Origin of the sequence: Chitinophaga alhagiae (assembly GCF_003568665.1) — a bacterium.
Lineage (GTDB): Bacteria > Bacteroidota > Bacteroidia > Chitinophagales > Chitinophagaceae > Chitinophaga > Chitinophaga alhagiae.
This window is the reverse complement of record NZ_QXMH01000001.1, coordinates 2,245,504-2,476,189: the sequence shown is the minus strand read 5'-3', so window position 1 is coordinate 2,476,189 and position 230,686 is coordinate 2,245,504. Positions and strand designations below refer to the sequence as shown.

At 52.8% G+C, this 230,686-nt stretch carries 189 protein-coding genes and 3 tRNA genes (2 of these 192 running past the window's edge); 85 read left to right on the top strand and 107 right to left on the bottom strand.

Annotated features, from left to right (window positions below; translation table 11 throughout):
• From D3A97_RS10095 to D3A97_RS10085, 3 genes are all read left to right on the top strand, one after another.
• Positions 1–29, top strand: partial view of an LptF/LptG family permease gene (locus D3A97_RS10095; protein ID WP_119078223.1) — the 3' portion only. It extends 1,420 nt beyond the left edge of the window; only the last 29 of its 1,449 coding nucleotides appear in the window; its start codon lies beyond the left edge, outside the window; its stop codon occupies positions 27–29.
• Between the two features lie 42 nt (positions 30–71).
• Positions 72–749 carry a phosphatase PAP2 family protein gene (locus tag D3A97_RS10090; protein WP_119078222.1) on the top strand — a complete coding sequence of 226 codons (678 nt, stop codon included), beginning with the start codon at positions 72–74 and terminating at the stop codon, positions 747–749.
• 71 nt (positions 750–820) lie between these two features.
• Positions 821–2,449 carry an ArnT family glycosyltransferase gene (locus tag D3A97_RS10085; protein WP_119078221.1) on the top strand — a complete coding sequence of 543 codons (1,629 nt, stop codon included), beginning with the start codon at positions 821–823 and terminating at the stop codon, positions 2,447–2,449.
• Positions 2,450–2,539: 90 nt separating this feature from the next.
• Here D3A97_RS10085 and D3A97_RS10080 read toward each other — a convergent pair whose 3' ends face one another.
• Positions 2,540–3,262, bottom strand: coding sequence for a superoxide dismutase (locus D3A97_RS10080; RefSeq protein ID WP_119078220.1), 723 nt, complete (start codon positions 3,260–3,262; stop codon positions 2,540–2,542).
• A gap of 725 nt (positions 3,263–3,987) precedes the next feature.
• Here D3A97_RS10080 and D3A97_RS10075 point away from each other — a divergent pair.
• The 5 genes from D3A97_RS10075 to D3A97_RS10055 are packed head-to-tail and all read left to right on the top strand — an operon-like array spanning position 3,988 to position 9,532.
• Positions 3,988–5,040, top strand: coding sequence for a ThiF family adenylyltransferase (locus tag D3A97_RS10075; protein WP_232825912.1), 1,053 nt, complete (start codon positions 3,988–3,990; stop codon positions 5,038–5,040).
• Between the two features lie 27 nt (positions 5,041–5,067).
• Positions 5,068–5,784, top strand: coding sequence for a hypothetical protein (locus D3A97_RS10070; protein ID WP_119078218.1), 717 nt, complete (start codon positions 5,068–5,070; stop codon positions 5,782–5,784).
• A gap of 57 nt (positions 5,785–5,841) precedes the next feature.
• Positions 5,842–8,019, top strand: coding sequence for a sensor histidine kinase (locus tag D3A97_RS10065; protein ID WP_198673916.1), 2,178 nt, complete (start codon positions 5,842–5,844; stop codon positions 8,017–8,019).
• A 15-nt stretch (positions 8,020–8,034) separates the two neighbouring features.
• Complete coding sequence (locus D3A97_RS10060; RefSeq protein ID WP_119078216.1) at positions 8,035–9,132, top strand: ATP-binding response regulator; 1,098 nt, start codon at positions 8,035–8,037, stop codon at positions 9,130–9,132.
• Entirely contained in the window at positions 9,116–9,532 is a 417-nt protein-coding gene (locus tag D3A97_RS10055) for a response regulator (protein ID WP_119078215.1), read from the top strand. Before D3A97_RS10060 ends, D3A97_RS10055 begins: the two co-directional genes overlap by 17 nt.
• A 74-nt stretch (positions 9,533–9,606) precedes the next feature.
• Here D3A97_RS10055 and D3A97_RS10050 read toward each other — a convergent pair whose 3' ends face one another.
• The 3 genes from D3A97_RS10050 to D3A97_RS10040 all read right to left on the bottom strand — a co-directional run bounded on the left by D3A97_RS10050 (position 9,607) and on the right by D3A97_RS10040 (position 13,244).
• Complete coding sequence (locus D3A97_RS10050; RefSeq protein WP_119078214.1) at positions 9,607–11,091, bottom strand: trypsin-like peptidase domain-containing protein; 1,485 nt, start codon at positions 11,089–11,091, stop codon at positions 9,607–9,609.
• Positions 11,092–11,326: 235 nt separating this feature from the next.
• Entirely contained in the window at positions 11,327–12,556 is a 1,230-nt protein-coding gene (locus tag D3A97_RS10045; RefSeq protein ID WP_119078213.1) for a sensor histidine kinase, read from the bottom strand.
• A 10-nt stretch (positions 12,557–12,566) separates the two neighbouring features.
• Complete coding sequence (locus tag D3A97_RS10040) at positions 12,567–13,244, bottom strand: response regulator transcription factor (protein WP_119078212.1); 678 nt, start codon at positions 13,242–13,244, stop codon at positions 12,567–12,569.
• 160 nt (positions 13,245–13,404) lie between these two features.
• Here D3A97_RS10040 and D3A97_RS10035 point away from each other — a divergent pair.
• The 4 genes from D3A97_RS10035 (at position 13,405) to D3A97_RS10020 (ending at position 15,472) form a co-directional block, all read left to right on the top strand.
• A tRNA-Ala gene (locus D3A97_RS10035) sits at positions 13,405–13,478 on the top strand.
• Positions 13,479–13,822: 344 nt separating this feature from the next.
• The gene (locus tag D3A97_RS10030; RefSeq protein ID WP_119078211.1) at positions 13,823–14,455 is read left to right on the top strand and encodes an endonuclease III domain-containing protein; all 633 of its coding nucleotides are present in this window, start codon (positions 13,823–13,825) and stop codon (positions 14,453–14,455) included.
• Positions 14,456–14,516: 61 nt separating this feature from the next.
• On the top strand, positions 14,517–14,924 hold the full coding sequence (locus D3A97_RS10025) for a hypothetical protein (protein ID WP_157986461.1): 408 nt from the start codon (positions 14,517–14,519) through the stop codon (positions 14,922–14,924).
• Between the two features lie 161 nt (positions 14,925–15,085).
• Positions 15,086–15,472 carry a response regulator gene (locus D3A97_RS10020; RefSeq protein ID WP_119078518.1) on the top strand — a complete coding sequence of 129 codons (387 nt, stop codon included), beginning with the start codon at positions 15,086–15,088 and terminating at the stop codon, positions 15,470–15,472.
• Positions 15,473–15,548: 76 nt separating this feature from the next.
• On the opposite strand, the gene D3A97_RS10015 is transcribed toward D3A97_RS10020, so the two are convergent.
• Genes D3A97_RS10015 through D3A97_RS09995 form a run of 5 tightly spaced genes read right to left on the bottom strand, consistent with a single transcriptional unit; the run spans position 15,549 to position 23,390 of the window.
• Positions 15,549–16,658, bottom strand: coding sequence for an efflux RND transporter periplasmic adaptor subunit (locus D3A97_RS10015; protein WP_119078209.1), 1,110 nt, complete (start codon positions 16,656–16,658; stop codon positions 15,549–15,551).
• Positions 16,639–19,884 (bottom strand): efflux RND transporter permease subunit, encoded by a 3,246-nt coding sequence (locus D3A97_RS10010; RefSeq protein ID WP_119078208.1) that lies wholly within the window; start codon positions 19,882–19,884, stop codon positions 16,639–16,641. Before D3A97_RS10010 ends, D3A97_RS10015 begins: the two co-directional genes overlap by 20 nt.
• Before the next feature lie 12 nt (positions 19,885–19,896).
• Entirely contained in the window at positions 19,897–21,294 is a 1,398-nt protein-coding gene (locus D3A97_RS10005; protein ID WP_119078207.1) for a TolC family protein, read from the bottom strand.
• Positions 21,295–21,332: 38 nt separating this feature from the next.
• Positions 21,333–22,658 (bottom strand): sensor histidine kinase, encoded by a 1,326-nt coding sequence (porY, locus tag D3A97_RS10000; RefSeq protein ID WP_119078206.1) that lies wholly within the window; start codon positions 22,656–22,658, stop codon positions 21,333–21,335.
• Positions 22,659–22,706: 48 nt separating this feature from the next.
• Positions 22,707–23,390: a response regulator transcription factor gene (locus tag D3A97_RS09995; RefSeq protein WP_119078205.1), complete on the bottom strand. Its 684-nt coding sequence runs from the start codon at positions 23,388–23,390 to the stop codon at positions 22,707–22,709.
• 158 nt (positions 23,391–23,548) lie between these two features.
• Here D3A97_RS09995 and D3A97_RS09990 point away from each other — a divergent pair, with 158 nt between their 5' ends.
• Positions 23,549–24,463 (top strand): hypothetical protein, encoded by a 915-nt coding sequence (locus D3A97_RS09990; RefSeq protein ID WP_157986460.1) that lies wholly within the window; start codon positions 23,549–23,551, stop codon positions 24,461–24,463.
• Between the two features lie 60 nt (positions 24,464–24,523).
• Here D3A97_RS09990 and D3A97_RS09985 read toward each other — a convergent pair whose 3' ends face one another.
• The 5 genes from D3A97_RS09985 to D3A97_RS09965 all read right to left on the bottom strand — a co-directional run bounded on the left by D3A97_RS09985 (position 24,524) and on the right by D3A97_RS09965 (position 30,508).
• Positions 24,524–26,527 carry a protein-disulfide reductase DsbD family protein gene (locus D3A97_RS09985; protein WP_232825911.1) on the bottom strand — a complete coding sequence of 668 codons (2,004 nt, stop codon included), beginning with the start codon at positions 26,525–26,527 and terminating at the stop codon, positions 24,524–24,526.
• Positions 26,528–26,692: 165 nt separating this feature from the next.
• On the bottom strand, positions 26,693–27,148 hold the full coding sequence (locus D3A97_RS09980; protein ID WP_119078203.1) for a protein-disulfide reductase DsbD domain-containing protein: 456 nt from the start codon (positions 27,146–27,148) through the stop codon (positions 26,693–26,695).
• A 43-nt stretch (positions 27,149–27,191) separates the two neighbouring features.
• The gene (gene purQ / locus D3A97_RS09975) at positions 27,192–27,884 is read right to left on the bottom strand and encodes a phosphoribosylformylglycinamidine synthase subunit PurQ (RefSeq protein ID WP_119078202.1); all 693 of its coding nucleotides are present in this window, start codon (positions 27,882–27,884) and stop codon (positions 27,192–27,194) included.
• A gap of 113 nt (positions 27,885–27,997) precedes the next feature.
• On the bottom strand, positions 27,998–28,978 hold the full coding sequence (locus D3A97_RS09970) for a hypothetical protein (RefSeq protein WP_157986459.1): 981 nt from the start codon (positions 28,976–28,978) through the stop codon (positions 27,998–28,000).
• 15 nt (positions 28,979–28,993) lie between these two features.
• Positions 28,994–30,508, bottom strand: coding sequence for a hypothetical protein (locus D3A97_RS09965; protein ID WP_157986458.1), 1,515 nt, complete (start codon positions 30,506–30,508; stop codon positions 28,994–28,996).
• A gap of 213 nt (positions 30,509–30,721) precedes the next feature.
• On the opposite strand from D3A97_RS09965, the gene D3A97_RS09960 reads away from it, so the two are divergent.
• Entirely contained in the window at positions 30,722–31,645 is a 924-nt protein-coding gene (locus tag D3A97_RS09960; RefSeq protein ID WP_232825910.1) for a TIGR01777 family oxidoreductase, read from the top strand.
• Positions 31,646–31,742: 97 nt separating this feature from the next.
• On the opposite strand, the gene D3A97_RS25030 is transcribed toward D3A97_RS09960, so the two are convergent.
• From D3A97_RS25030 to D3A97_RS09940, 4 genes are all read right to left on the bottom strand, one after another.
• Positions 31,743–33,065 (bottom strand): anthranilate synthase component I family protein, encoded by a 1,323-nt coding sequence (locus D3A97_RS25030; RefSeq protein ID WP_232825909.1) that lies wholly within the window; start codon positions 33,063–33,065, stop codon positions 31,743–31,745.
• 99 nt (positions 33,066–33,164) lie between these two features.
• Positions 33,165–33,704 (bottom strand): hypothetical protein, encoded by a 540-nt coding sequence (locus tag D3A97_RS24820; protein WP_157986457.1) that lies wholly within the window; start codon positions 33,702–33,704, stop codon positions 33,165–33,167.
• A 96-nt stretch (positions 33,705–33,800) separates the two neighbouring features.
• On the bottom strand, positions 33,801–35,063 hold the full coding sequence (locus D3A97_RS09945) for an adenylosuccinate synthase (protein ID WP_119078199.1): 1,263 nt from the start codon (positions 35,061–35,063) through the stop codon (positions 33,801–33,803).
• 75 nt (positions 35,064–35,138) lie between these two features.
• Positions 35,139–37,370 (bottom strand): RelA/SpoT family protein, encoded by a 2,232-nt coding sequence (locus D3A97_RS09940; RefSeq protein WP_119078198.1) that lies wholly within the window; start codon positions 37,368–37,370, stop codon positions 35,139–35,141.
• A gap of 383 nt (positions 37,371–37,753) precedes the next feature.
• On the opposite strand from D3A97_RS09940, the gene D3A97_RS09930 reads away from it, so the two are divergent.
• Positions 37,754–38,023 carry a hypothetical protein gene (locus D3A97_RS09930; RefSeq protein ID WP_119078196.1) on the top strand — a complete coding sequence of 90 codons (270 nt, stop codon included), beginning with the start codon at positions 37,754–37,756 and terminating at the stop codon, positions 38,021–38,023.
• Positions 38,024–38,113: 90 nt separating this feature from the next.
• Positions 38,114–38,195, top strand: a tRNA-Leu gene (locus D3A97_RS09925).
• Between the two features lie 192 nt (positions 38,196–38,387).
• Here the strand turns inward: D3A97_RS09925 and D3A97_RS09920 are convergent.
• From D3A97_RS09920 to D3A97_RS09910, 3 genes are read right to left on the bottom strand one after another with little or no spacing between them, the layout of a single operon-like run.
• Entirely contained in the window at positions 38,388–39,089 is a 702-nt protein-coding gene (locus D3A97_RS09920) for a hypothetical protein (RefSeq protein WP_119078195.1), read from the bottom strand.
• A gap of 59 nt (positions 39,090–39,148) precedes the next feature.
• The gene (locus D3A97_RS09915; protein WP_119078194.1) at positions 39,149–39,772 is read right to left on the bottom strand and encodes a hypothetical protein; all 624 of its coding nucleotides are present in this window, start codon (positions 39,770–39,772) and stop codon (positions 39,149–39,151) included.
• Between the two features lie 34 nt (positions 39,773–39,806).
• The gene (locus D3A97_RS09910; RefSeq protein WP_119078193.1) at positions 39,807–40,946 is read right to left on the bottom strand and encodes a restriction endonuclease; all 1,140 of its coding nucleotides are present in this window, start codon (positions 40,944–40,946) and stop codon (positions 39,807–39,809) included.
• A gap of 731 nt (positions 40,947–41,677) precedes the next feature.
• On the opposite strand from D3A97_RS09910, the gene D3A97_RS09905 reads away from it, so the two are divergent.
• The 8 genes from D3A97_RS09905 to D3A97_RS09870 all read left to right on the top strand — a co-directional run bounded on the left by D3A97_RS09905 (position 41,678) and on the right by D3A97_RS09870 (position 56,971).
• Positions 41,678–42,451 carry a hypothetical protein gene (locus D3A97_RS09905; RefSeq protein WP_119078192.1) on the top strand — a complete coding sequence of 258 codons (774 nt, stop codon included), beginning with the start codon at positions 41,678–41,680 and terminating at the stop codon, positions 42,449–42,451.
• A gap of 136 nt (positions 42,452–42,587) precedes the next feature.
• The gene (locus tag D3A97_RS09900; protein WP_119078191.1) at positions 42,588–45,560 is read left to right on the top strand and encodes a glycosyl hydrolase; all 2,973 of its coding nucleotides are present in this window, start codon (positions 42,588–42,590) and stop codon (positions 45,558–45,560) included.
• A gap of 42 nt (positions 45,561–45,602) precedes the next feature.
• Positions 45,603–46,196: an RNA polymerase sigma-70 factor gene (locus D3A97_RS09895; RefSeq protein WP_119078190.1), complete on the top strand. Its 594-nt coding sequence runs from the start codon at positions 45,603–45,605 to the stop codon at positions 46,194–46,196.
• A 73-nt stretch (positions 46,197–46,269) separates the two neighbouring features.
• The gene (locus D3A97_RS09890; protein WP_119078189.1) at positions 46,270–47,424 is read left to right on the top strand and encodes a FecR family protein; all 1,155 of its coding nucleotides are present in this window, start codon (positions 46,270–46,272) and stop codon (positions 47,422–47,424) included.
• Between the two features lie 200 nt (positions 47,425–47,624).
• Complete coding sequence (locus D3A97_RS09885) at positions 47,625–50,954, top strand: TonB-dependent receptor (RefSeq protein WP_198673914.1); 3,330 nt, start codon at positions 47,625–47,627, stop codon at positions 50,952–50,954.
• Between the two features lie 46 nt (positions 50,955–51,000).
• Positions 51,001–52,584, top strand: a complete 1,584-nt coding sequence (locus D3A97_RS09880; RefSeq protein ID WP_119078514.1) for a RagB/SusD family nutrient uptake outer membrane protein — start codon at positions 51,001–51,003, stop codon at positions 52,582–52,584.
• A gap of 15 nt (positions 52,585–52,599) precedes the next feature.
• Positions 52,600–55,479, top strand: coding sequence for a glycosyl hydrolase (locus D3A97_RS09875; RefSeq protein WP_119078187.1), 2,880 nt, complete (start codon positions 52,600–52,602; stop codon positions 55,477–55,479).
• A 10-nt stretch (positions 55,480–55,489) separates the two neighbouring features.
• Positions 55,490–56,971, top strand: coding sequence for a glycoside hydrolase family 28 protein (locus tag D3A97_RS09870; protein WP_119078186.1), 1,482 nt, complete (start codon positions 55,490–55,492; stop codon positions 56,969–56,971).
• A 169-nt stretch (positions 56,972–57,140) separates the two neighbouring features.
• Here the strand turns inward: D3A97_RS09870 and D3A97_RS09865 are convergent, their stop codons facing one another.
• From D3A97_RS09865 to D3A97_RS09860, 3 genes are all read right to left on the bottom strand, one after another.
• Positions 57,141–60,155, bottom strand: coding sequence for a glycosyl hydrolase (locus D3A97_RS09865; protein WP_119078185.1), 3,015 nt, complete (start codon positions 60,153–60,155; stop codon positions 57,141–57,143).
• 23 nt (positions 60,156–60,178) lie between these two features.
• Positions 60,179–60,334, bottom strand: a complete 156-nt coding sequence (locus D3A97_RS24815; protein WP_157986456.1) for a hypothetical protein — start codon at positions 60,332–60,334, stop codon at positions 60,179–60,181.
• A 228-nt stretch (positions 60,335–60,562) separates the two neighbouring features.
• Entirely contained in the window at positions 60,563–62,299 is a 1,737-nt protein-coding gene (locus tag D3A97_RS09860) for a glycoside hydrolase family 9 protein (RefSeq protein WP_119078184.1), read from the bottom strand.
• A 145-nt stretch (positions 62,300–62,444) separates the two neighbouring features.
• Between D3A97_RS09860 and D3A97_RS09855 the strand changes: the two genes are divergently transcribed.
• Positions 62,445–63,857, top strand: coding sequence for an arabinose isomerase (locus D3A97_RS09855; protein ID WP_198673913.1), 1,413 nt, complete (start codon positions 62,445–62,447; stop codon positions 63,855–63,857).
• A 1-nt stretch (position 63,858) separates the two neighbouring features.
• On the opposite strand, the gene D3A97_RS09850 is transcribed toward D3A97_RS09855, so the two are convergent.
• Positions 63,859–64,767 carry a helix-turn-helix transcriptional regulator gene (locus D3A97_RS09850; protein WP_119078182.1) on the bottom strand — a complete coding sequence of 303 codons (909 nt, stop codon included), beginning with the start codon at positions 64,765–64,767 and terminating at the stop codon, positions 63,859–63,861.
• A gap of 119 nt (positions 64,768–64,886) precedes the next feature.
• On the opposite strand from D3A97_RS09850, the gene D3A97_RS09845 reads away from it, so the two are divergent.
• Entirely contained in the window at positions 64,887–67,988 is a 3,102-nt protein-coding gene (locus D3A97_RS09845; protein ID WP_119078181.1) for a glycosyl hydrolase, read from the top strand.
• A 5-nt stretch (positions 67,989–67,993) separates the two neighbouring features.
• Complete coding sequence (locus tag D3A97_RS09840) at positions 67,994–70,723, top strand: glycoside hydrolase family 78 protein (protein ID WP_119078180.1); 2,730 nt, start codon at positions 67,994–67,996, stop codon at positions 70,721–70,723.
• Here the strand turns inward: D3A97_RS09840 and D3A97_RS09835 are convergent.
• The 4 genes from D3A97_RS09835 to rhaT are packed head-to-tail and all read right to left on the bottom strand — an operon-like array spanning position 70,710 to position 76,486.
• Entirely contained in the window at positions 70,710–72,056 is a 1,347-nt protein-coding gene (locus tag D3A97_RS09835; protein ID WP_119078179.1) for an FGGY-family carbohydrate kinase, read from the bottom strand. The genes D3A97_RS09840 and D3A97_RS09835 overlap by 14 nt on opposite strands.
• A gap of 3 nt (positions 72,057–72,059) precedes the next feature.
• Positions 72,060–73,334, bottom strand: coding sequence for a sugar isomerase (locus tag D3A97_RS09830; protein WP_119078178.1), 1,275 nt, complete (start codon positions 73,332–73,334; stop codon positions 72,060–72,062).
• An 11-nt stretch (positions 73,335–73,345) separates the two neighbouring features.
• Entirely contained in the window at positions 73,346–75,421 is a 2,076-nt protein-coding gene (locus tag D3A97_RS09825) for a bifunctional aldolase/short-chain dehydrogenase (protein WP_119078177.1), read from the bottom strand.
• 9 nt (positions 75,422–75,430) lie between these two features.
• On the bottom strand, positions 75,431–76,486 hold the full coding sequence (gene rhaT / locus D3A97_RS09820; RefSeq protein WP_119078176.1) for an L-rhamnose/proton symporter RhaT: 1,056 nt from the start codon (positions 76,484–76,486) through the stop codon (positions 75,431–75,433).
• A 127-nt stretch (positions 76,487–76,613) separates the two neighbouring features.
• Between rhaT and D3A97_RS09815 the strand changes: the two genes are divergently transcribed.
• The 5 genes from D3A97_RS09815 to D3A97_RS09795 all read left to right on the top strand — a co-directional run bounded on the left by D3A97_RS09815 (position 76,614) and on the right by D3A97_RS09795 (position 81,869).
• Complete coding sequence (locus D3A97_RS09815; RefSeq protein ID WP_119078513.1) at positions 76,614–77,645, top strand: GntR family transcriptional regulator; 1,032 nt, start codon at positions 76,614–76,616, stop codon at positions 77,643–77,645.
• 309 nt (positions 77,646–77,954) lie between these two features.
• Complete coding sequence (tig, locus tag D3A97_RS09810) at positions 77,955–79,328, top strand: trigger factor (protein WP_119078175.1); 1,374 nt, start codon at positions 77,955–77,957, stop codon at positions 79,326–79,328.
• The gene (gene clpP, locus D3A97_RS09805) at positions 79,318–80,022 is read left to right on the top strand and encodes an ATP-dependent Clp endopeptidase proteolytic subunit ClpP (protein WP_119078174.1); all 705 of its coding nucleotides are present in this window, start codon (positions 79,318–79,320) and stop codon (positions 80,020–80,022) included. Before tig ends, clpP begins: the two co-directional genes overlap by 11 nt.
• A 393-nt stretch (positions 80,023–80,415) precedes the next feature.
• A complete protein-coding gene (clpX, locus tag D3A97_RS09800) occupies positions 80,416–81,660 on the top strand; it encodes an ATP-dependent Clp protease ATP-binding subunit ClpX (RefSeq protein WP_198673912.1) in 1,245 nt (414 codons plus the stop codon).
• Positions 81,661–81,671: 11 nt separating this feature from the next.
• Positions 81,672–81,869 carry a DUF2267 domain-containing protein gene (locus D3A97_RS09795; RefSeq protein ID WP_119078172.1) on the top strand — a complete coding sequence of 66 codons (198 nt, stop codon included), beginning with the start codon at positions 81,672–81,674 and terminating at the stop codon, positions 81,867–81,869.
• A 252-nt stretch (positions 81,870–82,121) separates the two neighbouring features.
• Here D3A97_RS09795 and D3A97_RS09790 read toward each other — a convergent pair whose 3' ends face one another.
• The gene (locus tag D3A97_RS09790; protein ID WP_157986455.1) at positions 82,122–82,997 is read right to left on the bottom strand and encodes a c-type cytochrome; all 876 of its coding nucleotides are present in this window, start codon (positions 82,995–82,997) and stop codon (positions 82,122–82,124) included.
• Between the two features lie 96 nt (positions 82,998–83,093).
• Between D3A97_RS09790 and D3A97_RS09785 the strand changes: the two genes are divergently transcribed.
• Positions 83,094–83,606: a helix-turn-helix transcriptional regulator gene (locus D3A97_RS09785; protein WP_157986454.1), complete on the top strand. Its 513-nt coding sequence runs from the start codon at positions 83,094–83,096 to the stop codon at positions 83,604–83,606.
• 217 nt (positions 83,607–83,823) lie between these two features.
• On the opposite strand, the gene D3A97_RS09780 is transcribed toward D3A97_RS09785, so the two are convergent.
• From D3A97_RS09780 to porX, 6 genes are all read right to left on the bottom strand, one after another.
• A complete protein-coding gene (locus D3A97_RS09780; RefSeq protein ID WP_119078170.1) occupies positions 83,824–85,452 on the bottom strand; it encodes an NADP-dependent glyceraldehyde-3-phosphate dehydrogenase in 1,629 nt (542 codons plus the stop codon).
• Between the two features lie 263 nt (positions 85,453–85,715).
• Entirely contained in the window at positions 85,716–86,858 is a 1,143-nt protein-coding gene (locus D3A97_RS09775) for an acyl-CoA dehydrogenase family protein (protein ID WP_119078169.1), read from the bottom strand.
• A gap of 16 nt (positions 86,859–86,874) precedes the next feature.
• Positions 86,875–87,771, bottom strand: coding sequence for a ComEA family DNA-binding protein (locus tag D3A97_RS09770; protein WP_157986453.1), 897 nt, complete (start codon positions 87,769–87,771; stop codon positions 86,875–86,877).
• A 191-nt stretch (positions 87,772–87,962) separates the two neighbouring features.
• Entirely contained in the window at positions 87,963–88,724 is a 762-nt protein-coding gene (locus D3A97_RS09765) for an MBL fold metallo-hydrolase (RefSeq protein ID WP_119078167.1), read from the bottom strand.
• A 9-nt stretch (positions 88,725–88,733) separates the two neighbouring features.
• Positions 88,734–89,060: a hypothetical protein gene (locus tag D3A97_RS09760; RefSeq protein WP_119078166.1), complete on the bottom strand. Its 327-nt coding sequence runs from the start codon at positions 89,058–89,060 to the stop codon at positions 88,734–88,736.
• A 21-nt stretch (positions 89,061–89,081) separates the two neighbouring features.
• Positions 89,082–90,635 (bottom strand): T9SS response regulator signal transducer PorX, encoded by a 1,554-nt coding sequence (gene porX / locus D3A97_RS09755; RefSeq protein ID WP_119078511.1) that lies wholly within the window; start codon positions 90,633–90,635, stop codon positions 89,082–89,084.
• A 188-nt stretch (positions 90,636–90,823) separates the two neighbouring features.
• Between porX and D3A97_RS09750 the strand changes: the two genes are divergently transcribed.
• The 10 genes from D3A97_RS09750 (at position 90,824) to D3A97_RS09705 (ending at position 101,488) form a co-directional block, all read left to right on the top strand.
• Complete coding sequence (locus D3A97_RS09750; protein WP_119078165.1) at positions 90,824–92,050, top strand: HD domain-containing protein; 1,227 nt, start codon at positions 90,824–90,826, stop codon at positions 92,048–92,050.
• A gap of 91 nt (positions 92,051–92,141) precedes the next feature.
• Entirely contained in the window at positions 92,142–93,200 is a 1,059-nt protein-coding gene (gene lpxD / locus D3A97_RS09745; RefSeq protein WP_119078164.1) for a UDP-3-O-(3-hydroxymyristoyl)glucosamine N-acyltransferase, read from the top strand.
• 56 nt (positions 93,201–93,256) lie between these two features.
• On the top strand, positions 93,257–94,672 hold the full coding sequence (locus D3A97_RS09740) for a bifunctional UDP-3-O-[3-hydroxymyristoyl] N-acetylglucosamine deacetylase/3-hydroxyacyl-ACP dehydratase (RefSeq protein ID WP_232825907.1): 1,416 nt from the start codon (positions 93,257–93,259) through the stop codon (positions 94,670–94,672).
• Between the two features lie 4 nt (positions 94,673–94,676).
• The gene (gene lpxA, locus D3A97_RS09735; RefSeq protein WP_119078163.1) at positions 94,677–95,477 is read left to right on the top strand and encodes an acyl-ACP--UDP-N-acetylglucosamine O-acyltransferase; all 801 of its coding nucleotides are present in this window, start codon (positions 94,677–94,679) and stop codon (positions 95,475–95,477) included.
• Positions 95,461–96,081: an ABC transporter ATP-binding protein gene (locus D3A97_RS09730; RefSeq protein WP_119078162.1), complete on the top strand. Its 621-nt coding sequence runs from the start codon at positions 95,461–95,463 to the stop codon at positions 96,079–96,081. The genes lpxA and D3A97_RS09730 overlap by 17 nt, the downstream gene beginning before the upstream one ends.
• A gap of 45 nt (positions 96,082–96,126) precedes the next feature.
• Complete coding sequence (locus tag D3A97_RS09725; RefSeq protein WP_119078161.1) at positions 96,127–97,455, top strand: MFS transporter; 1,329 nt, start codon at positions 96,127–96,129, stop codon at positions 97,453–97,455.
• A gap of 22 nt (positions 97,456–97,477) precedes the next feature.
• Positions 97,478–98,317, top strand: coding sequence for an MBL fold metallo-hydrolase (locus D3A97_RS09720; RefSeq protein WP_119078160.1), 840 nt, complete (start codon positions 97,478–97,480; stop codon positions 98,315–98,317).
• A 14-nt stretch (positions 98,318–98,331) separates the two neighbouring features.
• On the top strand, positions 98,332–98,778 hold the full coding sequence (locus D3A97_RS09715) for a hypothetical protein (RefSeq protein ID WP_119078159.1): 447 nt from the start codon (positions 98,332–98,334) through the stop codon (positions 98,776–98,778).
• A gap of 20 nt (positions 98,779–98,798) precedes the next feature.
• The gene (locus D3A97_RS09710) at positions 98,799–100,352 is read left to right on the top strand and encodes a helicase HerA-like domain-containing protein (protein WP_119078158.1); all 1,554 of its coding nucleotides are present in this window, start codon (positions 98,799–98,801) and stop codon (positions 100,350–100,352) included.
• An 89-nt stretch (positions 100,353–100,441) separates the two neighbouring features.
• Positions 100,442–101,488 carry a Gfo/Idh/MocA family oxidoreductase gene (locus tag D3A97_RS09705; RefSeq protein WP_119078157.1) on the top strand — a complete coding sequence of 349 codons (1,047 nt, stop codon included), beginning with the start codon at positions 100,442–100,444 and terminating at the stop codon, positions 101,486–101,488.
• 40 nt (positions 101,489–101,528) lie between these two features.
• On the opposite strand, the gene D3A97_RS09700 is transcribed toward D3A97_RS09705, so the two are convergent.
• Together D3A97_RS09700 and D3A97_RS09695 are read right to left on the bottom strand one after the other, a co-directional pair.
• Entirely contained in the window at positions 101,529–103,424 is a 1,896-nt protein-coding gene (locus D3A97_RS09700) for a RecQ family ATP-dependent DNA helicase (RefSeq protein ID WP_232825931.1), read from the bottom strand.
• 170 nt (positions 103,425–103,594) lie between these two features.
• Complete coding sequence (locus D3A97_RS09695; protein WP_119078155.1) at positions 103,595–105,685, bottom strand: heavy metal translocating P-type ATPase; 2,091 nt, start codon at positions 105,683–105,685, stop codon at positions 103,595–103,597.
• 243 nt (positions 105,686–105,928) lie between these two features.
• Here D3A97_RS09695 and tsaE point away from each other — a divergent pair, with 243 nt between their 5' ends.
• Together tsaE and D3A97_RS09685 are read left to right on the top strand one after the other, a co-directional pair.
• Positions 105,929–106,393, top strand: a complete 465-nt coding sequence (gene tsaE, locus D3A97_RS09690; RefSeq protein ID WP_119078154.1) for a tRNA (adenosine(37)-N6)-threonylcarbamoyltransferase complex ATPase subunit type 1 TsaE — start codon at positions 105,929–105,931, stop codon at positions 106,391–106,393.
• A gap of 46 nt (positions 106,394–106,439) precedes the next feature.
• Complete coding sequence (locus D3A97_RS09685) at positions 106,440–107,657, top strand: alanine dehydrogenase (RefSeq protein WP_119078153.1); 1,218 nt, start codon at positions 106,440–106,442, stop codon at positions 107,655–107,657.
• 6 nt (positions 107,658–107,663) lie between these two features.
• Here the strand turns inward: D3A97_RS09685 and D3A97_RS09680 are convergent, their stop codons facing one another.
• The 3 genes from D3A97_RS09680 to D3A97_RS09670 form a co-directional block, all read right to left on the bottom strand.
• Positions 107,664–108,890, bottom strand: a complete 1,227-nt coding sequence (locus D3A97_RS09680) for a PepSY-associated TM helix domain-containing protein (RefSeq protein ID WP_119078152.1) — start codon at positions 108,888–108,890, stop codon at positions 107,664–107,666.
• A gap of 81 nt (positions 108,891–108,971) precedes the next feature.
• Positions 108,972–110,486: a SusD/RagB family nutrient-binding outer membrane lipoprotein gene (locus D3A97_RS09675; protein ID WP_119078151.1), complete on the bottom strand. Its 1,515-nt coding sequence runs from the start codon at positions 110,484–110,486 to the stop codon at positions 108,972–108,974.
• A gap of 12 nt (positions 110,487–110,498) precedes the next feature.
• Positions 110,499–113,342 (bottom strand): SusC/RagA family TonB-linked outer membrane protein, encoded by a 2,844-nt coding sequence (locus D3A97_RS09670; RefSeq protein ID WP_119078150.1) that lies wholly within the window; start codon positions 113,340–113,342, stop codon positions 110,499–110,501.
• A gap of 155 nt (positions 113,343–113,497) precedes the next feature.
• Here D3A97_RS09670 and D3A97_RS09665 point away from each other — a divergent pair, with 155 nt between their 5' ends.
• Positions 113,498–114,544 (top strand): helix-turn-helix transcriptional regulator, encoded by a 1,047-nt coding sequence (locus D3A97_RS09665; RefSeq protein WP_119078149.1) that lies wholly within the window; start codon positions 113,498–113,500, stop codon positions 114,542–114,544.
• Between the two features lie 21 nt (positions 114,545–114,565).
• Here the strand turns inward: D3A97_RS09665 and D3A97_RS09660 are convergent, their stop codons facing one another.
• The 3 genes from D3A97_RS09660 to D3A97_RS09650 form a co-directional block, all read right to left on the bottom strand.
• Entirely contained in the window at positions 114,566–115,360 is a 795-nt protein-coding gene (locus tag D3A97_RS09660; protein WP_119078148.1) for an undecaprenyl-diphosphate phosphatase, read from the bottom strand.
• A 71-nt stretch (positions 115,361–115,431) separates the two neighbouring features.
• Complete coding sequence (locus tag D3A97_RS09655) at positions 115,432–115,680, bottom strand: DUF3098 domain-containing protein (protein WP_232825906.1); 249 nt, start codon at positions 115,678–115,680, stop codon at positions 115,432–115,434.
• Between the two features lie 19 nt (positions 115,681–115,699).
• Complete coding sequence (locus tag D3A97_RS09650; protein ID WP_157986452.1) at positions 115,700–116,572, bottom strand: cell division protein FtsX; 873 nt, start codon at positions 116,570–116,572, stop codon at positions 115,700–115,702.
• Positions 116,573–116,739: 167 nt separating this feature from the next.
• Between D3A97_RS09650 and leuS the strand changes: the two genes are divergently transcribed.
• The 3 genes from leuS to D3A97_RS09635 all read left to right on the top strand — a co-directional run bounded on the left by leuS (position 116,740) and on the right by D3A97_RS09635 (position 123,918).
• Positions 116,740–119,517, top strand: a complete 2,778-nt coding sequence (gene leuS, locus D3A97_RS09645; RefSeq protein WP_119078145.1) for a leucine--tRNA ligase — start codon at positions 116,740–116,742, stop codon at positions 119,515–119,517.
• 266 nt (positions 119,518–119,783) lie between these two features.
• Entirely contained in the window at positions 119,784–122,921 is a 3,138-nt protein-coding gene (locus D3A97_RS09640) for a S41 family peptidase (protein ID WP_119078144.1), read from the top strand.
• A gap of 139 nt (positions 122,922–123,060) precedes the next feature.
• Positions 123,061–123,918, top strand: a complete 858-nt coding sequence (locus tag D3A97_RS09635; protein ID WP_119078143.1) for an endonuclease/exonuclease/phosphatase family protein — start codon at positions 123,061–123,063, stop codon at positions 123,916–123,918.
• A 184-nt stretch (positions 123,919–124,102) separates the two neighbouring features.
• On the opposite strand, the gene D3A97_RS09630 is transcribed toward D3A97_RS09635, so the two are convergent.
• Positions 124,103–125,080 carry a M20/M25/M40 family metallo-hydrolase gene (locus D3A97_RS09630; RefSeq protein ID WP_119078509.1) on the bottom strand — a complete coding sequence of 326 codons (978 nt, stop codon included), beginning with the start codon at positions 125,078–125,080 and terminating at the stop codon, positions 124,103–124,105.
• A 31-nt stretch (positions 125,081–125,111) separates the two neighbouring features.
• Between D3A97_RS09630 and ruvB the strand changes: the two genes are divergently transcribed.
• Positions 125,112–126,158: a Holliday junction branch migration DNA helicase RuvB gene (ruvB, locus tag D3A97_RS09625; RefSeq protein ID WP_279627849.1), complete on the top strand. Its 1,047-nt coding sequence runs from the start codon at positions 125,112–125,114 to the stop codon at positions 126,156–126,158.
• A 168-nt stretch (positions 126,159–126,326) separates the two neighbouring features.
• Here ruvB and D3A97_RS09620 read toward each other — a convergent pair whose 3' ends face one another.
• Genes D3A97_RS09620 through D3A97_RS09610 form a run of 3 tightly spaced genes read right to left on the bottom strand, consistent with a single transcriptional unit; the run spans position 126,327 to position 128,871 of the window.
• Entirely contained in the window at positions 126,327–127,031 is a 705-nt protein-coding gene (locus D3A97_RS09620) for a response regulator transcription factor (protein ID WP_119078141.1), read from the bottom strand.
• Positions 127,032–127,063: 32 nt separating this feature from the next.
• On the bottom strand, positions 127,064–127,855 hold the full coding sequence (locus D3A97_RS09615) for a DUF3108 domain-containing protein (protein WP_119078140.1): 792 nt from the start codon (positions 127,853–127,855) through the stop codon (positions 127,064–127,066).
• Between the two features lie 11 nt (positions 127,856–127,866).
• Positions 127,867–128,871, bottom strand: coding sequence for a lysylphosphatidylglycerol synthase transmembrane domain-containing protein (locus D3A97_RS09610; protein WP_157986451.1), 1,005 nt, complete (start codon positions 128,869–128,871; stop codon positions 127,867–127,869).
• Positions 128,872–128,884: 13 nt separating this feature from the next.
• On the opposite strand from D3A97_RS09610, the gene ruvC reads away from it, so the two are divergent.
• A complete protein-coding gene (gene ruvC, locus D3A97_RS09605) occupies positions 128,885–129,448 on the top strand; it encodes a crossover junction endodeoxyribonuclease RuvC (RefSeq protein ID WP_119078138.1) in 564 nt (187 codons plus the stop codon).
• A gap of 165 nt (positions 129,449–129,613) precedes the next feature.
• The gene (locus D3A97_RS09600) at positions 129,614–130,315 is read left to right on the top strand and encodes a response regulator transcription factor (protein WP_119078137.1); all 702 of its coding nucleotides are present in this window, start codon (positions 129,614–129,616) and stop codon (positions 130,313–130,315) included.
• Here D3A97_RS09600 and D3A97_RS09595 read toward each other — a convergent pair.
• The 4 genes from D3A97_RS09595 to rsmA all read right to left on the bottom strand — a co-directional run bounded on the left by D3A97_RS09595 (position 130,310) and on the right by rsmA (position 133,114).
• On the bottom strand, positions 130,310–130,699 hold the full coding sequence (locus D3A97_RS09595; RefSeq protein WP_119078136.1) for an HIT family protein: 390 nt from the start codon (positions 130,697–130,699) through the stop codon (positions 130,310–130,312). The two genes, D3A97_RS09600 and D3A97_RS09595, sit on opposite strands and share 6 nt — an antisense overlap.
• Positions 130,700–130,809: 110 nt before the next feature.
• Positions 130,810–131,283 (bottom strand): transcription elongation factor GreA, encoded by a 474-nt coding sequence (gene greA, locus D3A97_RS09590; protein WP_119078135.1) that lies wholly within the window; start codon positions 131,281–131,283, stop codon positions 130,810–130,812.
• A 155-nt stretch (positions 131,284–131,438) separates the two neighbouring features.
• Positions 131,439–132,365 carry an NAD(P)-dependent oxidoreductase gene (locus tag D3A97_RS09585; protein WP_119078134.1) on the bottom strand — a complete coding sequence of 309 codons (927 nt, stop codon included), beginning with the start codon at positions 132,363–132,365 and terminating at the stop codon, positions 131,439–131,441.
• Positions 132,362–133,114: a 16S rRNA (adenine(1518)-N(6)/adenine(1519)-N(6))-dimethyltransferase RsmA gene (gene rsmA / locus D3A97_RS09580; protein ID WP_119078133.1), complete on the bottom strand. Its 753-nt coding sequence runs from the start codon at positions 133,112–133,114 to the stop codon at positions 132,362–132,364. The genes D3A97_RS09585 and rsmA overlap by 4 nt, the downstream gene beginning before the upstream one ends.
• Positions 133,115–133,227: 113 nt before the next feature.
• Between rsmA and pdxA the strand changes: the two genes are divergently transcribed.
• Positions 133,228–134,307, top strand: coding sequence for a 4-hydroxythreonine-4-phosphate dehydrogenase PdxA (gene pdxA, locus D3A97_RS09575; protein ID WP_119078132.1), 1,080 nt, complete (start codon positions 133,228–133,230; stop codon positions 134,305–134,307).
• 95 nt (positions 134,308–134,402) lie between these two features.
• Here pdxA and D3A97_RS09570 read toward each other — a convergent pair whose 3' ends face one another.
• The 11 genes from D3A97_RS09570 to D3A97_RS09515 all read right to left on the bottom strand — a co-directional run bounded on the left by D3A97_RS09570 (position 134,403) and on the right by D3A97_RS09515 (position 150,632).
• Entirely contained in the window at positions 134,403–134,702 is a 300-nt protein-coding gene (locus tag D3A97_RS09570; protein WP_119078131.1) for a winged helix-turn-helix domain-containing protein, read from the bottom strand.
• Positions 134,703–134,766: 64 nt separating this feature from the next.
• Complete coding sequence (locus D3A97_RS09565; protein ID WP_157986450.1) at positions 134,767–135,411, bottom strand: hypothetical protein; 645 nt, start codon at positions 135,409–135,411, stop codon at positions 134,767–134,769.
• Between the two features lie 19 nt (positions 135,412–135,430).
• Complete coding sequence (locus D3A97_RS09560) at positions 135,431–137,587, bottom strand: TonB-dependent receptor (RefSeq protein WP_232825903.1); 2,157 nt, start codon at positions 137,585–137,587, stop codon at positions 135,431–135,433.
• A gap of 697 nt (positions 137,588–138,284) precedes the next feature.
• Positions 138,285–139,862 (bottom strand): F0F1 ATP synthase subunit alpha, encoded by a 1,578-nt coding sequence (atpA, locus tag D3A97_RS09550; protein ID WP_119078128.1) that lies wholly within the window; start codon positions 139,860–139,862, stop codon positions 138,285–138,287.
• Positions 139,863–139,948: 86 nt separating this feature from the next.
• Complete coding sequence (atpH, locus tag D3A97_RS09545; protein WP_119078127.1) at positions 139,949–140,509, bottom strand: ATP synthase F1 subunit delta; 561 nt, start codon at positions 140,507–140,509, stop codon at positions 139,949–139,951.
• 22 nt (positions 140,510–140,531) lie between these two features.
• Positions 140,532–141,026 (bottom strand): F0F1 ATP synthase subunit B, encoded by a 495-nt coding sequence (atpF, locus tag D3A97_RS09540; RefSeq protein ID WP_119078126.1) that lies wholly within the window; start codon positions 141,024–141,026, stop codon positions 140,532–140,534.
• A gap of 90 nt (positions 141,027–141,116) precedes the next feature.
• Positions 141,117–141,380 (bottom strand): ATP synthase F0 subunit C, encoded by a 264-nt coding sequence (atpE, locus tag D3A97_RS09535; protein WP_119078125.1) that lies wholly within the window; start codon positions 141,378–141,380, stop codon positions 141,117–141,119.
• Between the two features lie 42 nt (positions 141,381–141,422).
• Complete coding sequence (gene atpB / locus D3A97_RS09530; protein ID WP_432206037.1) at positions 141,423–142,562, bottom strand: F0F1 ATP synthase subunit A; 1,140 nt, start codon at positions 142,560–142,562, stop codon at positions 141,423–141,425.
• A 179-nt stretch (positions 142,563–142,741) separates the two neighbouring features.
• Positions 142,742–146,515: a DUF3857 domain-containing protein gene (locus tag D3A97_RS09525; protein WP_157986449.1), complete on the bottom strand. Its 3,774-nt coding sequence runs from the start codon at positions 146,513–146,515 to the stop codon at positions 142,742–142,744.
• A gap of 72 nt (positions 146,516–146,587) precedes the next feature.
• Positions 146,588–148,354 carry an ABC transporter ATP-binding protein gene (locus D3A97_RS09520; RefSeq protein ID WP_119078123.1) on the bottom strand — a complete coding sequence of 589 codons (1,767 nt, stop codon included), beginning with the start codon at positions 148,352–148,354 and terminating at the stop codon, positions 146,588–146,590.
• A gap of 91 nt (positions 148,355–148,445) precedes the next feature.
• Positions 148,446–150,632, bottom strand: a complete 2,187-nt coding sequence (locus D3A97_RS09515) for a hypothetical protein (RefSeq protein ID WP_157986448.1) — start codon at positions 150,630–150,632, stop codon at positions 148,446–148,448.
• Between the two features lie 264 nt (positions 150,633–150,896).
• On the opposite strand from D3A97_RS09515, the gene D3A97_RS09510 reads away from it, so the two are divergent.
• Entirely contained in the window at positions 150,897–151,580 is a 684-nt protein-coding gene (locus D3A97_RS09510; protein ID WP_232825901.1) for a response regulator transcription factor, read from the top strand.
• 131 nt (positions 151,581–151,711) lie between these two features.
• A complete protein-coding gene (locus tag D3A97_RS09505; protein WP_198673910.1) occupies positions 151,712–152,764 on the top strand; it encodes a sensor histidine kinase in 1,053 nt (350 codons plus the stop codon).
• Here the strand turns inward: D3A97_RS09505 and D3A97_RS09500 are convergent, their stop codons facing one another.
• From D3A97_RS09500 to D3A97_RS09480, 5 genes are all read right to left on the bottom strand, one after another.
• Complete coding sequence (locus D3A97_RS09500) at positions 152,765–154,078, bottom strand: putative porin (RefSeq protein ID WP_232825900.1); 1,314 nt, start codon at positions 154,076–154,078, stop codon at positions 152,765–152,767. It abuts the gene before it with no gap.
• A gap of 131 nt (positions 154,079–154,209) precedes the next feature.
• Positions 154,210–155,613 (bottom strand): beta-helix domain-containing protein, encoded by a 1,404-nt coding sequence (locus tag D3A97_RS09495; protein WP_119078120.1) that lies wholly within the window; start codon positions 155,611–155,613, stop codon positions 154,210–154,212.
• Positions 155,614–155,718: 105 nt separating this feature from the next.
• The gene (locus D3A97_RS09490) at positions 155,719–158,511 is read right to left on the bottom strand and encodes a TonB-dependent receptor (RefSeq protein WP_157986447.1); all 2,793 of its coding nucleotides are present in this window, start codon (positions 158,509–158,511) and stop codon (positions 155,719–155,721) included.
• Between the two features lie 221 nt (positions 158,512–158,732).
• Positions 158,733–159,125 (bottom strand): hypothetical protein, encoded by a 393-nt coding sequence (locus tag D3A97_RS09485; protein WP_157986446.1) that lies wholly within the window; start codon positions 159,123–159,125, stop codon positions 158,733–158,735.
• A gap of 83 nt (positions 159,126–159,208) precedes the next feature.
• A complete protein-coding gene (locus tag D3A97_RS09480; RefSeq protein WP_119078117.1) occupies positions 159,209–160,033 on the bottom strand; it encodes a UDP-2,3-diacylglucosamine diphosphatase in 825 nt (274 codons plus the stop codon).
• Positions 160,034–160,266: 233 nt separating this feature from the next.
• Here D3A97_RS09480 and D3A97_RS09475 point away from each other — a divergent pair, with 233 nt between their 5' ends.
• From D3A97_RS09475 to D3A97_RS09440, 8 genes are all read left to right on the top strand, one after another.
• The gene (locus D3A97_RS09475; RefSeq protein WP_119078116.1) at positions 160,267–160,917 is read left to right on the top strand and encodes a DUF47 domain-containing protein; all 651 of its coding nucleotides are present in this window, start codon (positions 160,267–160,269) and stop codon (positions 160,915–160,917) included.
• A gap of 22 nt (positions 160,918–160,939) precedes the next feature.
• Positions 160,940–161,944, top strand: coding sequence for an inorganic phosphate transporter (locus D3A97_RS09470; RefSeq protein WP_119078115.1), 1,005 nt, complete (start codon positions 160,940–160,942; stop codon positions 161,942–161,944).
• Between the two features lie 316 nt (positions 161,945–162,260).
• The gene (gene rfbA, locus D3A97_RS09465; RefSeq protein WP_119078114.1) at positions 162,261–163,121 is read left to right on the top strand and encodes a glucose-1-phosphate thymidylyltransferase RfbA; all 861 of its coding nucleotides are present in this window, start codon (positions 162,261–162,263) and stop codon (positions 163,119–163,121) included.
• Between the two features lie 23 nt (positions 163,122–163,144).
• Complete coding sequence (gene galE / locus D3A97_RS09460) at positions 163,145–164,176, top strand: UDP-glucose 4-epimerase GalE (protein WP_119078113.1); 1,032 nt, start codon at positions 163,145–163,147, stop codon at positions 164,174–164,176.
• A 42-nt stretch (positions 164,177–164,218) separates the two neighbouring features.
• Positions 164,219–165,181, top strand: a complete 963-nt coding sequence (locus tag D3A97_RS09455) for a transketolase family protein (RefSeq protein WP_119078112.1) — start codon at positions 164,219–164,221, stop codon at positions 165,179–165,181.
• A gap of 170 nt (positions 165,182–165,351) precedes the next feature.
• Positions 165,352–165,909, top strand: coding sequence for an RNA polymerase sigma factor (locus tag D3A97_RS09450; protein WP_119078111.1), 558 nt, complete (start codon positions 165,352–165,354; stop codon positions 165,907–165,909).
• Between the two features lie 30 nt (positions 165,910–165,939).
• Entirely contained in the window at positions 165,940–166,560 is a 621-nt protein-coding gene (locus D3A97_RS09445; RefSeq protein ID WP_119078110.1) for a hypothetical protein, read from the top strand.
• A gap of 5 nt (positions 166,561–166,565) precedes the next feature.
• Entirely contained in the window at positions 166,566–167,072 is a 507-nt protein-coding gene (locus tag D3A97_RS09440) for a hypothetical protein (RefSeq protein ID WP_157986445.1), read from the top strand.
• Between the two features lie 83 nt (positions 167,073–167,155).
• Here the strand turns inward: D3A97_RS09440 and D3A97_RS09435 are convergent, their stop codons facing one another.
• From D3A97_RS09435 to purD, 7 genes are all read right to left on the bottom strand, one after another.
• Positions 167,156–167,905, bottom strand: a complete 750-nt coding sequence (locus D3A97_RS09435; protein WP_119078108.1) for an MBL fold metallo-hydrolase — start codon at positions 167,903–167,905, stop codon at positions 167,156–167,158.
• Positions 167,906–167,921: 16 nt separating this feature from the next.
• Positions 167,922–169,208 carry a rod shape-determining protein RodA gene (rodA, locus tag D3A97_RS09430; protein WP_119078107.1) on the bottom strand — a complete coding sequence of 429 codons (1,287 nt, stop codon included), beginning with the start codon at positions 169,206–169,208 and terminating at the stop codon, positions 167,922–167,924.
• Positions 169,209–169,216: 8 nt separating this feature from the next.
• Positions 169,217–171,181, bottom strand: a complete 1,965-nt coding sequence (gene mrdA / locus D3A97_RS09425; protein ID WP_119078106.1) for a penicillin-binding protein 2 — start codon at positions 171,179–171,181, stop codon at positions 169,217–169,219.
• Positions 171,182–171,210: 29 nt separating this feature from the next.
• Entirely contained in the window at positions 171,211–171,720 is a 510-nt protein-coding gene (locus tag D3A97_RS09420; protein ID WP_119078105.1) for a rod shape-determining protein MreD, read from the bottom strand.
• Complete coding sequence (gene mreC, locus D3A97_RS09415; protein ID WP_157986444.1) at positions 171,717–172,622, bottom strand: rod shape-determining protein MreC; 906 nt, start codon at positions 172,620–172,622, stop codon at positions 171,717–171,719. The genes D3A97_RS09420 and mreC overlap by 4 nt, the downstream gene beginning before the upstream one ends.
• A 67-nt stretch (positions 172,623–172,689) precedes the next feature.
• Positions 172,690–173,712, bottom strand: a complete 1,023-nt coding sequence (locus D3A97_RS09410; RefSeq protein WP_119078103.1) for a rod shape-determining protein — start codon at positions 173,710–173,712, stop codon at positions 172,690–172,692.
• A gap of 153 nt (positions 173,713–173,865) precedes the next feature.
• On the bottom strand, positions 173,866–175,146 hold the full coding sequence (gene purD / locus D3A97_RS09405) for a phosphoribosylamine--glycine ligase (protein ID WP_119078102.1): 1,281 nt from the start codon (positions 175,144–175,146) through the stop codon (positions 173,866–173,868).
• Positions 175,147–175,344: 198 nt separating this feature from the next.
• Between purD and D3A97_RS09400 the strand changes: the two genes are divergently transcribed.
• From D3A97_RS09400 to D3A97_RS09390, 3 genes are all read left to right on the top strand, one after another.
• The gene (locus D3A97_RS09400; protein WP_119078101.1) at positions 175,345–177,051 is read left to right on the top strand and encodes a peptide MFS transporter; all 1,707 of its coding nucleotides are present in this window, start codon (positions 175,345–175,347) and stop codon (positions 177,049–177,051) included.
• 146 nt (positions 177,052–177,197) lie between these two features.
• Complete coding sequence (locus D3A97_RS09395; RefSeq protein WP_119078100.1) at positions 177,198–179,255, top strand: OPT family oligopeptide transporter; 2,058 nt, start codon at positions 177,198–177,200, stop codon at positions 179,253–179,255.
• Between the two features lie 22 nt (positions 179,256–179,277).
• Positions 179,278–179,787: a hypothetical protein gene (locus D3A97_RS09390; RefSeq protein WP_157986443.1), complete on the top strand. Its 510-nt coding sequence runs from the start codon at positions 179,278–179,280 to the stop codon at positions 179,785–179,787.
• A 73-nt stretch (positions 179,788–179,860) separates the two neighbouring features.
• On the opposite strand, the gene D3A97_RS09385 is transcribed toward D3A97_RS09390, so the two are convergent.
• Positions 179,861–180,781 carry a S1C family serine protease gene (locus D3A97_RS09385; RefSeq protein WP_119078098.1) on the bottom strand — a complete coding sequence of 307 codons (921 nt, stop codon included), beginning with the start codon at positions 180,779–180,781 and terminating at the stop codon, positions 179,861–179,863.
• A 103-nt stretch (positions 180,782–180,884) separates the two neighbouring features.
• Here D3A97_RS09385 and bla point away from each other — a divergent pair, with 103 nt between their 5' ends.
• Positions 180,885–181,808 (top strand): class A beta-lactamase, subclass A2, encoded by a 924-nt coding sequence (bla, locus tag D3A97_RS09380; RefSeq protein WP_119078097.1) that lies wholly within the window; start codon positions 180,885–180,887, stop codon positions 181,806–181,808.
• A gap of 219 nt (positions 181,809–182,027) precedes the next feature.
• Here bla and D3A97_RS09375 read toward each other — a convergent pair whose 3' ends face one another.
• The 9 genes from D3A97_RS09375 to D3A97_RS09335 form a co-directional block, all read right to left on the bottom strand.
• On the bottom strand, positions 182,028–183,227 hold the full coding sequence (locus D3A97_RS09375; RefSeq protein WP_119078096.1) for a DUF1501 domain-containing protein: 1,200 nt from the start codon (positions 183,225–183,227) through the stop codon (positions 182,028–182,030).
• A gap of 19 nt (positions 183,228–183,246) precedes the next feature.
• Entirely contained in the window at positions 183,247–184,692 is a 1,446-nt protein-coding gene (locus D3A97_RS09370) for a DUF1800 domain-containing protein (protein WP_119078095.1), read from the bottom strand.
• Positions 184,693–184,904: 212 nt separating this feature from the next.
• Entirely contained in the window at positions 184,905–185,981 is a 1,077-nt protein-coding gene (locus tag D3A97_RS09365) for a HesA/MoeB/ThiF family protein (protein ID WP_119078094.1), read from the bottom strand.
• 10 nt (positions 185,982–185,991) lie between these two features.
• Positions 185,992–187,035, bottom strand: coding sequence for a M48 family metallopeptidase (locus D3A97_RS09360; protein ID WP_119078093.1), 1,044 nt, complete (start codon positions 187,033–187,035; stop codon positions 185,992–185,994).
• Entirely contained in the window at positions 187,035–187,583 is a 549-nt protein-coding gene (locus D3A97_RS09355) for a GNAT family N-acetyltransferase (RefSeq protein WP_119078092.1), read from the bottom strand. Before D3A97_RS09355 ends, D3A97_RS09360 begins: the two co-directional genes overlap by 1 nt.
• A 61-nt stretch (positions 187,584–187,644) precedes the next feature.
• Entirely contained in the window at positions 187,645–187,941 is a 297-nt protein-coding gene (locus tag D3A97_RS09350; protein WP_157986442.1) for a c-type cytochrome, read from the bottom strand.
• 100 nt (positions 187,942–188,041) lie between these two features.
• Positions 188,042–189,322 carry a serine--tRNA ligase gene (gene serS / locus D3A97_RS09345; RefSeq protein ID WP_119078090.1) on the bottom strand — a complete coding sequence of 427 codons (1,281 nt, stop codon included), beginning with the start codon at positions 189,320–189,322 and terminating at the stop codon, positions 188,042–188,044.
• A gap of 43 nt (positions 189,323–189,365) precedes the next feature.
• On the bottom strand, positions 189,366–191,036 hold the full coding sequence (locus D3A97_RS09340) for an NAD+ synthase (protein WP_119078089.1): 1,671 nt from the start codon (positions 191,034–191,036) through the stop codon (positions 189,366–189,368).
• Between the two features lie 189 nt (positions 191,037–191,225).
• Positions 191,226–191,951, bottom strand: a complete 726-nt coding sequence (locus D3A97_RS09335; protein WP_119078088.1) for a porin family protein — start codon at positions 191,949–191,951, stop codon at positions 191,226–191,228.
• Positions 191,952–191,971: 20 nt separating this feature from the next.
• On the opposite strand from D3A97_RS09335, the gene gldB reads away from it, so the two are divergent.
• Entirely contained in the window at positions 191,972–193,003 is a 1,032-nt protein-coding gene (gene gldB / locus D3A97_RS09330) for a gliding motility lipoprotein GldB (RefSeq protein WP_119078087.1), read from the top strand.
• A gap of 73 nt (positions 193,004–193,076) precedes the next feature.
• Here the strand turns inward: gldB and apaG are convergent, their stop codons facing one another.
• From apaG to D3A97_RS09305, 5 genes are all read right to left on the bottom strand, one after another.
• Complete coding sequence (gene apaG / locus D3A97_RS09325; protein ID WP_109699698.1) at positions 193,077–193,463, bottom strand: Co2+/Mg2+ efflux facilitator ApaG/CorD; 387 nt, start codon at positions 193,461–193,463, stop codon at positions 193,077–193,079.
• Between the two features lie 203 nt (positions 193,464–193,666).
• Positions 193,667–193,993, bottom strand: a complete 327-nt coding sequence (locus D3A97_RS09320) for a DUF4157 domain-containing protein (RefSeq protein WP_119078086.1) — start codon at positions 193,991–193,993, stop codon at positions 193,667–193,669.
• A gap of 12 nt (positions 193,994–194,005) precedes the next feature.
• On the bottom strand, positions 194,006–194,938 hold the full coding sequence (locus tag D3A97_RS09315) for a DUF5777 family beta-barrel protein (protein WP_119078504.1): 933 nt from the start codon (positions 194,936–194,938) through the stop codon (positions 194,006–194,008).
• 7 nt (positions 194,939–194,945) lie between these two features.
• Positions 194,946–195,491 carry a YceI family protein gene (locus tag D3A97_RS09310; protein ID WP_119078503.1) on the bottom strand — a complete coding sequence of 182 codons (546 nt, stop codon included), beginning with the start codon at positions 195,489–195,491 and terminating at the stop codon, positions 194,946–194,948.
• 72 nt (positions 195,492–195,563) lie between these two features.
• Positions 195,564–195,938, bottom strand: a complete 375-nt coding sequence (locus D3A97_RS09305) for a hypothetical protein (RefSeq protein ID WP_119078085.1) — start codon at positions 195,936–195,938, stop codon at positions 195,564–195,566.
• A gap of 118 nt (positions 195,939–196,056) precedes the next feature.
• Between D3A97_RS09305 and D3A97_RS09300 the strand changes: the two genes are divergently transcribed.
• The gene (locus tag D3A97_RS09300) at positions 196,057–197,328 is read left to right on the top strand and encodes a UDP-N-acetylmuramoyl-tripeptide--D-alanyl-D-alanine ligase (RefSeq protein ID WP_119078084.1); all 1,272 of its coding nucleotides are present in this window, start codon (positions 196,057–196,059) and stop codon (positions 197,326–197,328) included.
• A gap of 343 nt (positions 197,329–197,671) precedes the next feature.
• On the opposite strand, the gene mce is transcribed toward D3A97_RS09300, so the two are convergent.
• Entirely contained in the window at positions 197,672–198,079 is a 408-nt protein-coding gene (gene mce, locus D3A97_RS09295) for a methylmalonyl-CoA epimerase (protein ID WP_119078083.1), read from the bottom strand.
• Between the two features lie 98 nt (positions 198,080–198,177).
• On the opposite strand from mce, the gene D3A97_RS09290 reads away from it, so the two are divergent.
• The 8 genes from D3A97_RS09290 to D3A97_RS09255 all read left to right on the top strand — a co-directional run bounded on the left by D3A97_RS09290 (position 198,178) and on the right by D3A97_RS09255 (position 207,958).
• Entirely contained in the window at positions 198,178–199,347 is a 1,170-nt protein-coding gene (locus tag D3A97_RS09290; protein ID WP_198673909.1) for a cysteine desulfurase family protein, read from the top strand.
• 122 nt (positions 199,348–199,469) lie between these two features.
• Positions 199,470–199,796, top strand: a complete 327-nt coding sequence (locus D3A97_RS09285) for a HesB/IscA family protein (protein WP_119078082.1) — start codon at positions 199,470–199,472, stop codon at positions 199,794–199,796.
• A gap of 211 nt (positions 199,797–200,007) precedes the next feature.
• On the top strand, positions 200,008–200,745 hold the full coding sequence (gldF, locus tag D3A97_RS09280; RefSeq protein WP_119078081.1) for a gliding motility-associated ABC transporter permease subunit GldF: 738 nt from the start codon (positions 200,008–200,010) through the stop codon (positions 200,743–200,745).
• Between the two features lie 3 nt (positions 200,746–200,748).
• Positions 200,749–202,461: a gliding motility-associated ABC transporter substrate-binding protein GldG gene (gene gldG / locus D3A97_RS09275; protein ID WP_119078080.1), complete on the top strand. Its 1,713-nt coding sequence runs from the start codon at positions 200,749–200,751 to the stop codon at positions 202,459–202,461.
• Between the two features lie 51 nt (positions 202,462–202,512).
• A complete protein-coding gene (locus tag D3A97_RS09270) occupies positions 202,513–203,463 on the top strand; it encodes a TerC/Alx family metal homeostasis membrane protein (RefSeq protein WP_119078079.1) in 951 nt (316 codons plus the stop codon).
• A gap of 62 nt (positions 203,464–203,525) precedes the next feature.
• Positions 203,526–206,018 (top strand): bifunctional UDP-N-acetylmuramoyl-tripeptide:D-alanyl-D-alanine ligase/alanine racemase, encoded by a 2,493-nt coding sequence (locus D3A97_RS09265; RefSeq protein WP_119078078.1) that lies wholly within the window; start codon positions 203,526–203,528, stop codon positions 206,016–206,018.
• A gap of 62 nt (positions 206,019–206,080) precedes the next feature.
• The gene (locus D3A97_RS09260; RefSeq protein WP_198673908.1) at positions 206,081–206,749 is read left to right on the top strand and encodes a lipoprotein signal peptidase; all 669 of its coding nucleotides are present in this window, start codon (positions 206,081–206,083) and stop codon (positions 206,747–206,749) included.
• A gap of 237 nt (positions 206,750–206,986) precedes the next feature.
• A complete protein-coding gene (locus D3A97_RS09255; protein ID WP_119078076.1) occupies positions 206,987–207,958 on the top strand; it encodes a sulfite exporter TauE/SafE family protein in 972 nt (323 codons plus the stop codon).
• A gap of 340 nt (positions 207,959–208,298) precedes the next feature.
• Here D3A97_RS09255 and fumC read toward each other — a convergent pair whose 3' ends face one another.
• The 4 genes from fumC to D3A97_RS09235 form a co-directional block, all read right to left on the bottom strand.
• Positions 208,299–209,696, bottom strand: coding sequence for a class II fumarate hydratase (gene fumC, locus D3A97_RS09250; RefSeq protein ID WP_119078501.1), 1,398 nt, complete (start codon positions 209,694–209,696; stop codon positions 208,299–208,301).
• A 66-nt stretch (positions 209,697–209,762) separates the two neighbouring features.
• Positions 209,763–210,539 carry an enoyl-CoA hydratase/isomerase family protein gene (locus tag D3A97_RS09245; protein ID WP_119078075.1) on the bottom strand — a complete coding sequence of 259 codons (777 nt, stop codon included), beginning with the start codon at positions 210,537–210,539 and terminating at the stop codon, positions 209,763–209,765.
• Positions 210,540–210,633: 94 nt separating this feature from the next.
• Positions 210,634–211,431: an outer membrane beta-barrel protein gene (locus D3A97_RS09240; RefSeq protein WP_119078074.1), complete on the bottom strand. Its 798-nt coding sequence runs from the start codon at positions 211,429–211,431 to the stop codon at positions 210,634–210,636.
• A 106-nt stretch (positions 211,432–211,537) separates the two neighbouring features.
• The gene (locus tag D3A97_RS09235; protein WP_119078073.1) at positions 211,538–211,957 is read right to left on the bottom strand and encodes a cobalamin B12-binding domain-containing protein; all 420 of its coding nucleotides are present in this window, start codon (positions 211,955–211,957) and stop codon (positions 211,538–211,540) included.
• A gap of 184 nt (positions 211,958–212,141) precedes the next feature.
• On the opposite strand from D3A97_RS09235, the gene D3A97_RS09230 reads away from it, so the two are divergent.
• The gene (locus D3A97_RS09230; protein WP_119078072.1) at positions 212,142–213,809 is read left to right on the top strand and encodes a glutamine--tRNA ligase/YqeY domain fusion protein; all 1,668 of its coding nucleotides are present in this window, start codon (positions 212,142–212,144) and stop codon (positions 213,807–213,809) included.
• 164 nt (positions 213,810–213,973) lie between these two features.
• Here D3A97_RS09230 and gltX read toward each other — a convergent pair whose 3' ends face one another.
• Entirely contained in the window at positions 213,974–215,503 is a 1,530-nt protein-coding gene (gene gltX, locus D3A97_RS09225; RefSeq protein ID WP_119078071.1) for a glutamate--tRNA ligase, read from the bottom strand.
• A gap of 55 nt (positions 215,504–215,558) precedes the next feature.
• Between gltX and D3A97_RS09220 the strand changes: the two genes are divergently transcribed.
• A complete protein-coding gene (locus D3A97_RS09220) occupies positions 215,559–216,173 on the top strand; it encodes a polysaccharide deacetylase family protein (protein WP_119078070.1) in 615 nt (204 codons plus the stop codon).
• 57 nt (positions 216,174–216,230) lie between these two features.
• Here D3A97_RS09220 and D3A97_RS09215 read toward each other — a convergent pair whose 3' ends face one another.
• A complete protein-coding gene (locus D3A97_RS09215) occupies positions 216,231–217,109 on the bottom strand; it encodes a hypothetical protein (RefSeq protein WP_119078069.1) in 879 nt (292 codons plus the stop codon).
• A gap of 117 nt (positions 217,110–217,226) precedes the next feature.
• On the opposite strand from D3A97_RS09215, the gene D3A97_RS09210 reads away from it, so the two are divergent.
• A complete protein-coding gene (locus D3A97_RS09210) occupies positions 217,227–218,003 on the top strand; it encodes a TatD family hydrolase (protein WP_119078068.1) in 777 nt (258 codons plus the stop codon).
• A gap of 42 nt (positions 218,004–218,045) precedes the next feature.
• Positions 218,046–219,080 (top strand): asparaginase, encoded by a 1,035-nt coding sequence (locus D3A97_RS09205; RefSeq protein ID WP_119078067.1) that lies wholly within the window; start codon positions 218,046–218,048, stop codon positions 219,078–219,080.
• On the opposite strand, the gene D3A97_RS09200 is transcribed toward D3A97_RS09205, so the two are convergent.
• A complete protein-coding gene (locus D3A97_RS09200) occupies positions 219,075–219,974 on the bottom strand; it encodes a sugar phosphate isomerase/epimerase family protein (protein WP_119078066.1) in 900 nt (299 codons plus the stop codon). The two genes, D3A97_RS09205 and D3A97_RS09200, sit on opposite strands and share 6 nt — an antisense overlap.
• A 126-nt stretch (positions 219,975–220,100) precedes the next feature.
• Between D3A97_RS09200 and D3A97_RS09195 the strand changes: the two genes are divergently transcribed.
• Both D3A97_RS09195 and D3A97_RS09190 read left to right on the top strand, forming a co-directional pair.
• Positions 220,101–220,346 (top strand): YdeI/OmpD-associated family protein, encoded by a 246-nt coding sequence (locus D3A97_RS09195; protein ID WP_119078065.1) that lies wholly within the window; start codon positions 220,101–220,103, stop codon positions 220,344–220,346.
• Between the two features lie 66 nt (positions 220,347–220,412).
• Positions 220,413–220,499 (top strand) — tRNA-Ser (locus D3A97_RS09190).
• Between the two features lie 218 nt (positions 220,500–220,717).
• Here D3A97_RS09190 and D3A97_RS09185 read toward each other — a convergent pair.
• The 6 genes from D3A97_RS09185 to D3A97_RS09160 form a co-directional block, all read right to left on the bottom strand.
• Positions 220,718–221,305: a Swt1 family HEPN domain-containing protein gene (locus D3A97_RS09185; RefSeq protein ID WP_119078064.1), complete on the bottom strand. Its 588-nt coding sequence runs from the start codon at positions 221,303–221,305 to the stop codon at positions 220,718–220,720.
• The gene (locus D3A97_RS09180) at positions 221,298–221,939 is read right to left on the bottom strand and encodes a DUF5343 domain-containing protein (protein ID WP_119078063.1); all 642 of its coding nucleotides are present in this window, start codon (positions 221,937–221,939) and stop codon (positions 221,298–221,300) included. The genes D3A97_RS09185 and D3A97_RS09180 overlap by 8 nt, the downstream gene beginning before the upstream one ends.
• 105 nt (positions 221,940–222,044) lie before the next feature.
• Positions 222,045–223,142 (bottom strand): HigA family addiction module antitoxin, encoded by a 1,098-nt coding sequence (locus D3A97_RS09175; protein ID WP_119078062.1) that lies wholly within the window; start codon positions 223,140–223,142, stop codon positions 222,045–222,047.
• Positions 223,143–223,144: 2 nt separating this feature from the next.
• The gene (locus tag D3A97_RS09170) at positions 223,145–223,486 is read right to left on the bottom strand and encodes a type II toxin-antitoxin system RelE/ParE family toxin (protein WP_119078061.1); all 342 of its coding nucleotides are present in this window, start codon (positions 223,484–223,486) and stop codon (positions 223,145–223,147) included.
• Positions 223,487–224,296: 810 nt separating this feature from the next.
• Positions 224,297–224,878 carry a PIN domain-containing protein gene (locus D3A97_RS09165; protein ID WP_119078060.1) on the bottom strand — a complete coding sequence of 194 codons (582 nt, stop codon included), beginning with the start codon at positions 224,876–224,878 and terminating at the stop codon, positions 224,297–224,299.
• Positions 224,868–226,016, bottom strand: a complete 1,149-nt coding sequence (locus D3A97_RS09160) for an XRE family transcriptional regulator (protein ID WP_119078059.1) — start codon at positions 226,014–226,016, stop codon at positions 224,868–224,870. Before D3A97_RS09160 ends, D3A97_RS09165 begins: the two co-directional genes overlap by 11 nt.
• A 302-nt stretch (positions 226,017–226,318) precedes the next feature.
• Between D3A97_RS09160 and D3A97_RS09155 the strand changes: the two genes are divergently transcribed.
• On the top strand, positions 226,319–226,876 hold the full coding sequence (locus tag D3A97_RS09155; protein WP_119078058.1) for a hypothetical protein: 558 nt from the start codon (positions 226,319–226,321) through the stop codon (positions 226,874–226,876).
• Between the two features lie 258 nt (positions 226,877–227,134).
• On the opposite strand, the gene D3A97_RS09150 is transcribed toward D3A97_RS09155, so the two are convergent.
• Together D3A97_RS09150 and D3A97_RS09145 are read right to left on the bottom strand one after the other, a co-directional pair.
• Positions 227,135–228,103 carry an alpha/beta hydrolase gene (locus D3A97_RS09150; RefSeq protein ID WP_157986440.1) on the bottom strand — a complete coding sequence of 323 codons (969 nt, stop codon included), beginning with the start codon at positions 228,101–228,103 and terminating at the stop codon, positions 227,135–227,137.
• A gap of 187 nt (positions 228,104–228,290) precedes the next feature.
• Positions 228,291–229,235 (bottom strand): ClpXP adapter SpxH family protein, encoded by a 945-nt coding sequence (locus tag D3A97_RS09145; protein ID WP_198673907.1) that lies wholly within the window; start codon positions 229,233–229,235, stop codon positions 228,291–228,293.
• A gap of 220 nt (positions 229,236–229,455) precedes the next feature.
• Between D3A97_RS09145 and D3A97_RS09140 the strand changes: the two genes are divergently transcribed.
• Complete coding sequence (locus D3A97_RS09140; protein ID WP_232825899.1) at positions 229,456–229,755, top strand: winged helix-turn-helix transcriptional regulator; 300 nt, start codon at positions 229,456–229,458, stop codon at positions 229,753–229,755.
• Between the two features lie 98 nt (positions 229,756–229,853).
• On the opposite strand, the gene D3A97_RS09135 is transcribed toward D3A97_RS09140, so the two are convergent.
• On the bottom strand, positions 229,854–230,686 hold the 3' portion of the coding sequence (locus tag D3A97_RS09135) for an aldo/keto reductase (RefSeq protein ID WP_119078055.1). 208 nt of this gene lie beyond the right edge of the window; the window shows 833 of its 1,041 coding nt (coding positions 209–1,041); its start codon lies off the right edge, out of view; the stop codon is at positions 229,854–229,856.

Genomic DNA, 230,686 nt, shown 5'->3' with positions numbered 1-230,686 from the left:
GGCGTAACAAACACGAAGTAAGCATATAGCCCCTTCTGAGCAATATTTACGGACCTACAACTTTTACTTGCATGTTGAAAACACTGACGGCACTGGTGCAGTCTAACCGTTATTTTTACGTCCCGTTCCTCCTATGGGTTATTACCGGCGGCACCCTTTTATCCCTCTTCTCAAAAGATCAGTTGTTCCTTGGCGTGAATGGCGCCCACAGCACCCTGGCAGACTGGCTGGTAACCGCCAGCACCTACCTGGGAGATGGTATTGCCTTTGGCGTTATGCTGGCTGTTTTCCTCATCATGCGCCGCTGGCGGCTGTTCCTGATGGGCGCCGGTTCCCTGCTGTTCATTACCCTGGTGGTGCAGAGCATCAAGCATTATGTGAACGATCCCCGGCCCATAGCCTACTTTGCAGACCCGGAAATGCTCCACATTGTGCCCTGGATCAGCGTACACAGCGGGCTTAGCTTCCCTTCCGGCCATACTTCCACGGCCTTTGGCATGTTCTGCTTCCTGGCCCTTATCTGGAACAACAAAAAAATGGGGCTGCTCATGTTCCTGCTGGGGCTCTCCACCGCTCACAGCCGCCTGTACCTCAGCCAGCACTTTTTTGCGGACGTATACTTCGGCAGCATCATCGGAACGCTTTGCAGCACCATGATCTACTGGCTGTTTGAATACAAGCGCAGCCAAACGCCGGGCACCACCTGCCTGCACGGCACCGTTGCCGCCAATCCGGCCGGGATGGCATAATATTTAAATCCTTTAAATATTAAGGTTTCTTTGCGAACTTAGCGCTTCGCTTAAATAATATTTACATCCTGATGAAGTATCTGTTGATAGCTGTTGTAGCGGCCCTGTTGTTCATTCCTTTCCTGGGCGCGGTACATTTATTTGACTGGGACGAGATCAATTTTGCGGAAGCGGCCAGGGAAATGATCGTAACCGGCAATTACTCCCAGGTGCAGATAGACTTTGCGCCCTTCTGGGAAAAGCCGCCCCTGTTCATCTGGATGCAGGCCATCAGCATGCAGCTTTTCGGTATTAACGACTTTGCGGCCCGTTTTCCCAATGCCGTGATAGGCATCGTCACCCTGCTGACCTTTTACCACATCGGCAAAAAACAGGTAGACGAAAAGTTCGGCTTCTGGTGGGCGCTCGTATATGCGGGTTCGTGGCTGCCGCACTTCTATTTCAAATCAGGCATCATTGACCCCACTTTCAACTACTTTATTTTCCTGGCCATCTACTTCGCCTACAGGATAGGTTATGCGCCCAAGCCCGTTCGTATGGCCATTTTCAGCGGCATCAGCCTGGGGCTGGCCGTGCTCACAAAAGGGCCGGCCGCCATCCTGATAGCCGTGCTGGTGCTGCTGGTATACTGGATCTACAACAAATTCCGCATCCATATCCGCATTGCGCACCTGCTGTGGATCGTGCTGTTCGCCCTGCTTACCACCGCCCTCTGGTTCGGTTATGAGATCATCATGCACGGCTGGTGGTTCGTGAACGAGTTCCTCATCTACCAGTGGAGGCTGTTCAGTACGCCAGACGCGGGCCATGGCGGCCCCTTCTTCTACCACTGGATAGTGCTGCTGGTGGGCTGCTTCCCGGCCAGCATCTTTTTGCTCAGTTACCTGCAGACCAGCCGCGCCAAGTCCATTTACCTCAGCCAGCCGGCGGAGGCCAAAGACTTCAAGGTATGGATGTGGGTGCTCTTCTGGGTGGTACTGCTGCTGTTTTCCATTGTGAAAACGAAAATTGTACATTATTCCTCCCTCTGCTACTTTCCGCTCAGCTACCTGGCCGCCCTGCAGGTACACCGCCTGCTGGAGGGCCGTTTCACCCTGAAGGGCTGGAACATCAGCCTCATCCTTTTCATTGGCGTGGTGCTGGGCCTGGCCATCAGCCTGCTGCCGCTGGTAGGCATTTATAAAAACGATCTTATTCCCCACATCGGAGACAAGTTTGCGCAGGCCAACCTGCAGGCAGATGTGCCCTTCAGCTTCGGGGAAATGGCCTATGGCCTTATTTATATATTGCTGGTGGTGATCAGCTGCGTGATGCTGTTCTCCGGCAAGGTGCGGCGGGGAATGCTCTGCCTTTTTATCAGCACCATACTGATGATACAGGTAACAGTGCTGCACTTTGTGCCCAAGGTGGAGAAGTTCTCGCAGGCAGCGGCCATCGAGTTCTTTGAGCAGTTCCAGGGAAAAGACGTATACGTAAGGCCGCTGGCCTATTTCAGCTATGCGCACCTGTATTATACGCGCAAGCAGCCCTCCGCCAACCCTGAATATTATAAGAACAAGGAGCAATGGCTGCTGGAAGGCGCCATAGACAAACCGGCCTATTTCATTTGCCGCATTACGGACAGCGAGCCGTACCGCTCCCACCCCAACCTGGAGGTGATCGGGGAAAAGAACGGGTTCGTATTCTTCAAGCGGAAATAAACGGTGCGCCGTTTAAAAATATAAGGCGGGTGTATCAGATACACCCGCCTTGCTTTTATATGCGCCGCCCGCCGGGCGGCAACATCGTGTCTATTTCCTGGCCGCATTGAGGCGTTTCTCCACCTCGTCCCAATTCACCACGTTCCAGAACGCAGCAATATAATCAGGCCGCTTGTTCTGATGTTTCAGATAATAGGCATGCTCCCACACGTCCAGTCCCAACAGGGGCGTACCCGGCTCTTTTACCAGCTGCGTCATCAGGGGATTGTCCTGGTTGGGCGTGGAGGTAATGGCCAGCTTCCCGTCTTTCTTCACGATCAGCCAGGCCCAGCCGGAGCCGAACACTTTCTTGGCGGCATCCCCAAATTGTTCCTTGAATGCGTCTACCGAGCCGAACGCGCCATTGAGGGCGGTGGTGAGCTTGGCCGAGGGGCTGGTCTGTTTAGGACTGAGCAGCGTCCAGAACAGGCTGTGGTTGTAATGGCCGCCGCCGTTGTTGCGGATGGCCGCGTCTTTAGCGGTTACTTTGGCCAGTATGCCTTCCAGCGAAAGGCTGGCCAGTGCGGAGCTTTGCAGTGCGTCATTGAGGTTCTTTACGTAGGCGCCATGGTGCTTGTCATGATGGATCTCCATGGTCAGCTTGTCTATATTGGGCTCCAGCGCATCCGGAGCGTAAGGTAAAGGAGGCAGCGTGAACGGTGCTTTTTGCGTTAACAGGGTTTCGCGCCCCTCTGCGGCAAACAATCCTTTCGGATCGGCCATAGCAGCCAATCCGGCAAGACCGGCCACCTTGAGGAATTCTCTTTTATGCATGATGGGTATGATTAGTTCCTACAAATCTAAAAGATAGCGGCTAATTACTTGCAAATATTACACCAATCTCAATCCTGATATAATCGCTATTTTTGCAAAAACTGCAAAATAAAGCAGCTTGTTATAGTTTAATTTGAAATAAATTGCTATTTTACTTTTATATTCATGTGTTGTTGTCGTATATCTAATCATTCTCTAAAAAATGAAGCTATTTATCCCAGGCAAGAGGAATTGCCCAGCCCCGGCCCTGCAAAGGCCGGTGCAGCCCTATACTGTCTTCGCCGGTGATTGCCGGATATCGTCCATCCCCCACAATTGTTTAACAATAGCTGTTATGCGCGCTTTGCCAGAGAGGTGAAGTTTTGGTTTGATCTTAGCTCATTTACAATAAATGCCGTAGACACGGATGAACAGTTCGCCCCGGAGGTTGGTGAGGTTCAGATTTTTTCCGTTTATGCCCGGATACAGCCCATGAGAGAATTATTATAACACTTTTTATACTTATTAATGTATGATCTGGAGAAAGAAGGCGGGAAAAATCCCCCTTTCAGTGAACGTAGTTTTGGTGAGGCGCTTGTACTTTGGCCCTTTAAAATAACCTAACGATCAGTAACCGGGCATCATTAGAAAAAGGCAACATCCATTCACCCGTAAAAAACCAGTCTGGAAGCAGCATGATTATTCAGGAACGAGTACTGCAGACAAGGCATGAGCACCTGACCCATATGCCAGTGTTCTACCATCCGGGAGATGGAGACGAAAAGGCCGCCTTGCTGCAATTACTGCGGAACAATCCGCGGATCAGGGTTTATGACGAGCTGTACAGCCAGCTCAGAGAGCTGATAAAAAGCCTGAACCCCGCCCGCGCATTGACGCCGGAAGAACTGACGGTGGCCATTGAGCGCCACTTGAACGGCACCCCGCCAGAAGACTACGGGGTGTGGGTGTATTATCCCTGGGCGGAAAAACTGGTGCATTTACCAGGCCGCGAAGAGTTCATTGCCATACGTACCTCCCGCAACCTGCACAAGATCACCCGGGAAGAGCGTGACCTGCTGCAGCAAAAAAAAATAGGCATCATTGGCCTTTCCGTGGGGCAGAGCATAGCGCTCACGCTGGCCATGGAGCGCATTGGCGGAGAGCTGCGGCTGGCAGACTTTGACACGGTGGAACTGAGTAACATGAACCGGCTCCGGACAGGCGTTTTTAACCTGGGCATGCCCAAAGTGATCATTGCCGCGCGGGAAATTGCCGAGCTGGACCCCTTCCTCACCGTGAAATGTTTTACAGATGGCGCTACGGAAGGGAACCTGGACGAGTTTATGACCGGCGGCGGCAAGCTGGACGTGCTGGTGGAAGAGTGTGACGGCATTGACGTGAAAATACTGAGCCGCAAAAAAGCGAAAGCCATGCAGGTACCGGTGGTGATGGACACCAATGACAGGGGGATGCTGGACATTGAACGGTATGACCTGGACCCCTCCTACCCGCTGCTGCACGGCCTGATACCCGATATTGCAGACCTGAGATCGCTCAAACACCTTACCAATGAAGAAAAAATACCCATCCTGGGCCCCATGGCAGGTATGGCAAATATGAGCCCCCGCATGAAATATTCTTTGGGGGAGATCGGGAAAACGATCACTACCTGGCCCCAGCTGGCATCTTCCGTAATGCTGGGAGGCGCCATGGTGGCGGATACCTGCAGGCGTATACTGCTTGGCCAGCTACAGGCGTCAGGCAGGTATTATGTGGATTTTGATGAACTTATTCAATAATGCCCCTATAAACTAAAAGAGCAATCAATGAGCGCACCGATCAATGTAAGGGCTTTTTTTGCACCGGATGACCCGGAAGCATGCATGCGGTTTTATGAAGGCCACAGCAAGCTGCTGCAGATCTATTTCGGGATCAACAAGATCACGTCCGGGAACCAGGACTGGATATCTCATAAAAATACCGTAGTGGTCATTGTGGAAGACGATACGGGCACCAAAACCTATGGCGGCGCCCGCGTGCAGATAGCAGATGGCGTGCTGCCGCTGCCCATCGAGATGGCCATTGGCAAATACGATCCGAAAATTTATACAGATGTGGTGGCCCGCCAGGGAGACATGCCGGGCAGCGCCGAGATCTGCGGTTTGTGGAACTCCAAGGAAGTAGCCGGCATGGGCATTGGCAGTCTCATTCTGAGCCGCGTATGCGTGGCGCTGATGACGCAGCTCCCCGTTCAGAACGTACACGTACTTTGCGCGCCCATTACCACCCGCGGCGCCAAAAGAGTGGGCGCGGTCATAGACACCTCCCTGGGCAACGAAGGCGTTTTTTACTACCCGAAAGATGACCTGGTGGCTACGGCAATGATTATCAGGGATATACATGAAGTGTCCAGCGCAGAGCAGGTGGAGAAAGACCTGATCTTCAACCTCAGGGCCCAACCTAACCAGATACGCACGGAAACAGGCCCCAAAGGCAGCTTTGAAGTAAGCTACCAGTTGGGGCTGCCCCAAATGGTGCCATAAACTGTTATGTTTACTGCCATAACATCAGTAAATTGACATTGCAATTTTTTTATGCAGATGCTGATACGCTTTTTTGCCTTGATCATCCTCGCCCTGCACTGGCAAAGCGCCGCCTTTGCAGCAACGCCGCGTGTGATATTTAAAGACAGCACGCAGCTCATGCAGGTAGGCCGTTACCTGGAGCTGTACCGGGACAATACCAACCGGTTAACAATAGACGATGTGCGCAGGCAGGCCTTCACCTCTTCCAAAACAGACGTACCCAACCTCCAGATATCCCCTTTCAGCAACTGGGCCCGCTTTGCCATTACCAACGAGACCGGCCTGAACCGGCTGCTGCTGGAGGTGGAATACCCCACCATAGACGAGATCACCCTCTACGAGATACTGCCTTCCGGCGGGTACCGGGTGGTGGAGCTGGGGCAGCTCCAGCCTTACCGCTACCGCCCTTATGACCACCAGAACTATATTTTCCCGCTCACCCTGGCACGTGGCGAAACAAGGGAATTTTACCTCAAGGTAAAGGCCGGGGAACAGGCGCAGCTGCCCATGTACCTGGGCGGCGAAACGTCGCTCAACGTGAAAAACACCGAACGCAACTTCATTTTCGGCGTGTACATCGGCATTATTCTCGTAATGGCCCTGTACAACCTTTTCATTTATCTCAGCATCCGTGACAGGAGCTACCTCATTTACGTGAGCTACATCATCTGCGTGGGCCTCACCCAGGCCTCACAGCAGGGTTATACTTTCCGTTTCCTCTGGCCCAACAACATATGGCTGGCCACGCACGATACGCTCATTATCCCCATCCTCAACGGTATTACGGCCGCCCTGTTCATCCAGTCTTTCCTGCATACGCGGGAAAAGTACAGGACCGGCCATCATATCCTTACCGGCGTGGTGATAGCGTATTCCCTGGTGTTCATCCCCACTTTCCTGGACAAATACTTTGTGGCCAATATGATGGCGCAGATGACGGCCATGGCCGCCTCGTTGCTGGCCATTTTTGTGGGTTACAAGGTAGCGCGCCGCGGCTTCATACCGGCCCGGTACTTCCTGGTGGCCTGGGGTATCTTCCTTTCCAGCGTATGTGTTTTTGTATTGCGCAACTTCAACATACTGCCGTATAACGACTTTACCTATTACGCCCTGCAGATAGGCTCCGCGGCCGAAGTAACCCTGCTGTCTTTTGCCCTGGCCAACAAGATCAACATCTACCGGAAGGAAAAAGAAGAATCACAGGCCCTGGCCCTGCACATATCACAGGAAAACGAGCAACTGGTGCGCGAGCAGAACGTGATATTGGAAGCCAAGGTGGCGGAAAGAACGGAAGCCCTGCAAAACAGCAACGTAGAACTGAACAAGGCCCTCAACAACCTGAAAAATGCCCAAACGCAACTGGTGGAAGCGGAAAAAATGGCCTCCCTCGGCCAGCTTACGGCCGGTATTGCGCACGAGATCAATAATCCCATTAACTTTGTAACATCCAATATCAAACCGCTGAAACTGGATTTCGAAGACCTCAAAAGCCTGCTCCGGCAATATGAAGCCATCGGGCCGGCAGACAACATCCAGCAGAAACTGGCAGACATTGAGCAGTTCAAGCAGCAGATAGATATTGATTATGTGCATAGCGAAATAGAAACCCTTATCAAAGGCATAGAAGACGGCGCCAACCGGACCGCTGAAATTGTAAAGGGCCTGCGTACCTTCAGCCGGCTGGACGAGAGCGACCTCAAGTTCGTTGACATTCATGAAGGGCTGAACTCCACCATGGTGCTGCTCCGCAATAACATCCCCAAAAACGTGGAAGTAGTATATAACTACGGAGAACTGCCCAAAATAGAGTGTTTTGCCGGCAAGCTGAACCAGGTGTTCCTCAACATCATCAACAACGCCCTGAACGCCATCAAGATGAAACCGGAACAGGGGGACGAAAAGCTCACCATCACCACCCGTTACCATGAAGCGGAAAAACAGGTGAGCATCGGCATCAAAGACAGCGGAACGGGCATGACGGACAAGGTAAAAGAAAAGATATTTGAACCGTTTTTTACGACCAAAGACGTAGGTGAGGGCACCGGGCTGGGGCTTTCTATTGTTTTCAGCATTATTGAGAAACACCACGGCAGAATACTCGTTGAGTCGGAGCCGGGTAAAGGAGCGGAATTTATTATATATTTACCACTTCATGTGCCAATAGTGCCCAGTGTTCAGAGTCATATGTCCTAATTAACAAGACCCTTCATGAAAAATAACCGTATCAGAATTTTGTACATCGATGACGAAGTACATAACCTCAATGCGTTCCGCGCTAATTTCAGGCGGAGTTACGAGATCTATACCGCCAGTTCTGCCGCGGAAGGGATGCAGGTGCTTAAGGGGATTGAAGTGCATATCATTATTGCGGACCAGAAAATGCCTGCCACCACCGGCGTAGAGTTCTTCAACGAGATCAAGGACCTGTTACCTGACCCCATCCGCATTCTGCTGACCGGCTATACAGATGTGGAAGACATTATAGACGCCATCAACAAGGGACATATCTTTTCCTACATCAAAAAACCCTGGGACGAGCACGAGCTGTTCAAGACCATCAATAACGCCTACGAGATCTACTCCGCCCGCAAGCAGCTCAAGGAAAAAGTGCTGGAGCTGGAAAAAACGAACGATGAGCTGAACCGCTTCATCTACTCCACCTCTCACGACCTGCGCGCCCCGCTCATGAGCGTACAGGGCATCATCAACCTCAGCCGGCTGGACAACAGCATGACAGACCCGCAGGGGTACATGGGCATGATAGAGGTGTGCATTACCCGGCTGGACAGCTTCATCCAGAAGATCATTGAATATTACCGCAACTCGCGGCTGGAACTGGAATATGAAAAGATCGATTTTTCCGCGCTGATCAGTGATTGTATCGATACTTTCAAGCACCAGAACACCACCATTCATTTCAATACTAAAATTGACCAGCCCGTACCGTTCAAGGGCGACTTTTTCCGTATCAGCGTGATCCTGAACAATCTGATATCCAACGCCGTTAAATACCAGAAGCCGGATGAAACCAGTCCGCAGGTGAACCTGTCCGTAAAAGTGGAGCCGCACAAGGCTACCATCCGGATAGAAGACAACGGCATTGGCATACTGAGCGAGCACCTGAGCAACATTTTTAAAATGTTCTTCCGCTCCAAGAACAACAACAAGCCCGGCAGCGGCATCGGGTTGTATATTGTGAAAGAGGCCCTGAATAAAATTGGCGGTACCATTGGGGTGGACTCCCGCTACGGGGAAGGCACCCAATTTGAAATCTCTATTCCCAACAGAAATGAATTCGATACCTGATCTGCGCGTCATACTGATCGACGATAACGATATCGATCTGCTGCTGCATGAACGGTTGATTTCCATTCAGCAGATCAGCAGAACCATTTTGTCATTCAGCAATGCCAACAAAGCGCTCGAATTCCTGTCCAGCAACATCACCCTCCCCCATATTCCCCCTACGGTCATCTTGCTGGATATACAGATGCCTGAAATGGACGGCTTCGAGTTCCTGCGGTCTTTTGATTCTTACCCTAAAAAGATCAAGAACCAGTGCTACATTATTATGGTATCTTCTTCGCTCGACTTCGGGGATATTTCCCGCACCAACGCCAACCCGCTGGTAATCCGGCTGTTGAAAAAACCGTTGCAGCCCAAGGAGCTGAAGGAAGTGATCGAAGGTATTTTCAGGGAGCAATAAAAAAGGCTTCTTCATAAAAAATGAAGAAGCCTGTCCGCACTTAAAAATTAACCCCCTGGTTACTCAAATCTTTATTAATAGTCGTTAATACCGTAGTAATACACCTTGCTGCTGCCCGGGTAGAGGCCTTCTATCTGGAAGTTGCCCCTCAGGCGCTGCATGGCGGCCCGCAGCTCATCTACCGTGCGTACGGCCATGCCGCCCACGCGGGTGATCACAAATCCTTCTTTCATATTGGTCTGGTCTGCCAGCACACCCTCGTTAATGGCCGTTACCTGTACACCGCCGGCAATGCCCATTTTACGGGCGTCTGCTGCTGGAAGGGTGGCAAAGTCCGCCCCCAGTTGCTGTATGGTAGCCGCAGGGCCGCCGGCAATTTCACCCATTTTACCTTTCAGGGTTACATCCACATCTTGCTCGGCACCGTTTCTCAGGTAGGTGAGCTTCAGCTTGTCTCCCGGTTTCTGGCGGGCTATCTGCTCTGAAAGCTGCGCACCGGAATTGACGGTGGCGCCGTTTATTTTTGTGATCACGTCACCCTGGCGTATGCCCGCCGCGGAAGCCGCGCCGCTGGGATCTATACCGGCCACGTACACGCCGTTGCCGTCATACTTGATGCCCAGCTCTTTTTTCTGCGCCTCGTCCAGGTTCTCGGGCGGCATGCTGATGCCCAGGTAACCGCGCTGAACGCTGCCGAACTGTTTGATATCGTTCACCACCTTTTTCATCAGGTTAGACGGGATGGCATATGCATAGCCCGCGTAGGAACCCGTAGGAGAAGCAATGGCCGCGTTGATGCCTATCAGTTCCCCGTTGGTGGTAACCAGCGCGCCGCCGCTGCTGCCGGGGTTCACCGCGGCGTCCGTTTGCAGGAAAGATTCCACGGGAGCGGCGGCCTGGCGGTTAATGCCAATGTTGCGGGATTTGGCGCTGATGATGCCCTGCGTTACCGTTACATCCAGGTTCAGCGGGTAGCCTATGGCCAGTACCCACTGGCCCAGCTTCACATCGTCAGAATTGCCCACCGGCATCACGGGCAGGTTTTTACCGTCTACCTTGATCAGCGCCAGGTCCGTATTAGGGTCTGTACCAACAACCTCCGCTTTGTAGTTTTTACCGTTACTGAGCGTTACGTTTACTTCTGTAGCGCCGTTCACCACGTGGTTATTGGTCACAATGTAGCCATCCCCGCTGATGATAACCCCGGAGCCGGAAGCCCGTTGCTCAGGCGGCTGGCGGAACTGGCGCGCGCCGCCGTCTCCAAAGAAGCGGCGGAAAATATCATCGTCCATTCCCTCAAAGGGGTTTTGCTGGCGCGCCTGTTTGTACTTCACTACCGTACGGATATGTACAACGGAGGGCACGGCCGCGGAAGCCGCATCTTCAAAGCTCACCGGCTGGTTGTTTACCGGGCCGGTGTAAGCCGTGCGTACCAGCGGGGCGTTTTCCTCTCCTGTAATAGTATGATATAGGTTGCCGGATTTACCGCTCAGGGCGAAGCCGCCGGCAACAATTGCAGCTACAAGTGCAATAGCGGCAAAGCGTTTCTTTTTATTCATATCATCTGGTTTAAGATGCCATAAAATTGTACCGGCATTCTGAACAGATTCTGAATAAATGGGGTGGTATGGTTGTTTTTAACGTTTCATTAGGAGGGAAAGGCGATTGATGGAACGGGAACGCCCGCCTTCCGGGCGGCGCGGCGTGCTTTTAACATTTCATTAGATGGGAAGGGGCGGGGTGTGAGGACGGAATGCCGTGCCCAGAGGACTTGCAGGCTGCGGGGGACGTCTTTTAATGTTTCATTACGATTCTGAAGGTATGTAGTGGGGCTTCAAACCGATAGGTTACCTCAAAACCGTACAGGTCACAGATCTTCCGCACAATTTCCAGCCCCAGGCCCATACTGTCTGCATCGGTGCTCTGTTTGCTGAAGCGGTGAAATATCCGGTCTTGCCGCAGCGCTTCCGTCCGCCCGGTATTTTGCACGGTGAGCACGCCGGCGGCCAGCCGGATGATAATATTGCCGCGCTGCACGTTGTGGCGGATGGCGTTGGCCAGCAGGTTGCCCAGCAGCACCTCCATGAGCGTGGGGTTGGCGGTGACCGTTACTTCCTCCACCCAGTCTTGCTGCAGGGTAAGCTCCTTCAGTTGCAGCTGGGGCTGGTACTGTTCCAGCAGGTTGACGATGGTTGGGCGTATGGCTACCTGGCCGGTTTCAGGGAATTGCCCGTTCTGGATGCGGGTGAGGAGAATAAGGCCTTTGTTCAGCCGGGCCATGCGCTGACTGGCGGTAGCCAGGTCCGTGATGAGGCTGGCCTGCTCTTCGGAAAGCGGGTCGGTTTGCATCAGCAGGTCCAGCTTGCCCTGGAAAATGGCCAGCGGCGTGCGCATTTCATGAGAGGCATTTTCTGCAAATTCCTTTTGGGCTACATATGCCTGGCGGCTCCGCTCCGCCAGCTGCTCCACGGCTGTGTTGAGCGCTGAAAATTCATTGACGGAAGAGGGCGCCAGCTGCAGAGGGGCGGCGTCATCTACCTTGTAGGCGCGGAGCTTTTGCAGCGTTTTATAAAAAGGGTCCCACACCTTCCGGGAGAGGCTGCGGTTCACCAGCAGCAGGCCCGTCAGCAGGAAAGACAGCAACAGCACCTGCAGGATGATAATGCTGGTGATGAGCCTTTCATGGTTGGCAATGGAAGATTTGATCTGCAGGCGGTACGTTTCCCGGTTGATCACGAGATGAGAGGTGAGCAGGCGGTAAGTGTCTGCGGTGTACAGGGAATCCCGCGCGGCGTTGGGGCCTACTTTTTCCAGAGTGATATCATTTCCCAGCACCGGTTCCCCGTTCCTGAACTGCATTACCTGCAGGCGTGGCACCAATTGGGTTTTGGTGGCCACCAGCCGCGCGTCTACATTGGCGATCACTATTTTCTTCAACACCACGTAAAATACGGGAATAGCCACCAGCAACAGGATCACTGACAGCAGGAAATAATATTGCACCGTTTTGTTCAGCAGTTTCATCAGCCTGTTTTTATGGCACTTCCATTTTATAGCCCATACCGTAGATGGCCTTGACACGGTCTGTCCACCCCGCCTGCAGCAGTTTCTTCTTCAGGTTCTTCATATGGGCGTAAATAAAATCATAGTTATCGAACAGTCCCTCCCCGTCTCCCGACAAATGCTCTGCTATGGCCTGTTTAGACACTACGCGGTTGCGGTTGGTGAGCAGGTAGAGCAGCAGGTCGTATTCCTTTTTGGTGAGGTCTACCGGCGTTTGCCGCACTTTGACGGTGCGCGCCTGCGGGTCTAGCAGCAGCCCTTCCGCCTCCAGCACATTGTTGCCCGCAAAGCGCCTGCGGCGTATCACCGCGGCAATACGGGCGCTCAGTTCGGAAAGGTGGAACGGTTTGGTCAGGTAATCGTCTGCGCCCAGCTGCAGCCCCTGTATGCGGTCATCTATGGAATCCCGGGCGGATATGATAATGACGCCATCCGTTTTATGGTTGGCTTTCAGGGCTTCCAGCACTTGCAGCCCGTTCCCGTCCGGCAATGAAATATCCAGCAAGATGCAGTCGTAGTCGAATGTTTCTATTTTGTCAAGCGCTGTTTTTTTATCCGGCGCCAGCTCGCAGGTGTAGTTCTCCGCGGCCAGGTAGGCGGCAATGCTTTTACTGAGCGCTGATTCGTCTTCGATGATGAGGATTTTCATACCTGGGCCTTAAATTACGAAATTGCGGGCGAAAAGGCCGGCGGCGGCGCTGCAAATGCGGTGAAAACCAGGCGCATAGTGCGTGCAGACGGTTTCTGACGGCTGTAAAAAAATATTTTTTGTTTTGTCAAAAAAGCCGCTAAATTTGCACTCCATTCAAGGGGGATTAGCTCAGTTTGGTAGAGCGCTTGCATGGCATGCAAGAGGTCAGCGGTTCGAACCCGCTATCCTCCACAGAACAAAACCTTGCAGTATCATTGCAAGGTTTTTTTTGTTTTTATCCCCACCATCTCCATCTTTTCTTGGATCAAGTCAAATTTCTTTCCGCATACTTTTTAAAGGCGATAAACCGGGGGTTCCAAGCCGATAACAAGCCGATAAGAAGCCCATAAGCCCGGGGTGCCAAGCCGACAACAAGCCGATAAGAAGGCGGCCGCCCCTTTCTATGTCAAATTTAAGCCATCATTATAGTTATGATCCTCAATACTCTATAATACCGTCCTGCTCTTTTACGCCTTCCCCAATTTCTCAACCTGATCCGGATTTTTCTGTAGCTTTATTACCTAAACACGACCAACATGCCCACTGCTGTCAACTGGCCCGAGGCCATCAAACCCCTGCTTAAAAAATACAAAGGCACCAAACACCCGCTGGATTATGAGAACATCTACCAACTGGTGGTGGGGGTGGTACTGTCTGCGCAAGACTCGGACAGGAACATCAACAAACTGGGCCCTGAGCTGTTCCACGCTTTCCCGAACATGCAGGCGCTTGCCCGGGCCACGCCGGATGACCTGACTCCCTACATCAGCAAGGTGCGCAACTTTGGCAACAAGGCCAAATGGCTGACCGGCATAGCCCAGCAGGTAAAAAAAGACGCCAACATCCCCCTCACGCAGGAAACGCTGACGGCGCTGCCCGGCATTGGCAGAAAATCGGCCAATGTGATCATGCGGGAGGCGGGGGTCAAGCCGGAAGGCGTGATCGTTGACCTGCACGTTGTACGGGTGGCCCCGAGGCTGGGCATTGCCACGGGTACTGACGCCACCAAAATTGAGAAACAGCTGATGGCGGTGTTGCCGCAAGACGAGTGGGATGCCGGCATGGCCATGTCTTTCCTGGGCAGAGAGGTCTGCAGGCCCACCCCCAAATGCGGAGAATGCCTGATGAACCCGGTATGCGCCTATTACCAGGGCACAAAAACAAATTAGCCAGGGTTGTAACCTTTCGGCGGTGTGGCCCGTTTCACCTTCAACCAAAATCCCCATCCACATGTCACGCACTATATTCGTACTCCCTTTGCTGCTGCTTTGCCTGGCCTGTAAGAAGAACAGGAAAAACCAGGATGCCCCCGGCCCTTTTGCGGGCACCTATACCGGCGTTTATTACAAGGAAACAGATAATGGCGCCACGGCCAATACCCAGGTAAAGGTCACTTTCTCCGGCAACAAGTTCCAGGTAGATGCCAGCAACAACCCTCCTCAGCTGGCCATTACGTTTACACCCAGCCTGCCCGGCCAGTTCAGTACCCGTGGGGCAGACAGTATTTTCATGGAAGGTTTCAGCTCCGTTTCTTCCCTGTCCGTCCATAGTTTCAAATATGCACAACAGGGAGATTCCCTTATCCTGCAGGGATGGCGAGGTAATAACATATACGAATACCTCCGCCTGAAAAAATAGCTCCCGGGCTGCATATTGATTTGATTGCCAGCCAAAGATCATCACAGTTGGCGCAAAGTCAGGTTCACTAACTTGTTTGCGCCCTTTTTCGTTTGCCGTTCACAACCGTATGATCTTTTGATTAACTTTGGATGCAGTGTAAAATTTTTATGCACCACCTGATGAAAGCAAATCTCAAATGTTTGTTGATTGACGATGACAAAGATGACCAGGAGATATTCAGACTAGCGTTGCAGGATATAAACGAAAACATTGTATGCATTACCGCGGACAATGCCATGGAAGGGCTGCAGATGCTGCAGGCCGATGCAAACCTTATACCCGGCTACATTTTTCTTGACCTGAACATGCCCCGTATGAGCGGGAAAGACTGCCTGGCCGCCCTGCGCAGCATGCCTCACCTGGCAGATGTACCGGTGGTGGTCTATTCCACCTCTTCAGACCCGCGCGACATACGGGAAACCAAAGCGCTGGGGGCTACTGACTACGTGGTAAAACAGTACAGCATGGCCTCTCTCAAGGAAATCCTGCGTCGTTATTTCAGCTAGGGCATCCTGAAAAAATTAAGGGAACAACGCCTATCACCGCGTTGCTCCCTTTTCTTCTCCACACTATTGATCCGTCTTACTTGTTTACTGTAACTGCTGATCCGTTCCTTACCTCATCATTGGCCTTTTCCATAAGCATATCTCCCGTTGTTAAATTCCCGAATATTTCCACCTTTCCGTCTGCTTCCCTCCCTTTCCGCACGTCTACCCATTCCACTTTCTGGTGATTCACCCGTATCACAAATATCTTTTCAGTTGAGTTGACCACCGCGGTAACGGGCACTATAAACACACTGTCTGCGGTGTTCAGCGGAATATTCACTTCCGCCACCATGCCGGGCAGCAGCTTTTTGTCGTTATTGGCAACATCCATCTCCACCCGCTGGGAGCGCAGCCGGCTGTCCAGCGCACCGGCGAGGCGGTTAATGCTGGCTTTGAACGCCTGCCCTGCCAGCGATTTTACGGTAAAGCTCACCTCGCTTTTATTTTTCAGATAGCTGGTATAGGCTTCCGGTACAGCCAGCACCAGGCGCAGCTTCTTTTGTTCCTGCAGGGTAAAAAGCGGGTATTCAGACCCTCTGCCGGAGGGGCCAACATAGGCGCCGGCGCTCACGTTACGCGCACTGATCACACCACTGAAGGGAGCGCGTATCTGCAGGTAGTTGCGGGTGTCTGCCACTTCGCGGTAGGCGGCGCGGGCAGCTTCCTGCTGGGCGTAGTCTGATTTTTGTTTGGCCAGCGCCAGGTCAAGGTCGTTTTGAGACACGGTACCCGGTGTCTGGCTGGTTTTATATAAACGGTCGTAATTAGCCTTGCTGGCCAGGTATACCGCCTCCTGGCTATGCAGGCGTGATTCCGCGCCGGCCAGTTGGGCGTTCAGCTCCGGGGCCTCCAGCGTGGCCAGCACCTGGCCGGCAGTAACGGTGGAGCCTACGTCTACATACAATTTCTGCACAAAGCTGTTCACCTTGGCGTAAAGGTCTACCTGTTGAAAAGCAACCAGCTCGCCCGGCATTTTCAGCGAGGCGGAAAAAATATCTTTCTCCAGCGCAAAGGCCTTCACCCCGGCAGGGGCCGGCGCCGCCGTTTGGTTATTGTCCGGTTTGCTTTGCGAAACGCCGCAACCTGCCAGCACTACGGCAGCCATCAGTGCCTGGTAAAGCGTTCTATTGGTTATTCTGATCATACAACGAGGGTATATAGTGTTTACTTTCTTTGTTTTCAGGATTGAGGGATACGGAAACGATTGAAGCGTTTTTCTGCACCCAGGCAAATACCAGCGGCAATATTACCAGCGCGGCAAAAGTAGAGGCCACCAGGCCGCCAATTACGGCGCGGCCCAGGGGAGACACCTGGTCCCCGCCCTCTCCATGGCCGATGGCCATCGGCATCATGCCCGCCACCATGGCCAGGCTGGTCATCAGGATGGGCCGCAAACGCAAGGCCGCCGCTTCTTTGGCGGATGCCAGCGCATCCCCGTTGTGCCGCCGCAAATGTTCCGCGTTCGTGATCAGCAGCACCGCATTGGAGATAGACACGCCCACAGACATGATGATACCCATGTAAGACTGCAGGTTAAGGGTAGAGCCGGTGATGGTCAGCAGCAGCAGCGAGCCCAGTATTACCGCGGGCACGGTGGTGAGCACCACAAAAGACACGCGGAAACTCTGGAAGTTGGCCGCCAGCATGAGGAAGATCACCACAATGGCTACCAGCAGGCCAGCCTGCAAACTGTCCAGCGTTTCGTTGAGCGTAACAGACATGCCAATGGGCTCCATGGTGAGGCCGCGGGGCAGTTCGCCAAGGGAAGCAATGGCGGCCTGTACGTCTTTGCTGGCAGTGCCCAGGTCTTTATTGTTCACGTTAGCCGTTACGGAGATCATGGGCATGGCGCCCAGGTTGTCGTTCTCGCCGTAGGTGGTATCTGGCGTAATGGTAGCCACATCGCTGAGCAGGGGGCGGCCGGCGTTTTTCAGCAGCGGTATCTCCCCTATCTCATGCATGCTGTTCATCTTGTTTTCCGGTATCTGTACCTGCACGCTATAGCTCAGGCCGGCCTTTTCATCTACCCATACGTTCTTTTCCGTAAGGCGGGAAGAAGAAGTGGAGGCTATCAGCGAGCGGGTTACGTCTGTCATGTCCGCTCCCAGCTGGGCCAGGCGGGTACGGTCAATATCTATCTTGATGGCCGGGTATTTGGTAGACTGCATCAACTGTACATCGCGCAGGTAGGAAACGTCTTTCAGTTTCGCAATGATCTTGTTGGCGTATTCTTCGTTGAGCTTTTTATTACGCCCGCTGATACGCACTTCTACCGGTGTGGGCGAGCCCTGGCTGAGTATCTTGTCTGTCAGCTCAATAGGCTCGAAGGAGATCTGCACGTCTGGCGCAGTCTCTTTCAGCCGCCCGCGTATCTTCTCTTTCAGCTCGTCCAGGTCTGCATGATAGTTCCTGCTGAGGCTTACCTGCAGCACCGCCTCATGCGGGCCGGGCATGAACAGGTAAATAGGGCTCACGGAGAACAGCGCCGGGTGCTGGCCTACGTAGGCGGAAGAGATAGACACGTTTTCCTTGCCTACCACTTCTTCAATGGTACGCAACACCACCAGCGTTTTTTCTTCTGTACGCTCCATACGCGTGCCTTCCGGCGCCCGCAGCCGGAGCTGGAACTGGCCGCCGTTGGTTTTCGGCAATACATCGCGGCCAATATTGTTGAGCAGCAGCACCGCCAACCCGCTGATCACCACCAGGTAGGCAATTACCACAGGCGCCCGCAGCGGCATGAGCCGGTTGATGAAACGCATGAAACGCGCCCTGAATTTTTCGAAGCGGCTCACCTTGCCGTCCAGGTTACTGTCTGCCCGCTCTACCAGTTGTTTCTTCTGGTCCCAGGTATCATGCTCGTCCGCGGCATTGGGCAGCACATCTTTTTTGCGGTGGCTCTTCATCAGCCAGTTGGCCATTACGGGCACAAAGGTTTGTGAAAGGAAATAAGACGTGATCATGGAAAACCCGATGGCCAGCGCCAGCGGCAGAAAGAGCGAGCCGGGAATGCCCTTCATGGTGAAGGCCGGCGCAAACACTGCCAGTATACAGAAAAGAATAAGCAGCTTGGGGAAAGCGATCTCCTTACACGCGTCCCAGACCGCCAGGGCCTTGGGTTTGCCCATATCCAGGTGCTGGTGTATGTTCTCTATGGTCACCGTGCTTTCGTCTACCAATATGCCAATGGCCAGGGCAAGGCCGCTCAGCGTCATGATGTTGATGGTTTGGCCAAACAGGCTCAGGAACAGCACCCCGGAAATGATGGATACGGGAATGGTCATGATCACGATCAGCGCGCCGCGCAGGTCTCCCAGGAAGAGCACCACCATCAGGCCGGTCAGCACCGCGCCTATCACTCCTTCGCTGATGAGGCTTTTTACAGCGTTCATCACATAGGTGCTCTGGTCAAATTCATAGGAGAGCGTTACATCTTCCGGCAGCTGTGCCTGCAGGCGGGGAATGGCTTTTTTCAATGTTTGCACCACCTCCCAGGTAGAAGCATCTGCGGACTTGGCCACGTTGAGGTATACAGAACGTTTACCGTTCACCAGGGCATAACCGGCGGCGATGTCCGCTCCGTCCTCAACCGTGGCAACATCACGCAGGTAAAGGGTTTGCACCCCTCCTTTGAAAAGGGGTATGTTCTCAAAATCCTTAATGTTCTTGATAGTGGTGTTGGTAGGAGTAATATAGTTTTTGTCGCCAATGCGCACGTTGCCGGAAGGCGCCACCTGGTTGTTGAAGCGGATGGCCTCTACCAGCTGGTCTGGCGTAAGCTGGTGAGAGCGCAGGGCCACGGGGTCTGCCTTGATCACCACGGTGCGGATGTTGCCGCCAAAAGGCGGCGGGGCCACCAGGCCGGGAATGGAGGTGAAGGAAGACCGTACGTATACGTTGGCCATGTCCATCAGCTCGTTGTTGGTGCGCTTTTCGCTGCTCAGCACCAGCTCTCCCACGGGCAGGGTAGACGCGTCAAAACGGATAATGAAGGGCGGTTGCGAGCCCGGTGGAAAAATGGCCTGCGCCCTGTTGGAGAACGCGGATACTTCTGCCGCGGCCTGAGACATATTGGTGCCTTCATAGAAACTGAGCTTCATGAGGGTGAGGCCCTGAATATTCTTGGTTTCTATAGATTTTACGCCGTTCACAAACAGCAGGATGTTCACGTATTGTTTGGCGAAGAAAGCCTCCATCTGGTTTGGCGTGTACCCGCCAAAAGGGTGCGCAATGTAAAGCACCGGCATGTCCAGCTTCGGAAATATATCCACCTTTACGTCCCGTACGGCCTTGATGCCAAAGAAAAACAGGCCGGCCACCAGTACCAGTACCGTGATCGGTTTTTCCAGCGCGCTTCTGATAAGTCCCATTACGATGTATAATTAAAATTCGTTGATAAAAATCTCAAAGTTGCCGGCGGCAGCGGCTTTCAGCAGGAGGGCCTGCCATACGTTGCTGTAGGCCACGTCCCGGTCGGTTTCAGCACGGTTCAGAGAGTACAGGGCCTGCGTTACGTCTACCAGCGTGGCCAGGCCGTTCTGGTACATTACGGATTTCTGCAGGTAGGCCTCTGAAGCAGACCTGATCTGCACATCCGCTTCGCGGTAGTTATTCAGCGCGTTCTTCATTTTCACGTCTGCCAGTACCATCTGGGCTTTCAGCTGCTGGTCCGCCACTTCCATTTCATACTGCAGCGCCTTGGAAGCAAATGCCTGTGCGGCAGATTGCTGCTTTACCCGCAGGGGCGAGGTCAGGTTCCAGGTAACGCCAATGCCCAGCAGGTAATTGGTGCGGGAGGGCTTTATCCCGTCCCAATAATTATGGGTGAACGCCGTCTGGTCTGTAGCGTAGGAAGAGCTGAAGCCGGAGGCCCGGGTTTGCAACACGCTGAAAAATGAAAAGGCGGGGAAGTTGAGGGTCTTGATGTATTTCTCCTGCTCCCGGCTCAGGTTGATGCGGCTTTGATAGAACTGCAGCACCGGGTGGCGGGCGGTATTGAGCGTAACCGTGTCTGTTACCAGGGCGGGCAGGCGGGAGAGTATACCGCTGTCCAGCACAAAATGCCCGGGCGCCACGCCCATGAACTGGGCCAGTTGGTTGCCCTGTTCCTGTTCCACATCCAGCGAGCGGGTGAGGGCAATACGGGCGTTAGATACTTCCGCGCTGGCCAGGGAAGAGTCTACGCCGGCAATGAGACCGTTGGCGGCCCGCCGCTTCACTACGGCCCTGAAGGTATCGGCCCTTTCCAGGTTGCGCTCCCAGGAGCGGGTGAGGCGCTGCGCGGCCAGCAGGTTCAGGTAATTGGCCGCCACCCTTACTTCGTGCCGGAACTGCTCCTGCAGCCTGTCATGTTCGTCACGACTGGCCACTGACTCCGCTGCTTTTATCTTTTCCCTGGCCCGGCCAAAGGCAAAAAATTCCCAATTGATATTGGCCAGGTACAAGGCCCCAAAAGCCGCGTTCCAGTTCTGGTCTGGCAGCGGCAGGCCGGAGGAGGCTACGCCCAGGCCACCAAAGCCGTAAAGAGGGCCGTTCTGGCCGTTTACCGTGCCGTAATCTTGCTGGGCGGATACGCTCAGGTTAGGTAAATAATCTCTGCGGGCTTGCTCTGCCGTGGCTTTCGAAGCATTTGCGTAGTTGGCTTTGGCCTTGATCGTCCCATAATTGTTCAGCGCTGTTTGTACGGCATCTTTCATGGTCAGCACCTGCCCCCTTGCGGCGGCGGCGCTCAAAAAACACGTTACCAGTAGAAGCAGATGAACAGGATAGCGTCTTGTCATCTTCGATTAAAATGAGCGGTTATGATAGCATGGCAGCTCTAAAGCTGAATTTTCTCATGCAAATAGCGCTCATCATTTTGAAGTAATTTTGAAGAAGCGCCTGCCTGGGGGAAGGCCACCTCTACAATATGCCGCTCAGACGCGTAGTGGTAGCGGATCTGGAAAGAATTTATTTCGCAGATCTGTTTTACAATAGAAAGACCGATGCCAATGGAATTATTGCACTGGCTGCCCTTTTTGAAGCGCTGGAACATGTCTTCCGTAGGCCCTTCCGGCGGGCGGCCGGTGTTTTTGATCACCAGGCAGCGGCGGTTAAGGCTCACTTCTATGCAGCCCTGGGGTATGTTGTGGCGAATGGCGTTGCTGATAAGGTTGTTGAGCAGGATGTCTGCCAGCGAGGCATGCAATTTTACATCTACATCCGGATCTATACTGCATTCCAGCCGGAGAGACTTCAGGGCTATCAGGTCCCCGAAGGCGTTGACGGCCTCCTGGGCGTACCGGCTGAGGCTCACTTCCTGCTCGGTCTCATATTCGTTGTTTTCCAGCCGGGATAGCAGAATGAGCGAACGGTTGATACGGGTCAGCTTGTCTACTGCGTTCTGCATGTCTGTGATCAGCGCCGCCTGGCCACCCTGTATGTCTGACTCAGACAATAATTCCAGCTTGCTGCGGATAATGGCCAGGGGCGTTTGCAGCTCATGGGAGGCATTTTCGGAAAATTCTTTCAGGGAAAGATAGTCATCTACCGCCTTGTCTGTCATTTTCCCTACAAAACAGTTCAGTTCCTTAAACTCCTTGACACGCGTAGGCGGCAGCACCAGCTTTTTCTTTGATTTGAGGCTGAAGCGCTGCAGCTTTTTGAGCGTACTGTAAAACGGCGCCAATACAATGCGGGAAGCCAGCCGCGCCGTTAGTACCACCAGGCCTATAAGGATGATCAGTTTCCACATAATAGAGGTACGAAGGCCCGCCAGTATCTGTTCCGAGCGGGACACATAGTCTCCGGAGGTGATGCGGTAATGTTTGCCGTTGATGGTATGGTAAGAGGCTACGGTAATTTTACGGTCATTGTCACGCAGCTCCGGGTCATGGGTCACATCCCGCTCCGTGATCGCGTACTGGCCTTCCGGCGTGGGGCCGGACATGCTTTCCACCTTTATCCGGCAGCCCTGGGTATATTCGCCCGGCACCTCTCCTTTCTCCAGCTGGCCGGCCACCCGCACGTTCACATGCTTCAGCCGTTCAATGGCCGCCTTGTCTATTTCCCGCTTGATACTCTGATAGGTGATAACGCTGTTGATGGGAATAATGATCAGCGTAACGCCGAGGAACCAGAGCGTGAACTTGTCAACAAGTTTCATTTTGCAACTATTTTAGAGGCTGAAGGAACATTCCGGGGAATGTGTCATTCACTGTTTTGATGTATTGAATTTATATCCCAGGCCGTACACTGTGCTTATATAGTCCGTTCCTTTGGCTGCGCTGATCTTCTTGCGGATGTTTTTTACATGCTGGTATACGAAGTCGAAATTGGCGAGGTTGTCTGTATAGTCTCCCCAAAGGTGCGCCGCTATAGACTGGCGGGAAAGCACCCGGTTCTTGTTCACGATAAAATAGAGCAGCAGGTCAAATTCCTTGCGCGTCACATCCAGCAGGGTCTCGTTCACATGCGCTTCCAGGGTATCTATGTTAAGGCTGATCTCGTTAAAGGTGATCATGTTGCTGCCGTTCAGCTTCTTGCGGCGGTAAATGGCCCGCAAGCGGGCATGCAGCTCCGGCAGGTGAAAGGGTTTGGTCAGGTAATCATCCGCCCCTTCTTCCAGGCCGGCCACCTTATCGTCCAGCGAGTTTTTGGCGGAGAGGATGAGAATGCTGCTCTGGATACGCTCCTGCCGCATGAAAGACAATATCTGCAGGCCATTCCCGTCTGGCAACATAATGTCCAGCAACACACAGTCATACTGGAAAGAGATGAGTTTGTCCTGCGCATCGCGGATATTATAGCTCACTTCACAGATGTATCCCTCCCTGGCCAGAAATTCGGATATACTGCTGGCCAGTTCCAGATTGTCTTCTATCAGCAACACTTTCATAATTTCCGCAAATTACACACAAATTTGAAGCAAATTTGAAGGCAAACGGGACAGAATGTCGATAAAAAATCTTATCTTAATGTTTAATCTATTGAAAACCAAAGACCCATTAATCTAGCACAGGATTTGCAAGCATACAGCCCGTAAAACCTATAAATATGAAACCATATCCGGTACTATTGTTAGGGATGGCCCTGCTGGCAGCATGCGCAGGCCCTTCCTCAGAAAAGAAAGCAGCAGAAGAAGACAGCGCCTCCGCCGTTACTGAAATAGAGCACACTACAAACATCAGCGCCTACATTGAGGGCATAGACGATTATGCGGGCACGGGAGGGCGTATGCTCACCGCGCATGATTTTGCCGTGGCGGACAATTCGTCCGGCCTGGTAGCCATTTATTCGTCTACCGGCAAGCCGCTGCGCCTGTACCTCTACCCGGAAAGCCAGCAGTCAGGCAACGCTACGGAAAGCTGGATCTACCTGGATACGCTCAATGGCAAGCCCATTATGTTCCGCGAAGTGGTGAAAGAAGCAAACCAGGTGAGGGAAAACAGTTTTTACTACAAAGGCGATGCCCTGGCCCATTCCGAAAGCCGTGTGGCGGCAGACCTGGCAGCGCTGAACGATGCGGAGTTTGGCCCGTACAAATCTCCCTACCCGGAAAACGACTACCGCATGAAACCGGCGGAAGTGAACACCCTGGCCACACAAGTGATGGCAGCCGTGCGCTCCCAGCGAAAAGACCTGAGCAAGGTAGCCAACGAAATGCGCCTGCTGGGCGCCTCCCACTGGGCCACGGGTAACGAGCCGGGCTGGTCGCTGGCCATTATCCCGCACGAAAAGATCATTTTCACCGGCAACTACGGGGCGGACAAATTTGAGCTGCCTTACGCAGATGTGCAAAAAGGCAATAAAGATGCCGCGGAGTTCAGCACCAGCGGCAACGGGCATACCCTCTCCGCCCGCTTTGAACCCCAAAGATGTACGGATGATGCCGGTAAAAAGCATGAAATGACAGTAACGGTAACGGTAGACGGTAAAGTGCTGAAAGGCTGCGGGGATATGCTGTATTGACGTTTCCATACCGTATTCATAAAAAGCGAACGGGCCGCCTGTTAAGAGGCGGCCCGTTTTTTATTTCTTCAGCTTCGCAAACGCGTCCAGCCCGGATTTGAGCCAGTTGGCATAGGTAGGTATGTCTGGCGTATAAGCCACCGGGTAAGTGAGCAGCTGTTCGTCAGGACTGATCAGTACATACAGCGGCTGCGAGTTGTTGATAAAGTTAACCGTTTGCATGGTGGCAAATTTGTTCCCGATGGTAACGATCTCTTTCTTCTTGCCGTCTGGGAACTCATACAGGAAACGCTCTTCATCCGGGAGCTTGGCGCGGTCGTCCGTATAGAGCGATACCAGTATGTAATTGTCTTTGATCAGCGCATGCACCTCGGGGTCCGTCCACACGTTCTCTTCCATGTTGCGGCAGTTTACGCAGGCCCAACCGGTGAAGTCTATGAGAATGGGTTTGTTCTTCTCTTTAGCCAGCGCAAGGGCCTTTTCGTAATCATTGATCACGTCTGGCTCCACGGCGCCTTTTTCATGGGCATTGTTGCCGTACCAGCTGTAAGACATGGGGGGCGCAAAGCCGCTCATGAGCTTCAGACGGGCGTATTTGGTATTGGTAACACCGGGCAGCAGGTAAATGGTGAAAGCGCCGAAGAGGATGGCAAAGAACCATCTTACCTTGCTCATTTTTACGCCGGTACGCTGCAGCTTCCAGTTGAAGCCTAACAGGTACATGGTGAGGCAAATGCCGATAATGATCCAGATGAGGAAGAAGGTTTCCCGGTGCAGAATGCCCCAGTGTGTTACCAGGTCTGCGTTGGAAAGGAATTTTACGGCCAGTGCCAGCTCAATATACCCCAGCACCACTTTCACGGAACCAAGCCAGCCGCCTGACTTGGGCAGGGTGCTGAGCCAGTTGGGAAAGAGGGCGAAGAGGGCAAAGGGCAATGCCAGGGATACGCCGAAACCGGCCATACCGGCGGTGAGCAGCCAGGCGCCGCCGTCAGAGTTGAGGGAGCCTGCCAGCAGCGAGCCCAAAATAGGGCCGGTGCAGGAGAAAGATACCACCACCAGTGTGAGGGCCATAAAGAAAATACCTACCAGCGTGCCTTTGTTGGCTTTGGAATCTGCCTTGCTGGCCAACCCGCTGGGCAGGGTAATGTCAAACACCCCGAAGAAGGAGATAGCAAACACTACGAATACGGCAAAGAAGAACAGGTTCAGCCACACGTTGGTGGAGATGTTATTGAATATTTCCGGTTCAGCCGCGCCCGCAATATGGAAGGGCACACTGAACAGCACATAGATCAGGAAAATAAAAAAGCCGTACATGGTGGCATTAAAAATGCCTTTCTTTTTATCCTGCGCGCTCTTGGTGAAGAACGAAACAGTGAGCGGTATCATGGGGAACACGCAGGGCGTGATCAACGCTACAAGGCCGCCAAGGAAGCCCAGCAGGAAAATGAACCAGGGGTTGGTCTCCCCTTCGTTACCGATGCCGCCTACTTTGTTGACCGGGTTTTTCAGGTCTATGTTAGCGCGTTTCAGTTCGTTGGCCTTGTCTGCGGAGGCCTGCAGCCCGCCTTTGCCCACGGTGAGGTTGCCGGCCGCGTCCGCATTGAAACGGAAGGGTGTTTCTTCCGGGTTGATCTCATCCCCTTTGATCACCATGTAGGTAAGGATGCCTTTAATGTCTTTTGCCGGGCCGCTGTATTGTACGGTGGCCTGTATATCTACCCCGCCTTCAAAGTATTTGATCTCCATATTGTCCAGTACAGGCTCCGCGGCTTTTTTTAGCTCGCCGGCCTCTGTGATGCCGGTAATGGAAGCGCGGGTGGCGCTGAGGCTGTCCAGCACAATACGCGTGTTGGGATCATCGTCTCCCATGGTGGTGGAGAACAACCTCCAGCCTTCGCCCAGGGTGGCTTTGAAATGTAAGAGGTATACACCTTCGCTTTTCTTTTCCGCCGCAAAATCCCAGCTCACCAGCTTAGGTATGGAATCCGCTTCCTGCGCCTGCGCCGTGGGGCGGAACATGAGCAGGAAGCTGGTTATAAGGAGCAGTAATTGTTTCATAGTTTTTCTTCTTGTTTCCTTCATACACCCGCCAGGTAGCGGGAATATTTCATATGTACGATAGACTTAACAGGCTATGCTAAACGTACATGCAAAAACGAGTTCCTTGAAAAAGAACTCGTTCCTGTTATATCTGAAAGATATCCGTTGTGATATTGGTCACCTTTACTTTCCTCCCAGGTTAACGGTAAAGGGTATTTCGGTGGGCGGCAGGCACTGATGGTCGTCACACACCATAAACTCAACGCTGCCTTTCAGCTTGGTGGCAGCCTTGCCTTTCACGGTCACTTTTTGCACAAATGACACGGTATTTTCGTAATACTTCAGTTCTGAGTTGAAGTTCTTGTCAAATGCTTTATGGAGCTTGCCTTGTTCTTTAGGTTTACCGGCCACTGTTACCAGCGGGTTTTTGGTAAACTTGATAGAGGTAGGGATGGGCCCTTCTCCGGCTTCCTGCGCATACAGGTGCCAGCCTCTTTCGATAGTAGCTGTTGCAGTCACTTCATATACCTGCCCGCCTACGTTCTTGGCTGAAAAATCCCATTTCACAGGGTTTTCTTCCTGGGCTACCGCCAGTACGGGCAATGCGAACATGCACAGCGCAACGAGTAATTTCTTCATAGTCCTTTTTTTCTGGTTGGTGGTTGATCCGGTTTTTTAAACCTTAGTTGTTATTAATCAGGCTCTGGAAGATGAGCTGCCCGTCCCGGTTACCCAGCAGTTCGTTGCTGGCCCTTTCAGGGTGCGGCATCATTCCGAACACGTTTTTCTCTTTGTTGCTGATACCGGCAATGTTACGTACGGCACCATTCGGGTTAGCTTCTTCAATTATATTGCCAAATTCATCACAATACCTGAAAATCACCTGATTGTGCTTAAAAAGCCCGTCCAGCGTGGCCTCGTCAGCATAGTACCTGCCTTCGCCGTGAGCAATGGGTATCATCAGCGGGCGGCCGGCCACGTCTTTCGTGATAGACGTATGCAGGTTCTCACTTTTCATGAAGATATTCTTGCAGATGAACTGCTGGTTCTGGTTTTTCAGCAGCGCGCCAGGCAGCAGGCCGGCCTCGCACAGGATCTGGAAACCGTTGCACACACCTATTACGCGGCCGCCTTTGTTGGCAAATTCCACCACGCTCTGCATCATGGGGCTGAATTTGGCAATGGCCCCGCAGCGCAGGTAGTCGCCATAAGAAAAGCCGCCAGGCAGCAAAATGCAATCTTCCGTACTGAACATGCTCAGATCTTTGTCCTTATGCCAGAGGGAGATCACCTCCTGGTTCAGGTCGTACTGAAGGGCATCAAGCATGTCTTGATCGCAATTTGAACCGGGAAATGTAACTACTCCAAATTTCATCTCTTTATAATTGTTTGAATATCTGCTTTAATGGTTTGTCGGGAAACAGCAAAATTACTGACCATTACGCAATTTCCAATCACCGCTCATCAGATTTTATGATTCCCATAACATCAATGGGAAAAGTATTGCATAATAATTACATATGCCAGCACCAGGAAGTGCAGGGCATTGGCAAAGGTATTGTTGGTAATGGTCCAGAACACGTTGCCGGCAAAAAGGGACAGCGGCAATATGGCCAGTACCCAGTAGGCGGGGGTAAAGCTGGCGCTGAAAAACGGGATGAAAATAGCCACCACCACGTACACGGCCATGGCAGACCATATTTTGCGCCCCTGTATGAGCATTTTGTTGAATGTACGCTGCAGCATGACCCAGCCGGTCACAAAAAAGAGCAGGGATACCACAAAGGCGCCCCAAACCTTGTAATTGGTGATCATGGGCAGGTGGAAGCTGACGCGGGGCAGGGTTTCAATGGCGTCCCACCGGTTGGTGAGAAAGAGCCAGGTACCCAGCAGGTAAAAAGGGCAAAGCAGGCCCATCAAGCCAATGATCCACTCTGCCAGCCGGAAAGCGCGCATGATGAGCAAGCTGATAAAGAGCAGGGCCACAAACAGGATGGCCGGGAAGTAGAACAGCCCGCATATGCCCAGGGCAAACCCGATGTTGAAGGCCACATCCCGGGCGGACGTGCGCATGTACAGGTCTGTAATGCCTGAAAATATCCAGAGCATGATGGTATTGACCAGCACGGCCGGCGAAAATACGTTCCAGCTTTCCAGCAGGGAGGTGAATAGCAGGAAACACATGGCCGGCAGGTACGTATCCTTGGCAAAGAGGCGGTGGTTATTGATGATACGGGTGAGCAGCAGGGCCTGCAAAAACTGCAGCAGAATGGCCAGGGTGGTAAAAAAAATGGGGCTTTTGCCCACCAGGCTTTCCAGCCAGGCCGTTAACGCACTGTATACCAACCCTTCAGAGCCGTCTGCGAGGTAAACAGACGGGTTGAGAAGATAGTAGAATTTAACGAACAGGGTGTATATGAACAGCAGCAATACCGTTAGGGGATTGCCTGATCGGAAAAAACGTATCACGGTGCAAAGGTGTGATTAAAAGTCAATTTTAGCAAAGCAAATATAATTCCTGTAAATACAGGGTATCAACACACTTCGCCCGCTGATCTGCTTGCCGTAGCGGGGCATCCAGGTAAACCCTTTGTCCAGGTTGCGCAGGGTAGGCTTGCGGTTCACCTTCCCGTCCGGCCCAATGGTGTTCTCAGACAGTACGTACTGCCGGCGGTCCAGCTCGTTGAACAGGAAATGCAGCTCGCTGCCCACGTTCACCAGCATGTAGCTCAGGTACAGGTCTGCCCCGTCGTCAAACTGGCTTTTGTGTACAAAATTGCTGTATTGCAGCTCTCCCTGCTCGTCAAAGGCCAGGATGGCAATGTTGTCGTAGTGATAACGGGTGCCCTGCCCGTCGTTCCAGCCGTAAGGGTTGTAGTAATACGGGGAGTAGGGCGAATAGTAGTAAGGATTATACCCCCCGTAGCCGCCGTACATATAGTTCCAGCGGTTCCAGGGCTGGGTGCGGGAGGTGGTGTAATATGCTTCTGCCGTGAGCAGGAAGCCCCCGTTACGGGTATTGACTATTTTACGGATAAAATAATCGTTGAAGGCCGCGGCGGTGGAAGCGTCTCCCCGGGCGCTCTGCTTCAGCTGCGGGGTGAAGGCGGTAGCCCTTTCAAACAACCGGGAGCCGTTGGTACAATCCAGCCGCAGCATGTACATCCCTTCCACATTGCCCCGCTTCTGCTTGTAATAAAAAGACGTAATGAGCGCCTGTTTTTCCGGGTTGTTCAGTTTCAGCTTTACCTCGTCCAGCAGCAGGTTTTTGGTTTCAAAGGGGTATACTTCAAAGCTGTCTATCACCGCCCGTTTCATGACCACGTTGCCGTTAACGATATAGTCCCGGTTGCTGGTGCGCTCCAGCTTGGTAAAGATGAGATCTCCTTCGTTGTTCAGGTTAAAATTGCTGAGAAACTGGCGTTTAGCCTCCATGGGGAGAGACACGCGGCTGTTATTCACCAGGTTGAAGGAACTGTCATACAGGAAGGTGTAGAACACATGGTTGTCTTCCTTGTCCTGGTTGATCTTGTAGACCAGTATGCGGTTCTTGTCTTCCGATATTTCTACAGAATATATTTTGTTTTCCCGTGAAAAGTTGCCGATGCGGGTGGAATCTACCATGATGGGAGCGGTCAGGAACTGGCCATCTCCGTTTACGGTACCGCAGAAGCTGTACACGGCGTCTCTCCGCTGAAACTGGTAGATCATGAACGCCTTGTCCTGGTAATTCACAAAATCCACACTGATGAGTTTTTTCGGCAAAAAGTCCAGCTTCACACGATCTTTCAGTTGCATAGCGTTATCATATACGGAGATATGATATTCGCCCCGGTCGGCTTTATACACCAGAATGTTCCCGGAAACCCTGCCGATGATCTCAAATTCCGTGGTCTTATAATCGTCCCGCTCCGGCTCTGAATAAGTGATCTTTTGGGCAGTGGCCATCGTACTGCACAGCACGAACACACAAATTGGTACGATATGACGAATGCGCATGGATAATTATTTAAGATTTTGATATAGGATAAACGCTGTAATACCCGATTTTATGCAAGCTCTTGCTTCAAACCTACACGAAAATTATGTGATTGCAAAGCCTGACGGGTTGCACGGCATATATTTGGGCTGTACGGACATTGTTTTTAAAACAGGCGCAATTAATTCTGTAATTTTATTCCATCATTTTTTCCAAAAGCTGGCGTTAATTATATGATGGATACGGTATTGGTTACTGGCGGCACTGGCCTTGTAGGCAGGGCACTAACGGCCTTTCTTATTGAAAGGGGATTCAAGGTGATTGTACTCACCCGCCGGAAACTGGCCTCGGACCACCCCCAGTTGCAGTACGCCCGCTGGGACCTTGACCGCAAGGTACTGGATACCACCGCCTTACGGCAGGCAGACCATATTATTCACCTGGCCGGCGCCAATGTGGCCCAGGGGCGGTGGACGAGCGCCCGCAAGCAGGAGATCCTCAACAGCCGGGTGCAAAGCAGCCAGTTGCTGTACGATCACCTTCGCCTTCACCCCAACAAAGTACGGCAGGTGATCAGCGCTTCGGCCACCGGCTACTACGGCCCCTATACCGGCAGCATTTTTACAGAAAACGATCCTGCGGCAGACGATTTCCTGGGTACTACCTGCCAGGCCTGGGAAAATAGCGTGCGGCAGATGGAAGACCTCGGCAAAAAGGTGATCATACTACGCACGGGCCTGGTGATGAGCCTGAAAGGCGGCGCACTGAAGGAATTTTACAAACCCGTCAGACTGGGCTTTGCCACCGTAATGGGCAACGGGGAGCAGTGGGTAAGCTGGATACACCTGCAAGACCTGGTACGGTTATATTTCAATGCGGTGGTGAACGACGGGCTGAACGGCGTTTACAATGCCGTAGCGCCTCACCCCGCCACCAATCATGAGCTCATTACATCGCTGGCGCGGGCCGCCAAGGGCAATGGTTTTGTGACCATGCATGTACCGGCTTTTGCACTGAAGCTGGCTTTGGGGGAAATGAGCGTGGAGGTGCTGAAGAGCGTGAAAGCATCCGCGGGGAAGATCCTGCAAACAGGCTTCCAGTTCTCCTACCCTACGGTGGCGGAAGCAATGGAGCAGATCCTGCGGGAGAAACAATAGGCAGGAACAGCGGAACATATCTAACGAAAAAACAGTACGCTGCGGCCTTGCCGGCTGCCGGACAAACTTTACCGGGGCAAGGCGTCTTATTCCCGTCTTACAACCCTAACGCAGCTAAGAGGGCCTTTGCCTTCAAGCCGCATTCTTCGAACTCCTTTTCCGCATCGCTGTAGAACGTAATGGCAGAGCCGGTCTGGAAGGAAATATACTTTTGTTCCGCGTTATAAAGAATGCTCCTGATCACTACATTAAAATCAAAATCCCCTTCCGGCGTGATGTAGCCAACAGCGCCGGAAAACAACCCGCGCCGCGTTTTTTCATATTGTTCTATCAGTTCCATCACCCGTACTTTGGGCGCGCCCGTCATGGAGCCCATAGGGAAGGCGTGGCGGATGGCGTCTGTGAAATGGAAACGGTCATCCAGCGTGGCAGACACGGTAGAGATCATGTGATGCACTTGCGGGAAGGTATATATGCCGAACAGCTCTTCCACCCGCACGCTGCCCTGTACCGCGGTACGGGAAAGGTCGTTACGCACCAGGTCTACGATCATCACATTTTCAGCCTGCTCCTTGGCGCTGCTGCGCAGGGCCTGCTGCAAGGCCGCATCCTGCGCCGGGTCTGCAGCGCGTTTAGCCGTGCCCTTTATAGGCTGGGAAATAATGCGGCTGCCTTTTTTCTGCAAAAACCTTTCCGGGCTGGAGCATACAAGGTAGCGGTGATGCACTTTGTAGTAGGCGGCAAAGGGTGCGGGAGACAGTTGGTTGAGCCGGTGGAACAGGTGTTGCGGGGCATTGACGTCCGCTTCCAGGAATTGCTCCCGGCAGAAGTTCACTTCATAACAATCCCCCTTGCGGATATGCTCTTTCAGGGCGTTGACGGCGTTGAGATAATACGCCCGGTCCATCCGCGCCTGCAACGGGCCTGCATTGGCCAGTGCAACACGGCCGCCGCCGGGCTGCTCGCGCAGGCAGGCATTGAATATCTGCTGTGCTTCGGATGCGGTGAGGTGGTCTGCCTGTATAGTGAGTTGGCCGGTGTGGGAAGGGCCGTTACAGTTCCCGGCAACACCGGTTTTGTCCTGCAATGCATCTGCAGCAGATGCAGATACATTTTCCGGCGGCGTGCCCGATACAGTTACGGGCGGGGCCTCCGCTTCCCGCAACCGCAACAAATAACGCGGCCTGAAAAAAAAGAGGTCGGGAAAACCGATGCCGTCTACATGGGAAGAGGCCAGTTTCTCTGTTTCATTTTTCAGATCATACCCCAGGTGGCCAAAGAGCCAGCCGGGGCAGGCGGCATGCCATTCCCGGAGCTGGTGAAACGCGGTGCCAGCTGGGCACTGCAATATTTCTGCGGCGTCTGCGGCCAGCAGGGCTTCAGCGCTGCCGCCTGGAAGGCGGTATTCATTATTGTCCAAAAAACAACAAATGTTGAACCGGTTACCCCAGCTCAACATTTGTTCTTTGAATGCGCTTATATTATTTACAGGAAAACTGTATGATGGCACGTTTACAGATTAGAAATCATCATCATCGTCGTCAAAACGGTCATTAAACAAGCCCATGTCCTTGAACTCGTCATCTATGCCCAGGTCATCGTCGTCATCGGCAGACTTTTTACCGGGGCGGCCACGCTTGCTTTTGGGCTTGGGCATATCAAACTCCTCAAAATCAGGATCATAGTCCTCATCTTCACCTTTTTCCCAGGCATCATCGTCATCATCAAAGTCATCATCCTCCTCGTCATCATCATCGTCATCGTCCTTCTTTTTTCTGCCGCCGGCTTTGGCTGATTTCCTGGCGCCTTTTTTCGGCGCATCGTCATCATCCTCACCGTCGTCATCATCCTCCTCATCGTCTTCTTTTTTGGATTTTGCCGCAAGCTTATCTGATTTTTTTGAAGCAGCAGACTTCTGGGGAGCATCCTCCTCATCCTCCTCTTCATCCTCGTCTACTTCCTTTTTAGGCTTTGCACCAGCCTTCTTCTCAGAGGCTTTGTCAGTCTTTGGTGAAGTAGTTTTTTTAGTCTCTTTTTCTTTATCAGATTTTGATTTCATAATGGTACGTTACAATTAGATTCTAGGGTAAAGTTTTAACAGTTTTTTTGATTCGCCAAATTTTTTTTTGACTCTTTTTTTTGTATTTTTTTGACTTTACTTTTCGAGTATCTGGTCCCTGCCAGGGCCGTTTGACACGTATTGCACAGGTACCCCAAGGTAGCTCTCCACAAAAGATAGGAAATTTTTCATTTCACCGGGCAAAGCACTGTATTGGCGGCTTGCAGCAGTAGGGGCAGACCAGCCGGGGAAGCTCTCCAGCACGGGCTGGATGGTAAGGCCGTTTATCTGGAAGGGCATTTCTTTCGTTTGCTTACCGTTGATTTCATATGCCACGCAGGCACTGACGGTTTCGAAAGCATCCAGCACGTCGCTCTTGGTCATTACCAGCTGGGTAACGCCGCTGAGCATGCAGGTATAATCCAGCGCTACCAGGTCTATCCAGCCGCAACGGCGGGGCCGGCCGGTGGTGGCGCCAAATTCGTGGCCTGCCTGGCGCAGTGTTTCGCCGGTCTCGTCTTCCAGCTCGGTGGGGAAAGCGCCGCTGCCTACACGGGTGCAGTACGCTTTGGTGACCCCTATCACTTCGCGGATCCATTTGGGGGCAATACCCAGGCCGGTACAAACGCCGGCAGATATGGTATTGGAAGAGGTAACAAAAGGATAGGTACCGAAATCAACATCCAGCATGCTGCCCTGGGCGCCTTCCGCCAGCACTTTTTTGCCGGCCTTCAAATGGTTGTTGAGCCAGTATTCCCCGCTCACGATGTTCATTTCCCGGAGGAAGGCCACCGCTTCAAAAAAGTCTTTTTCCCATTCGGTGATATCTTCCGTAAAGTCGTAATTAGCCAGCAGTTGCAGGTGTTTGGCCTTGAGCTTGCCGTACAGCACCTCAAAATCAGGATGCAGCACATCCCCCACCCGCAGGCCGTTACGGCCGGTCTTGTCCATATAGGCGGGGCCTATGCCCTTGAGCGTGGAGCCGATCTTTTCATGGCCCTTGGCCAGCTCGGAAGCCTTGTCAAGCGCCCGGTGAGTAGGTACTATAATATGGGTCTTTTCCGCAATAAAAAGGTTCTTTTTCAGGTCAATGCCCAGTGCGGCCACCGTTTGGCATTCTTTCCGGAAAGTAACGGGGTCCAGCACCACACCGTTGCCAATGAGGTTGAGGGTATTGCCGTGGAACACACCGGAGGGGATGGTGTGCAGCACCACTTTCTGATTATTGACATACAGGGTATGCCCGGCGTTGGGGCCACCCTGGAAACGGGCTATAATGTCATATTTGCCCGCAAAATAGTCTACGATCTTGCCCTTGCCTTCATCGCCCCATTGCAGCCCCAGCAGTACATCTACCATTGTTTAAAAGTGATTTATGGTTTAAAAGAAGGAGCAAAAATAAGGCGATTGAACGACATGTGCCAGGAAATTAAATTAATCTTCCAGCCGGCTTACGCTCTGGATGCCTTCCAGGCCCTTAAGGCGCTCTACCAGCTCGTCCAGCTCGTCCTTGTCATGCACAAATACCTTGATCAGCCCTTCAAAGAGGCCTTCCCTTGACTCAATGGTGAGCCCGGCAATGTTGATCTTCAGCTCGCCGGAGATAATATTGGTGATCTTGTGAATGACCCCCACATCGTCCATACCGATGATGCGCAGGCCCGTCAGGAAGGAGATTTCCCGGTTTTTCACCCACTTGGTCTTTACCACCCGGTGCCCGTAGTGGGAAAGCAGCTGCGCGGCGTTGGGGCAGTTGGTGCGGTGGATCTTCAGGCCTTCGCTGGCGGTGATGAAGCCGAACACGTCGTCTCCCGGAATGGGGCGGCAGCAGTTGGCCAGCTTGTAGGCGATCTTGTCAGAGCTTTCCCCGAAAATGATCAGTTCCGCGTCCTTTTTGGAGGGTTGCTTGTGGTGCTCTTCCACCACCGGCTCCTGGGGTTTCACGGGCTTGGGCGGCTCCAGCTTGTCTCCCAGCACATGGAACTGCTTCAGCTCCTTGAGGTCTATGTTGCGAACGGCTATCTGGTAGTACAGGTCCAGCGGGGACGGCTGTTTGTAGAACTGTACCAGCTCGTTGATGTTATACTGGCTGGGGGAGGCCTTCATGTGATCCAGCTTGCGGTGCAACAGCTCCTTCCCGTCCATGGCCACTTTCCGCTTCTCTTCCTTGAGCGCGTCCTTGATCTTGCTTTTGGCCTTGGCAGTCAGTACAAAATTGAGCCAGTCTTCAGACGGCTTTTGTTTGTTGGAAGTGATGATCTCCACCTGGTCCCCGCTGCGCAGTTTATGGCTGAGGGGCACCAGCTTGTAGTTGACCTTGGCGCCGATACACTTGTTACCCACGGCGCTGTGGATGGAATAGGCAAAATCAAGGGCGGTAGAGCCTACCGGCAGTATTTTGAGGTCTCCCTTGGGGGTATATACATAGATTTCCTCAGTAAAAAGGTTGCTTTTGAAATCCGCCAGGAAGTCAAGCGTATTGGAATCAGGGCTGTTCAGGATCTCCCTGATCTGGCTGAACCACTGCTCAAACTTGGACTCCTGCACGCTCTGGTTGCCTTCTTTATAGCGCCAATGCGCGGCCACGCCTTTTTCCGCATAGTCGTTCATACGTTTGGAGCGGATCTGCACCTCCACCCATTTGCCGTTGGGGCCCATTACCGTTACGTGCAGGGCCTCATAGCCGTTGCTTTTAGGGTTGCTCAGCCAGTCTCGCGTGCGTTCGGGGCTGGGATGGTAAAAGTCCGTAATGATGGAATACACCTTCCAGCAGTCTGCCTTTTCCTTTTCCAGCGGCGTATCCAGGATGATGCGGATGGCAAAGAGGTCATACACCTCTTCAAACTGCACGCCCTTGGTCTTGATCTTGTTCCAGATGGAGTGGATGCTTTTGGGGCGGCCGTATATTTCGAATTGGAAGCCTTCTTCCTGCAGCACCTCCTTGATAGGCTTGATAAACTCGTTGATGTACCGGGTGCGCTCGCGTTTGGTTTCCTTGAGGCGGCGGGCAATTTCGCGGTATTGGTCCTGCTCGGTATACTTCATGGCCAGGTCTTCCATCTCGCTCTTGATGATGTAGAGGCCCAGCCGGTGCGCCAGGGGTGCATAAATAAACACCGTTTCAGAGGCTATTTTCAGTTGTTTTTCCCGGCTCATGCTGTCTAGCGTGCGCATATTATGCATACGGTCGGCCAGCTTGATGAGGATCACCCGGGGGTCGTCCGCCAGGGTGAGGAGTATTTTCTTGAAGTTTTCCGCCTGGGCGGTACTGGTATTGGAGTCTATAACAGTAGATATCTTGGTGAGGCCGTCTACAATATGGGCTATTTCAGAGCCGAACTCGCGTTCCACGTCTTCCAGCGTTACCTCGGTGTCTTCCACGGTATCGTGCAGCAGCGCGCAGATGGCGGAGCGCACCCCCAGGCCGATCTCTTCCACGGTGATCTGAGCTACGGCCAGCGGGTGGAGGATATAAGGCTCCCCGGATTTGCGGCGCATATCCTTGTGGGCATCGGCAGCCATTTCAAAGGCGGTACGAACCAGTTCCCTGTCCCCTTTTTTGAGGCGGGGCTTGAGGGCTCGTAAAAGGGCCCGGTAATGCCGGACTATCTCTTTCTTCTCCTGCTCTTCGTTGAGGTTATATTTTTGAACGGTCACAGTTTCCATGCTAACTCCAAAATTACGAAATAGCCGGCAGTATAAGAAGCGGCGGAAAGAGATTGAGACTCAGGGGGTTAGTTTCCTGTGGCGGTCCGTTCCAGGTGGCCCCGGTGGGGAAAATGCTGTTTTGAGCGAAGGAGTAAAGAAGCTGCAGCTGCATTCCTATGACATGCTGCGTATTGGCCAGCTGATGCTACAGAAAGGGAAATGGAAAACAAGCCTTCCGGCAACTGCAGGCTAACATCCGCCAGGCTGCAGATGCCCCTTCCGTTTCTCCGCCCGCCCATGCCACAGCCCTGCCTGTTTCCGGTAAAACATACAAGCTGCCTGCTAATTCCCTGGCCTGGGACAGCCTGCGCTTTACCTTCCAAAACCCGCATGAAGCCACCATGCAATGGGCTGGTAGAAAAATGACCTGCCCCGTTGGCCTGAACGGGGCAAATGCTTTTTCCGTCAACCCCATTACGCGGCTGCGGCAGGGATGCACCGCTGTGTGGACAACCCCGCAAACCCTTCACCTGCAATTGGACCTCATAGGCGCCATCAACCTGTATACACTCGATCTAACATTCTCCCGGGATGCGGCAACTGCCGAAATTACCCAGCATGAAGGCGCCGGGCTGAATAACGAAAAAATGACCGGTCGGGCCATACCGTGAAACGCCGCCGCCGGCTGCTTACGTTATGTTATAAATATTTTTAAAATTGGCAAAAAAAGATACCTTTGCAGACCTTTTTCAAAGGCTATTGCGGATGTGGTGAAATTGGTAGACACGCCAGACTTAGGATCTGGTGCCGCGAGGCATGGGGGTTCGAGTCCCTTCATCCGCACAGTATCAAAATGAAGGAGTTATTTCTTAGAGAAATAGCTCCTTTGTGTTTTTGACCTTTTTTAATTAATTGGAAATCAAGTTTGAAGGAGAGCTCGAATCCCATGAGGCTATGTTTGAACTACGGGTATATTTTGGTTAGTTTTCCCTACATTATGAAATCGATTATTATAGTTACCATTGCCAACTTATGTTAGGCGGAAGGACCTTTACGTAAAGGGTTCTTGCAGTATTCTTCAAAATCTTCGATTGTTACCTTGTCTGTTTTGTCTTTAAAGAATCTTACATAAGATTCGAGTTCATTCCAACCGTCAAAGCCATATCTCCTGGAACAGGTTTTTATTCTTGATGTTTCGTTCAAACATTCCCACGCAAAGTCGATCATTTCTTTACCATGAATATACTTGAATCCTTTTCCACTCCATTCTGGCAAAGAAGGACAGAAAAACGTAAACTTAAATTTGAATTTCCCAAGAGGTAAGTCCTCGTTGAATTCAGCAAAGCCATTTAATTCTTTGTTTTTATGCAAGTTCAAATTGCTTTCAAACTTATCAAGTTGTTCGTTGGTTATAGTTTCATAGATTCCAAGCCAATCTATAAGTTGTCTTATACTTTCCCTATCTCTTCTAAGCCCCTTGTTGAACTTTACATCGCCCAGCTTTGCATAATTCTTGACATCTCCTATAAGTACTTCAATTCTAGCTTCTGAACAGTCCAAATAATCAGGAACATTAACCTGTCGATATTCTTGTGAATGATGAGGCATTCGTATTGCAACTAGATCTAGCTCCGACCTTGAATTTCCCCACTGGTCTGAGTGAAAAATAAGATTTGAAGCAACGTAACCTTTTAGCCTCAAATAAAGTCTAGTCAATAATTCGTAATGTTGGTCCATAGTATTGTCAATATAATGTTAACCACAGTGCATTTTTATTTTGTATTTCTGTCCCTCTGTCATATATTGTCTATGTAACATTCAAAAAACGGTCTTTCTCGGTGAATTACTGCATCTTTATAATCGTCAGTATGATGTTCAAAAAATGGGACTTTATGATTTCTTAATTCGCCTGTTTTCAAAACGTAACTATGACTTATTATTTCTCCAATGTCATCAGCAGAACAACCATCCGGCATTTGAAAAAACTCCCAATGAAAAGTCGTCCCGAAACCAAAGTATTTTCCGTCTTTCATTTTTGTTGCAAATCCTGTCCAACCCATTGTTGTTTCACCACGAATTTGTTTTTGAATGTCTAAGGGAAGCGCAAATCTACTTTTCTCAACTCTATCAATGTCATAGTCATTAATGCAATTTCCGTGGGCTACAAAAGTCTTAACAATTTCATAGTATCCGAACCCTGAAGAACGACTAAAAATACCTTTCCCAGTTTGTTCTTCTTTAAATCGTCTAATAGCTAAATTCACAACAGGTTTTGTATTGCGAAAAATGACGCAAGGCAAAAATGTTCCGTCTGTCAGATACACCGATGCTCTATAGCTAAGTCCATGAGCATTGTCTTCCAAAGGTTGAATATTGTTCTTTAAAAACTTGATAATATCTTCTGTTTGTTGTCGTTTCATTGCATTGTGGCTGACGTTTTTTGACAATCCCTTGTTAGGCGAAGTTATTCTTCTTACTTCCAAATTTCATTATCCATTCTACAACGTCAGCATAATCCTTCAATGTTAATTGATATTGGTGTTTCTGCTGGAACGTTTTAGCATCCGCGGTAAATGATGAACTTGTAACTAACATAGCACTATTAGCTTGGGCGTCACAAAGTGTTCCATATAATGTTCTCACTAGCTCGACTCCGATTTTTCTGTCCTCACGATAATGCTTTGCTTCCACGAGGCACAACAATCTACCAACTTCTGTATTCAGATAAGCAAGAATATCAGAACCACCATCTTTTGTCTGTTTAGTTAATTCGACGTCCCATCCCATATCTCTTAATAAGTCAGCCAATAGCTCTTCAAATTCTCTTGGTGTTATATTTCGTAGATTAACAGGCTGCTTTTTCAGTAATTCAATCAACTTATGATTTGCACTGATTATGATTGGTTTTGTTGCGGTGATGATTTGCCTTTTGGGAAGAAGAATGTCATTTTGAATATCGTAGAGTGGTTCCTTTGTTGAAGAAAGTATTGAGTCGATATTGTTACCTTGGATTAGTTTACTTAAAATAGAAAGGGCGAGTGGAAATCCTTTCGATGTCTCAATAGCTTGTGAGATTTGTACATCAGTCAACTCGCTCGACAATAGTTTCCGCAATAAATCTCCTGTCGAGGAATTTGATAGAGGCCGAAGCGATAAATGTTGCCCTTTTGCAAATTTTAATTCCTTTTGTCTAATAAAGACAAGTGAAGAAACGATTTTATAGTTAAAAAATTTTCCGGCGACTTCTTCATGTTTTTTTTGAGGCCAAACATCAGTTCCATCAACGACGATGGTCAACCCTCTATCTCCCCTCTCATATCTGTCATCACTTATCCTTCGAATTTCAATAAGCAAATTATCAATGGCATTGTCGTCAATATTTGAAGAAAGGTCTAGCCATAATGGAGTGTATGAAATTCTCCTTGAAGAAAACCACTGTTTCACAAGAGCAGTTTTGCCAACTCCGATTGGACCTGAAACAATAATTGGGGAGAAAGAATAATCACGTCTATAAAGACGTTCATCAAGCCATTCTAACTCTTTTTCACGCCCAATAAAATTTCGATTATATTCTCTTTCAAAGTCAAAGGTCATGTTAATGTGGTGTCTAAATCAAGGTGCTTTACGAAATAAATATACAGAAAATAGTAAATAAGAAGAGAACGGTTCGTCAACCAGCCCTCTTTAAAGAATGTTGGAAAATCCGATGAGGTTGACCCCTTTGTGCTGATTTCAGAAGATCACTTTTGTCGTTGACTATCAGTATATCTCTGTCGAAAACTCAACCACCAAAAGTGGGTCAGTGCCTTTAAGATTTCCCAATAAGGTCCTGCCTACCTTTTGGCTCTTTCGCCAATTTCTGTGGCTTTCGATCTTGCAATTCACTGATTATCAATTTTCCAGACTCATTTGTAACTTTGTCAAGGGTGACAAGAATCTGCCAAAAAGTTCTAACCACCTCCCGTCTCCCGCACACAGGGGAAACTAAAAGATTTCCCCTTTTTTTATCTTAAGTCAACAAGCCCCGCTCCTCATGTACCTACACCTGGAGTTCCTGTTTTAGATATACGCATTTCAATTCTCTTACTGATTTTGTCAAACCTGCGGATAGCATTTTGGAAAAATGATATAGTGAAAAATAATACAACCACTCAAAAGAAGAAGTATTTTTAGTTCTCATAAAGGTCTATCTGCCTTCGTAATATTTTTTACTATATGACCCTGTACCCATCAACATTTACAAGAACTTCCTGATCAATATTTTGCCCTGATCAATAGCAGGTTGTGTCATTTTTTTGAAAAATTTATAAAAAATAGTCCCTGACATGAAAACTCGTATCATTTTGTGGCTGGCGTCATTACTGCCCCTGGCCACAATAGCGCAACAAAAGATAACCCCGGATACCGTAGGTATCGGCACTACTAATCCCATTGAGAAGCTGCATGTGCAAAATGGACGGATATACCTGGATGGTGGCGAAGTGAAGAACGGGCTTCTTCACAGTTATTTTCATTGGTCCGGGCACAATCTCATAATGGGCACCCGCCAGGGGGTTTACGCTCACAATATTTTGCATTTAATGCCCGGCGGCTCCAGCTCAGGTCTGTTGGTGTCTGGATTGCGGATGTATGATGCGCCCAAACAGGATTCCCAGGTGCTGAAAATACAGTTCCAGTCAAATGGTATCAGTTTCATTAATGGGGGCAATGTTGGCATCGGAACTGCAACCCCTGGCTCCAACAAACTGGCCGTAGAAGGTACTATTGGAGCGCGTAAGGTGAAAGTAACACAAAACACTTGGGCAGATTTTGTATTGAAGCCTGATTATCACCTGCCCTCCTTATGCGAGGTGGAGCAGTTTATCCGGCAACATCAGCATTTACCCAATATTCCCACCGAAGCGGAAGTAGAAAAAGACGGTTTGGATATAGGCGAGATGAACATGCGGCTATTGCAAAAGATAGAAGAATTGACGCTATATGTAATACAACAGGATAAAAAGCTAAGGGAATTGCGGGAAGTGTGTAAAGGACAAAATGAATCATTGATAAATTTTCAGCGGGAAATTGATGAGATCAGGAAACGATCCGACCGATAGCATAGTTGGTTGTCCAACTGCATAAGTAAGACCGTTCATTGGTCCCCGCTTTACCGGCATCCCCCATATAAAGCAGGAAACCACAGGATGCCCAATCCACCGCTAACGATTAACTTAGTTAGCGAATTGCCCCGTTATGATGAATTTCCTGCTTTTAATGCTGGCACTCGCCGGCAGCCCACAGTCAGATAGCTTGAAAACAGGCTTCCGCAATCCACCGCCCTCAGCCAGGCCGGGAGTTTACTGGTACTTCATGGATGGCAACCAGTCAAAAGCCTCCATGACGGCAGACCTGGAATCTATGCAGCGGGCGGGCATCGGCTATGTGGTATTCCTGGAGGTAAACGTAGGCATTCCGCGCGGGCCGGTTGATTTTTTAAGTGAGCAATGGCAGGAATTATTCACCCATGCCATGCGGGAATCTGAACGGCTGAACATTGCCGTCACCCTGGGCGTAGGTCCCGGCTGGAGCGGTAGTGGCGGGCCATGGGTACAGCCCGGCCAATCCATGCAGCATCTGGTGGCAAGCAGCATCAATGTATCAGGCGCTTACCAGCAGAAAATACAGCTCCCCGTACCGCCGCCCAGGAAACCCTTCTTTGGTGAAGGCGGGCTAACGCCTGCCATGAAAAAACAGTGGAATGATTTTTATGAAGATGTGGCAGTGCTGGCTTTCCCTGCGCCGGCAACGGCACAAAAAATAACAGGCGTTGACGAAAAAGCGCTCTACTACCGCGCACCCTACAGCTCCGCGCCAAACGTTAAACAGTACCTGCCTGCGCCTGACACCGCCAGGCAGCCAACTGGCATCCGGAAAAACCAGATCGTCAACCTTACCGGCAAACTGCGGCCAGACGGTACGCTCCATTGGAAAGTTCCACCGGGCAACTGGACCATCATGCGTTTTGGCGTCCGCAACAACGGCGCAGTAACGCGGCCGGCGCCATTCCCGGGGCTGGGGTTTGAAGCAGACAAACTGGATACTGTGGCCATGAATGCCCATCTTGACGCCTATGTGGGAAAGCTCTTGCGCCGCATAGGCCCCCCTGACCCGGCCAAACCCGGGGGATTAAAAACGCTGCACATGGACAGTTGGGAAATGGGCGCCCAGAACTGGACGCCCGGTTTCCGCAAGATTTTTGCGCAACGACGGGGCTATGACCCGTTGCCGTTTTTTCCCGTCTATGCAGGCCATATTGTGGAAAACCCGGCCATTAGCGAACGCTTCCTCTGGGACCTGCGCCTCACCCTGCAGGAACTAGTGATAGCCAACCACGCGCAGCACCTGAAAAAATACAGCCACCGCAACGGCCTGCAGCTTTCCATTGAACCATATGACATGAACCCCACGGCAGACCTGGAGCTGGGCGCCGTGGCAGATATACCCATGTGCGAATTTTGGAGCAAAGGCTTCGGCTTTAATACTTCGTTCAGTTGCATTGAAGCGGTTTCCATTGCGCATGTGAACGGCATTCCCCTTGTACCGGCAGAGGCTTTCACCGCGCAGAACAAGGAATCCTGGCAACAATACCCCGGCTCCATGAAGGAACAGGGAGATTGGGCTTTTGCAGCCGGCATCAACCGCCTGGTGTATCATACTTTCATCAACCAGGCGCTGAATGATTCCCTCCGTCCGGGCATGACCATGGGGCCCTATGGTGTGCATTGGGACCGTGGGCAAACATGGTGGCCTATGGCAGACGGCTATCACCGGTATATTTCCCGGTGCCAGTACATTTTACAACAGGGCCGCACGGTGGCTGACATTCTCTACCTCTCGCCGGAAGGCGCTCCGCATGTATTCCGCCCGCCTGCGTCCGCGCTTGAAGGTGACGCAGTGCTGCCTGACAGGAAAGGGTATAATTTTGACGGATGCGCGCCGGGGCAGTTATACGCGGCAAAGGTAGAACAGGGCAACATCGTATTCCCCGGCGGCGCCAGCTACCGCCTGCTGGTTTTGCCGGATGCGGGAGTGATGTCTGCCGCTTTGCTGGAAAAAATACGGGCGCTGATACACGATGGCGCTACTATAATAGGGCCGCCGCCAACACGGGCTCCAGGCCTTTCCGGCTACCCGGCTGTTGATGCAAAAGTTCGCTCCACCGCCAAAACCATCTGGGGCGGGTTGAACACGCCCATACGGCAAACCATACGCCCCTACGGAAAAGGGAAGATCATTTGGGGCGGCAACCTCTCTCCCGCGGAGAACCTGCTTTACCCTGACTACGCTGCTACTGCGGCAATACTGCAGGAAACAGGATTGATGGAAGATTTTACATCCGCAGGGCCGGTACGCTGTACCCACCGCACCATGCCCGGCAGGGATATTTATTTTGTGGCCAACCGCACAGACCAGCCGCTGCAAACCGACTGCATTTTCCGCACTACGCAGGGCGCGCCCTCGTTGTGGGACCCGTTGACCGGCGATATCCGGCCATTACCGGAGTTTAATACCGCCAACGGCCAAACAACTATTCCTATGAAATTTGCACCTTACCAGAGTTTCTTCGTTGTTTTCGAAAAAAGCCCCGCCCTGGCAAATGGCCCTTCTCTGAATTTCCCGGAAAGTGAAGTGGCCGCCACACTGGGAAGCCCGTGGGCAGTATCATTCAACCCCAGGTGGGGAGGGCCGGCCACGATAACTTTTGATCAGCTGGAAGACTGGACGCAACGCCGGGAAGCAGGCATCAAATATTATTCGGGCATAGCCGTGTACAAACAGCAATTCAATATGCCAGACATGACCGCGCCTCGTAAAGTTTATCTTGATCTGGGAGCAGTGAAGCATATGGCCCGTGTGCGGCTGAACGGTCAAGACCTCGGGGTGGTGTGGACAGCGCCCTGGAGCGTGGATATTACCGCCGCCCTCCGGCCAGGCAGCAACCAGGTGGAAATAGAAGTGGCCAACCTCTGGCCCAACAGGCTCATTGGAGATGCCTCCCTGCCAGACGATGGCGTAAAGAACGGGCAATGGCCGGCATGGCTGCTGGAAGGCAAGCCCCGCACCAGCGGGCGATACGCTTTTGCCACACGTAATCCCTATAAAAAAGATTCGCCCCTGCTGCCTTCAGGACTAATGGGGCCTGTTACCATTCAATATGAAAAGTGACTTTATTTTCTTTAAATTTAGTAACAAACCAATAGTAACCGTTTGGCCATAAAACCGGTACATAATGAGCCGCTACTACTGAAACAGGTTTCGCTCGGAGACCCGGAGGCCTTTGCACAACTGTTCAGGGCATACCATCAGCCACTGGCGGAGTACGTTCACCGGCTCACAGAATCGCAGGAGATGACGGAAGACATTGTACAGGATGTTTTCATCAAGCTCTGGATGAAACGGGAAACGCTGCCGGAGCTAAACAATTTTGTTCATTACCTCTTCATCCTCTCCCGGAACCGCACCTTTAACTGCCTTCGCGAAAAAGCCAACAAACAGGTAAGGCAAATGCGCTGGGCCAGCCAGTTTGAAAAAGTGACTACCCAGGATGCGCCACCGCCGGAAGAAGATTACCGGGCGTTGATAGACGTTGCGGTGGCCCAGCTACCGCCCCAGCAGCAGAAAGTGTATTTTCTGAGCCGGTACCAGCACCTGAAGCACAAGGAAATTGCCGCACAACTGGGCATTTCCATAGAAACCGCCAAAAAGCACATGAAACTGGCGCTGCGTTCCATCACGCAGTATGTACGGGCACACATCAACGCGCTGCTATTGCTATTGATATGGATACTGTTCCATCGCTAAAAAAACCTCCTCTCCCGTTACCCCTTTTTTACCCCGGCGTGTCTTTAGTGTATAGTATCCTTAAATTTTCCGCATGTCAAATGAGAGGCTGACTTATCTATTTTTCCGGTACTTCGGGAAAACCGCCAGCAGGGAAGAGCTGGATGAACTGGCGTTGCTGGCCAGCCGGCCGGAGAATGCAGAGGCGGTAAAACGCCTGATGGAAGAAGCCTACAACACCTTTGAGCCCGGGGAAAAGGTGTTCACGGATACCCAAAGCGAAACATTGTTATCAAACATACAATCCGCTGTTGCCCCCGCCAAGCGCCGCTCCCTCTGGCCGCGTATCGCAACAGCGGCCGCTGCGGCCATGCTCCTGCTGATAGCCGGATGGTGGGCCCTTAAAAAACCTCAACCGGCCATGACATCCGGCACGCAGCAAATGGAAAGCATACGGCCCGGCAGCAACAAAGCCACGCTGGTACTGGCAGACGGGTCTGTAGTAACGCTAGACAGCGCGGGCAACCAGGTGATCCGCCAGGGAAACACCGTTATCAACCAGCGCAACGGGCAGTTGCTTTACACGGCAGGCAACGGCAACGCAGCGGTTACATACAATACCCTCTCCACTCCCCGCGGCGGCCAGTTTGTAATAACGCTGCCAGACGGCAGCAAGGCCTGGCTCAATGCCGCCTCGTCTATCCGCTTCCCCACGGCATTTACCGGCGGGGAAAGAAAGGTGGAAATGACAGGAGAGGCGTATTTCGAAATTGCCAAAGATGCCCACAGGCCCTTCAGGGTAGCGGTGAACGATATGACCATAGAAGTACTGGGCACCCACTTCAACGTGAACGCCTATATGGATGAAAACATCCTTGCCGCCACGCTGCTGGAAGGGGCCGTCCGGCTCACCAAAGGCACGGAAAGCGTGTCTATCAGGCCGGGAGAACAGGCCCAATGGAAAACCGGTAGCAATGCCTTCTCTATAGCCCATCCGGAGCTTGACCGGGTAATGGCGTGGAAGAACGGGTACTTCCGCTTCAGCGCAGACAATATCACGGATATTATGAAGCAGCTGGCACGCTGGTACGATATAGAGCCGGTGTATGCAGGCAATATGACCATGAAAGATTATGACGGGTACATTTCCCGGGCGTCTGACATATCTGAAGTATTGAAAATGCTGGAGTTGACAGAAGAAGTGTCTTTCAAGATAGAAGGCCGGAAAGTGACCGTAACAGCGAAATGATAAACCGGTAAAACAACCAAAAGAGAAGCTGCAGAAAAGCAGGAGCGCGGCCACGCCCCTGCCGGAATTGGGCAGCATGTCAAAACTATCTGTTCACGATTTTTTTAACAACACCCAAACACCACAAAAGTATGGATTCCTGTACAAAATGTAAAGGAGGAATTGCTATTGCCGGAAGGTCAAGTAAAATATTCCTTGTCATGAAACTGCTTGTTGTATTGCTCACCGCAACCTGTATGCAGGTGAGCGCACATGTATCAGCACAGATCATCACGTTTTCGGGTAAAAATGTTTCCCTCGGAAGAGTATTTGAGGAGATCAGGAAGCAGGGCAATTACCAGTTCCTCTACAATACCCACCTGCTGAAACAGGCCAGGAAAGTAGACCTGGATGTAGAGAACATGCCGGTAACGCAAGTGCTGGACATCTGCATGAAAGACCAGCCGCTCACCTATGTTATTTCGGGCAACACCATCATTATCAAACAGCGCCCCCCTGCTGTTAAACCTCCTGCCCCGGTAATACAGGAAAAGAAGGTACAGGGCCAGGTAACCATTAAAGGTTCCGGTGAGGCACTGCCCGGCGTAACGGTGCAGGTAAAAGGCGTTCCCGGCCGTGGTACCACCACAGACGTCAGCGGGCGGTACACCATCAACGTACCTGACAACAACGCCGTACTGGTATTCAGTTTCCTGGGGTATGGCACAAAAGAAGAGCCGGTGAACGGGCGCACAGATATTCCCGTGGTACTGGAGGAAGTAGGCGCCAACCTGGAGCAGGTAGTAGTGGTGAGCTACGGCGCGCAAAGCCAGCGGAGCATTACCGGTTCGGTTACAAAGGTCAGCACAAAAGACGTGCAGGACATTCCCGCCGCGGAATTTGGCCAGAAACTGCAGGGCCGCGTGGCCGGCTTGCAGGTGAGCCAGGTATCAGGCCGTCCGGGCCAGGGCATGACCTTCCGGATCAGAGGCGCTTCTTCCCTCCGCTCCGGCAACCAGCCATTGATAGTGATAGACGGCCAACCTATAGCCGGAGATAACATCAACGTGATCAACCCGGATGAAATTGAAAGTTACAGCGTATTGAAAGACGCGTCTGCCACAGCACTGTATGGCTCCCGCGCCGCTAACGGCGTAGTGATCATTACCACTAAACAGGCCCGGGCCGGGCGCACTGCCATGTCTTTCAACACCTACTACGGCTGGCAAAGCGTTCCGCAAAGAGGCCGGCCAGACATGATGAACGCCCGGGAGTTTGCCGGATTCATGCGCGGTTTTTATGAAGACAAGATCAAATATGAAAACTGGAAAGACCCCTCCTCCGGTCTGGCGGAAATACCGGCAGACTACGCCAACCCGTTGCAGTACGGTGAAGGAACAGACTGGTACGATGCCTTGCTGAGAACGGCCCCCATTTCCAATTATTCCCTGAACATCTCTACCGGAACTGAAAAGGTACTGTCCAGCACCACGCTCACCTATTTCAACCAGCAGGGCGTGATGTACAATACCGGCATGCAGCGTTTCTCCCTGCGCAGCAACAACGAGTTCCGGCCCAATGATAAACTGAAGCTGGGCCTGAACCTGGCGCCCACTTACCAGCAAGATAATAATACACGGAGCACCACGCTTGATAACAACCGGCAGGCGGTTTCAGGGGCGCTCATCAGTTCGCCCCTGATCCCCGCGGTTAATTCTGACGGTACCTTGCCCACATCCGCCAGCTCCTATGGCATGTACAAGCTGCCCAACTTCTACCAGCAGCTGCTGATCATGAACCACAAGCAGAAAACGCTCCGCCTGCTGGCAAATATCTATGGTGAGCTGGAACTATTGCCCGGCCTCACTTTCAGGACCACCTTCAATACAGACCTGATAGACGCAGATCTCAACAGCTTCTCTCCTTCCACCACCGGGCGCTTTGGCGCCCCTCCGCCACAACCGGCCACGGCCAGCGCTATTTCCAGCAACGCTGTTTCCTGGTTGAGCGAAAACATGCTGATGTACAAGTTCAAGCTGGGCGGCAGTCACAACTTCGATCTGCTGGCGGGTTACAGCGCCCAGAAATATGAACAGAACAACCGGGTAGTGAACGGCGCCAACTTTCCGAATGACCGCATTCCCTGGATATCTGGCGCCGCCACCACTACCGGCAGCACCAACAACGACCAATGGTCGCTCCTCTCCTGGTACGGCAGGCTTAACTACGGCTTTGCCGATAAATACTACGTGACCGCCAACATCCGGCGGGATGGTTCTTCCCGCTTCGGCGGTAACCGGAAGTGGGGTTATTTCCCCTCCGCTTCCGCGGCCTGGATAGTGAGTGAGGAACCATTCTTCCCCAAATCCGGCACGCTCTCTCACCTGAAAATAAGGGGCAGTTACGGCCTTACCGGCAACAACAACATCGGCAACTATACACAGACCGCGCTGCTGAACGCTACCAACTACGTGTTTAACGGCTCCACGCTCGCGCCCGGCCAGTCGGTTATCCAGATGGCCAATAACGATCTCACCTGGGAAACCTCCAGGCAACTGGACCTCGGCCTGGAACTGAGCCTGCTGAAAGACAGGATCACCTTCAGCTACGACTACTACCGCAAAACAACGGAAGACCTGCTCTATCAGTGGAGCGTACCATGGGCCTCCGGTTTTGCAAACGTGGCTTACAACGTAGGCACCTTCCGCATGTGGGGCCACGAGCTGCAGATCAACTCCCGCAACCTCACGGGAGAACTGGAATGGAATACCTCTTTCAACGTTGCCTTCAACGATAACAAGGTAACGGAACTGCAAACGCCCGGCTTCATCGGCGGCACCGGCACCTACGGCGATTTTAACCGTACTGCGCAAGACAGGCGCATAGGCGAGCTGTGGGGATATGTATTTGACGGCATTTACATGACACAGGATGAATTTAACCGCCAGCCCAAACACGTTTCTTCCGCAGTGGGCTCTACCCGCATGAAAGACATAGACGGTAATGGCGTGATCAATGCGGATGACAGAACATACCTGGGCAATCCCAACCCCCGCGTCATTTTTGGCATGGCCAACGACCTGCGCTACAAGAATTTCGATTGCTCCATTGTTGTGGCCGGCCAGGCAGGTAACAAGATCATGAACACCAACATGCAGAACCTGGTGAACATAGACGGTATTTTCAACGTAACGAAAGACATGGCCAACCGCTGGCGGTCTCCAGAAGACCCGGGCAACGGCCTCGTGCCCCGAACGCTGGCCAACACCACGGAACTATACCGCCTGGGCAACAGCAACTGGGTGTTTGACGGAGATTACCTCACCATCAAAAACATTACCCTGGGCTATACTTTTGACCTGAAGCGGCTGAAGTACGTACAGTCCGCCCGGCTCTACACCAGCGTGCAGCAGGCCTTTGTATTCACCAAATACCCCGGCCAGAACCCGGAGGTGAATGATACTCGGGACCAGCAGATAACCGCAGGCCTGGACAACGGCTCCTTCCCGATACCCAGAACGTTCATGATAGGGGCCAATATCAATTTCTAAAAATGCATCTCCGATGTCTTCTGACCACAACATAAACAAGTTGCAAATGAAACAGAACAGATGGATGGCAATACTGCTGGCGGCTACACTGCTGGTAACTGCCTGTAAAAATAATTTCCTGAATGAATACCCGGAGGGACAGTTGAACGAAGGCAATTTCTTCATTTCAACAGACGATTTCAAGCAGGCGCTGACCGGTGCTTATGTTCCGTTGCGAGGCGCCATCAACCCCACCCGCGGCACCTACGAAGCCGGTTCAGGCATCAACAACATCGCCTTTTTTATGGACGAAATGCGTTCAGATAATACACATTATGATTATAACGCCAAAGACCGTGGCGGCGCCGGGTATGAGCAACTGGCGGATTTTATGGACGAAGCTACCAACGGCGTAGTGGCCAGCCGCTACCAGGCGGCCTATGTAGGTATTTCGCGCACCAATGTGATACTGGACAGGATAGCGGCCATCAGCTTCCAGATGGACGAAGCAGACCGGAAAATGATAACAGGCGAAGCAAAAGCGCTCCGCGCACATTATTATTTCGACCTGGTGCGCCACTATGGCGCTGTGCCGCTCCACCTGCATGAAGTAAAGGCCGTGTCAGACGCATTCCTCCCGCGTACGGGTGCAGACACCGTCTATGCACAGATCATCCAGGATTTTACAGATGCGCTGGCATTGCTGGGGCCGCCCGCCGGTTTCCCGCAATCCGGCCACGTCACCAAAGGCATGGCGGCCACAGAACTGGCCCTCGTATACATCACGCGTAAACGATTTGCAGATGCCGTGCCCCTGCTGCAAAGCGTTACGCAAATGGGTTATGACCTGCTGCCAGATTATGCCTCCATATTCACTCCCGCCAACGAGAACAGCCGGGAATCTATTTTCGAGATCCAGTACAAGGAAGGCACGGAAGGGCTGCAGGGCAACCTCATTTACCGTTTCATACCGGTAACGCCGGATACAAAGGCCATCCTGGACATTTCTTACAACAACAGCGATGGCGGCTGGAACGTGCCGTCTGACGATATGATGGCGGCCTATGAGCTGAACGACAAACGGATGGACGCCAGCGTGGCCATCGCCGAGGGCCGCCTGGATGCCAACGCGGACTTTGTTCCGGAAAAAATAGTGAGCGTGGTGAACTACCCTGGGCCGCCCGCGGGCAAGGTTGCCAAAAGGTTTATCAGGAAATACCTGCATCCGCCCTACACTACCGTGAACAACACCGGAGACAACTGGCCCGTGTTCAGGTATGCAGACGTGTTGCTGATGCTGGCAGAATGCCTCAATGAAGGCGGCGCCGCCGCGGAAGCACTGCCTCACCTGAACCGCGTAAGGGCCAGGGCCGGGCTGCCTGCCGTAACCACCACGGACCAGGCGCAGCTCAGGGCCATCATTGCGCACGAAAGGAGAATAGAGCTGGCTTTTGAGAACCACCGCTGGCTTGACCTTGTACGTACAGAGCAGGCCATACCCGTCATCACGGCCTACGGCGCCTACATGAAAGCACATTACGGCTACCTGCACCCGTCTTCTTATAATGTCAACAACAACCGGCTGGTATACGCCATCCCCTTCCGGGAAATGCAGTACAATAAACAACTGGTACAGAATAATGGTTATTAGGAATAACGTAATCAGATGAAAAGAAGAGATTTTCTGTTAAGGGGTACCCTTCTGACAACAGGCTATACCTTTTTACATACGCTGCCCGGCATAGCGCGCGGCGCAGTAAACCGCGCCGTTAACGCCGCCAAAGACCTGTACGGATTGTTCAAAGACCCGCTGCCGGTGTACCGCCCCTTTGTGCGCTGGTGGTGGAACGGCGATAAAATAGAAAAAGACGAGCTGATCAGGGAGCTGCGCGTATTGAAAGAGAACGGCATCGGCGGCGTGGAGATCAACCCGATAAAATTCCCCGCCAGAACAGATGATATGGGCAAAGCAGCTGTAATATGGCTCAGCGACCAGTGGAACGACCTGCTGCTGGCCGCCCTGAAAGAAGCGCGGTCTCTCGGCATGACGGCCGACCTGATAGTTGGCTCCGGCTGGCCCTTCGGCGCGGAATACCTGAAAGATGAAGAACGCTCGCAGGTAGTGGTAATAGCGGTTAAAAAGCTGGAGGGCCCGCTGGAATATGAAACCTCCATGTTCGACCTGTTCAGGGAAGCAGACCCGGCCATCACTTCGCCCTTTTCCGGCCGTACCATGGAAATGATAAAGGTAATGCTGGTGCCGGACCCGCTTGGTAACCTGGAAGATGTGCAGGACGTTACGGCACAGGTGCAGCACGATCATCTTTATATCCATATCCCGAAAGGTAAATATGCCCTGTACGGGCTGGTGAAGATACACGGCTTTATGGAAGTGATCAACGGAGCGCCCGGCGCAAACGGCCCGGTGCTCAATCACTATAACAAAGAGGCGGTAAACAAGTACCTCAACCACATGACAGACACCATCCAGCAACGGATAGGGCCGCTTTCCAGCTATGTGCGGGCGTTTTTTACAGACAGCATGGAGCTGGAAGGCGCCAACTGGTGCAGCGACATGATGGAAGAGTTCAAAAAAAGACGGGGGTACAACCTGTTTCCCTACCTGCCATTTGTGCTGCTGAAGATATCATCCATGGGTAACACCTACGACTATACGTACGGTGTTGCCCTTAACCCTGAACTAAAAGACATGGCCGAACGGATGCGGTATGATTTTGAACTGACCAAGGCCGAGCTGCTGGAAGAAAGGTTTATACAGCCCTTTGCGGACTGGTGCAGGAAAAACAATGTAAAATCCCGCGTGCAGGCTTATGGCCGCGGATATTTTTTACTGGAAGGCAGCTTTGCGTTTGACCTGCCGGAATGCGAAACATGGCTGAAATACGGCATCGGCACAAAAATGCCGGAAGATGACCCGCGCATGGGCAGGGCATATACCATGATCAACAAATATGTATCCTCCGCCGCCCACCTGAAAGGTAAAAAATACATCAGTGCCGAGGAGCTGACCAACACCGATATGGTCTTTAACGATTCTCTTGAAATATTGAAAATAGCCGGTGACCAGAGCACCATTTCCGGCGTTACGCACCCCATCTTCCACGGGTTCAACTACTCGCCGCCAGATGCGCCTTTTCCCGGCTGGATCAGGTATGGCGGGTTTTATAATGAAAGAAATCCCTGGTGGCCCTACTTCCGCCATTTTACAGACTACAAGGCGCGGCTGTCAGCCCTGCTGCAGCAGGGCGAGATGTTTGCGGATATTGCCGTATTACCGCCCACAGCGGATATGTGGAGCATTTACAGCGCACAGAACGAGCCGTTCCCCCACATCATCCACCCGCCCTACCAGACGCTGGTATGGGAAGCCATTCATAAAAACGGGAGCGGCTGTGACTATGTGTCTGAGCGGGTGATACAGGACGCCGTTATGAAAAATGGCCATATGCATTATGGCCCCCGGAAATATCACACTATATTTATGATCGAGGTGCGCAGCATGGCCCCCGCTACCCTGCAGAAACTGCATGATTTCATACAGGCCGGCGGCCGCGTGTTTTGCATAGAGGCCTGCCCTGAAAAAGCTACCGGCTGGCAAGATCACGCGCAGCGCGATGCACAGGTGCAGGCGCTGGTAGCCAAAATGAAAACGTATGCAGACCGCTTCATCCTGCTTAAAAAGCCGGAAAAGGATTTTATCAAGTGGTACAGGGATGTGCAGGAACAATATCACATCACGCCGTACGTGAATATCCAGGCCCCGCATCCTTTTATAACGCAGGTGCGTTACCAGGCAAATGATGCGGAAATATTATTTTTCACCAATTCTCATATGGACGAAGCCTATACCATAGACATCCACATCTCCGAAGCCATAAGCCGCAACAAGCAGGCCTGGCTATGGAACCCCGATAACGGGGAGAGGCATCACATTCCCTCTTACGCCGGTTTCATCCGGCTTGACCTGGGGCCGGCAGACTCCCGGTTGCTGGTATTTGACAAAACCAGGAAAGGCCCGGCGCTCAAACCGCTGCAACTGAACGGCGGCGGCGAACCACTGACGGGGCCATGGAAAGTGGAGTTCAGGCATCTCACCGGGGCCGTCAACGAAATAGAAATGGCAGCCCTGAAAGACCTGGCAGAAATGGAGCCCTTCCGGCATTTCACCGGCACCATCCTGTACCGCCACACCTTGCAGGTAACAGATAAGCAGGGAATGGCCTGGCTGGACCTGGGCAAGGCGCACGGCATTTCAGAAGTGTTCGTGAACGGCCAATCCTGCGGGGTGCAATGGTACGGCCGGCGCCTCTATTACGTGGGCGGACATCTGAAAACAGGCGCCAATGCCCTGGAGGTAAAGATCACCACCAACATGGGCAACTACATGAAAACACTCAAAGATAACCGCGTTGCCCAATACTGGACCAACGAGGCCCGGAAGAACCAGCCCATACAATCCATGGGCCTCATAGGGCCGGTAAAAGTAGCCCCGGAAGAGGGGAATACACCTTATGTAAGAATCTAAAAACAGCCGTATGCATATCAAGAGATTACTGATCGTATTAGCTTTTCTGTTACCTTTTTCAAAACTCCAGGCGAAAGATTATCCCGCTTCGCTGTTCGGTATTTTTTCAGATGGCGTTACCCTCAACACCCGCTCCATCCAGTACGCCATAGACTACATCCACAATAACGGCGGCGGCAGGCTGGTGTTTCATGTAGGCCGGTACCTCACCGGTTCTATTCATCTGAAGTCTAACGTAAGCATACAATTGCAGGAGGGCGCAGGCCTCATTGGCTCGCTGAACCCCTGGGACTATGACCGGAAAATATTCACCGCCCTCATTTTTGCATATGACCAGGAAAACATCGCCATTACCGGCCAGGGTTTCATTGACGGACGGGGGCGTTACATAGCGCGTAATATTGTAGACATGATCCATAAAGGGCTGATAAAAGACGGCTTCCGTTATGACAGGCCCGAGGCCGAAAGCAGGCCCATGCTCATCAACTTCCGCGGCTGCAGCAACGTGCTGGTACGCGGCGTAACCCTGAAAAACTCTTCCAGCTGGGTACAGACATATGACCAGTGCAAAACCGTGCACCTGGACAGTATTACGGTAGACAGCAAGGCCTACTGGAATAACGATGGAATTGATATTGTAGACTGCGAAGACGTAAAGATCACCAACTCTTACATAGATGCTGATGATGACGGCATCTGCCTCAAATCTCACGATGCGGCAAAGGCCTGCAAAAACGTGCTGATCGAGAATTGTACCGTACGCTCCAGCGCAAACGGCATCAAATTCGGCACCGCTTCTCTCGGTGGGTTCGGCAATATCAGGATACGGAACATCAGGGTGTTCGATACTTACCGCTCCGCCATTGCTTTGCTGGCGGTAGACGGCGGTTACCTGGAAGATATGGAGGTAGACGGCCTGCAGGCCTACAACACCGGCAACGCTATATTCCTCCGCATTGGTGAACGGGTGGCCGGTAAAAAAGCACGGCTGGAAAATATCCGCATCGCCAATCTTTATGCGGAAATACCGGCCACCAAGCCGGATGCGGGCTATGAATACGAAGGCCCCATAGAAGACATGCCCCGCAATATTTCACCGGCGGCCATAGTGGGCATGCCGGACGCTCTCATCTCCAACGTTACGCTCAAAAACATCACCATCAGCTACCCTGGCGGCGGCAACCCGCTGTTGGCCAAAGTAGCGCTTGACACCATTAGCCGGATACCTGACCGGGCCACCGCGTACCCCGAGTTTTCTATGTTCAGGGAATTGCCGGCCTGGGGCTTCTTTATCCGCCATGCAAAAAACATACAGGTAGACGGGCTTACGCTGACCTGCGCAAAAAAAGACTTCAGGCCCGCGCTGGTGATAGACAATGTACACACCAGTAAAATGACGGGTATTACGGTAAAAGAACCGGAGAAAAAAGATATCTACCATGCCAGCAGGTCAACCGGCGTCAACATCAACGGACAGCCGGTAAAGCCATAAAAATACCGGTATCACCGCAACCGTAGAGTCTCCCGGCGGCGGGCCAGGCCTGTTCAGTTCCGTTTCCATATCTGGCGGCGGCGTTACCGGGTTTGGCTGGCCGGAGGGCGGCGCTTGCAACCGGCGGAAGATATGCTCACAGCCAGCGCTCTTTTCAATATGGCAGGTCTCATTTCAAGCCCATGAAGGTAACGGGCCCGAGCAGGCCGGAAGGCAGCAGGGGCGCGTCACTTTTAAACGCAATGTTGGTGTTGGTGAGGCGCTGCTCCGGCGGCAGGCCGGCATCCCTGATGAGGCGGTTGGGCCAGAGGTTCACTACTGCTATTTCCAACAGGTTGTTGCCGGGCCGGAGGGCAGAAGTGATGTCTACCCGCCAGGGCGCCGTCCATACAATACCCAGCGGCTGGCCATTCAACCGTACTTCGGCAATGTTCTTCACCACGCCCAGGTCAAGGAACAGTTTTTTGCCGCGCTGCACGGTACCGCTGAACGTAAACTGTTTCACGTACGTAGCCGTACCGGAGTAATACCTGATGCCTTCTTCCGGCCGTTGCGTCCAATCTTGCAGCGTTGGGAAATCCGCTTCCGCAGGGCCTCCCCAGGCCGTATCGAACTTCACCTTCCAGCCGCCCTCTATATCCATCAGCCTGGTCAGCTCCGGGAAATTTACCGGCTGCGCAGGCTTCTGAGGCGCCTGTTGGGGGAAGATGACGAAGAACGATTGAAAGGGCGCAAATTCCATAGCCAGCGTTACCTGGTTACCCGAAGCGGAATACGCCGCGGGGTACATATTGCCAGATACAGGGTCCCATATTTCCGGCCGGCGGCCGGTGATCCTGAATTGGCAGTTTATTTTCTCCAACCGGTTATGGCGGTTGGCCACAAAATAAATTTCCGCCTCCGGGGTAGTGCGGTGAATAAAATCTATGTACGCATTGACGCCGCTGTGTTCAAAATCAGGCCCGGCGCCATCTTGTTGCAGGATGTCCCGTAGCGGCGTGTTCCAGTATATTCTTCCCTTGCCGAAAGTGTGTCGTTTAACCTGCACGCCATCACAATTACCCCATATTTCCGCTGCCAGTTTTTGCACATCAGCATCGCATGCAGGGTAATCTTTGAGACCGGGGTCTTGCTCCGGCCGTGGGCCCACCACGGTAGCGCCTTGCTGCACCAGCTTCCTGATCTTCCGCAGTACTTCCGCCGGCATGCGCGTGGTGTCTGGCAACACCAGCAGGCGGTAGCTCATGCCATCGGGCAATACCAGCCGCTTGTTTTTTACGTCCAGTCTTTGCAACAATACTTCCGCGTTGCATACATCGTAGTCATATCCTTTTCCCAGGGAGGGATCTGTATGTTTAGGCTCCACAATATTCGGCGCCCAATCCCCATTGTAATACAATATGTCCGCTACAAACTTCCCTTCCCGCAGCAGGTACTGGCACCGGGCAATGTAGGAAAGGAAAGCGCCTGACTGGTTCCACCAGGTCACATTCGGGTTAAAATGCGTACCGGCGCCATACTCATAACCAGGCTTGCCGTCTTGCGGGCGGGTGGCGGTAGAAGTATGGATCACAATGCGGTTGATGCCTTCGCAAAAGGCGCGGTCTGTGGCCTGCTTCAGGGAACCGGGATAGTCATTCCAGTGCCGGAAGGCGGTGAATGCCTCTGCTGAAGCGGTTTTTCGGCCGTAGATATGAGCGGCGGAGGCGGTCATTTTTGTTACTTTATTTTGGCCAAGCTCCAGGCGGGATACGCCGTAAGAGAGGTTATCGTCCAGGCCGCCTTCTTCATCGTGTTTCAGGCCCAGCCAAAATTCGCCCATGGGCCTGTCACTCCGGCCCAGGTTCTTCAGGCCGTCCATGCACATGGTACCCGAGCGGCTGGGGCCTGCGGCCTCATTTTGCACTTGCAGGCCATGCTTGTGGCAAAGCTCCGCAAAACGCCGGTAGTGGCTGTCTGCCATACAATCTGCCACTGTTTTGCGGTAGTCGTGCAGAAAGCGGTCAGATACTTCGGCGCTGGTAACGATGTAACCGGCCAATACAGGCAGGTATGGGGCCGCATCGTAACCGCGGTATTCGCGGAACTTCTCCAGAATCTTCTCCGTCCAGTTCGGGAAGCCGTCTTCAAAACTATCATCACAAAAATATTTGAGCGTATTGGCAGACAGCGGCCCTGCCTCTTCCAGCAATATTTTGCCCAGGTGTTTGAACTGCAGTTCCACCCCTTCGCTGCTGAGCCAGCCTACGGAAAGGCCGTTTGCTTCAGGCGGGGCTATCATCAGTTTGGAGCCCGTCATCCTGTGACCGGTGCGCACAATGATCCATTCCCCTTCGGGTACGTCCCAGTCAAGGTGGCCATCCGCGCTGAGTTGACCGGTCAGGTCAATTACCCGGGCGGCGGGAACGGGCCGGTCTTCCGGGGCGGACTGCCACGGCGCCAGCACCGGCTCCATCAGGTCTTTTGCTTTTATGAAATTGCTGGCATCTTTCCGGTTCGTTTTGGCAGGGATCAGTTTGGCCCTTTCGCCGGTCAGTTTTGAAGCCCCTTTCGGGAAGGCCACTACAGCCGTATCCCTGTAGTCAAGCTGCTCTAGCGGCAGGTCTATATAGTCTTTGAAGCCGGGCGGATTAAACACATGGTCGTAGCCAGCCCTGTTGCCCGGCAGCGGCAGTTTTCCTGTAAACTTCATGGGGCCTTTCACCGTTGTTTCAGATTGCAGCACCCACCGGCCCGCATGCTGCGGCGGTATCCAGGGGCCGCCCATGCACCAGCCGGCGCTGAAATTCACACCCACTTCAATGTTCAGCCGTTTGGCTTCCTGGATGGCGTGGCGGTACAGCGCCTTCCATTCGTCCCCGAACAACGGGGCGCCCTTGGGCATGCTGGCGCCGCCCAAACCGTCTGACGTATTGACCAGCAGTACGCCACCAATCCCCTTGTCCCGGAACTCTTCCAGGTCTCGCGTAATCCCTTCCTTATTGATCAGCCCGTTAAACCACCACCAGTAGCAGCACGCCTTTGCATCATCCGGCGGGTTGGTAAACCCGCGGCGCACGCCATCTCCCGCCGCGGCCGCAAACATGCTCCCGCTGCTCAGGAAGCCTGGGGTGGCCGCGTTGACCCCCAGGCTTAAAGTAGTTAGTGACCCTAGCTGTATAAATTTTCTTCTGTCAATATTCATGCATTCATTTTTTTGGTCGATCCTTAATTGCAGCCCGGGTGCTGCGTCAGGCTTGAATTAAGGCTGCATTCGCTAAACGGTGGAAACAGCAGCTTGTCATTATTGATCTGGTATGAATTGGAGGGCAGGCAGGCATGCGCTGTTTTGAGAGCGTTGCCGGTCATTACTGCTAGAGACATGATTTAAAATCTCTTACAACTCAGTCATCAAAAGAAGCATTTTTAAACAAAATAAAAGTTGACAAAAGAGCATTTTTAATGCATTTTTTGACATTTCTGCCTGCAATACGGCAATTGATTGTTCCCGGCCACAAAGGAAAAGGCCCGGTAGAAATTCCGGTAGTGTATGAGGTTAACAACATGCAACGTATACCAAAAATAAACGTGTTTTTAAAGTGTGAGGTCCAGCTATTTCCCGGCCGTATACCCAACTTTTTCTTTCAACGCCTCCAGTGCATGCGCCAGGTACACCAGCGGCGCATTCCAGTTAATGGCGATCTCGTTAGACGCGTAGGAACATTCAACATCCTCATAGGCCGTTTCCGTTTCGGTAAACGCATATACACATTTATCCTGCATGCCCTTGTTGGGGCCGCCGGCCAGCAAGCCGGGCACGGGCGCTGCAATACCATCTGCAATGGAGGGGCGGTGATGCGGGAACATGGGGGTTTTGCTGCCAACGCCTGTTACAAAAGAATACCCGGTGGCATTGCGGCCCAGCAGGTAGTCAAAATTGGTCAACGCATAATCAATATACTTTTTGTTACCGGTCAACAGGTAGGCCCGCACCAGCAAAATTCCCTGGTTGGCCGCATTGGCATTGCCGCCCCAGTTGAAATCGCGGGCAGACTGGCCCATAACCGTACCAAAAGCATTGTTCTGCGCTTTTTCAATGTACCTGTCTGCCATACTGATCACACGGCTTTTTAAAGGGGCCGCCAATCTGTTTCCCTGGCGCAGTAATGTATAATACGCCAGCATGCCTACGTTAGACCAGGTAGGCAGGCCCACGCTGTCATTCAAATGCCTTTCCACCACGGCGCGGTATTGTTCCTGCCGCGTGGTAACGTACAGCTCCGCCGCAGCCCACAGCCATTCATCGGCAAAGTGCCGGTCTCCATACGCCCCGGTTGAAATGGCGGGCTTGAACTGCTCATTGAGCCGGTCCTGCTCATATGTTACGGCCGGGTGCTGTACCGCCCACTCCCAGGCCTTTCCGGCGGCACGGCGGCAACTGTCTGCCAACCCCGGCAGCTCTTTTTCAAACGCGCGCAGCACGCGGGCGGCCTGCGCTGTTACAGCCGCAAAATCAAGTGCGGCAGCGGTGCTTTTCTGCACAACGTACCGCGGCGCCGTTGCCATGGCCGGCATGATCATTTTATCAAACGTGGCATTGGTACACTTGTGGTATACCCCGCCGTCGTCCGGGCTTTGCATGGTCAGCATCCAGCGGAGATTGTAGATCACCTCATCCAGCAGGTCCGGCACGGCGTTGCCGCTTTCCGGGATGTTGGTGCGTACATTTTTGAACCAGGCGGGAAAATCTTCATACGCGGCAAGCAGCGTACCCATGGTAATGCCAGAATTGACGATGTATTTATTATAGTCGCCCGCATCATACCAGCCGCCGGAAGCTGCTATAACCGCACCCTCCGGCCGGTGGCCGTCTGCTGCCGAAGCATGTATGAGCACGGCGGTGTCTGGATGGCCGGCGGGGCGGTGCCATGTGCCGGCGTACCGCTCTTCCAGCGGCATGGAAGCACGCTGGTAGTAGTACCCTTTCAGTGATGCAATAGCCGTTTGCGCAGCCGCGTTATCCCCTATCTCAAAAGTATAGGAGCGCCCCGCTCCGGGCACCGCCAACATAAAGCGGCCCTTCTTTTGCAAGGCGGAAAAATCTGCCGCCCTGGTAGTGGTAGAAGAATAGGCAGACTGTTTTTCTTCACCCAACTGCCCTGTAAACACGGTATCTTTCCCGTTTGCGGCCAGCACATAGAACGCGGTGGCGGCTACACGCCCGGTTACCAACGCTGTTTTGGGCGCGGAGGTGTAAAACCCGGCCTGGTTCAGCCGGACCTGCGCGCTTTGGGCAAACGCGGAAAAAGAAAGCAGTAATAGCATACTTGCAACAGACGTGCCTTTCATCGTAATTATTTGTTTGCCGCAGTCTGCCTGCGGCCGCTATGAAAGATACTGCTTTGCCCCGGCAATTCATATCAAAAAACACATGCATCCGGCCAAATAGGGCATGCCACGCATACCCGCCATTCCTAACTTTAGGATCAAAAACATGCAAATAGGATTGTTCAGCGTAGGACTGGAAGAATACTGGCATCAATTTGAAGGTTTACACAACCGGCTTCTCCAATATCATCAATACATCCGGCAAAGACTGGAAGAAATTCACGGCGGCGTACTGGACCTCGGCCTGGTAGATACGGCAGACAAAGCCTTCGAGGCCGGTAAAAAGCTGCGCACCGGCGATGCGGACATCATCTTCCTGTATGTACCTACCTATGCCCTTTCCTCTACTGTACTACCTGTGATCAGGCAGCACCGCGCCCCGGTGATCATTCTCAACCTCACACCCGGCGAAGCCATCGGCTACCAAAGTTTCAACCAGTTGGGAGACCGTGTGCAGATGACAGGAGAATGGCTGGCCCATTGCGGCGCCTGCCCGGTACCTGAAATAGCCAACGTGTTCAAACGTACCGGCGTGCGCTTTCACCAGGTAACCGGCATGCTGCAGGAAGAAAGCTGCTGGAACGAAATTGCAGCCTGGGTGGAAGCGGCCAGGGTAGCGCATACCATGAATAACAACCGCCTTGGCGCCATGGGCCACTATTACAGCGGCATGCTGGACATTTACAGCGATCTTACCCTGCAATACAAATACTTTGGCGGGCACATTGAATTGCTGGAAGTGGACGAGCTTTCCGCCCTCCGCCGGGAAGTAACCCCGCAGCAGGCAGACGAACGCATACAGGAATTTCAGGCCGCGTTCGACATGCAGCCGGATTGCGACCCCGCGGAAATACGGAAAGCGGCCGTTACCAGCGTGGCCCTTGACATGCTGACCGCCCAATACAAGCTCGGCTCGCTGGCCTATTATTACAAAGGCACCGGCATCCCGGAAAATAAAGACACCATCAGCTCCATTATTGTGGGCAATTCCCTGCTTACCGCCAGGGGCATTCCCGTGGCCGGAGAATACGAGATCAAGAATGCGCAGGCCATGAAGATCATGGACAGTTTTGGTTGCGGCGGTTCCTTTACGGAATATTATGCGGTAGACTATAAAGATGATGTAGTGTTGATGGGGCACGATGGCCCCGGCCATATCGGCATTGCGGAAGGGAAAATAAAAGTAAAGCCGCTACGCGTATACCACGGCAAAGTAGGCAAAGGTCTGTCTGTAGAGATGTCTGTCAAACACGGGCCGGTAACCCTGCTGTCTGTAGTGGAAAACGACCGTAACGAACTTTTCCTGCTGGTAGCGGAAGGAGAATCTGTGGCGGGCCCTATTCTTGAAATAGGCAATACCAACAGCCGGTACCGTTTTTCCTGCGGCGCAAAAGCTTTTATGGAACGGTGGAACAGCCACGGCCCGGCGCATCACTGCGCCGCCGGTACAGGGCATATTTATCACAAGCTGGAAAAGCTGGCCCACATCCTGCAAATGGAGATCATCAAAGTATGTTAGTTCAGCGCGCCTCTTTGGCGCCTTTACCCTTTTCCTGCTCCCGGTAGGCTTTGGGAGATATGGCGTGTTTTTTCTTGAACAACCTTGAAAAATAAAATACAGATTCAAAACCGGTCTGGTATGCCACCTCGTTTACCGGCAAATGCGTGGAATCAAGCAGGTGCCTGGCTTTTTTGAGGCGCAGGTTCAGGTAATACTGATTGGGAGATTCGCCGGTAACCTGCTTGAACATTTTCCGGAATTTGGAATAGCTGACGGGCAGCTCTTTCACAATGTCTTCAATATGGGTAGATTCTTCAATGGCCTCCCGCATCAGGAATTTTGCTTTCAGCACCAGGCTCTCTTCCTGATCGTTATGCTGCTGGCCGTAGTAAGAATGGCTATGTATGCGCGCCATAATTTCCAGCAGAATGGAAGACAGCACCTGCGGGTAACCTAACTGCCCTTCTTCCACCGTGTCAAACAGCTTGTGGAAGAGGATCAGTATTTCCTCATCCGCTCCCAGTTCTATTACCGGGCCGCTGTTCCTGAAAAAATCCTGCTTCATGAAGTTGTCCGGGTAATACCCTTTAAAGCCTATCCAGTACTCCGTCCATCCTGAATTTTCATGCGGCTTGTACCGGTGCCACATACCGGGGTACAATAAAAAACAGGTGCCGCCGTATACCGGTTGCGGCGGTCTGTTCGCGGACTCGAATACACCGGTACCGGAGGTAATGTACACCAGCTGGTACTCTTTGAGCGTGCGCCCCGTTTTCCAGGTAAAGGCGTGGCTGGAAGGGTGCTCCCGCGTGGCGGGATATGTTTTGGCATCTGCCGGTTCTATTCTGTTGCAACCGGTGGTAGTGAGGTAAAGCCCCCATTTTTCTTCCAGCGAAGTAACCGTGAAATACTTTCTGAAATTCTTCATACACGTGGCTATTAATGTCAAAAAGTACAAAAAATCCTGTAGTTTATATAGGCGTCATCCCGACCGCCTTGTTACTTTTAGCATGAGCAATTATGCACAGACGTTAACAGTATACCACGATGCGAACAAACAGGTTAAGGCTCCTCGCTGCCTGCGTGTTGCTGGCGCTGGCCGGCCATGCCCAGCAAACCGGCCACACCTTCCGGCAGCTGCAGCAGCAATTTGCCACGCCCGGCAAACAATACGGCAGCGCACCGCTATGGGTATGGAACACCCGGATCACGAAAGCGGAAATAGACGCCATGCTGGCCGACTTTAAAGACAAGGGGTTTGGCGGCGCCATCATCCACCCCCGCCCCGGCCTCATTACACCCTACCTTTCCACTGAGTGGACGGAACTGTACCGCTACTCCGTGGCCAAAGGGAAAGCCCTGGGCCTGCACATCTGGATATACGATGAAAACTCCTACCCCAGCGGCTTTGCCGGTGGTCACGTACCTGACCAGATGCCCGGGTCTTATAACCAGGGGCAGATGCTCCAGATCAGCAAGGTGGAACAACTGCCCGCAGATACCAAAGATGTGTTTATATGCCTGAAAGAAGAGAGCGGCCATTGTACGGATATTACGGCCACTATGCGGGCAGAGCAGGGAAAAAAAGGGAGCTACTACCTTTTCAAAAAAATATACTACGGCAAATCAGGCTGGTACGGCGGGTTTTCTTATGTAGACCTGATGGTGAAAGGCGTTACGGAAAAATTCCTGGAACTGACCATGAAAGGTTATGAACAAACCATCGGAAAAGAATTTGGCCATACGGTACAGGGAATTTTTTCGGATGAGCCCAGCATTCAAACGGAAGGCGCCCATACCATCCGCTGGACGCCAGACCTGTTCAGCACCTTCCGGCAAACCTGGGGATATGATCTGCAGCCGCACCTTCCCTCCCTGTTTGACGAAACAGGCAACTGGAAAGAAGTACGCCATAATTACCAGCAGGTATTACTGCAACTGTTCATAGACCGCTGGTTCAAACCCATGCACGCCTACACGGAAAAACACGGCCTCAAATGGACTGGCCACTATTGGGAGCACGCCTGGCCCAACCCCAACTTCGGGCCGGATAATATGGCCGGCTACGCCTGGCACCAGCAGCCAGGGATAGACATGCTCTTCAACCAGTTCAATGAAACAAGCCCGAACGCGCAGTTTGGCAACATCCGTTCGGTAAAGGAACTGAGCAGCGTGGCCAACCAGCTGAATAAAACAAGAACGCTCAGTGAAACTTACGGCGGCGGCGGTTGGGAACTGACCTTTAAAGACATGAAGCGGCTGGCGGACTGGGAGTTTGTGCTGGGTGTCAACTTCCTGAACCAGCATCTCTCCTGGATGACGCTGGCCGGCGCCCGCAAGGGAGACTATCCGCCTACGTTCTCTTACCAGAACGCCTGGTGGGAACACTACACGCCGTTAAACCGTTATTATGCACGGCTTTCCATGGCGCTAAGCCAGGGCAGCCAGCACAACGAAATACTGGTCATAGAGCCCACCACCTCCGCATGGATGTATTATGCCCGCAATAAACGCCACCAGCGGTTTGAGGAAATAGGGCAAAGTTTTCAAACATTTGTGACCCGCCTGGAGAAAGCCCAGGTAGAATACGACCTGGGCTCGGAAGACATCATCCGCCACCATGGCAAAGTGGACGGCGGGCGTTTTGTGGTGGGGCAAAGAGCCTATACCACCGTGGTGGTCCCGCCCGGCATGGAAAATATCAATGCCCCTACGTTAGCGTTATTGCAGGCTTACGTGGCGGCGGGCGGAAAGGTGCTGCTTTTTGAGAACCTGCAATTCACAGACGGCCGCCCGCTGCCATCGCAAACGTTGCAACTGCCGGTGCAGCCGGCGTTAACGGCCGGCGCCATACGGCAACATTTCCAGGCCGCAGATTTTGAGATCACCGCGCAGCAGGGAGACTCCATTGGCGGCAATCTTTTTCACCAGCGCAGAAGGCTGGATGACGGGCAGCTTGTTTTTCTCGTTAATTCCAGCATGGAACATGCTTCCACCGGGCGACTGAAAATAAAAGGCAAAGACGCCCTGCTGCTCAACCTTTTCTCCGGCAGCATCACCAACTACCCTGAACAGGAAGAGGGCGGCAGCATTACGGTGAACTTTTCCATACCGCCTGCGGGCAGCATGCTGCTGTTTGCAGCCGGCCACCGGCAAACCGGCTTTGCCCCGCATCCTTTGCCCGCAAAAGGGCATATTTTGCCCGCTCCTCCCAGCCAGGCGCTGCGGCCTGAAAACAATACGCTGATGATAGATTTCTGCGATGTAACTTTTGCGGACACGCTGATGAAAGACCAGCACGTGACCATGGCGGCAGATATTGTTTTCAAACACTACGGCTTCAGCAGCGGCAACCCATGGAACCACGAAGTGCAGTTCAAAGACCGCATCAACGAAAAAGATACTTTCTCCACAGGCACCGGTTTTACCGCTACCTACCGGTTTACCGTCAGCCAGGGCGTACCCCTGAACAACATCACCGCCGTAGTAGAACGGCCCGGCCTCTGGAGCAACGTACTGGTGAACGGCACTCCGGTGCAGCCGGTAAAAGGGCAATGGTGGCTGGACAGGGCTTTTGGCACGTTCTCCATTGGCCACCTGCTCAAACCCGGCGAAAATACCGTTACCCTTGCCATAGCCCCCATGAGCATACATGCGGAAATAGAACCTGTGTACATATTGGGAGATTTCAACCTGGCCGCTGCCGCCAAAGGCTGGCAGATAGTGCCGCCTGCCCCGCTGCAAACCGGCAGCTGGAAAGAACAGGGGCTGCCGTTGTACGGCCACAACATCACTTACCGTAAAACGGTAACGTTGAACACGCTGAACGGAACATACGCTGTACAGCTCGGCGCCTGGAAAGGCACGGTAGCCCATGTTACGGTGAACGGCAAAAAAGCGGGCATCATTTTTTCCGAACCGGACACGCTGGCCATTACGCCGCTGCTCCGCCAAGGCCGCAACGTGGTGGAAGTAACGGTAACCGGCAGCCTGAAAAACTTGCTGGGGCCGCATCACAACCAGCCTAAGCCCGGGCTTGTCAGTCCCTGGCACTGGCGTAACATCAAACATTACCCGCCCGGTAAAGACTATGACCTGTATGACTATGGGCTGATGGAAGATTTCAGCATTGTACAATATTCGAAATAGACCACATGCAAAAACTGATGATGCTGGCGCTGCTGTTGCTGGCCAACGGCAGATTACTGTCTCAGCCCGTGCAGCTCCGCTGCGAGTACCGCAAAGACCCTTTGGGTGTTACCGCGCTGCAACCGCGCCTTTCCTGGGAAATAACACCGGACCGGCGCAATACGGAACAAACGGCCTGGCAGGTAATGGTAGCTGAAGATTCCGCGGCCCTCACACACGGCGAGGCCGGCATGTGGAACTCCGGCAAGGTGCCTGGCGCGGCTTCCATACAAATACCTTACAACGGCCAAACGCTGCAGCCCGCCAAAAAGTATTACTGGAAAGTGCGTTACTGGAACGGCAAAGGCAAACGCTCCCGCTGGAGCGAAACGGCCTGCTGGCAAATGGGGCTGCCGGAACCGCAGCATTGGCAAGGCGCGCAATGGATAGCTTATGAAGACATCCCTGCCGCGGAAGTGCGGGTACCCGCCGTACACGGCGCCGGACAAGCGGCCTGGGGGCCGGGCAAAAATACATTGCCCCTCCTGCGCAAAACATTTACGGTTTCAAAACCGCTGAAACAGGCCACCATCTTTATTTCCGGGCTGGGCCATTTTGACCTGTTCCTCAACGGGGAAAAACAGGGAGATCACTTTCTGGACCCGGGCTGGGTGCAGTACCGGCAGCAGGCGCAATACCTCAGCTTTGACCTCACACGGGAGCTGCGGGGCGGAGAAAACACCCTGGGCGTAATGCTGGGCAACGGCTTTTATCACATACCGCGCGAGCGTTACCGCAAGCTGACCGGTTCTTTCGGTTACCCGAAAATGATCTGCCGGTTGTTGCTGGTCTATGAAGATGGAACGGAAGAAAATGTGATGAGCGGAACAGATTGGCAAACGGCCCCCGGCCCCATCACCTACTCCAGCATTTACGGCGGGGAAAGTTATGACGCCCGCCTGGAGCAACCCGGCTGGAGCACACCGGCCTTTGATGCCCGCGGCTGGAAAAATGCCATTGCCGTAAAAGGCCCGCCGGTACTCACCAGCCAGATGATGGAACCGCTCCGCATCATGGATACGCTCCGTACGCAAAACATCCGCCAGCCCAAGCCCGACGTGTGGGTATATGACCTGGGGCAAAATGCTTCGGGCATACCGCGCATCACCGTGCAGGGCGCCAGGGGCACAGTGATACGCATCACACCCGGCGAGCTGCTGGATGACAGCAACCGGGTAACCCAGCAAGCCTCCGGCGGACCGAGTTTTTACACATACACGCTGAAAGGCGGCGGCCCGGAAACATGGCAGCCGCAATTTACTTATTACGGCTTCCGCTACCTGCAGGTAGAAGGCGGCGCGCCGGGCAAGGAGCTTGTCAACATAGAAGGCCTGCACACGCGCCATGCCGCCCCCGTGGCCGGTTACTTCAACTGCTCGGATACCCTGTTCAACAAGATCTACCAGCTCATTCATTGGGCTATACAGAGCAACCTGGCCAGTGTGCTCACAGATTGCCCCCACCGCGAAAAACTGGGATGGCTGGAGGTGCTGCACCTCATGGGCAATTCCATGCGGTACAATTACGAACTGGCCCCCTTCTTCAAAAAAATACTGGCAGACATGCGCGGCGCACAGTTGCCCAATGGCCTGGTGCCGGACATTGCGCCGGAGTACACCATATTTCACGGCGGCTTCAGAGACTCGCCGGAATGGGGCAGCGCCGCCGTTATTGTGCCCTGGGACGTATACCGGTGGTATGGAGACACGGAGGTGCTGGAGGAGAACTATCACATGATGCAGCGGTATGTAGACTACCTGGGCCGAAAATCATTGACAGATACGTTGAAGCACGGCCTGGGAGACTGGTTTGACATTGGCCCGAAAGGCGTGGGCCCTTCCCAGCTAACGCCTATTGAACTGACCGCCTATGCCACCTATTATGCAGACCTGCAGATCATGGCCGCCACCGCCGCATTGCTGCAAAAGCCGCAAGACGAGCGGCTGTACACCCACCTTGCCGGAAAGGTGAAGCAGGATTTCAACAAGGCCTTTTTTCATGCAGACACCCAACAATACGCTACCGGCAGCCAGACCGCCAACGCCATGGCGCTGTACATGGGGCTGGTACCGGAGCAGCACCGGCCTGCCGTACTGCAGAACATCCTGGCAGACATTGCCAAGCGGAACAACAGTCTCAGCACCGGGGAGGTAGGCTTCAGCTACTTGCTGCGCGTATTGCAGGCGGCGGGCCAGTCTGAACTGATCTATAAAATGAACAACCGCTCAGATGTACCGGGTTATGGCTATCAGCTTGCGCACGGCGCCACGGCGCTAACAGAATCCTGGCAGGCGTACCGTTTTGTATCTAACAACCACATGATGCTGGGCCACCTGATGGAGTGGTTCTATGCGGGGCTGGCGGGCATCGGGCAGGCAGACAGCAGTGTTGCGTTCCGCCATATCACTATACGCCCGCAACCGGCCGGCAGCCTTACTTCCGTAAAAGCCGGTTATCATACGCTGTATGGCATGGTACGCAGTGAATGGAACAAAACAGGTAATACTTTTGAACTGCAGGTGGAAATACCGGCCAACACTACGGCTACCGTATACCTGCCGCTAACCGGCGCAGGCATTGTTACAGCAAACGGCCGGTCTGCGGAGCGGGTAAAAGGGCTGCGGCTGGCAGAGAAAGACGGCACAACGGCGGTGTACGAAGCCGCGCCGGGCCGGTACCGTTTCAGTATAAAGTGATCTGCTTGCCTGTCTGATAGCGCTTCAGCTCAATAATGCCTTCGGGCAAGGGCTGGCTGTTCCAGGCCGCATGCAGGGCCAGCGCCGCGCCCAGCGCGGTGGCTTGCGGTATGGTGGCGGCGTATACTTCCATGTCAGGGAACATGGAGGCCAGCAGGTGCATATAGATCTCGTTTTTGCCAAAGCCTCCGTCTACAAAGATCCGCTTCACCGGCCTGTCTTTCAGCACCAGCTGGGTAGAATGGTATTGTTGTACGGCAATGTCCAGCACCAGCTGGTGGTAGGCTTCCACATCGGAAGAAAAGGCATGGAGGTCCCGCCGCTCAAATACGCCCGGTTTCAGTGCAGCCATAATCCGCGCATCGTAGGGAATAGACCGGTAATGCAGGGTATGCTGGCTAAAATGCGCGGCAATGCGTTTCACCTGCTGCTCATGCTCGTTGCCGGCAAAGAGGCGCGAAGCCTTTACCGGCCGGCCTTCGTAAGAAAGATAGCAGAGGCAGTCCTGCGCCAGTTCTTCCTTGCTGAGCGGCACGTCGTTAAAAGGGTTGAGGCTGATGCACCAGGTGCCGGTAGAAATCAGCACGAACGGTTCGGGAAATTGCAGCAGGTACGGGATCAAGGCGGCGGATGAATCGTGCAGGCCGGTACCGGCCATGAACGTATGTTTACCGTAGCGCCCCGGCAGTTCTTTGTTGGAAGGCAGCATGGGCGCCAGTTTTCCCAGCAGCCCTTCCTCCTTCACCCATGCATGGTACGCCTGCTGGTCAAAGTCCCAAAGCGCGGTATGGCAGCCAATGCTGGTGATGTCAGAACATAGTTTGCCGGAAATGAGGGAGCTGATGTACTGCGGCAGGTGCAATGCATATTGCATGGCATTGAACACGGCGGGCTGCTCTGCTTTCAGCCGGTACAATTGCAGCCCCGAGTTGAGGCTGCCCAATGCCGGCGAAGCGGTTTGCCGGAGAAATTCATCTTGCCCGCCGTACTTGTTGTACAACCCCTGCTGCAGGGCGGCGGGGTATTGTTTCAAATAATTGTAAAGCGGTGCCAGGGGCTTCCCGTGCTCATCTACGTACACAAGGCTGGCCCCATATGCTGACACATTCACCGCTTTTATCCTGAAATCTTTTCTGTCAAATACTTCGTGCAGGGAGTCGTACACAGACTGCGTGAGACTTTCCAGGTTCTCACAGGCATCGCCGTCTTCATCCGTTATTTCCGTGAACCGGGCTGTTCTTTCCAATACGATCCTGTACTGCTCGTCAAACACGAACAGCTTTTTGTTGGTTTTGCCAACATCAAATACAACTATGACGGGTATTGCTTGCATGTGTTAAAGTCCTGTAGCAAAAGTTTTAGCTCCTCTTTCCCTGATCAGTTCCGCCCGTACGTTAGCAGCGCGGTAAACGCCCAGCGGGTTGAGCGCCCCACCGGCGCGCAGCCGCGCTTCAGCGGCCAGCGCCCTTACGTCCGTACGGAAGGCCTTTTGCAGTATTTCCTGCGCCGCGGCCACATCGTGCCCGGCCTGTGCGGCCGTCAGCGCCTTGCGGTCTACCAGCAGCGCCTGCGCGTAAGCCAGCATAATGGCCTCTACAGATTGCAGCAGGTCTTCCAGCGGGTCTTTCACGTTGTGGGAGGCATCTATCATCCAGCCAAGGCCGGTGGCGTGGTCAATGCCGCGCGCGTCCATGCCTTCCACCAGTTCACAAAAGATAAGGAAAAGCTGGTAGGGTTTGATGCTGCCCACGGTCAGGTCATCGTCCCCATACTTGGAATCGTTAAAATGAAAACCGCCCAGCTTGCCTTCCATCAGCAGCAGCGCCACTATCTGTTCTATGTTGGCATTGGGCAGGTGGTGGCCCAGGTCTACCAGCGTGTAGGCCTGCGGCCCCAGCTTGCTGGCGTAGAGGTAAGACTGGCCCCAATCTCCCACCGTGGTGGAATAAAAGTTGGGCTCAAAGGCCTTGTACTCTACAAACATTTTCCAGTGAGCCGGCAATGCGGCGTAAATTTCCTGCAAGCCTCTCAGGGTGTTCTCAAAGGCCTGGCGGAAGTTGAGCTGCCCGGGAAAGCAGGAGCCGTCTGACAGCCAAACGGTGAGTGATTCGGAGCCCAGCTCCACGCCGTGTCTGATCACTTCAAGGTTATGCTCCACCGCCTGCCGGCGGATGGCCTTGTCTGTGTTCTGCAGGGAACCAAACTTGTAGCTCAGCGCCTGCCCCGGCTGGTCCTGGAAGGTGTTGGAATTCATGGCGTCAAACCGCAGCTCCTGTTGTGCCGCCAGCGCCTTGATGTGCGCGGGGTTGGAGGGAATATCCCAGGGGATATGCAGCGAAATGGCGCCGCTGGAGCGGTTGAGGCGGTGCAGCAGCCCGATGTCTGCTATCTTTTCTTCAAGGTTGCGCGGCTCGCCGCCGCCGGGGAAGCGCCCAAAGCGCGTGCCGCCGGTGCCCAGCGCCCAGCTGGGAATGGCCACCTGGAAATCCGCGAGGCGGGCAACGATGCCTTCCGCATCCGGTATCTCTCCTGAAATGTAGGCAAAGGCGCGCTGATGCGCCGCCAGTGCCTGCTCGTTATGTGCCTGTATGTTGTGTTGTTCTAATTGCATTACCTCGTTTTTTACCGTACAAAAGCCATGGCCACGCCACCGTCTACATTCAATACATTGCCGGTAGACTTGTCCAGCAGGCCACCCACAAAGGCATAGCAGGCATTGGCAATATCTTCCGGCAGGATCACCTGGTTCAGCAGCGTTCTTTTGGCGTAATAGGCGGGCAGTTCTTCCACGGTGATGCCATAGGCTTTGGCGCGGCCTTCGGCCCATGCGCCAGACCAGATGTGGCTGTCAGAGATCACGGCATCGGGGTTCACCACGTTCACGCGGATGTGGTCTTTGCCCAGCTCCGCCGCGTTCAGGCGGCTGAGGTGCAGCTGCGCCGCCTTGGCGGAACCGTAACCGGCGTTGTTGGGACCGGAAACAAGGGCGTTTTTGCTGACAATGTTCAGCACATCGCCGCCCGTGCCTTGCTTGCGCATCACCTTCACGCCGGCCTGCGTAACCAGGAACTGGCCTTTCACCAGCACGTCGTACAACAGGTCCCAGTCTTTTTCGGTATGCTCTTCAATCGGTTTGGAAATAGAGAGGCCCGCGCAGTTCACCACAATATCCACCCCGCCGAACGTGAGCGCCGCCAGGTCAAAGGTGCGGGTAATTGTATCCGGATTGGTAACGTCCAGTACCTCGCCGGCAGACACGTCTCTCCCAAACTCTTTGGTGAAAGCGGTTTTGGCGGTCTCCAGCCGGCTTGCGTCATTATCGCTGATCACTACTACCGCGCCTTCCGCCGCAAACTTGCGGGCTATGGCCTTGCCAATGCCGCCGGCGCTGCCGGTAACCAGCGCCACGCGGCCGGTCAGCGCGCGGGGCTTGGGCATACGTTGCAGTTTGGCTTCTTCCAGCAGCCAGTATTCAATATTGAACGCTTCCTGCCGGGGCAGGGCGGTGTAAGACGAAACGGCTTCAGCGCCTTTCATCACGTTAATGGCATTGATGTAAAATTCAGCCGCCACCCGCGCCGTCTGTTTATCCTTGGCAAAGGTGAACATGCCCATGCCGGGGCAGAGTATTACCACCGGGTTAGCGTCTCGCATGGCCGGGCTGTTGGGATGTTTGCACTTGTTGTAATACTCCGTGTACATGGCTCTGTACGCTTCAAACTGCGGCACCAGGTCTTCTCCTTCCTTCAGCACCAGCGGGCTGATCTTGGTACGCAGAAAGTGGTCCGGGCAGCTGGTGCCCATCGGCGCCAGGCGGTCCAGGTCATTGGAGTTGATAAATTCCAGCACCCGGTCATCATCTGTAAAATGCCCGATCATTTTTGTATGGGACGAGCAGTGCCCGCGCAGCACCGGCGCCAGCGCCGCGGCTTTGGACAGGCGTTCTTCCTTCGGCAGGGAATCGATCTTTGCGCCGCCGAACACCGGGCGCTTTTTGCCCGTGTGTTGCTGCAGGTACTCTGCGCAGCGCTCTATCACTTCCAGCGTATTCATATAACTTTCATACGCCGTATCCCCCCAGGTGAACAACCCGTGAGAGCCCAGCATGATACCGCGGATGCCGGGGTTCTCATCCAGGCATTGTTTCATTTGCAGGCCCAGGTCAAAACCCGGCCGCTGCCATTCTACCCAGCCTATGGTACCGTTAAACAGCTCCTGCGTGATCTTTTTCCCGTCTTTGGCCGCCGCTATGGCAATGGCCGCATCGGGGTGCAGGTGATCTATATGTTTGAAAGGCAGGAAGCCGTGCAGGGGCGTGTCTATGGAAGGAGCTTTGGAATGCAGGTCGTAAATGCAATGGTTGAACAGTTCCACCATTTCATCTTCCATCTCAATGCCGCGGTAAATTTTCTGCAGGCTCCGCAGCCGGTCTACGTACAAAGCCGCCAGGCCGCTGCGTTTGAGCGTACCCAGGTCTCCGCCGGAACCTTTTACCCACATTACTTCCGTGGCTTCGCCGGTAAGCGGGTCCGGCGCCATGGCCTTACAGGAAGTGTTGCCGCCGCCATAGTTGGTTAACCGGAGGTCAGCGCCCAGGAGATTGGAACGGTAGATCAGCAAAGCTACTTCGTCGCCTGCCATGGCGGCGGCCTTTGCTTCATCCCACAAATAGCTTACATGTTTAAATTCTATAGTCATCGGATATATTTAATGGTTCAATGAACTGCCATAGCCTACCAGTACCACAGACAGGATGATCATGGCCAGCCCTGCCAGTATGGTGCGGTATGTTTTTTTGCTGACGCCCTTCCACTCCTTCAGCGTAAAGCCCCACATGCTGGAGATCAGTATGATGAAAGCCATATGGAGTATCCAGGAACTGGCGCCGTTGCCTAATTTGCTTTCGCCCATGCCGTAAAAGAAAAACTGGAGGAACCAGGTGGTGCCGGCTATTGCGGCAAAAAAATAGTTCTTCAGCAAGGGTGTTTGCGGGTTGGCGTAATCGCGGAAAGAGCGGTTGCGCACATTCAATACCATGCACCAGATAAAATTGGTGGTGAGCCCGCCTAACATGATCACTACAAAAATAACGTTGTTGCGGAACAAGGGGTTGGCATTGTTCTGCACGGCCGCCTCTCCCATAGATTCTCCCGCGGAAATGGCAAAGCTCATGCAGGCGCTCAGTATGCCGGACACAATGGCTACCACCAGCCCTTTTTTCAGGTCAAACTCCTGGATGCTGGCCTTTTGCGCTTCGGAAGACAATTCTTTTTCCTTGCGCATGCCCGCCTTGCCGCTGATGGCAATGCCCAGCAGGCATACCACCACGCCCAGCAATACGAACAGGCCGCCGGTGCTGTGCAGCATGGCCATAAAATTGTTGGGGCTGTCTGTAACCAGCCCGCGGTAAATAGGCGGTATCAGCGCCCCGAAGGCGGAGCAGAAACCCAGCGCAACGGCCATGCCGAGAGACATGCCCAGGTACCGCATAGACAGGCCGAAGGTTAAACCGCCAATGCCCCATAAAACACCCAGGAAATACGTCCAGAACAGGGTGCCGCCGCCGGTGGAGCGGATAATGCCCATAAAGTCCGGCACGGTGAGCCAGGCGGCCACAAAAGGAACGATCAGCCAGGAAAACATGCCGCCCACTATCCAGTAACTCTCCCAGTTCCAACCTTTCACTTTTTTGTAAGGGATGTAAAAACTGCCGGAGGCGAACCCGCCTATGAAATGAAAAAATATACCAAGGATAGCCAGCATAAAATTTAGTCGTGGATTTTATAAAGTTGGCTCAAATTAGTCAATGCTGTGTGGTAAACTGTCATGGGCTGTCCTGCCTCCGCTGCATGTAATTTCGGTTTTAATTATGTACATTGTTGGCCTTGTTATGAAGCAATCAAATATTTTCAGGTACCTGTTCATAGATGACTATTCGGCCACGCCGAAATACCAGCAGCTGGCCAACGCCATCATCAAGGCGGTGGGCGAAGGAAAGATACAGCGGGACGAGATATTGCCCTCCATCAACGAGCTGAGCTACGAGCTGGATATTTCGCGCGATACGGCGGAAAAGGCCTTCAAATACCTGAAAGGCCGCGGCGTGCTGGGCTCTGTGCCCGGCAAGGGGTATTATGTGATGAACACGCTGCCCGGCCAGCCCTACAAGATATTGCTGCTCTTCAACAAGCTCAGCGAGCATAAAAAGATCATTTACGATTCTTTTGCCGGCAAGCTGGGAGAACAGGCCAGTATTGATTTCTACATTTATAACAGCGACTTTGGGCTGTTCAAGAAACTGCTCTCCCGCAACCTGCAGGAATACACCCATGTGGTGGTGCTCCCCCACTTCCGCGAAAGGCAGCAGCACCTGGAAGAGCTGATCAACGCCATACCCCGTGAAAAGCTGATACTGCTAGACAAGAAGCTGAAAGGCCTCACGGGCGAGTACAGCGCGATATATGAAAACTTCAGGGGAGATATCTACCACGCGCTGGAGCAGGCGAGAGACCGGTTGCAGAAGTACCGTACGCTGCGCCTCCTGTTCCCGGAAAACACCTATTACCCGGAAGAGATCAGGGAAGGGTTCCTGCAGTTCTGCCAGGATTACGCTTTTCCCGGCACCGTGGTATCTGACATTGCCGCCGGGACCGTCAACACCGGCGATGTGTTCATCAACGTGCGGGAGCATGACCTGGTGGCCCTGATAGAAAAGGTCCGCTCGCTGGACCTGGCCATTGGCAGGGAGGTGGGCATCATTTCATACAACGAAACACCGCTGAAAAAATTCATCCTGAACGGCCTTACCACCATTTCCACAGATTTTGCCATGATGGGCGAGCTGGCCGCCGGCCTTATTATGGACAACACCATGGCCCAGATAGAGGTGCCCTTTAACGTAACCATGCGGGAATCCCTGTAGGACAGCGGATTATTTGCCTTTTCCCGGTGAAAAGGCCTTATATTTGCAGTCCCAAAGAAAGGGTATTTTTTGCCTAAAAAATTAACAATCAATTGGTTAGGTAGCAAGTGGATGGCCCGGCGCTTTTGGACGGCCCGGGGGCGTTTGACAGGAGGAAAGGCCCGTGTACACTGCCAACGCTGCATCCGGCCTGCTAAAAAGGCAGGCAAACCCTCTCCGCGGGGGGCATGGCACAATCTTCGTGTGCTAGTGCTTCACGGCCCGAACAAGCATGTATATTCTGTGTTTTAATATATTAACAAAAAACAAATGGCAACCGTAACCAGAGAGAACATTGGTTTATTAAATGATAAGATCACTGTGAAAGTGAGCCAGGAAGATTACCTTCCTAATTTCGAGAAAGCAGTGAAGCATTTTTCAAAGAACGCTAACATCCCGGGGTTCCGCAAAGGCCAGGTACCCGCCGGTATGATCAAAAAAATGAGCGGCCCCGCTATTTTCCAGGATGAAGTGCTGAAAACCGTAGAAAAAGAACTGATGGGTTACCTGCAGCAGGAAAAGCTGGAAATATTTGCCCAGCCCCTGTCTACAGACACGGAAGCCAGACAGCTGGACTATGCGCAGCCCGCAGTATACGATTTCAGTTTTGAAGTAGGGCTTAAACCCTCTTTTGACGTAACGCCGCTGAACGGCAAAACCTCCCTTACCCGTTACAACGTATCCGTAACTGACGATATGGTGAACCAGGAGCTGGAACGCCTGCAGCTGAAAGGCGGTAAAATGAGCGAGCCTGAAACCATTACATCTGAAGATAACGTACTGAACATCGAGTTCCAGGAAAGCGATGCCAAAGGCAACATAGCCGAAGGCGCTGAAAAGAAGGAGAACTCCCTGCTGCTGAAATACTTTGCGCCCGCCGTACAGGAAAAACTGCAGGGCAAAAAAGCAGGAGACACCCTGGTGATACAGCTCTCCAAAGCCTTTGACAAAGAACGCCAGGAGTTCATTGCCAAAGACCTGGGGCTGGATGCCAACGATAAAGACGCTGTGAAAAAATATTTCCAGCTGACCATTACCAAAGTGGGCCTGATAGAAAAAAGGGAACTGAACGAAGCGTTCTTCCAAGAGGTATACCCCGGTCAGGACATCACCACAGAAGAAGCATTCAGGGCCAAACTGAAGGAGGAGATCGGCAAATACTGGAAACAGGAAGCCACCAACCACCTCCATAACGACCTGTTTGAGACCCTGGTGCACGAAACACCCATCGAGCTTCCGAAAGAGTTCCTCAAACGCTGGCTGCAGAAAGGCGGCGAAAAGCCCAAAACAGCCGAGGAAGCCGAGCACGAGTACCCGAATTTCGACCATCAGCTGCGCTGGACGCTGATCAGCGATAAACTGATCCGCGACAATTCACTGGAAGTTTCCTTTGAGGAACTGAAAGAGAACGCCCGTACCAAGATCATGGGATATTACGGCCTGGGCGGCGAACAGGCAGAGTGGCTGGACAGCTACCTGGAGCGCCTGCTGCAGGATGAAAAATATGTAGACCAGACCTACCGCGAAATGATCACCCAGAAGCTGTTTGATTGGGCTGAAACCAAGGTGAACGTGAAAGAAGAGGAAATAACCGCAGAAGAATTTGTAAAATTACCTCATAAACACCACCATCATGAACATTAATAACGAATTTCGGAAATATGCCATACAGCACCGCGGTATCAGCAGCCTGGTAGTAGACAGTTATGCCCGTCACCAGATGAACTCCCTGACGCCCTACATCATTGAGGAACGTCAGCTGAACGTAACGCAGATGGACGTGTTCTCCCGCCTGATGGCAGACCGGATCATCTTCCTGGGAGACCCTATTAACGACTACGTGGCCAACGTGATCACCGCGCAACTGCTGTTCCTGGAATCTGCAGACCGCAACCGGGATATCCAGATGTACATCAACAGCCCCGGCGGCAGTGTGTACGCAGGCCTGGGCATCTATGATACCATGCAGATCATTTCCCCGGAAGTAGCCACCATCTGCACCGGCATGGCCGCCTCTTTCGGCGCCGTACTGCTGGTAGCCGGCACCAAAGGGAAACGCACCGCGCTGAAACACGCCCGTGTAATGATCCACCAGCCCCATGGCGGCGCTGAAGGCCAAACCTCAGACATCGAGATCACCGCCCGTGAGTTCGTAAAGCTGAAAAAAGAGCTGAACGAGATCATCGCTTCCCACAGCGGCCAGCCCGTGAAAAAAGTGGAAAAAGACGGTGACCGCGATTACTGGATGACCGCGGACGAAGCCAAGGAATACGGTATTATCGACGATGTGCTCGAAAAAAACCCGAAAAAGAAAGCAGCGGAAAATAATCCTCAATAATGCTGAAACGTCCCGCTCCGGCGGGACGTTTTTCATTTACCACACCAACATCCAAATGCTTGTTAAAACCTGCATTTTCCGGGTACTAACCGGTAAAAAAGTGTAATTTTACTGTTCCGGCGGCTACGCCGGCCATTGAAAAGAACATAATAGCTGATGAAACGCAAGTTCCGTCAGGCCATTGAAAAAGACATTTAATTACTGATGAAACGCAAGTTCCATCAGACCTTTGAAAAAGACATTTATTACTGATGAAACGCAAGTTCCATCAGACCTTTGAAAAAGACATTTATTACTGATGAAACGCAAGTTCCATCAGACCTTTGAAAAAGACATTTATTACTGATGAAACGCAAGTTCCATCAGACCATTGAAAAAGACATTTAATTACTGATGAAAGATTCCAAAATACGCTGTTCGTTCTGTAACAGGAACAAAGACGAAGTGAGGATACTGATAGCCGGAGCAGAGGGGCACATCTGTGAAAACTGTGTGGCCAATGCGCAGGAGATCATTGAGCAGGAACTGAACCCCGGCGCGGAATCCCGCAAACCGTCCGGCTCCTCCAACTTTGTGCCCAAAGTGGCCAAACCGGTAGAGATCAAACAATTTCTGGACGAGTACGTGATCGGGCAGGACGATGCCAAGAAAATACTGGCCGTAGCGGTATACAACCACTACAAACGCCTGAACCAGCAGGTAACGGACGATGATGTGGAGATCGAAAAAAGCAACCTCATCATGGTAGGCGAAACCGGTACCGGCAAAACCCTGCTGGCCAAATCCATTGCCAAACTACTGAACGTTCCCTTCACCATTGTAGACGCCACCGTGTTTACAGAGGCAGGGTATGTGGGAGAAGATGTGGAAAGCATTCTCACCCGCCTGCTGCAGGTATGCAATTATGACGTGGAAGCTGCCGAACGCGGCATTGTTTACATAGATGAAATAGACAAGATTGCCCGCAAGAGCGACAACCCCTCCATCACCCGCGATGTGAGCGGCGAAGGCGTGCAGCAGGGCCTGCTGAAACTGCTGGAAGGCACGGAAGTGCTGGTACCCCCGCAGGGCGGCCGCAAACACCCGGAGCAAAAACTCATCAAGGTAAATACCCAGAACATCCTGTTCATCTGCGGCGGCGCATTTGACGGCGTAGACCGTATTATCAGCCGCCGGATCCAGACGCACTCCATCGGCTTTACCGTAAATAAAGACAAGGAAGAAGACGCCCGCAAACATATTCTGCGCTATGTGAACTCGCAAGACCTGAAGCAGTTTGGCCTCATTCCCGAGCTGCTGGGCCGTTTGCCGGTGGTTACCTACCTCAACTCCCTGGATAAGGACGCCCTTACCGCCATACTCACCCAGCCGCGCAACGCCCTGGTAAAACAGTATAAAAAACTGTTCACGGTAGAAGGCATTGAACTGGAAGTGGCAGACGATGCCGTGGAGTACATTGTGGACAAGGCCCTGGAATACAAGCTGGGCGCCCGCGGCCTCCGCTCCATTTGCGAAGTGCTGCTGGCAGACGCCATGTTCCACATGCCTTCCGGTACAGAAAAATCTTTTGTGCTCACCCGCGCCTATGCAGAAGAGAAGCTGGAAAAAAGCACACTGGTTACTTTAAAAGTTGCTTAAACCCTTAATGCATGCAAGAGCTGATCCAACAATTAAAAGACAAGGCCGGTATTAATGACGAGCAGGCCGTAAAGGCCATAGAGGCGGTAAAAGACTTTGTAAAAAGCAAGCTGCCTCCCATGATAGCCGGTAATGTAGACGCCTGGTTTACCGGCATGGCCGGCGGGCAGGCGCAGCCTAAAAAGGCCGAAGACGATTTTCTTGACTAGGCGGCCGTACGGAACAGGCGCACCAGGTCATAAAACAGGCAGAATGCCATGTTGCCCATGTTCCTGAAAAAAGCGATCAATAACAATAACATCATTTCCAATTTAAGAAAGAGGCGCGCCTTATGGTAGCGCCTCTTCGGTTTTACAATATATCCGGCGGGGCTGTGCGGCCCTTGCGGCGCTTATATGACGGCGCCCGCCCGGTACCACCCCTACGCGGGAAAATTTCTTTTCCCGCAGCCTGCACCATGGTTATAAAGTTTTCAGGTAGAGATAAATGGCCTCCAGCTCACCATCTGTGTACTGGTTGGTCATTTTCCAGGGCATGTCTTCATTTTTCAGTTGCCGCCCGTCCGGCGTTTTGCCGGTGCGCAGCGCCGTTACAAATTCCGGCATGCTCCATTTGCCGATGTTGCCTGTGGTAGTGATGTCTCGCACCGGCGTACCGCCCGGGATGGGACTGTCTCCCCCTTTCAGGCTGGGGCTGTGGCAACCTGTGCAGGACATGGAGAGGTATTGCCCGTATTCCGCGGATACCGTTCTTTCCACTTTGGCCGGAGACCGGAAACCGTGGTCTATTTTATCTGCCGGTATCAGCGGAAGTTTATCCAGACCCGACAATACAGTGCCCAGCGGGCCAAGCGTGGCAGGCGGCACCTCATGGTCAACCGGAGGAAGCGATTCAAGGTAAGCCACCAGGCTTGAGATATCATGATCAGACATTTTATAGTATTCGTAAGAAGGCATCACGAGCAGCGGCTTATAGTCGCGCTTCAGCCCGTGGCGCAGCGCCAGCAGCCACTCCCTGGCGCCCTGGTCCGCGGGTCGCCCGCCCTTGCCGGCGGTAAGGTTGGTGCCGGAAATGGCGCCTATCATCTTGTCTTGCATAAAAAATTTACCCGCGCCGTTGTCTCCATGGCAGTCTCCGCAGCCCTTGGTGGCGTAGATATGCGCTCCCTCCGCTATGGTAGCTGAATCAGAAGGAATTTCGAGCATCCGTACTTCTACGTTGTAAGTTTTGGCCCTTTTGTTATTCACATAAATATGCATAACAAAATAAAATATAAGGAGGGCGCCGATGAAAGTGGCAATAATGCCGCCTGTCCATTTCAGTATTTTCCGCAACATATTTGTGGTTATTTTTATGACCGCAAAGTTATTTCGCGGCCTGGCCCCAACAGGTACGACAAACGGATAAACATATACGAAAAACGGATTTACGACATGACCCCAAAAACAACTACGCATGCGATGCACGTCATCGCCAACCACGCATTTTTTACAGACCATGCCGGTTTTTACCATGCTGTTTACCAGGAAGAAGAAGACGGCTGGGATCCCTTACAGGCGCTGATGCATTTCCAGGTAGATGCCATGCCGGCTTCATGCATCCCTGCCGCTGACCTGCAACGGCTGCAGCAGGTAAAAGATTATCTGCGGGAATCTTTCCTGTGCCCCCGGCTAAGCCTGCAGGGGCTTTGCAGGAAGTTCGGGCTGAACGAGTTCAAGCTGAAAAAAGGTTTCAAGCAACTGTTTGGCAACACGGTATTTGGTTATGTGCAGGAGATGAAGATGAAAACGGCCCGGCAGTTTTTAGCGGAAAGAAAGATGAACGTGAATGAAGTGGCGGATTACCTGGGCTACAGCACGCCCAATCATTTTTCTGCCGCCTTTAAAAAGATGTACGGACACAAGCCTTCTCAACTGATGGAGTTTGGGGGAGGTACCCAAAACTAAAACCGCCCCGAATGAGGCGGCTTTACTTTGGAGTAGAAATTTTCTCGATCTTTCTGTTTTGTGTTTAAGGTTGATAAATTGGTAAGGAAAGTAATTAACCCAAATTTAACTTTCTGTTTACAATTTTCCATCACACTTATGTGTATTTATAAAAAAAAATTGAGAAAATGAAACGCTGGCCTGCTAAGTTTTAGCAGGCCAGCGTATTTACAATTGGTTAAAAAATATACTTTGTTGAAAGAAAATTAGAACTCTGCTCACTCACGATCTGGTTAATGAGCGCTTTGTTCTCATCGGTCTGTTTGGTGGCCACCAGCGAGCGGATAGAAAAGGCCCGCAGCGCGTCAAACACGGAAAGGGTGGCCTCTGCAGAGTCTTTTCTGCCGGTGAAGGGGAAAATATCAGGGCCGCGCTGGCATTGGCAATTGATGTTGACCCGGCTTACCTGGTTGACCAGCGGATCTATGAGGGAAGCCAGCTCCGCCGCATCATTGGTAAAGAGGCTTACCTGCTGGCCATGGTCAGAGGCTATCAGGTAATCAATGGGCGTTTCCACGCTGTCATACGGCAACACGGGTATTACCGGCCCAAATTGTTCTTCCCGGTAGAGCTTCATCTTTTCATTGACCGGGTACACCAGCGCAGGATAAACAAAAGACGCATTTGCAGCCCCGCCATGGGTATTGATCACCTTTGCCCCATGCGCTACCGCATCTGCCACGCAGCTCTGCAAATAGCCCGGTTTCTGCGGCTCCGGCAGCGGGGTGAGGAACACGTCCTTTTCCCAGGGCATCCCGAATTTCAGACGGCCCACCGCCTCGGCAAACTTGTTCAGAAAGACATCCGCCACGCTGCGGTGTACATAAATGATCTTGATGGCGGTACACCGTTGCCCGTTGAAAGAAAGAGAGCCCAGCACGCATTCCTTTACCGCCAGGTCTATATCCGCCTTGTCCGTAATAATGGCCGCGTTCTTGGCGTCCAGCCCCAGTATGGCCCGGAGGCGGTTTACCTTGGGGTGCATTTTTTTCAGCTGGTTGGCCACTTTGCTGGAACCGATCAGCGTGAGCACATTGATCTTGCCGGATTCCATCAGCGGCCCAATGATCACGTTGCCGCGCCCGTAAATAGTATTCACCACACCCGGGGGGAAACACTCCCTGAATGCTTCCAGCAGCGGGTAATGCAATAATGTGCCGTGTTTGGGCGGTTTGAAAAGCAGGGTGTTGCCCATGATCAGCGCCGGAATAAGCGTGGTGAACGTTTCGTTGAGCGGGTAGTTGAAGGGGCCCATGCACAGCACCACGCCCAGCGGGGAACGGCGTATCTGGCCTATAATGCCCTGTTCAATGGCAAAACCGGAAGATTTACGGTCCAGGTCTTTCAGGGCGTCAATAGTGGCGTGAATATATTCTACCGTGCGGTCAAATTCCTTCACGGAGTCCGCCCAGGATTTGCCGATCTCCCACATGATCAGCTTCACTACCTCCTGCTTTTTTGCGATCATTTTGCCCGCAAATTTTTCTACGCAGGCAATGCGTTCGGCCACGGACATGGTGGGCCACTCCCCCCGCCCGTTGCGGTAAGCACGGATGGCGGCGTCCAGGGAGGCCATGGCCTCTTCTTCGCCGCACAGGGGATAGGAGCCTATTACCTTTCGCTCCAGGCCGTTCTCGGTTTTAATACAGATGGGAGACAGTACGGTATGCACATCGCCGCTCCAGTTCTTCATAACGCCATCAGAAAGGTATTCCCGCTGATGAAGCTCGGCCGGCAGGTTATATTCCGCGGGGATGGCGGAAGCTGCCGGGAAAAGATTACTAAGTTGTTCCTCGAAAGTGGTCATATGTAGTGGAAGTGTTAAGCATATAGATAATTAGCAATTGCAATCGTTTGCAAAAATACACAGGAATATTCAAGCGGCAGATACTATTTTAACATACCCCCCGGCCGTTTTTCCTTCGGTTCTCGTTCGCTTCTCCTTCGCTTCTCGTTCGCTTGAGGTTCGCTTAGGGGGTATATGTTAAAATAGTATCAGTTAAACGATAAGGGCCGGCATAAAAGTAAAGTCTACTTTTTAGCCGGCCCTGTTTTTTATTGACCACGGTTTTATTTCTTCAGCGCCTCACGCGCAATCACTATTTTTTGTATTTCGGAGGTGCCCTCGCCTATGGTGCAGAGTTTGGCGTCCCGGTAATACTTTTCCACGGGGAAGTCTTTTGTGTAGCCATACCCTCCAAAGATCTGCACGGCATCGTCTGCCGTTCTGACCGCCACTTCCGACGCGTAATATTTGGCCATGGCCGCCTGCTGCGTCATGGGCAGGTGTTTGTTTTTCATGTCCGCGGCCTGCATAGTGAGCAGTTCCGCCGCGGCGATGTTGGTATGCATGTCCGCCAGCTTGAAAGAAACCCCCTGGAAGCTGGCAATAGGCTGGTCAAACTGATGGCGCTCCTGCGCGTACTTCAGCGCCGCGTCGTACGCGCCTTTGGCAATGCCGAGAGAAAGGGCGGCAATGGAAATGCGCCCGCCGTCCAGCACTTTCATGGACTGGATGAAGCCCTCTCCTTCCTGGCCAAGGAGGTTTTCAGCCGGAATGCGGCAATTGTCGAAGATCATTTCCGCCGTTTCGGAGGCGCGCATGCCCAGCTTGTTCTCTTTTTTGCCGCCGCTGAAACCGGGCGTGCCCTTCTCTACAATGAACGCGCTCATGCCCCGGCTGTCCCGCAGCGCTCCCGTGCGGGCTATCACCACGGCTGCATCGCAGCTTTTGCCGTGCGTGATCCAGCATTTGGTGCCGTTGAGCACCCATTCATTGCCTTCCTGGCGGGCCGTGCATTTCATGTTCATGGCATCGGAACCGGTGTTGGGCTCTGTCAGCCCCCAGGCCCCTATCCACTCCGCGGTGGCCAGTTTGGGTAAATATTGCTGTTTTTGCGTTTCGCTGCCGAATTGGAGAATGTGCCCTGTGCAAAGAGAATTGTGTGCCGCCAGGCTCAGGCCGATGGCGCCGCAAAAGCGCGCCACTTCACTTACTACCGTTACATATTCCAGGTAGCCCAGGCCGGAGCCGCCGTAATTTTCCGGTACCAGTACGCCCATCAGCCCCAATTCTCCCATCTTTTTAAACAGTTCCACAGGAAAGGTCTGCGTTTCGTCCCACTCCAGCACATGCGGCTGGATGTGCGTTTTACCAAAATCCCTGATCACCTGTGTTATCTGCAATTGCATGTCCGTTGGCTGAAAGTTCATAACCGGAAGTTTTGTTTTAATTGGCCACTAAGTATTTTTCAAGTTTACGATAAATGGAGTCATTCACCAAAGCAATGCGCTGCAGCTCCGCAGGATGCCTGAAAGGCCCGTGGTTACTGCGGTACCGTACTATCAACCGGGCCAGTTTCGTGTTAATGTATGGATGTTCGGCCAAAGATTTTTCATCTGTCTGGTTCAGATCGGTCTTTCTTAGAGAAACCTCACGCATCACCAGCATCCCTTGAATTTTTTTAAATACGCTGTCTGCCAGCCCCCATGTTTCACCCACCTGGGCCATCTCGTAAAAACCGCCCAGGCGCTCCCTGAACCGCATAATGCGCCCCGCCAGCACCGGCCCTATGCCCGGCAGGCTCTCCCAGGCCGCGCTGTCTGCTTCGTTGATGTCAATCACACGGGCGGGCCTGTTGTATGTCCGGTAACCGCTGTCTCTCCGGAATGCGGATGCGCCGGAACTGTTCCCTTTCCGCCACTGGCCATGAAAGGCAAAGCCCCTCCCCGCGCTATCCCCTCCGTACGCTGATCTCCTCCCCCTGCCATCACTGCGCTCAAAACGGTACCGCCCGTCCCGCTCAAAACGCCGCCAGCCGCCACCAGTGACCGCATTTCCACTCCTCCCCCCATACGGGTACGCGGCCCGCTGCCCATCCTGTTCAAATGCCCGCCGCCGGCTATGCGCAACACGCGCCTGCGGGGCATTGCCTGCCAGCAACGCCTCTACCGCCAGCGCCGCCTCGTGGAAACCGGCCGTATCATTCGCCATCTTGTTTGTGTGAAAAAGGGCCCAGCCGGCGGGGAAACATTCCGCCGCTACTATCAGGGCTAACAGGAAGGCAATGCCCATGCGCTCCCTCCGGGAAAAATCAAAGTAATCCTTAACGATCTTGTTCGGCACAAACAATGGTGGTTGGTTGATGCCAAATTTCGGGAAAGTTCTGCTGTACCAATAAAAAAGAAGTGACTAAATAGAATACTGCGGGTGCCATTTTTTTTCAGGGCCCACACCGCATTTTCCTGCAACCTGCGTCGCGCCGCCTTTCTCTGCCAACCGGCCAATACACGTTACGCGCCTGCAAACAGCGGCGCCTACACGTCCACCACCAGCCCGTCATACGCCAGCGCCGTGCCCGTGGGCAAGCCCGGTTCCACCTCCGCATGCAAACCCAGCTGGTGGCTGATATGCGTAAAATACACCTGCGGCACTCCCAGCTCCCGGCCCAACTCCAGCGCCTCATCCAGCGTAAAGTGGGAAATATGCTTTTCCCGGCGCAGGGCGTTCAGCACCAGCACCTTTGAGCCCCTGATCTTTTCTTTCTCTTCCGGGGCAATGTAGTTTGCGTCCGTGATATAGGTGAAGTCGTTAAACCGGAAACCCAGCACGGGCATTTTATGGTGCAATACGTTAATGGGCGTAAACTTCAGGCCATTGATGAAGAACGGGTCGTTCAGGATGGTGCGCAGGTTCAGCTCCGGTATGCCGGGATACTTGAAATCCGCAAAGGCATAGGAAAACTCGCGCATGATCACGTTCTGGGAATAATCAGAGGCATAAATATCAATAGGTCGCTGCTGAAAATAATTGAACGCCCTGATATCGTCCATACCGGCAATATGGTCTTTGTGGGAATGGGTGATCACTACGGCCTCCAGCGTTTTTACGCCGGCCCGCAGCATCTGGTACCGGAAATCGGGCGTAGTGTCCACTACAATATTACCGGCGTCGGAATGAATGAGGATGCTGCTCCGCAGGCGCTTGTCACGCGGGTCTGCAGATGCGCATACCTTGCAGGGGCATGCTATGACGGGTACGCCCTGCGAAGTGCCTGTTCCGAGGAATGTTACTTTCAAAGCGTCTGGTTAAGCGGGTGTTTCAGTTGAAGGATTTTCCTCTTCGCCCCCGGCGGCCTTTTCGGCGGCATCACGACTATCTACCACCTGCCGGTACAGCTTCTGGGATTCCGGCGTCAGAAAGCCCTCTTCCAGGGTGATAGACGGCAGTATGTCCATCAGGGTATTGATCCGCCCTTCCACGTTCAGGAATTTGTTGATCACCACTACTTTCTTGTGCTCCAGCACGCAATAGCCGGAGTTAAAGGTGCCTTTTTCGTACCGCAGAATGTATTTCGCCTCTTCAAAGATCTTTTCCAGCTTCGCCAGGTTGGCGGGGGTACTTTTCAGGTTCATGACATCTTCTTTTAAAATCCGCTATTTGCTCACCATCCGGGCCACCGGAACAATCATTTCCTCCATGGAAATGCCGCCGTGCTGGAAGGTATTGCGGTAATAGTTCACGAAATAATTATAGTTGTTGGGGTAGCAAAGATACCCGTCTTCGCGGGCAAAGATATAAGAAGAATTGACATTCGGCTTGGGCAGCCCTGCCTCGCGGGGGTCCCGGAAGGCCAGCACCTCCTTGGGGTCATAGTTGAGGTTGCGCCCGTGTTTGTACCGCAGGTTGGTGGTGGTCTGCTTGTCCCCGATCACCTTTACCGGCGTTTTTACCCGCACGCTCCCGTGGTCCGTGGCCACTATCAGGTTGATCTTTTTGTCTGCCACCTTCCGCAGGGCCTGGTGCAGGTGCGAGTGCTCAAACCAGCTGGCGGTAATGGAACGGTAAGAAATTTCATCGCCCGCCAGCTCCTTCAGCACTTCCATTTCCGTACGGGCATGGCTGAGCATGTCCACAAAATTATATACGATCACGTTCAGCGGGTAATCCAGCATATTGTGCATGTTGTTCACCAGGTGCTGCCCGTCCGCATGGTTGATCACTTTCGTATAGGAGAAACGGTTATCCATTTTCAGCCGTTGCAGCTGGTCCGCAAAAAAATGCTCTTCATAGAGGTTTTTACCGCCCTGCTCATCGTCATTTTTCCACTCCTCCGGGAACCGGGCCTCTATCTCCGCCGGCAGCATGCCCGCAAAAATGGCGTTGCGGCTGTATTGGGTGGAGGTGGGCAGTATGCTGTAAAAGGTGTCTTCCTCCACTACCCGGAAAGATTCCCCGAATATGGGCTGTATGGTCTTCCACTGGTCATACCGGAGGTTATCTATCAGCACAAAAAAGTTCGGCAGGTCAGGGTCCATATAAGGCACCACCTTGTCACGGAAGAGGGTATGGCTCATCACGGGCGCTTCTTCGTTGCGCGGGTGCATCCAGCTCCCGTAATGGCGGCTGATGAACTTGGCAAACTCGGTATTGGCCTCCGCCTTCTGGGAATGCAGCACCTCCAGCATCTCGGGGCTGTCACTCTTGCTCATTTCCATTTCCCAGTATACCAGCTTTTTATAGATATCCGCCCATTCCGCATGGTTGGGGTTATCGTTCAGCGCCATGAACAGGGAGCGGAACTGCTGCTGGTAGGCCGTGGTGGTCTTTTCCGCCACCAGCCGCTTGTTATCTATGATCTTTTTGAGAGAAAGCAGTACCTGGTTGGGGTTGACCGGTTTGATCAGGTAGTCCGTGATCTGGGAGCCAATAGCATCGTCCATCACGTTTTCCGCCTCGTTTTTGGTGATCATCACCACGGGTACCTGCTGGTTGGTTTCCCGGATGCGGGCCAGCGTTTCCAGGCCGGTAATACCGGGCATGGACTCGTCCAGCAGCACCACGTCTACAATATTGTCTTTCAGAAATTCCAGCGCGTCGTAACCATTGGTGAGCGCTGATACGTTATAGCCTTTATTTTCGAGAAAAATGATCTGTGACTTAAGGGAATCGATCTCGTCATCTACCCAGAGTATGTTGATTTGCGTCATGAATTTTTTTTGGACTGCTTTAAAATTACCGAAATCCGGCAAAAATCGTTCCTCCAAAATATATGAAACTCTAATAATTCGTTAAATTATGGGGGTTTGCCGTTTCCGGCGCGTCATTCCTCCGGCGCCGGGCATAAAAGTTAGGGGCAAAGCTGTAGATTTGTAGGGACAGATATTAAAAAATCCGAATGACTGACCGCAAACGAAAGATTGTAAACGACCCCGTTCACGGGTTTATTACCATCGATCATCCATTGATTTTCAATCTCATATCACATCCGTACTACCAGCGGTTGCGCCGTATTCACCAGATGGCGCTGGCCAACATGGTGTACCCCGGGGCCATGCATACCCGGTTCCACCACAGCATGGGCGCCTACCACCTGATGAGCTGCGCCCTGCAGGAGCTGCGGGGCAAAGGGGTGGTGATCACGGAAGAGGAGGATGTGGCGGCAAAAATGGCCATATTATTGCATGACATAGGGCACGGGCCTTACTCCCACGCGCTGGAACACAGCCTGGTGGAAGGGGTTTCGCACGAAGAGATCTCGCAGCTGCTGATGCAGACCCTTAACCGGGAAATGAACGGCATGCTTGATCTCACGCTGGATATATTCAACGGCCGGTACCATAAGCAGTTCCTGCACCAGCTGGTGTCCAGCCAGCTGGACGTAGACCGGATGGACTACCTGAGCCGGGACAGCTTTTACACCGGGGTGTCTGAAGGAGTGATCAGCTATGACCGCATTATCAAAATGCTGACCGTACACAAAGGGGAGCTGATGGTGGAGGAAAAGGGGATCTATTCCATAGAGAAGTTCATTGTGGCCCGCCGGCTGATGTACTGGCAGGTATACCTGCATAAAACGGTGCTGGCCGCGGAAAACATGCTGGTAAAGGTGCTGCACAGGGCCAAACAGCTGGCCCTGGGGGGCGCGGAGCTGTTTGCGTCACCCGCCCTGCAGTATTTTTTATATAACCGTGTAGGAAGGGGGGAATTTGAGGAAGACGAAGAATGCCTTTTCCAATTTTGCCAACTGGACGATTATGACGTAATGGGGGCTATCAAGGTATGGACGCAGCACCCGGACAAGGTGCTGAGCCTGCTTTGCCAATGGCTCGTGAACCGCCAGCTTTTCAAGGTCACCCTCGGCAATGAGGCGTCTGACCCTGGGCTGGTGGCCAACCTGAAAGAAAAAGTGAAAAAAAGATGGGAACTGACAGACGGGGAAGCGGATTATTTCGTATTTACGGATACCGCCAGCCTCAGGGCATATGACGCCAGTGACGAAAAGATCAATATATTATTCAAGGATGGCACTGTGAGGGATATTTCTTCTATCGACAATGCCCTTGTATCGCATACTTTGGCAAGACCGATAAAAAAATTCTACATTTGTCATCCAAAAATCTAGGCTAACAACGTTTTATACGGGCGCAACATGTTAGAGAATACATTCATATTATCCGGAGTGGGCCTGGAGGGTAACATTTCAATTATTTACTATGCAATTTAGCGCATTACAGCTGGCTACCATATTGAACGGGAAGCTGGAGGGGGACCCGGAAGTGAAAGTGAACAATATCGCCAAGATCGAGGAAGCGGGAGACGGCATGTTGAGTTTCATCGCCAATCCCAAATACGAAGAGTTCCTGTATTCCACGCAGGCCTCCATCCTGATCGTGAATGATTCGCTGGTGATAGAGCGGCCCATCAAGCCTACCGTTATCCGTGTAAAAGACGCCTACAGCGCCTTTGCCCTTCTGCTGGAGCAATACCAGAAAATGGTGGGCGCAGGGGCCAAAACCGGCATACAGCAGCCCTCCCACGTGCCCGCTTCCGTTAAAATGGGGCCGGGCGCCTTTATTGGCGCATTTGCGTACCTCGGGGAAAACGTGGTGCTGGGAGAGAACGTAAAGATCTACCCCGGCGTGTACCTGGGAGATAATGTGAAAATAGGCGATAACACCGTGCTCTACCCCGGCGTAAAGCTGTATGACAACAGCGTGGTAGGCAAACGCGTCATACTCCATGCCGGCTGCGTTATTGGCGGGGACGGCTTTGGTTTTGCCCCCCTGGCAGACGGCACCTATAAAAAAGTACCCCAGGTGGGCAACGTAGTGATACATGACGATGTGGAGATTGGCGCCAATACCACCATAGACCGGGCTACCATGGGCTCTACCGTGATCCATGCCGGGGTGAAGCTGGATAACCTGATACAGATAGCCCACAATGTGGAAATAGGCAGCAGCACCGTAATTGCCGCACAGTCAGGCGTTTCGGGCAGCACCAAGATCGGCAGGAACTGTGTGATAGGCGGCCAGGTAGGCATTGTAGGGCACATCCAGATAGCTGACGGCACCAAGATCAACGCCCAGAGCGGTTTGTCTAAATCCATCACCACGCCCAATACCGCTTTGACCGGTTCTCCCGCCTACGATTATAAAAGTTCCTTAAAAAGTCAGGCAATTTTTAGAAATTTGCCGGACTTGGAAAAAAGGGTGAAAGAACTGGAAGAGATGGTGAAGCAACTGTTGGCCGAAAAAGCCCTTCTCCGCTAAGGTAACTGGAGGAAAGATCAAGAAGGATTTTAAACGCAATTGAATACGAAGCTATAATGATGGAAAATCAGCAGTCGAACCAGCAGACCTTACAGGGTCCCGTGACCATTTCAGGAGTTGGTTTACACACAGGAGCACAGGTGAATATGACCCTCAAGCCGGCCATGCCCGGCTTTGGTATTAAGTTCCAGCGCATAGACCTGCCGGACCAGCCTATTGTTAAAGCAGACGTGGATTATGTGGTAGATACCGCCCGCGGCACCACGCTGGAGCACAACGGCGCCCGCGTGAGCACCGTGGAGCACATCCTGGCCGCCCTGGTGGGCATGGGCGTAGACAATGTGCTGATTGAGCTGAACGGCCCGGAAATCCCCATTATGGACGGCAGCTCCATTCCTTTCATAGAAATTATTGAAGAAGCCGGCATACAGGTACAAGACGCCAAAAAGGTATATTATACCATCGATACCAATATTAATTATTACGATGAGGTGAAAAAGGTGGAAATGGTGGCACTGCCCGCCGTAGACTACCGCATTACCGCCCTCATCGACTTCAACTCCCAGGTACTCGGCACCCAGCATGCCAACCTGAAGAGCATGAGCGATTTCAAGAAAGAAATTGCCCCCTGCCGCACCTTCGTGTTCCTGCATGAGCTGGAATACCTCCTGGCCAACAACCTGATCAAAGGCGGAGACATCAACAACGCCATTGTGGTGGTAGACCGCCCCGTAACGGACGAGGAGCTGAGCCGCCTGGCCAAGGCCTTTGACCGCGAAGAAATGAGCGTGCAGCAGCGGGAAGGCATCCTCAACAATGCCCAGCTGCATTTCCCCAACGAGCCCGCCCGCCACAAGCTGCTGGACGTAGTGGGAGACCTGGCCCTCATTGGCGTGCCCATCAAGGCGCATATCATTGCCAACAGGCCCGGCCACGCCTCCAACGTGGAGTTTGCCCGCAAGATCAAACAGTACATCAAAAAGAACAAGCATAACCGGGATGTGCCCATTTACGATCCCACCCAGCCCCCGGTATACGATATCAACCATATTGTACGCACCATGCCGCACCGTTACCCGATGCTGCTGGTAGACAAGATCATTGAGCTGAGCGATACAAGGGTGGTAGGCATCAAGAACGTGACTTTCAACGAACAGATCTTCCAGGGCCACTTTCCCGGCAACCCGGTAATGCCCGGCGTGCTGATCTGCGAGTGCCTGGCCCAGGTAGGCGGTATCCTGGCGCTGAACCCTATGCCTGACCCTGAAAACTATGACACCTACTTCCTCAAGATCGATAACTGTAAATTCAAACAGAAAGTAATGCCCGGTGATACCATGATCTTGAAGATGGAGCTGCTCAGCCCTATCCGCAGAGGCCTGGTGGAAATGAGAGGTACGGCTTTCGTTGGCAACAAAGTATGTGCAGAGGCAGACATGGTTGCTCAAATTGTAAAACGCGAAGGAAAATAACAGCATGATTCATCCGCTCACATACATCCACCCGGACGCTAAAGTTGCGCCCAACGTAAAAATCGATCCGTTCACCGTTATCCATAAAAATGTTGAGATCGGGGAAGGCACCTGGATTGGTTCCAATGTAACCATCATGGAAGGCGCCCGCATCGGCAAAAACTGCCGCATCTTTCCCGGCGCCGTTATTTCCGCTATCCCGCAAGACCTCAAGTTTGAAGGGGAGGATACGATTGTGGAAATCGGCAACAACACCACCGTTCGGGAGTACGTGACCATCAACCGCGGCACCAAAGACCGGCTGAAGACCTCCATCGGCAACAACTGCCTGATCATGGCCTACAGCCATATTGCGCATGACTGTATTGTGGGCAACAACTGCGTTTTTTCCAATAACACTACCCTGGCCGGGCACATCACCGTGGGAGACCACGTAGTGCTGGCCGGCATGGTGGCCGTGCAGCAGTTCTGTAAAATAGGCAACCACGCCTTTGTAACCGGCGGCTCGCTGGTGCGGAAAGACGTGCCCCCCTATGTAAAAGCTGCGCGAGAGCCCCTCTCCTATGTGGGCGTAAACTCCGTGGGCCTCAAACGCCGGGGGTTCACCCTGGAAAAGATCAACCACATACTGGACATCTACCGCATCATTTTCGTTAAAGGCAACAATATTTCCAAAGCCATCCGTATCATAGAAGCCGAGTTCCCGGCCACGGACGAAAGAGACGAGATCCTCTCCTTCATCCGCGATTCCGGCCGCGGCATCATGAGAGGATACAGCACCCGGGCGAATGACGATCTCGCTTAACCACGTAGGCAAGCGGTTCAATTACGACTGGATATTCCGTCGTTTTTCCTATACGTTCAGCGGTACAGGCCATTACGCCATACTGGGGCCCAACGGCTCCGGCAAATCCACCCTGCTGCAGATCGTCAGCGGCCATCATCACCACAGCGAGGGCGATGTGCAGTACCTTTTCAACGAACAAACACTCCCGGCAGACCAGTTCTTCCAGCATTGCGCCATTGTAGCCCCCTACCTGGAGCTGGTGGAAGAGTTCAGCCTGCAGGAGTGTTTCGAATTTCACCTCCATTTCAAATCTTTCCTTCCCGGCTATCAGCCCCGGGAAATTGCCGCGCTGGTGGGCCTGGAAAAGGCCTGGAAAAAACAGGTGCGCAACTTCTCCTCCGGCATGAAGCAGCGGGCCAGGCTGGCACTGGCCATTTTCTCTGACGTGCCCGTGCTGCTGCTGGACGAGCCCTGCACCAACCTGGACGCGGCCGGCATTGCCCTCTACCAGCAGCTGGTAAAAGAGCACTGCGGCAACCGCATGGTGATTGTCAGCTCCAATGACGAGGCAGAATACGGCTTTTGCCGCGAGCATATCCGCATCAGTGATTATAAACAGTAATTATTATTACTTTTAGTGATTCATGTGATTATTCAATAATTCCCTATGAGCATACCAAACAGGAAAGTTGTAAATGGCTGGGCCATGTATGACTGGGCCAACTCCGTTTACAACCTTGTTATCACCACCACGTTTTTCCCCATCTACTACCTGGGCGTTACCAAAGCCCGCACCGGTACGGATGAGGTGACCTTTATGGGAAAAACGCTGCTCGCCTCCGTGCTGTATGACTATACGCTCTCCTTTGCATACCTGCTGATAGCCCTCAGCCTGCCTATTCTCTCTTCCATTGCGGACACCCGGGGCAATAAAAAGAACTTCCTGCGCTTTTTCTGTTACCTGGGCGCGCTGGCCTGTGCCTCCCTGTTCACCTTTACCAGTACCAGCAGCCTTGAACTGGGCATGCTGTCCGTGATGCTGGCCGCCATCGGCTTCTGGGGAGGGCTGGTGTTCTATAACTCCTACCTGCCTGAAATAGCGGCGCCGGAGTACCAGGACAGGGTGAGCGCCCGCGGCTTCTCCTTCGGCTACATTGGCAGCGTGCTGATGCAGCTGGTAGGTTTTGCCCTCGTTACCTTCACCCCCTTTGGCATTACAGACGCCATGGCCGTACGCATCACCTTTTTGCTGGTGGGCATATGGTGGTTCGGCTTCGCGCAGATCACCTTTAAACGCCTGCCTGCCTCCAAACCCGCCATCAGCAATGGTTCCGGCAGGGTGCTCAAAGATGGGTTCATTGAGCTGAAAAAAGTATATGCCCAGGTAAGGGTGATGCCCGTGCTGAAACGTTTCCTGCGCGCCTTCTTCTTCTACAGCATGGGCGTGCAAACGGTGATGATGGTGGCCGTTATTTTCGCTTCCAAGGAGCTGAAGCTGGAAGCCACCAAACTGATCATTTGCGTGGTGCTCATCCAGCTGGTAGCCATTCTCGGCGCCTGGGGCATGGCGCGGCTCTCCGGCCGCTTCGGCAACTTTAAAGTGCTCATAGCCACCGTGCTGCTGTGGATAGGGGTTTGCCTCGGCGCCTACTTCATTACCACGGAAATGCAGTTTTACCTGCTGGCGCTGGCCGTAGGCCTGGTAATGGGGGGCATACAGTCCCTCAGCCGCTCCACCTATGCCAAGCTCCTCCCCGAAACGCGGGATACGGCTTCCTTTTTCAGCTATTACGACGTAACCGAAAAGCTGGCCATTGCCATTGGCGTGTTCAGCTTCGGCTATATAGAACACATCACCAACAATATGCGCACCTCCGTACTGGTGCTCATGGGCTTTTTCTGCGTCGGGCTCATCTGGCTGTTTTCTGCCTTGCAGAAACAACGTAGCTTAGCAGGCAGGAAAACGCAGGCCGCCGTATACGAGACCGGCGCCTGAAGAACCGGACAAATATTTACGGATGAAGCTACATACGATCAATACAGGGCTTTTTAAACTGGACGGCGGCGCCATGTTCGGCGTAGTGCCCAAAACCATCTGGCAAAAACTGAACCCGCCAGACGCCAACAACATGTGTACCTGGGCCATGCGCTGCCTGCTGGTGGAAGAAGGCAACCGCCTCATCCTGATAGATAACGGCATCGGCAACAAGCAAGACGAAAAGTTCTTCAGCCATTATTACCTGCACGGAGATGATACGCTGGAGAAATCCCTGGCCGCCCTGGGTTACCATCGAGACGACATTACAGACGTATTTCTCACCCACCTCCATTTTGACCATTGCGGCGGCAGCATAGAGCGCCAGGGAGACAGGCTGGCGCCCGCCTTCCGGAATGCCACCTACTGGAGCAATGAGGCGCACTGGAAATGGGCCACCGAGCCTAATGACCGGGAAAAGGCCTCCTTTCTCAAAGAGAACATATTGCCCATTCAGCAAAGCGGGCAGCTGAAATTCATAGCGCAGCAAGACGGGGTGGCCTTCACCGACCACATCCGCGTACGGTTCGCCTTCGGGCATACAGACGCCATGATGCTGCCGGAGATCCGCTACAACGGGCATACCATTGTATACATGGCAGACCTGCTGCCCTCCGCGGGCCACATTCCCATTCCATACGTAATGGCATATGACATGTTCCCGCTCACCACGCTGGAAGAAAAGAAACGTTTCCTGGCGGAAGCCAACGAGCGGCAGTATGTGCTGTACTTTGAGCATGACCCTGCGATGGAATGCGGCATACTGCACAGCACGGAAAAAGGCATCCGTCTGAAAAACTCGTTCCCCCTGACCGATCTTTGATAAAAACAAAAGCTATGTATAAACACCTTATCCGCATGCTGCCCCTGGCAGCCGTATTAGCCCTGGCAGCCTGCCAGGGTGGCGCGCCCGCCGGCAACAGCGCGGCCGTGGCAGATTCCCTGCTGGTAGACTCGCTGGCCCAACAGGTGATGGACGTGCATGACGAAGGCATGGCCAAAATGATGGTCATCCGCCGGCTCAAAACACGCGTTACGGAAGTAACAGACAGTATTGGCGCCAGTAAAAAGGCCGCCGCGCCTTACATGCAGGCGGGCACTCTGCTGGACAGCGCCAACAATGCCATGAACACCTGGATGCATGCCTATGACATGAAGATGGAAGGCAAAACCACCGAAGAGAAAAAAGCATACCTGCAGAACGAAATGAAAAAGATCAGCGATGTAAAAGACCTGATGCTCAAAAGCATTGCAGACGCCAAACAACTGCTGAAAGAAGAATAACCCTTATCAAACCGCATACTATGGCTAATCAGGAAGCATTTCTCGAATATATCAGGAACGGCTATACGTTCAAAGGAGAACATTTCAAGCTGGGCTGCGCCATGCTGAACGGTGAGGTAGTGACCGGCGCGGACGTATTGCTGCCGCTCAAGACCCTCAACCGCCACGGCCTCATTGCCGGCGCTACCGGCACCGGTAAAACCAAAACCCTGCAGGTAATTGCCGAAGGCCTCAGCGACGCCAGCGTACCCGTACTGCTCATGGACATCAAGGGAGACCTCAGCGGCATTGCCGCCGCAGGCACCTCCAACGCCAAAATAGAAGAACGATATGCCAAAATAGGCGGCGCCTGGGCGCCGGCGGCCTACCCGTCAGAACTGCTCAGCCTCAGCCACGAAAAAGGCGCCCGCCTGCGCGCCACCGTCAGCGAGTTTGGCCCCGTGCTGCTGTCAAAAATACTGGAGCTGAACAATACCCAGGCCGGCCTGGTAGCCATGATCTTCAAGTATTGTGATGATCAGCAGCTGCCCCTGCTGGACCTGAAAGACTTCAAAAAAGTGCTCCAGTACGTCAGCGACGAAGGCAAAAAAGAACTGGAAAAAGATTACGGCAAGATCTCCACCACCAGCACCGGCACCATCCTGCGCAAGGTGATAGAGCTGGAACAACAGGGCGCCACCGTTTTCTTCGGCGAAAAATCCTTTGAAGTAGAAGACCTCATGCACATTGCGGATGACGGCAGGGGCAAAATTTCCATTGTGCGCGTGGCAGACATCCAGGACCGGCCCAAACTTTTTTCCACCTTCATGCTCAGCCTGCTGGCGGAACTGTATGCCACCCTGCCGGAAGAGGGAGACCTGGACAAACCCAAGCTGGTTATGTTCATAGACGAGGCGCACCTTATTTTCCAGGAAGCCAGCGATGCCCTGCTGCAGCAGATAGAGACCATCATCAAGCTCATCCGCTCCAAGGGCGTGGGCATTTTCTTCTGCACGCAAAACCCGATGGACGTGCCGCCCTCCGTACTGGGCCAGCTCGGCCTGAAGGTACAGCACGCCCTCCGCGCCTTTACCGCCAACGACCGCAAGGCCATCAAACAAACAGCGGAAAACTACCCGCTTTCCGATTTTTATAAAACAGACGAGCTGCTGACGCAGATAGGCATTGGCGAGGCGCTGGTGACCTGCCTCAGCGAGAAAGGCACCCCCACCCCGCTGGCAGCCACCATGCTGGTATCTCCCCACTCCCGCATGGACGTGCTCACAGACACGGAAATTGACCAGCTGGTAGCCGGCAGCAAACTCGTAAAAAAATACAACCAGGAAATAGACAGCGAAAGCGCCTACGAAATGCTGACCGCCAAGCTGGCGGAAGCTGCCGAGAAAAGCAAGGAAGAAGAGCCGGAGAAAAAAGGCCGGCAGAAAGAAGAAAAAGGCCTGCTGGAAAGCATTGTGACCAGCTCCGCCGCGCGCCAGGCGGGCAGAACGGCCGCCAGCATCATTACCCGCAGCTTGCTGGGGGCATTGGGGCTGGGCGGGCGCAGCAGCAAGAAGAAAGGCACCAGCTGGTTTTAATTAAAGAGCACGCGCTATGCATGTGGTAGCGCCGTAGTTGCAGCTTCGGTTTTACCGCTGTATCTTACAAAAAGAAATAGTTTTTGAATATGTCAACACCCATTAAAACAGGTCTTTGCTCCTACGGCCACAGCGGCTACGCTTTTCATGCGCCTTTTATTCACGTGCATCCGGGCTTTGAGCTGACGGCCGTGGTAGAGCGCAGCAAGCACCTTACGCAGCAGCGTTACCCGTACGTGAAGATCTACAACAGCATTGACGCCCTCATGGCCGATGCCTCGCTGGAGCTGATCGTGGTGAATACGCCCAACTATACCCACTACGAATACACAAAAGCCGCCCTCACCGCCGGCAAGCATGTGATCGTAGAGAAACCTTTTACCGTAACCGTAGCCCAGGGGGAAGAGCTGCTGCAGCTGGCCGCCGCCAAAAAATTGCTGCTCAGCGTGTACCAGAACCGCCGCTATGACAGCGATTACAAAATTGTGCGCAAGGTAGTGGAAGACGGCCTGCTGGGCGATGTGCTGGAAGTGGAATTTCACTATGACCGCTTCAAGGAAGAGCTGAGCTACAAAAAACATAAGGAAGTGGCAGAGCCGGGCACCGGCGTGGTGTACGACCTGGGCTCCCACCTCATAGACCAGGCGCTGACCATTTTTGGCATGCCCCAAAAGGTATGGGCAGACATCCGCATTCTCCGGAAAGATTCCGTGGTAGACGATTATTTTGAACTGCTGCTGTATTACGATCAGCTGCGCGTGCGCCTCAAATCCAGCTACCTGGTGCGCGAAGCGCTCCCGGCCTACATCCTGCACGGCAGAAAAGGTTCTTTCATCAAATCCAAATCAGACATACAGGAGGCCTTGCTGATGAAGGGCGTACTGCCTGATACGCCTGATTGGGGCGCGGAAGCGCCGCATGAATGGGGCCTGCTGCACACAGAAATAGACGGCAAAGTGGTAAAAGAATTTTTGCCCGGGGGCAATGGCAATTACCTGGACTACTACCAGGGCATTTACAGCGCCATCCGCGAAGGCAAACCCAACCCGGTAACCGCGGAAGAAGGGCTGGACGTGGTGAGGATTATTGAAGCGGCTTTCCAGAGCAGTAAGGAAGGCCGGCTGGTGAACGTGTAGCAGACGGAGACATGCAGCGGCAGAACCAGCTTCAGCCGCATTACGCTGTAGCAGACAGCATCCCGTCTTCATCCCGTAACACAAAACCTTCCGCCACCAGGAACTGCAGGGTTTCCAACACCCTGCTTTCCTCGGCATCTACTTTTTCCATCAGGGCCTGCAGGCTGATTTTGCCGTTCAGCGCCGCCATAATGGCGGTGGTGAGCCGGCCGAACTCTTTAGACTGCAGGCCCCCTTTTTCTTTCTTCACACATACATCGCACACGCCGCAGGGTTGTGCGTCCTTTTCCCCGAAATAGGCCACCAGTTGTTGGGTGCGGCATTGGTTGTTATTGCGGGCATAGGCCGTGATGGCCGCTATGCGTTCTTCCAAGGCCTTTTTGCGCTGCTCCAGCAATACCATGTTCACCCGCAGATGCTGCGCCGGCAGCCGTTCTTCCAGGAAACAGAGCTGCGGCTGGTCTTTTTTGGGATAGTACCTGATAATGGCCTGCTTGTGCAGCAGCTGAAGATCATGCGCCACATCTTCCTCACCTACCCGCATAATACGCGCGATCTGTTTCTCAAAAACAGGCACCGGGTTGTCAAATATGCCCTGGTAAGTGCGCAGCAAGGCCTGTATAAGCGGAGAAAGATCGGGCTGCCGGTCTTCATACTCGAACAGCACGTCCCTGCTGGTCGCAAACTCCACTTTAGAGGGTATGTACACGCTTTCGCTGAGTTGCCATACGCCTTCCTGCTCAAGAATGCGGAGCGTGCTGAAGGCCAGCGTAATGTTGACGCCAAAGCGTTTTACAAAATCGTTGATGTCAAAATCGTAGTACACCCCTTCCGCTCCCACCGGCACCTGCAGGTAGTTCACAACAGCCTGGTAGATGGCCCTTATTTCTTCCATGGCGGGGAATTGCAGGGGTATGCGGGCTTTCAGTTCTTCCAGGTTGCGGTGGTTGTACAGCATTACGGCGTAGGCCTTTTCCTCATCGCGGCCGGCGCGGCCGGCTTCCTGGTAGTAGGCCTCAAGGCTGTCAGGCACATCCGCGTGGATCACCATTCTCACATCCGGTTTGTCTATGCCCATGCCAAAGGCATTGGTGCATACCATCACCCGTGTTTCATTATTGATCCAGGCTTCCTGCCGGGCCGTGCGCTCCGCGGAGGTAAGGCCCGCGTGGTAGTAGCTGGCGGAGATGCCCTGCGCGCCGAGCAGGGCCGCAATTTCTTTTGTCTGCCGCCGGTTGCGGCAATAGATGACGGCGCTGCCGGGCACTTTGTCCAGTATCTGCTTCATGCGGGCAGGCTTGCCCTCTTCCTCCACCACACTGTAGGAAAGATTGGCGCGGGCAAAACTTTTTACGAACACGGCGGGGTTGCGCAATTGCAGCTGGCGGCAGATGTCTTCCCGTACTTTTGGGGTAGCCGTGGCCGTTAGCGCCAGAATGGGGGCGCTGGGAAAATGCTCCCGGATGGTGGCAATCTGCCGGTAAGCCGGCCTGAAATCATAGCCCCACTGGGATATGCAATGCGCCTCGTCTACCGCAATGAGGCGCACGGGCAGCACTTCGCAATACCACTGGAAGCGTTTGCTCTGCAGGCGTTCCGGAGATACGTACAGGAATTTGATATCACCTTCCCTGGCCAGCGCCAGCACCTTTTCCACATCGCGGGTCTGCATGCCCGCATAAATGGCAAAGGCCGGAATGCCGCGCTTGTTCAGGTTCTCCACCTGGTCTTTCATAAGGGCAATGAGCGGCGTCACCACCAGGCAAAGCCCCTCCTGCATCATGGCGGGCACCTGGAAGCAAACGGACTTGCCGCCGCCGGTTGGCAGCAGCGCCAGCGTGTCCCGCCCGGCCGCAATGGAAGCAATGATATCTTCCTGCAACGGCCTGAACTGCTGGTAGCCCCAGAATTTGTGCAATATGGAATGTGCGGTCACCAAAGCAGGCAAATTTAGCGCTAATCTTTATGCAAATATCCCGTACACAGGGATTTTATGGTATTCGCTGCAAACGTTCTTTGATGCGCCTCCAACGCCCGGTCAGGCTGCCGCGGCGAGGTTGTGGCTGTGTACCTAATGCCATATTTTAGCCGGGCTTCAGCGGGCCGTCATATCACTTTCTTGAACCGCAGCCGCACGGAGTTGATGGCCAGCACCACATCTGAAAGGCCCATCACCAGCGCCGCAATGATAGGGTTCAGGAAACCCAGCGCGGCAACGGGAATGGCTACAATGTTGTAGATAAACGCCCAGAAGAGATTCTGTTTGATAGTGAGGTAAGTATGCCTGCCCAGGCCCATGGCCAGCGGCAGGGCGCCCAGGTGGTTGTTGAGCAATATCACGTTGGCGCTTTGCATGGCCACCTGTGTGGCATCACTGAGAGAAATGCCTATGCTGGCCTTGGCCAAAGCTGGCGCATCGTTGATGCCGTCTCCCACCATGGCCGTGGGCGCGCTTTGCATCAGCGCATCTATTTTCTCCAGCTTCTTTGCCGGAGACTGTTCGGCAAACACTTCGTCTATACCCAGCTGTTGCGCCAGCTGGTCGCATTTGCGCTGCATGTCCCCGCTCAGCAGGATGGTACGGATGCCGCCTTGTTTGAGTACGGATATTACTTTGGCCGCTTCGGGGCGCAGCTCGTCTGTAAAGTCCATCCAGCCGGCTACCGCGCCGTTTTTAAGCAGGTAAATATTATGCGTATCGTCTTTGGTGGCATGGCGTGCCATCAGGTAAGAGCCCAGCTGCCATTCGTTACCGGCCTTGTCCCTGGCCTGCATGCCAACGCCTTTCTGCTCCCGTACCTGCTGCAGCGCTGTTTCCGGCACGCCCTTCCATTGGGCCGTAATAGAGCGGGCAATGGGGTGGGAGGAATATTTTTCGAGGCTGAACACGATGGACCGGAACATTTCCGGCTCCAGGGTGGTTTCCCACCGGCCTATCTGCAACCGCCCCGTAGTAAGGGTACCGGTTTTATCGAACACGATCTGCCGGATGTTGCGGAAGGCCTCCAGCGTATGGGCGCCTTTAATGAGAATACCGTTGCGCGCCGCGCGGCCCAGCCCTACCATTACCGCCGCCGGGGTAGCCAGGCCCATGGCGCAGGGGCAGGCAATTACCAGTACGGCCACACTCCGCATCATGGCTACCGCCAGTGTGGTCTGCCCTATGAAATACCAGCCCAGGAAGGTAACCAGCGCTATGCCCAGCACTACGGGCACAAATATGGCGCTGATCTTGTCCGCCAGCTTTTGCATGGGCGGCTTGTTGCTCTGGGCCTGCTTTACGAGGTTGATGATGTAAGACAGCACCGTGTCTTTGCCGGTGGCTGTAATGAACATTTTTATATTGCCTTCTTCCAGTATGGTGCCGCCTATCACCTTATCTTTTTCCTGCCGGCTTACGGGCTCGCTTTCCCCCGTGATCATGGACTCGTTCACATGCCCGCCGCCCCAGTAAATAGTGCCGTCCATCGGTATCTTGTCTCCCGCGTTCACCAGCACCCGGTCTCCCGTGCGCAGCTCGCTGTTGTCTATTTCTTCCACCTCGCCGGCCTCGTTCAGCCGTTTGGCATGCGTATGCTGCATGCGCGCCAGCTCTGCTATGGCGGTGGTAGTGGATTTAACAGATCTTTCTTCCAGCAGGTTGCCTAAAAATACCAGGGTGAGAATAGCGGCCGTGGTTTCGTAGAAAAGGTAGTCAGGCCCCAGTTGCAGCAGGGTGCCTGCCAGGCTGTACACAAAAGCCGCCGTGGCGCCCAGGGTAATGAGCACGTCCATATTGGCAATACCGTTGCGCAGGGAGCGGAAGGCGCTGCGGCCAAAGTGCATCATGCCCACCATGTATACCGGTATGGTGAGCGCCAGTTGCACCCAGGGGGTGTGCAGCCAGTGCCAGTTGACCCACATATGCAGCAGCAGGGGGGCCGTAAACACCATGCAAAACACAAATTTGAACGTAAGCGTATTGTAAAAGGCACTGCCTTTACCGCCCTGATTGGGCAGCACCACTTCATAGCCGAGGTTGTTGATGCCGTCTATCACTTCTTCCGCATCGGTACCCTCCGGCAGGTTAAAGCGCAGTTCTTCCGTGGCTACACTGATGGCCACGTCTTCCATTCCTTTTTTTTCGAGGTATTTAGAGATAGTCAGCGCGCAACTGGAGCAATTCATCCCTTTTACCTTGCAACTGATCGTTTCCATAGCTTGATCTCCTGTATGGTAAAATTACCACAAAGCCGTTTTCGGCGGGGGATTATTAATGCAACGGGGGTGCTATTTTCAATTGTCCGCCGGCCGTATTGCCAGCGGCTGGCAACATTGAAGACCAATGCAACCGGCGTACTTTTTTGCCTCTTTTTGCCGGCGCGGGCGGGCTATCCGGCGCCGTACCTCATTTAAATGCCCCGGAATTGCTAATTTTAAGCCTTGTTAAGGCTTAAACGTATGAGATTGACATTTGCACACGCAGACCTGCCCCGGGTGGCCCGCCAGCTTTGGGAAACCTACCCCCGGCAGCGGCTTTTTGCCCTGAGCGGAGAGATGGGGGCGGGAAAAACCACGCTGATCAAGGAACTGTGCGCGGCCAAGGGCGTGGAAGACGCCACGGCCAGCCCTACGTTTTCCATCATCAATGAATACCGGTATGCCAACGGGAACGGGGATGAAAATATCATCTACCACCTGGACCTTTACCGCCTCAAAAGCCTGGAAGAGGCGGTAGAAGCCGGGGTGGAAGACTGCCTCTACCACCCCAGCGCCATTTGTTTTGTAGAATGGCCGGAGCTGGTGGCCCCCCTGCTGCCCGAGGACACGCTACATATCTTCCTCAGCGTTACGCCTGACCACCAGCGGAAACTGCTGGCCGGGCATGTGGGCCCCGGGCATTTTAGGGCCCCTTCCCTGCAATAATAAGTGTATCTTTGAACAGAGACCTAACATACAATTGTCTACGATTATGGAGCAAAGGCAAAAACCTGTTGTGAGCGCCGGATTTACGTATTCTCCGCTGGAAGAAACGCTGGATATTCCACAAAAAAATTCTCGTTTATTCATAGGCATCCCCAAGGAAATTTCCTTCCAGGAAAGCCGTATAGCGCTTACCCCGGACGCTGTGAGCATTCTCACCAACAACGGCCACCATATTGTGGTGGAGCACAAGGCAGGAGACGGCTCGCATTTCTATGACACGGACTATTCCGAGGCCGGCGCAGAAATTGTCTATGACAAGAAGGAAGTGTTCAAGGCAGACATCATCGTAAAATCCGCCCCACTCAACGATGAGGAAATTGAATTGCTGCGCCCCCACCAGATCGTTATATCTCCCATTCACCTCTCCGTGCTCAAGGCAGAGCAGCTGCAGAAGATGATGGACAAACGCATTACCCTGCTTTCTTTCGAGAACCTGAAAGACGATGCGGGCACCTATCCCATTGTACGCGCCATGAGCGAGATAGCGGGCGGGGCCGTCATGCTCATTGCCGGGCAGTACCTGAGCAACAGCAACCGCGGCAAGGGCATTTTGCTGGGCGGCGTTACCGGCATCCCTCCCACCAAGGTGGTGATCATAGGCGCCGGCATTGTTGGGGAGTTTGCGGCCCGTACAGCGCTGGCCCTGGGCTCTTCGGTAAAGGTGTTCGATAACAATATTTACAAGCTGAAAAGGCTGCAAAACAATATAGGCGTACGTGTATTCACCTCCGTTATACAGCCCCGCGTGCTGGCGGAGCAGCTCCGCAATGCAGACGTGGCCGTGGGCGCCCTTTCTTCCCAGAGCGGCCGTACGCCCATAGTGGTTACCGAGTCTATGGTCAGCCACATGAAAGCCGGCTCTGTGATAGTAGACGTCAGCATTGACCGCGGCGGCTGCTTCGAAACCTCCGAGATCACCTCTCATGAAAACCCTGTGTTCAAAAAATATGACGTGATCCACTACTGCGTGCCCAACATCCCCTCCGGCTTTGCAGGCACCGCCTCACAAGCTATCAGCAACGTGCTGATGCCCCTGCTGCTGGAAGCGGCGGACGACGGCGGCTTTGAGAACCTGGTATGGATCAAGCGAGGCGTGCGCAATGGCATTTACCTCTATAAAGGCGCGCTCACCAACTATCACCTCAGCGAAAAGTTCAAGCTGAAATATACAGACCTGGAATTGCTGCTGGCCGTAAAAGGCTGACGCTGCCTATTGCGCCTCCGCCATTACCGCCGCCGGCTTCTTCTTCCCAGCCGGTTTTTTCCGCAGCTTGTTGATCCAGATCAGCGTACCTGTTACCGGCAGGCTGGTAGCAAAAAGGCAGGCAATAAAATAGAGTATCTTCGAAAAGGTGCCGTACACATTCCCCACATGCAGGGCCTTGAAAGAGGCCGCAATCCGTTCGTTCAGCGGCTTATCCCTGAAAATTTCCTTTTGCAGCACCGCCCCGCTGTACTGGTCAAGCTGCAGGCGGTCTCCGGCCGCCGGCGCAAAAAAGCCCGTTCTCGCTTTTGAAAGCTGCACGGTGGCGGTTGGTTTGCCCGGGAGCAAGATCCGGTACTCGCCCTTATAGGGCAGCTCACGGTCTGCCGTTGCCAGCAATTCTGCAATAGACAAAGGAGCCGCGGCACTGTCTGCCGGCGGGGCCGATTGCAGCGGCCGCTCTTTTGCCGCGCCTTCCGGCTTGTGTACGCCCAGCATTTTGTTCAGGCCGGTACGGTACCAGGAGAAAGACCAGGTAAGGCCTGTCAGCGCCATGATCAGCAGAAGAATGGATGAATAGAACCCGAGCGTATTATGCAGGTCGTGATTGATCCGTTTCCAGTTACCGCTGAAACGGATGCGCAGCCCCTGCTTCCAGGCTTTGAGATGCTGCGGGAACCAGATCACCAGGCCGGTCATTACCAGCAAGGCAAACACCACAGTGGCCCATCCTACAATGGGGCGGCCTATCTCCGTATCCAGCAGCAGCCAGCGGTGCAGCCTGAACATCACCATAAAAAAATCGGAACCGGCGCCTTTGGGCGTTCCCCTGATCTCGGCCGTATAAGGGTCTACCAGGTAAGTGGTACCACGGTCACCACGGCCGCCCTGGGGTGGCTGCCCCTCCGTTTTTTCCACCTTCTTCACATTCACCTGGTACACCCTGCCGGGCGCCGCAGGAATAGTGATGCTGTTCACGGTGACCTTACCAAGACTGTCCCGTACACGCGCCATCAATGTTTCCGCGCCAAGGCGCTCCGCGCCGGCCGGCGCCTGCACCTTGTATTTGGCAGGTTCCAGCATTTCCTGTATTTCCGTACTGAAAGTATAAATGGTGCCGCTGAGGCAAACCACAAACAAGATGAGCCCGCTGGCAATGCCCATCCAGAGATGGATGTCGTTGAATATCTTCCTTATTTTCCGCCATGCCGGATTTTTTTGTACTGATGCCATCCTTTACCAGATTGATATGAAACAAACGAAGGAAACAGGTTGCCCTGTTTCCCTATGCTTATGTTTTTTACGATGCAAATATTATTTGTCCCACCATACGGGCGCCGTTGTAATGTTATCGCTCCCCTGTTTGGCGGCTTCTTCGCCATTACTCTGCCTTTCCGTTTCAGGGTACATGAGCCGCAGCGGCCTTGCATCCGGCGTAGGCGCATCCAGCGAATTGGGGATGGCCGGTACGCCCAGGCGGCGGTACTCCGCCCATGCCTCTATACCGCTGATGCTGTTCAGCGCCAGCCACTTCTGCTCCGCAATGCGGGCTACCTTGTTGGCCGCCTGGGCAAAGTCTACCGCAGGCTGGCTGTTGTAGGCGGCAAAGAGAGCCGTATTCACGCCCATGTATGTGAAAGATTCACGTATAGCCTCTTCATACAGCAATTGCGCGCTGGCGCCCGGCAGCCATCCGCGCTGAGCGGCCTCCGCCTGCAGGAAAAGGCTTTCGAAGGCCCCCATCAGCATGGCTGCCTGCACCTGTGATTTGAATACGGCGGCCGGCTGGTTGCCGTTTTCCTGCGGGCCTTTGAACGCGGAGGTATTGGCCCGGTTGTACTGCTCTTCCGCATTGGGGTTGCCAAACAACACTCCTTTGTAGGAGCCGCCCACGGCCACGTACAACTGCGGCAGGCGCGGGTCGTTGCGGCTGATGTACTGGTCTACGGCATATTGCGTAGGCCGGAGGTCCAGCAGGTTGCCGGTAGCCGCGCCCTGCACGTTGCGGTAATACGTTTCCCAGAAGGGGTTCATTTTACCGGCAGACACCAGGTATCCGGGGTTTACGTCCGCATGCTCGCCGGCCGCCAGGAAACCGCTGCCTTCGGCCGTAATTTTGGCTATTTCGGCGGTAATGTACGCGGCATCTCCCGCCTCGCTCTGGCGCACCAGCGCCCGCAGCTTGACGGTGTTGCCAAACCTGGCCCAGCTGGTCCTGTTGCCGTTAAAAAGAATATCGTCCGCTTTTGCTTCCGTTCCCGGCAGCGCATTTTTGATGTCGTTGATACCGGCGGTGATCAGGTCTACAGACTTGGCATACACCGTTTTCCCGTCTTCATACCGGGGCCTGGGATGTACGGTACCCTGCAGGGCATCGTCAAAAGGCAGGTTATTGTATACATCTACCAGGCGCAGAAAATGCCAGCCCTGCATAATTTTGGCGGCCCCGGCATAGAACAGCGCATTTTCTTTCTCGGCCTGTTCCCTGATAAGCTGGTAGTACAGCAGGGTGGCGTAGGCGTTTTCCCAAACCGGGATGCCGTCCCGCTGGTGCCGTATGGCCGGGCCATCATAATTCTTTTCTTTGAAAAAGAGGTTCACCCCTTCGCTGGTAGTACCCCAGTAACCGGCCCAGAAAGCGCCCAGCTGGTTGAGCTGGCCCGCTTCCTGGTTCACGGAGCTTACCAGCGCCGCGGGCAGCTTTGCGCTCAGCGGCAGGTTCTCATTAACGGGCGCGTTCGGGTTCTTGTTCACATCCAGGAACTTGCTGCAGGATGACATGGCCACCACCGCAAAAAGCCCGGTAAATATTTTAAACACACTATTCATGACGTGATCTGTTTAGAAAGTTACGTTGATGTTAAAGCCGTATGTTCTGTACGGGGGCACCTGGCGGAAGCTCAGGTAGCCGTCTGTATTGTTGTACAGGTACTCCGGGTCTCCGTAAATATTGTCTTTGTGCCGGATAATAAAAAGATTGGTGCCTACCAGGCCAATGTTCACGTCTTTTACCAGCTGCTGCCGGCGGAGCAGGGAAGCGGGCAGGCTGTAATTGATGGCCAGCTCGCGCAGTTTGAAGAAGTCAGATTTTGCCGCGGTGTTGTATTGCACGCTGCCCTGCTGCTGCCAGAATGATTTGCCGCCGCTGGAGGTGAGCTTGCTGGTGTTGGGCTCGTATTTCCCTTCACTTACTTCTATTACGGAGTTGGGGAATACGAAGGGCTGGCGGTCATAATCATCCGTCCACGGGTGCGTGCCGGCGGTAAACATCCTCGGCGCTATTTCCGAGTACAGCCAGCCGCCCAGGCGGCTGTCGAACTGTGCGCGGAGGCTGATGCCTTTATAGCTGAACATGGTATGCAGGCCCATCTGGTAAGGCGGCACCATGGTACCCAGGTGGCTTTGCGCGGTGGCCTGAACAGGGTCTCCCGTGGTGGCGTTCACCACTACGCGGCCCTGCGGGTCACGTTTATAATCGCTCACCAGCAGCGCGGGGTAAGCGCTGCCTTTTACGGCATAAGACTGCCGGAATATGGGGAACTGCTCCAGGCCCTCATACAGCTCTTGCACGCGGTTGTTGATGTGCGTAAAGGCGCCGCCAATGTTCCAGCGTATATCCCGGCCGCGGTCCCTGATCACGTCTGCGCTGAGGCTCAGTTCTATCACGTTGTTGGTGAGGCGGCCGGCGTTTACCACAGCGGTGCTGTAACCAATGGCGCGGGATGTATTGGCCTTGAATATCTGGCCTTTGGAGTCAGAGTAAGCGTAGCTGCCCTCAAAATGCAGGCGGTTGTTCAGGAAGCTCAGCTGCAGGCCTGCTTCATAAGACGTTACAAATTCCGGCTGAATGTTGGGGTTGGGGTATTCAGCGCTGGGCGTAAACCCTACCATGTTCCCGAAGGGGAAGCCGTTTACCTGGCTGTAGGCGTTGTTGAGGTTATACGGGTCCAGCGTAACGTTGCCGGTTTTGTTCCATGAAGCAAATACCTTTCCGAAAGACAGTGCCCTGCTGTGTTTCAGCGCCGTGATCACGTCGTGGAACACAAAAGAGGCGCTTACACCGGGGTAAAAGTAGGAGCGGTTCTCCGGGCTGAGTACAGACACCACGTCGTTACGGCCTGTAAGCGTCAGGAAAAGGAAGTTGTTATACCCCGCCGTCAGTTCTCCGTAACCTGCTACGGAGCGGTATTCTGTAATACCGGCGCTGCCGTTCAGTTCGCCCACGCGGCTGCCGGGGTTAAAGAGGCCGGGCAGGGTCAGGTTGCCGGCCCCTACGGCGCTCACTTTCGTATAGTCCGCACGGAAGTTCTGCCCCAGCACCAGGCGGGTGCTGAACTTGCCAAAGTCTTTATTGAAGCTCAGTATCAGGTCTCCGTTCACCCGGCGGAAATTATTGCTGCCATCGCTCACTGTTCCTACTACATTCCTTCTGCCCGGCGCTTCAAACTTGCCTGCCGTGCTCCTGGTTTCTTCGGAAACGCTGTAGAGGCCCAGGCGGTAGATGGCCTTGAACCAGTCTGTTACCTGGTAGTCCAGCTCCACCTTGCCGTTCAGCGTTTGCTGCGCCAGGCGGTCACGGGTGTTGTCTATCTGGAAATAGGGGTTCTTCATCTGGTCTGTAAAGAAGTACAGCGGGTTGGCGGCCGAGTTGGGGTTTTCCCAGTCTTTCATGGCCGGATAGTCAAAGTTGGCGGGCAACTGGTAGGCCGTGATCCAGGGCCCGTCTGGTGTTGTGTTCCGGTTAAAATAGATGTAATTGATGTTGTAGGAAGTGTTGAGCTTGCCGAACCGGCGGGAGCCGTTGAAGCGGGCGCCTGTTCTGCGGCTGGCGTCTTCCGGTATGATGCCCTTGATAGCAGCATGCTGCAGGGAAAGGAAATAGGTGCTCTTGTTGTCCCCACCGGAAAAAGAAAGATCGTTCTGCTGGGTGATGCCCGTCTGGAACAGGTTGAGCCGGTTGTCTTTTGACGTTGCCGCATAGGTTTGGGTGGGTTGCGTACCATCGGGCAGTACGCCGCCCAGGTCCCGGGTGCTGCCATCAAACAGCGGGCCCCAGGACTCGTACATGGTGGGCGCGTACACTCCTTCCGTGCCCTGTCCGTAGCGGGTTTGCGCCGGCGGCAGCAGGTATACCTGCGAAAAGGTGGTAGTATTGCTGAACTTGACAACAGTACGGCCTTTCTGCCCGCTCCGCGTAGTGATCATGAGCGCGCCGTTCACCCCTTCGGAGCCGTACAATGCCGCGGCATTGGCGCCTTTAAGCACGGTGATGCTTTCAATATCATTGGGGTTCAGGCGGTTGATGTCCGGTACCGGCACGCCGTCTACCACGTAAATAGGCTCATTTTTGCCGCGGTTGAGCGAGCGGCTGCCCCGCATCACAATTTTTACCTGCGGGTCTACCTTGCTGTCATACATGTTGATACGAAGCCCCGCCACCTTGCTGGTAAGGCCGAAAATGGGGTTTACCACTTTTCCCTGGTTCAGCTCTTCATTGCCTACCAACTGCGCGGCGGCCCCTACCTCCCGGGCAGAGCGCTTGATGCCCAGCGCCCCTGTTACCACCACCTCGTTCAGGTTGCGTACGGCAGGCAGCGTGTCTGTATTAATTGAAGGGCCCTGTTGGGCCTGTGCCGTCTCTACCGTTAAAAGCAGCAGGCATATACCGTGTAGCTTTTTTATCATTCGAAATATTTTTTGCAAAGTTCCTTCAAAGCAGCAATGAATAAGGGAGAAACGGGAACGCGAAAAGGAAAAATAAACGCACTTTTTCCCGATTTGATAAACTTTTTTCCCGATCCGATGTCCGCTTTTACAGCTGATCTTTTATAATTGCCCGTATGAGCAACACCTTACCTGTTCCTATCCCTGACTATTTCTACTACTACCCCAAAAGCAACAACCTGAGCACCGTAGTGGAAAACAGTAGCAGTGCCATCCGTGAGGGCAAAAAAGAGGTAGTGCATGAAATGCATTCTTCAGACGGTATATCTATGTGGTACAGCCATATAAGCCTCCGGCAGGCCAAAAAGATGGTAGTGGAATACCCAGACCCTTTTGTGCATATCAGTTACGTACTGCAAGGCAGCAGCATTTACCGAAGCGGGGAAGAGAAAACGCCTTTCACCACCTTCCACGCCCTGCAATACAATGTACTGCTGCTGCCGGCCGGCAAGGTCAGCGTAGAGTGGATGCCGGGAAAAGAAGTGGAGAATTTTGAGATCAATGTGAACAGGGCGTTTTTTGAGAAACAGTTGCCGGCGGGCCACCCTTTCCTTGCACAATTGCAGCAAACAGGCACCCATGCGCTGGCCAGCGCCCTTCACCTGCCCATTACCCCGCAGATCCGCGCTATTATCTACGACATTGTGCATTGCAGCATGGACCCCGCTCACAAGAGAATATACCTGAAGGCCAAAACGCTGGAGCTGATGGCCCTGCAGATGCAGCAGCAAAAAAACCTGTTAACGGAAGGCCTCCCGTACCCCGGCGACATAAAGATGTCTGACACCCAGAAAATGCACGCCGCCAGGGAAATTATCCTGCAACGGCTGGATAACCCTTATACCATCCCGGTATTGGCGCACATGGTAGGCACCAACGAAAATTATCTCAAGAAAAATTTCAAGAAAGTGTTCGGCGCCACGGTGTTTGGCTTCATTCAGCAACTGCGCATGGAACGCGCCAGGGACATCCTGATCAATGAAAAAAAGAAAATAGGTGAAGTGGCGCGGCTGACGGGCTACAGCCATATCAGCCATTTCAGCAAGGCTTTCAAGAAGCAGTTCGGCTTCTCTCCCAAAAACATCAAGGTAGGCCTGTGCCTGTGGCTTACAGACCTGCAGGTTACGTTCTTTTCCGAACTGCCTATGCTGGCGGTGGCGTGAATGAACGGGCCGTGCGGAAGTTTATGCATCGAGCCTGTACCCCATGAAAAAGGCGGCAAGAATAACGATACCTACAATGATCCTGTAATAGCCCCACATTTTGAAGCCGTACTTCTGCAGCGCGCCAATAAAGAATTTGATGGCCAGCATGGCCACTATAAAGGCTACTACGTTGCCCACCAGCAGCAACTTGATGTTTTCCGCGGAGCTGGTCAGCAGCTCGTGGTGTTTCAGCAGCTTGTAGCCGGTAGCGGCCGCCATGGTAGGAACGGCCAGGAAAAAAGAGAACTCGGCCGCCGCGTGGCGCGTCAGTTTCTGCTGCATGCCGCCAATAATGGTGGCGGCGCTGCGGCTCACGCCCGGTATGAGCGCAAGGCACTGGAAAAAGCCGATGCGGATGGCCTTGAAGTAGTCCATTTGCTCGTCTGAATCAATAGTAGGGTTTTTGAACCATTTATCTACAAACAACAGCACAATACCGCCCAGCAACAGGGTAATGCCCACCACTTCCGGTTTTTCCAGCAGGGCGTCTATATAATCCCCAAAGAGGTAGCCCAGCGCCAGCGCTGGCAGCACGCCCAGCAGCAGCTTGAAGTAAAAGGCCGGTTTGCTGAAATTGAAGAACTTTTTCCAGTAAAGCACCACCACGGCCAATATGGCGCCCAATTGTATGCATACCTCAAAGAGTTTGGTAAATTCATCTTTGTTGATCCCCATCAGGCTGCTGGCAATGATCATGTGGCCGGTGGAGGACACGGGTATAAATTCGGTCAGGCCTTCTACAATGGCAATGATGATAGCTTCAATAATGCTCATGAGTCATTCAAATAAGAAAAGCGATGATGTTTGGTCATCGCCGTGGTCAATATCTTTTTTTCCTGTCTTTTTTATTGTTTGGGCTTGCGCATAATGGCATATGCTTCCACAGCCAGCCCTATCAGTATCACAATGGGGGCCAGGGTAATACGGCGGAAGCTGTACACCTCTTCAGGCGCAAAACGGGAGGCATCGTCCCCTCCGCCGCCCATCATGAGCAAAAAGCCGATCACGATCAGCACTACGCCCGCCAGCATCAGCTGGTAATTGCCTTTGCCGAAAAGGCTGCGGCCCTGGGTTTCTTTAATTTCTTTAGACATATTGTTCATGAACTTTTAATCAATACAGGTCATCCAGCTTCAGCTTCAGGTACTTCATCACGGAACGGTGGGTGCTCACCAGCGAAATGCCGATACCTATCACGATCAATCCGAGGAACAGCAGGCCGGTCATTACATAATCCCGCATGCTTTTTATTTCCGGCATGGCAGACTCCGCAAAGTAGATCAGCACAATGAGGCCGGCAATGGCCAGCAGGGCGCTGATGCCCCCGTTGATGATGCTGCGCACGTCAAACGGCTTGGCAATGAACCAGCGGGTGGCGCCTACCATCTGCATGGTTTTGATGAGGAAGCGGTTGCTGAACATGGCCAGGCGGATGGTATTGTCTATCAGGAACAGTACCACAATGGCCATGATCACGCTGATCACCAGTATCACCATGCCTATCTGCTTCGCTTTGTCCAGCACCTCGCTTACCAGCGTACGCTGGTAATACAGCTCCCTCACTGTGCTGCGGCCGGCAATGTTCTGCTCAATGGCCCTGAGGCTGTCCGAATGCACATACCGGGCGTAAAGACTGATATCTATGCTGGCGTACAGGGGGTTAAAACCCAGTACGGCAAAATTTTCCTCGGGGTTTTCCTTTTTGAACCTTTCCGCCGCCATATCTTTAGACACATACTGTATCTTGCGCACAAACGGCATAACAGCCAGTGAATCTTTCAGCAACAAAGCCTGCTGCTCTTTCACATTATCCCGCAGGATCACCTGCAATTCAATACTTTCCTTGTAATAATCACTCAGTTTTTTGGCATTGATCATGAAGAGGCCGAGCACGCCGAGCAAAAGGAGCACCAGGGTGATCCCTATGATCGAATAGATATAAGAAGGCTTTGATTTCTTTGCTGACGATTTCCCTGATAGAGCCATTCATCTATAGTTTAGAGGCGAAAATAATAAAAATTGGCAGTTATGTTTACTTTTGCCATCCCAAACGGTATTTTAACAATTTTTATTATATGCAACGGAAGCCGGTTGGAAATTGATGCATAAATAATTAATTTACTATAAACGCCTCTACAGGAGGCCATTCTGGTATGGAGTACAATTTCAGGCAAATTGAGCGAAAATGGCAGCAACACTGGGTTAACACCGGCGCCTACAAGATAAGCAACAACAGTACGAAGCCCAAATGCTACGTGCTGGACATGTTCCCCTATCCCTCCGGGGCGGGCCTGCATGTAGGCCACCCGCTGGGTTATATCGCATCAGACATCTACGCCCGTTTCAAGCGCCTGCAGGGCTTTAACGTGCTGCACCCCATGGGGTACGATGCTTTCGGGCTGCCGGCGGAACAATACGCGCTGGAAACAGGGCAACACCCCGCCGTTACCACAGAACAGAACATCAAGGCTTTCAGGAGCCAGCTGGACAATATCGGGTTTTCGTATGACTGGAGCCGGGAGATCCGCACCAGCGACCCTTCTTATTACAAATGGACGCAGCGCATCTTTCTGCAGCTTTTCGGCAGCTGGTACAACCGCCTGGCCGGCAAAGCGGAAAACATAGAAACGCTGGTACGCATTTTTGAGCAGGAAGGCAACCTGCACCACGAGTGCCCCGGCAACCGCGGCATCCGTTTCAGCGCAGACAGCTGGAACGATCATAATTACGAGCAGCAGCAGGAAATACTGATGGAATACCGCCTGGGCTACCTGGCCTATGCGGAAGTGAACTGGTGCCCCGCATTGGGCACGGTGCTGGCCAATGACGAGGTAGTGAACGGCGTCAGCGAACGCGGCGGCCACCCTGTGATCAAGAAAAAAATGCGCCAGTGGTTCCTTCGTATTACGGAATATGCGGACAGGCTGCTGGAAGGGCTGGAAAAAGTGCAGTTCAGCGAGGCCATGAAAGACATGCAGCGCAACTGGATCGGCAAAAGCCAGGGCGCGGAGATCAAGTTCAACATAGCCGGCAGCATGGAAAGCCTGGTGGTATACACCACCCGCCCCGATACGATCTTTGGGGTAGATTTTATGGTGGTGGCGCCCGAACATGAGCTGGTAGACGCCATTACCACAGACGCGCAAATGCAGGCCGTGAACGAGTATAAAGATTACGTGCAGAGCCGTTCCGAGCGCGAGCGCATGGCAGACGTGAAACTCATTACCGGCTGCTTCACCGGCGCCTACGCCATCAACCCTTTCGATGACCGCCAGATACCCATCTGGATCTCCGAATACGTACTGGCCGGCTACGGCACCGGCGCCATTATGGCCGTACCCTGCGGCGACCAGCGGGATTTCAACTTTGCCCAGCACTTCAACATTCCCATCACCAACATACTCGGAGACGCCTTTAACGGCCAGGAAGCCAATCCCACCAAAGAAGGCAAGCTCTTCAACAGCAACTTCATTACCGGTATGGACATGAAGCCCGCTATGGAAGCGGTGATCGAAAAAATAGAGACCCTCGGCATCGGCAAAAGGCAGATCAATTACAAGATGCGCGATGCCGGCTTCAGCCGCCAGCGGTACTGGGGAGAACCATTCCCCATTGTATACCGCAATGGCATACCCGAGGCTATGGACCCGGCAGACCTGCCGCTGGAGCTGCCTCACGTAGACCACTATACGCCGGGAGAAGACGGAGAAGGCCCGCTGGCCAACATGACCCAATGGGTCAACCTGCCCGCGGAACCAGGCACGGCCCTGCGCAGGGAAACCAGCACCATGCCCGGCTACGCCGGCAGCAGCTGGTACTTTCTCCGGTATATGGACCCGCATAACAATGCGGCCTTTTGCGACCGCAAGGTATCTGACTACTGGGGCCAGGTAGACCTCTACATTGGCGGTACCGAACATGCGGTGGGGCATTTGCTGTACTCCCGCCTGTGGACGAAGGTGCTCTTTGACCTGGGCCACATCGGCTTTGACGAGCCGTACAAAAAGCTGGTGAACCAGGGCATGATCACCGGCAGCTCCCGCCTCGTGTACCGCGTAAGGGGTACCAACGAGTTCGTGTCAGCCGGCCTGCGGGAGCAGTACGATACAGACGAGCTGCATGTAGATGTGAATATGGTAGACGGGCTGGAACTGGACGTGGATGCGTTCAGGAGCTGGCGCCCCGACTATGCCACAGCGCAGTTCATTCTGGAAGACGGCAAATACATCTGCGGCACTCTCTCCGAAAAAATGAGCAAGAGCAAGTTCAATACCGTGAACCCTGATCTGCTGGTAGAAAAATTCGGGGCAGACACCTTCCGCATGTACGAAATGTTCCTGGGCCCGGTAGAGCAAAGCAAACCCTGGGAAACCAAGGGCATAGAAGGCGTACACCGCTTCCTCAAAAAATTCTGGCGCCTGTACATGGACGAGCAGAAAGGCCTCATCGTAAAAGACGCCGCCCCCACAGCAGATGAACTGAAAACGCTCCATAAAGCCATCCGCAGAATTGAGGAAGACACGGAGCGCCTTTCTTTCAATACGGCCGTGAGCGGCTTTATGATGTGCGTAAACGACCTTACAGACCTGAAATGCCATAAAAAGGCCATCCTGGAGCCGCTGGTAATATTGCTCACGCCCTACGCCCCCCATGTCTGCGAAGAGCTGTGGGCCGCAATGGGCAACAGCGGTTCTGTGCTGGACGCTGCTTTCCCCATATTCAACGCGGAATACGTTACCGAAAGCACCAAGGAATACCCCGTGTCTGTTAACGGCAAGCTGCGCACCACCATCAACATTTCATTAGACGCTACAGAAGCGGAAGCCACTGCCATAGCGCTGGCCAATGATGTGATCCTGAAATGGACAGAAGGGAAAGATCCCCGGAAGGTGATATTCGTGAAAGGGAAGATGATCAACGTGGTGATCTGACGGTCACTTCAAAATAACACGAGGGGCTGACCAAAAAGTAATGGTCAGCCCTCATTGATTCGGGGGCCTGACGGAGACCTGTCATCGTTCAGGCAATCCTCCAACCCTTCATTTACTTTTTGGTCAGCCCCTTTTTACAGCATTTGCCTTGCACCGTCCCGCAGCCCGCCCCTTCCACCCCATTACCCGGCAAATTCATGACAAACGGTTTCCATATCCCCTATTTCCTTCTTAATTTCCGTCTGAAAACAAAATCATCCCCCTTTATGAGACCATTTATGCTGGGCCTGCTGTGCGCATCGCTCTCCCTGCCCGCCGCCGCCCAAACCACAGAAGCCTATTTCACCACTTACCCCACCCTCAGCCCGGACGGTAAAACCGTGGTTTTCAGCTTTGAGGGAGACCTCTGGAAAGCGGACGTGCAAAACCCGCATGCCGTGCGCCTCACCGCCATGCAGGGCAATGAAATACTGCCCAAAATATCGCCAGACGGGCAATGGCTGGCGTTTACCGCGTACCAGTACGGCAATGCGGATATTTTCCTGATGCCCCTGCAGGGCGGCGAAGTGAAACAGCTCACCATGCACGAGGCGGGAGACCAGCTTGACTCCTGGAGCTGGGACTCCAAAAGCATCTATTTCACCTCCTCCCGCGGCGGCAATGGCACCAGCTACAAGCTCAGCATTGAAGGCGGCACGCCGGTGAGAGTGTTCAATCATTATTTCAACCTCACCCACAACCTGGTAGAGCACCCCACCAGCGGAGAACTGTTTTTCAACGATACCTGGGAAAGCAGCTTCCAGGCCAACCGGAAAAGGTACAAGGGAGATTTTAACCCGGACATCCAGTCTTACATTCCCGCCACCAAAACCTATAAACGTTATACAGACTACCGCGGCAAAGACTTCTGGACTACCATAGACCGCAAAGGGAATATCTACTTTGCTTCAGACGAGGCCAACGGGGAGTACAACCTCTATACCTTCAGTAACGGTCAGAAGAAGGCGCTCACCAGCTTCCCTACCTCCATCAAGCGCCCGTTTGCCAATGCAGACGGCGGCAAGGTGGTATTTGAAAAAAACTACCAGGTATGGCTGTACGATGTGGCGGCCGGCAAACCCGAAAAGCTGGCCATTAAAATATTCCGCAATCCTGTATTGCCCAAAGAGCAAGGGTTTGATGTGAAAGACAAGATCTCCTCCTTTGACGTTTCTCCTGACGGTAAAAAACTGGCCTTCATATCCCGCGGGGAAATATTCGTGTCTGACATAACCGGCAAATTTGTACGCCAGATACCCCGCCCCGCGGAGCGGGCGCTGGAAGTACTGTGGATGCCGGACAACCGTACCCTGCTGTTTAACCAGACGCTGAACGGCTACCAGAACCTCTACACTGTGGCCGCAGACGGCAAGGGCGCTCCCCGCCAGCTCACCAAAGACAAACGGAGCAACCGGGACATCAGCTTCAACAGCAAACGCACCCAGGGCGTTTACCTCAGCGGCCGCGATGAAGTGCGCCTGATAGACCTCAAAACGCTGGAATCACGCACCATTGCCAAAGATGAGCTGTGGGCCTTCGGGAACGCCCAACCACGCTTTTCGCCTGACGGGGACTACGTGGTGTTTACCGCCATCCGCAACTTTGAGCAGGATATTATGGTACACAACCTGAAAAAGAACACCACCATCAACCTCACCAATACGGGCGTTACGGAAACCAATCCTTATTGGTCGCCAGACGGGAAGTACATCTACTTCAACTCTTCGCGCACCAAACCTTCTTACCCCACCGGCATGAGCAACGCCAAGCTGTACCGCGTAGCGCTCAGCAAATTTGACGACCCCTTCCGGGCAGATAAATTTGACGAGCTGTTCAAACAGGAGGAAAAGAAAGACGACAAGAAAAAGGACACCGGCAAAACAACGCCGCCGCCGGCTCCCATCAGCATCAACACCGCCGGCCTCATGAAAAGGATAGAGCAGGTAGGCCCGAACTTTGGCGCGCAATACGGCCCCGCCTACATTTCCCGGAAAGGTGAAAAGACCACGGTTTTCTACTACTCCAACCATGCAGACGGCAAAACGGCCGTATGGAAAACCGTTACAGAACCTTTCGAGGAAACCAAAACAGACAAGATAGCCGGCACGGAAAGAGGCGGCTCCGGCATTGTGGAAGCAGACGGCAAGTTTTATATCAACACCGGCGGCAACATCCAGAAGCTGAACCCTGACGCCAACAAGATAGAGGCCATCAACATCAGCCTGCCCTTCTACCGCAACCTGCGCCAGGAGTTTGAGCAGATATTTTACGAAACATGGGCCAACGTGGAAGAGAACTTCTACAACGCGGAGTTTCACGGCACCAACTGGAACAAGGTACGGGACGATTATGCCCGCTACCTCCCCTACATCAACAACCGCGGGGACCTGCGCATATTGCTGAACGATATGCTGGGCGAACTGAACTCTTCCCACCTCGGCTTCAACACTTTCGGGGACGATGAGAAGATCAGCCTCAGCTACAACACCATGGAAACGGGCATTCTCTTTGACCAGCAGCAACCCTACACCGTAGAACGCATTGTTACAGGCAGCAATGCAGACAAGCAGGATGTAGACGTTCGCCCCGGCGATGTGCTGACCAAGGTCAACGGCGTAGCGGTAGACCCATCCGCCTGCCGGGACCAGTACTTCACCCGCCCCAAGGCTGAAAAGGAGATCACCCTCACGTTCGAGCGCGGCGGCAAACCCTTTGACGTGCGCCTGCACCCGCAAAACGTGTACGAGCTGGGAGACCAGCTGTACAACGAATGGATCAGCCATAACGAACAGCAGGTAGACAAGCTGGGCAACAACCGCATTGCCTACACCTGCATGAAAAACATGGGCATGGGAGAGCTGGAAAAATTCCTGATAGACATGGCCGCCAAAATAGGTAGTAAAGACGCGCTGATACTTGACCTGCGTTACAATACCGGCGGTAATGTGCATGACGAAGTGCTGCGTTTCCTTTCCCAGCGCCCCTACCTGCAGTGGCAATACCGCGGCGGCAAACCCTCTCCCCAACCCAACTTTGCGCCCAGCGGCAAACCTATTGTGCTGCTCATCAACGAACAGTCTCTCAGCGATGCGGAAATGACCGCCGCCGGTTTCAAGGCCCTGAAGCTGGGCAAGGTGATAGGCACGGAAACCTACCGCTGGATCATCTTCACCTCCGGCAAGGGGCTGGTAGACGGCTCTTTTTACCGCCTGCCCTCCTGGGGCTGCTATACGCTGGATGGCAAGAACCTGGAAAAAGAAGGCGTGGCGCCGGACATCTACGTGAAAACCACCTTTACAGACCGGCTGGAAGGTAAAGACCCGCAGCTGGAAAGAGCGGTGCAGGAGATCATGAGATCGTTGTAACAAAAAGATAACATGAACGGGGCTGGCAACACGGTCCCGTTCATATCTCCAGCTGGCGGGGCCTCTTGCGCGTTGCCGCCCTGCAGATGGCTATCCACGCCGCTAGGAGCGAACACGAAAATATTATAACTTGCCTCACATGAAAAACATCACATTCGCACTACTGTTTTGCCTTCTTGGCTCCGTTGCCGCCCTTGCGCAGGACAACGGCCTGAAGGTGATGACCTTCAATATCCGTTACAACACCCCGCGAGACAGCGCCAATGCCTGGCCCAACCGGATAGAGAAAGTAGCTTCCCAGATACTGTTTTACCACCCGCAGGTAGTGGGTGTACAGGAAGCCCTTTCCGGCCAGATGGATGACCTGGCGCAGCGCCTGGCCGGGTATAAATTCATTGGCTCAGGCCGGGATGACGGCGCTAAAAAAGGGGAGTTTTCCGCCATTTTCTACGATGCCGAACGGCTTATATTACTTGACCAACGCACCTTCTGGCTGAGTGAAACGCCGGAAACAGTAGGCAGCAAAGGCTGGGACGCCAACCTGCCCCGCATTGTGACCTATGGCCGCTTCCGGGATAAAAAAACGAAGAAGGAATTTTATCACTTCAATACCCATTTTGACCACATCGGTAAAGTGGCCCGCCGCGAAAGCGCCCGCCTGCTGCTGAAAAAAGTGAACGAAATAGCCGGCAAAACGCCTGCGGTGATCACAGGAGATTTCAATGCCACACCCGGAGACGAGCCCATACAGGTGATCGTTAACCCGCAAGACCCGCAGCGCCTTACAGATGCCAAAGGCATCAGTAAAACGCCGCATTACGGGCCTACCGGTACCTTTAACGGCTTCCGGGCGCATGAAACAGGTACGGAGCCCATCGACTATATTTTCCTGAAAGGCAAATGGGGCGTGGCCAAACATGCCACTATTTCAGAAAGCTGGAAAGGGCTGTTTGCGTCAGACCACTTTGCGGTACTGGCGGAGCTGAGCTATCCATGAGTAAAGAGAAATTGTTATAACAAAACAGGGGTGCGCCGGTTAAAGCGCACCCCTGTTTTTGTGACGATGCTGCAGCTTGTTTGCTTTCTGTACCCTGGCTGCGCAGTGCGGTATTAGATAACCGGGCAGCATGGCTGCTCTTCGTGTTAACACATTTTTGCCGCACCCCTGCCGGCAGAGCCGGCTACTTCTCCTCCTTCGCAATGCGCGCGGGCGCGTCTTCCCCGCCTACAATGCTTCTGGCGCTCAGGGCAATGGCCTCAATAATGTCTGCAATGTTTTTCATGTCAAGGCTTTCCACCTCATCGTTCACGCTGTGGTAGAGCGTGTCTTTATCTATCTGCGTGGTGGAAATGGTATGGGCCGGTACGCCCAAACGGGCCAGGGTAGCATTATCTGACCGGTAAAACAGCCGCTGCTCCGGGTAAGGGTCAGGGTGGAAACGGAAGCTGCTGCTTTCCAGGTTCTTTTGGAGGATGGCGCCAAAATCAGACCGTTCGTAGCCGGTAATGAACGCACTGTTGCGGCCGAATTTCGATTCTTTGCCTATCATTTCTATGTTGAACATGGCAACGATCTTTTCCGGGGCCAGCTGCTGCGAAAAGTAGCGGGAGCCGAAGCCGCCAATTTCTTCTCCCGTAAAGGCGGCAAAAATGATGCTCCGGGCAGGAGGGTGCTGTTTAAAATAATTAGCCAGCAATATTACCGCGGTAATGCCGGAAGCATCATCGTCCGCGCCATTGGCAATGCTGTCTTCCGCCTCCGGTTGCTGAATACCGATGTGGTCGTAATGCCCTGAAAAGATCACGTACTCCTCCGGCCGGCTGCTGCCCGGTATCATACCCACCACATTGTGCAGGAACCTGGCCCCTTCTTCCTGCAAGGCCGAATCCAGCGGGCGTATGCGGCGGCCCACGGTGGCAAAGGCCTGCCGGTAATCTGCCAGGCCGGGCAGAGGCGCCAGGCCGGCTTTCTTAAACTCGTCTTCAATAAACAGCGATGCCTTTTCAATACCGGCCGAGTAAGTAGCACGGCCCTCCATGCTGTCTGCCGCCAGCACATGAATAATGCGGCTGACCTCCTCCTCGCTGATGGCCTGGGCCCTTACCGGTTGCCAGGCTGCCAGCAGCAGGCAGCACGCGCTCAATGCGTATAATTTCATATTCACAAAGATTTGGTTAAAAATAATACATTTGAAGTTGAAAGGAGCGCCCATGTCTAATTCACACATAAGACCAGATGAGCACCGGCTGAGTGCTGCGGAAAAGGAGTTTGAGAACAGCATCCGGCCAAAGGAGATCGTGGACTTCTCGGGCCAGGAGCAGATCATAGAGAACCTGAAGATCTTTATAAAGGCCGCCAAGCTGCGTGGTGAAGCGCTGGACCATATTCTTTTCCACGGCCCTCCCGGCCTTGGGAAGACCACGCTGTCCCGCATTGTGGCCAATGAGCTGGGGGTGAACATCCGTGAAACCTCCGGCCCGGTAATAGAAAAGCCCGGAGACCTGGCGGGCCTGCTCACCAACCTGGAAGAAAAGGACGTGCTGTTCGTAGATGAAATTCACCGGTTGAGCACGGTAGTGGAGGAATACCTGTATTCCGCCATGGAAGACTACCGGATAGACATTATGATAGACACCGGCCCCAGCGCGCGCTCCGTGCAGATCAACCTGCACCCTTTTACGCTGATAGGGGCCACCACCCGCTCCGGCCTGCTCACCGCCCCCCTGCTCAGCCGTTTCGGCATCAAGTCCCGGCTGGAATACTACACCGCTACCACCCTGCAGAAAATTCTCTGGCGGGCCGCGGGCCTGCTGGGCACCAAGATCACGTCAGACGCCGCCATGGAAATTGCCCGCCGCTCCCGCGGCACCCCGCGTATTGCCAACGGCCTGCTGCGGCGGGTGCGTGACTTTGCGCAGGTAATAGGCAACGGCGTGATAGACATGGGGATTGCGCAGCACAGCCTGCGCGCCCTGAGCGTAGACGAGTACGGCCTGGACGAAATGGATAACCGCATTCTCAACGTGATCATAGAAAACTTCAAAGGCGGCCCCGTAGGCATTACCACCATTGCCACCGCCGTGGGTGAAGAGCCGGGCACGCTGGAAGAAGTGTATGAGCCTTTCCTGATACAGGAAGGTTTCATCAAACGCACGCCCCGCGGGCGCGAGGTAACAGAGAAGGCCTACACCCACCTGGGTAAAACACCGAACAAGGGCGGGCAGCTGCTGTTCTGATGGCCATATTACAGTGAAATACAGCTACACATCAGTGGCCTCTGCAAATGGACATACCACCGCTTTGGACATATAAAAACGGGCGCGGCCCAAACTATTTAGCTCTGCAAAAAGCAAGCGGGCGCAACCCATGGTTGCGCCCGCTTTTTTATATGACAGCCTGTTTATCTACTCTTTCACCACCAGCCTGAACCCGTTGCCGTGAATGTTCACGATCTCAATGTTCGGGTCGTCTTTCAGGTACTTGCGCAGTTTGGCAATATACACGTCCATGCTGCGGCCGTTAAAATACGTATCGCTGCCCCAGATCTTTTTCAGCGCCACTTCCCTGGGCAGCAGGTCGTTTTTATGCTCGCAGAGCATATGCAGCAGCTCGTTCTCCTTGGGAGACAGTGTATGCGTGGCCTCGCCGCCCTTGGTGAGCGTACGCAGGCGGGAGTTGAAGGCGTATTGCCCTACCTGGAACTCGAACTGTTCTTCTTCCTTGCTGTTCAGCTCCTGGTTGCGTTTCAGGATGGCCTTTATTTTCAGGAGCAGCAGCTCGCTGTCAAAAGGTTTGGAAATATAATCGTCCGCCCCCAGTTTGTACCCCTGAATGATGTCTTCTTTCATGGTTTTGGCGGAGAGAAAGAACAGCGGGATGTCCGGGTCAACATCCCGGATCTCTTCTGCCAGCTTAAAACCGTCCATATTGGGCATCATGATGTCCAGCAGGCAAATGTCGAATTTGTCACGGCGAAAGGCGGCCAGCGCCAGAATGCCGTCCCGGCAAAGTTCTACGTCATAATCATTCAGCTCCAGGTAATTCTTCAGCACCATGCCGAGGTTGGTGTCATCTTCCGCCAGCAATATTTTAGGTTTGCGTTCTTCCATATCCAGTTAGTTTTAAGCTGTAACAAATATACTTATCTTTTTTTCACCAGCGAGGCGAGGGGGTGCCGGAGATTGGCATATTTGATCATATCCACCTTGATGCTGCCAACGGAAATGGGGCTGTCTATCCGCAGGGGTATCTTGTTCCCGTCATCGCTTACCCACACCGTCATCTGCTCCCCGCCCTGGAAAATGGTGCCCTTGATGAGCAGGGGCTTGAATTTGATGGCGCGGAACGTGCCGTAACGGGTATCCACGTTTTCCTTCCCTATGTAGCGGATGTAGATGTCATACACCTCATCGTCCAGGAACATGCTGAACGGGATCTTGTCTCCCGGCTTGTATTTGGAAAAATCTATGTTGCGTGCGTAATAAATGGAGCTGATCACGTCCTGTATGCAGCCGGGCACCTTGAACGTGCCGTTGGTGCTGGTGGCCTGGTCTGTTTCCCGGTTGAAGCCCACATTGTTGTAGATCTTGTACCCGCCCTCGTTCACATTGCGGATAAAGCGGATGGGGAGCATGGAGGCCGTGTCTATGTAGCTTTCATATCTGTCCCGCACTTTGAAGAACCAGTCGTACGTACGGTACGTACGCCCTTCCCCCACCACATGATAAGCATCTTTACCGCTGTATTTTTCCAGCTTGCAGTTAAAGGTGGCTTCCCCTGCGCCTACGTACATACTGCCAAGGTTATAGAACACTTTCAGGGTAAGGGACTCGCCGGCCCTGAAGCTGGTGTTGGAGATGCCGCAGAACTCATCCTGGGCAAAAGACCTACCGGCTATGGTTAACCCGCAAAGTAACAGTAAAAAATACTTCATCTGATCTGTCGCTATTTATCCTTGAATATTTTTACGCCCAGCAGCAGCAGCGCGCCCATAACGGCCGGCAACACGAGGTTGATCAGCCATATGGCCACTGTGGCCGCCAGAATACCTGCCGCGTTTGTACTCAACAGGCCCAGGAAATGCATGCTAACACTGCCGCGAAGCCCGATTTCCGCAATAGCGATGGTGGGCAGCACGGCCATTACGAGGTAGATCACGTTGATCATAAAAAACCCCTGCCACCACACAAAAGACACGCCCAACGCATATAATAAAATCAAATACTGTGCCGAGAACACCAGGTACCTGACAGCGCTGAGCAGCAGCAGCTTCTCCAGTTCGCGGGGAGAATAACGGGCAATGATCTGGATGAACACCTTCACTTTCCGCAACCAGGGTATCCGTTCAAACAGGTCTACAATGATCTTTAAACGAAAATAAAGTATGAAGCCCAGGGTACACACCACCAGCAGAAAAGCTAACAATAATTTCTCCCTGACGGCCGGCTCAAAATACCCGCCCCTGGTCATTTCGTACTGATTAATATAATAAATAAAGCCAATCAGACCAAAAACGACGGTAATAATGAGCTGGGAGAAGCTGCCTACAATAGTGGCGGCAATGGCTTTGAGCTTGTTTTTGTTGCGCAGGTACAGGATGCGGCCGCCATATTCGCCGATACGGTTGGGGGTATTGACGGAGAGGGACACGCCGCTGAGTATGGCCCCGAATGCGCGCCTGAAGGGCACTTCTTCCAGCGGCCGCACCAGCAGTTGCCATTTCCGCGCCTCCAGGCCCCAGTTAATGAACATCATGACCACTACCACCACCATCAGCAGCCACCCGCTTTCCATCACCGTTGTTCTCATGTGCTCCCAGGCGGCAGGCAGGTTTTGCTGGTGCTGTACCTGCCGGTAGATCATGAAGGTTAACCATACACTCAGGCCGCCGCCCAGCACATAATTGAGGATTATTTTGGTACTTTTGTTCAGTTGTTCAGATTTTGGCAAAAATAGTCTCCGCTTGGCAAACAATACAAAAATAATTCTTGGCATAGACCCGGGTACCATCATTATGGGTTACGGATTGATAGCAGTGAGCGGCCGGCAGGCTGCCATTATAGAAATGGACGTGCTCAAGATGAACCCTAAAAAAGACCATTACGAGCGGCTGCAGATGATCCACCACCGTATGAACGAGCTGATCCGTCAACACAAACCCGTTTGCTGCGCCATTGAGGCGCCTTTCTTCGGCAAAAACGTGCAGAGCATGCTGAAGCTGGGGCGGGCGCAGGGCGTGGCCATTGCCACCGCCATGCAGGCGGGGGTGAGCGTGGCGGAATATTCCCCCAAAAAAGTAAAACAGGCCATTACCGGCAACGGTAATGCCAATAAGGAGCAGGTTTGGCAAATGCTGCAGCGCATTCTCAGCTTTACGGAGCAACCCGAGTACCTGGACGCCACAGATGCCCTGGCCGTGGCCGTCTGCCATCACTTCCAGGAAAGCAATCCGCTTGCAATGGCCGGTAAGTCAAAAGGCTGGGAAAAATTTCTCCAGCAACACCCCGAGCGGGTTTGCAAGCCGTGATCTCATTTGAACAAATAGAACCTTGCGGCTGTTTGTTAATTGAGAAAATGTACTTATTTTGAACTAAAATATGGCTGGACCGCTTATTTGAACCGAAAAGCGCACAAATACAATTGTTACTTTAATGGATTTTTATACCTTTTATCACCCCTAATTTTTTCGTAGATGGATACGAAGGCTAGAATATTACTAGTGGAGGATGATTATAACCTGGGTGCTATAACCAAGAAGCGTTTGGAAGAATCTGGATACGAGGTGACGCATTGCTCCGATGGGGACATTGCCTGGAAAACATTTCAAAAAAGCCTGTACGATATTTGCCTGCTGGACGTGGTAATGCCAAAGAAGAACGGCTTTGAGCTGGCCAAACAGATCCGGCAGCGCAATGACCTGATCCCTATATTGTTCCTTACTTCCAAATCCCAGGACGAAGACAAGATCAGCGGGTTTAAACACGGCGCTGACGACTATGTGACCAAACCCTTCAGCATGCAGGAACTGCTGCTGCGCATAGAGGTCTTCCTGAAACGTACCCGCCCCCTGAACGCAGACAAGCGCACCACCTTTACCGTTGGGAAAACCACCTTTGACTACGGGGAACTGAAGTTGCTGGACAAGTCCGGCAAGGTGAAGGCCAGCCTCACGCAGAAAGAGGCGGACCTGCTGAAGTTCTTTTGTGAAAATGCCAACAAAACCCTGAAGCGGGAAGAGATCCTGTACCATGTATGGGGTAAGGACGATTACTTCCTGGGCCGCAGCATGGACGTTTTTATCACCAAAATACGCAAACACTTCCTGGACGATAAAGACGTGAAGCTGGAAACCCTCCACGGCATTGGCTTCAAATTTTATGTTCCAACCTTATAAACCGGCTGTGATCTTTTCCTGTACCGCTTTGAACTCTTCCGGAGACAGCTTGAGCTTCTGACGTGTAAAATTCAGGTCATCCGCAGAATTGATGGGAATGAGGTGCATATGCGCATGCGGCACTTCCAGCCCCACTACGCTCATGCCCACGCGGTTGCAGGGCACCGCCGCCTCTATGGCGCGGGCAATGGGCTTGGCAAACAGCAGCCACTCCGCCAGCAGCTCGTCATCCACATCAAAGAACTTGTCTGTTTCCACCTTGGGTATGATGAGCGTATGCCCCTTTACCAACGGAAAAATGTCAAGGAAAGCATAAAAATGCCCGTTCTCTGCAATTTTATAACTGGGGATCTCTCCTTTGATGATCTTTGAGAAAATGGTCATAACGCAAAATAATTAAGCCTTTGCTAAGCTACGGCAAAGGGATGGAAAGAAAAAGGTCTTGCCGGAGCAAAGACCTTTTGTGATCACTATTACAACTATTTACAGACCGCTTACACGGTAATGTGCTCGATCTTGAATTTCAGGCTGCCGTTAGGAGCGTTCACCAGCGCCTCCTCTCCTACTTTTTTGCCCAGCAGGCCTTTGCCAATGGGAGAAGTAACGGAAATTTTGCCCAGCTTCAGATCTGCCTCCTTTTCGGATACCAGCTGGTAGGTCATGGTTTTTTTATTGGCCAGGTTGGTGATGGTCACCTTGCACAGCACAGATACTTTGGACGTGTCTATGGAATCCGCTTCCACTACCCTTGCATTGGCAATAACGTTTTCCAGTGCGGCAATCTTGGCCTCATGCAGGCCTTGCGCTTCCTTGGCGGCATCGTACTCCGCGTTCTCCTTCAGATCTCCTTTCTCACGGGCCTCCGAAATGGCTCTCGCTATTTCGGCCCTGCCCTTTGTTTTGAGTTGCGTAAGTTCCTCCCTCATTTGATCAAGGGTTTCCTTGGTTACATAATTTACGCCAGACATAACCTTAATGATTTAGTATAAAGAAAAAAAATTAACGCCTCCGCTTGCGCAGAGACGTCATTAAGTGTGATGATTGCAAATATAACAAAAATAAAATGCGGAGGGTACACCTATTCACATATAAAAAACGCTAATATCGCAATATTTTCACCTGTTTAAATTCCCAGCTTTTTCAGTACTGCCTGGGGCATTTTGATGCTGGCCTCGTGGGAGTAGCCGGCAATATGCGGGGTCAGCACTACCCGCGGGTGCTGCAGCAAAAACTGCAATTGTTCTTTTTCCAGGGTGCTGAACGTGTCCAGCTTTTCATTCTCCAGCACGTCCAGGCAGGCGCCGGCAAGGATGCCGCCTTCCAGGGCGCTGATCACGTCTGCCGTGCTCACTATCTTTCCGCGGGAGGTATTGATGATAATAACGGGTTTGGAGAAACGGGCAAAGAACGCCGCGTTGCCCAGGTACCGGGTTTCTTCGGTAAGGGGCAGGTGCAGGCTCACTACGTCCGCCTCGCGGTAAATGGTATCCATGTCTGTTTCTTCCACGTATTCGTTGCCGTAGCCGCTCTTGTACTTGTCATACGCCAGTATGCGCACGTCAAAGCCCCGCAGCTTGCGGGCAAAGCTGCTGCCGGTGTGGCCGTAGCCTATAATGGCAACGGTTTTGCCGCCCAGCTCCCAGGCCCGGTTGCCGTCCCGCTCCCAGATGAACTGCCGCAGCTCCAGGTTGCTTTTCAGCAGGTTGTGCATCAGCATGAGGAGCATGCCGGTGGCCTGCTCCCCTACAGTATCCATATTCCCCTCGGGGCTGCTGGCGCATTGAATGCCCCGGCTTTGGGCATAGGCCACATCTATCAGCTCCATACCGGAGCCAAGGCGGCCTATCCATTCCAGCTGGGGGGCCGCGTCAATAATGCCTTTGTCTACTTTTATACGGGTGGTAACTATCAGGCCCTTGCAGTCTGGAATGGCCTGCAGCACGCCATTATAGGTAATGGAAGGTTCGTATTGTACCGCGTATCCTTTTGCTTCCAGCTGATTGATCAGGTATTCGTGTACTTTGGCGGTGATTAAAACTTTCTGGCTCATAACATATGTTCGGAAAGGGTTACAAAGTCTGCCACGGTAAGCTCCTCCGCCCTTTTGGTAAATATTGGTTCCTGTAAAAATGTTTTGTCAAAAAATGCTTTCAGCGGGTTGCGCAGCTGTTTCCTGCGCTGGCCAAAGGCCGTTTTCACCAGCAGGGTGAACTTTTTCTCGCTCTTTACGGCCAGCGGCGCCTCCAGCCGCGTAAGCCGGATCACCGCAGATTTCACTTTGGGCGGCGGGTTAAAGCATTGCTCACTCACTTCAAACAGGTACTCCACCTTGTAAAACCGCTGCAGCAGCACGCTCAGGATACCATAATCCTTGTTGCCATGCCCCGCGGCAATACGCTGCGCCACTTCTTTCTGGAACATGCCCACCACCGCAGGCACCTGCTCCCGCCAATCCAGCACGCGGAACATGATCTGCGTGGAAATGTTGTAAGGGAAGTTGCCGATAATGGAAAACTGGCCGCTGAAAGGCGGCTGCATGTCCAGGAAGCTCTCGTTGATGAGCTTTCCGCGAATGGCGGGGTAGGTTTGCTGCAGGTATCCCACCTTCTCCGCATCCAGCTCTACCGCCCTGAACGTAATACCGGGCAGCTCCAGCAGGTATTTGGTGATAGCGCCGCCACCCGGGCCTACTTCCAGCAGTTGCAAGCCCTCCTCCACAGGCATGGCCTCCACTATTTGCCGGCACATGTTCTCATCTTTCAGGAAATGCTGGCCGAGTGACTTTTTAAGCGTATACATGGAACAGTTTGAGGGGCAAAATTAAGGAATAGTCTCCAGTTTGCCCCGCGGGGCCCGCAATCTGTCAACAATTACACGTATATTTGTCAGGTCATTTTTTATCCACAAAGCGCATGAGTACAGCCACTGCACATACACACCGCCCCGTGATAGGGATTTCGGTGGGAGACCTCAACAGTATCGGAACGGAAGTTATTATCAAGACTTTTGCTGACAACCGCATGCTGGAACTCTGTACCCCGGTTATTTTCGCGTCTAACAAAACCGTTAACTTCTACCGGAAACTGCTCAGCGAAAACAACTTCAACTACCAGAGCATAAAAGATTTCAGCAGGCTCAACCCCAAGCAGGTGAGCGTTTTCAACTGCTGGGAAGAAGAAGTGCAGATCACCCCCGGCATCCTGAACGATACCGGCGGCAAATACGCCGCCCGTTCGCTGGCCGTGGCCATTGAATGCCTGAAAGACAAACAGGTGGAAGGCCTGGTGACCGCGCCCATCCATAAAAAGAACATACAAAGCCCGGATTTCAATTTTACCGGCCATACGCCCTACCTGCAAAATGCTTTCCAGAGCAAAGACGTGCTGATGTTCATGACGGCAGACAACATGCGGGTGGGCCTGCTTACAGAACATATACCGGTGGCGGAAGTGGCCAAATACGTAACAAAAGAGAACATCCTCAGCAAGCTGTTCCTGATGAGAGACAGCCTGGTGAAGGATTTTGGCATAGACAAGCCCCGCATTGCCGTGCTAGGCCTCAACCCCCATGCGGGAGACGAGGGGCTGATAGGCGATGAAGAGATCAAACATATTTCCCCGGCCATTAAAGAGGCCAAACACCGGAACATACTGGCCTTTGGCCCATACAGCGCAGACGCCTTCTTTGCCCGTGAAATGCACCTGAAGTTTGACGGCGTGCTGGCCATGTATCATGACCAGGGGCTGATCCCCTTCAAATCACTGGCACAGGGCGAAGGGGTGAACTTCACCGCCGGCCTGCCTATTGTACGCACTTCGCCAGACCATGGCACCGCCTTTGACATTGCCGGCAAAAACATCGCGGACGAATCGTCTTTCCGCCAGGCGGTATTTACCTGCATAGATATTATTGCCAAACGCAGAACATACGCTGAAAACACACAGAACCCGCTCAAGAAAACGGAGATCGCTTCCGAGAGAGGCGCTGTATAGCGCGTTAAAAAGAAATAGATGGCGGCCTGCGTACAAACAGGCTGCCATTTTTTATTACCCTGATGCGGAAGATGAAGTTAACCCAAAGCGCCGCGCTACTTTCTCCTGGCGGCCTGCAGGTAGGATTCTATAGACCTCACATAACTTTCGAACGCGCGCGTACCGGTGTCGGTAATTTTGCAGATGGTTTGCGGGTAGTTATCCTTGAATTGTTTGGTAACGTCTATGTAGGCGGCCTCTTTCAGCTTGTTGATCTGCACGCTGAGATTGCCCGCCGTGGCGTTGGTTCTTTCTTTCAGCAAGGTAAATTCAGCCTCCTGCTCGCTGATCAGCACAGACATGATAGCCAGTCTCAACTGCGAATGTAATACCGGGTCCAGCTCTTTAAAATCCATCTCATGTATTTAAACAGAAAAAATAGTTTACGGACAGCAACGCCGCCCGTAAACTAATCAATTTTTATTTTATCCCGGCCAGCAATTGCTTTACATAGGCTTCTCCCCAGTTAGGCGCAATGGCGCTTTCGGGTTTGAATGCTGCAAATTTCTGCAGCGCTACCTCAAATGTTTCCTTTGCTTTTGCTTTGCTGCCGCCAAAAGCCTCCGGCGTATACAGGAGAGATTGCCCCTGCAGCATGTACACGCGCGGGTTGCCGGGGTCCAGCTGTTTGGCCTCTTCCAGGAAAGCGCCTGATTCCGGCCCGTATTGCTGGCCGCGCGTCATAGGGTCTACGGCTATGCGGGCAGACGAGATCATGGACTGGATGCAGGAAATTTCGGCATCTTTCCCTCTCAGCGCCAGCGCTTTTTCTATGTTCAGCAGCGCCTTGTCTGCCAGCCCGTCTACCTTGCTTTTGTCTTTGGCCATGTACGCCTCGTTCACGCGGCAATACGCGGCGTAGTAGTAGGGCAGCCATTGTGTTTTTTCGGCTTCGGCAATGCGCTCAAACGTGTTGGCCAGTTGCTGCATGCCGGCGGCGCTATAGGTGCTGCTGCTGTCCAGCAGGCCCACCTGCTGCTTCATGGCATCCTGGTATTGTTCGCTTTGCGCATTGGCCGCTATGGTGATGCCGGTGAGCAAAAGAGAGAAAAGCGTTCTTTTCATATGATGTCTGTTTTAGGTTTTATTGTCTGTCTATTACTTCCTGCCGGCGGTCTATGCCAAAGCTCATGAACATGCCTACATAAAAGAAACGGGGGGCCATGGGGCCTACCATCCGCCTGCGCAGCTTGTCTGAAGAATACCGGAAACCGTACTCCTGGTCGTTGCCCAATACGTTAGACATGGTGAACACAAACACGGTAAACGCCTTGCCAACCGTAGTGAGGTAGTTCACGTTCAGGCTCAGGGTGTTCAGGTGGCGGGTGCGGTCTTTCATGAACTCGCTCTCCGGCCGGTTAGGATTGTAGTAAGGCCTGCCTGTGGCAAATGAATAGGTGGCGCCCACGTTCAACTGCACGGAAGGGATGTAATGCTTGTACACCAGGGTGGCGGTGTGCTGCGCCGCAAAATCAGGCTGCACTTCAAACGGGTAGTTGAGGTAATCCCGTTTGGTATCCAGGTAAGAATAAGATAACCAGTAGTCAACGTTCTTGACAGACTTGCGGTCCCGCCAGAACAGCTCCGCTCCTTTCGCATAGCCGGTACCGTTATTGTTCAGGCCGGGCACGGTCTTCAGCAGGTCGTGGTACTTCTTGTAAAACACTTCTCCCCGCAGCGTGTAGAACTCTGAAATGCGCTGGTAACTGGCAATGTAATGGGTGGCACGCATAAAATCCAGCTGGTGCTGCATGCGGAGGTACTGCGGTTCCGGCTTCTGGTAAAATTCCCCGTAGGCAAAGGCTACCTGGCTTTTATCGTCCAGCTTGTAGGCCAGTGAAGCGCGCGGCGCAATGCTGGAGGCCTTGAGCAATGACGTGTATTCATACCTTGCGCCCAGGCGGCCCACAAAACGGGGCGTAAAATAAACGTCTGCTTCCGCAAAGGTGGCCGAATAACTGTCTACATAGTCAACATCATACTGGTTAAAGCGGCTGCGCTCATCTGCGTACTGGTACTCGCTGCCAATGCGCAGCATGGAAAAGCGGCCCAGCATCCGCGTTACCATGAGGCGGAACTGGCTGAGGTCTTGCCGGGCGTTGATGCGGGTGGGCGCGGGAGATTTCCCTGCGGTGTCCATATAGATGCGGTCCTGGTTGGTACTGAAAGATGTGCCCAGGTTAAGTTTCCAGCCTTTGCCGAGGTTTTCCTTATAACTCACATTGGTGTAGAGGTATTTGTTCTCCAGCTCAAAATCTTCATTAAAACCGGGGTATTCCAGGCTTTCACCCTGGAAGCCGAAACGGTTCCAGGTGGCGTTCACAAATATTTTCAGCATGCCGGTTTTGGAGGTTTTGAGGCGGTAGTTGCCGGAGCCGTTAAAGCCCTGCGGGGCAATGGTGGGTTTTTGCTCCTGCTTTACCAGGGCAAAGTAGGGCGAAAGGTTGAAGTAGTCCATTTCAAAACCGTATGCCTGTTTTTTGTTTTTGGAGAGCATGTCTACCCCCACGCTAGGGCCTACCGAACCAATACCCAGCGTGTAGGAGGAACGCTCCGGCAGGTCTGTAGATTCCAGCACCAGCGCGGAAGACAGGCCCTGCCCGTATTGTGCGGAATAACCGCCGCTGCTAAAGGTGGTGCCTTTGAAAAGGAAAGGGGAAAACCGGCCGCGCGCCGCAAAATCAGGCATGCCGCTGGTGAAGGGGTTGCGCACCAGCATACCGTCTATGAACGTTTGTGTTTCATAGCCGGTGCCGCCCCTTACAAAGAGCCCTTCTTTCTCCCCCACCTGCTGCGCGCCCGGCAATGTTTTCAGGGCAGACACAATGTCTGCATTGGCGCCGGCGGTGGTCACAATATCCAGCGGTTTCAGCACGGTGTTCTTTTTTTCATCGCTGGCTTCAAAGCTGCCGGCGGAAATAGTCACCATTTTCAGCTCGTTCACGCTTTCTTTTAATACCAGGTGCAGTTGGGCGGCGGCCGCCAGGTCTGTTTTGATCTCCAGGGCCTGGTAACCCACAAGGGAGGCGGTGAGCACCCGTTCCCCTTTGGCGGTGGTGGTAAAGGAAAAACTGCCGTCTGCGGCGGTGGTAGCCCCGTCATACGTGCCTGCTATGGCAATGTTGACACCCGGTAACGGTTTCTTTTTGGCGGTGGTGACGCGGCCGCTCACTGTAGTTTGCGCCTGCATCAGCAGGGGTATGAAAGTAAGGAGGATCAGGGCGACAAATGGTTTAAGCATACAGTTAGGTTAGAAGGTTGAAACAAATTTAAACTGGTTTATGACATAAACCAAAATACAGCCCGGGGAGATCGGTGAAAACGGGGGTGGGGCCGGTAAAAACAGGGATTCAGGCGGCCAGATCACCGGGAGAACGAAGGGCGGTCAATTTATCATCCTAGGGTTATCTTAGGGTATTTTTAGGGTATTTGTTGGGTTTAAACCCTAAGATAACCTTAGGAATACCCTGGAATAACCCTAGAAAGCAGCATATGTGATCGGGTTAGGCATATTGTACAAGGGGGGATGCCTCAAAAGGATGGGGAACGTTGCTGCACGGAGGTTCAAAGGGCATTGCACAAGGGGTGATGCCTCAAAAGGATGGGGAACGCTGCTGCACGGAGGTTCAAAGGGCATTGCACAAGGGGGGATGCCTCAAAAAGATGGGGAACGTTGCTGCACGGAGGTTCAAAGGGCATTGCACAAGGGGGGATGCCTCAAAAAGATGGGGAACGTTGATGCACGGAGGCTCAAAGGGCATTGCACAAGGGGGGATGCCTCAAAAAGATGGGGAACGTTGATGCACGGAGGCTCAAAGGGCATTGCACAAGGGGTGATGCCTCAAAAGGGCAGTTGATGCACGGAAGTGGTCAATATCTCAAAAAAAAGAGCGTTTCCGGATGGAAACGCTCTCTGTAATCATTATCGTCAGAAAATACTATGCAAACCGGGGCTTCAGTTCTTCCGCCAGGGCTACCATTTTCTTGATACCATCTTCAGGCAGGTTGCCTTTTTTGAACTCACCGAGCACTTCAGGGAGCCTTACTTCCATTTCATGCAGGAAGGCGTCTTCGAAAGCCCTGATGTTTTTCACGGGCACTTCGCGCAGCAGGCCATTGGTACCGAGGTAGATAATGGCCACCTGTTTTTCTACGGAGAAGGGGCTGAATTGCGGTTGTTTCAGGATCTCCACGTTACGGGCGCCTTTGTCCAGTACGGATTTGGTAGCCGCATCCAGGTCGCCGCCAAATTTGGAGAAGGCTTCCATTTCGCGGTACATGGCCTGGTCAAGTTTCAGGGTACCGGATACTTTCTTCATGGATTTGATCTGCGCGTTACCGCCTACGCGGCTTACGGAGATACCCACGTTGATAGCGGGGCGGATACCGGCGTTGAACAGGTTGTTCTCCAGGAATATCTGGCCGTCTGTAATGGAGATCACGTTGGTGGGGATGTATGCGGATACGTCACCTGCCTGGGTTTCGATGATGGGCAATGCCGTGAGGGAGCCACCGCCTTTTACAAGGTGTTTGATGGAGTCAGGGCAGTCATTCATCTGCTGTGCAATTTCATCTTTGGAGATGATCTTGGCGGCACGTTCCAGCAGGCGGCTGTGCAGGTAGAACACGTCTCCCGGGTAAGCCTCACGGCCGGGGGGGCGGCGCAGCAGCAGGGACACCTCGCGGTAAGCTACGGCCTGTTTGGACAGGTCATCGTAGATGATCAGCGCGGGGCGGCCCGTGTCACGGAAGAACTCGCCAATGGCGGCGCCGGCAAAGGGCGCGTAGAACTGCAGCGGAGCGGGGTCAGAAGCAGAAGCGGCCACAATGGTGGTGTAAGCCAGGGCGCCGTTATCCGCCAGGGTTTTCATCACACCGGCAATGGTGGATGCTTTCTGGCCAATAGCCACGTATATGCAATATACCGGTTTGCCGGCATCATAAAATTCTTTCTGGTTAATGATGGTATCCACGCAGATGGCGGTTTTACCGGTCTGGCGGTCACCGATCACCAGCTCACGCTGGCCGCGGCCAATGGGGATCATGGCGTCAATAGCCTTGATACCGGTTTGCAGCGGTTCTTTTACCGGTTCGCGGTAGATCACGCCGGGGGCTTTACGCTCCAGGGGCATTTCGTACAGTTCGCCGGTGATGGGGCCTTTACCGTCAATAGGGTTGCCCAGGGTGTTCACCACGCGGCCTACCAGGCCTTCGCCCACTTTAATGGAAGCGATCTGGCCGGTGCGGCGTACGGTATCGCCCTCTTTAATTTCGGAATAATCACCCATCAATACCACACCCACGTTATCTTCTTCCAGGTTCAATACAATGGCCTTTACGCCGTTCTCAAATTCAACCAGCTCACCGGAGCGCACGTTGTTCAGGCCGTACACGCGGGCAATACCGTCACCTACGGACAGTACGGTGCCCACTTCTTCCAGCTCCGCGGAAGCATTGAAGTTGCTCAGTTGCTGGCGTAAGATCGCCGAAATTTCATCTGGTTTAATGTCAACCATGTTGTTATGCTTTTTTAAAGAGTCGTTAAAGTTAAAAATTATAACGACAACAGCTTTGCGGTTACGCAGCGGCTGCTGTTAAATACTTATCTGATCTCGGACACGTAAATGTTCTGGAGGAACTGTTTTTTGATGTCTTTCAGGTCCCGCAGTACGGAGGCGTCAAACAGCTCGTTGCCGGTTTCCAGCACAAAGCCGCCTATAAGCGCTTCGTTCACCGCGGTTTCCAGTTCTATTTTGCGGCCGGCGGAGGCTTCCACTTTTTCGCGGATGGTGTTGAGCAGGCCCGGCTCCAGGGGAGCGGCGGAGGTCAGCTTTACATGGGTAATGCCTTTGAGGACATTGTATTGCTGCTCAAACGCCGCGGTGATTTCCGTCAGCACGCCTTCGCGGCCTTTTACGGCCAGCAGGCGGATAAAGCCGGAAGTGATGGCGCTGATCTTGCCGTCCAGGATGGCGCCCAGTATCTTGATCTTCTTATCGGCTTTGATAACCGGGCTTTTCAGCAGCACGCCCACGTCAGGGTTGCTGCGCAGGATAGACTGCAGCAGCAGCATATCTCCATGCACGGCTTCCAGCTCGTTCTTTTCCACCGCCAGGTCTATCAGTGATTTAGCATATCTGCTTGCTAAACGGGGATTTTGCATAATCTTTAATTCAGCCGGTTAATTAGTTCATTTTGATTTCAGAAGCCAGCTGACGAATGTAAGCCTCCTGGTTCTGTTTGTCTGACAGTTCCTTGCGCAGCACTTTCTCCGCTACTTCAATCACCAGCGTGCCCACCTGGTTCTTCACATCGGTGAGGGCGGCCATTTTCTGGTTCTCGATGGCAATGGAAGCGTCGTGGATGATCTTTTTGGCTTCAGCCTGGGCCTGGGCCTTGGCTTCGCTGATGATCTGCTCCTTGGCGTCTTTTGCTTCTTTCAGAATTTTGCTGCGTTCCGCTTTTGCCTCGGCCAGTACGTGCTCATGCTCCGCCTTCATCTGGGCCATTTCCTCTTTTACCCTTTCAGCAGTGGCAATAGAATCGGAGATGGAATCTTCCCTTTCCTTCAAGGTGGCAAGAATGGGCTTCCAGGCAAATTTCTTCAGGATCAGGAATACGATCACGAAGATCAACAGTGAAATAACGAATAAGCCTAATGCAGGATTTAACAAATCCATATATCTGTATTTAAGTAGTTGTTATTCTTTTCGAAAGTTGAATTACTGCATCCATTGCCCTGTGCGCCGGATGCAGTAATAAGTTTGTTCTTACAGAACTACGGCCAGCAGACCGGCAATAACGCCGAACAGGGCAACGCCCTCTACCAGCGCCGCGGCCAGGATCATGTTCGCGCGGATGTCGTTAGCAGCTTCAGGCTGACGGGCGATGGATTCCAGCGCGCTTTTACCGATGTTACCTACACCGATACCAGCCGCGATAGCGGCAATACCAGCGCCGATAGCGCCACCGGCTTGAGCCAGACCAGATGAAGCAGCTTCAGTAGCCTGCATTAAAACAGTTAAAAGTGCCATGTTGAAATGTGTATTTGAAATTAAAGATTAAACGTTTGCCAATTAATGATGCGCATCATGGTGCCCTTCATGCTCCATGGCCTGCCCGATGAACACTGCCGTCAGGTTGGCGAAAATGAAGGCCTGGATAAAGGCTACCAGCAGCTCCAGCAGCATCATCACAATGTTGAAGACGATGGTAATGGGCAAAAAGCCATAACCCGCTACTTTGTGCAGGGAGCCGAAAATGAATACTAGTGAAATGATGCTCAGGATGATGATGTGGCCCGCCAGGATGTTGGCGAACAACCGTATCATCAGGGAAACGGGCTTGGTGAACACGCCGATCAGCTCCACGGGGGCCAGGATGAACTTCACGCCCAGGGGTACCGGGGGGTTGAAAATGTGGCCCCAGAAATGCCGGTTGGTAGCCGCCATCATCACTACAAAGCTGATCAGCGCCAGGGCAAAGGTAACGGCAATGTTGCCGGTTACGTTGGCCGAACCGGGCAGCAGGCCCAGCAGGTTGTTGATCAGGATAAAGAAGAAAATGGTGAGTATCAGCGGTACGTACTTATCTGCTTTTTTACCGGGGATGTTGGGTTTCACCACCTCGTCCCGCATAAAAATGATCACGGGCTCAATGAGGCTCTGCAGCCCTTTGGGCGCCTGGCGGTGCCCGCGGATGCGGTAGGCCTTGGCCACGTTCAGCATGATGATCACCAGCAGCACGGCCGCCAGTATCATGGAGGTAATATTTTTAGTGATGGACAGATCGTAGATCTTTTCGCCGGTAGGCTGGTCATTGGCGTCTACCCCAATGATGGAACCTTCCATATGTTCCTTGGCGCTCAGGTGGTGATGCTCCAGGTAATGCGCGTCTACCAGGCGGTAGCCGTCATGCGCATCGTGACCATGATGGAACTTGGAAGAAGAGAATACAGATAAACCGCGGTTGGGGTTGTAAATGATCACCGGCAGCGGCAGGGTAACATGCGTGTCTCCAATGCTGAACAAATGCCAGTCATGCGCGTCTTTTACGTGGCCAAGAATTACTTCTTTAGCATTAAAACCTTTCTTTTGACCTTCTGTTGCCGGGGCGTGAGGGCCTTCATTACCCAATGCAAATGCAGCGGAAACGGCCATGGAAAACACCGTTATCAGGGCTACCAGCTTGTATTTGAACCGATTCAAGGAAATCACAGTTTTCTGAAATTTTGTGCAAAGGTAGGCGATTTTATATTAAATAGTAGTAGCCCGCAAAAAAACTGACGAGGATCATGCGGCCTGCCACAGCGGTCAATAACCTGCTACAGATCAACCGGTTATAACGGCAAGGCCTCCCCTTGCGGAGCGGCCTTGCCGTGACAGCACATGTCATATTATTTAAAAGAAATATACTTCTGTTCGCTCTCGATTATCTTATTAAAAAATTCCTTCATGCCCGGGAAGGTCTCCGCGGGCACTTCCTTGTTGGTATCGGTGGTAAACCGCCGGGTGATCTTCAGCTTGCCGGCGGCCAGTTGCTCGTACGTGAGGGAATAGTTCATCTTGTCAAAACTGGTTGTCAGCCCGGAAGGCACCTGGTTGAAGGCCTTGCCCTCCGGCAGCTCTATCACTACCTCCGTAACGTACTTCTCCGCGTTCTCATAAGCCCAGTATTTGAAGGGGTATTTCCGCGCATCGGCCGTAAAGATGTTCTGCGTGGCTACCGGCTCATGGAAAGACGGGCGCAGCATGCTGAAATCCCCCACGTTCACCACCTCGTTCTTCACCGTATAGCTCACCTCCTGCCCTACTGAATCTGTTACCTCCCCCAGGGCGCTGAAGCTGTAAGGCCCCAGCTCCACATGGTTCTTGTAAAACGAGCCGATCTCCTCTTTCACGGCATCGGTACTTTCATCTTTGGTGGCGTTGCCGTACTTGTTGCGGATAATGGAGGTGAGCAGGCCGGTTACCACTACGTTGGTCTTCACTTCCACGTCAGCCTGGTTGACCCTGATGTTGACCCGCCGGGTAAGCGAGGCCCCGCCGTTGTTGGGCGGCGGCGCAACCTGCTGCAGCTGCTCCCCGCCGCCGGCGTACTGGTAGGGGATGTGCAGCATCTGGGCGTACTGCACGCTCTGCGGCAGCGCCCCAAAGGGCAGGTAACGGTCTGTCAGCTCCAGGTAGCGGCTTTTGCCGGCGGCCTTGAACTGTACAATGCAATGGTTGAACTCCATGGAGGGCAGGCGGATGCCTTTCACCCCGTTATCCCGCGTGCTGACCAGCACCAGGTTGGCCTCCAGCCCGGCCTTGTGGGCAAAGGCCAGGAAGAGGGCAGACATGTCTTTACAATCTCCCAACTTGGTGTTGAGCGTTTTGGCGGCCCTTTGCGGCACATAGGCCCCCTGCCGGAAAGACACGGAGCTGTAGCCGATGTTCTTTTCTATATACTGGTAAATGCGGCGGGCCTTTTCCATGTCTGACAGCCCGGCGGCCCCTTTCGGGAAAATTTCCGCATAGGCCATGTTCACGTCATAGTCCTCGCGGGACTGCATGCGGGTAATATCGCTGTACCACTCGCTGATCACGTTCCAGGATTTGACGGTGCTCAGGTGCAGCACGTCCCCGAAATCGTCCAGCGAAGGCATGTAAGGCTCGGGCTTGTACGCCGGCACGTCTTTCATTTCCCAGGTGTAGAGCTTGAAATTTTCCTGCCGGCTGATAACGGGTTTCAGGCTGCTGTTGCCGGCCACGGCATATTGCAGGGGAATATTTTCTCCCGCCAGTATGCTGTACCGCGCCTGAATGGTGGGCACGCGGGCGGAAAAATAGAATTTGTCCCAGAACTCCCTGCCAAGGCGGCCCAGGCCATAACCACTCATCTTGTAATGGTAAAAAATAGCGTCTCCGGGCTCCAGCCTGGTGAACACCACTTCGTTGTTATAGATCTCCCCGGGCACCTTGTTGCCATTGGCCTTGATCACTTCCGCCTTTATGATGTTCATGGACTCGTAGGTGCTGTTGTAAGGCAGGCTCAGTTCTTTCCAGCTTTCTATGCCGCTGTTGTTGCGCAGGTATACGGCCGTCATCACTTCCCGCTCATTGGCGCCGTCCGCATGCAGCACTACGTTCTTTTCGTCAAAAATGTAATAGAAGGCATGGGCCGTGTCATGCGGGGCCTTCAGCGCCGCGGTGATGCGGGCATAGTTGTCTGTGGCCGGGAAATAGCTGAAAATGTCTTTTTTCCCTTCCAGCATCCGTACCTGCTTGCGGTAGGCGCTCATGCCGGAATGCAGGGCCAGGCCCTTGCCGAAATACTCCAGCGCTTTGGCCTTGTTGTTTTGCTGCAGGTAGTTGTAGCCAATGTCTCCCAGGGCCTTGTGGTAATAGGGCGTAATGGCATGCAGCCTGCCGAGGTAGTGAATGGCGGAATCATACTGCTGCCGCCCGAAAAAGTAATTAGCCAGCTCTTCGTACGGGCTGGACTCGTAACCGAGGTATTCCAGTACCGTGTGGTACACCTGTTCTCCTTTCTGCTGCTGGCCCTGCTGCAGGTATTCTCCGGCCAGGCGCTTCAGCAGCTCAAAGTTCAGCTTGCCGCCGCAGAATTTCTCCAGCACGGCAATGCCTTTGGCGGGCGAGCGGTTGAGCGTGCTTTCCACGTAATGCATCATGCCTACGAAGGGGTCATTTTCCGGGAAGCGGGCGTAAGCGTCTTTCAGCAGTATCAGCATACTGTCCAGCTTCTCCAGCCGGCCCATGTTATTGATGCGCTGCAGCATGGTGGCCAGCGTGGGGCCGGCCTGGGTATCCATTTTATTCAGCACCTCCAGCGCTTCGCGGTATTTCTTTTCTTCTTCCAGCCGCGCTACTTCCAGGTTCAGCATCCAGTAGTTCTCCTTGTCCATGGCCTTGAGCGTTTCCAGGCGCTCGTTCATTTCGGTATGATGCAGGCGTGAAGAAAGCACGCGGTAGTATTGAGACAGCAGGAAGGCGTTTTGCGGGTACCGCTGTATAATGGGCGCCAGCAGCGTTCTGGCCTTGTCATTCTCCCGGTTGCGTACGTACACCTGGGCCAGCAGCAGGGCGTTGGCCAGGTCTTCCGGCTTTTTCTCCAGCTGCTTTTTGAAATATGCTTCGGCAAAGTGGGGAATAGCTACCGGCGCGGCGGCGGTAATGTCTGGCCGGTACGCCTGCACTTCACTGGTGGAAGTGATACCGGGCAGGTTGCGGTCCTGCTCGTCCGTTAACCTTACAATAAAGTTGGGCGAACCAATGTCTGTTGTATAGCCGATCTGCACCAGTATGCGGTTATAACCTTTGTTGAGGCGGCATTTTACGCTGTAGTAATCCAGCTCTGTTTCTTTTTCTTCCGGTTCGGAGATCAGTTCCTTGTCATTGACCCACACCTTGAAAGCGCCGGCCCCGCCCAGGCGGAGCACGGCCTCTTTTGCTTCCGCGCTTTGCACAAAGGTTTGCATGTACCCCACGGCCGTGGTAGCGGGGAACAGGGTACCTACAAACACCCAGGCCTGGCGGTTGGTGACCGGCGGGGTAAACCAGTCTATGGCGGTATTGTTGTAGGAAAGAAAGCCCTTGCCCTTGTTCACTTCCGTAACCGGGCCGTAAGCCTTGTTGAAGCCGCTGCCGTTAATATTGTCGAACGGGCCGGCAAACTGCCAGTTTTCCAGCGCGCCTATTTCGGGGTACAGCTGCATGGCCTTTTCCCGCTGCATGGACACGTAGTAGTGGTTGGACTTGAAATAGCTGGCGGCGGCCTTCATGGAGCCGTTGAAAGCGGCGCCGTTCATGATGTAGTCTATATTGGCCAGGTGGGTCTCGTTCTTTTTGCCATAGTCACCCAGCAGGGCGTCGTTAAACCAGAGGGCGTACCAGTAGGCATCCGGCTCGGTGAACTGGCGGGCGGGGTTGCCGTATTTTTTGATGATCTGCTCATGCTGGCCTTCGTTAGACTCGTAGAGGATGAGGGTGGCAATGGCGCTGTTGCGGTTGTTGTTGCCGCGGATGGCCTTTTGCAGCAGCTCCCGGGCCTTGGCCTTGTCGTTCCGGAGAATGGCCTCCCAGGCCTTTTCATAATCTCCGGCACGGGCCGCTTCAGGGCTACAAAAAACGAGTGCGCAAAGAACGCCCACTGTAATGATAGACTTCATGTTGGTATAGGTTACAGGTGTATGTATCACTCAAATATAACCAACCGGCCGTAAATATCAAATAACGCGGTGTTACACGCTGCTGCCCGTTTTCTGGAACTGCATGGTATACAGCTTGTGATAATATCCTTCCTGCCTCATCAGCTCTTCATGGTTGCCCATTTCGCGGATCTCCCCTTTGTCCAGCACAATGATCTGGTCCGCCTTGCTGATGGTGCTCAGGCGGTGGGCTATCACAATGGCCGTACGCCCGGCTATCAGCTTGTCTATAGCGTGCTGTATCAGCAGCTCAGACTCGGTATCCACAGAAGAGGTGGCCTCGTCCAGGATGAGAATGGCGGGGTTATAGAGCAGCGCGCGGATGAAGGAAATGAGCTGCCGCTGGCCCAGGGAAAGGGTGCTGCCCCGCTCCATCACGGAGTAATCATAACCGCCGGGCAATTGCAGGATAAAATCATGCATGCCAATGAGCCTGGCGGCGTGCTCTACCTGCTCACGACTGATATCTGGGTTGCGGAGGGTGATGTTTTCGTACACGGAGCCGGAAAAGAGGAACACGTCCTGCAGCACCACGCCTACGCGGCTGCGAAGCTCTTTGAGCTGATAGTCCTGCAGCGGCACCCCGTCTATGGTAATGCGGCCTTTCTGTATTTCGTACAGGCGGTTGAGAATGCTGATGATGGTGGTTTTGCCGGAGCCGGTATGCCCCACCAGCGCCACCGTTTGCCCCGGTTTGGCCTGGAAGCTGATGTCTTTCAGCACGTACCGTTCATCTTTATAGGCAAACCACACATGCTCAAAGCTGACCTCTCCGCGCATGGCGGCGGCGGCATGGGTGCCGTTATCTGCCATATAATCCTGGTTGTCCAGCACCTTGAACACGCGCTCGCTGGCCACCATGCCCATTTGCAGGGTATTGAACTTGTCTGCCAGGATGCGCAGCGGGCGGAACAGCATGTTGAGGTACATGATGAAAGCGATCATCACCCCCTGCGTTACTTCATAGTTGAGCACCTTGTTGGCGCCCCACCACACCATGAGCCCCAGCGAAATGGCCAGTATGATCTCCACCACGGGGAAAAATATGGAATATGCAAAAATGGCGTCTATATTGGCTTTGCGGTGATCTTTGTTGATGTTCCTGAATTTGCCGAACTCCCTGTTCTCCGCGGAAAAGGCCTGCACCACCAGCATGCCGGTAATATGCTCCTGCACAAAGGCATTGAGCGCGGCCACAGCATTGCGTACCCGGTGAAAAGACTTGTTCACGGTCTCTTTGAACCAGTAGGTAGCCAGTATCAGCACGGGGAAAGGAGAAAGGCTGATGAGCGTCAGCCGCCAGTCTTCAAAGAACATCACGCCCAGTATGGCCAGTATCATGAGCACGTCTGCCACAATGGAGATGATGCCTTCTGAAAAAATATCGTTGATAGCCTCAATATCGTTGATGGTGCGGGTGGTAAGGGTGCCTATGGGCGTTCTGTCAAAAAAGGCCAGGTTGAGGCCCACCACTTTTTTGTACACGGCCACGCGCAGGTCTTTGATCACAGACTGCCCCAGCCAGTTGGTGATGTAGGAAAAGAAAAAACGAACGGCGGTTTCCACTATCACCAGCCCCACCTGGATGATGGTAACGATCATGAGCATTTGCGCCCACTGGTTGGTGATGTATTTGTCTACAGACAGTTGTATGAGCCAGGGCCTCACCGGGGAAAGCAGCGCCAGCAGCACGGTGAGGAACATGGATAAATAAAAGTAGCGCCGGTACGGTGCCGCAAAGGAAAATACCCGTTTCAGCAAACTGACATCAAATAGCTTCTTCTTTTGAACCTGGTCCATTCCTGTAAATGTAAATGCTTAATCGGAAAACGCAAAAGGGAGAATGCCGGCCGGCTGTTTCTCCCTTTTGCTGGTATACGTTCGTGTACGGTCAGTTGGTCTCTTTCATCACCTGGCGGTAAGCCTTGATGAAGATGGCGCCCAGGTTTTTATGGGGCGGCACGTAGTCATCAAACAGCGTCTTGCTGCCGGCATCTCCCGCAAAACGTTTGGAGAGGCCTACCCACATCTGCACCCAGTCTACATCCTTGCCCGCGCGTATCACCTCTTCCAGGCTGCGGATGATAGGCTCGTTCACCCGGTAGGTACCTACCTGCTTGGAGGAAATGATGTGCGCATCGGGCGCTTTTTCCAGCACGGTGGCCAGGTTGTGGTAACCGCCGCAGGAGCCCAGTATCACAATGCGCGCGGTGCTCTGCAGGTTATCCAGCGTGGTGTTCACGTGGTAGCTGTGACCGCGGTGTATAAATACGGTGGGGTGAATATCTTTTTCGTCCAGGTATTCCGCCAGCTTTTCAATGGCCGTTTTATCTTCCGGCTCCGGCAGCGGGTTGTTGGCGAAAATAGTAGTGGGCTTGCCCTTGGTAGACGTGATGGTGGTCCAGTACGTATTTTTGGTAACGTGCCACTCGCTGCTGGGGAAGTTGCCCATAAAGCTGCGGTAGGAGATCAGGCCGTCCTCGTCCCCATAAAAGAACACCTGCTGGTAAATGCGGCCGCTGTCATTGGGCAGGGTATTGAACTCCACGAAGTTGATAGGCGGCAGCTGCAGTTTGGCCGCCATGTCTGACGCGCGCGAAGAGTCCGTACCGCCCGCCTGCTCGGAGAAAATGCTGTTGAGCAGGCCGTAGATGGTAGTGCCGCGTTTGTCTTTCTTGCCGGTTACGAACACCAGGTTTTTCCGCACCTCGTCCCGCAGAAAGTCCAGCAGCTTGGGATCGCGGATGCTGCCAAAGGAGTTGGCCACGTCTACGGCATCTTCCAGGTCTTCTGTTTTTTCCAGGCTGCGCACAAATTTCACCATCAGGTAGTTGGCGTTTTCCGGGTCCATGGATTTGAGGAAGTGGTCCAGCGTGTTGAAGCCGGCGGCCATGGCAATAAATTTCTTGAAGCGGTCAAAGCTCACCAGCATGAGCAGGCTGTCTCCGCGGGGCGGTTTCATGCGCAGCATCATCTGGTCATACAAACCGGCTTTGGCGGCGTTGGTATAGCTGGAGGTGTACAGCTCCTCCTGCCCGTTCACTATGAGGTAATACAGTTCTTCCGGCGTAAAGTCTTTCACAATGCGGAAACGCACGGCCGGCCCTTCCTCATGCAGGTCATTCACCTCGCGGATATACCGCAGTGACTTGGCATGCATGTTCTCCTGCATGGCTTTCAGGCCCAGGGGCTCCTGGCCGTTGGCTTTTCTTTTCTGCAGGGCAATGGCGGCCTGCACCATTTTACGGAAATAGTTATAGTCGTCCGCCACCGCACTTTCCAGCTCCGGGATGGTGGTAGTGCCGTCCAGCAGCTGGTCAATGAAAGGCATGAGCCGGGTGCTCTGGGAGGAGCGGCCAATTTGCACGATCTGCTGCACGAGGGGGTCCTGGTTGCGGCGGATGGCGCTGGCAGTGGGGGTATAAGAAGTGGCGTAGGTCAGCACCTGGTTGGGGTACTTGCGGGCCACGGCGGCTATTACGGAGTCTGTTACCGGGTAATCCAGGTAAGGGCCCAGCTTGGGCATAATATCTTCCAGGTTCCTGAAAGCGTATTTGGCAAACATTTCACCGCGGGCTTCCTTGAAGCCGGGGTTGTCCTTATACACTTCCACCAGGCGCTCCCCCGCTTCAAAGCTGAGGGTGCGGGCAATGGGGTAAATGCTTTTGCCCTGGATGTCTGCATGCATCATGTTGCGGTAGGCGTTCACAATGGCCGGGGCTTCATCCGGCTCAATGCGGCGGAAAGACCGTTTGGTGTTATAGTCTTTGAGCACCTGCTGCAGGCCGGTGAGGTATTTCACCTTCAGGCGCTGGTCCAGCGCCGTATCCCGCTCAATTTCCACCTGTATGGCATCTACCTGCTTCATCAGGGCGTTGGTTACCTGCAGGTTGATGGTCTCATCTTCCGTGGCTTTTACAAAATTGTCCGTTTTACCGTCAAACTTGTCAGCGGCTACCTGCTCCTTGTCAATATTGTCGTGAAATATCTGTCTGTGTATGGGCACCTTGATCTCCTGCGCGAAGGCCCCGCCGCTGTAAATCAAGCCTATGCATATAACTGGTAATATTTTCTTCATATAAATGAGTTACGCCTGTGCTACACTGCAAATTTACTACCAATTATTACGAATTAGCAATCCGCCCCATATTATTAGGCTTTCTTTTCATTCAAAAAATACATTATACCAATGCGCTGCGGGCGTTTTAGCGGCATCAGCGGTGAAAAACGTATCTTTGCGGCCGGGAGAGGGCCTGAATTAACAATTAGATAATGTTATCATTCCATTAAACGGCAAAGCGCTGTTTAATTTTGTGCCATCTTAAAACCCAAGTTTATGTTGATGGAACCAGCAGTTGCAGTAGGTAAAATTCTTGTAGTGGATGATGAGGCGGACATACTGGAGATAATCAGTTACAATCTCCGGAGCGCGGGTTATGAAACGGTAACGGCCAAAGACGGCAGCGAGGCCATCCAGAAAGCGAAAATATTCCGTCCGGACCTTATTATGCTGGACATTATGATGCCCAACAAGAACGGCATCGATACCTGCAAGGAGATCCGCAAGCTGCCGGAGTTCAAGGAAACCATGGTGCTTTTTCTCACGGCCCTCAACGATGAAAAGAGCGAGATAGAGGGGCTGAACATGGGCGCGGACGATTACATTGCCAAACCCATCAAGCCCAAACTGCTGGTGAGCCGCATCAACGCCCTTTTCCGCCGCCTCAACAAGGTGGAAGAGCAGCAATTGCACCTGGGAGACCTGGTGATAGACCGCGAAAAATTCACCGTTACCTACAAGGGAGCGGAGATCATACTGGCCAAAAAAGAATTTGAGCTGTTGCAGTTACTGGCCTCCAAACCGGGACGGGTGTTTCTCCGGAACGAGATCCTCAACCAGGTATGGGGCACCGAGGTGATAGTGGGAGACCGCACCATAGACGTACACATCCGCAAAATACGCCAGAAGCTGGGGGTAGACCTCATTACTACCGTTAAAGGCGTTGGCTACAAGTTCGAAATGTAATTCTCTCATCCTTCCCTGTATTTCAATATACTTCCCCTTTTCGGGTATTGGGGCCTTTGCGGCTATGTGGCATGGCAAGTAAAAAATTTGACTTAATTTCCCGGTATTACAATCATTACTCACTCTGGAGTATGTTCAAAGCAAAAAACCTTTCACCGCAAAAGCTGGCCGGTTTTACTGCGCTGGTACTGTCTGTTATTATGGGCCTGGGCTGCCTGTTGCTGGATGTTGGGCTGAAAGAGACCGGTATTGCCTTTGTGCTCACCTTTCTGGTAGCGTATTATTTGTACCTGTATACGCTGCAGAACTTCATTTACCGCAAAATAAAGCTCATCTACAAGTTCATTTACCAGACCAAGGCCTCCAAGCGGGAAGACTTCTTCAACAAGAACATCCTGCCCCTCAAAACTATAGATGAGGTGAGTGAAGACGTGGAGAAATGGGCCGCGCAGAAAAAAGAAGAGCTGGAGAACCTGCGCCGCAACGAGGCCTTCCGCAAGGAATTTCTGCTCAACCTGTCTCACGAGCTGAAAACCCCCATTTTTGCCGTGCAGGGCTACATCCACACCCTGCTGGACGGGGCCATAGATGACCCTTCGGTGAACAAGATGTTCCTGAAGAACGCCACCAAGAACATTGACCGCCTTTGCCGGCTGATAGATGACCTGGACGAGATCTCCAAGCTGGAAAGCGGGGAAATGACCATCAACAAGGAACAATTTGTGATACAGGACCTGGTGAAAGACGTGTTTGACACCCTTTCCCTGAAGGCCCGCCAGAAAGAGATCAGATTCAGCATCAAAAAAGGCTGTGAAGCGCCTATCAATGTGTATGCGGACAAGGAGAAGATACGGCAAGTGCTCATCAACCTCATAGAGAACTCCGTAAAGTACGGCAAGCAGGAAGGGCAGACCATTGCCAGCTTTTACAACATGGATGGCAAGCGGGTGCTGATAGAAATATCGGATACGGGCATCGGCATGGCCGAAGAACACCTGCCCCGGGTGTTTGAGCGTTTTTACCGTACAGACAGGGCGCGCAGCAGAGACATTGGCGGCACCGGCCTGGGGCTGGCCATTGTCAAACACATTGTGGAAGCGCATGAGCAGACCATCAACGTGCGCAGCAAGGCGGAAGTAGGCTCTACCTTCGGCTTTACGCTGGAGCTGGGGAGGGAGAACTGATCAGAACCGGTACTGCAGCCGGCAGGTGAATACATTATCGTCAACATCGTCCGTATACCCTTCCAGCGAAGTGGTTTCATTCCAGATCCTGTCAAACCACAGGGTGGCCTTCATGTGCTCATTGAAGTAATAGACATATCCCGCGCCGAAGGTATCAAACCTGATATCGGCCACGGTGAGGTTCAGGCCGTCTTTCCCGATCTGTTTCCCTTTCACCCGCGTATTGGGGTCGTACCAATCGTATTTCAGTACCAGCTGATGTTTTTCGCTGCCAAGGTGCTGCAGGAAATTAAGATATGCACCGTCAAAATTGCGGATGGCCAGCGGCGCAAAGGCTTCATCTATCATGGGTATCTCGCCCGGCGTTTCGGAGTGGTTCCTTGTGCCCGTCTGCGTTCCGCGGATGTATTCCGCACGGAACTGCGTAACGCCTTTGGCGTTAGGGATAACGAACTGCGCATCTCCGCCGTAATAGTGGCGCGGCGCTATCATGCCGATGTTTGCGGCCGAAGAGTCTTTATAGAACGCCCCTGTTTTCTGCATACGGTAAACAACAGGCGTGAACTGCTCCAGCCCTCCGTACAAGATGGAAGCGCCCACAGAAAGCAGCCATTTCTGCCGGTTGAGCGCCGTGGGTTTCATGGCCACTCTTGCAATAAGGTCTTTATGGCTGTCATAGTCTTCCGGCCCCGCCAGCCCCTGGCCATTGAAGAGCCCAACGTCTACTTTCAGGAAGGAAAGCGGATGGGATTTTCTCCTGGGCGCCCAGCTCACCATGGCCCCCAGGTCGCGCTCGGTTTTCATGAGTATCTGAGACATGCGGCCGCGCTCGGGGGCCTCGCGGTCACCGCTTGAATAATTGACCTCGAAACCGAAGGGCCGGGCAAACATCCCCATGGTCAGGGACATTACGTCCCACTTGCCATCGAAGATACGGCCCCAGAAGTCCCGGATATTCACGCCCCGCTCCGTTCCGTCAAACTGGAACACGAACTGCAGGGTGGGCAAGTTCTGCTTGTTGTAATGCTCATAATCGAAACGGATGCGGCCGCGGCGGAACATAAAACGGTTATCTGACTCTTTGGGAAAATCTCCCCCCTGGTAAAACCCCATACCCTTTCCTGTAGACCACTGGAATTGCGGCTGCATATATCCGCTGATGCGGAGGTGATCGTAGTTCTTGTAGATGGAGATCATTCCCTTGCCCAGGGAGGTACTGGTATCTATCATGTCCATCAGGAACTGGGCCCGTACCGTAGTAATTGTAAGCAATACACCAAGACCTGTCAGCAGAACTATGCGCGTGAGTATCATTATGAAGCCGGAAATTTTGCAGCAAAAATAAAGTTTCTCCCGATAGAAATGCCCGCAAAAAGGAAAAGCCGCCCCGGGAAATTCCGGAGCGGCTGTAATTTATAATATGTACGACAAACGTGCGGGTACTGTTAGTACGTTTCGTTTTGAGGGTCAAACGTGGTCCAGCCCTGCATCCAGTTGGTACCGGCGGCAAACGCGCCGCGGTAGGTAACGGCTTCCAGGCCCGGCAGGCTTGCAAAAGTGCCTTCCAGCGCTTTGGAACCGGTTTGGGGCAGGAAGTTGGGAGCAGTCAGGTTAAATGGCGCCGTAAGGCCAACCTCGTCCGCTGAAGCCAGGGTTACACAGCCGTTGGCTTCTGCTTTGGCTTTCAGCCATGCGCTGCCCTGGCTGATCAGGTCAGCTCTTTGCTCGGCCGTCAGCGGGTCTGCGGGGAAACCGGCCACTACTGCGCGGGAAGCCGCGGAATCCAGCAGGTAAGGCTTGGCCAGGGCGTGAACGATGTTATTTTTGAAAACAGACTTGTCGTCTTTCATATCCTGACCGGAGGCGTTAGACTCTATGGAGAAACCGCCTTTTTGCGCGCCCATGATGATAGAGTTTACCAGCACAAAGTTGGTAGCCCTTCTCCACCTGTTGCCGTAGTTGTGGCTGGCGTGGGTATTGGCAGCGTTGTTGGGGCCTATCAGGGTCAGGTTAGACAGCACCGGCCGGGTGCGGGGGTTAGCGGTGGTGCCGCTGCCGTCGTTATCGCACTCTATCAGGTTGCTGGCGTCTCCGGGGTCAGCTATCTGCGGGTAGCGCATGGCCACGGCATACTGGATGGTACCGGAAAAACCGTTGTCAAAGTCAAAATCATCATCCGCTGTGCCAATGGCCACCAGGTATTTGGCATTTACCGTGCCGCCGAAAAATTCAAAGGCATCGTCATTACCATACAGCACCTGTACGTGGTCTATCTGGGTCTTGTTGCCCACACCGCCCAGGGTAAGACCGTTGATCTCACTGTTGGGCTGTGCTGCCACACCGGCGTACTCAATGCGTACATAGCTGAAAACACCGGAGTTATCTTCGGGGTCTGTGCCGCCGTAAGGCCGGCCTACGCCGCCTTCAATATTCGGATTATCTGTACGGTTAATAGGCGCTTTGCCGAGAATGATCACGCCGCCCCAGTCACCGGGGGTACGCTGGCCTTTCTCTTTGCCGGAGGTGAAAACAATGGGGCTGGTAGAGGTACCGGCAGCAATGATCTTGGCGCCGCGCTCAACTATCAGCGCGCCTTTATTGATGTCAGCCACTTCGCTTTTGATAATGGTTCCGGCATCAATGGTGAGGGTAGCGCCCGCGGTCACATATACATACCCTTTCAGTATCCATACCTTGTCGTTGGTCAGTCTCTTGTCTTGCGATATGTTGCCGCTCAGCACTTCGGGCTGGTTATCCGGGTCTGTATCGTCATCATCATCATTTTTCCGGCAGGCAGAGAACAATACTGCTGCACCGAACAAAAAGGCCAGGAATTTGGTAAGTTTCATCAGATTCTTTTTTAAAGTTTTGATTGATTAAGCAACTGCTTTTTTCAAAAGTTCCACAAATGTGGCAGTTCTATGTTAACGCCGTTTTAAGCGTGTATTAAGGAATTATTTCTTTTTACCGGTATTGAACTGGTAAGAGAAAGTAAGCGATACGTTGGTGCCGAACTTCACGGAGTTGATCACCTGGTCTACCCCTTCGGTATAGCGCTTCCTGTCATCCCCGTTCTGGTAGAATATGGCGGCCTGGTTCAGCAGGTCGCTCACGTTGAGGCGCAGCTCCCCTTTGCTTTTGATCACTTTTTTGCTGATCTGGAAGTCCAGGATGTCCCTGCCGTTCTCATAGATGTCTGCATAACCCGGGAAGCCCAGCAGGGAAATGCGGTGCCCTACCCTGTTGTACAGTACGCTCAGGCCCCAGTCGCTGTCTGGCGTAAGCCATTGCAGCCCCGCGTTCACGAGGTAGGGAGACTGGCCCTGCAGCGCCCTGTTGGTAACGTCTGTTGTAACGCCGGTCAGGTTTACGGCAGACTGTATGAGGGAGAAGTTGGTAAAGAAGGTGGTGTTGCTGAAGATCGGGTCCTGGCTGATAAAATCCAGCTTTTTGCGCAGCTCTATTTCAAAGCCGTAAGACTCGGCGCTGGGCGCATTCTGGAAAGTGGTTTCCCGCCGGTTGGGCGTGGAGCCCGGGTCTACTTTCTGCTCAATCGGGTCTTTGAAGCGTTTGTAGAACAGGGAAGCGGTGATAGCTTCTCCCACGCCCGGGTAGATCTCGTACCGGAGGTCCAGGTTGGTGATCTTGGCGCGCTTCAGGTAAGGGTTGCCCAGCAGGGAGCTGTACGTCACAAAATCATAGAAAGCAAAGCCGGCCAGTTCCCGCAGTTCCGGACGGGATACCGTTTGCGAACCGGAGAGGCGCAGGTTGGATTTGGCGTTTAGCGAATAGGTGATGTTGGCGGACGGCAATATGTCAAACCAGGTAGTGGTTTGCCTGATGCGCTTGCCGGAAGGATCAGAGGTTTTGATGTACTGGTAGTAAGATTCCCCTCTTGCTCCCCACACTATCCTGAGCTTGTCCGCTATCTTGTTGTCAAACATGATGAAACCGGCCATCAGGTCAGACGTTGCGTCGTATTTATCGGTACTGTTGGTGATCTCGTCTACCATAAAACCGTTCTCCCGCATGTTCTCGGGGGCAAATATCCTGTCCGGCGGCAGGCTCAGCAACGATTCGTCCGTAGCGGAAAAGTTTTCCTTGATGTAACCCAGCGCACGGGCGCTGAACATCCTTGTTTTATACAGTTTCTGCCCGCCGAATTTCAGCAGCTGTTTATTGTTGGCAATGGTGAAAGGAATGCTGAACTGCGCGGAACCGCCAAAGCTGTTGTCTTGCAGCACGGAGTAAAAACGGAACACGTTCCTGTTGGCCGTACCTACGGGCACCTGCGCCTTGTAGGGAACGGAGGGATCGTCCACCTCAGACAGCGGTTTGCTGTACGTGAGCACCTTCAGGTCAGGCTGGTTGCGGTCACTGAGGGAATAGTTCAGGTTCCAGTCCAGTTTCCAGTCTTTTTTGTTCAGCTTGTGGGAGCCCTCCAGCTGGGAGTTGACGAGCGATTTTTCCGTAAGGTCTTGCCCATGGCCAATGATAGCCTGGTTGGCATCTACGTTGGTACCTTCGCGGTAGATGTATACGTTATCAAAAATGCGGTTCACGATATTCTTGAAGGATACCTTGTTGTTGCCTTTGATATAGGTAAAGTTGGCAATGGCGCCCAGGCTGGTATTGTACTTGTATATCTTGTCTGAAAAGTTATAGCTCCTTACCTTCTCGTTGTCAAAGTCTGTACGGGTAGAAGGGTTGATGTTTTCAGCATTGCGGTAGGTCAGTGAAATAATGCTGCCGAAAGACCCGCCGTTCTTCAGGCGGCTGCGGCTGCCCCAGGTCAGCTGGTAGTTCATGTTAGGCAGGGCGTTGCCGAAAGAAGATACGCCGTAGTTATTCTTGAAATCTTTGGAGATGGCTATTTTTTCCGCGTTGGGCCGGGCCACGTATTTACTGCGGGAAGAGGGGAAAGACGAAGGCATTTTACGGGTGCCGTCATCAAAGCCCAGCCAGTCCATACCGCCGCGCTTCATGCCCTGGATGTCTTTGAAGGTAGACTGGGAGTTATAGCCCAGGCCGGCGCTGAAAGACAGGAAACTTTCCGCGGGAATGTCTTTGGTCACCACCTGGATGAAACCGCCGGAGAAGTCTGCCGGCATGTCTGGAGAGGCGGTTTTATTGATGGTGATATTATCAATGAGGTTGGAAGGGATGATGTCGAAGGAGAAGGCCTTTCTGTCCGGCTCGGTGCTGGGCAGTACGGCGTTGTTGATGGTAGCGGTGTTGTAACGGTCATTCAGCCCGCGTACAATAATATATTTATTATCCTGGATGCTGGCGCCGCTCACGCGCTTGAGCACCTCGCCGGTACTGCGGTCCGGAGAGCGTTTGATGCTTTCCGCGGAAATACCGCTGGAAATGCTGGGGTTGTTCTTCTGGGCGGCATACAGCGCGTTGATGGATTCCTGTTTGTAAGAGCCCCTGATCACTACTTCCTGCAGTTCTTTTGACTTGGGCTCGTCCAGCGCAACGTCAAGGTTGGTGACCTGGCCGGGCTTTACCTGCACTTCCGAAATGGATTTGGTCTGGTAGCCCATGTATTTGAAATCGAGGGTATAGGTACCGGGGTCCAGTTGTAACAAGAAACGGCCTTCTACATCCGTTACAGCGCCTTTGGCGGTATTCTGCACCAGCACCGTAACGCCGATCAGCACTTCGCCCGTCTTCTTGTCTGTGAGTTTGCCGGTCACTTTGCCGGTATTGCCCTGTGCAAAGACGTTTGAAATACCTAACAACAAACATCCGATTAATTGTACAACGATAATACTGCGTTTCACTTTTTGTTTATTTATGCCGCAAAACTACCGTGGCCCTATTACCGCACTGTTAAGCCAATATTACCAGAATGTTAATTGTTAAGAAATCATTAAAGAATTATTAACGATGCCGGGGCCGGCCGGCGGGTACGTTGGTGCATGAAGCGCAGTACAACAGCATCCGTATTTGGCAGGGCCGCCTACACCGCCCGGTCTTGCCGGTTATTGCCGCCCTGCCTGGCCAGCAGCTCCAGGGAAATATCCAGCTGGCGGCCATCTTCCCCTTCGCTGCAGGGAGTGATCTGGAACAGGCGGATGCTTTTATTGGTGAAGGGTTTGGAATCTTTATTGCACAGCTCCAGCGAAAAGTTGAACTTTTCCTCCAGCTCTTCTTCAAACTCCCGCAGGCTGAGGGTTTCATCAATAGGGTGCTCTATCATGGCGCTCTCTTCCAGGCCGGCATCCCGCAGGGTATGAAAGGCGCCGGCAAGGGAATGGCGGATGTATACCGTGGCATTACAATGGAGCAAGCGCTGAATCTGCATCTGTAATAAGGAAATGGTCATCAAAGGGTGTAGCTTGAGCGTCTTCATCTAAATTCATGCTGGTTTAGCAAACTTACCAGTGGAGCGTTAATTAAATATTAATGGCAGATTATCTAATTATGAAGATATGATCAGAAGTTGATGACCCTGGCGGCAACGGCCCATTCCGCCACCACTACCATTTCTTCCTCCTCTTCGGTGGCCGTTTCTTTTTTGCCGGCGTGCTGGTACAACTGCCAGCAGCCCTGGCTGTACTCCAGCGCTGTGAGGCTCTCCACCCAGTCTCCCGAGTTGAGGTAGGTGACCGTTTTGCCGTTGTACTGCATGTTTTTGATCTCGGGCTGGTGGATGTGCCCGCAGCATACCACGTCAAAGTCTTTATCCACTGCTATTTCCACTACGGTCTGTTCAAAATCGGAAATGAACTTCACGGCCTGCTTCACGCTTTCCTTTACTTTTTTGGAGAAAGACATCTTTTCCCGGCCCATTTTTTCCAGCAGGTGGTTCACGAGGCGGTTGAGGATGATGAGGATATCGTACCCCTTACCGCCCAGTTTGGCCAGCCATTTGGAGTTTTTCATGGTCACGTCATATACATCGCCATGAAAGAACCAGTGGCGCTTGCCGTCTACTTCCAGGATGAGCTTGTTATCTATCACAAAATTGCTGAGGCCGAAACCGGCGTATTTGCGCAGGGCCTCATCGTGGTTGCCGGTGAGGTAATATACCTCGGTGCCCTTCCCGATCATTTTGAGGATGCGGCGTATCACTTTGGTATGGGATTTCGGGAAATACCGCTTGCTGAACTGCCAGATGTCTATAATGTCCCCGTTGAGGATCAGCACCCGGGGGTCTACCGAGTCCAGGTAATTGGCCAGTTCTTTTGCGTGGCAGCCATATATGCCGAGGTGTACATCGGAAATTACAAGTATGTCCAGTGGTCGTTTACCGCTCATTTTTATTGAATTAAGCCGATCTGCACCCTTTACAGAACTTTTTTAAATACAAATTGTTAATTATATGACATGCACTATTTTAAGGTACAGGAGACAACACAAAGGAAAAATTGCTATATTACTTTTATATTAATCCAGTGTTACCAAATTATTAATTCTTGCTTTTTATTGGCTCCTATACCATCTGGAAACTAATTTTGCGGCAAATTTTCAACTAACAACAATCTTATAAAATGGGAGGCTTTAATTCTATTGTAAAACTGTTCATGCCGAAAGACCGGGTGTTCTATTCACTGTTTGAGGATGTAGCGGCCAACCTGATGGAGATGGGCAAAGTACTCACCGAGCTGGTGGAGACAGCAGACCCGCAGACGCGTAAAGACAAGGTGCACCTGATAGAGCGGCTGGAGCACAAGAATGATGACTATACCCATCGCATTTTCGTAGAATTGGGGCAGAACTTCATCACTCCTTTTGACCGGGAGGACATTCACTACCTGGCCGCCACGCTGGATGACGTGGCAGACTACATCCACGGTTCCGCCAAAAGGATAGACCTTTACAAGGTAACGGTGATCACAGACAGCGTTCGGAAGCTGGCAGACCTCATTTACCAGGGCACCGTAGAGCTGGCCCGGGCCATTCCCGAGCTGCGCAATATGAACAATATGCGCGTGATCACAGACGCCTGTGTAAAGATCAACAGCCTTGAAAACCATGCTGACGATATCTATGACAGGGCCATTGCAGACCTGTTTGAGCTGGAGAGCAATGCAGTAGAGCTTATCAAAATGCGTGAAATCTACCAGGCGCTGGAAATTGCCACAGACAAATGTGAAGATTCCGCGAATGTGATAGAAACCATTATTATCAAATACGCATAGTTGAAGCGAAATACTACCTGTCATGGTCTTTCTTGTTATCATTATAATACTGGCATTCATTTTTGATTATATCAACGGTTTTCACGATGCGGCCAACTCCATTGCCACTATTGTGTCTACCAAGGTACTGACGCCTTTTCAGGCGGTGCTGTGGGCGGCGTTGTTCAATTTTGCCGCCTTTTTTGTGTCCAAGTACATTTACGGGGAGTTCAAGGTGGGTAATACCATTGCGAAATCCGTGTTTGAGCAGTTCATTACCCTGAAGGTGATCTTCTCCGGGCTGATTGCCGCCATTGCCTGGAACCTGCTGACCTGGTGGTACGGCATCCCTTCCAGCTCGTCCCATACGCTGATAGGCGGCTTTATTGGCGCCGCGGTGGCTAATGCTGGCGGGTCTTTTGACGTGATCAACTACGCCAAGGTATTGCCTACCGTATACTTCATTGTACTGGCCCCCTTCATAGGCATGGTGGTGGCTTTTATCATTACCGTGCTGATCGTGAACATCTGCAAAAGGGCCAATCCCTACCGGGCAGACAACTGGTTCAAGCGCCTGCAGCTGGTGTCTTCCGCGGCCTTCAGCCTTGGCCACGGCGGTAACGACGCCCAGAAGGTAATGGGTATCATTGCGGCGGCCATGGTGGCCCACGGCAGCATAGGAAACCTGAAGGACGTGCCGGACTGGGTGCCTTTTGCCTGTTTCACCGCCATAGGCCTGGGTACGCTCAGCGGCGGCTGGAAGATCGTCAAAACGATGGGCACCCGCATTACCAAGGTAACCCCGCTGGAAGGCGTGAGCGCGGAAACGGCCGGCGCCATTACCCTCTACCTCACGGAAAGCTTCGGCATACCGGTGAGCACCACGCACACCATTACCGGTTCCATCATCGGGGTGGGCGCTACCAAGAGGCTGTCTGCCGTTCGCTGGGGCGTTACCGTCAATCTCCTCTGGGCCTGGATACTCACCATTCCCATCAGCGCATTGCTGGCGGCGGGGGTGTTCTTCCTTGTAAACCTTTTTATCTAGGATTTTTTATACCAATATGCAAGGCGGCCCTTTCGGGGCCGCCTTTTTTATGCAGGAAAGCCCCTGATGGATCAATTCCACCATATAGCAAAACCGTTGCTGGTGGCCGGTTCAACCAATGCCTCCCCATACTTGCCCGTGACCTTCGCTATAGCAAGAGCATAGCTGGTCAATTATTCGGTTAGCAGAAGATCTGGCCAGGTTGGCGCCAGGGAAGCCGGTACAATAATGTGTATTTTTATATTTTTAGCAAATATCTAGGGCAAATAGGAAAGACCTCCTATTTTTGTGCCTCCAAACCTAATCTATAATATTCATGAAGGGAATAATCCTCGCAGGCGGGTCTGGTACCAGGCTGCACCCCATCACCTACGCCATCAGCAAACAGATCATGCCTGTTTATGACAAACCGATGATTTATTACCCGCTTTCCACGTTGATGCTGGCCGGCATCCGGGAGATCCTTATCATCAGCACCCCCCATGACCTGCCGGCTTTCCGGCGGCTGTTCGGAGACGGCAGCCAGTACGGCCTCAGCCTCTCCTATGCGGAGCAGGCGGTGCCCAACGGGCTGGCGCAGGCCTTTGTGATAGGCAAGGAATTTATAGGGAAAGACAATGTGGCCCTGGTGCTGGGAGACAACATATTTTACGGCGCCGGCCTGGGCACGCAGCTGGCCAACAACGTGAACCCGGATGGCGGCATTGTGTACGCCTACCAGGTATCCGACCCCGAGCGCTACGGCGTGGTGGAGTTCAACAACAGCATGCAGGCCATTTCCATTGAGGAAAAACCGCTGCAGCCCAAATCAAATTACGCGGTGCCCGGCCTGTACTTTTACGATAACGAGGTAGTGGCCATTGCGGAACACCTGCAGCCCAGCCCCCGCGGAGAATACGAGATCACGGACGTGAACAGGGAATACCTGAAAAGAGGCAAACTGAAAGTATCCATACTGCCCCGCGGCACCGCCTGGCTGGATACCGGCACGTTTGACTCCCTGATGCAGGCTTCCCAGTTTGTACAGGTAATTGAGCAGCGGCAGGGCATTAAAATAGCCTGCATAGAAGAAATTGCCTACCGGAAAGGGTTTATCAGCAGGGAGCAACTGGAAGAACTGGCCGCCCCGCTGGTAAAAAGCGGCTACGGCGCTTATCTCAAAAATCTGATTCAATAAACAAATTATATTAACTATTCAGTATGCAAAAAGTTCTTGTAACAGGCGGGTGCGGGTACATCGGTGCCCATACCATCGTAGACCTGATCAACAATGGTTTTGATGTAGTGAACGTGGACAACAACATACGCAGTACCACCAAGCTGCTGGACGGCGTGGAGCAGATCACCGGCAAAAAAGTGCGCAATTACAAGGTAGACCTTTGCAACCTGGAAGATACTCATGCCGTTTTTCATGAAAACCGGGATATTGTGGGCGTGATCCATTTTGCGGCGCTCAAGAGCGTGGGGGAGTCTGTACACGAGCCCCTGCTCTACTTCCAGAACAACCTCACCTCCCTGGTGAACGTACTGAAATGCGTAAAGGAATTTAACATCCCAAATTTTGTGTTCTCCTCCTCCTGCTCCGTGTACGGCAACACCACCGCCCTGCCCGTTGTGGAGGAAACCCCGCTGGGCGAGGCCCAGTCTCCCTACGCCCGTACCAAACAGATGGGCGAGCAGATCATAGAAGATTTCAGCCGGGTCAATACCACGCAGTCTATCCTGCTCCGGTACTTCAACCCGGTGGGCGCGCACCCCTCCGCCCTGATAGGAGAGCTGCCTCTCGGCAAACCGGACAACCTGGTGCCGGTTATCACCCAAACGGCCATTGGCAAACTGCCGAAGGTGACCGTGTTCGGTACCAACTTCAACACGCGGGACGGGTCCTGCATCCGTGACTATATTCATGTAACAGACATTGCCAATGCCCATACCAAAGCCCTGCAATACCTGCTGGACAAGCGCAACACGGCCAACCTGGAAGTGTTCAACCTGGGTACCGGCACCGGCGTTACCGTGCTGGAGGCCATCAAGGCATTTGAGAAGATATCCGGCATGAAGCTGAACTATGAGCTGGGAGAGCCCCGCCCCGGCGATGTAATTGCCATTTACGCCAACAACACCAAGGCCCGGGAAAAACTGGGCTGGGAGCCCAAATCAGGCATTGAAGACATGATGCGCACGGCCTGGCAGTGGGAGGTAGCGCTGCGGGACAGGGTTTTGAACAATTAAATTTTTTATTTTACTAGCTTTGCGGCACAAATATCAGGCACTATGGTAAAAGACATACAGATACTGAACGAAAAGGAGACCCGCGGCGGTTTTGGCGAAGGCATACTGGAAGCCGGCCGGAGAAACCCGAATGTGGTGGCCCTTACGGCTGACCTGCTCGGCTCCCTCAAATTGCAGGCTTTCATCAAGGAATTTCCTGACCGCTTTGTACAGTGCGGTATTGCCGAGGCCAACATGATAGGCGTGGCGGCAGGCATGACCATTGGCGGCAAGATCCCTTATACCACCACTTTTGCCAACTTCTCCACCGGCCGCGTGTATGACCAGATCCGCCAGTCTGTTGCCTACTCCGGCAAAAACGTGAAGATCTGCGCTTCCCATGCCGGCCTTACCCTGGGTGAAGACGGAGCTACCCACCAGATACTGGAAGACATCGGCATGATGAAGATGCTGCCCGGTATGACGGTGATCGTTCCGTGCGATTTCAACCAGACCAAAGCCGCTACCATAGCTATTGCCGATTACGAAGGCCCGGTTTACCTCCGCTTTGGCCGCCCCAAATGGCCCAACTTCACGCCTGAAAACCAGGAGTTCCAGATAGGCAAAGCCCAGGTGCTCAACGAGGGTACGGACATTACCCTGTTTGCCTGCGGCCACCTGGTATGGAAATGCGTGGAAGCCGGCCGCATACTGGAAGAAAAAGGCTACAGTGTTGAACTGATCAATATACATACCATCAAACCGCTGGATGAGGAAGCGGTGCTGAGGTCCATCACCAAAACCCGCTGCGCGGTTACCGCTGAAGAGCATAACGTGCTGGGCGGCCTGGGAGACAGCATTGCACAGGTTGCGGCCCGCCACCTGCCCATTCCCATAGAATACGTTGGAACCAAAGATACTTTTGGCGAAAGCGGCAAACCTACCGAACTGCTCACCAAGTACGGGCTGGATACGCCTGACATTGTGGCGGCGGCAGAAAAGGCCCTGGCCAGGAAAAAAGGTTAAAATTTACAGACGGATTAAACTTTCCGGCATAAAAACCATCCTAGTGATGGTTTTTATTGTTTTCGGGGGTGCTGATGGCAGGTAAGTGGGCCGGTTGCGCAATAATTCATATATTTATTCCATGCATCCGTCCATTACGGTCATTTCAATACATTACTGTTTAACCGCCTATGGCTGTAACGCAAGAAGATAAAGAACTACTGGCACTCTACGGGCATCCGGATACGAAAGAAAGGGGGTTTACGCTGATTGTACGGAAATACCAGGAAAGACTTTACTGGCACATCCGCCGGTTGGTGGTAGATCACGAGGACGCGAACGATGTGCTGCAGAATGTGTTCATAAAAATGTGGAAAGGCCTGGAGGGTTTCCGGGAAGATGCACGCCTGTATACCTGGTTATACAAAATCGCTACCAATGAAAGTCTCAGCTTCCTGGAGCAGCAAAAAAGAAAATCCGCCATTTCGCTGTCTGACGTAGAAACCGGCCTCAGCAATAAATTGCAGGCAGACAGTCATTATGACGCCAATAAAATAGAATGGAAATTACAGAAAGCCATCCTTGCCCTGCCTGAAAAACAGCGGGCGGTATTCAGCCTGCGGTACTATGAGGAAATGCCATATGACGAAATGAGCAAAGTGCTGGATACTTCAGAAGGCGCCCTGAAAGCATCTTACCACCACGCCGTGAAGAAGGTGGAGGAATTTTTGAAAAACAACGGACATTAAACCATCCCGGGCAATACGGGTCTTAATATCATGACGCACAAAGAGAATGACATAGCGAAAGAATTGCGGGAAATAGCCCCCGAGCTGGAGCATTTGCGCGTGCATCCGCACTTTGACGTGCCGGCAAAATATTTTGACGCCTTCCCCGCGCAGCTGCTGACCCACATTAAAGCAATGGAAAACAGCAGCGCGGTAACGGAAGAGCTGGAACACCTCTCCCCCCTGCTGGCCGGTGTTTCCCGGGAAACGCCTTTTTCCGTGCCGGAAGATTACTTTAAGGGGCTGACGGAGCTGGTGGTAAAAGAAAAGAACTTTGCCCAGGAAGGCCGCGTGGTGAAAATGGGCCGCCGCATCAGGCTTTTCAAACAATGCCTGGCGGCCGCCAGCATTGCGGGCCTCATAGCGGTGAGCGCCGTGCTCATCTCCCGCTCGCTGAGCGGTACTTCCATGGACCGCATGATGGCCCGTATCAGCGACCAGGAAATTGAAGAGTACCTGACCTATCATACCGATGCATTCGATAATGAAAATATCTTTACAAATGTATCCCTGGAAGGAGAAATGCCTTCGGTGCTGCCGGAGGACCTATCTACCAAAGAAATAGACAATTTGTTGGAAAACAATTTGTTACAAGACGACCTTGTTAATTGAAACTCATGATGAAGCGAAGTAGCAAGCTGATACGAACAGTGACCATTTTTTTATGCATGGCGGTATTTTCCACCGGCAGCCTGCTGGCGCAAGATGCGGACCAGAGCGATGCCGCCTCCAAACAGGACAAGATCAAGGCCCTGGAAATAGCCTACATCTCCAAAGAACTGGACCTCACCCCCGAAGAAGCGCAAAAATTCTGGCCCGTATATAACAAGTACACCCGGGAAGTGAACGCCCTCATTGTTGAACGCAAAAAGAAGAACCAGGAGCTGAAGGGCAAGCCCCGCACGGATGCGGTGGCCAACGCCTCGCTAGACAAGGAGCTGGACTATGAAAGGAAAATGCTGGAGATCAAGACCCGCTACCGCCAGGAGTTCAGCAAAGTGCTGCCCGCCCGGAAGGTAGGCAACCTTTACCGCGCAGAAAGGGAGTTCAGGGGCATGATGATCCGCCAGTTAAAAGAACGGAAAGATAACCGCATGATGCGCGGCCGTGGCCGCCAGCAATAGGCTTTCTGCAAAGGCCGGCATGCGCCACAACCAGGCCCGTTTTTAGCCCCGGCACATCGAAGCTCCCCGTTCTGTAACAGCCCCTACTCAAACTTCGCAGTGGGTAGCTTGGTATCGTGATAAAACAGGAATGTCCATCCTTCTGCTTTCCCCCTCTCCATATACTGTTGCCGCAATTCCATGGTACGTTTGCCGTCATAATCATACTTGGCCACAAAGCGGCTCTTCATCATAGACATCTGCGGCGCCTCATCTCCCCCGAAAAACACCTTGTCCTCCCCGTCGTCTATCAAAAATACCTGGTGGTACGGGCAATGCCCTCCGCTAAATTCATAGTGGATATACCCGTCTACAGTGCCGCTGCCTTCCAGGAACACCACGTTGTCCCGTTTAGCCAGCAGGTCTACCTCTTTGGCCAGGTATGACTTGCCGTCTTGCTCAAAAGCATAGTCAAGCTCCTTGCGGCTCACGTAATACGTAGCATGCGGAAAGGAAAGGCTGCGCTCCCCGGTTACCACGTCTTCCACACTCACGCCGCCGGCGTGGTCTTTATGCAGGTGGCTCATCAGCACTTTGGTCACTTCCATGGGGTTGATGCCCTGGTCTATCAGGTTCTGGTGCAGTTGCAGCACCCCGTCAGGGTTGCGGAAGCCCAGGCCCGTGTCAAGCAGCAATATATCTTTGTCGGTAATGACCAGGAAAGGTTGTATCTCCACCAGCAGGGAGCCGGCGGGCCTGTCTTTCAGCGCGTCTTTACGCTCGTCGAAAGGAACAAAACGTTTGGTACCGTCTACTGTGAAACTGCCTTCAGACAGTGGTATGATTCGTGCCATCCTGCAAAAGTAGGGCTTATCTCAATACCATTTGCCTGTCTGCGTCCAGCCGGAGCATAATGAAAATAAGCATGGTGAAGGTCATGAGAGACGAGCCGCCGTAGCTCACCAATGGCAGGGGAATGCCTATCACCGGCGCCAGCCCTATGGTCATGGCGATGTTGATGAAGAGGTGGAAGAAAATGATACTGGCCACCCCATAGGCGTATACGCGGCTGAAGGTAGACCGCTGCCGCTCCGCAATAAAAATGATCCGGAAGAGCAGGGCCACATAGAGGCCTATGAATACAATGCTGCCGGCAAAACCGAAGTCTTCCCCGATGGTGCAGAAAATGAAGTCCGTACTTTGCTCCGGCACAAAGTCAAAGCGGGTTTGCGTGCCCTTGAGGTACCCTTTTCCCCAGAAACCGCCCGAGCCAATGGCGATCATGCTCTGCCGGGTGTTGTAGGTGGCCTTGGGGTCGTTCTCCTTGCCCAGCATTACCTCAATGCGGCGCACCTGGTAGTCTTTCAGCACTTTGGTGAACACAAAGGGCACTATGAACATTACAAAAGCAGCGCAAAAGGCCCAGATAGACAATATCAGCACCAGCCGGGAGCGCTTGCGCCTGATCTCGCGCCGGCTGAAGTAGATCACCAGCGCCGCAATGCCCGTAAAGATGTAGAAGAGGATGTATTTATCTACCAGCAACGCGGACAGCACGAGTATGATACCGGAGAAGGCAATTACCAGTATAATGCCCGGCAGGCCTTCGCGGAACATCACGAGGAAAAACGCAAAGTATACCAGCGCCAGGCCTGTTTCATTCTGCAGGATAATGATGGCGCAGGGCGCCAGTACCATGGCAGACGCAATCAGGCGGGAGCGCATCTTGGTAAAGTCCGTTTCCATGGAAGACAGGTACTTGGCCAGCGCCAGGTTGGTGCATAGTTTGGTGAACTCGGCCGGCTGGAAACGGAAGCCGCCCAGCTCCAGCCAGGAGTGCGAGCCCTTTACACCGGTACCGATGGCCAGTACCATCAGCAGCAGCAATATGCCGAAGGCATAAAAAAGATTGGCCGTGGCGGTAAAGAACTTGCTGTCCGTTAACCAGATGCCTGTAGCCAGCACCATAGATACCCCCAGCCACAGCACCTGCCTTGCCCAGTTCTTGTTCTGGGACAGCAGGTTCTGCACAATATTATCCCCCTCCCGGTACTCTGCCGCAAAAATGGCCAGGAAGCCGATGAATACCAGCGCCAGGTACAGCCCGAAAACGGGCCAGTCAATGCCTGCTGTGAGTTTCGCTTGTGAGCGGTTCATTGTATGGTTTAGTTAGCTATTATTTTCCTTAAAAGATCATCTCCCTGCGCGGTGGAATAGTTCACCTTGTTCAACGAGTCCAGTTTTGATTTGGCGCGCATTTCCGGAGACATGGTCACCGTTTCCATCATTCTTTGCAGGATGGGCATGCGCTTGGCGGAGATAGTATCCGTGAGGTACTTTTCCATCAGGATGCTGGCTATGGGTACCGCGTAGGTGCTGCCAAAGCCCGCGTTCTCTACCACTACCGCTATGGCGATCTTGGGATCGTCTTTGGGCGCAAACCCTACAAACAGGGAGTGGTCTTTCAGCTGCACAATTTTCCCGTTGATCCTGGCCTTGTTTTCCGCCGTACCGGTTTTACCGCATACGGCAACACCTGCTATTTGCGCGCCACGGGCGGTGCCGTGTGTTACCACGTCTTCCATACCCAGCACCACGGAGTTGAACGCTTCGTCAGATATATGCGCTACGGAGTGTTTCTCCTTGTATTTCTTCAGGATGTCCGAGCGGTCCCCGTCTATGCTCTCCACAAAATGCGGCAGGTAATAGTGCCCCCTGTTGGCAAGAATGCACATGGCATTGGCCAGCTGCAGCGGTGTTACGCCCAGCAGGCCCTGGCCCATGCCCACATATACTTCGGAGCAGGAGTTCCACTGGCCGCGGTAGCGGTAGTTCATGCGGCCCGTATCCGGTACAATGCCTCTTGCTTCGCTGGGAATATCTACGCCCAGGCGCACCCCGAATCCCATGGTGTTCAGGTACTCCACCCATTTGGCCTGCCCTTTCAGCGTGCCGCCCCATTTGGCATTGTCTACAGACAGGCGGTACAGATGCATAAAATAAGCGTTGCAGGAGTTGGCCATAGCCGTTCGCATATTGGCGGCGTGGCCGGGATTGCTATGCGTACACCGGATGAAGCGGCCGCACTGTGCGTAACCGCCCCGGCACGGGTATCCGAAGGCGGGGGTGATCACGCCCTCGTCCAACGCAATGAGGCCGGTAATGGGCTTGAAAGTTGAGCCGGGCGGGTACATGGCCTGTATGGCCCGGTTGTAGAGCGGGCTGCTGGTGTCTTGATAGAGTTTGTTAAAGTTCTGCCCGCGGTACGAGCCGGAAAGGAGGTTCGGATCAAAAGTGGGGCCGCTCACCATGGTGAGGATGCCGCCTGTTTTCGGATCTATGGCCACAATGCTGCCTACCTTTCCCTGCATCATTCTTTCGCCAAGCACCTGCAGTTCTATATCCAGCGCCAGCCGCAAATTTTTGCCGGCCACGGCGGCGGTATCAAACTCCCCGTTCTCCAGCGAACCCTGCGGGCGGTTCAGGTTGTCTTTTACCAGGTACTGTATGCCGCGCTGGCCCATGAGAATGCTCTCGTAAGTATTTTCCAGGCCGGTACGGCCCAGGTAGTCTCCCTGCTGGTAAGCGCTCCACCGGCCCAGGCTGTCTGCCAGCAAAGACGGCGGAATTTCACTGATGTACCCCAGGAAGCTGGCCCCTACCCCGTAGGTGTAAGAGCGCACCGGCCGCAGCACCAGCTCAAAACCGGGCTGGAACATGTACATGCTTTCCTGCAGCTTGCCGTACATATCCTGCGGCAACAGGCTGGCAAATACCGAAGGGCGCACCCGGCCTTCCTTGTTGATGGCGCGGGTAATCCTTTTCCGGAACTCCTCCATGTCTATCTGCAGAATTTCGCAGAGGTAGGCCGTATCTATCTTTTTAACGTTGGCAGGCGTCACCATCAGGTCGTACAGCGCTTCATTGCGCAGCACGGCCCGCCCGTTGCGGTCATAAATAATGCCGCGGCTGGGATAGATCACTTTGCGCAGGTGCGCATTGGCATCTGCCAGTTTGGAATATTTGGTTTCCACCACCTGCAAAAAGAACAGCCTCATCACGATGAGAGACACCATGCCGAGGATGATCAGTTGGATAACTCTTTTTCTGGGCTGATTATAAACAGACATGCAGGTATCGAAATTAAATAATTATACGCTCATTTCCTGCTGAAGAACAGCAACTCGTAAATCAGTACCAGCACAAGGCTGGCGGCTGTAGACAGCAATATTTTCATCAACAGGTACAGGGGATCGGCAAAGCTGAAAACAGACAGGCAAAAATAGGCAATGTTGTGCAGCAGCACGAGCACTGATACATAAATGGCAAACTGAGACAGGCCCATGCTGGTAACGGAGGGCGTGCGCTGGGTCACCTCAAAGCCGCCCTGGGGCGAGAGGATGTTGAGCACAAAGGGGCGCAGGTACGCAATGAATACGCAGGCCGCGGCATGAATGCCCATGGTATCCGAAAACATATCCAGCGTAATGCCCAGTAAAAAACCCAGCAGCTGCAAGGCAGGGCGGGGCAGGTTAAAAGGCAGCAGCAGGATGAAGAGCATGTACAGGTAAGGGTTTACCAGCTGGTGTATGAGTATCTGGTCCAGCACTAACACCTGGAACAGTATCAGCAATACGAAACGGATGATATTTTTTAACAGTACGCTCATTTCAGCAGGTTGCGTGTAGAGTCTTCCAGCCTGGTCTGCTCGTCCCGCAGCAGGTTTTCGATCACATACACATATTGCAGGTTGTAAAAGTTAGTGGCAAATTTCACCCGGATGTCGTACGAAGTGCTGGACTTGTCTGACAGGTAAAAGGTATCGATGTACCCGATGGCCATGTTTTCCGGGAATACGGCGGAGAACCCGCTGGTGATCACGGTATCTCCCTTGTGCAGTTTGGCGCTCCGGGGAACGTCTCTCATCTGGCCGATGGCGGCATTGCGCCCGTTCCAGTACACGGTGCCTATTTCTCCGCTGCTTCTCAGCTTGGCGCTGAACCCGAAGTTGCTGCCGGTGGTGGCGCCGCTGGACTTGTACAGCATGGAAATGACCACGGCGTAGTTCTCGCTTACGCTGCGCACCACGCCTACCACGCCATTGGGGCCTATTACGCCCATGTTGGGGCGGATGCCGTCTTTACTGCCCCGGCGGATGGTGATGGTATTGATCTCCCGGTTCACGGAATTGTTGATCACTTTGGCCTCGCGGTAGAGGAACTTGCGTACCTCGGTGCTCAGCAGCTTGCGCATGGTATCGTTGCTGTATTTGCGAAGGGTATCCAGCTTGATGAAGGCGGTAGTGTCCCGCACGTCAAAGCTGGAGGCCAGCTCGCCGTGCAGGCGCAGGTTCTCTTTCACCAGGCTGTCATTTGTGGCTTTGAGGTGGAAATAGTACTGCACGTCGTTATACCGGGCGTATAACTTGCCGCTCATACCGTTGGAGGAATTGAGGTATACGGTGCGCTGGAAATTGTTGTTGCGGAACACGAATACAAAGCAAATCACTTCCAGCAGCAGAAACAGAAAGAAGTTGAAATACCGCCTTAAGAAAATGATCAGATTTCGCACTTGATTCGAGTCTTGGATTCCGGTTTCAGCCCTCTGCGGCCGGGGCTGCAGAGGGCTGTACTAAGTTTTATTGCATCAGGAAAGGATACTTGCCGATGTGTTTCAGGGCAATACCGGTGCCTCTTACCACGGCACGCAGCGGATCATCTGCCACGTGAACGGGGAGTTTGATCTTCTGGGACAGGCGTTTGTCAAGCCCGCGCAGCAGGGCGCCGCCACCGGTGAGGTAAAGGCCGCGGCGGTAAATATCGGATGCCAGCTCCGGCGGCGTTGTTTCCAGCGCTTTCAGGATGGCCTCTTCTATTTTGAAGATGGATTTGTCTAACGCTTCGGCAATTTCCTGGTAAGACACCATGATCTGTTTCGGGATACCGGTCACCAGGTCACGGCCGTTTACGGGAATATCGTCCGGCGGGTTGTCCAGCTCTTTCAGGGCGGACCCGATCTGGATCTTGATCTGCTCCGCCGTTCTTTCACCGATGAGCAGGCTGTGGTAGCGGCGCAGGGCCTCCATGATGTCTGCCGTGAACTCGTCACCGGCAATACGGATACTCTGGTCGCACACAATACCGGCCAGGGCTATCACGGAAATACCGGTGGTACCGCCGCCTATGTCAATGATCATGTTACCCACAGGCTCTTCCACATCTATGCCGATACCCAGGGCCGCGGCCATGGGCTCATGGATCAGGTATACTTCCTTGGCGCCCGCCTGCTCCGCGGAGTCACGCACGGCGCGTTTTTCCACTTCCGTAATGCTGGAAGGGATACAGATCACCATTTTCCAGCTGGGGGCAAATAACGGCTTCTTGGGGTACACCATCTTGATCAGCTCCCGGAGCATGCCCTCCGCGGCATTGAAGTCAGCTATCACGCCGTCTTTCAGGGGACGGATGGTACGCAGGTACTCATGCGTTTTCTCGTGCATCATCATCGCCTTTTTACCAACCGCCACTATCTTCCCGCTGGCCCTTTCTATGGCCACAATGGAAGGTTCGTCTACCACCACCTGGTCATTATGAATGATCAGCGTATTGGCTGTTCCAAGGTCTATTGCAATCTCCTGCGTTAAAAAGTTAAAGAAGCCCATTGTTTGATACGGTCAAAAATATTTGAATGCAAAAATGAATAATTCTAACGAATATACGATGCAATTATTGGATTATTCAAGCGGATTCCGGAATAAAGTGCAGACAGTTACATTTTGCATATTTTCTCTATCCGTGAACCCTGTACGAAGTTGTCAGCTAACAAATTCATATCCAATATCTCTACGGTAATACTTGCCCTCGAATTGTATCTGCTCCGCCGTTTGTTTGGAATGAGCGAGAGCCAGCTGCAAATCGCTTGCCAAAGATGTTACCGTCAGCACCCGGCCCCCGTTGGTCAGCACTTTGCCGCCCTCCGCTTTGGTACCCGCGTGAAACACCAGCTGGTCACGCGCGGGAGCGGGTATGGCCGTGATCTCCTTCCCTTTTTCATACGCCTCGGGGTAGCCCTGGCTCACCAGCATCACGGTGGCCGCGGCGCGGGGGTCTTCAAACACCGCTACCGTATTCAGCGCCTGCCTTTGCACCGCCTCAAACAGCTCCACCAGGTCGTTTTGCAGGCGGGGAACCACTACCTCCGTTTCGGGGTCTCCCATGCGGCAGTTGTACTCAATTACAAAAGGCTCCCCTTCCACCTTGATGAGGCCAAAGAAGATGAAGCCATGGTAGATGATCTGCTCTTTAGCCAAACCTTCTACCGTAGGGCGTATGATGCGGTCTTCCACCAGTTGCATGAAAGCGTCTGTAGCAAAAGGCACGGGAGAAATGGCGCCCATGCCGCCGGTATTCAGGCCGGTATCCCCTTCACCAATTCGTTTGTAATCTTTGGCGGTGGGCAGCACCTGGTAATGCTGGCCATCTGTCAGCACAAATACGGACAGCTCTATGCCGGTGAGGAACTGTTCTACCACTACCTTTTTGCTGGCGTCCCCGAACTTGGCGGCCTTGATCATTTCTTCAAACTCGGCCACCGCCTCCTCATGGGAGCTGGTGATCACCACGCCCTTGCCGGCGGCCAGCCCGTCTGCCTTGAGCACAATGGGCAGGCTGTGTTGCCGCAGGTAGGCTACGCCTTCTTCAAAATTCTCTTCGCTGAACTCCCGGTAAGCCGCCGTGGGAATGTTGTGCCGCTGCATGAACTGCTTGGCAAAGGCCTTGCTGCCTTCCAGCTGGGCGCCGGCCTGAGAGGGGCCCATTACCGGTATGTGGCGCAGGGCGGCGTCTGCCTTGAAAAAATCATACACACCCTTTACCAGCGGCTCTTCGGAACCCGGCACCAGCAGGTCTATCTTGTTCTCTATGCAGAAAGCCCTGATCTGTTCAAAATCACTCACACCGATGTTCACGTTGGCGCCGTGCGCCGCCGTACCGGCATTGCCGGGGGCAATGAATAATTTTGAACATGCCGCGCTCTGTGACAATTTCCACGCCAGGGCATGTTCCCGGCCGCCGCTACCTAAGAGTAAAATGTTCATAATGGATTGAGACGTAATATTATGAGGGGAATCCGGTACATACTACGGGTAAGTGGCACGCCCGGAAAATTTTTGCAAAGAAAGGCCAAAAAAGCCAGTTTTTTGATGCGGGATGCTGATTTTCTTTATCTTTCCGCCCTAATTTTTTGTTGAGCACTGCTTATTGTGAGAAAAACAGCTAATCTAAACTAACCATTTATGAATGCGAAGTCAGCCTCGCCAGGCCATCCTAAGGGCTTGTACGTGTTGTTTGCCACGGAAATGTGGGAACGCTTCAACTATTATGGCATGCGGGCCATATTGGTCTTATTCCTTACCAAGGCGCTGGCTTTCGACAAGGCCTTTGCATCCAGCCTGTACGGCAGCTATACCGGTCTTTCCTACCTCACGCCGCTGATCGGCGGTTTTGTGGCAGACCGTTTCTGGGGCAACCGCCGCTCCATCATCATCGGCGGCCTGCTGATGGCCATCGGGGAGTTCATCCTGTTCGGCTGCGCCTCGGTGTACAATACTTCGCAAGACCTTTCTACTTTCCTTTTCTTTTCCGGCCTGGGCTTTATGATTGCCGGCAACGGCTTCTTCAAGCCCAACATCTCTTCCATGGTAGGGCAGCTGTACCCGGAAGGAGACCGGCGGATAGATGCGGCCTACACCATTTTTTACATGGGCATTAACGTGGGCGGCGCCCTGGGGCCCGCTATCTGCGGCGCCGTAGGCGATACCGGCAACCCGGCAGATTTCAAATGGTCTTTCCTGGCCGCCGGCATAGCCATGACGCTGAGCGTGATCACCTTCCGCTGGCTGAAAGACCATTACATCCGCCGGCCAGACGGCAGCCCCCTGGGCATGCCGCCGGCAGAGGCCAAACAGGGCAAGGCGGTGCTGGTATATCTCGGCCTGTTCATCATGGCCTGCGCCATGATAGGCATGCTGTATATTGACGCCAAAGTAGTGCCTTTCCTGACCTGGCTGCTGCTGCTGGCGGTGGTGGCCATCGCCTTTATGATATTCTCGGATAAAAAGCTCACCACGGCGGAAAAGAAAAAAGTAGCGGTAGTGTTCATCGTATCTTTCTTCGTGATCTTTTTCTGGACGGCCTTTGAGCAGGCCGGCGCTTCCCTCACCTTTTTTGCGGACGAGCAAACCAACCGGGAACTGAACTGGAACATCCCCCTGTGGCTCATTTCGTTGTTGTCCGCAGGTCTTATCTACCTGATCTATAAAGCCTTCAGGCGCGCGCAGGCCAACCTGCAAACAGACCCTCCCGGCGTGCGGGTCATCATTTACACCTTGCTGGGAGCGGCAGCGGCCTACCTGCTCTATCTCAACATTTCCCTGTATGCGGGCGGAGAAAGCGGCATTCCGCTGAAAGAACTGCCGGCCAGCACCTTTCAGTCTCTCAACTCCATTTTTGTAGTCACCTTTGCGCCTTTCTTTGCCTGGCTGTGGTTGAAACTCGGCAAACGCGAGCCGGCCTCTCCCACCAAAATGGCCTGGGGGCTGCTGCTGCTAGCCATCGGCTACCTGGTGATCGCCTTCGGCGTGAAAGACGTACAGCCCGGTGTGAAGGTGACCATGATGTACTTGATAGGCATGTACGCCCTGCATACCTGGGGCGAGCTTTGCCTTTCTCCCATAGGCCTGGCGCTGGTCAACAAGCTGGCACCCGCCAAATTTGCCTCCCTGCTGATGGCCGTATGGTTCCTGGCCAACTCCATTGCCAACAAACTGGCCGGAGAGCTGAGCGCCCTCTACCCGGAACCGGGCAAAACCACCGTATTCCTCGGTTACCAAATGAGCAACCTCTTTGAGTTCTTCATGCTGTTTGTGGGCATGGCCGGCGTGGCCTCCCTCATCCTGTTCGGGATCACCAGGCAGTTGCAGAAAATGATGAACGCACAATAGTAAATAAAGATGCGGGGCGCCACAACCCCGCATCTTTATTTATTTACGCACCATTAAAAAACACTATATTTAGGTAGTGTACCAAGGGCCGGGCGCCCGCCGCACCTGTTATTCCAAAACAACAAATTGCTGACAACCTCCCTCTTATGGCAGAAACCAAATTCAAACCTTTTGTTGCGCCTGACATAAAAATGAAAGAGCTAACGCTGAAGTCCATCCTGCTGGGATGCATTGCCGGTGTGATCTTTGGCGCGGCCACCGTTTACCTGGCCCTGAAAGCGGGCCTCACCGTATCCGCCTCTATCCCCATTGCCGTTATTGCCATTACGCTGGGGCGCAAGTTCTTCAAAACCACCATTCTCGAGAACAATATCATCCAGACCACCGGCTCCGCCGGCGAGTCTATTGCTGCCGGGGTGGTGTTCACCCTGCCGGGCTTTCTCTTCCTGTCCGCAGACAGCGGGGGCGACAATTATTTTGACTACATCACCATATTGATACTGGCCATTTTCGGGGGTATACTGGGCACCCTCATGATGATACCGCTGCGGCGCTCCCTGATCGTAAAGGAGCATGATACGCTGCCCTACCCCGAAGGTACCGCCTGCGGCTCCGTGTTAAAAGCCGGGGAAAAAGGCGGGGAATTTGCCAAAACGGCCTTCCTGGGGCTGGGCTTTGCGCTGGCCTATGCCATGCTGCAGAAGGTGTTTCACGTGATTGCCGAAACACCCGCTTTTATGACCAAACAGGCCAACAAGATCTTCCCTTCCGCCAAAATAAGCGGCGAGATCACGCCGGAATATATGGGCGTTGGCTACATCATTGGCCCTAAGATAGCCGGGGTGCTGGTAGCCGGCGGGGTGCTGGCATGGCTGTGCCTGATCCCGCTGCTGGCATCGCTGATACCGGGAGAGGTCATAGCCGCGCAACTGGTGAAGCTGGGCCTGCTGGCCAACCTAGATACAGCAGGCGGCAGCGGCGCCTGGGACCCTGTAACGCGTACGTTCAGCGACTATTCAGCCGCCATTTACCAGGCCTATGTAAAACAGATAGGCGCGGGCGCGGTAGCGGCGGGCGGCTTCATCACCCTCATGAAAACCATTCCCACCATTATCTCTTCTTTCAAAGACAGCCTTGGCTCTCTCAAAGAGAAAGGCGGAGAAGGAGAAGTGCCCAGAACGGAAAAAGATATTTCATTCAAATTCGTGATCATTGGCAGCGTGGCGCTCATCCTGCTCATGGCCCTGCTGCCCCAGCTCCCCGGCGAGTCTATCTGGAACAAGCTGCTGATAGGTTTGCTGGTGGTGATCTTCGGGGCTTTCTTCGTTACCGTGAGCAGCCGTATTGTAGGCCTGATAGGCAGCAGCAACAACCCCATTTCCGGGATGACCATTGCCACCATTATGGGCACCTGCCTTATTTTTATTGCGGTAGGGTGGACGGGCAAAGTATTTGAGCCCATGGCCCTGGTGGTAGGCGGCATGATCTGTATTGCCGCCGCCAACGCGGGCGCCACGTCTCAAGACCTGAAATCAGGGTACATTGTAGGCGCCACGCCGCGCAACCAGCAGATAGCCCTGTTCATTGGCGCCATTGTATCCTCCCTCGTCATCGGGTGGACGGTACACATCCTTGACACCCCTACCGCGGAAATGACGGCCCAGGGGATCAAACACGCCATTGGCACTGAAAAGTACGCCGCCCCGCAGGCCACGCTGATGGCCACGCTCATTAAAGGCATCCTGTCTTTCAACCTGGACTGGCAGTTTGTGCTGGTAGGCGTGTTTATTGCCATTACCCTTGAACTCTGTGGCGTAAAATCACTATCTTTCGCCGTGGGCGCCTACCTGCCGCTGTCTACCACCCTGCCGATATTTATTGGAGGTTTGATACGCGGCATAGTGGAATGGAAGCAAAAACGCTCCGGCGTAAAGCTGACCGCTGAAGAGGAAGAGCTGGGCAAAGGCAACCTTTTTGCCACCGGCCTGGTAGCAGGCGGCGCTGTAGCGGGCGTAATTGTGGCCATTTTATCTGTCAATGAACGCGTTTCCGGCGGCCTTGCCAAAGTAAATGCAGAAGCGGGGCTGGCAGCCGCACTGGGCCACGGTGGCTACCAGGTGCTGGGCGTACTGTTCTTTGCGGCCATGGGGTATACGCTGTACCGCATTGGCAGGCAAAAACAAACATCCATAGACAAGTTGTAAACGGATATAAAACATATTTCCTATGCCAGGAAAATTCTCCCTGATGGGGGCTTTATGCGGCCTGATGCTGCTCACCGCCTGCTCTGACGATGCGGTGGAACCGAAACGGAAATTCATCTCTTTCAAGCTGGACAATGGCGTGCTGCTGTCAGAGCAGCGCAACAGCGCGTACTACATGCCCGGAGACCTTACAGACGCAGACCCGGCCAACGATTATTCTCAGTTGCTGGTGGCGGGTTACAGCTACGGGCAGGATGTGATCAACATCCGCGTGTTCAGCGAGCAGCCGCAGATCACACCGGGGGTATACTCCAACATGATGGGGGGTACGGCCATGTTCCTGGAAGAAAAAGCTACGGGAGACCGGCTGGTGGCGGATGATAATTACGGCAACATTACCGTGGTGATACACCAGGTGTATGATTCCCTGGCCATCGGCGAGTTTTCCGGCAACCTCGTCAATATGACGGATGGCTCCATCAAGGCCGTGAACGACGGGTATTTCAAGATGATCTACAAGAAGTTTCCGTAAAGGTTGCTATAAAAAACGGGAAAGGCGCCCCAAAAGGCGCCTTTCCCGTTTTAAGCTGCACGGTTTCCCAAGTTCAAGCCGCCTTCCGCGCCACCGGCGTAACCCTCAACTCCACCAGCCGGCTTTGCCTGATCACCCGGATGAACTGGAACTGGCCAATCTTTTCCCTGTCAAGCAGGCGGAACAACGCGTCCGAAGTCTCCACGGGTACGTCATTAAAAGACACCACAATATCTCCGTCCGCAATGCCGGCCTTGCTGGCCGGGCTGCCCGGCTCCACGCCGGTTACGAACAGGGCCGTTTTGTTTTTCAGCTCCAGGCCGCTGCGCAGCTTGGGCACCAGGTTCACCTGCTGCAACAGCAGGCCCAGGTGCGCGCGGGTTACCTTGCCGGTCTGCATCAGCTCCGCCGCAATCAGCCGGGCCGTATCAATGCTGATGGCAAAACACAGGCCTTGCGCCCCGCGGATCATGGCCGTATTTACACCCACCACTTCTCCCCTGAAGTTGATCAGCGGGCCGCCGGAGTTGCCGGGATTGAGGGCGGCGTCTGTCTGTATCAGCCCTTCCATGGTACGGCCGGTTTCGCTGCGCAGCGAGCGGCCAAGGGCGCTTACCACACCGGCGGTAACCGTATGCTGAAAACCCAGCGGGTTGCCGATGGCAATTACCAGCTGGCCTATCTGCAAGGCATCTGCATGCCCCAGCTGGGCTACCTGGAAGTCATACGCGGTGGATTTTAAAATGGCGATGTCCGTATCCGGGTCTTCGCCCGTGAGCGTGGCCGGGTACACGCTGCCGTCATGCAGCATTACGTTAAAAGCGCTGCCGTTGCGCACTACGTGCGAGTTGGTGAAAAGATAACCGTCTGAAGAGAAAAAGAATCCAGACCCGGTACCGGTTACCTTTCCCTGGACATCCAGCCGTTCTATTTTAACAACTGACCTGCCGGCGGCCTCTACCGCCTGATGGATGATGGTTGAATAAGCATCCATGTTACCTCCTTCTTTAGTAAGGTACCTGTTGCACAAAACAAGCCACTCCTGAAAATTGTCAATTTGACAGCGTTGTGTTGGCCGGCCTTCCGTAAATTGGGGCATGAAATATACATTGATATCTGCGGTGGTGGTATGCATGATGGCCACCACGGCCTGCCAGCAGGGCGCTACAGGCGGTGGTTATACGGAAGACTCCCTCTACCGGCAAATTGCCGGTATTGCCGAAGCGGCCGGCGGCGAGGTAGGCGTGGCGGCGCGCAACCTGGACGGCGGCCCCCTGCTCCAGTACCGGGACAGCGTTCGTTACCCCATGCACAGCGTGTTCAAGTTCCCCATTGCCATGGCCATCCTGCACCAGGTAGACGAAGGCAAGCTGCAATTGCACCAGCCCATTTACATTCACCAAAAATGGATGGTGCCAGATACCTGGAGCCCGCTGCGGGATTCATTCCCCAAAGGCAATATGGACAAGCCGCTGTCTGAACTGCTGGCCTTGATGGTATCCCAAAGCGATAATATTGCCTGTGACATCCTGATAGACCTGGCGGGCGGCGAAGCGGCCATTAATGACTATGTGCGCAGCCTGGGCATCACCGATATCAACATTGCCGCCAGCGAAGCCAAAATGGCCTCCGCGTGGGACGTACAGTTCTCCAACTGGGCGTACCCCTCGGCCATGGTGCAACTGCTGGACGTGCTCAACAAGGGCGCCGTACTCACCAAAACCAGTAATGATTTTCTCTGGAAGATCATGATCGAAACTTCTACCGGCCCCCGGCGCATCAAAGGCCTGCTGCCGCCAGACGTGGTAGTGGCGCATAAAACAGGTACCGGCGGCACGCGCGATGGCGTAACCAGCGCCACCAACGATGCGGGCATCATTTTTATGCCCGGCGGGCAAAAACTGGCTATTACGGTGTTTATAACAAATTCCCGGGCAGATGAGGCCACGAGGGAAGGGGTGATAGCAAAGATCACGAAGCTGATCTATGATTATGAGCTGCAGCGGCCCAAAGTGCAGTAGGAACTAAGTATACGAACCCCGCGCCTGCCATAGTTCAGCACAGGTGCATCGGCACGTAGCGTGCTTATGTTGCCGGCCGGGCCAGTAAACGGGTTGAACGAAAGAGGTTGTCTCAAAAGCAAAATAAACCCTCTGAGAATCTTCTGCACGAAAATCTTCTCCGTCAGGTACCCGGATAAAAAGAGGCTGTCTCGAACTTTTGAGACAGCCTCTTTCGATTTATATAAAATTCAGGTACTCGTACTGTTTCTTCAATATAGCCTGGTCATCTGCCCCCAGCCATTTCTTCAGCAGGGTAGCGTACACGTTCTTGAAGTCTACCTTATATTGCAGGTCTCCTTCCTTGAGGTCTTGCAGGTCTGGCCCTTCATTGAGCACGCCCTGCTGCTGCAGGCCGCCGCCTATCAGGAACATGTTGTTGGCCGTACCATGGTCTGTACCGCCGCTGGCATTCTGCCCCACGCGGCGCCCAAATTCGGAGAAGGTCATCACCAGCACGTCCTGGAAGCGGTGGTTCTTTTTCAGGTCCGCAGTGAAAGTCTGCAGTGCATCGCTCAGTTGCTCAAACAGGCGCTGCTGCTGGTTCTGTTGCCCTACGTGGGTATCAAAGCTGCCATGGGACACGTAATACACGGAAGTATTGATGTCTGTCATGATCAGCTCGGCAATGGTTTTCATGTTCTTGCCCAGCTCCGTTTGAGGATACCGCTCCTTGCTTTTGTAAGTCCTGAACTGCTGCTGGATGTAGGCCGCGGACGAAATGGTTTCCGCCATGGTTTTGTAGAGGTAGTCTACGTTCTGGTGCTCTTCATCGTGCTTTTTCTTTGCCAGCAGTTCTTTAAAATACCGGTCGTTGCTGGCGCCGAACAAACGCTGCGGGTCTGTAAGCGCAAGGCCTTTAACGGCGTCTCCTTTCAGGGCAAGACTTAATGTATCGTCTATTTCCAGCGCTTGTGTGGGTTTGTCGCAACCTTTACATTGTGCGTCCAGGTAGCGGCCCAGCCAGCCGGTGCTCCAATAGTCCTTGGATTCGCTGGCGCTTTGCCAGATGTCCATAGAGCGGAAGTGGGAACGGTCGGGGTTGGGGTATCCCACACTGTTGAGCACCCCCAGCGAACCATCGTCATACAGCGCTTTGAAGCTCTTCAGCGCAGGGTGGATGCCCAGCTCATCATTCAGCGAGAGCGCGGCCTCGCGCCTGATGCCCAGGGTGGGGCGCATTTTATAATAAATATCGTTCCGGTAAGGGATCACGGTATTCAAACCATCGTTACCGCCAGACAATTGCACTACCACCAGCACTTTGTTGCCGGGGGGCACCAATTCGCCCTTTTCCATGGCTTTCAGGAATTTCGGCAGCATCAGGCTGGCTGATGCGAGGGAGCCTACTTGTAAGAAACGGCGTCTGTGAATCAACATTGTAATAAGGTTTCGTTGTTTAACACAATTGGTATTCCGGCGTGCTCATTACGTCAATGGTCACGGTCTTAATATAGTTTTCGCGGCTGGAGCTGTCTGAATATTTTTCCAGCAGTTCCTTGCTGACCGATGTATTTTTCAGCAGCAATGACTGTACGATCTGGTCTGCCAGCTGCTCGCGCGGCACGTCCTTGAAAGCCGCCACATAAGGGTCCCAGTTGATGCTGGCATTTACCCTGCGGGCGTATTGCTTTTTCAGGAACTCGTTTACCTGCATGGTCATTTTATAGTTCTGCCCCTCTCCCATTTCCGGGGTGATCTCCTTGGGGCGAACGTTAAACTCCTGCGAGTATAAAATGATCTGCGGTACGCGCATGCGGAACATCAGGCTGGAGCTGTCTATCCAGGAGCGGCCACCGGCCCAGCCGGCTACGTTGGGCGGGTAAAACAGCACCTGCCCCATTACGCGCTGAAACACCAGCATAGCCTCTTCCTGCTCAAATTGCATGGGCACTGTTTTGCGCAGCCCCACCAGCAGCTCTACCGGTGATTTGATGCGGTTGCCGATATTGCGTTCTTCATAAAACCAGTCTGCCAGGAATATCTCCTGCATCAGCCCCCGCAGGTCGTAGCCGGAACCGTAGAACTTGTCTGCCAGCTTGCTGATAACAGCCTCGTCCGGCTCCTCGTTCACGAAGTACTTGTAGATCTTTGTAGTAATATATTTGGCGGTCTGTTTTTGTTCCAGCAATATTTTGATCACATCATCTCCCTGGAAATTACCTGTTTTGCCCAGGATGGTCTTGCTGCCTTCATCGTGCAGGTTCTTGCGGAACCTGAACTGGCCCATTTCATCGTACCCCCATCCTGTAAAGGCGCGCGCCGCCTCCTTGATGTCTTTTTCCGTATAGTTGCCGCGGCCCATGGTGAACAGCTCCATCACCTCGCGCGCAAAATTCTCGTTGGGCCGTTGTTTGCGGTTTTGCTGGTTGTTGAGGAAGGCCAGCATGGCGGGGCTTTTGGATACTTCCGTGAGCAGGGTGCCGAAGTTGCCCAGCCCGTGCTCTCGTACCACCTGCAGCAACTGCTGGTTGAACAGCACGTTTTGCGTGCGGCAGGCAAAGTGCCCGTGCCAGAACAGCGCCATTTTTTCCCGAAGCGGGTGCTGGCTGTTGATCATGGCATGAGACCACAGTACGTTCAGGTCCTTGATGCCATCGGTATTCATTCTTTGCACCATCCTGCGCTCTTCGGCGCCCATATTGCGGATGCGGCGGTAGTCAGGCAGGTCGGTCTCATCTACCACTTTCACAGGCTCGGGAACGGCTTGCGGCCCCATAATGATCTTACGCACTACCTCTTTGCGCCTTTTTTTTGACCAGGCCTGGATAACAAGGGGGTTTTCCCCGAAACCGGCTCTCCACCCCAGGTGTTGTAGTTGTTTATGCTCGGGAACAGCGGCCATAAAAGAAAAATTTAAGGTAAGACGGTGATATATAAGGAAAGTTTAAACAGCATGGTACCGTTTGCCACAAAAAGGTACAAAATTCATTCCAGAGCGGAAAGCGGGGTACAATGGGAACGGTTGTAATGCCGGTGGTGCGAGGTAGCTGAGGCCGTATTCGCAATTGTACGCCCCATAAAAAGGGGTACACAGGGGCAATCTTTTAAACCTTTTTAATACATCTCCATGGTGTCATCTATCTCCGCCGCCCAGGCATGTATGCCGCCGGTAATGTTGTATACATTGGTAAACCCGTTTTGCAACAGCAGTTCCGCTATAGTGCGGCTGCGCATTCCATGGTGGCAGATAATGGCGAGGGGTTTCTGGCGTGGCAGGCCAGACATGGCGGCTTCCACCCGGCGCATGGGAATGTGCAGGGCGCCTTCAATATGGCACACGTCCCATTCTTCTTTTTCCCGCACGTCCAGCAGCTGAAAATCCTGGCCCTCCTGCAGCCATTGCTGCAGTTCCTGCACGCTGAGCGCCGCTACCTGCCGGGCTGCACAGGCCGTTTCTTCGTAACTGTTTTGCAGCTGGCTGATACGGAAGTTTTCCGCTACCGGCTGAAAAGTGAATACCTGGTGCATATTGTCAAGAATGTTGATGGCCAGCAACTGGTTGGCCAGCGGCTCCCCTATGCCGCAGATCACCTTTACCACCTCGTTAGCCTGGTAGCAGCCTATAATACCCGGTAGTACGCCTAATACGCCTACGGTATTGCAATCAGGCGCAACGCCCGGCTCGGGGAAGAGGCAGCGGTAAGATGCGCTGCCTTTATAGTTGAATACGCTTACCTGGCCCTCAAAGCCGTAAATGGCGCCGTATACCAGGGGTTTGCCCAATATTACGCAGGCATCGCTCACCAGGTAGCGGGTGGCAAAGTTGTCTGAACAATCTGCCACCACATCATAACCGGCCATCATGTCTAGCGCATTGCCCGGCGTGATAAACGTGGGGTGCGGTATAAAGGTAACGTCCGGGTTCTGCAGGGCAAGCCGCTCTATGGCTACGTCCAGTTTGGGTTTGCCGGCGTCTTGCGTTTGATAGAGCACCTGGCGGTGAAGGTTGGTAACGGATATTTTGTCTGCCTCCGCAATGCCCAGTTTGCCCACGCCCATGGCCGCCAGGTATTGCAGCACGGGTACTCCCAGCCCGCCGGCGCCAATTACCAGTACGGCCGCGTTCTTCAGCAGCTCCTGCCTGGCAGGGCCAAAACCATCAAGGCGTATTTGCCTGTCATATCTGTTCATACAGCACTGTTTAATTCGTTTTTATCTGTTCCCAGAGGCGGGCCAATGCGGCCGGCGTGGCAGCGGCAGCATCTCCCTGTAGCGCCGCCTGTACATAGCGGATGCGGGTGCCCAGGTCAGGGTGGCTGCTGAGCCACTCGGAAGGCGCGGCGGCGGCCTCTTTTTTGAGGGTGCCGAACAGCCAGATGTAGCCTTCTCCGTTAATGCGGCGGGCATGCAGCAACTGCAGCCCGTTGAGGTCCGCTTCTTTTTCCAGCCGGCGCGAGTATTCCAGCCCTTTCAGCTCATGCGCGTTTTGCACCAGCACGGCTTCCACGCCGGAAAGATCGCCCAATAGCAGGCTCACCAGCGCGTACGTGCCCAGGCTTTGCAACAACGAGCGGGTGGTATGCCGCAATTCCACATGGGAGTACTCATGCGCCAGCAGGGCGGCCAGTTCTTCCGGGTGTTGCATTTGCCGCAGCAGGCCGCTGAATATCACAATGTGGCCGCCGGGCACGGCAAAGGCGTTGGTTTGCGCTTCGTCTACCACGGTAACGGACACCGGGTACCTGGAGGGGATCTGCAGTGCCTGGAAAAAACTGTCTGCCAGCGCCGTTTCACGGGGCATTATGTTGAACTCCCCGATCATTGACTGATAGGCCTTTTCTCCGAATTTTATTTCATACTCCACGGGCAGGGCATTGGCCATGCGCCCCGCCAGGTATGGCACCAGCCAGAAATAAGCCGCGGCCAGCAAGGCCAGCGCCACCAGTATGGTACCGCCTACCGCCATGGCCACCGCCGGCACGCCGCGGCGCCGGGGCTTTTTCATTTGCTGCGCCACCGCGTCCTGAAATTCAAAAGAAGGTACTTTCAGCGTTTGCAGGGGCTGGCCGGTGTGGTGCAGCGCATGATCTCCCTGCACTACATTGTACCAATACCAGTACACTACGCGGGGGTTGCCTTGCGCATCGCGCAGGTGTATCTCTATTCGTTTATCCGTAACTGTTACCAGGCATTTCTGCGCGCTGTCAGGCGAGTTGTAACTGTATATTCCTTCGTAGGTTTTCATTAGTGTACAGGTTTGATCTGTTTGCTCATGGCCACCAGGTCTACCAGCCGCCCGTCTGGCTGGCGGATGCCGTTGGGTATGCGCCCGTGTTCCACAAAGTTAAAATTGCGGTAAAGCTGAATGGCCCTTTCGTTGGTGGCCAGCACTTCAAAATGTATGATGGCAATTTTGGGATGGGCCTCCGCCCAGCGCACGGCGGCCGTAAGCAGCCGGCGGCCGATGCCCATGTTCCAGTAGCTGTGCAGTACGCCAATGCCCAGCATGGCGCGGTGGTGCTGTTTTGCAAAATTGCCCTGGTTGAGGCTTACGCTGCCCACCACTTCGCCCTCCACCTCCGCCACCAGGAAGAGGTGGTCAGGATGCTTCAGGTAGGATTGTATAAAATTCTCTTCCTTTTTCAGGTCAAATGCCCAGGCTTCCTGCGGCGTGTACAGGAGAAAATCCGTTTCCTCCGCCAGCTGCTGAAAACATTTGAGGCAGGCAGCCGCGTCTGCCACCTGCGGGCGGCGGATCACCAGTTGTTTACCATTTGGGAGAAAGTGGAGCATTGTTACAAATATAAAAAAAGGCGGCCGAAGAAGCCGCCTGTACAATTTCGTCAGGGCACACTCAGGACGCTTTGGCGTATTTGGTCACAAAAGCCAGCACGGCGGCTTTCTGATCTTCCGTGAGCTTTGCCTTGGGGGCCATCTTGTCTATTGTTTTCGGCCACTTTTCCGCCGTGCGGGTTTCCGGCAGGCGGTAACCATGGCATTTGGCGCATTTGTCGCGGAAAACAGTTTTGCCCTCAGCATCCTCATATTTTGCGAAGGCTTCCTCCACCTTTGCCGTGTTGTTGGGGTTCAGCCCCGGAGAGCAGGCCCACAGCAGGATGGCCATCAGAAAAACAGAAACAAGTGTTTTCATAATTTGCATTTTAAGACCTTAATAACAATAATAGTGCAAAAAATCAAAAAGCGTACAAGATTGCCTTGTACGCTTTAATATTTAATACGCCGGCGTTCGTTTAGGCGTTGCTTATACGGTCTGACCCGAAATACCGGTGCAGCACTTCCGGCAGCAATATGCCATCTGGCAACTGGTTGTTTTCCAGCAGGCAGGCCATGATGCGCGGCAGCGCCAGGGAACTGCCGTTCAGGGAGTGCAACAGCTGATTTTTGCCGTTGCTGTCTTTATAACGGGCCTTCATGCGGTTGGTCTGGTAGCTCTCGAAGTTGGATACGGAGCTTACCTCCAGCCATTTGTCCTGCGCGGCGGAATATACCTCAAAATCATAGGTCTGGGCGGAAGCAAAGCCCATATCGCCCCCGCACAGCAACAAAATGCGGTAGGGCAGGCCCAGTGACAGGATGAGTTTTTCCACATGCGCCACCATTTCTTCCAGCACGGCGTAAGACTGCTCGGGTTTTACCAGTTGTACCAGCTCTACCTTCTCAAATTGGTGCAGGCGGTTGAGGCCTCTTACATCTTTGCCGTAAGAACCGGCCTCGCGGCGGAAACAGGGCGTGTAAGCCGTCATTTTCACCGGCAGGTCCGCTTCTTTCAATATCTCGTCGCGGTAAATATTGGTCACCGGCACTTCGGCTGTGGGTATGAGGTAAAAATTATCTTCCGTCACAAAATACATCTGCCCTTCCTTGTCCGGCAACTGGCCGGTACCGTAGGCGGAGGCTTCGTTCACGAGGTAGGGCGGCAGCATTTCATCGTAGCCGGCGGCCGTGTTAAAGTCCAGGAAGTAGCTGATCAGGGCGCGCTGCAAACGGGCGCCCTGCTTTTTGTACACGGGAAAGCCGCTGCCGGTGATCTTGTTGCCCAGCTCAAAGTCTATCAGGTCATATTGTTTGGCCAGGTCCCAGTGCGGCACGGCGTTGCCGGGCAGCACCGGCTTTTGGCCGCCGCCTCTTACCTCCAGGTTGTCTTCCGGCGTTTTGCCCGCGGGCACCTTGGGGCCGGGCAGGTTGGGCAGCTTCACCAGGGTATCGTGCAGCAGCTTTTCGGTGGCTATCAGTGACTCATTAATGGGGCCCAGCGCCTGTTTCAGGGTAGCCACTTCCTGCTTGCGGGCCTCGGCGTCCGCCTTGTTGCCCGAAGCCATCAGCTTGCCTATCTCTTTGGAGGCGGTATTTATTTTTGCCTGTGTTTCGTCATAATCAAGTGTCAGTTTCCTGCGCTGATCGTCCAGCGCCAGCACTTCTTCCACTACGGCGGCGGCATCCTTAAAATTCTTGATGCCCAGCCTTTCCAGTACCAGCGCTTTGTTCTGCCGGATAAATTGTACCTGTAACATGTAATTCCTGTTGAATTTCGACAAAGATAACGGGCTTATTCCCTTAACTCAAATATTTCCCCACAATAGGCACGCGGCGGCCCACGCCAAAGGCTTTGGACGATACGCGGATGATGGGGCAGAACTGGTTGCGCTTATACTCGTTGGTGTTCACCATTTTGAGGGTACGGGCCACCAGCGCGGCATCAAAGCCCTGCGCCACAATTTCACGGGGCCCCTGGCGGCGCTCAATGTACTGGTACAGTATTTTGTCCAGCACGGCATAGTCCGGCAGGCTGTCACTGTCCTTTTGATTGGGCCGCAGCTCCGCGGAGGGCGCTTTGTCTATGATATTTTGGGGGATGATGATCTTATGGCGGTTGATGTGCCGCGCCAGGGCATACACCTGCATTTTATACAGGTCTCCCAGCACCGCCAGCCCGCCGGCCATATCTCCATAGAGGGTGCCGTAGCCGGTTGACAGTTCGCTTTTGTTAGACGTGTTGAGCAGGATGTAGCCGAACTTGTTGGCCAGCCCCATGAGCAGGTTGCCCCGTATGCGCGACTGGGTGTTCTCTTCCGCCACATTAAACGGCAGGCCATGGAAAAAGGGGTCCAGCGTATCCAGGAAGCAGTCGTAGATCTTGTTGATCCTGATAATGTCGAACGGGTTTTCCAGGTTGCGGGAAAGCGCTACGGCATCATCTACGGAGTGTTCCGTGGAGTATGGAGAGGGCATGGCCACGGCCCGCACGTTGTCTTTCCCCAATGCTTCCACGGCCAGGGCCAGGGTAACGGCGCTGTCTATCCCGCCGGAAGAACCGAGGATGGCCTGTTTGAAGCCCATCTTGCCAAAATAGTCACGGATGCCTAAAATGAGCGCTGCGTGTATGCGGTGAATGTTATGCTCAAATTCCAGGGCAACAATGTCTGAAGTACCGGAAAACGGTACCACAGGGCCTTCTCCGGCCTTGGGGAGCGCATCCAGGTCTGCCCCGCCCAGGGCTTCTTCAAAGAAAGGCAGTTGCTGCACAATGTTGCCCTGCGCGTCAAATATCATGGAGCCTCCGTCAAACACGATCTCTGTTTGCGAGCCCACGGTGTTGCAGTAATACATGGGCAGGCGGTATTTTCGCACGTTGGCGCGGATGATCTCTTTCCGGCTCTCGTCATGATCATAGTCGAACGGGGAGGCGGAAAGATTGATCATTACATCCGGCTGCTGCTCCATCAGCTGGTCCATAGGGCACACGCGGTACAGGGGATTGTCTCCCAGGTTCCAGATATCCTCGCATACCGTTACGGCCAGCTTTTTCCCTTTGAAAGGCACTACCTTCCACTCGAAGCCCGGTTCAAAATAGCGGTGCTCGTCAAACACATCGTAAGTGGGCAGCAACGTTTTGTGTATCACCTGCTGTACCTGGCCTTCGTAAAGGAACCAGGCCGCGTTAAAGAGGTCTTTGCCTTCCGGGAGGGGATTGCGGTGGGGGGCGCCCACCAGCACGGCGGTTTTATGGGTATGGGCCTTTATTTCGTCTATGGCGGCGTAACTTTTCGCAATAAAATCATCAAACTCCAGGAAGTCCCTGGGCGGGTACCCGCAGATGCATAGTTCCGAGAACACCACCAGCTCGGCCCCCTGCTGCTCCGCCTGTTGAATGGCGGTTATTATTTTGGCCGTGTTCGCTTCAAAATTGCCGATGTGGTAGTTCTGCTGGGCTAGGAAGATGTTCATCCGGCAAAGTTAAGGGGAAATGAGAATTTTTAGCGGTATAAGGGTTGTATAACATGCTGTTCCACCCACCAGGGGACCTGGGAAGTATGCAGCAGCAGGTTACCGGGAAAGAAATCTCATGAATCTCATATAGCGAATTTACCAAATTTTCCCTTTAAAGGCAATTTCAGCATGAGCACCAGCGCGTTTCTAAAAATAAATCCCCAGCCGCAAGATGAAATTGTTCATGTTCACCCGCCCGTCGTCCCACTTGCTGTTGCGGGTTACGTCAATAAAACCGTTCTGGTAGTTGAAGCCTACCACGCCTACCAGCGTTTCCGTGAGCGGGTACTCCACGCCGCCGCCAATGATCATGCCAGCGCTGAGGGGGTTGATATCGCGCAGCACGTCTTGTTTGTTGAAAGGCGTGAGGCCGCTGATCACATTGGCCCTGGCCCTTATGGGGAAGCCGGCAAACCCGCCGAACTGGCCCCATACGGCCAGGCCGTTCTGCGTATCCGCTTTTAGCCGGAGGGTAAAAGGTATTTCGATATAGGTAAGCCGAAGGTCGTATTCACTGGGTGCGTTCTTGAAAGCGGAAAGGCCTTTGCCGGTCTCGTATTTCAGCACGCTGCCCATGGCGCTTACCTGCAGGCCGGAAGCAATGGCGTAGTTACCCTGGTCATCCAGGAAAAAATCCGCCATTACGCCATAACTGAAGTAGAACCGGCCGCTGTTGCGCGCTACGCCTTCTTCCTGCGGCCGCATCATGGAAGCGCCGGGGTCCAGCTTGAAACCGAAACGCATTTTACGCCCCGCCCGGTCAGACACCCGCTCGCTGAGCGTTTGCGCCTGCGCGCTGATGCCCATGGCGGTTAATACGAACAGGAACATGAAAGATTTCGATAATAAGCGTTGATGCAATATTTTTACCATTTCTAAAGTTTTAATAGGCGATGCGAAATTACCTGAAAAAAAACATCCTGTACTGCATTTTATTCGCGGGCTGGCTGGCGGCCGGCTGCAACGCCGGGCCCAAAGTGCCCGATGTAAGCCACATCCCCATACAGGTAAAGATCCAGCGGTTTGACGAACACCTTTTCCGGATAGACACTAATAACGTATTGGCGGGCATTCAATTGTTGCGTGACAGTTTTCCGGGCTTTACCCCTACTTATTTTTCACAGATACTGGGCCTGGGGCCTTTTTCGGATACCAGCAAGGCCATGGCGGAGCTGGTGCGGCAATTTGTGGGCAATAAAGATTTCCGCGCGCTGCAAGATTCCGTGGAAGCGCATTTTTCCAACACGGCCCCGCTGGAAAAGGAGCTTACGCAGGCATTCCGCCTCGCCAAATATTACCTCCCGCGATTTGAGGCGCCCAAAGTGGTCAGCTTCATTTCAGCCATCGGCAACTACGGCGCGGTAACGGTAGACTCCCTGGTGGGGATAGGGCTGGATATGCACATGGGCGCGGATTTCTCCATTTACCGCATGCTGCCTGACTACCCTGATTACATTGTCAGAAAATTCACCCCGGAATATATTCCCGTGAATGTGATGAAGGTGCTGGAGCAGCACTACGCCCCGGCTGAAAAAGAAGGCGCCAAGCTGATAGAACGCTTTATCAGCCTGGGCAGGCAGCAATATTTCCTGCAAATGGTACTGCCGGGAACACCGGAGCATATCAGGCTGGGCTATACGAAAGCGCAGCTGGCGTTTTGTGACGGGAACGAACAGATGGTCTGGCAATACTTTGTACAGAACAAATTGTTATATACGGCAGACTGGCAGGAGGTGATGCGTTATACCGGAGAAGGGCCCAGCACGCAGGGGCTGCCGGCGGAAGCGCCGGGGCAGGTAGGCGCGTTTGCGGGGTACCGCATTGTGCAGGCCTTCATGAAAAAACACCCGGATGTTACACTGGAAAAGTTGATGAATATGCGTGATGCCACCGCCATATTCAACGGCGCAAAGTACAGGCCGTAGTAAAGGGCCGCGCTTTTTGGAAGAAGCTGTTAAAACAGGAAGGAACGGGCCGCGCGGAAACGATTGTTGCGGGTCAGTTCATTTTAAAGGGAACTACCATCTGGAACTCGGGGATCTTCACGTCAAACAGTTTTTTGTTCAACTGGTTCTCCATCTGGTAGGTACCGTACATCTTGCCTATTTCTGTACGGAGGTTGGAACCAGAAACATACTGGTAGCTTTCTCCCGGGGCCAGCAACGGCTGTACGCCCACTACGCCCTCACCTTCCACTTCCCGGTGGGAGCCGTTAGAATCGATGATATACCAGTGGCGCCTTAGCAGCTTGATAGGAAACGTGTTGTTATTCTCAATGGTAATACGGTAGGCAAACATGAACTCGCTGCCTATCGGATTGGAATAATCTGGCTGGTAGAATGTTTCCACGCTAATGGTGATGCCCTCAGTGACCTTCTTAACCATAGTGATCCGCCTTTACCGTAAAAATAAGGAAAATAACCGCGTTGTAACTTTTTTTTCCAGGGCCGGCGCCGTTTTAACGATTCTTTAGGTATCTGCCGCAGCATTGATTGCCGGCGGGGATGAAAGCCGGCGGTTGAGCGGCAACCGGCCCACCGGAACCGTTGAAAAGCCTCCCGTGGGGGCAGCGGCCATGGCGGCCGCACTCAGGTGATCTCCACCCCTTCCAGCTCTCCGGCGTTATGCTCCGCCTGCCGGGCCTCCCTTTCAAAGCGGTTATTGTAATAGCCCACCCGCACCCAGTCTGCCAGGTACAGCCATAAAAAAACCCAGAAACCGTGTTGCCGGTATTGCCTTACATGCCGCACTTCGTGCCGTACCCAGGCCTTGTTGGCCAGGAACTGCGTACGGCTGGCCCCGTACAAATGGATCACCCGCCCGAAAACGATGGCGATATTGTCGCTTTTCATTTTCCAGGCGGCCAGCCGGGCCACGGCGGAGTTTTCCTTGATTCTGCAGCGGATGGTGTGCATCCCTGCAATTTACTAATGCCCCAGGGAAAACCGGCGGGAAATATTGAAACCCCAGCGGAACTGGCCCTGCAGCCAGGAGGTGGTGGTTTCGGGAATGAACTGGTTCTCCAGCGTGGCGGTGGAGTTGGTGAAGTTCAGGTGAAACACGTGGCCGCCGGTCTCTATTTCCACGCCTATGCCCAGCGGGTTGTAGTACTCGATGCCGAGCGTTTTGTAATAATCTTTACTGGCCTGGTCCCGGAAGGGCACAAAGTAGTCTACCACCAGGGCCACCCTTTTGCTGAACCGCAGGCGGCCGCCCACACCCAGGGCAAACAGGTTGTTCATGTCCATATACCCCACCCGGTTGCGGTGTACGTAGGAGGGCAGCAGCGCCAGGGAAAAGCGGTCCCCGAACTTGCGGGCCACCACGGCCTGGGCGGTGTAGCTCATGCGGGAGCTGAATTTGTTGAAATAGCTGACGGCCTCCTTGTCCGGGCTGCTTTTCATGGAGGTCACCACCGCGTTGCCAAAGAGGGTGATGGCCAGCGGCACCCGGTTGTCCATGGTTTGCTGCAGCAGCTTGAATTTGCCCAGCACCTCGTATAGCTGGGAAAAATGGCCGCTGCCTTTGGCGCGGCTCACGCCGGCGGTGAGGCGGTCTGTAATACCGTATTCAAAGGCAATGCGGATATCTGTTGAATTATCGATGCCGAAGAAGGTAGCGCTGCCGCCGTCTGCCCCGCCCATGTCACCGAACCGGTGCGCCACGCGGAAATCCAGGTCTCCGCGGGCCAGGGTCTCATTGCTCTGGGCATTGATGATGCGGGTGCTTTTGAAAGTGGCGATCACGGGGTCCCGCCGAACGGAATCTTTCCCGAAAATAGCGCCCAGGTCGTCTTGCGCCACGGCCGCGGGGGCTATGAGCAGGAGGGCTGACAGGATGCGCAGCTGCATATGTTTCATGTACATCTTATTTGACGGGTTGATAGTCTGCGTTCACGCTTACCTCCACTACTTCCGCAATGTTCTTCACCACCAGCGTGGGTATTTTGATCTTGTGGTCCGCCACGCGCACGGTGAATTTGGCGGTGGCGTTTATTTTGCCGTTCTGCACGGTGATGGTGCCTTTTTCCCGGTAATTTCTGGTAACCCCGTGAATGTTCAGCGCCCCCTCCACGGTAACGGGATAAGTACCGTTTTGGGTAAGGTCTACCGCTTCCAGTATTTTCCCTTTAAACTCCGCATGCGGGTATTTATCGCTTTCCAGGTAGTTTTCATTGAAGTGTTCCTGCATCAGTTTCTTTTTGAACTGGAAGGTGTTGATGGGCACTTTAAAATAGACGGCCTTTGTTTTTATGTTGATGGCGGACGCGCCCTGGCTGGTTTTGGCCTCAATATCTTCCAGCGGTGCGGAAGAAAAGAAGCCCAGCGTGGCGTTGCGGCAGGAGTATACATCCTGTGCGGCCAGGCGGCCCAAAAGAAGAAAGGTGATGGCCAGGCTAAACAATTGTTTCATCTGATCGTAATTTGAGATGGCGGGGATGATGAGCGTGGTCCCCTTCATCGGTTCGTTCCAAAAAACATCCCGTCAATCCGGCATTCCCTTGTCTACCCAGCAGGCAATAGAATCGCGGGTGGCGGGAGACAGCGGGGGGTAGCCGTTGAACTGCGGCATGTCTGCCGTAAGGCCGGTTACCCGCAGGCGCCAGTTGGCGCCATTGGCGTTGATGTAAGTTCTCAGTTTGGCCAGGGTGGAAAAATCCGCCACCAGCGGAGAGCTGCCGCCGGGGTGGCAACTGCGGTTAGTGCAGTTTTCCTGAATGATGGCATAGATCCGCGCACTGGTCACCACCGTGCTTTCACAACTGACGGTAACGCCCGGCTTTGGCGCCTGCTCGGAAGTGCAGGCCACATGACCAATGCAGCACGTCATAACACCAATGCCGGTCAGGAATGATTTCATACGATGAGTTTTCATAGGGTTGTATACGCACCTGCAAAATAAACAGTTGCCTGTTTTCGAAAGATAATAAAGAAAATGAGGGATTCCATTCCTTATTTTTGCAGGCAAACGTTCTGCCGTGAATATTGAACAGCTATATCAACATTACCTGGCCCATCCTTCCGTACAAACGGATACCCGCAAGCTGCAGCCCGGCGATATTTTTTTTGCGCTGCGCGGGCCTACCTTTAACGGCAACCAGTATGCCGCGGCCGCGCTGGAAGCAGGCGCCTCCCTGGCAGTGATAGATGACCCCGCGTTCCACACGGCGCCTGATAAAATGATGCTCGCCGCCGACGCGCTGCACGCCCTGCAGCAACTGGCGCGGCGCCACCGGCAGCAATTTGATATTCCTTTCATAGCCATCACCGGCACTAACGGTAAAACCACTACGAAAGAAATGGTGCGCACCGTACTGGGCTCACATTACCGTACCTACGCCACGGCCGGCAACCTCAACAACCACATCGGCGTACCCCTTACGCTGCTGGGCATACCGGCCAATGCGGAAATGGCCGTTATAGAAATGGGCGCCAACCACCAGCGGGAAATTGCCGGGTACTGCACGGTAGCCCTGCCTACCCATGGCCTTATCACCAACATCGGCAAGGCCCACCTGGAAGGTTTTGGCGGCGAAGAAGGTGTGCGGAAGGCGAAGGGGGAGCTGTATGATTACCTTCGGGATACCAACGGCACCGCCTTTGTTTGCACGGATTATCCCTACCTGCTGGACATGAGCAAGGGCATTGCCGAAGTAGTGACCTACGGTTCCGCCAACGCCGGTTACACGGGCAAGCCGGTGGAAGGGAGCGCCCTGCTGGCGCTGGGCACGGAACAGACGGGGCTGATACACACCCGGCTGGTGGGCGGTTACAACTTTCCCAATGTAATGGCCGCTATTGCCATAGGCCTGCATTTTGGCGTACCGGCCCAAAAAATAAAAACGGCCATAGAAGCATACGTGCCGGCCAACAACCGCTCACAGATAGAAAAAAGGGGCGGCAATACGTTCATCATGGATGCCTATAATGCCAATCCCTCCAGCATGAAAGCCGCTGTGGAAAACTTTGCCGCAATAAAAGCGGCCCAAAAGGTGTTATTACTGGGAGCCATGAAAGAACTGGGGGAAGACAGTGAAAAAGAGCACCAGGCGCTGGCAGACCTGCTGCAGCAACAGCACTGGAAAGCTGTAGTGCTGGTAGGCCCCGAGTTTGCCGCGGTCAATCACCCGTACATCTTTATGGAAACGGCTGACGATGCCAGAAAATGGCTGGAGCAGCAGGGGTTTGAAAACACGCACATACTGGTAAAAGGCTCCCGCAGCGTAGGCATGGAAAAAGTACTGCCATAAAAAAATAAACCTGCGAGTTAAAAAACTCACAGGTTTTCATAACCTATGCCAACTTTAGAGTATCTTAAAAGCCACAGGCTTGCATTTTCTGTTGATAGTAAGGTATCCTTACTGGCCCTTACTCTTATATCAACGCGCAACTAAATAAAAGGTTTAACCCGGGGAATATTTTTTTTCAGGACTGTTTTTGGAACACTTCGGCCTTCACGGTTTCCGGAGTACGGTTTCCCGCCGGCATGCCCGGCGTGCGGGAATTGCTGCTCCCGCCCATTGTTACATGCAGGAGGCCGGGCGCTACAGCCCTTTCAAGTAGCTGATTTACAGCCTTATGCCGGCGCCCTGTTTACAGGGTTTTCCTTTCCTGCGTTAACTCTACCAGTATGCCGCCGGTACTTTTGGGATGGAGGAAACAAACTAGCTTGTTATCCGCGCCATGTTTGGGTGTTGTGTGAACCAGTTCAAAACCTTCCTGCTGCAACCTTTCCATTTCCGTATGGATATCTTCCACCTCAAACGCTATGTGATGCATGCCTTCTCCTTTCTTTTCAATGAACCGGGCAATGGCGCTGCTGTCTGTACTGGCTTCCAGCAATTCTATTTTTGATTCGCCCTGCCTGAAAAATGCCGTGGTAACGCCTTCGGAAGCCACTTCTTCCGTTTTGTAGCAAGGGGTGTTGAGCAGTTTTTCGAAAAGAGGGATGGCGGTGGCCAGTGATTTTACGGCAATGCCGATATGTTCCACTTTCAACATAGATCTGACAATTGGGTGATAGATGCAATTGATGGCCCCATCAATGGTTCCAATCGGCTGCGCGGGTAAAAATAGAACTTATATCGTAATTTTGGGGCATGCTGCAATTGCCTGTTTACCTGGATAACAATGCCACTACCCGCTGCGATCCGCGCGTGGTAGCAGCCATGTTGCCCTTTTTTACGGAGCACTACGGCAACGCCGCCTCGCGCACCCACCGTTATGGCTGGGCCGCTGAAGAGGCAGTAGACCTTGCCCGGGAGCAGGTAGCGCAACTGGCCGGGGCCGTTAAACAGGAGATCGTTTTCACCTCCGGCGCAACGGAAGCCATCAACCTGGCCATCAAAGGCGTGTTGGAAGCCTATGCGGCAAAAGGCCGGCATATTGTTACGGTGGAAACCGAGCACAAGGCCGTGCTGGACACCTGCCGGCGCCTGGAAAAACAGGGCGCCGCCGTTACCCTGCTGCCGGTAGATGCCGGGGGGCGGATAGACCTGGCGGCACTGGAAGCGGCCATTACCCCGCAAACCATACTGGTATGCGTAATGTACGCCAACAATGAAACCGGTGTGATACAGCCCATCCGCGCTATTAGCGACATTGCCCGCCGCCACGGCGTATTGCTGATGACAGACGCCACCCAGGCCATGGGTAAAATTCCGGTAAATGTGGAGGCGGACGGGATAGACCTGATGGCCTTCAGCGCCCATAAAATGCATGGCCCCAAGGGGGTGGGCGCCCTCTACGTACGCCGCCGGCAGCCGCGGGTACGGCTGGCCGCCCAGATAGACGGCGGGGGGCACGAAAGGGGCATGCGCTCCGGTACGCTCAATGTACCGGGTATTGCCGGGCTGGGAAAGGCCTGTGAGCTGGCGGGTGCCGAAATGGCAGTGAACGCCCCGCGCATGGCCGCCCTGCGGGACCGGCTGGAAAAGGGCCTGCTGGCCATGGAGGCCACGTCTGTAAACGGCTCCACGGCATACAGGCTGCCGAATGTGACCAATATTGCCTTTGGCTATACGGAAGGAAACGCCCTGCTGACCGCGCTAAACCGGGATATTGCCGTATCTTCGGGGTCAGCCTGCACCTCCGCCCTGCCCGAGCCCAGCCATGTACTGACAGCTATGGGCCTGGAAGAGGAACTGGCACATTCTTCGCTAAGGTTCAGTGTAAGCCGTTTCACCACGGAGGAGGAGACAGACCACGCCATCAGGGCGGTGAAGGAAGCGGTAGACATGCAGCGGAAGCTGAGGATAGATCTGCCCTGACGGGCAACGGCAGCGTGCCGCCGGCAGCACAAGGAAAGCAAAAAACTGACATCTAATAATTATAATAATATAGACGGACGGGCGGCCAGGCCCCCGGCCCATAAAAAGGAAAGGAGGATAACATGATATACATCAGTGACAAGGCAAGGCAAAAAGTGGAAAGCCTGCGGGCAGACGGCTCCCTGGGCCCGGATTATTTCCTGCGGGTATCCGTTGTAGGCGGCGGCTGTTCCGGCCTCAGCTACAAGCTGGATTTTGATAACGTGCCTAAACCCAAAGACCAGGTGTTTGACAACGACGGTATCAAGGTGGTAACAGACCTGAAAAGTTTCCTGTACCTCTGCAATACCACGCTGGAATTTTCCGAAGGCCTGAACGGTAAAGGTTTCTATTTCAACAACCCCAACGCCGCGCGTACCTGCGGCTGCGGTGAAAGTTTTTCCGTATAAGTTGTTGATTTTCAGCTAGAATATATCATTGCCCGGCCATGGCCGGGCTTTTTTCTGCCCTTTCGGGGAAAACGTTTCTATAGCCCCGTGTTAGCCGGCAACGGCCTGTGCGAACCGTTATTTTACTTTACCGCCCTACGTCCCATCAATTAACAAATATTTTTATTCCGTAATTCGAAATTCGTGAGCGGTAATTATATATTTGTCTGCAATGTCAGCGATATTTAAAAAAGAGGTCCACCAGTTTTTCAGCAGCATTACCGGGTACGTGGCCATCATCCTGTTTTTGGTGGCCAACGGGCTGTTCCTTTTCGTATACCCAGACACCAGCCTGCTGGATGCCGGTTATGCCAACCTGGACGGGCTGTTTGAAATGGCCCCGCTCATTTTTCTGCTGCTCATACCCGCCATCACCATGCGCTCGCTGGCAGATGAGTTTAAAACCGGCACCATGGAGCTGCTGAGCACCAAACCGGTTACCTGGTGGCAGATCATTGGAGGGAAATTCTGCGCCTGCATTACCATTGTGATCATAGCGCTGCTCCCCACCCTGGTCTATTACCTGGCCATGTCCCAACTGGCGGCCACCAACAACGGGCTGGACAATGGCAGCATCATCGGCTCCTATGTGGGGCTGTTTTTGCTGGGCAGCACCTTCACCGCTATCGGGCTGTGGGCCTCCTCTCTCAGCAGCAACGCTGTGGTGGCCTTTCTGGTGGCCATTTTCACCTGCTACATATTCTACAACGGATTTGACGCGTTAAGCAAAGTGCCGGTATTTTCCGGCGGGGCAGACTATTACCTGCAAATGGCCGGCATCCGTTACCATTATAATTCGATCAGCCGCGGCGTTATAGACAGCCGGGACGTGATCTATTTCCTGAGCGTTACGGGGCTGATGCTCTATCTTACCAAAATGTCGCTGGAACGCAAGATCTGGCAGGGTTGAACTATGGAACTTACTACAAAGGAAAAAAGGAAAAAATACCTGCAGCGTACACTGGGCGTAGTAGCCATACTCATAGCCCTGAACATGGCGGCTTCGTATATACACGGCCGTTGGGACCTGACGGCCGAGAAACGCTACACCCTGGCAGCCTCTACCCGTCAGCTGCTCCGCCAGCTGGACGCGCCGGTATACATTGAAGTATATCTCAAAGGCCAGTACCCGGCCGGTTTCCGCCAGTTGGGAGACGCCACGCGCGAGCTGCTGGAAGAGTTCCAGGAATATGGCGGCAAAAATATCCGGTTCTCCTTTGTGAGCCCGGGCACCAACCTGCCGGACTCGCTGCGCATGAGCTTCCAGGACAGCCTCATGGCCAAAGGCATTTTGCCTTTCAACCTGCAGGTGCAGGAAAACGGGCAGGACAGCTATGCCGAAAAACTGATCTTCCCCGGCGCCACCATCCGCTACAAAGACCGGGAGAACAGTGTGAACCTGCTCAAAAGCCAGGGCGGCATGGACCCCATGCAGGCCCTCAACAGCTCCGTAGCCCTGCTGGAGTATAAATTCGCCAACGCCATTTACCAGCTGCAGCAAACAGAGCGGCCGCTGGTGGGCTATATGCTGGGCCACGGCGAACCGGAAGGCCCCAATATTTACGACGCCCTTAAAACCCTGCATGAGCTGTACCAGGTAGACACCATCAACCTGAAAGCAGACAGCCACATTCCGCGGGAGTTTGACGCCATCCTGTTTGTACGGCCCCTGGAAACGTTTACAGACGAAGACAAGCTGAAAATAGACCAGTACGTGATGAACGGCGGCAAGGTGCTGTGGTTCATAGATAACCTCACCGCCTCGGCAGACAGCCTGCGGGGCCGGGAGTTTGTGGCCTTTGACCGCAACCTGCAGCTGGAAGACCTCCTGTTCAAATACGGCGCCCGGGTAAACCTTGACCTGGTGCAGGACCTGCAAAGCGACATGATCCCCCTCGTAGTAGGCAATATCGGGGACAAGCCGCAGATCAGGCCCATCCCCTTCCCGTTCTTTCCCCTGCTCACGCCCGGCAACACCCATCCCATTGTAAAGAACATGGACCTTATTATGAGCCGGTTTGCCAGCTCTATAGATACCATGAAAGGCGGCAACATCCATAAAACCATACTGCTGGCTACTTCAGACCATAGCCGCACCCTTGGCGGCCCGGTGCAGATCAGCCTGGAAAGCGTGCAGCAAGCGCCCAACCGGCGGGATTTCAGGCAACGCGCCATTCCCGTGGCCGTGCTGCTGGAAGGGCGTTTCCCTTCGCTCTTTAACCACCGCCTCAGCCGGGAGCGGCAGCAAGCCCTCGAAAGCGCCAGCGGCCTGCCTTTCAAGGCAGTGGCGGATACGCTCAACCGCATGATCGTGGTGGGCGATGCAGACATTGTGACCAATGCCCTCTCTCAAAAAGAAGGGCCGCTGCAAATGGGCGTAAATGAATTTAATCCGCAATATGTATTTGCCAACAAGGAGTTTTTCCTCAACAGCATGGAATACCTCACCAGCAAAACGCCCATTATGGACACCCGCAGCAAGGAGCTTACCCTCCGGCTGCTGGACGGCGAGAAGCTGAAAAAAGATAAAACCCTCTGGCAGGTACTGGCTTTTGCCCTGCCCATAGGCGCCATATTGCTGTTTGCCATGGTGTTCCAGTTTATCAGGCAACGTAAATACGCCTGATAAGCAACCGGAATCCATTATCTTTGCTCTTCAATAAAATTTTCCGTCTGCATGACACCGCAACAATGGACGTATGCCGTCTTTGGAATTGTTATCATCCTGGCCCTCATTTTTGACCTGGGGCTGCTAAGTAAAAAAGGAGAGGTCATTTCAATCAAGAAAGCATTAATTCAAACCTGTTTCTGGGTTGCGCTGTCATTTGGTTTCTTCGGGTTCATCTGGTATGAAGACGGGTCAAGGATGGCCGTTGAGTACCTGAGCGCCTACCTGATGGAATGGTCGCTGTCCATAGACAATATTTTTGTGTTCATCCTCATATTCGGCTTCTTCAAGGTGAAGGAGACCGCCTATGCCCGTGTACTGCTCATCGGCATTTTGATGGCCATTGTGTTCCGCGCCATTTTTATTACCGTAGGCGTGGCGCTCATTGCCCAGTTTGGCTGGATACTTTATATTTTCGGCGCCTTCCTTGTATACACCGGCTTCAAGATGTTTGTGGTAGACCAGCACGAAGAATTTAAGCCCGAAGAGAACTTTGCCTACCGGTTCATGCAGAAATACATGCGCATTTCCCATGCGGAGCCGCACGGCCGGTTCACCATCAAACAGAACGGCAAGGTATATTTTACCTCACTGGCCGTGGTAGTGGTCATGCTGGCGGTAACAGACATTGTGTTTGCGCTGGACTCCATTCCCGCCGTGTTTGCCATTTCCAAAGAACCGCTGGTGGTGTACACGTCTAACATCTTTGCCGTACTGGGGCTGCGCTCGCTGTTCTTCCTGCTGCGCGGCGCGGTAGACAAATTCGATTACCTGCAGCAGGGCATTGCCATTGTGCTGATATTCATAGGCCTGAAAATGCTGGCGGAGATCTGGCACTTCAAGCTCCCTGTATGGATATCACTGGTGGTGATAGTGACATGCCTGGCAGGTTCTATTGTGTATTCCATCCTGTATCAGAAAAAATTACCGGTAAAGCCGGAAGCAGATATTGAGAAGTAGTTGATCGTGAAAAGCGTCCTGGCCAGAGTCCCCGGACGCTTTTTTATTAAAACCATATAAAATTGTATACCGCAGAAAGTATCAGCAAGATCCTGAAGGGTGAATTGTTGCAACAGACCGGGCATCCGGAGATCGAACATATTTTGCTGGACAGTCGCAAACTGCTTGTTGCAGAAACATCCGTGTTCATCCCCCTTGTTAGCGAACGCCGCAATGCCCACCAGTACGTAGACGAACTGTACAGGAAAGGCGTCAGCAATTTCATTGTAAGCGAGCCGGTGTCTATTGGCCTGTACCCGAACGCCAATATCATCATGGTAAAAAATACCCTGCAGGCCCTGCACGCCCTGGTGGCCTGGCACCGCCAGCAGTTCCAGGTACCGGTAATAGGCATCACCGGCAGCAACGGTAAAACCATTGTGAAGGAATGGCTGTACCAGCTGCTGGAAAAAGATCACAACATTGTACGCAGCCCCAAGAGCTATAACTCGCAAATAGGCGTGCCGCTGTCTGTCTGGCAGATGAAGGAAGAGAACGACCTGGCCATTTTTGAAGCGGGCATTTCCCAGCCGGGAGAAATGGTGAACCTGGAAAAAGTGATCCGGCCCACCATTGGCATCTTCACCAATATCGGCGAGGCGCACAACGAAGGTTTTCTCAACATCCGCCAGAAGGTAAATGAAAAGCTGATCCTTTTCATGAAGAGCGATGTGCTGATCTATTGCAAAGACTACCTGGCCCTTAACGAGTGCGTGAACAATTTTCACAACCTGGTAGGGAAAAGGGAAATTGACAACGATCTGCAGCTGCTTACCTGGAGCCGCAAAACAGACGCGGACCTGCGCGTGATCAGCGTGGACAAGAACGATAATCATACCCGTATAGACGCCCTGTACAAACAGGAGCCGCTCTTCATCCGCATACCTTTTGTAGACGAAGGCTCTATTGAAAATGCCATCCACTGCTGGGCGCTGATGCTCTACCTGGGCAAACCGCAGGAACTGATACAGGAACGGATGGACCACCTGGGCAATATAGCCATGCGGCTGGAAATGAAGCAGGGCATCAACAATTGCAGCATCATCAATGACAGCTACAATTCAGACCTCGGCTCCCTGGCCATTGCCCTGGAGTTCCTGCAGCAGCAACGCCAGCACCCGGTGCGCACCGTTATTCTCAGTGACATACTGCAGAGCGGCAAAAGCGAAGGCTCGCTGTATGAAGAAGTGGCCGGCATGCTGGAACAGAAAGGCATCCAGAAACTGGTCGGCATCGGCAAAAACATTTCGCGTGAAAAGCAGAGCTTCAGCAAAGTAAAGGCGGCCTTTTACGCCAACACGGAAGAATTTCTGCAACAGGTAGACACCAGCGAGTTCCAGAACGAGTCCATACTGGTAAAAGGCGCCCGCGTGTTCCAGTTTGAACGCATCGGCAAACTGCTGGAGCAGAAAGCACACCAGACCATCCTGGAAATAAACCTCAGCGCTATTGCGCACAATATAAAAGCCTACCAGGCCCTGCTGAAACCCGGCATCAAACTGATGGCCATGGTAAAGGCCTTTTCTTACGGCAGCGGCAGCTACGAAATTGCCAGCCTGCTGCAGTTCCATGGTGTAGATTACCTGGCCGTGGCGTATGCGGACGAAGGAGTGGAATTGCGCCGCGCCGGCATTACCCTGCCTATTATGGTAATGAACCCGGAGCCCACCACCTTTGAGGCCATCCTGCAATGGAACCTGGAGCCGGAGCTGTACTCCATGCACATACTGGAACAGTTTGAAGAAGTGGCGCGCTACGCCAACAAAAGCAACTATCCCGTACACATCAAGCTGGACACGGGCATGCACCGCCTCGGCTTTGAACGGCATGAGCTGCCGGTATTGATACAGCGTTTGCAACAGGAAGGGCTTTTCAGGGTACAGTCTATTTTCAGCCACCTGGCCGCCAGCGAAGATGCCGGCAAAGACGATTTTACCCGGAAACAATATGACCAGTTCATCAAGATGAGCGCTACCCTGCAACAGCAACTCGGTTACGGCGTGATCAGGCACATTGCCAACAGCGCCGCCATACACCGCCACCCGGAGCTGCAGCTGGACATGGTGCGGCTGGGCATTGGCATGTACGGGGTAGACAGCGCCGCCACCTTCCAGGACAAGCTCCGGAACGTGAGCACGCTCAAAACCACCATTGCGCAGCTGAAACAGATACCCGCCGGGGACAGTGTAGGCTACGGCGGCCAATGGACCGCAAAAGCGCCCGCCGTAATTGCCACCGTGCGCATCGGGTATGCAGACGGCTATTCCCGCCACCTGGGCAACGGCGCCGGCAAAATGCTGGTGCGCAACAAACTGGCCCCGGTAGCAGGCGTGGTGGCCATGGATATGTTAATGCTGGATGTGACCCACATACCTGACGCGGCGGAAGGAGATGAAGTGATCGTGTTCGGGGAAGCGCTGCCCGTACAGCAGGTAGCAGCGTGGGCAGACACCATTCCCTACGAGATACTGACAGGCATTTCCCAACGGGTGAAACGCGTGTATTTCCAGGAATAAAACATATGCTAACGGGTTATCATCTTTGAAATAATACATTATTTTTGAGAAAATTTGAAGTTTTGAAATATCGTCACATCGTTTTAATTGTAGTGCTGATTCTGCTGGTAGACCAGGTGCTGAAGTTCTGGATCAAGACCAACATGACCATTGCGGAACAATTCCCGGTGATTTCCAACTGGTTCTTTATCCATTTTATAGAAAATGAAGGGATGGCATATGGGTTGAAATTTGGCGGGGAGTTTGGCAAAATAGCCCTTACCCTTTTTCGCCTGATAGCAGTAGTGATCGGTTTCTTCTACATGAAAAAACTGGTGAAGGAACAATACCATACCGGCCTGCTGGTGTGCGGCGCGCTGATACTGGCGGGTGCCGCCGGCAACCTGATAGACAGCATGTTTTACGGTCTTATTTTTTCCGAAAGCACCCGCTATGAAGTGGCGCAGTTCATGCCCGCCGGCGGCGGCTACGGCACTTTCCTCCACGGCAATGTGGTAGACATGCTGTACTTCCCGCTGTTTGACGGTACGTTCCCCAGCTGGGTACCGTTCTGGGGCGGCGAGCATTTCATATTTTTCCGCCCTGTGTTTAACATTGCGGATGCCTCCATTTCAGTAGGCGTCATTATAATATTGCTTTTCCAGAAGCGGTTCCTCACCCGCAAAACCGATGGCCCTGACGGGGCCATTGAGACCGGCGCTGTTGTAGATGATACGCAGCAGGTGATGTAAGATATCATCAGCCGCCAGGTTATCTTTGGCCGTATAACAGTGCTCACGGCCCCGGCCGGCGCTTTACATGCGGCCATGCCGCACCATACCGCCGGAGCAGCCATGCTGCAGTATAAGCCCAATGATTATCAGCCCCTTAGCATTTTTTTAAATCCTTGTCCTAAATATTTGGATAAACCGGGGATTAAGTCTATTTTTAGTCCACAATTCCTGTAGACTATATTAGTATTATAATTTATGTCGCATAATGAGGTGATCGATAAGGCCGAACAACGCGTTGCCACCGTTGAAACACAAAAGGTGCTCATAGACCTCGTGAACGAGGACAATAAAAAACAGCACTGGATATGGGTAACCATCGGTTTATCCATACTGGTAGTGGCTGCCGGCCTGTGGTTCACCTATTATTATGGTATCTCCCACGAATCGCAGACCCGTATTGCCCGGTTTGTGCAGGATACCTTCACTGAAAAGCTCCTTTTCTTCATGGGCGTAGGCCTGATGGCGCAGGTAATTGACGGCGCGCTGGGCATGGCCTACGGCGCCACGTCTTCATCCCTGCTGCTGGGGCTGGGCGTTTCCCCGGCCATGACCAGTACCAGCGTACACGTAGCGGAAGTATTCACCACAGGCGCTTCGGGCATTGCACACTTCAAGCTGGGCAACGTTAACAAAAAACTCTTCCTTCACCTGCTGATCCCGGGCATGATAGGGGCCGTTATAGGCGCTTACCTGCTGTCTGACAAAATAGACGGCGATGTGATCAAACCTTTCATGAGCGCTTACCTCATGATACTGGGCGTACTCATACTCCGCAAGGCGCTGCAGCGCAACAAGCCCAAGGCCAAAACACGCCGCCTCGGGCCGCTGGCATTTTTTGGCGGCTTTATGGACGCCATTGGCGGCGGCGGATGGGGGCCTATTGTAACCTCTACCCTCCTGAGCAAGGGCCGCACCGTGAACTATACCATCGGCTCTGTAAACGCTGCCGAATTTTTCATTTCCGTATCCAGCGCGGGCACCTTTCTGCTGTTTAACGGCGTTGGCAGCCTGCAGGTAATACTGGGGCTGATACTCGGTGGGGTCATTGCCTCTCCTTTTGCCGCCATACTGGTGAAAAAGATGAAGCGCAAGCCGCTCATGATCATGGTAGGCGTACTGGTAATTGCCATGAGCCTGCGCACCATCATTATGGTATTCTGGAAATAATCCCCCTTCTTTTTGCTTCCATCAAACAAGTGTAACAGGAAAACCGGGACCAGACCGTTTTGAACACCCTCTTCTTTTTGTTTCCATCAAACAAATGTAACCGTAGCCCCGGCCAGGGTTCCTTTCTGGTTCGTCTTTTAGCTATTCTAAGGTATTCATCAGGTTTTCCTAGGATCATCCTTGGGTTTTCTATATGAAATTACCCATGAATACCCTAAGAAAACCCTAAGATGACCCCAGGATGGTACTTAGATGCCCGTTACGCCATGATGCGCTGCATAAAAAAAGGGCCAACCCTTTATTTCAGGCCGGCCCGCTTCGTTTTTGAGCTTTTTGTATATCAGATTTTACCTACCATCTGGCTGGGGTCTACCCAGGCGTCAAACTCTTCCGGGGTTACATACCCGAGTTTTACCGCCATTTCTTTCAGGGTAGTACCTTCTTTATGCGCCTTCTGCGCAATTTCCGCTGCTTTGTAGTAACCGATCCTGGTATTGAGGGCGGTTACCAGCATCAGGGAATTATCTACGTGCTTTTTGATATTGGCTTCAATGGGGGCAATGCCTTCCGCACATTTATCGTTGAAGCTCACGCAACCGTCTCCCAGCAGCCGCGCGGAATGCAGGAAGTTATAGATCATCATGGGCTTGAATACGTTCAGCTCAAAATGGCCGGTAGCGCCGCCTATGTTAATGGCCACGTCGTTACCCAGCACCTGCGCGGCAATCATGGTCAGCGCTTCGCACTGGGTGGGGTTTACCTTACCGGGCATAATGGAAGAACCGGGCTCATTGTCCGGGATGAACAGCTCGCCAATGCCGGAGCGGGGGCCGGAGCTGAGCATGCGGATGTCATTGGCAATTTTCATGAGGCTTACGGCCACGGTTTTGAGGGCGCCGTGGGCTTCCACAATAGCGTCGTGCGCGGCCAGCGACTCAAATTTGTTTTCCGCCGTTACAAAAGGCAGCCCGGTCAGCTCGGCAATTTTCTTAGCCACGTTCTCCGCGTAACCTTCGGGCGTATTGATGCCCGTGCCTACAGCGGTACCGCCCAGCGCCAGTTCCGCCAGGTGCGGCAGGGAGTTGTTGATGGCGCGCAGGCCATGGTCCAGCTGGGATACATACCCGCTGATCTCCTGGCCCACGGTGAGTGGGGTAGCGTCCATAAAGTGCGTGCGGCCGATTTTTACCACATGCATGAACGCCTTGGACTTTTGGGCCAGCGTTTCCCGCAGCTTTTTAATGCCGGGAATGGTGACTTCCAGCAGCATTTTATAGGCGGCAATGTGCATGGCCGTGGGGAAGGTATCGTTGGAAGATTGTGATTTGTTCACATCGTCATTAGGGTGTACCGCCTTCTCCTTATCTGTGAGCTGGCCACCGTTCAGCACATGGGCGCGGTAGGCCACCACTTCGTTCACGTTCATATTGGATTGGGTGCCGGAGCCTGTTTGCCATACTACCAGCGGAAACTCGGCGTCCAGCTTGTCTTCCAGTATCTCGTCACACACCCTGCCGATCAGGGCGGCCTTTTCCGCGGGCAATACGCCGGCGGCCTGGTTGGTGAGCGCCGCGGCCTTTTTCAGATAAGCAAATGCACGGATGATCTCTTTCGGCATCCTGTTAATATCCTGTGCAATCCTGAAATTGTCGATGGAACGCTGGGTTTGTGCGCCAAAATACGCGTTCACAGGTACCTTCACCTCTCCCATCGTGTCTTTCTCTATCCTGAAATCCATAATGTATTGTGTTATTTTGGGCCACAAGTTAATCAATTACAGGTTAGGAAAAGAGGCCATGGCCCGTTATTCTCCCCTGAAATTTGCCTGCCGCTTCTCCATAAAAGCGGCGGCGCCTTCCTGCAGGTCTTTGGTGCCGAAGCACTTGCCAAATTCCTCCATTTCCGTTTCGAAACCATTCATGTCCCACACAAAGTAATTGTTGACGCATTTGATCACCCTGGCAATGGCCAGCGGGGCCTTGGTATGGACCTTTTGCAGGATGGAGCGGGTTTTGGGCAGCAGCTCGTCCGCGCTGGTCACATGGTTCACCAGGCCCAGCCGGTGCGCTTCTTCCGCCCCTATCATATCCGCCGTCATCATCAGCTCCAGCGCCTTTCCCTTGCCTACCAGCTGTACCAGGCGCTGCGTGCCGCCGTAGCCGGGTATAATGCCCAGGTTCACTTCCGGCTGGCCGAACTTTGCGTTGTCACTGGCTACCCTGAAATGGCAGGCCATGGCCAGCTCGCAGCCGCCCCCCAGGGCAAAGCCGTTCACCGCCGCGGCAATGGGCTTGTGGCTGTCTTCAATACGCTGAAATATCACATGCCCGCGCTTGGCCAGTTCGGTGCCCTGCTCCGGCGAAAGCTGTAGAAATTCAGATATATCCGCCCCGGCAATAAACGCCTTGGGGCCGCTGCCGGTAATGAGGGCGCTTTTTACCGCCTTGTTCTTGTACACTTCATCTATGGCCAGGGCCAGCTCTTTCATAACTTCCTGGTTCAGGGCGTTCAGTTTGTCAGGGCGGTTAATGGTGATCTCCAGAATACCGTCTTTCAATTCAGTAGTGATAGTATTGTACATATATCGGGCTGTTTTTATCTTCAACTAAATTAACGAAAAAGGGACGCATTTACGGATGCGCCCCTTTTTGCTTATAGTTGTTGGCTTATGATTATTAGTCTTCTACTGTTCTTTTCTCGATGATCATTTTAGTGCCTTTGCGGTATTTGCCGCTGCTTTTGTGAGGGCCGGCATGGAACTGGAAACCGAAGTTATAGCTCAGCGTCACAAACACCAGGTTGGCCTTCATGTCTTTATACGGCTGCTCTTTCACCCCGTTCACGGTTTGGGTAAAATCCTTGTTGTAAAAATCGTTCAGATAGTACTGCACCTTCAGGCCAAAGCCGGGGTTGAAACGGAAACCGGCAAATAAGGACGGCATAAAAGTAGGGGTACGGTCACTGAACCATTCGTTGAACTTGCTTTTTTTGTCCCCGTGCAGGAAGTATTTTTCCTTGTAGTTGAAGGCCAGGTCATATTCCCCGCCCAGGAAGAAGAAAAACCCGTCTCGCATGTTCCCGAACTTGAGGCCCAGGGGCACGCCCAGGGTGTATACCCGCTGCTTCAGCTTCACAGAGTCATTGGGCTTGCTGATGAGGCCTATATTTTTGATATTCAGCCCGGTAAAGATGCCAAAGTTGTTGGTAAAATCATAGTTGTAATTGGTGCCCACGTTAAAGAACAGGGTGAAACGGGGAATGTTGCGTACACGCTCCCCGGCGTTGGACATATTGGCAAAAGACAGCAGGGCGCCGTTGCCGCCGGCCGTAACATAACCGGTGCGGGGCTTGGGAGGGGCATAGAAATGGAAATGATAGGACACTTTCTTTTTAGGTGCTGCCGTGTCTTCCTGCGCCTGCGCGCCCGTTGCGGCAACCAGCAGCATCAATATTGTGTATCGGAACACTTTCATAAGTCAACAAAATTAGGTTGTGATGGAATAGTTCACGGCAGGGCGCTCTTTAGCATGCCGCCGTTTGGTAGTAAGACGACCGGCCGGGGAAAAAGTTTCAAAAAAGTTAAAATTCCCTGTTTTTTTTTGTCCAGTCCACAATGTAGCCGGCAATTTCCTGGGTATTGGTACCGGGCGGGAAGAGTTTTCCCACCCCGAGGGCGTATAATTCCTGCATGTCCGTGTCAGGGATGATGCCGCCGCCGGTGAGCAGCACATCGTCCATTCCTTTATCTTTCATCAGGGCTATGATCTTCGGGAAAACCGTCATATGCGCCCCGGAGAGGATGCTGATGCCAATAGCGTCCACATCTTCCTGCAGGGCGGCATTCACCACCATTTCGGGCGTTTGCCGCAGGCCGGTGTAGATCACCTCCATCCCGGCATCGCGCAGGGCGGCGGCTATCACTTTGGCGCCACGGTCGTGGCCATCCAGGCCTACCTTGGCTACCAGTACACGGATGGGGCGTTGAGCTGGGTTGACCATATTCTTCAATTGGAGTGTAAATGTAGGGTTTTCCGGGGGTTTAGAGAACCCGGGCCATGCTGCCACAAGGCCGCCGGCTGAACGGGGGCCCCAACAGCGGGATAAACGCGGCGGGCGCAAACGGCCCGAATTATACGTTCAGCCGTATTTTCTTACATTTGCACTTCGGAAAAAGCTGTAATATATGAGCGAAGAAAGGTCACTGAACTTTTTAGAACAAATTGTTGAAGACGATATTGCCAACGGCGTAAACGGCGGCCGGGTGCTCACCCGCTTCCCGCCGGAGCCCAATGGTTACCTGCATATAGGCCATGCCAAAAGCATCTGCCTCAATTTTGGCCTTGCCCAGAAATACAACGGGCAAACCAACCTCCGTTTTGACGATACCAACCCGGTTACGGAAGACACGGAATATGTAGATTCCATCAAGGCAGACATCCAGTGGCTGGGCTTTCAGTGGGCTACCGAGCGCTATGCTTCCGACTATTTTGAACAATTGTACAACTTTGCCGCAGACCTGATCAAAAAAGGCCTGGCCTATGTAGATGATTCCACCCCGGCTGAAATAGCCGCCCTCAAAGGCACGCCCACAGAGCCGGGAAAAGACAGCCCCTTCCGCAGCCGCAGCGTGGAAGAGAACCTCCAGCTGTTTGCAGACATGCGGGCCGGCAAATATCCTGACGGCGCCAAGGTGCTGCGGGCCAAAATAGACATGGCGGCTCCCAACATGCACCTGCGGGACCCTTTGATGTACCGCATCAAACATGCCCGTCACCACCGCACCGGCGATGCCTGGTGCATTTACCCGATGTATGATTTTGCCCACGGGCAGAGTGACAGCATTGAGCATATCACCCACTCCATCTGCACGCTGGAGTTTGTACCGCACCGGCCGCTGTACGACTGGTTCATCGAAAAACTGGACATTTTCCCCTCTCACCAGTACGAGTTTGCCCGCCTGTCCCTGAACTATACGGTGATGAGCAAACGCAAGCTGCTGCAGCTGGTGAACGAAGGCCACGTATCCGGCTGGGACGATCCCCGCATGCCTACCCTCAGCGGCTACCGCCGCCGCGGCTACACGCCGTCCAGCATCCGCACCTTTGCGGAAAGAATAGGCGTGCAGAAACGTGACAACCTGATAGACGTGGGGCTGCTGGAATTTTGCATCCGCGAAGAGCTGAACAAAACCGCCAACCGCGTAATGGCCGTGCTGGACCCTGTCAAGCTGGTGATCACCAATTACCCCGAAGGGCTGGTAGAAGAGCTGGACGCGGACAACAACCCGGAAGATGAGGCAGCCGGGCACCGCCAGGTAACCTTCAGCAACACGCTGTATATAGAAAGGGACGATTTTATGGAGGACCCGCCAAAAAAATTCTTCCGCCTCGGCCCCGGCCTGGCCGTACGGCTGAAGTACGCCTACATTGTGAAATGCGACAGTTTTGAGAAAGATGCGGATGGCAACGTCAGCACCATCTATTGCAGCTACCTGCCGGAAAGCCGCAGCGGGTCAGACAAAAGCGGCCTCACGGTGAAAGGCACCATACACTGGGTGAGCGCGGCGCATGCCGCACAGGCGGAAATACGGGTGTACGACCGGCTGTTTTCCGTAGAGAACCCCGCGTCTGAAGAAGGAGACTTCAAGTCTTTCATCAACCCCCACTCGCTGAAGGTAATACCCAATGCCATGGTAGAGCCCGCCTTGCTGGAAGCAAAGCCGGGAGACCGGTTCCAGTTCCTGCGGCTGGGTTACTTCTGCGCAGACCCTGATTCCACGCCCGGCAAACCAGTGTTCAACCGTACGGTAACGTTGAAAGATACCTGGGCCAAGGAAGCAAAAAAAGCATAAAGAGGACACCCCGTGTTGCAATAGCGGTACTGCCGCCCGCATTAACGGATATCTACAGTATATAACAGCGGTGGCCCGGCAACCGCATGTCCGCCCATCGCAACAAAATAAAAAAACTCCGGCAGCGCATCCGCTCCGGAGTTTTTCTTTTATAGTACGGGGCATCAGGCCAACGCGGCCAGCCCCAGCCTGATCCTCTCAATGGTTTCCGCCTTGCCCAGCGTTTCCGCAATTACAAACACCGGCGGGCCAAACTTGCCGCCGCAAAGCATGATGCGGAAGGGTAACTGCAGCTCTCCCGGCTTGATGCCTTTGGAGGTGGCCAGTTGCTTGAAACTTTCTTCCAGCGGGGCAAAAGAAAAGTCTTCCAGCCCAGCCAGCCCGGCAGCCCATTCTTCAAAGAAGGCCTGCTTTTCCGCGCTCCACTTGGGCTTTACAGCATCCACATCATATTTATCCGGGCGGATGAAGAAGAAGAAACCATGGTCCCATATTTCATTGATAAAATGGCACCGTTCTTTTACCAGGCCGGCCACATGCGCCACAAAAGCCGGTTCAGCGGCTACGCCTTTTTCCAGCAAAACGGGCTTGAAAAGGTTTGCCAGCAAGGCGTTGTCTGTTTTGACAATGTACTGGTGGTTGAACCATTTGGCCTTGTCGTAGTCGAATTTGGCGCCGCCTTTATGCACCCGCTCTATGGAAAAGCGGGCTATCAGTTCTTCTATGGAGAATATTTCCTGCCCGGTACCATCGTTCCAGCCCAGCATGGCCAGCATGTTCACGAAGGCCTCCGGCAGAAAGCCTATTTCGCGGAAACCGCGTGTCAGTTCGTTGGTTTTGGGATCTGTCCAGTTCATGGCGTACACGGGGAAGCCCAGGCGGTCACCGTCCCGCTTGCTGAGCTTGCCGTTACCGTCTGGCTTGAGAATGAGCGGCAGGTGCGCCCATTGCGGCATGTCCGCTTCCCAGCCCAGGTATTTCCAGAGCAGTATGTGTACCGGCGCGGAAGGCAGCCACTCTTCTCCACGGAAGGCGTGGGAAATTTTCATCAGGTAATCGTCTACCACCACGGCCAGGTGATACGTGGGCATGCCGTCTGCTTTCAGCAATACCTTGTCATCTACCGTAGACGTCTGGAAGCTCACTTCGCCACGGATCATATCAGTGAACCGCAATTCTTCATTTTCCGGCATTTTGATGCGGACCACATGCGGCGTGCCTTTTTCCAGCAGGGCCTTCACCTCCGCCGCGTCCATCACCAGGGAGTTGCGCATGGTTTTGCGCACGCTGTGGTTATATTGCGGAGAGTGGTTGCCGCGCGCTTTTTCCACTTCACGCATGGCCTCCAGCTCTTCCGGGGTATCAAAAGCATAATAGGCGTGGCCGGCCGCCACCAGTTGCTCCGCATACTGGCGGTAGAGGCCTTTCCGTTCGCTTTGGCGGTAAGGGGCGTAGGGGCCGCCTTTCAGAGGGCTTTCATCCGCTTCCAGGCCGCACCAGCGCAGGCATTCCATAATATATTCCTCCGCCCCCGGCACATAGCGGGTTTGGTCCGTATCCTCTATTCTCAGCACAAATTCCCCACCATGATGGCGGGCAAACAGGTAATTGAACAACACCGTGCGCACACCGCCCAGGTGTAAACCGCCCGTAGGGCTGGGCGCAAAGCGCACCCTTACTTTTTTCTGACTCATACGGCGCAAAAATAATAATTTCGGGTCAGGGATAGCGCTGTAAAACCCGATTCATATGTTCTATTTGACGAAAACGCCCGGCATCCTGAAATCGCTGTACAAAAGCTGTATCTGGAATTTTTCGCCGGCTACCAATGCCGTATACCTGACGTTTGACGATGGCCCCCACCCCGAAGCCACCCCCTTCGTACTGGAACAGCTCAAAAAATACGATGCCAAAGCCACCTTTTTCTGCATCGGCAAAAACGTGGTGGAACACCCGGACATTTACCAGCAGATACTGCTGGAAGGCCATGCCGTAGGCAACCATACCCACAACCACCTCAACGGCTGGAATACGGGTACAGACCAATACGTGGCCAATATCAGGGAAGCCGCCGGCTACATCCGCTCAGACCTCTTCAGGCCGCCCTACGGCCGTATCTCGCCTTTCCAGGTAAAACAGCTGAAGCAGGATTACCGCATCATTATGTGGGACATCCTCAGCGGCGACTTCGACACCGCCATTACCGGCGAAACCTGCGTGCAGAACGTGGTGTTCAAGCTGCAGCCCGGCTCTATAGTAGTATTTCATGACAGCCGCAAAGCCTGGGACCGCATGCAGTATGCGCTGCCCCGGGTATTGGAACATTGCAAACGCAAAGGCTGGAAGCTGGAAGCTATTGTATAAAAAAAGAGGATGCCGTACATAGCATCCTCTTTCTGTCATCAGCAGGTTGTAATTATTTTATTTGGAGAGGGTGATCTCTTTTGTTTTGTCTCCTACGGTGATCATCGCCTTATCATCACATTCACCGTTGCCGTAGTCAATAGAGGCTGCGTGGCCGTTAACCGTAACGGCAACCGCGCCTTTGCTGATATAGGAGCAGCTGAATTTGCGCTCCAGCGCTTTGGTGATGGTTACTGTGGCCGTGTTAACACTGTCTTTCAACGTGGCATTACCCTCCAGTTCATACACATCATCATTCACATCATATTTGGTATCAGCCCCTTCCTTTTGGGTCAGGTTGCGCATGCCGTCATACAGGTATACAGCACCGTTGGGATAGGTGAGCTTGCCACCAGCAACTGTATACGAGTAGCCGAAACCGTTAGTGCCGGAAAGGTTCTTGAGAGTTTGGGTGCCGTCCACCTTGATACCGTTCACAGAATAGTTCTCGAATGTAATAACAGCTTCAGCGCCCGGCAAAAAGAACAGTTCGCTCACCACTACTTTGATCTTTCCCTTGCGGGTGGGGCCGCCTCCGTCTGTACACCCGTCGCCAAAGTTCAGCTCTACCGTTTTGGGAAATACCCCCAGCTCCACCGGGTCAAAAGAGATGGCGTAGCAACGGGCGTGTGAAGAATTTTCCGGCGCCCAGCGGCCACCGTCTGTACCGTTCAGCCCGCTTTCATATGAATTGGCATCCAGCACTACGCCAAATGCATCATCGTATACCGCATTGATCTCTACTTCCCTTTGCGCAGCCGCCATGGTTTGTGTATCCCTGGCTTCGTCCGCCCCGGCCTTATCGTCTTTCTTGCACGCAAAGAAAATGGTGATGGCGCCAATAGCCAGCGCCGTAACAGAGAGTACCTTATTGGTGTTAAAATAGTGTTTCATCATAGTAGTTTTTATAGGTATTGGCTAGTTGAGACTGTACCTTTGTGAAAAGGTTTACTTTAAATATTATGTTTTTTGTAAAAATAAAGATAAACAATTAATTGAAAAAACCCATATATAATGAACTGGATTGATACGCATGCCCATTTATACTCCCGGGAATTTGATAAAGACAGGCCGGAAATGATTGACCGGGCCATCCGGCAGGGGGTGAACAGGCTGCTGCTGCCCAATATTGACGAGGAGTCCATACCCGGCATGCTCCAGCTGGAGGCGGATTACCCGGAGGTATGCCTGCCTATGATGGGGTTGCACCCTTGCTATGTGGGAGAAAACGTGGAAGCCCAGCTCACTATTGTGCAAAACTGGCTGGAAAAGCGGAAATTCTGGGCCGTGGGGGAAATAGGGCTGGATTTTTACTGGGATAAAAGCGAGCCGCACCTGGAGCGGCAATACCGGGCCTTCCGCGGGCAGATCGGCCTGGCCCTGGAGCACGGCCTGCCCATTGCCATTCACAGCCGGGAAGCCACCCGGGCCTGCATAGACGTGGTGAAAGCGCTGCACAACGGGCAACTGACAGGCGTATTCCATTGTTTTTCAGGCACCAGGGAAGAAGCACAGGAGATCATTGATATGGGCTTCTACCTGGGCATCGGCGGGGTGGTGACCTTTAAAAAGGCCGGCCTGGACGTGCTGATGGCGGATATTGACCTGCAACACGTTGTGCTGGAAACAGATGCGCCCTACCTGGCGCCCGTGCCGTACCGGGGCAAAAGGAACGAAAGCGCCTACATTCCCCTGGTGGCTCAGCAGCTCGCGGATGTAAAAAATCTAAAAATTGAGGAAGTAGCTGCAATAACAACAGGCAATGCGCGGAAATTATTCAAAATGCTCTAACCGATAAGTGAATACATTTGCATGCAATTCCATAAGAGATAAATGACGAAAATTCTCATCATCTATACCGGTGGTACCGTGGGGATGATCTACGACGAAAAAACGACAGCACTGCGGCCCATCGGCTTCAACGAGATCCGGAACAACCTGCCCGAGCTTTACCGCATGGGAATTGATTTCTACGTATACGCCTTCAATCCGCCGATGGACTCATCAGACATGAACCCGGAGATCTGGTCCGAGCTGGCCGGTATTATTGAAGACCGGTACGACCGGTACGATGGTTTTGTGATCCTGCACGGGTCAGACACCATGGCCTTTACGGCATCCGCGCTCAGCTTCATGCTGGAAAACCTGTCCAAGCCCGTCATTCTCACCGGCAGCCAGCTGCCCATCGGCAAGATCCGTACAGACGCCAAGGAAAACATTATCACCGCCATGGAAATTGCGTCTACCAAGAGCAACGGCCATTGTATGGTGCCGGAAGTGTGCATTTATTTCGACTTCATGCTGTTCCGCGGCAACCGCGCCAAGAAGTACAACGCCGAAAAGTTCGAGGCCTTTTACTCCATGAACTACCCCGCCCTGGCCGAAGCCGGCATCGATATCAAATACAAGAACAACTATATGCTGCCCGCACCCAAACAGGGCCTCATTGTTCACAAGAACATGGACCCCAACATTGGCGTGCTGAAAATATTTCCCGGCATCACCCGCCGCGCCGTGGAAGCCGTTGTGAATACGCCAGGCATGCGCGGCCTGCTGCTGGAAACCTTCGGCAGCGGCAACGCCACCACGCAGCCCTGGTTTACAGAGTGCCTGCAAAAGGCGGCAGATAAAGGGATCATTATGGTAGACATTACCCAGTGCGACGGCGGCTCGGTGGAACTGGGGAAATATGAGACCAGCCAGCACCTGCAGAAAGTGGGCGTGGTCAGCGGGCACGATATGACGTTTGAGGCGGCCACCACCAAGCTGATGTTCCTCCTGGGGCAACACCTCTCGCCCGAAGAGATCAAACGCCTCATAGAGGAGCCGCTGCGCGGCGAGCTTACACCCGCCTCCCCTGAATTATAAACCGGCCGCCGCCAACATGCCCCGGAGGGCCTGTACGTCTTTCCGGAGCTTTTCCAGCACTATGCGCTGCTTTTGCGCGGCCGGCAAGGCTTCCTCCTGTTTTGTCAGCAGTTCATATTCCAGGTGAAGAGAAATGGGCGCATGGATGTTCAGCTCCTTCACTTTTTTGAAGAATGCCGGGAAATTGACCATGCCCTCACCCAGGGGCGTGTTCTCCAGCACATATTTCCCGTTGCGCTCCACCCACTTTACATCCTTGATCACCAGCGTGTTGATATGGCGGCTCACCAGCTCCAGGCCCAGGGGCCAGCTGTTGGCGCCTTCTACCGTAGCATGGCGTATATCGTACTGTACGCCGGTATAAGCCGGGTCAATATCTTTTATCATTTCATAGAGGTCCCACACCGGCCCGCCCACCTTCACACCCGCATGGTTCTGGTAGGAGCTATGGATGCCAAGCTGCCGGTTCAGCCGGTCAAGCCCTTTCAACTGCCCGTTGCAGCGCTGCAGGCTGTCTTGCAGCGGCTTGCCCTTCTGGTAATCGAACCAGCCCAGGCGGTAATACCGGATGCCCACGCCTGCGGCGGCTTTCAGGATGGCTGCGGCGTGGGGCTCCGCAGCATCGAGGATAGCCGTGGTCATCAACGTTGTTTTGAGGCCGGCCCTGCGCGCCGCGGCGGCGGCTTTGGGAAGGTCTGCAGCCACTTTTTCAGGCAGTACATGTCCTCCGGGCCGCACCGGATAGTCTACCCCTTGCAACCCGGCGGCCGCAAAGGTTTCACAGAGCAGGTTGTAATCCATCCACTGAAAAGGCTTGGAAAAACAATGCACTTCCCAGTCTTTGGCCGGCAGCGCAAACGAGCGCAGCGGCCACACAGCGCCTGCTACAGCCATATTGCGAATAAATTTCCTGCGGGTATGTGGCATAAATATCGGGTTTTGGAACAAAATACAAAACGCCGCCCAGCCAGGCAACAATGCCCGGTTTTGGCTATTTTTGACACCTGAAACCTGTGTACAATGAAAAAAGACCTCAGCTCCCTGAAACGCCCACGGCACCCCATGCCGGAGTTTGTGGCGGAAGCCCTCACCAAACACAAGCTGTTTGAACGGTACGAGCAACGCCCCGCCTACCAGCAAAACGACTATATTGGCTGGATCAGCAACGCCAAACGGGAAGAAACCCGCCAAAAGCGGCTTGACCAGATGCTGAAAGAGCTGAAGGAAGGGAATAAGTATATGAATATGGTCTACAAGGGAGATTAAAACTTTTCTTGGATTTTTTGGACAAAGGGTTATCTTTGCAGCCCTGAATGAATAATTCAGCCGTACGGAGGAGTGCAGGAGTGGTTGAACTGGCACGCCTGGAAAGTGTGTATAGGTGAAAGCCTATCAAGGGTTCGAATCCCTTCTCCTCCGCTGAAAATTAAAAGAGCCTTCAAGTCTTTGAGATTGAAGGCTTTTTTAGTTCGAAATTTTTGCAATTGGATTACTACTGATGGTTACTTATTGTTTTAATAATTAACTATCAAATTGTTAGTTGGTTCGATATATTCTATTAAGTTGGGAAAAAATTGAGAGAATTACAGCTCTATCCTTTTAGTTCCACTTTTTATAATGCAAAGGTTTCCTCGCTTCTACCCCATAAGCCTAAACCAATCTTTAACCGTTATTTCAAGTCTCACAATTTCATCTTCAGCTAATGCACAACAATGAGCTATAGGACCCCGTAGCAAGTTTAAACTGTTCATAATTTTTTGAAATGCTCTTGGATTCTTGAACAAATCAGCAAAAGCGTCCCAATTCCCTGATACTATTTGGCTTAATTCCCCAAAAGTTGTGTAGTCAATTTTAAGTTCTGACCGTTGAGTAAACCCTGACTCCTCCTCTCTTTTTATGTTATTATCAACATTCGAAATTATTGCCGCCGGAACTTTTAACTCCCACCAGTTATCTCCATATTTTTCTTTCATCAATTGCACAACTAGTGATCTAATAGATCTTTCTAGGCAATAAAACACTTCATAGTGTTCTGCCATTTCTTTAGCTTCTTTTCTAAAATCTGCATTAAATTGCAAGTAATAGTCTTTGCGTTTCACTTCAACCAATTCCTTTCTGCCTAAGTCTAAATTATGCTCTGCTTCGATTTTATCCAAGTCATTTTCAGTCAATGAATTAGCCAAAGTAAATAATCTAATTCTAGATTCAATATCCGAGTTATTCATTTAGCAAATTCTCTTTTAGTGATTTAAATATCGCATTGAATATAGCAGGGTCGTCAGTTTTAGGCAAAACCAAATTGATTGTATAGTTCAATCCAATAGTTCTTTGTTTGTTTGAACCAGATGAAATTGGGGGCTGCAGGACGGGCTCGTCTTTCTTTGTCGTCTTTAATTCTTTTATGCCTTCTGAAGTCATTGTTACTTGCTTAGAATCAAAATCAGCTAGAGCTTTAGCATTAAAGAAAGTTGATACAATATTTTCGACTTTCTTTGAATCATGAGCTTCGCCTGTAGCTTCCATTACAAGCCCCTTAAATGCCTTTCTATCAAGTTCATTACAGTATTCATTTCGCGAGAACAATTCACGATAGGCTTGCCGCATTGCTGTCCCCAAGCTCTTAGCTGAAGTTGTAGGATTTCGAAATTGTTTATAAAGACTCGTGGGCGTGCCATCACTATTTACTAAGCCTGCTTTCTTTGCCCAAGGTATAAAAGTCAAGTAATTGCCGCCATTGAAACCAAGTTTGGTTTTCAAGAAATCTTGACTGAAAGTCTCGGGGGTACTTGCCTCCTTAATTTTCTCAAGGATTTTTCCGATTGAGCCAGGTGCATTCAAGTATGGGATATCTGCTGCCATATTCAGTTGTTTGATTTAAACTTATTACTCTGGTTCACCCTGTATCCGAGTGAATATGGGTGAGTTGTCTCTGTTTGAGGTTATACCTTCTTTAAAAGAGCAATTTTAGACCTTTCCATCCAGTATTATGGGTTCAAAATATTCTCTACCCAATGAGTAAGGAATCAGTTTCTTATGTTGCAACCGCCCAATAATAATCGCCGTGTGAGTATTGAACTTCCTTGCAAAATTTCTTATATCATCTTCACTAAGAGGGGCCGCTGCTAATATCTCTGCCTCTTCATCTTCTGTTAAGGTCCATTTTATGGCAAATTCATCTGCCTCCTTCTCTTTGATGAGGTCTTTATCGGAATACTCAACCTTCTCTAAGAAAATATCCTTTTTACCGTGCAAGAGAATATGTCCAGCCTCGTGAAAGAAAGTGAACCAAAAGCTATCATTGCGGTTATACCGACCAGTTAACTGAATAAGAGGAGTATCGTTTAGCCAACGAGTTGAACCACTTATTGGGGCTTTATTGATACAAGGAGTATACACTACTTTCACACCTGCTTCCAGGCAAACGCTTTGCAAGTGATTAAAGAATCCATTAGGATGATTTGCCATAATTGATTTCAATTCTGGTAATGCTTCCTTAAACTTCTTTTCTGAATAGTCGCTTGCTTCTAACTCTGTCGCTTGCAATTCGCCTTTGCGAAGCCATGCTGATATGGCATAAGGTTCGTTGGTTTGAGCTAGAGATATACGGAAAGCTACTTTAAGTTGCTGGTTAAAATAATAATCTTCCCAGGCCGTGTGATTGGAGAAGCCAAAGAAGGCAAGCATTTCCATTGTTTTTTCCTGAATCGTGGTTACCGGAGGCAACCAGCCCTTCTTTATTATATCTGCCAAGGGAAACTGCCTTGCCCATGCCACCGCATTCTGAATAACAGTTTGCCTTTTTTCTCTTGCAATGTATTCATCATAGGCTCTTTGGTGGTTCATCCAAAAGTTTGCAGGAATCTTTGTAACATTCTCAAACTGCACCGCCATATCCGGTGTAATCGAACTATCACCTTTAAGTATGGCAATTATTGTTTTTTCAGGCTTCCCGGTACGAAGGGCAAATTCTTTCGGCCCCATACCCATTTCATCCAGTTTCTCCGCTAAGGTCCCGCCCGGATGCGGAACTGATTGTGGGAAATATTGATTTTGTTTGGCCATGATTATTTCTCTTTATGATAGTTTACTATTTCTATAACTTCTATACCTTTGATTTCCATCCAAACATACTGGCCATGTTCGTTATTTGGAATAGGGTTTTCATGAGGTGTAAAAATCAATCTATACGGTTGGTCCAAATCGCAAGCCCATTGTCCCTTCCGGTTATTGGTAAGTTCATGAAAATTACCTGGCAAGTGCCTTACTTCTTCCAGGTTATCGGCAAATCTTAATTGTGCCAGTCTGGTCTTGATCTTCTCAGCCCGGTTCTTACCAAACTCCTTTACCCTCATCCGATCATCATTAGCCAGTTTTTCGAATTTCTTATCGGTAAATGTTATTTCCACTACAAAAATAAATTTATTTTAATTAACATCAAATGTAAGTTAAAATAATAAATTTAAAGAACTATACGACAGTTCGCGTCGTCGAAATAGCTTGGAAAGAGCCAATAGCGATCAAATATTTTATTTACACACAATTATATAATAATATTTATACATATATGTTAATTTAAAATTTTGCTTTCTGCGTCAATTGGCACCTGCAAACAAAACAAAGGGGCCCTCAGTTCTAACCCAACTCTGACCGTAAGGAGAATTAGGAAGCATTACTATCCTAACATATACAGATTTCATTGTTATTGATTCACTGTCCTGACTTACTCCAAGAATATCTGTCAATAAAATTCATAATCTTATTCAAATCAGCTGCAAAAAGGTTCGAAAGTTGTCCCCTTCTCCCCGCTGAAAATTTAAAAAGCCTTCAAGTCATTGGATTTGAAGGCTTTTTAGGTTCGAAGAATTCTGGCTATTTTCAACCCACTTTCTGTTAAGAATTAATTATCAAATTATTAACTGGTTCGAAATGTTCTCAAATGAATTATCTTTTATGTAAAATGGATTATGACTTCTCCAAAGAATCCTCAACCCTTAAATCCTAAACGCGAACGACTTACCCCACAAAAGCTAAGAGAACTTTCAGGAGTCAATTTGTCTGATGAACAACCAGAGGAAGTTATAGGATCAATAAGACGATATGCTCGTATACTTTCCAAATGTATTAATCTCAAAACAGCCAACGAGAAAAAGAATGAATCTTAATATATCATCCTAAAGGCAATGATATCTAGAGTGGTAATTATAACTTATTTAAGATTAGCCTGATTTAGTCATTAGTTTAATTCTCATAGCTTCACTATATACCGAACGAAAATATTGCTCCAAAGGTCTTCCGAATATTTTATGCTCTTCAATCATAGGCTCTAGATCGCTATCAGTCAAAATACCTTCATAAAAAAGCCATCCTACTATGTGGGGAACCGTTTGTGTTTTATCCTCTCCCAAAATCAATTTGGCAATTTTCCTTGCTTTCTGATCATCAGTCAGAAACACCTGGTTAGTTTTTTTACAAAAAGCAATTGATGAAAGCTCGCCTCTTCCTAGACGTTGGCTATATTTGACGATATCAGAATCTTGCAAATCGTCTATTGACAGACGATGTGTAAGAAATACTCCGCCTCTCTTGATTTTCTCTAGCCTTTCTCTAATCTCTTTATCATGATTAGTAGGATTAGATCTTACCTTAAACAAACATTCATATTCTACAAATTGAGTGATCGAAAAGTCAAATCCGTTAGATTTAATTCTATTGTATAGGATCAATGACGACAGCAAGTTCCATATCGCGCAACTATCGATAATGTTTATTTTAATACACTTTGTAATATCAATTGTCATAGCTCAATCGGAGATTAAAAAGGTTTAAAACATTGACCAGTTCATTCTCATTACTGAGAAGCATGTCTGCCAATCTACCTGATGAAATAGCACCTACATTGTAGGCCTCGTAGCATTTTCTAACATAAAAATCATTGATTCCTCTTTGCAAAAGTTCTGATTTTGCATCATACATTTTAGGAGTCAAGTCTTTTAGCTCGGAATCAATCTTATCAGAAGCACTAAGTTTAAGTGCTTTGAAATATTTTTGTTGCATTGATGTTATTGCCCCTGCATTCATCATCGCAATGGATAACGGTTCAGCGTTGACTTGTAACCGTTTTGCTAATAGTTTAAAATTTTCATCTGTCCATTGCAAATCTTTTGCATGACTAAAAATCTCCTTAGGGATAAGGAAAGATGATGCAAACTCATTCGCTCGAACCTCTCTTAAATCTAACTTTTGAGTAGATTTATAATGCTCATAAGAAACATTTATATTCTCTTTATAATCGAAAATAGCATGAGCAATTTCATGCATCAATGTAAAGTTTTGGCGATAAATGTCCTCTGAGTAATTGATTAAAATACATTTTCCAGCCACTGGGTGGGCGATAAACAATCCTGATATATTCGAATTACTCAATTTGCGTCTAAAAATATGAATTCCCAATTTTCTCAATGCTTGATATGGATTAGGTATTGCTACTATAGGCTGAAAACCTAAATTGCCTCGTAATTTTGCTGCGGCAAGTTGACCGTGAGTTTTATAGAAATCACCAGAAGGAATAAATTCAAACTCTATTTTATTAAACTCAGTAGCTTTGAAAGCCAATTCTTCGCATTCGCAAAGAAACATAAACTCTTGGATCGCCCACCTATCCTCTTTCGAGAAATCCCTTCCATATTGTCTATATAAAATATCAATCTGTTCAGAAGCTGCCTTTTGTTGGTTGCTTATAAAATAAACATAGTCCTGCTTATAAAAATCAGAGAAAATCAATATTTCATCGCCAGTAGGTTCAATCAATCCGCCTTCCAAACTTTGAAGGCGCAATTCTATTATACCTGTTTTTTCTGCAACTTCCTCTAAAGAAAGCTGTAGTTGCTCTCTGTAGCGACGAAGTTTTTCTCCCAATATTTTGGTATCAAACGCCATTTTGTAATAAGTAGAGTATCTAAATTAACTGCTAATCTGATGTGTTTTTATTAAAAATATGCAATTATAATCAACATTAATCCTATTATTTGATCATTCGGAGAAAGCGCTTTTCTTTCTGGGAAGGTTATATATTCTCACTTGATATTAAATCCAACTATCATTATACTGACATATAGTGTTTAAAGCATCGAAAAAGGGTAAATCAATGGCTACGGGGCGATTTAACCTGGATAATGAGCGGCTTTAGAAATAGCTAAGACCTAAATTTATTATCTTTATTGCCCTTAAATAGTATATATATGTTATCACAAGAAACTTTAGACTATTACCAAAGTTGGAAGCGAAAGCAGGCTGCTAATGTTGAGGATGATTTAAGTGCCGTATTCAACGGATTTAGGGATTTGTACCCTACATACAACCGTCTATACAACGAAATTCCTACTGCTTTGAAAGCAACAGGAGTAGTTCTTCCCAAAAGACTGGAAGACAATCAAAAAGCTACTAAATATGTGGTGCAGTATATAGGTGCTTCAAATCTACTTACTCATTTGTCAAAAAATAATAATGACAGTGACATCGAATCAATTGATTGGATATTAGAAGAGGAACTATTTCATATAAAACTGATTCAAGGTCAGAGCGACCGGAATGCAGATATTCAGCTTAGGGCAGAATTGAATTCTACTGATGCAGAAACCAAAGCAATCGCAATTCTGAAGGTTATTTATTATGTTCGTTGTAATATGGAACATGGAGAAAAGCATTTTGAAGAGCACCAACGGCTACTCCTGCAACCGCTAACCAATATTTTAGTTGCAGTTATAGAACAGCTATATGAATTACTCAGCAAACCTTAAACAGGCAGTGATACTTTAGATTATATACCATGTTCTTCCAGAAAATGCATAATCTTTCTCAAATCAGATGCAAATTTGTTCGAAAGTTGTAACCTGCTCCCCGCATCTTCGCTGTAAAAGCACTTAAAACCTCTGATCTTCAGGGGTTTTTTAGTACCCGAAACCCATCCAGTCAATAACCTAATTGTAAGTTGGGGTAGCCCCCTTTCAAACGAGCGCTACGTAATCAATTGGCTTCGTTAGTTTATTCCTTGTTCATCATTTTCTATTTAAAATACCCTCAATCCAGTTAACAAGCGTATCAGCCACCTGTTCTGATGCGCCCATATACATGTGATCTGTATTTTTAATCATTGCTGTGGTTAACCTCACGTTTGTAAAATGCTGTTCGATGTGTGCCTGTAAAGACTTCAATTCTGTTTCGTTACCTACATCATTGTTTGTTGCATAAAAAACCAAAATAGGGCATTGAACTTTTGTAATGCCGGCTTGTCCCGGGTTGGCCCACCCAAAAAAGTCTTTTTGTTCCGGGGGCGTATTGACAATGTCCATATAGGTTGCAGCACTAATATAGGAGGGAAAGGAACGTTTGGGATCTTCTATAAGTTTATCCGGCTTATTCCCGGATATGTAACGAGATGCCGGTATGTACTGCGAGGAGTCAATGGGCCTCGTATCCGGGCTGACTTGACCCGAGGCACAAACCAACCCAATTACCCGAGCATCTTGTTTTTCCGACTGGTACCTTCTCACTGCCGCCCATCCCGCGCTGTGACCTACTAGAATGACATGTTTGAAACCTTTCAATTCTGCAAAATCAATCCAGCCGGCTATATCTTTTACCTCATCTGCTGCTATTCCCCAATATCCACCTCCTCTTATTCTCCTGTTATGCTTATAGCCTTGAACATTTGCCAGGTCATGCATTCGGGTGTTGACCGAGATAGATATAAATCCTCTTTCAGCCAACGCCCTTCCGATCATAATGTATCCAGGTGAGTAAAAATTGGCGCTCCATCCATGGACCCAAATTATAGCTGTCTCTTTGCCTGCAATTTTATCCGCATGAAACAATACACCTGCATTGAAGACCGTATCCGGTGATATCGCGTATACTAGTTCTTCTTTGAGCTTAGCCGCAGGCAACGGTAGCCGATGGGTGTTTTGTGCGTAACCGCCAACGGCAAATATCACTGAAAGCGCAATGGAAATGCAGAACTGTTTCACTTTCCCTCCCTTTTTATGAATTTAGGCAGCTGCTACGGCACTGAAAAATAAATGTGATGAAACGGTATAGTTTTGATGTGAATTATGCCAAAATCTGAAGGCAAGGGCGAATATGCTCAAATTTTGCCCTCATTCAACCTGCTTAATAATGGAAACCCTGAACAAAAAGAGCCGAAGCCGGCCCCTCTTATCTCCGCGTTTTCACCTTCCACATAGCGCCATTCCTGGTGTCTATTCTTTCCAAATGCCCGCCTGCCACAAGAGCATCCAGTACTTTTTCACTATCACTTCTTGGCGTTCCTGACAGTTCGGAAAATTCTTTTGCCGTAAGCGTATGGTATACTGAAAAAAGAGGCGCCCAGTTTTTATCATAGCCGCTTTTAACCGCTCCGGGAAGCAGTTTTAAAATGGCGGTTTCGTAGGCAGCATATGGTTTTGACCCATACACCATTTCCTTATTTCCTGCACCATTTACAAAAAACATGGTAGGGAAACCCCTTACCCCGTATTCCCTGCCAACTTGCAGATCTTCTTCAAACAATGCAACCGCCTTGCCTTCAAAATCGGCTTTCAACCGGTTTACATCTAGTCCTGCATTACTGGCAGCCACCGCAATATGTTCCCATTTGGCAATATTTTTCTTGTGCAGGAATACCATTTCCCGCATTTCACGCAAGAACAGCACAGCCTTTTCCTGATCCTCCAATTGTGCCGCCTTGAAGGCAATAGATGGCGGATAAGAAGAATTTAAAGGATCTTCCAGCCATACATCGCCATCAATAGGCATATCATAGTAAGCGCTTACTTCATCCCAATGATGGGCTACATCCGAAGGTTTGCTGATGCCTCCGCTGTTGTAGCTCCAGTCCGGCAACAAGCCCCCCATGCGGTATTCAATTGCTATACTATTGCCATATTCCAGCTTTAATTTTCTTAGCTGCGGTTCTATGCCCCAGCAGGAAGAACAGATCGGGTCTGTAAAATAAATGACCTTAACCGGCTGCTCTTTTGACTGAAGATCACTGGCGGTCAGGCCTTTCTGTTGAGATACCGGTATTTCACAAACGCCGGTTGCCGGATCACATAAAAGCGGGTTGGTATTTGATGTTTTGTCTGCCATTTCCTTGATCACAATTTTGTTTATTTATCATGCTGAATTACGGTACAAAATTACTTGCCAACCAGTTTACAAACACTATCCATTACCCTGTGGAAACTGGTTACCTTCAGGTAACTATACCTAATGTTGTACCTTAGCTGTGTGTAAAGAAATAATACAGAGAATGAAAAAGCAGCCCGTTTGTAATATCACAACTCAGTGCCAGGCAAGGATACTGGCTATAAAGGATGCCATGGAAATATTATCGGGCAAGTGGAAGTTCCATATCCTGGGAACGCTGTTGCTCAATGAAAAAATGCGGTTCATGGACCTGCTGCGGGAAGTAGAGGGTATTGCCCCAAAGATGTTGTCCAAAGAATTACAGGACATGGAAATGAATCAATTGATCACCCGCACCGTCATCAATACCAAACCCATCACTGTAGAATATGCGCTGACAGCAGCAGGCAGAACGGTAGAGCCATTGATCGATGAACTGGCCAGTTGGGGAGGCGCCTACCGGCATGCACTTTACAATAAGAAAGGCCGGTAACCTGTTTGATCCGGCATCAAACTGCGCATGCGGGCCGCTGCTACCAGCGGCGCAGCGCCTTTGTAACCGCCGGCGCTGCGTCCGCATACGCAGTTGTCTTAATAGAATTTGGGCGGCGGGTTCAGTGTCAGGTTCTGCCGCTGGTGCCAGTAAGGGTAGATCGGCGGTACTTCACTGGCCGCATCCAGCCGCTTCACCTGGTCTGCCGTCAGCTGCCAGCCTACAGCGCCCAGGTTCTGCTTCAACTGTTCTTCATTTCTGGCGCCAATAATGATGCTGGACACCGTGGGGCGCTGCAACAACCAGTTAAGTGCTACCTGGGCTATGGTTTTACCGGTTTCATTGGCAACTTCGTCCAGCGTATCAATAGTATTGTAGAACACGTCTTCTTTCACGGCCATATCCGGTACGGGGCTGCCGCCTTGCGCCACACGCCCCTCTTGCGGGAGCGGCTGGTTGCGCCGGTATTTTCCGCCCAGGCGTCCGGCCGCCAGCGGAGACCAGATGATGCCGCCCACCTGCTGGTCAAGCGCCAGGGGCATGAGTTCCCATTCATATTCCCTGTTGGCCAGGGAATAGTACACCTGGTGCGCTACATAACGGCTCCAGCCGTATTTTTCAGATATGCCGAGCGATTTCATGAGGTGCCAGCCGGAAAAATTGGAGGCCGCAATGTACCGCACCTTGCCGCTCTGCACCAGGTGCTCCAGCGTATGCAGCGTTTCTTCCACGGGCGTATTGCCGTCAAAGCCATGCATGTGGTACACGTCAATATAATCCGTGCCCAGCCGTTTCAGGCTGCCTTCTATCTGCCGCAGGATGTGAAACCGGGAAGAACCCTGGTTGTTGGGAGCTTCTCCGAAAGTAAAGGTGCTCTTGGTGGAAAGAATGAGCTTGTCCCGCTGGAGGCCTGCAATGGCCTTGCCCAACA

Excerpts from the sequence above, each read along its gene's own strand:
- D3A97_RS09885 (WP_198673914.1), top strand. The coding sequence starts at position 47,625 with ATGAAACTGCTTGTTGTATTGCTCACCGCAACCTGTATGCAGGTGAGC.
- atpH (WP_119078127.1), bottom strand. The coding sequence starts at position 140,509 with ATGCAAAATCCCCGTTTAGCAAGCAGATATGCTAAATCACTGATAGAC.
- bla (WP_119078097.1), top strand. The coding sequence starts at position 180,885 with ATGAAATATACATTGATATCTGCGGTGGTGGTATGCATGATGGCCACC.
- gldG (WP_119078080.1), top strand. The coding sequence starts at position 200,749 with ATGGAACTTACTACAAAGGAAAAAAGGAAAAAATACCTGCAGCGTACA.
- porX (WP_119078511.1), bottom strand. The coding sequence starts at position 90,635 with ATGACGCAAATCAACATACTCTGGGTAGATGACGAGATCGATTCCCTT.
- D3A97_RS09865 (WP_119078185.1), bottom strand. The coding sequence starts at position 60,155 with ATGAATATTGACAGAAGAAAATTTATACAGCTAGGGTCACTAACTACT.
- D3A97_RS09165 (WP_119078060.1), bottom strand. The coding sequence starts at position 224,878 with ATGACAATTGATATTACAAAGTGTATTAAAATAAACATTATCGATAGT.
- D3A97_RS09370 (WP_119078095.1), bottom strand. The coding sequence starts at position 184,692 with ATGGCCGCTGTTCCCGAGCATAAACAACTACAACACCTGGGGTGGAGA.
- lpxD (WP_119078164.1), top strand. The coding sequence starts at position 92,142 with ATGCAATTTAGCGCATTACAGCTGGCTACCATATTGAACGGGAAGCTG.
- D3A97_RS09400 (WP_119078101.1), top strand. The coding sequence starts at position 175,345 with ATGAATGCGAAGTCAGCCTCGCCAGGCCATCCTAAGGGCTTGTACGTG.
- D3A97_RS09420 (WP_119078105.1), bottom strand. The coding sequence starts at position 171,720 with ATGAGCGTACTGTTAAAAAATATCATCCGTTTCGTATTGCTGATACTG.
- D3A97_RS09245 (WP_119078075.1), bottom strand. The coding sequence starts at position 210,539 with ATGTACAATACTATCACTACTGAATTGAAAGACGGTATTCTGGAGATC.
- D3A97_RS09595 (WP_119078136.1), bottom strand. The coding sequence starts at position 130,699 with ATGACCATTTTCTCAAAGATCATCAAAGGAGAGATCCCCAGTTATAAA.
- D3A97_RS10030 (WP_119078211.1), top strand. The coding sequence starts at position 13,823 with ATGCCCACTGCTGTCAACTGGCCCGAGGCCATCAAACCCCTGCTTAAA.
- D3A97_RS09475 (WP_119078116.1), top strand. The coding sequence starts at position 160,267 with ATGGGAGGCTTTAATTCTATTGTAAAACTGTTCATGCCGAAAGACCGG.
- D3A97_RS10005 (WP_119078207.1), bottom strand. The coding sequence starts at position 21,294 with ATGACAAGACGCTATCCTGTTCATCTGCTTCTACTGGTAACGTGTTTT.
- D3A97_RS09390 (WP_157986443.1), top strand. The coding sequence starts at position 179,278 with ATGCCAGGAAAATTCTCCCTGATGGGGGCTTTATGCGGCCTGATGCTG.
- D3A97_RS10045 (WP_119078213.1), bottom strand. The coding sequence starts at position 12,556 with ATGAAACTGCTGAACAAAACGGTGCAATATTATTTCCTGCTGTCAGTG.
- D3A97_RS09790 (WP_157986455.1), bottom strand. The coding sequence starts at position 82,997 with ATGTTGCGGAAAATACTGAAATGGACAGGCGGCATTATTGCCACTTTC.
- D3A97_RS09985 (WP_232825911.1), bottom strand. The coding sequence starts at position 26,527 with ATGAAACAATTACTGCTCCTTATAACCAGCTTCCTGCTCATGTTCCGC.
- porY (WP_119078206.1), bottom strand. The coding sequence starts at position 22,658 with ATGAAACTTGTTGACAAGTTCACGCTCTGGTTCCTCGGCGTTACGCTG.
- D3A97_RS09685 (WP_119078153.1), top strand. The coding sequence starts at position 106,440 with ATGGAGCAAAGGCAAAAACCTGTTGTGAGCGCCGGATTTACGTATTCT.
- tsaE (WP_119078154.1), top strand. The coding sequence starts at position 105,929 with ATGAGATTGACATTTGCACACGCAGACCTGCCCCGGGTGGCCCGCCAG.
- D3A97_RS09155 (WP_119078058.1), top strand. The coding sequence starts at position 226,319 with ATGTTATCACAAGAAACTTTAGACTATTACCAAAGTTGGAAGCGAAAG.
- mrdA (WP_119078106.1), bottom strand. The coding sequence starts at position 171,181 with ATGTCTGTTTATAATCAGCCCAGAAAAAGAGTTATCCAACTGATCATC.
- D3A97_RS09585 (WP_119078134.1), bottom strand. The coding sequence starts at position 132,365 with ATGAGCCAGAAAGTTTTAATCACCGCCAAAGTACACGAATACCTGATC.
- D3A97_RS09200 (WP_119078066.1), bottom strand. The coding sequence starts at position 219,974 with ATGGCTGTAGCAGGCGCTGTGTGGCCGCTGCGCTCGTTTGCGCTGCCG.
- D3A97_RS09910 (WP_119078193.1), bottom strand. The coding sequence starts at position 40,946 with ATGACCTTTGACTTTGAAAGAGAATATAATCGAAATTTTATTGGGCGT.
- D3A97_RS09635 (WP_119078143.1), top strand. The coding sequence starts at position 123,061 with ATGAAAAACATCACATTCGCACTACTGTTTTGCCTTCTTGGCTCCGTT.
- D3A97_RS09990 (WP_157986460.1), top strand. The coding sequence starts at position 23,549 with ATGAAACCATATCCGGTACTATTGTTAGGGATGGCCCTGCTGGCAGCA.
- D3A97_RS10055 (WP_119078215.1), top strand. The coding sequence starts at position 9,116 with ATGAATTCGATACCTGATCTGCGCGTCATACTGATCGACGATAACGAT.
- D3A97_RS09320 (WP_119078086.1), bottom strand. The coding sequence starts at position 193,993 with ATGCACACCATCCGCTGCAGAATCAAGGAAAACTCCGCCGTGGCCCGG.
- D3A97_RS09670 (WP_119078150.1), bottom strand. The coding sequence starts at position 113,342 with ATGATAAAAAAGCTACACGGTATATGCCTGCTGCTTTTAACGGTAGAG.
- D3A97_RS09730 (WP_119078162.1), top strand. The coding sequence starts at position 95,461 with ATGACGATCTCGCTTAACCACGTAGGCAAGCGGTTCAATTACGACTGG.
- lpxA (WP_119078163.1), top strand. The coding sequence starts at position 94,677 with ATGATTCATCCGCTCACATACATCCACCCGGACGCTAAAGTTGCGCCC.
- D3A97_RS09880 (WP_119078514.1), top strand. The coding sequence starts at position 51,001 with ATGAAACAGAACAGATGGATGGCAATACTGCTGGCGGCTACACTGCTG.
- D3A97_RS09255 (WP_119078076.1), top strand. The coding sequence starts at position 206,987 with ATGTCGCATAATGAGGTGATCGATAAGGCCGAACAACGCGTTGCCACC.
- D3A97_RS09175 (WP_119078062.1), bottom strand. The coding sequence starts at position 223,142 with ATGGCCAAACAAAATCAATATTTCCCACAATCAGTTCCGCATCCGGGC.
- apaG (WP_109699698.1), bottom strand. The coding sequence starts at position 193,463 with ATGGTTAAGAAGGTCACTGAGGGCATCACCATTAGCGTGGAAACATTC.
- D3A97_RS09210 (WP_119078068.1), top strand. The coding sequence starts at position 217,227 with ATGAACTGGATTGATACGCATGCCCATTTATACTCCCGGGAATTTGAT.
- D3A97_RS09450 (WP_119078111.1), top strand. The coding sequence starts at position 165,352 with ATGGCTGTAACGCAAGAAGATAAAGAACTACTGGCACTCTACGGGCAT.
- D3A97_RS09290 (WP_198673909.1), top strand. The coding sequence starts at position 198,178 with ATGCTGCAATTGCCTGTTTACCTGGATAACAATGCCACTACCCGCTGC.
- D3A97_RS09855 (WP_198673913.1), top strand. The coding sequence starts at position 62,445 with ATGCAAATAGGATTGTTCAGCGTAGGACTGGAAGAATACTGGCATCAA.
- D3A97_RS09675 (WP_119078151.1), bottom strand. The coding sequence starts at position 110,486 with ATGAATAGTGTGTTTAAAATATTTACCGGGCTTTTTGCGGTGGTGGCC.
- D3A97_RS09815 (WP_119078513.1), top strand. The coding sequence starts at position 76,614 with ATGAAGCAATCAAATATTTTCAGGTACCTGTTCATAGATGACTATTCG.
- D3A97_RS09355 (WP_119078092.1), bottom strand. The coding sequence starts at position 187,583 with ATGCTCCACTTTCTCCCAAATGGTAAACAACTGGTGATCCGCCGCCCG.
- D3A97_RS10010 (WP_119078208.1), bottom strand. The coding sequence starts at position 19,884 with ATGGGACTTATCAGAAGCGCGCTGGAAAAACCGATCACGGTACTGGTA.
- D3A97_RS09235 (WP_119078073.1), bottom strand. The coding sequence starts at position 211,957 with ATGGTCAACCCAGCTCAACGCCCCATCCGTGTACTGGTAGCCAAGGTA.
- atpF (WP_119078126.1), bottom strand. The coding sequence starts at position 141,026 with ATGGATTTGTTAAATCCTGCATTAGGCTTATTCGTTATTTCACTGTTG.
- D3A97_RS09495 (WP_119078120.1), bottom strand. The coding sequence starts at position 155,613 with ATGAAACTTACCAAATTCCTGGCCTTTTTGTTCGGTGCAGCAGTATTG.
- galE (WP_119078113.1), top strand. The coding sequence starts at position 163,145 with ATGCAAAAAGTTCTTGTAACAGGCGGGTGCGGGTACATCGGTGCCCAT.
- D3A97_RS09915 (WP_119078194.1), bottom strand. The coding sequence starts at position 39,772 with ATGAAACGACAACAAACAGAAGATATTATCAAGTTTTTAAAGAACAAT.
- D3A97_RS09775 (WP_119078169.1), bottom strand. The coding sequence starts at position 86,858 with ATGAACTTTCAGCCAACGGACATGCAATTGCAGATAACACAGGTGATC.
- D3A97_RS09780 (WP_119078170.1), bottom strand. The coding sequence starts at position 85,452 with ATGACCACTTTCGAGGAACAACTTAGTAATCTTTTCCCGGCAGCTTCC.
- D3A97_RS09520 (WP_119078123.1), bottom strand. The coding sequence starts at position 148,354 with ATGGACCAGGTTCAAAAGAAGAAGCTATTTGATGTCAGTTTGCTGAAA.
- D3A97_RS09830 (WP_119078178.1), bottom strand. The coding sequence starts at position 73,334 with ATGCAATTAGAACAACACAACATACAGGCACATAACGAGCAGGCACTG.
- D3A97_RS09720 (WP_119078160.1), top strand. The coding sequence starts at position 97,478 with ATGAAGCTACATACGATCAATACAGGGCTTTTTAAACTGGACGGCGGC.
- clpX (WP_198673912.1), top strand. The coding sequence starts at position 80,416 with ATGAAAGATTCCAAAATACGCTGTTCGTTCTGTAACAGGAACAAAGAC.
- D3A97_RS09860 (WP_119078184.1), bottom strand. The coding sequence starts at position 62,299 with ATGAAAGGCACGTCTGTTGCAAGTATGCTATTACTGCTTTCTTTTTCC.
- D3A97_RS09340 (WP_119078089.1), bottom strand. The coding sequence starts at position 191,036 with ATGAACATCTTCCTAGCCCAGCAGAACTACCACATCGGCAATTTTGAA.
- D3A97_RS09740 (WP_232825907.1), top strand. The coding sequence starts at position 93,257 with ATGATGGAAAATCAGCAGTCGAACCAGCAGACCTTACAGGGTCCCGTG.
- gldF (WP_119078081.1), top strand. The coding sequence starts at position 200,008 with ATGTCAGCGATATTTAAAAAAGAGGTCCACCAGTTTTTCAGCAGCATT.
- D3A97_RS09750 (WP_119078165.1), top strand. The coding sequence starts at position 90,824 with ATGACTGACCGCAAACGAAAGATTGTAAACGACCCCGTTCACGGGTTT.
- D3A97_RS09455 (WP_119078112.1), top strand. The coding sequence starts at position 164,219 with ATGGTAAAAGACATACAGATACTGAACGAAAAGGAGACCCGCGGCGGT.
- D3A97_RS10080 (WP_119078220.1), bottom strand. The coding sequence starts at position 3,262 with ATGCATAAAAGAGAATTCCTCAAGGTGGCCGGTCTTGCCGGATTGGCT.
- D3A97_RS09525 (WP_157986449.1), bottom strand. The coding sequence starts at position 146,515 with ATGAAGTCTATCATTACAGTGGGCGTTCTTTGCGCACTCGTTTTTTGT.
- D3A97_RS09470 (WP_119078115.1), top strand. The coding sequence starts at position 160,940 with ATGGTCTTTCTTGTTATCATTATAATACTGGCATTCATTTTTGATTAT.
- D3A97_RS09980 (WP_119078203.1), bottom strand. The coding sequence starts at position 27,148 with ATGAAGAAATTACTCGTTGCGCTGTGCATGTTCGCATTGCCCGTACTG.
- D3A97_RS09825 (WP_119078177.1), bottom strand. The coding sequence starts at position 75,421 with ATGACTATAGAATTTAAACATGTAAGCTATTTGTGGGATGAAGCAAAG.
- D3A97_RS09660 (WP_119078148.1), bottom strand. The coding sequence starts at position 115,360 with ATGAGCATTATTGAAGCTATCATCATTGCCATTGTAGAAGGCCTGACC.
- D3A97_RS09440 (WP_157986445.1), top strand. The coding sequence starts at position 166,566 with ATGATGAAGCGAAGTAGCAAGCTGATACGAACAGTGACCATTTTTTTA.
- D3A97_RS09515 (WP_157986448.1), bottom strand. The coding sequence starts at position 150,632 with ATGAAGAAAATATTACCAGTTATATGCATAGGCTTGATTTACAGCGGC.
- atpE (WP_119078125.1), bottom strand. The coding sequence starts at position 141,380 with ATGGCACTTTTAACTGTTTTAATGCAGGCTACTGAAGCTGCTTCATCT.
- serS (WP_119078090.1), bottom strand. The coding sequence starts at position 189,322 with ATGTTACAGGTACAATTTATCCGGCAGAACAAAGCGCTGGTACTGGAA.
- D3A97_RS09375 (WP_119078096.1), bottom strand. The coding sequence starts at position 183,227 with ATGTTGATTCACAGACGCCGTTTCTTACAAGTAGGCTCCCTCGCATCA.
- D3A97_RS24815 (WP_157986456.1), bottom strand. The coding sequence starts at position 60,334 with ATGTCTCTAGCAGTAATGACCGGCAACGCTCTCAAAACAGCGCATGCC.
- D3A97_RS09890 (WP_119078189.1), top strand. The coding sequence starts at position 46,270 with ATGTCAAATGAGAGGCTGACTTATCTATTTTTCCGGTACTTCGGGAAA.
- D3A97_RS09835 (WP_119078179.1), bottom strand. The coding sequence starts at position 72,056 with ATGCAAGCAATACCCGTCATAGTTGTATTTGATGTTGGCAAAACCAAC.
- D3A97_RS09940 (WP_119078198.1), bottom strand. The coding sequence starts at position 37,370 with ATGGAAACTGTGACCGTTCAAAAATATAACCTCAACGAAGAGCAGGAG.
- D3A97_RS09715 (WP_119078159.1), top strand. The coding sequence starts at position 98,332 with ATGTATAAACACCTTATCCGCATGCTGCCCCTGGCAGCCGTATTAGCC.
- D3A97_RS09795 (WP_119078172.1), top strand. The coding sequence starts at position 81,672 with ATGCAAGAGCTGATCCAACAATTAAAAGACAAGGCCGGTATTAATGAC.
- D3A97_RS09710 (WP_119078158.1), top strand. The coding sequence starts at position 98,799 with ATGGCTAATCAGGAAGCATTTCTCGAATATATCAGGAACGGCTATACG.
- D3A97_RS09140 (WP_232825899.1), top strand. The coding sequence starts at position 229,456 with ATGGAAATATTATCGGGCAAGTGGAAGTTCCATATCCTGGGAACGCTG.
- D3A97_RS09315 (WP_119078504.1), bottom strand. The coding sequence starts at position 194,938 with ATGAAACATATGCAGCTGCGCATCCTGTCAGCCCTCCTGCTCATAGCC.
- D3A97_RS09180 (WP_119078063.1), bottom strand. The coding sequence starts at position 221,939 with ATGGCAGCAGATATCCCATACTTGAATGCACCTGGCTCAATCGGAAAA.
- D3A97_RS09500 (WP_232825900.1), bottom strand. The coding sequence starts at position 154,078 with ATGATACTCACGCGCATAGTTCTGCTGACAGGTCTTGGTGTATTGCTT.
- D3A97_RS09695 (WP_119078155.1), bottom strand. The coding sequence starts at position 105,685 with ATGGAAACGATCAGTTGCAAGGTAAAAGGGATGAATTGCTCCAGTTGC.
- D3A97_RS09365 (WP_119078094.1), bottom strand. The coding sequence starts at position 185,981 with ATGAACAGATATGACAGGCAAATACGCCTTGATGGTTTTGGCCCTGCC.
- D3A97_RS09640 (WP_119078144.1), top strand. The coding sequence starts at position 119,784 with ATGAGACCATTTATGCTGGGCCTGCTGTGCGCATCGCTCTCCCTGCCC.
- D3A97_RS10060 (WP_119078216.1), top strand. The coding sequence starts at position 8,035 with ATGAAAAATAACCGTATCAGAATTTTGTACATCGATGACGAAGTACAT.
- D3A97_RS09630 (WP_119078509.1), bottom strand. The coding sequence starts at position 125,080 with ATGAAATTATACGCATTGAGCGCGTGCTGCCTGCTGCTGGCAGCCTGG.
- D3A97_RS09840 (WP_119078180.1), top strand. The coding sequence starts at position 67,994 with ATGCAAAAACTGATGATGCTGGCGCTGCTGTTGCTGGCCAACGGCAGA.
- D3A97_RS09360 (WP_119078093.1), bottom strand. The coding sequence starts at position 187,035 with ATGAAAACCTACGAAGGAATATACAGTTACAACTCGCCTGACAGCGCG.
- fumC (WP_119078501.1), bottom strand. The coding sequence starts at position 209,696 with ATGGATTTCAGGATAGAGAAAGACACGATGGGAGAGGTGAAGGTACCT.
- D3A97_RS09960 (WP_232825910.1), top strand. The coding sequence starts at position 30,722 with ATGATGGATACGGTATTGGTTACTGGCGGCACTGGCCTTGTAGGCAGG.
- rodA (WP_119078107.1), bottom strand. The coding sequence starts at position 169,208 with ATGAACCGCTCACAAGCGAAACTCACAGCAGGCATTGACTGGCCCGTT.
- D3A97_RS09930 (WP_119078196.1), top strand. The coding sequence starts at position 37,754 with ATGCAATGGGCTGGTAGAAAAATGACCTGCCCCGTTGGCCTGAACGGG.
- D3A97_RS10070 (WP_119078218.1), top strand. The coding sequence starts at position 5,068 with ATGAGCGCACCGATCAATGTAAGGGCTTTTTTTGCACCGGATGACCCG.
- rfbA (WP_119078114.1), top strand. The coding sequence starts at position 162,261 with ATGAAGGGAATAATCCTCGCAGGCGGGTCTGGTACCAGGCTGCACCCC.
- D3A97_RS09995 (WP_119078205.1), bottom strand. The coding sequence starts at position 23,390 with ATGAAAGTGTTGCTGATAGAAGACAATCTGGAACTGGCCAGCAGTATA.
- D3A97_RS09905 (WP_119078192.1), top strand. The coding sequence starts at position 41,678 with ATGAAAACTCGTATCATTTTGTGGCTGGCGTCATTACTGCCCCTGGCC.
- D3A97_RS09870 (WP_119078186.1), top strand. The coding sequence starts at position 55,490 with ATGCATATCAAGAGATTACTGATCGTATTAGCTTTTCTGTTACCTTTT.
- D3A97_RS09505 (WP_198673910.1), top strand. The coding sequence starts at position 151,712 with ATGTTCAAAGCAAAAAACCTTTCACCGCAAAAGCTGGCCGGTTTTACT.
- D3A97_RS09615 (WP_119078140.1), bottom strand. The coding sequence starts at position 127,855 with ATGAAGTATTTTTTACTGTTACTTTGCGGGTTAACCATAGCCGGTAGG.
- D3A97_RS09680 (WP_119078152.1), bottom strand. The coding sequence starts at position 108,890 with ATGGCATCAGTACAAAAAAATCCGGCATGGCGGAAAATAAGGAAGATA.
- leuS (WP_119078145.1), top strand. The coding sequence starts at position 116,740 with ATGGAGTACAATTTCAGGCAAATTGAGCGAAAATGGCAGCAACACTGG.
- D3A97_RS10040 (WP_119078212.1), bottom strand. The coding sequence starts at position 13,244 with ATGAAAATCCTCATCATCGAAGACGAATCAGCGCTCAGTAAAAGCATT.
- gldB (WP_119078087.1), top strand. The coding sequence starts at position 191,972 with ATGCGAAATTACCTGAAAAAAAACATCCTGTACTGCATTTTATTCGCG.
- D3A97_RS09485 (WP_157986446.1), bottom strand. The coding sequence starts at position 159,125 with ATGAAGACGCTCAAGCTACACCCTTTGATGACCATTTCCTTATTACAG.
- D3A97_RS09195 (WP_119078065.1), top strand. The coding sequence starts at position 220,101 with ATGAAAAAAGACCTCAGCTCCCTGAAACGCCCACGGCACCCCATGCCG.
- D3A97_RS10050 (WP_119078214.1), bottom strand. The coding sequence starts at position 11,091 with ATGAATAAAAAGAAACGCTTTGCCGCTATTGCACTTGTAGCTGCAATT.
- gltX (WP_119078071.1), bottom strand. The coding sequence starts at position 215,503 with ATGAGTCAGAAAAAAGTAAGGGTGCGCTTTGCGCCCAGCCCTACGGGC.
- D3A97_RS09160 (WP_119078059.1), bottom strand. The coding sequence starts at position 226,016 with ATGGCGTTTGATACCAAAATATTGGGAGAAAAACTTCGTCGCTACAGA.
- D3A97_RS10015 (WP_119078209.1), bottom strand. The coding sequence starts at position 16,658 with ATGATCAGAATAACCAATAGAACGCTTTACCAGGCACTGATGGCTGCC.
- D3A97_RS09445 (WP_119078110.1), top strand. The coding sequence starts at position 165,940 with ATGACGCACAAAGAGAATGACATAGCGAAAGAATTGCGGGAAATAGCC.
- D3A97_RS09285 (WP_119078082.1), top strand. The coding sequence starts at position 199,470 with ATGATATACATCAGTGACAAGGCAAGGCAAAAAGTGGAAAGCCTGCGG.
- D3A97_RS09620 (WP_119078141.1), bottom strand. The coding sequence starts at position 127,031 with ATGGAAGAACGCAAACCTAAAATATTGCTGGCGGAAGATGACACCAAC.
- D3A97_RS09560 (WP_232825903.1), bottom strand. The coding sequence starts at position 137,587 with ATGCTTAAACCATTTGTCGCCCTGATCCTCCTTACTTTCATACCCCTG.
- D3A97_RS09270 (WP_119078079.1), top strand. The coding sequence starts at position 202,513 with ATGACACCGCAACAATGGACGTATGCCGTCTTTGGAATTGTTATCATC.
- D3A97_RS09220 (WP_119078070.1), top strand. The coding sequence starts at position 215,559 with ATGTTCTATTTGACGAAAACGCCCGGCATCCTGAAATCGCTGTACAAA.
- D3A97_RS09705 (WP_119078157.1), top strand. The coding sequence starts at position 100,442 with ATGTCAACACCCATTAAAACAGGTCTTTGCTCCTACGGCCACAGCGGC.
- D3A97_RS09845 (WP_119078181.1), top strand. The coding sequence starts at position 64,887 with ATGCGAACAAACAGGTTAAGGCTCCTCGCTGCCTGCGTGTTGCTGGCG.
- D3A97_RS09665 (WP_119078149.1), top strand. The coding sequence starts at position 113,498 with ATGAGCAACACCTTACCTGTTCCTATCCCTGACTATTTCTACTACTAC.
- pdxA (WP_119078132.1), top strand. The coding sequence starts at position 133,228 with ATGAGTACAGCCACTGCACATACACACCGCCCCGTGATAGGGATTTCG.
- purD (WP_119078102.1), bottom strand. The coding sequence starts at position 175,146 with ATGAACATTTTACTCTTAGGTAGCGGCGGCCGGGAACATGCCCTGGCG.
- D3A97_RS09435 (WP_119078108.1), bottom strand. The coding sequence starts at position 167,905 with ATGGCACGAATCATACCACTGTCTGAAGGCAGTTTCACAGTAGACGGT.
- D3A97_RS09565 (WP_157986450.1), bottom strand. The coding sequence starts at position 135,411 with ATGAAAAGAACGCTTTTCTCTCTTTTGCTCACCGGCATCACCATAGCG.
- purQ (WP_119078202.1), bottom strand. The coding sequence starts at position 27,884 with ATGAAATTTGGAGTAGTTACATTTCCCGGTTCAAATTGCGATCAAGAC.
- D3A97_RS09920 (WP_119078195.1), bottom strand. The coding sequence starts at position 39,089 with ATGGACCAACATTACGAATTATTGACTAGACTTTATTTGAGGCTAAAA.
- D3A97_RS09305 (WP_119078085.1), bottom strand. The coding sequence starts at position 195,938 with ATGAAATCATTCCTGACCGGCATTGGTGTTATGACGTGCTGCATTGGT.
- rhaT (WP_119078176.1), bottom strand. The coding sequence starts at position 76,486 with ATGCTGGCTATCCTTGGTATATTTTTTCATTTCATAGGCGGGTTCGCC.
- greA (WP_119078135.1), bottom strand. The coding sequence starts at position 131,283 with ATGTCTGGCGTAAATTATGTAACCAAGGAAACCCTTGATCAAATGAGG.
- D3A97_RS24820 (WP_157986457.1), bottom strand. The coding sequence starts at position 33,704 with ATGAAATCAAAATCTGATAAAGAAAAAGAGACTAAAAAAACTACTTCA.
- mce (WP_119078083.1), bottom strand. The coding sequence starts at position 198,079 with ATGTTGAAAGTGGAACATATCGGCATTGCCGTAAAATCACTGGCCACC.
- D3A97_RS09335 (WP_119078088.1), bottom strand. The coding sequence starts at position 191,951 with ATGGTAAAAATATTGCATCAACGCTTATTATCGAAATCTTTCATGTTC.
- D3A97_RS09600 (WP_119078137.1), top strand. The coding sequence starts at position 129,614 with ATGGATACGAAGGCTAGAATATTACTAGTGGAGGATGATTATAACCTG.
- D3A97_RS09725 (WP_119078161.1), top strand. The coding sequence starts at position 96,127 with ATGAGCATACCAAACAGGAAAGTTGTAAATGGCTGGGCCATGTATGAC.
- D3A97_RS09310 (WP_119078503.1), bottom strand. The coding sequence starts at position 195,491 with ATGAAACAATTGTTTAGCCTGGCCATCACCTTTCTTCTTTTGGGCCGC.
- D3A97_RS09230 (WP_119078072.1), top strand. The coding sequence starts at position 212,142 with ATGAGCGAAGAAAGGTCACTGAACTTTTTAGAACAAATTGTTGAAGAC.
- D3A97_RS09185 (WP_119078064.1), bottom strand. The coding sequence starts at position 221,305 with ATGAATAACTCGGATATTGAATCTAGAATTAGATTATTTACTTTGGCT.
- D3A97_RS09410 (WP_119078103.1), bottom strand. The coding sequence starts at position 173,712 with ATGGGCTTCTTTAACTTTTTAACGCAGGAGATTGCAATAGACCTTGGA.
- D3A97_RS10090 (WP_119078222.1), top strand. The coding sequence starts at position 72 with ATGTTGAAAACACTGACGGCACTGGTGCAGTCTAACCGTTATTTTTAC.
- D3A97_RS09875 (WP_119078187.1), top strand. The coding sequence starts at position 52,600 with ATGAAAAGAAGAGATTTTCTGTTAAGGGGTACCCTTCTGACAACAGGC.
- D3A97_RS09850 (WP_119078182.1), bottom strand. The coding sequence starts at position 64,767 with ATGAAGAATTTCAGAAAGTATTTCACGGTTACTTCGCTGGAAGAAAAA.
- D3A97_RS09650 (WP_157986452.1), bottom strand. The coding sequence starts at position 116,572 with ATGGCTCTATCAGGGAAATCGTCAGCAAAGAAATCAAAGCCTTCTTAT.
- D3A97_RS09350 (WP_157986442.1), bottom strand. The coding sequence starts at position 187,941 with ATGAAAACACTTGTTTCTGTTTTTCTGATGGCCATCCTGCTGTGGGCC.
- D3A97_RS09760 (WP_119078166.1), bottom strand. The coding sequence starts at position 89,060 with ATGAACCTGAAAAGTACCCCCGCCAACCTGGCGAAGCTGGAAAAGATC.
- D3A97_RS09965 (WP_157986458.1), bottom strand. The coding sequence starts at position 30,508 with ATGCGCATTCGTCATATCGTACCAATTTGTGTGTTCGTGCTGTGCAGT.
- D3A97_RS09395 (WP_119078100.1), top strand. The coding sequence starts at position 177,198 with ATGGCAGAAACCAAATTCAAACCTTTTGTTGCGCCTGACATAAAAATG.
- clpP (WP_119078174.1), top strand. The coding sequence starts at position 79,318 with ATGAACATTAATAACGAATTTCGGAAATATGCCATACAGCACCGCGGT.
- D3A97_RS10075 (WP_232825912.1), top strand. The coding sequence starts at position 3,988 with ATGCCAGTGTTCTACCATCCGGGAGATGGAGACGAAAAGGCCGCCTTG.
- D3A97_RS09385 (WP_119078098.1), bottom strand. The coding sequence starts at position 180,781 with ATGGATGCTTATTCAACCATCATCCATCAGGCGGTAGAGGCCGCCGGC.
- D3A97_RS09480 (WP_119078117.1), bottom strand. The coding sequence starts at position 160,033 with ATGAGCGGTAAACGACCACTGGACATACTTGTAATTTCCGATGTACAC.
- D3A97_RS09655 (WP_232825906.1), bottom strand. The coding sequence starts at position 115,680 with ATGTCTAAAGAAATTAAAGAAACCCAGGGCCGCAGCCTTTTCGGCAAA.
- D3A97_RS09570 (WP_119078131.1), bottom strand. The coding sequence starts at position 134,702 with ATGGATTTTAAAGAGCTGGACCCGGTATTACATTCGCAGTTGAGACTG.
- D3A97_RS10065 (WP_198673916.1), top strand. The coding sequence starts at position 5,842 with ATGCTGATACGCTTTTTTGCCTTGATCATCCTCGCCCTGCACTGGCAA.
- D3A97_RS09900 (WP_119078191.1), top strand. The coding sequence starts at position 42,588 with ATGATGAATTTCCTGCTTTTAATGCTGGCACTCGCCGGCAGCCCACAG.
- D3A97_RS10025 (WP_157986461.1), top strand. The coding sequence starts at position 14,517 with ATGTCACGCACTATATTCGTACTCCCTTTGCTGCTGCTTTGCCTGGCC.
- rsmA (WP_119078133.1), bottom strand. The coding sequence starts at position 133,114 with ATGTATACGCTTAAAAAGTCACTCGGCCAGCATTTCCTGAAAGATGAG.
- D3A97_RS09785 (WP_157986454.1), top strand. The coding sequence starts at position 83,094 with ATGACCCCAAAAACAACTACGCATGCGATGCACGTCATCGCCAACCAC.
- D3A97_RS10020 (WP_119078518.1), top strand. The coding sequence starts at position 15,086 with ATGAAAGCAAATCTCAAATGTTTGTTGATTGACGATGACAAAGATGAC.
- D3A97_RS10085 (WP_119078221.1), top strand. The coding sequence starts at position 821 with ATGAAGTATCTGTTGATAGCTGTTGTAGCGGCCCTGTTGTTCATTCCT.
- D3A97_RS09510 (WP_232825901.1), top strand. The coding sequence starts at position 150,897 with ATGGAACCAGCAGTTGCAGTAGGTAAAATTCTTGTAGTGGATGATGAG.
- tig (WP_119078175.1), top strand. The coding sequence starts at position 77,955 with ATGGCAACCGTAACCAGAGAGAACATTGGTTTATTAAATGATAAGATC.
- D3A97_RS09240 (WP_119078074.1), bottom strand. The coding sequence starts at position 211,431 with ATGAAAGTGTTCCGATACACAATATTGATGCTGCTGGTTGCCGCAACG.
- atpA (WP_119078128.1), bottom strand. The coding sequence starts at position 139,862 with ATGGTTGACATTAAACCAGATGAAATTTCGGCGATCTTACGCCAGCAA.
- D3A97_RS09205 (WP_119078067.1), top strand. The coding sequence starts at position 218,046 with ATGACGAAAATTCTCATCATCTATACCGGTGGTACCGTGGGGATGATC.
- D3A97_RS09945 (WP_119078199.1), bottom strand. The coding sequence starts at position 35,063 with ATGGTAGATGTACTGCTGGGGCTGCAATGGGGCGATGAAGGCAAGGGC.
- D3A97_RS09215 (WP_119078069.1), bottom strand. The coding sequence starts at position 217,109 with ATGATGAAACACTATTTTAACACCAATAAGGTACTCTCTGTTACGGCG.